Origin of the sequence: Plantactinospora sp. ZYX-F-223 (assembly GCF_039649625.1) — a bacterium.
Classification (GTDB): Bacteria; Actinomycetota; Actinomycetes; order Mycobacteriales; family Micromonosporaceae; genus Plantactinospora.
This window is the reverse complement of record NZ_JBDJAV010000016.1, coordinates 1-185,957: the sequence shown is the minus strand read 5'-3', so window position 1 is coordinate 185,957 and position 185,957 is coordinate 1. Positions and strand designations below refer to the sequence as shown.

Annotated in this window: 173 protein-coding genes and 1 tRNA gene; 75 read left to right on the top strand and 99 right to left on the bottom strand. The window is 71.5% G+C overall.

Going from position 1 to position 185,957, the window contains the following annotated elements; all coding sequences use genetic code 11:
- Positions 1-19: 19 nt before the first annotated feature.
- Genes AAH979_RS18395 through AAH979_RS18385 form a run of 3 tightly spaced genes read right to left on the bottom strand, consistent with a single transcriptional unit; the run spans position 20 to position 1,933 of the window.
- The gene (locus AAH979_RS18395) at positions 20-346 is read right to left on the bottom strand and encodes a hypothetical protein (RefSeq protein WP_346259338.1); all 327 of its coding nucleotides are present in this window, start codon (positions 344-346) and stop codon (positions 20-22) included.
- A 22-nt stretch (positions 347-368) separates the two neighbouring features.
- On the bottom strand, positions 369-635 hold the full coding sequence (locus tag AAH979_RS18390) for a DUF6406 domain-containing protein (RefSeq protein ID WP_346259337.1): 267 nt from the start codon (positions 633-635) through the stop codon (positions 369-371).
- 8 nt (positions 636-643) lie between these two features.
- Complete coding sequence (locus tag AAH979_RS18385; protein WP_346259336.1) at positions 644-1,933, bottom strand: C2 family cysteine protease; 1,290 nt, start codon at positions 1,931-1,933, stop codon at positions 644-646.
- A gap of 151 nt (positions 1,934-2,084) precedes the next feature.
- On the opposite strand from AAH979_RS18385, the gene AAH979_RS18380 reads away from it, so the two are divergent.
- Both AAH979_RS18380 and AAH979_RS18375 read left to right on the top strand, forming a co-directional pair.
- Complete coding sequence (locus tag AAH979_RS18380) at positions 2,085-2,519, top strand: hypothetical protein (protein ID WP_346259335.1); 435 nt, start codon at positions 2,085-2,087, stop codon at positions 2,517-2,519.
- Between the two features lie 134 nt (positions 2,520-2,653).
- Positions 2,654-4,069, top strand: a complete 1,416-nt coding sequence (locus AAH979_RS18375; RefSeq protein ID WP_346259334.1) for a PrsW family glutamic-type intramembrane protease — start codon at positions 2,654-2,656, stop codon at positions 4,067-4,069.
- A 145-nt stretch (positions 4,070-4,214) separates the two neighbouring features.
- Here the strand turns inward: AAH979_RS18375 and AAH979_RS18370 are convergent, their stop codons facing one another.
- Positions 4,215-4,976 carry a hypothetical protein gene (locus AAH979_RS18370; RefSeq protein WP_346259333.1) on the bottom strand — a complete coding sequence of 254 codons (762 nt, stop codon included), beginning with the start codon at positions 4,974-4,976 and terminating at the stop codon, positions 4,215-4,217.
- A gap of 122 nt (positions 4,977-5,098) precedes the next feature.
- On the opposite strand from AAH979_RS18370, the gene AAH979_RS18365 reads away from it, so the two are divergent.
- Positions 5,099-5,458 carry an immunity 51 family protein gene (locus AAH979_RS18365; RefSeq protein ID WP_346259332.1) on the top strand — a complete coding sequence of 120 codons (360 nt, stop codon included), beginning with the start codon at positions 5,099-5,101 and terminating at the stop codon, positions 5,456-5,458.
- A gap of 38 nt (positions 5,459-5,496) precedes the next feature.
- Here AAH979_RS18365 and AAH979_RS18360 read toward each other — a convergent pair whose 3' ends face one another.
- Positions 5,497-6,180: an epimerase gene (locus tag AAH979_RS18360; protein WP_346259331.1), complete on the bottom strand. Its 684-nt coding sequence runs from the start codon at positions 6,178-6,180 to the stop codon at positions 5,497-5,499.
- 154 nt (positions 6,181-6,334) lie between these two features.
- Here AAH979_RS18360 and AAH979_RS18355 point away from each other — a divergent pair, with 154 nt between their 5' ends.
- Positions 6,335-7,246 carry a GNAT family N-acetyltransferase gene (locus AAH979_RS18355; protein ID WP_346259330.1) on the top strand — a complete coding sequence of 304 codons (912 nt, stop codon included), beginning with the start codon at positions 6,335-6,337 and terminating at the stop codon, positions 7,244-7,246.
- Positions 7,247-7,321: 75 nt separating this feature from the next.
- Here the strand turns inward: AAH979_RS18355 and AAH979_RS18350 are convergent, their stop codons facing one another.
- Genes AAH979_RS18350 through AAH979_RS18330 form a run of 5 tightly spaced genes read right to left on the bottom strand, consistent with a single transcriptional unit; the run spans position 7,322 to position 12,363 of the window.
- Complete coding sequence (locus tag AAH979_RS18350) at positions 7,322-8,362, bottom strand: aldo/keto reductase family protein (RefSeq protein WP_346259329.1); 1,041 nt, start codon at positions 8,360-8,362, stop codon at positions 7,322-7,324.
- 11 nt (positions 8,363-8,373) lie between these two features.
- Positions 8,374-9,177 (bottom strand): ABC transporter permease, encoded by an 804-nt coding sequence (locus AAH979_RS18345; RefSeq protein WP_346259328.1) that lies wholly within the window; start codon positions 9,175-9,177, stop codon positions 8,374-8,376.
- Between the two features lie 2 nt (positions 9,178-9,179).
- The gene (locus tag AAH979_RS18340) at positions 9,180-10,037 is read right to left on the bottom strand and encodes an ABC transporter permease (RefSeq protein ID WP_346259327.1); all 858 of its coding nucleotides are present in this window, start codon (positions 10,035-10,037) and stop codon (positions 9,180-9,182) included.
- Positions 10,034-11,164 carry an ABC transporter ATP-binding protein gene (locus AAH979_RS18335; RefSeq protein ID WP_346259326.1) on the bottom strand — a complete coding sequence of 377 codons (1,131 nt, stop codon included), beginning with the start codon at positions 11,162-11,164 and terminating at the stop codon, positions 10,034-10,036. Before AAH979_RS18335 ends, AAH979_RS18340 begins: the two co-directional genes overlap by 4 nt.
- Before the next feature lie 5 nt (positions 11,165-11,169).
- Positions 11,170-12,363, bottom strand: coding sequence for a spermidine/putrescine ABC transporter substrate-binding protein (locus AAH979_RS18330; protein ID WP_346259325.1), 1,194 nt, complete (start codon positions 12,361-12,363; stop codon positions 11,170-11,172).
- 153 nt (positions 12,364-12,516) lie between these two features.
- Here AAH979_RS18330 and AAH979_RS18325 point away from each other — a divergent pair, with 153 nt between their 5' ends.
- Positions 12,517-13,749, top strand: a complete 1,233-nt coding sequence (locus tag AAH979_RS18325) for a discoidin domain-containing protein (protein ID WP_346259324.1) — start codon at positions 12,517-12,519, stop codon at positions 13,747-13,749.
- 72 nt (positions 13,750-13,821) lie between these two features.
- On the opposite strand, the gene AAH979_RS18320 is transcribed toward AAH979_RS18325, so the two are convergent.
- Together AAH979_RS18320 and AAH979_RS18315 are read right to left on the bottom strand one after the other, a co-directional pair.
- A complete protein-coding gene (locus tag AAH979_RS18320) occupies positions 13,822-14,010 on the bottom strand; it encodes a DUF397 domain-containing protein (protein WP_346259323.1) in 189 nt (62 codons plus the stop codon).
- On the bottom strand, positions 14,001-14,768 hold the full coding sequence (locus AAH979_RS18315) for a helix-turn-helix transcriptional regulator (protein ID WP_346259322.1): 768 nt from the start codon (positions 14,766-14,768) through the stop codon (positions 14,001-14,003). Before AAH979_RS18315 ends, AAH979_RS18320 begins: the two co-directional genes overlap by 10 nt.
- Positions 14,769-15,228: 460 nt before the next feature.
- Here AAH979_RS18315 and AAH979_RS18310 point away from each other — a divergent pair, with 460 nt between their 5' ends.
- Positions 15,229-15,876: a CatB-related O-acetyltransferase gene (locus tag AAH979_RS18310; RefSeq protein WP_346259321.1), complete on the top strand. Its 648-nt coding sequence runs from the start codon at positions 15,229-15,231 to the stop codon at positions 15,874-15,876.
- Positions 15,877-15,885: 9 nt separating this feature from the next.
- Here AAH979_RS18310 and AAH979_RS18305 read toward each other — a convergent pair whose 3' ends face one another.
- A complete protein-coding gene (locus AAH979_RS18305) occupies positions 15,886-16,254 on the bottom strand; it encodes a DUF3499 domain-containing protein (RefSeq protein ID WP_346259320.1) in 369 nt (122 codons plus the stop codon).
- A gap of 182 nt (positions 16,255-16,436) precedes the next feature.
- On the opposite strand from AAH979_RS18305, the gene AAH979_RS18300 reads away from it, so the two are divergent.
- On the top strand, positions 16,437-16,886 hold the full coding sequence (locus AAH979_RS18300) for a metallopeptidase family protein (RefSeq protein WP_101367925.1): 450 nt from the start codon (positions 16,437-16,439) through the stop codon (positions 16,884-16,886).
- 86 nt (positions 16,887-16,972) lie between these two features.
- Here AAH979_RS18300 and AAH979_RS18295 read toward each other — a convergent pair whose 3' ends face one another.
- The 3 genes from AAH979_RS18295 to AAH979_RS18285 form a co-directional block, all read right to left on the bottom strand.
- Complete coding sequence (locus AAH979_RS18295; protein WP_101367926.1) at positions 16,973-17,230, bottom strand: WhiB family transcriptional regulator; 258 nt, start codon at positions 17,228-17,230, stop codon at positions 16,973-16,975.
- Between the two features lie 348 nt (positions 17,231-17,578).
- On the bottom strand, positions 17,579-20,086 hold the full coding sequence (locus AAH979_RS18290) for a bifunctional FO biosynthesis protein CofGH (RefSeq protein ID WP_346259319.1): 2,508 nt from the start codon (positions 20,084-20,086) through the stop codon (positions 17,579-17,581).
- Between the two features lie 134 nt (positions 20,087-20,220).
- The gene (locus AAH979_RS18285; RefSeq protein ID WP_346259318.1) at positions 20,221-21,306 is read right to left on the bottom strand and encodes a hypothetical protein; all 1,086 of its coding nucleotides are present in this window, start codon (positions 21,304-21,306) and stop codon (positions 20,221-20,223) included.
- A 99-nt stretch (positions 21,307-21,405) separates the two neighbouring features.
- On the opposite strand from AAH979_RS18285, the gene cofD reads away from it, so the two are divergent.
- Entirely contained in the window at positions 21,406-22,368 is a 963-nt protein-coding gene (gene cofD / locus AAH979_RS18280; RefSeq protein WP_346259317.1) for a 2-phospho-L-lactate transferase, read from the top strand.
- On the top strand, positions 22,365-23,534 hold the full coding sequence (locus tag AAH979_RS18275) for a coenzyme F420-0:L-glutamate ligase (protein ID WP_346259316.1): 1,170 nt from the start codon (positions 22,365-22,367) through the stop codon (positions 23,532-23,534). The genes cofD and AAH979_RS18275 overlap by 4 nt, the downstream gene beginning before the upstream one ends.
- Positions 23,535-23,551: 17 nt before the next feature.
- Here the strand turns inward: AAH979_RS18275 and AAH979_RS18270 are convergent, their stop codons facing one another.
- Both AAH979_RS18270 and AAH979_RS18265 read right to left on the bottom strand, forming a co-directional pair.
- Complete coding sequence (locus tag AAH979_RS18270) at positions 23,552-24,571, bottom strand: winged helix-turn-helix domain-containing protein (RefSeq protein ID WP_346259315.1); 1,020 nt, start codon at positions 24,569-24,571, stop codon at positions 23,552-23,554.
- 367 nt (positions 24,572-24,938) lie between these two features.
- Positions 24,939-25,997: a hypothetical protein gene (locus tag AAH979_RS18265; RefSeq protein ID WP_346259314.1), complete on the bottom strand. Its 1,059-nt coding sequence runs from the start codon at positions 25,995-25,997 to the stop codon at positions 24,939-24,941.
- A gap of 37 nt (positions 25,998-26,034) precedes the next feature.
- On the opposite strand from AAH979_RS18265, the gene AAH979_RS18260 reads away from it, so the two are divergent.
- Complete coding sequence (locus AAH979_RS18260) at positions 26,035-26,658, top strand: NUDIX domain-containing protein (protein ID WP_346259313.1); 624 nt, start codon at positions 26,035-26,037, stop codon at positions 26,656-26,658.
- Here AAH979_RS18260 and AAH979_RS18255 read toward each other — a convergent pair.
- Both AAH979_RS18255 and AAH979_RS18250 read right to left on the bottom strand, forming a co-directional pair.
- On the bottom strand, positions 26,655-27,761 hold the full coding sequence (locus AAH979_RS18255; protein WP_346259312.1) for a sugar phosphate nucleotidyltransferase: 1,107 nt from the start codon (positions 27,759-27,761) through the stop codon (positions 26,655-26,657). The genes AAH979_RS18260 and AAH979_RS18255 overlap by 4 nt on opposite strands.
- A gap of 76 nt (positions 27,762-27,837) precedes the next feature.
- Complete coding sequence (locus tag AAH979_RS18250) at positions 27,838-28,983, bottom strand: glycosyltransferase family 1 protein (RefSeq protein WP_346259311.1); 1,146 nt, start codon at positions 28,981-28,983, stop codon at positions 27,838-27,840.
- Between the two features lie 242 nt (positions 28,984-29,225).
- On the opposite strand from AAH979_RS18250, the gene AAH979_RS18245 reads away from it, so the two are divergent.
- On the top strand, positions 29,226-29,933 hold the full coding sequence (locus AAH979_RS18245) for a TIGR03089 family protein (protein WP_346259310.1): 708 nt from the start codon (positions 29,226-29,228) through the stop codon (positions 29,931-29,933).
- 22 nt (positions 29,934-29,955) lie between these two features.
- Here the strand turns inward: AAH979_RS18245 and AAH979_RS18240 are convergent, their stop codons facing one another.
- On the bottom strand, positions 29,956-31,959 hold the full coding sequence (locus AAH979_RS18240) for an acetoacetate--CoA ligase (protein WP_346259347.1): 2,004 nt from the start codon (positions 31,957-31,959) through the stop codon (positions 29,956-29,958).
- A gap of 175 nt (positions 31,960-32,134) precedes the next feature.
- The gene (locus tag AAH979_RS18235; RefSeq protein ID WP_346259309.1) at positions 32,135-32,674 is read right to left on the bottom strand and encodes an acyl-CoA thioesterase; all 540 of its coding nucleotides are present in this window, start codon (positions 32,672-32,674) and stop codon (positions 32,135-32,137) included.
- A 156-nt stretch (positions 32,675-32,830) separates the two neighbouring features.
- Between AAH979_RS18235 and AAH979_RS18230 the strand changes: the two genes are divergently transcribed.
- Together AAH979_RS18230 and AAH979_RS18225 are read left to right on the top strand one after the other, a co-directional pair.
- Positions 32,831-33,493, top strand: coding sequence for a hypothetical protein (locus tag AAH979_RS18230; RefSeq protein ID WP_346259308.1), 663 nt, complete (start codon positions 32,831-32,833; stop codon positions 33,491-33,493).
- Between the two features lie 108 nt (positions 33,494-33,601).
- The gene (locus tag AAH979_RS18225; protein WP_346259307.1) at positions 33,602-34,612 is read left to right on the top strand and encodes a hypothetical protein; all 1,011 of its coding nucleotides are present in this window, start codon (positions 33,602-33,604) and stop codon (positions 34,610-34,612) included.
- 82 nt (positions 34,613-34,694) lie between these two features.
- Here the strand turns inward: AAH979_RS18225 and AAH979_RS18220 are convergent, their stop codons facing one another.
- From AAH979_RS18220 to AAH979_RS18200, 5 genes are all read right to left on the bottom strand, one after another.
- Positions 34,695-35,858 (bottom strand): acyl-CoA dehydrogenase family protein, encoded by a 1,164-nt coding sequence (locus tag AAH979_RS18220; RefSeq protein ID WP_346259306.1) that lies wholly within the window; start codon positions 35,856-35,858, stop codon positions 34,695-34,697.
- Positions 35,859-36,063: 205 nt separating this feature from the next.
- Complete coding sequence (locus AAH979_RS18215) at positions 36,064-37,482, bottom strand: hypothetical protein (protein ID WP_346259305.1); 1,419 nt, start codon at positions 37,480-37,482, stop codon at positions 36,064-36,066.
- The gene (locus AAH979_RS18210; RefSeq protein ID WP_346259304.1) at positions 37,475-38,008 is read right to left on the bottom strand and encodes a SigE family RNA polymerase sigma factor; all 534 of its coding nucleotides are present in this window, start codon (positions 38,006-38,008) and stop codon (positions 37,475-37,477) included. The genes AAH979_RS18215 and AAH979_RS18210 overlap by 8 nt, the downstream gene beginning before the upstream one ends.
- 186 nt (positions 38,009-38,194) lie before the next feature.
- Positions 38,195-39,391: a lipase gene (locus tag AAH979_RS18205; RefSeq protein ID WP_346259303.1), complete on the bottom strand. Its 1,197-nt coding sequence runs from the start codon at positions 39,389-39,391 to the stop codon at positions 38,195-38,197.
- Between the two features lie 157 nt (positions 39,392-39,548).
- The gene (locus AAH979_RS18200; protein ID WP_346259302.1) at positions 39,549-39,983 is read right to left on the bottom strand and encodes an NUDIX hydrolase; all 435 of its coding nucleotides are present in this window, start codon (positions 39,981-39,983) and stop codon (positions 39,549-39,551) included.
- Positions 39,984-40,060: 77 nt separating this feature from the next.
- Between AAH979_RS18200 and AAH979_RS18195 the strand changes: the two genes are divergently transcribed.
- Entirely contained in the window at positions 40,061-40,666 is a 606-nt protein-coding gene (locus tag AAH979_RS18195) for an AAA family ATPase (protein ID WP_346259301.1), read from the top strand.
- 71 nt (positions 40,667-40,737) lie between these two features.
- On the opposite strand, the gene AAH979_RS18190 is transcribed toward AAH979_RS18195, so the two are convergent.
- The 4 genes from AAH979_RS18190 to AAH979_RS18175 all read right to left on the bottom strand — a co-directional run bounded on the left by AAH979_RS18190 (position 40,738) and on the right by AAH979_RS18175 (position 46,129).
- Complete coding sequence (locus AAH979_RS18190) at positions 40,738-41,439, bottom strand: NUDIX hydrolase (protein ID WP_346259300.1); 702 nt, start codon at positions 41,437-41,439, stop codon at positions 40,738-40,740.
- Positions 41,440-41,774: 335 nt separating this feature from the next.
- On the bottom strand, positions 41,775-42,734 hold the full coding sequence (locus AAH979_RS18185; RefSeq protein WP_346259299.1) for a hypothetical protein: 960 nt from the start codon (positions 42,732-42,734) through the stop codon (positions 41,775-41,777).
- A complete protein-coding gene (locus tag AAH979_RS18180; protein WP_346259298.1) occupies positions 42,731-43,087 on the bottom strand; it encodes a PadR family transcriptional regulator in 357 nt (118 codons plus the stop codon). Before AAH979_RS18180 ends, AAH979_RS18185 begins: the two co-directional genes overlap by 4 nt.
- 246 nt (positions 43,088-43,333) lie before the next feature.
- Positions 43,334-46,129 carry a M14 family zinc carboxypeptidase gene (locus AAH979_RS18175; protein ID WP_346259297.1) on the bottom strand — a complete coding sequence of 932 codons (2,796 nt, stop codon included), beginning with the start codon at positions 46,127-46,129 and terminating at the stop codon, positions 43,334-43,336.
- A gap of 486 nt (positions 46,130-46,615) precedes the next feature.
- Here AAH979_RS18175 and AAH979_RS18170 point away from each other — a divergent pair, with 486 nt between their 5' ends.
- Positions 46,616-48,043 (top strand): UDP-glucose/GDP-mannose dehydrogenase family protein, encoded by a 1,428-nt coding sequence (locus tag AAH979_RS18170; protein ID WP_346259296.1) that lies wholly within the window; start codon positions 46,616-46,618, stop codon positions 48,041-48,043.
- A gap of 253 nt (positions 48,044-48,296) precedes the next feature.
- Complete coding sequence (locus AAH979_RS18165; protein ID WP_346259295.1) at positions 48,297-53,357, top strand: zinc ribbon domain-containing protein; 5,061 nt, start codon at positions 48,297-48,299, stop codon at positions 53,355-53,357.
- Between the two features lie 362 nt (positions 53,358-53,719).
- Here AAH979_RS18165 and purE read toward each other — a convergent pair whose 3' ends face one another.
- The 7 genes from purE to mca form a co-directional block, all read right to left on the bottom strand.
- Positions 53,720-54,193 (bottom strand): 5-(carboxyamino)imidazole ribonucleotide mutase, encoded by a 474-nt coding sequence (purE, locus tag AAH979_RS18160; protein ID WP_346259346.1) that lies wholly within the window; start codon positions 54,191-54,193, stop codon positions 53,720-53,722.
- A gap of 55 nt (positions 54,194-54,248) precedes the next feature.
- Positions 54,249-55,424 (bottom strand): 5-(carboxyamino)imidazole ribonucleotide synthase, encoded by a 1,176-nt coding sequence (locus AAH979_RS18155; RefSeq protein WP_346259294.1) that lies wholly within the window; start codon positions 55,422-55,424, stop codon positions 54,249-54,251.
- Positions 55,425-55,437: 13 nt separating this feature from the next.
- Entirely contained in the window at positions 55,438-57,438 is a 2,001-nt protein-coding gene (locus tag AAH979_RS18150) for a thioredoxin domain-containing protein (RefSeq protein WP_346259293.1), read from the bottom strand.
- Between the two features lie 95 nt (positions 57,439-57,533).
- On the bottom strand, positions 57,534-58,295 hold the full coding sequence (locus tag AAH979_RS18145) for a TipAS antibiotic-recognition domain-containing protein (RefSeq protein WP_346259292.1): 762 nt from the start codon (positions 58,293-58,295) through the stop codon (positions 57,534-57,536).
- A gap of 108 nt (positions 58,296-58,403) precedes the next feature.
- Positions 58,404-61,151 (bottom strand): EAL domain-containing protein, encoded by a 2,748-nt coding sequence (locus AAH979_RS18140; protein ID WP_346259291.1) that lies wholly within the window; start codon positions 61,149-61,151, stop codon positions 58,404-58,406.
- Positions 61,152-61,336: 185 nt separating this feature from the next.
- The gene (locus AAH979_RS18135) at positions 61,337-61,642 is read right to left on the bottom strand and encodes a hypothetical protein (RefSeq protein WP_346259290.1); all 306 of its coding nucleotides are present in this window, start codon (positions 61,640-61,642) and stop codon (positions 61,337-61,339) included.
- A 55-nt stretch (positions 61,643-61,697) separates the two neighbouring features.
- Entirely contained in the window at positions 61,698-62,579 is an 882-nt protein-coding gene (gene mca, locus AAH979_RS18130; RefSeq protein WP_346259289.1) for a mycothiol conjugate amidase Mca, read from the bottom strand.
- Positions 62,580-62,788: 209 nt separating this feature from the next.
- On the opposite strand from mca, the gene AAH979_RS18125 reads away from it, so the two are divergent.
- Positions 62,789-63,223, top strand: coding sequence for a DUF4307 domain-containing protein (locus tag AAH979_RS18125; protein ID WP_346259288.1), 435 nt, complete (start codon positions 62,789-62,791; stop codon positions 63,221-63,223).
- Between the two features lie 185 nt (positions 63,224-63,408).
- On the top strand, positions 63,409-63,906 hold the full coding sequence (gene greA / locus AAH979_RS18120; protein ID WP_346259287.1) for a transcription elongation factor GreA: 498 nt from the start codon (positions 63,409-63,411) through the stop codon (positions 63,904-63,906).
- 37 nt (positions 63,907-63,943) lie between these two features.
- On the opposite strand, the gene ilvA is transcribed toward greA, so the two are convergent.
- The 3 genes from ilvA to AAH979_RS18105 all read right to left on the bottom strand — a co-directional run bounded on the left by ilvA (position 63,944) and on the right by AAH979_RS18105 (position 67,903).
- Positions 63,944-65,164 carry a threonine ammonia-lyase gene (gene ilvA, locus AAH979_RS18115; protein WP_346259286.1) on the bottom strand — a complete coding sequence of 407 codons (1,221 nt, stop codon included), beginning with the start codon at positions 65,162-65,164 and terminating at the stop codon, positions 63,944-63,946.
- A gap of 148 nt (positions 65,165-65,312) precedes the next feature.
- Positions 65,313-66,713, bottom strand: a complete 1,401-nt coding sequence (locus AAH979_RS18110) for an amidase family protein (protein ID WP_346259285.1) — start codon at positions 66,711-66,713, stop codon at positions 65,313-65,315.
- Between the two features lie 47 nt (positions 66,714-66,760).
- Positions 66,761-67,903 carry a cystathionine gamma-synthase gene (locus AAH979_RS18105; RefSeq protein ID WP_346259284.1) on the bottom strand — a complete coding sequence of 381 codons (1,143 nt, stop codon included), beginning with the start codon at positions 67,901-67,903 and terminating at the stop codon, positions 66,761-66,763.
- 23 nt (positions 67,904-67,926) lie between these two features.
- On the opposite strand from AAH979_RS18105, the gene AAH979_RS18100 reads away from it, so the two are divergent.
- From AAH979_RS18100 to AAH979_RS18090, 3 genes are all read left to right on the top strand, one after another.
- Positions 67,927-68,349 (top strand): HIT family protein, encoded by a 423-nt coding sequence (locus tag AAH979_RS18100; protein WP_346259283.1) that lies wholly within the window; start codon positions 67,927-67,929, stop codon positions 68,347-68,349.
- A 185-nt stretch (positions 68,350-68,534) separates the two neighbouring features.
- Positions 68,535-69,197 (top strand): peptide-methionine (S)-S-oxide reductase MsrA, encoded by a 663-nt coding sequence (gene msrA / locus AAH979_RS18095; RefSeq protein WP_346259282.1) that lies wholly within the window; start codon positions 68,535-68,537, stop codon positions 69,195-69,197.
- Between the two features lie 375 nt (positions 69,198-69,572).
- Positions 69,573-70,556 (top strand): ribonuclease Z, encoded by a 984-nt coding sequence (locus AAH979_RS18090; protein ID WP_346259281.1) that lies wholly within the window; start codon positions 69,573-69,575, stop codon positions 70,554-70,556.
- Here the strand turns inward: AAH979_RS18090 and AAH979_RS18085 are convergent.
- A complete protein-coding gene (locus AAH979_RS18085) occupies positions 70,516-70,845 on the bottom strand; it encodes an MmcQ/YjbR family DNA-binding protein (RefSeq protein ID WP_346259345.1) in 330 nt (109 codons plus the stop codon). The two genes, AAH979_RS18090 and AAH979_RS18085, sit on opposite strands and share 41 nt — an antisense overlap.
- A gap of 26 nt (positions 70,846-70,871) precedes the next feature.
- Here AAH979_RS18085 and AAH979_RS18080 point away from each other — a divergent pair, with 26 nt between their 5' ends.
- The 3 genes from AAH979_RS18080 (at position 70,872) to AAH979_RS18070 (ending at position 72,570) form a co-directional block, all read left to right on the top strand.
- A complete protein-coding gene (locus tag AAH979_RS18080; protein WP_346259280.1) occupies positions 70,872-71,399 on the top strand; it encodes a GNAT family N-acetyltransferase in 528 nt (175 codons plus the stop codon).
- Positions 71,400-71,485: 86 nt separating this feature from the next.
- Positions 71,486-72,442 (top strand): trypsin-like peptidase domain-containing protein, encoded by a 957-nt coding sequence (locus tag AAH979_RS18075; protein ID WP_346259279.1) that lies wholly within the window; start codon positions 71,486-71,488, stop codon positions 72,440-72,442.
- Complete coding sequence (locus tag AAH979_RS18070; RefSeq protein WP_346259278.1) at positions 72,439-72,570, top strand: hypothetical protein; 132 nt, start codon at positions 72,439-72,441, stop codon at positions 72,568-72,570. Before AAH979_RS18075 ends, AAH979_RS18070 begins: the two co-directional genes overlap by 4 nt.
- A 3-nt stretch (positions 72,571-72,573) precedes the next feature.
- Here the strand turns inward: AAH979_RS18070 and AAH979_RS18065 are convergent, their stop codons facing one another.
- The 3 genes from AAH979_RS18065 to AAH979_RS18055 form a co-directional block, all read right to left on the bottom strand.
- The gene (locus AAH979_RS18065; protein ID WP_346259277.1) at positions 72,574-73,950 is read right to left on the bottom strand and encodes a cystathionine beta-synthase; all 1,377 of its coding nucleotides are present in this window, start codon (positions 73,948-73,950) and stop codon (positions 72,574-72,576) included.
- 243 nt (positions 73,951-74,193) lie between these two features.
- Positions 74,194-74,553 carry a YkvA family protein gene (locus AAH979_RS18060; RefSeq protein WP_346259276.1) on the bottom strand — a complete coding sequence of 120 codons (360 nt, stop codon included), beginning with the start codon at positions 74,551-74,553 and terminating at the stop codon, positions 74,194-74,196.
- A gap of 223 nt (positions 74,554-74,776) precedes the next feature.
- Positions 74,777-75,970, bottom strand: a complete 1,194-nt coding sequence (locus AAH979_RS18055) for a transposase (protein ID WP_346259275.1) — start codon at positions 75,968-75,970, stop codon at positions 74,777-74,779.
- Between the two features lie 285 nt (positions 75,971-76,255).
- Between AAH979_RS18055 and AAH979_RS18050 the strand changes: the two genes are divergently transcribed.
- Entirely contained in the window at positions 76,256-77,281 is a 1,026-nt protein-coding gene (locus AAH979_RS18050) for an SGNH/GDSL hydrolase family protein (protein ID WP_346259274.1), read from the top strand.
- A gap of 38 nt (positions 77,282-77,319) precedes the next feature.
- Complete coding sequence (locus AAH979_RS18045; RefSeq protein ID WP_346259344.1) at positions 77,320-78,111, top strand: SGNH/GDSL hydrolase family protein; 792 nt, start codon at positions 77,320-77,322, stop codon at positions 78,109-78,111.
- Positions 78,112-78,133: 22 nt separating this feature from the next.
- Here AAH979_RS18045 and AAH979_RS18040 read toward each other — a convergent pair whose 3' ends face one another.
- Positions 78,134-78,805 carry an NAD(P)H-binding protein gene (locus AAH979_RS18040; RefSeq protein WP_346259273.1) on the bottom strand — a complete coding sequence of 224 codons (672 nt, stop codon included), beginning with the start codon at positions 78,803-78,805 and terminating at the stop codon, positions 78,134-78,136.
- A gap of 169 nt (positions 78,806-78,974) precedes the next feature.
- Between AAH979_RS18040 and AAH979_RS18035 the strand changes: the two genes are divergently transcribed.
- Both AAH979_RS18035 and AAH979_RS18030 read left to right on the top strand, forming a co-directional pair.
- Complete coding sequence (locus tag AAH979_RS18035) at positions 78,975-79,697, top strand: TetR/AcrR family transcriptional regulator (protein ID WP_346259272.1); 723 nt, start codon at positions 78,975-78,977, stop codon at positions 79,695-79,697.
- A 9-nt stretch (positions 79,698-79,706) separates the two neighbouring features.
- Entirely contained in the window at positions 79,707-80,969 is a 1,263-nt protein-coding gene (locus AAH979_RS18030; protein ID WP_346259271.1) for an acetyl-CoA C-acetyltransferase, read from the top strand.
- Between the two features lie 108 nt (positions 80,970-81,077).
- Here the strand turns inward: AAH979_RS18030 and AAH979_RS18025 are convergent, their stop codons facing one another.
- The 4 genes from AAH979_RS18025 to AAH979_RS18010 all read right to left on the bottom strand — a co-directional run bounded on the left by AAH979_RS18025 (position 81,078) and on the right by AAH979_RS18010 (position 83,714).
- A complete protein-coding gene (locus AAH979_RS18025; protein ID WP_346259270.1) occupies positions 81,078-81,419 on the bottom strand; it encodes a hypothetical protein in 342 nt (113 codons plus the stop codon).
- A gap of 342 nt (positions 81,420-81,761) precedes the next feature.
- Complete coding sequence (locus AAH979_RS18020; RefSeq protein ID WP_346259269.1) at positions 81,762-82,517, bottom strand: Bax inhibitor-1/YccA family protein; 756 nt, start codon at positions 82,515-82,517, stop codon at positions 81,762-81,764.
- A 138-nt stretch (positions 82,518-82,655) separates the two neighbouring features.
- Positions 82,656-83,477 carry a Bax inhibitor-1/YccA family protein gene (locus AAH979_RS18015; RefSeq protein WP_346259268.1) on the bottom strand — a complete coding sequence of 274 codons (822 nt, stop codon included), beginning with the start codon at positions 83,475-83,477 and terminating at the stop codon, positions 82,656-82,658.
- A 156-nt stretch (positions 83,478-83,633) separates the two neighbouring features.
- Positions 83,634-83,714, bottom strand: a tRNA-Leu gene (locus tag AAH979_RS18010).
- A gap of 96 nt (positions 83,715-83,810) precedes the next feature.
- Between AAH979_RS18010 and AAH979_RS18005 the strand changes: the two genes are divergently transcribed.
- On the top strand, positions 83,811-85,649 hold the full coding sequence (locus AAH979_RS18005) for a hypothetical protein (protein WP_346259267.1): 1,839 nt from the start codon (positions 83,811-83,813) through the stop codon (positions 85,647-85,649).
- A 58-nt stretch (positions 85,650-85,707) separates the two neighbouring features.
- Here AAH979_RS18005 and AAH979_RS18000 read toward each other — a convergent pair whose 3' ends face one another.
- The 11 genes from AAH979_RS18000 to AAH979_RS17950 form a co-directional block, all read right to left on the bottom strand.
- The gene (locus AAH979_RS18000; protein ID WP_346259266.1) at positions 85,708-86,448 is read right to left on the bottom strand and encodes a class I SAM-dependent methyltransferase; all 741 of its coding nucleotides are present in this window, start codon (positions 86,446-86,448) and stop codon (positions 85,708-85,710) included.
- A gap of 201 nt (positions 86,449-86,649) precedes the next feature.
- Complete coding sequence (locus AAH979_RS17995; protein WP_346259265.1) at positions 86,650-88,020, bottom strand: NAD(P)/FAD-dependent oxidoreductase; 1,371 nt, start codon at positions 88,018-88,020, stop codon at positions 86,650-86,652.
- Between the two features lie 139 nt (positions 88,021-88,159).
- Positions 88,160-88,690, bottom strand: coding sequence for a hypothetical protein (locus AAH979_RS17990; protein WP_346259343.1), 531 nt, complete (start codon positions 88,688-88,690; stop codon positions 88,160-88,162).
- Between the two features lie 49 nt (positions 88,691-88,739).
- Positions 88,740-90,128 carry a DUF58 domain-containing protein gene (locus AAH979_RS17985; protein WP_346259342.1) on the bottom strand — a complete coding sequence of 463 codons (1,389 nt, stop codon included), beginning with the start codon at positions 90,126-90,128 and terminating at the stop codon, positions 88,740-88,742.
- Positions 90,129-90,214: 86 nt separating this feature from the next.
- Positions 90,215-91,228 carry a MoxR family ATPase gene (locus AAH979_RS17980; protein ID WP_346259264.1) on the bottom strand — a complete coding sequence of 338 codons (1,014 nt, stop codon included), beginning with the start codon at positions 91,226-91,228 and terminating at the stop codon, positions 90,215-90,217.
- Positions 91,225-91,818 (bottom strand): hypothetical protein, encoded by a 594-nt coding sequence (locus AAH979_RS17975; protein WP_346259263.1) that lies wholly within the window; start codon positions 91,816-91,818, stop codon positions 91,225-91,227. The genes AAH979_RS17980 and AAH979_RS17975 overlap by 4 nt, the downstream gene beginning before the upstream one ends.
- Positions 91,815-92,621: a DUF4129 domain-containing protein gene (locus AAH979_RS17970; RefSeq protein WP_346259262.1), complete on the bottom strand. Its 807-nt coding sequence runs from the start codon at positions 92,619-92,621 to the stop codon at positions 91,815-91,817. The genes AAH979_RS17975 and AAH979_RS17970 overlap by 4 nt, the downstream gene beginning before the upstream one ends.
- A 21-nt stretch (positions 92,622-92,642) precedes the next feature.
- Positions 92,643-93,368, bottom strand: a complete 726-nt coding sequence (locus AAH979_RS17965; RefSeq protein WP_346259261.1) for a uracil-DNA glycosylase — start codon at positions 93,366-93,368, stop codon at positions 92,643-92,645.
- Between the two features lie 49 nt (positions 93,369-93,417).
- Positions 93,418-94,107 carry a dienelactone hydrolase family protein gene (locus AAH979_RS17960; protein ID WP_346259260.1) on the bottom strand — a complete coding sequence of 230 codons (690 nt, stop codon included), beginning with the start codon at positions 94,105-94,107 and terminating at the stop codon, positions 93,418-93,420.
- 208 nt (positions 94,108-94,315) lie between these two features.
- Entirely contained in the window at positions 94,316-95,281 is a 966-nt protein-coding gene (locus AAH979_RS17955) for a hypothetical protein (protein ID WP_346259259.1), read from the bottom strand.
- On the bottom strand, positions 95,278-95,610 hold the full coding sequence (locus AAH979_RS17950) for a PadR family transcriptional regulator (protein ID WP_318394651.1): 333 nt from the start codon (positions 95,608-95,610) through the stop codon (positions 95,278-95,280). The genes AAH979_RS17955 and AAH979_RS17950 overlap by 4 nt, the downstream gene beginning before the upstream one ends.
- 88 nt (positions 95,611-95,698) lie before the next feature.
- On the opposite strand from AAH979_RS17950, the gene AAH979_RS17945 reads away from it, so the two are divergent.
- Positions 95,699-96,130 carry a hypothetical protein gene (locus tag AAH979_RS17945; protein ID WP_346259258.1) on the top strand — a complete coding sequence of 144 codons (432 nt, stop codon included), beginning with the start codon at positions 95,699-95,701 and terminating at the stop codon, positions 96,128-96,130.
- Positions 96,131-96,222: 92 nt separating this feature from the next.
- Here the strand turns inward: AAH979_RS17945 and AAH979_RS17940 are convergent, their stop codons facing one another.
- Positions 96,223-97,758 (bottom strand): DHA2 family efflux MFS transporter permease subunit, encoded by a 1,536-nt coding sequence (locus tag AAH979_RS17940; RefSeq protein WP_346259257.1) that lies wholly within the window; start codon positions 97,756-97,758, stop codon positions 96,223-96,225.
- Positions 97,759-97,924: 166 nt separating this feature from the next.
- Here AAH979_RS17940 and AAH979_RS17935 point away from each other — a divergent pair, with 166 nt between their 5' ends.
- Positions 97,925-98,401, top strand: coding sequence for a MarR family transcriptional regulator (locus tag AAH979_RS17935; RefSeq protein ID WP_346259256.1), 477 nt, complete (start codon positions 97,925-97,927; stop codon positions 98,399-98,401).
- An 18-nt stretch (positions 98,402-98,419) separates the two neighbouring features.
- Here AAH979_RS17935 and AAH979_RS17930 read toward each other — a convergent pair whose 3' ends face one another.
- Both AAH979_RS17930 and AAH979_RS17925 read right to left on the bottom strand, forming a co-directional pair.
- Positions 98,420-98,983 carry a class I SAM-dependent methyltransferase gene (locus AAH979_RS17930; RefSeq protein WP_346259255.1) on the bottom strand — a complete coding sequence of 188 codons (564 nt, stop codon included), beginning with the start codon at positions 98,981-98,983 and terminating at the stop codon, positions 98,420-98,422.
- Positions 98,983-99,264, bottom strand: a complete 282-nt coding sequence (locus AAH979_RS17925) for a hypothetical protein (protein WP_346259254.1) — start codon at positions 99,262-99,264, stop codon at positions 98,983-98,985. The genes AAH979_RS17930 and AAH979_RS17925 overlap by 1 nt, the downstream gene beginning before the upstream one ends.
- 250 nt (positions 99,265-99,514) lie before the next feature.
- Here AAH979_RS17925 and AAH979_RS17920 point away from each other — a divergent pair, with 250 nt between their 5' ends.
- The 5 genes from AAH979_RS17920 to AAH979_RS17900 all read left to right on the top strand — a co-directional run bounded on the left by AAH979_RS17920 (position 99,515) and on the right by AAH979_RS17900 (position 103,721).
- The gene (locus AAH979_RS17920) at positions 99,515-100,393 is read left to right on the top strand and encodes a helix-turn-helix transcriptional regulator (protein ID WP_346259253.1); all 879 of its coding nucleotides are present in this window, start codon (positions 99,515-99,517) and stop codon (positions 100,391-100,393) included.
- Positions 100,386-100,577, top strand: a complete 192-nt coding sequence (locus tag AAH979_RS17915; protein ID WP_346259252.1) for a DUF397 domain-containing protein — start codon at positions 100,386-100,388, stop codon at positions 100,575-100,577. The genes AAH979_RS17920 and AAH979_RS17915 overlap by 8 nt, the downstream gene beginning before the upstream one ends.
- 274 nt (positions 100,578-100,851) lie before the next feature.
- Positions 100,852-101,805 (top strand): SDR family oxidoreductase, encoded by a 954-nt coding sequence (locus AAH979_RS17910; protein WP_346259251.1) that lies wholly within the window; start codon positions 100,852-100,854, stop codon positions 101,803-101,805.
- A 10-nt stretch (positions 101,806-101,815) separates the two neighbouring features.
- Complete coding sequence (locus tag AAH979_RS17905) at positions 101,816-102,361, top strand: GNAT family protein (RefSeq protein WP_346259250.1); 546 nt, start codon at positions 101,816-101,818, stop codon at positions 102,359-102,361.
- A 244-nt stretch (positions 102,362-102,605) separates the two neighbouring features.
- On the top strand, positions 102,606-103,721 hold the full coding sequence (locus AAH979_RS17900) for a methyltransferase domain-containing protein (protein WP_346259249.1): 1,116 nt from the start codon (positions 102,606-102,608) through the stop codon (positions 103,719-103,721).
- A 26-nt stretch (positions 103,722-103,747) separates the two neighbouring features.
- Here AAH979_RS17900 and AAH979_RS17895 read toward each other — a convergent pair whose 3' ends face one another.
- The 9 genes from AAH979_RS17895 to eno form a co-directional block, all read right to left on the bottom strand.
- Complete coding sequence (locus AAH979_RS17895; protein ID WP_346259341.1) at positions 103,748-104,698, bottom strand: Ppx/GppA phosphatase family protein; 951 nt, start codon at positions 104,696-104,698, stop codon at positions 103,748-103,750.
- Positions 104,699-104,868: 170 nt separating this feature from the next.
- Positions 104,869-106,014, bottom strand: coding sequence for a cellulose binding domain-containing protein (locus AAH979_RS17890; protein WP_346259248.1), 1,146 nt, complete (start codon positions 106,012-106,014; stop codon positions 104,869-104,871).
- A gap of 16 nt (positions 106,015-106,030) precedes the next feature.
- Positions 106,031-107,554 carry a cellulase family glycosylhydrolase gene (locus tag AAH979_RS17885; protein WP_346259247.1) on the bottom strand — a complete coding sequence of 508 codons (1,524 nt, stop codon included), beginning with the start codon at positions 107,552-107,554 and terminating at the stop codon, positions 106,031-106,033.
- A gap of 77 nt (positions 107,555-107,631) precedes the next feature.
- Positions 107,632-108,483 (bottom strand): substrate-binding domain-containing protein, encoded by an 852-nt coding sequence (locus AAH979_RS17880; RefSeq protein WP_346259246.1) that lies wholly within the window; start codon positions 108,481-108,483, stop codon positions 107,632-107,634.
- A gap of 23 nt (positions 108,484-108,506) precedes the next feature.
- Positions 108,507-109,655, bottom strand: a complete 1,149-nt coding sequence (locus tag AAH979_RS17875) for an ROK family protein (RefSeq protein ID WP_346259245.1) — start codon at positions 109,653-109,655, stop codon at positions 108,507-108,509.
- Between the two features lie 147 nt (positions 109,656-109,802).
- Complete coding sequence (locus tag AAH979_RS17870) at positions 109,803-110,336, bottom strand: amino-acid N-acetyltransferase (protein ID WP_346259244.1); 534 nt, start codon at positions 110,334-110,336, stop codon at positions 109,803-109,805.
- Positions 110,333-110,908, bottom strand: coding sequence for a DUF501 domain-containing protein (locus AAH979_RS17865; protein WP_346259340.1), 576 nt, complete (start codon positions 110,906-110,908; stop codon positions 110,333-110,335). Before AAH979_RS17865 ends, AAH979_RS17870 begins: the two co-directional genes overlap by 4 nt.
- 32 nt (positions 110,909-110,940) lie before the next feature.
- Positions 110,941-111,621, bottom strand: coding sequence for a septum formation initiator family protein (locus AAH979_RS17860; protein ID WP_346259243.1), 681 nt, complete (start codon positions 111,619-111,621; stop codon positions 110,941-110,943).
- Positions 111,622-111,654: 33 nt separating this feature from the next.
- On the bottom strand, positions 111,655-112,938 hold the full coding sequence (gene eno / locus AAH979_RS17855) for a phosphopyruvate hydratase (RefSeq protein ID WP_346259242.1): 1,284 nt from the start codon (positions 112,936-112,938) through the stop codon (positions 111,655-111,657).
- A gap of 235 nt (positions 112,939-113,173) precedes the next feature.
- On the opposite strand from eno, the gene AAH979_RS17850 reads away from it, so the two are divergent.
- Positions 113,174-113,893, top strand: a complete 720-nt coding sequence (locus AAH979_RS17850) for a hypothetical protein (protein ID WP_346259241.1) — start codon at positions 113,174-113,176, stop codon at positions 113,891-113,893.
- Between the two features lie 2 nt (positions 113,894-113,895).
- Here the strand turns inward: AAH979_RS17850 and AAH979_RS17845 are convergent, their stop codons facing one another.
- Positions 113,896-115,536 carry a DUF885 domain-containing protein gene (locus tag AAH979_RS17845; protein ID WP_346259240.1) on the bottom strand — a complete coding sequence of 547 codons (1,641 nt, stop codon included), beginning with the start codon at positions 115,534-115,536 and terminating at the stop codon, positions 113,896-113,898.
- A gap of 149 nt (positions 115,537-115,685) precedes the next feature.
- Between AAH979_RS17845 and AAH979_RS17840 the strand changes: the two genes are divergently transcribed.
- Entirely contained in the window at positions 115,686-116,618 is a 933-nt protein-coding gene (locus AAH979_RS17840) for a DMT family transporter (RefSeq protein WP_346259239.1), read from the top strand.
- Positions 116,619-116,756: 138 nt separating this feature from the next.
- Complete coding sequence (locus tag AAH979_RS17835; protein WP_346259238.1) at positions 116,757-117,932, top strand: glycoside hydrolase family 3 N-terminal domain-containing protein; 1,176 nt, start codon at positions 116,757-116,759, stop codon at positions 117,930-117,932.
- A 33-nt stretch (positions 117,933-117,965) separates the two neighbouring features.
- Here AAH979_RS17835 and AAH979_RS17830 read toward each other — a convergent pair whose 3' ends face one another.
- From AAH979_RS17830 to mfd, 4 genes are all read right to left on the bottom strand, one after another.
- Positions 117,966-119,330: a glycoside hydrolase family 6 protein gene (locus AAH979_RS17830; RefSeq protein WP_346259237.1), complete on the bottom strand. Its 1,365-nt coding sequence runs from the start codon at positions 119,328-119,330 to the stop codon at positions 117,966-117,968.
- A 244-nt stretch (positions 119,331-119,574) separates the two neighbouring features.
- Entirely contained in the window at positions 119,575-120,579 is a 1,005-nt protein-coding gene (locus AAH979_RS17825) for a nucleoside triphosphate pyrophosphohydrolase (protein ID WP_346259236.1), read from the bottom strand.
- 73 nt (positions 120,580-120,652) lie between these two features.
- Positions 120,653-121,372 carry a hypothetical protein gene (locus AAH979_RS17820; RefSeq protein WP_346259235.1) on the bottom strand — a complete coding sequence of 240 codons (720 nt, stop codon included), beginning with the start codon at positions 121,370-121,372 and terminating at the stop codon, positions 120,653-120,655.
- 13 nt (positions 121,373-121,385) lie between these two features.
- Positions 121,386-125,021, bottom strand: a complete 3,636-nt coding sequence (gene mfd, locus AAH979_RS17815; protein ID WP_346259339.1) for a transcription-repair coupling factor — start codon at positions 125,019-125,021, stop codon at positions 121,386-121,388.
- A 249-nt stretch (positions 125,022-125,270) separates the two neighbouring features.
- Here mfd and AAH979_RS17810 point away from each other — a divergent pair, with 249 nt between their 5' ends.
- Positions 125,271-126,068: a TetR/AcrR family transcriptional regulator C-terminal domain-containing protein gene (locus AAH979_RS17810; RefSeq protein ID WP_346259234.1), complete on the top strand. Its 798-nt coding sequence runs from the start codon at positions 125,271-125,273 to the stop codon at positions 126,066-126,068.
- A gap of 408 nt (positions 126,069-126,476) precedes the next feature.
- Here the strand turns inward: AAH979_RS17810 and AAH979_RS17805 are convergent, their stop codons facing one another.
- Positions 126,477-127,532 (bottom strand): S66 peptidase family protein, encoded by a 1,056-nt coding sequence (locus tag AAH979_RS17805; protein WP_346259233.1) that lies wholly within the window; start codon positions 127,530-127,532, stop codon positions 126,477-126,479.
- Between the two features lie 151 nt (positions 127,533-127,683).
- Here AAH979_RS17805 and ppc point away from each other — a divergent pair, with 151 nt between their 5' ends.
- Together ppc and AAH979_RS17795 are read left to right on the top strand one after the other, a co-directional pair.
- Positions 127,684-130,470 (top strand): phosphoenolpyruvate carboxylase, encoded by a 2,787-nt coding sequence (gene ppc / locus AAH979_RS17800; protein ID WP_346259232.1) that lies wholly within the window; start codon positions 127,684-127,686, stop codon positions 130,468-130,470.
- A 240-nt stretch (positions 130,471-130,710) separates the two neighbouring features.
- Positions 130,711-131,352, top strand: coding sequence for an N-acetylmuramoyl-L-alanine amidase (locus AAH979_RS17795; protein WP_346259231.1), 642 nt, complete (start codon positions 130,711-130,713; stop codon positions 131,350-131,352).
- A gap of 156 nt (positions 131,353-131,508) precedes the next feature.
- Here AAH979_RS17795 and AAH979_RS17790 read toward each other — a convergent pair whose 3' ends face one another.
- The 4 genes from AAH979_RS17790 to AAH979_RS17775 are packed head-to-tail and all read right to left on the bottom strand — an operon-like array spanning position 131,509 to position 135,006.
- Positions 131,509-132,219, bottom strand: coding sequence for an ABC transporter permease (locus AAH979_RS17790; RefSeq protein WP_346259230.1), 711 nt, complete (start codon positions 132,217-132,219; stop codon positions 131,509-131,511).
- A gap of 5 nt (positions 132,220-132,224) precedes the next feature.
- Positions 132,225-133,136, bottom strand: a complete 912-nt coding sequence (locus tag AAH979_RS17785; protein WP_346259229.1) for an ABC transporter ATP-binding protein — start codon at positions 133,134-133,136, stop codon at positions 132,225-132,227.
- On the bottom strand, positions 133,133-134,017 hold the full coding sequence (locus AAH979_RS17780) for an ABC transporter permease (protein ID WP_346259228.1): 885 nt from the start codon (positions 134,015-134,017) through the stop codon (positions 133,133-133,135). The genes AAH979_RS17785 and AAH979_RS17780 overlap by 4 nt, the downstream gene beginning before the upstream one ends.
- Positions 134,014-135,006 carry an ABC transporter ATP-binding protein gene (locus AAH979_RS17775; protein ID WP_346259227.1) on the bottom strand — a complete coding sequence of 331 codons (993 nt, stop codon included), beginning with the start codon at positions 135,004-135,006 and terminating at the stop codon, positions 134,014-134,016. Before AAH979_RS17775 ends, AAH979_RS17780 begins: the two co-directional genes overlap by 4 nt.
- 163 nt (positions 135,007-135,169) lie before the next feature.
- Here AAH979_RS17775 and AAH979_RS17770 point away from each other — a divergent pair, with 163 nt between their 5' ends.
- From AAH979_RS17770 to galT, 5 genes are all read left to right on the top strand, one after another.
- Positions 135,170-135,766 (top strand): DM13 domain-containing protein, encoded by a 597-nt coding sequence (locus tag AAH979_RS17770; protein ID WP_346259226.1) that lies wholly within the window; start codon positions 135,170-135,172, stop codon positions 135,764-135,766.
- Between the two features lie 126 nt (positions 135,767-135,892).
- The gene (cysC, locus tag AAH979_RS17765; RefSeq protein WP_346259225.1) at positions 135,893-137,422 is read left to right on the top strand and encodes an adenylyl-sulfate kinase; all 1,530 of its coding nucleotides are present in this window, start codon (positions 135,893-135,895) and stop codon (positions 137,420-137,422) included.
- 135 nt (positions 137,423-137,557) lie between these two features.
- On the top strand, positions 137,558-139,591 hold the full coding sequence (locus tag AAH979_RS17760) for a beta-galactosidase (RefSeq protein ID WP_346259224.1): 2,034 nt from the start codon (positions 137,558-137,560) through the stop codon (positions 139,589-139,591).
- Positions 139,591-140,370 carry a DeoR/GlpR family DNA-binding transcription regulator gene (locus AAH979_RS17755; protein ID WP_346259223.1) on the top strand — a complete coding sequence of 260 codons (780 nt, stop codon included), beginning with the start codon at positions 139,591-139,593 and terminating at the stop codon, positions 140,368-140,370. Before AAH979_RS17760 ends, AAH979_RS17755 begins: the two co-directional genes overlap by 1 nt.
- Before the next feature lie 48 nt (positions 140,371-140,418).
- Positions 140,419-141,498: a galactose-1-phosphate uridylyltransferase gene (gene galT / locus AAH979_RS17750; protein WP_346259222.1), complete on the top strand. Its 1,080-nt coding sequence runs from the start codon at positions 140,419-140,421 to the stop codon at positions 141,496-141,498.
- A 96-nt stretch (positions 141,499-141,594) separates the two neighbouring features.
- Here galT and AAH979_RS17745 read toward each other — a convergent pair whose 3' ends face one another.
- Both AAH979_RS17745 and AAH979_RS17740 read right to left on the bottom strand, forming a co-directional pair.
- Positions 141,595-141,957: a hypothetical protein gene (locus tag AAH979_RS17745; protein ID WP_346259221.1), complete on the bottom strand. Its 363-nt coding sequence runs from the start codon at positions 141,955-141,957 to the stop codon at positions 141,595-141,597.
- A 10-nt stretch (positions 141,958-141,967) separates the two neighbouring features.
- Positions 141,968-143,479, bottom strand: coding sequence for a helix-turn-helix transcriptional regulator (locus AAH979_RS17740; protein WP_346259220.1), 1,512 nt, complete (start codon positions 143,477-143,479; stop codon positions 141,968-141,970).
- 324 nt (positions 143,480-143,803) lie between these two features.
- Between AAH979_RS17740 and AAH979_RS17735 the strand changes: the two genes are divergently transcribed.
- On the top strand, positions 143,804-144,034 hold the full coding sequence (locus AAH979_RS17735) for a hypothetical protein (RefSeq protein WP_346259219.1): 231 nt from the start codon (positions 143,804-143,806) through the stop codon (positions 144,032-144,034).
- Positions 144,035-144,149: 115 nt separating this feature from the next.
- On the opposite strand, the gene AAH979_RS17730 is transcribed toward AAH979_RS17735, so the two are convergent.
- The 3 genes from AAH979_RS17730 to AAH979_RS17720 all read right to left on the bottom strand — a co-directional run bounded on the left by AAH979_RS17730 (position 144,150) and on the right by AAH979_RS17720 (position 147,187).
- Positions 144,150-145,061 (bottom strand): hypothetical protein, encoded by a 912-nt coding sequence (locus AAH979_RS17730; RefSeq protein ID WP_346259218.1) that lies wholly within the window; start codon positions 145,059-145,061, stop codon positions 144,150-144,152.
- A 246-nt stretch (positions 145,062-145,307) separates the two neighbouring features.
- Positions 145,308-146,534 (bottom strand): HAMP domain-containing sensor histidine kinase, encoded by a 1,227-nt coding sequence (locus AAH979_RS17725; protein ID WP_346259217.1) that lies wholly within the window; start codon positions 146,532-146,534, stop codon positions 145,308-145,310.
- Positions 146,531-147,187 carry a response regulator transcription factor gene (locus AAH979_RS17720; protein ID WP_346259216.1) on the bottom strand — a complete coding sequence of 219 codons (657 nt, stop codon included), beginning with the start codon at positions 147,185-147,187 and terminating at the stop codon, positions 146,531-146,533. The genes AAH979_RS17725 and AAH979_RS17720 overlap by 4 nt, the downstream gene beginning before the upstream one ends.
- Before the next feature lie 125 nt (positions 147,188-147,312).
- On the opposite strand from AAH979_RS17720, the gene AAH979_RS17715 reads away from it, so the two are divergent.
- Positions 147,313-147,876, top strand: coding sequence for a hypothetical protein (locus AAH979_RS17715; protein WP_346259215.1), 564 nt, complete (start codon positions 147,313-147,315; stop codon positions 147,874-147,876).
- A gap of 100 nt (positions 147,877-147,976) precedes the next feature.
- Positions 147,977-148,420 (top strand): VOC family protein, encoded by a 444-nt coding sequence (locus AAH979_RS17710; RefSeq protein ID WP_346259214.1) that lies wholly within the window; start codon positions 147,977-147,979, stop codon positions 148,418-148,420.
- A gap of 54 nt (positions 148,421-148,474) precedes the next feature.
- Here AAH979_RS17710 and AAH979_RS17705 read toward each other — a convergent pair whose 3' ends face one another.
- Both AAH979_RS17705 and AAH979_RS17700 read right to left on the bottom strand, forming a co-directional pair.
- Positions 148,475-149,845 (bottom strand): carbohydrate-binding domain-containing protein, encoded by a 1,371-nt coding sequence (locus tag AAH979_RS17705; protein WP_346259213.1) that lies wholly within the window; start codon positions 149,843-149,845, stop codon positions 148,475-148,477.
- A gap of 426 nt (positions 149,846-150,271) precedes the next feature.
- A complete protein-coding gene (locus AAH979_RS17700; protein ID WP_346259212.1) occupies positions 150,272-151,489 on the bottom strand; it encodes an NADP-dependent isocitrate dehydrogenase in 1,218 nt (405 codons plus the stop codon).
- 81 nt (positions 151,490-151,570) lie between these two features.
- Between AAH979_RS17700 and AAH979_RS17695 the strand changes: the two genes are divergently transcribed.
- Together AAH979_RS17695 and AAH979_RS17690 are read left to right on the top strand one after the other, a co-directional pair.
- Positions 151,571-152,389, top strand: a complete 819-nt coding sequence (locus AAH979_RS17695; protein WP_346259211.1) for an MBL fold metallo-hydrolase — start codon at positions 151,571-151,573, stop codon at positions 152,387-152,389.
- A gap of 60 nt (positions 152,390-152,449) precedes the next feature.
- Positions 152,450-154,123, top strand: a complete 1,674-nt coding sequence (locus tag AAH979_RS17690; RefSeq protein ID WP_346259210.1) for an alkaline phosphatase D family protein — start codon at positions 152,450-152,452, stop codon at positions 154,121-154,123.
- 79 nt (positions 154,124-154,202) lie between these two features.
- Here AAH979_RS17690 and mdh read toward each other — a convergent pair whose 3' ends face one another.
- Complete coding sequence (gene mdh / locus AAH979_RS17685) at positions 154,203-155,153, bottom strand: malate dehydrogenase (protein ID WP_346259209.1); 951 nt, start codon at positions 155,151-155,153, stop codon at positions 154,203-154,205.
- A gap of 188 nt (positions 155,154-155,341) precedes the next feature.
- Positions 155,342-156,223, bottom strand: a complete 882-nt coding sequence (locus AAH979_RS17680; RefSeq protein ID WP_346259208.1) for a bifunctional methylenetetrahydrofolate dehydrogenase/methenyltetrahydrofolate cyclohydrolase — start codon at positions 156,221-156,223, stop codon at positions 155,342-155,344.
- 474 nt (positions 156,224-156,697) lie between these two features.
- Here AAH979_RS17680 and AAH979_RS17675 point away from each other — a divergent pair, with 474 nt between their 5' ends.
- From AAH979_RS17675 to AAH979_RS17640, 8 genes are all read left to right on the top strand, one after another.
- Complete coding sequence (locus tag AAH979_RS17675; protein ID WP_346259207.1) at positions 156,698-158,329, top strand: ABC transporter substrate-binding protein; 1,632 nt, start codon at positions 156,698-156,700, stop codon at positions 158,327-158,329.
- Positions 158,330-158,433: 104 nt separating this feature from the next.
- Positions 158,434-159,372 (top strand): ABC transporter permease, encoded by a 939-nt coding sequence (locus AAH979_RS17670; protein WP_346259206.1) that lies wholly within the window; start codon positions 158,434-158,436, stop codon positions 159,370-159,372.
- A 10-nt stretch (positions 159,373-159,382) separates the two neighbouring features.
- Entirely contained in the window at positions 159,383-160,312 is a 930-nt protein-coding gene (locus tag AAH979_RS17665) for an ABC transporter permease (protein ID WP_346259205.1), read from the top strand.
- Between the two features lie 4 nt (positions 160,313-160,316).
- Entirely contained in the window at positions 160,317-161,363 is a 1,047-nt protein-coding gene (locus tag AAH979_RS17660) for an ABC transporter ATP-binding protein (RefSeq protein WP_346259204.1), read from the top strand.
- Positions 161,350-162,426 (top strand): dipeptide ABC transporter ATP-binding protein, encoded by a 1,077-nt coding sequence (locus AAH979_RS17655; RefSeq protein ID WP_346259203.1) that lies wholly within the window; start codon positions 161,350-161,352, stop codon positions 162,424-162,426. The genes AAH979_RS17660 and AAH979_RS17655 overlap by 14 nt, the downstream gene beginning before the upstream one ends.
- A gap of 136 nt (positions 162,427-162,562) precedes the next feature.
- Entirely contained in the window at positions 162,563-162,769 is a 207-nt protein-coding gene (locus tag AAH979_RS17650) for a hypothetical protein (protein WP_346259202.1), read from the top strand.
- Positions 162,766-163,632, top strand: coding sequence for a DUF2637 domain-containing protein (locus tag AAH979_RS17645; protein WP_346259201.1), 867 nt, complete (start codon positions 162,766-162,768; stop codon positions 163,630-163,632). Before AAH979_RS17650 ends, AAH979_RS17645 begins: the two co-directional genes overlap by 4 nt.
- A 755-nt stretch (positions 163,633-164,387) precedes the next feature.
- On the top strand, positions 164,388-164,612 hold the full coding sequence (locus AAH979_RS17640) for a hypothetical protein (RefSeq protein WP_346259200.1): 225 nt from the start codon (positions 164,388-164,390) through the stop codon (positions 164,610-164,612).
- Between the two features lie 605 nt (positions 164,613-165,217).
- Here the strand turns inward: AAH979_RS17640 and AAH979_RS17635 are convergent.
- Positions 165,218-166,000, bottom strand: coding sequence for a hypothetical protein (locus AAH979_RS17635; RefSeq protein WP_346259199.1), 783 nt, complete (start codon positions 165,998-166,000; stop codon positions 165,218-165,220).
- A gap of 233 nt (positions 166,001-166,233) precedes the next feature.
- On the opposite strand from AAH979_RS17635, the gene AAH979_RS17630 reads away from it, so the two are divergent.
- A complete protein-coding gene (locus AAH979_RS17630) occupies positions 166,234-166,479 on the top strand; it encodes a hypothetical protein (RefSeq protein ID WP_346259198.1) in 246 nt (81 codons plus the stop codon).
- A 71-nt stretch (positions 166,480-166,550) separates the two neighbouring features.
- Here the strand turns inward: AAH979_RS17630 and AAH979_RS17625 are convergent, their stop codons facing one another.
- A complete protein-coding gene (locus AAH979_RS17625) occupies positions 166,551-166,889 on the bottom strand; it encodes a hypothetical protein (RefSeq protein WP_346259197.1) in 339 nt (112 codons plus the stop codon).
- 130 nt (positions 166,890-167,019) lie between these two features.
- Positions 167,020-167,364, bottom strand: coding sequence for a hypothetical protein (locus tag AAH979_RS17620; RefSeq protein WP_346259196.1), 345 nt, complete (start codon positions 167,362-167,364; stop codon positions 167,020-167,022).
- Positions 167,365-167,543: 179 nt separating this feature from the next.
- Here AAH979_RS17620 and AAH979_RS17615 point away from each other — a divergent pair, with 179 nt between their 5' ends.
- Entirely contained in the window at positions 167,544-168,407 is an 864-nt protein-coding gene (locus AAH979_RS17615) for a hypothetical protein (protein WP_346259195.1), read from the top strand.
- A gap of 80 nt (positions 168,408-168,487) precedes the next feature.
- On the opposite strand, the gene AAH979_RS17610 is transcribed toward AAH979_RS17615, so the two are convergent.
- Positions 168,488-168,856: a hypothetical protein gene (locus tag AAH979_RS17610; protein WP_346259194.1), complete on the bottom strand. Its 369-nt coding sequence runs from the start codon at positions 168,854-168,856 to the stop codon at positions 168,488-168,490.
- Between the two features lie 306 nt (positions 168,857-169,162).
- Here AAH979_RS17610 and AAH979_RS17605 point away from each other — a divergent pair, with 306 nt between their 5' ends.
- Complete coding sequence (locus AAH979_RS17605; RefSeq protein ID WP_346259193.1) at positions 169,163-170,251, top strand: hypothetical protein; 1,089 nt, start codon at positions 169,163-169,165, stop codon at positions 170,249-170,251.
- A gap of 329 nt (positions 170,252-170,580) precedes the next feature.
- On the opposite strand, the gene AAH979_RS17600 is transcribed toward AAH979_RS17605, so the two are convergent.
- On the bottom strand, positions 170,581-171,492 hold the full coding sequence (locus AAH979_RS17600) for an aminoglycoside phosphotransferase family protein (RefSeq protein ID WP_346259192.1): 912 nt from the start codon (positions 171,490-171,492) through the stop codon (positions 170,581-170,583).
- Positions 171,489-172,859 carry a helix-turn-helix transcriptional regulator gene (locus tag AAH979_RS17595; protein ID WP_346259191.1) on the bottom strand — a complete coding sequence of 457 codons (1,371 nt, stop codon included), beginning with the start codon at positions 172,857-172,859 and terminating at the stop codon, positions 171,489-171,491. Before AAH979_RS17595 ends, AAH979_RS17600 begins: the two co-directional genes overlap by 4 nt.
- A 695-nt stretch (positions 172,860-173,554) precedes the next feature.
- Between AAH979_RS17595 and AAH979_RS17590 the strand changes: the two genes are divergently transcribed.
- From AAH979_RS17590 to AAH979_RS17540, 11 genes are all read left to right on the top strand, one after another.
- Entirely contained in the window at positions 173,555-174,184 is a 630-nt protein-coding gene (locus AAH979_RS17590; RefSeq protein WP_346259190.1) for a GPP34 family phosphoprotein, read from the top strand.
- Between the two features lie 49 nt (positions 174,185-174,233).
- Positions 174,234-175,754 carry an APC family permease gene (locus AAH979_RS17585; protein WP_346259189.1) on the top strand — a complete coding sequence of 507 codons (1,521 nt, stop codon included), beginning with the start codon at positions 174,234-174,236 and terminating at the stop codon, positions 175,752-175,754.
- Positions 175,751-176,374, top strand: a complete 624-nt coding sequence (locus AAH979_RS17580; protein WP_346259188.1) for a GNAT family N-acetyltransferase — start codon at positions 175,751-175,753, stop codon at positions 176,372-176,374. The genes AAH979_RS17585 and AAH979_RS17580 overlap by 4 nt, the downstream gene beginning before the upstream one ends.
- A 199-nt stretch (positions 176,375-176,573) precedes the next feature.
- Entirely contained in the window at positions 176,574-177,443 is an 870-nt protein-coding gene (locus AAH979_RS17575) for an SAM-dependent methyltransferase (RefSeq protein ID WP_346259187.1), read from the top strand.
- 56 nt (positions 177,444-177,499) lie between these two features.
- A complete protein-coding gene (locus AAH979_RS17570; RefSeq protein ID WP_346259186.1) occupies positions 177,500-178,165 on the top strand; it encodes a DUF4254 domain-containing protein in 666 nt (221 codons plus the stop codon).
- Complete coding sequence (locus AAH979_RS17565; RefSeq protein WP_346259185.1) at positions 178,162-180,087, top strand: hypothetical protein; 1,926 nt, start codon at positions 178,162-178,164, stop codon at positions 180,085-180,087. The genes AAH979_RS17570 and AAH979_RS17565 overlap by 4 nt, the downstream gene beginning before the upstream one ends.
- Positions 180,068-180,622, top strand: coding sequence for a phosphoribosyltransferase (locus AAH979_RS17560; RefSeq protein WP_346259184.1), 555 nt, complete (start codon positions 180,068-180,070; stop codon positions 180,620-180,622). Before AAH979_RS17565 ends, AAH979_RS17560 begins: the two co-directional genes overlap by 20 nt.
- Complete coding sequence (locus AAH979_RS17555) at positions 180,601-181,698, top strand: glycosyltransferase family 9 protein (protein ID WP_346259183.1); 1,098 nt, start codon at positions 180,601-180,603, stop codon at positions 181,696-181,698. Before AAH979_RS17560 ends, AAH979_RS17555 begins: the two co-directional genes overlap by 22 nt.
- On the top strand, positions 181,686-182,828 hold the full coding sequence (locus AAH979_RS17550) for a hypothetical protein (RefSeq protein WP_346259182.1): 1,143 nt from the start codon (positions 181,686-181,688) through the stop codon (positions 182,826-182,828). The genes AAH979_RS17555 and AAH979_RS17550 overlap by 13 nt, the downstream gene beginning before the upstream one ends.
- A gap of 17 nt (positions 182,829-182,845) precedes the next feature.
- Positions 182,846-183,571 (top strand): SDR family oxidoreductase, encoded by a 726-nt coding sequence (locus tag AAH979_RS17545; protein WP_346259181.1) that lies wholly within the window; start codon positions 182,846-182,848, stop codon positions 183,569-183,571.
- Complete coding sequence (locus tag AAH979_RS17540; protein ID WP_346259180.1) at positions 183,568-184,185, top strand: histidine phosphatase family protein; 618 nt, start codon at positions 183,568-183,570, stop codon at positions 184,183-184,185. The genes AAH979_RS17545 and AAH979_RS17540 overlap by 4 nt, the downstream gene beginning before the upstream one ends.
- Here the strand turns inward: AAH979_RS17540 and AAH979_RS17535 are convergent.
- On the bottom strand, positions 184,151-184,591 hold the full coding sequence (locus AAH979_RS17535; RefSeq protein WP_346259179.1) for an NUDIX domain-containing protein: 441 nt from the start codon (positions 184,589-184,591) through the stop codon (positions 184,151-184,153). The genes AAH979_RS17540 and AAH979_RS17535 overlap by 35 nt on opposite strands.
- Before the next feature lie 322 nt (positions 184,592-184,913).
- Between AAH979_RS17535 and AAH979_RS17530 the strand changes: the two genes are divergently transcribed.
- Complete coding sequence (locus AAH979_RS17530) at positions 184,914-185,762, top strand: replication-relaxation family protein (protein WP_346259178.1); 849 nt, start codon at positions 184,914-184,916, stop codon at positions 185,760-185,762.
- The last annotated feature ends 195 nt before the right edge of the window (positions 185,763-185,957 follow it).

Below are 185,957 nucleotides of genomic sequence, written 5' to 3'. Positions count from 1 at the left end.
ACGAGTAGTTCCGAATGGATCAGTGGTCGTAGGCGATCAGCGACCGGGTGACGGGGGCGCCGGTCTTGTTGTGTGCCAGATGGCCGAACTTGCCTGCGCGGAAGTGGGCCCGAAGGCGGTCGGAGACCGCCGAGCAGCCTGTGGTTCTCGCCTTGAGAGCTGGGCGCTCGGCGCCCTGCGTGCGGTAGGTGATCCGCGCCACTGTCGGCTCCGGGCCAATCTGATCCTTCACCGGATTCCAACCAGACGGCGCGCTGATACCGGCAAATATCCCGATCCTGATCTGGGTCAGCCCCGGCGACTTCGATCTGGACCGGCCTGCGCGCCGAATAGCGACGGCGATCACTCCGCCTTGGGGTGCGCGAGTTCTAGCCGGCGGCGCGGGCTATCCGGACCACGTAGTCGTACGTCCCGGCGTTCTCGACCCCTTCCAAGATCCATGCTGTCTCACCTACGGTGAATTGCTCGCCCTCACGCAAGGTCAACGTCCGCTCGACGCCGTTGCGCGGCACGACCACCAGGTCCACCCGCACCGGCTCACCGTCCAGCGCCGGGTTGCTGAGAAAGTGCACCGCAACGCGACCGACGCCGAGGTTGCACACGCGACCGTGCCGGAGTACGGCTGACTCAATCATCTTCGCTCCTACTCCAAAGTCGTGTAAACGTCGCGCACGTTGTCCAGAAACTCGCGCATCGTCATCGGCGTCGGGTGCTTGAAGCCCCATGGATTACGCATCTTTACAATTCCATTCTCTACCGACGTTACCTCATAGGCGTGGCCACCGACGAGATCGTGCGGGAGACGACCAACGCCCGGCGGTGGTGACGGGACGCCGATGATCACCGGCTTCTGATTGTCGAGACACGCTCGTAGTTCGGCGGCAGCGGCGGCTTCGTTGCCCGGGGTCTTATTCAACGATCGAACGACCGCCGGCTGGCCGGTGAGCTGGGTCAGCAGTTCCGCCCGATTCCCTGCGTTGGTTCCTTCGTCGAGGCGCTCATATCCGCGCGCCGGCGAACTCTGAGCCGCCCGCCGCGCATTCCACGTCTGATCCACTCCGGCCATCGCCTTTTCCATAATGGAGGCCCATGCGACGCCAGTCTCAGTCTGGTCGGCATATGCCGACAGGGTCTGGTCGCTCGAGTAGACCGGAACGTCCGGCGTAACCGTCAGCTCCAGTGTCTGTCCCGTGGGCACGGTGCGATCCGGCGCGAGGAACGAGGCCTTGTGCAATGTCACCGTGTACGTCCCGTCAGGATTCTGCTGGATCGCCGACGTGATGTCGCTGGGCCGATGCCCGGCTACCCCGCCGATCGTTGCCAGCGTTCCGCAGTCACCAAGGTCGCCCTGGACTACCTGATCGCGGGTTACCGGGCCGTCGAAAAGGGGCGGCTGCTTGCCTGATACCGCGCCGAGCGGCTGACCGAACTGCACCGGACGCTGCCCCGGATCGGGCTGCGGCAGGTCTGGCTTGTCGATGTGCGCGTCCGGGCTCCGGTCGAGATCCCCTTCGGGTTGGGACTGCGAGAGCTCTGGTGCAGATGGGGCAAGCTGGCCCGCGGCCGGCGTCGTGCGGGGCGGGTGCTCCGGTTGGTTGGGCTGTGCCACCGGGTCGAACTCTGTCGAGCCCTTCTGCGCCACGTCGGTGCTCGGCGGTGCGCTCTCCGCTGTTTCGGCGGTCAGTGTCCGGGCGACGGCCTGGGTGGCTGGCGCGTGCGGTGTTTCCGGCGGGTGGACCGGAACGCCCGCGATGGCGTTGAGGAGTTGCGGAAGGAACACGGCGAGCACGGCGGGACCGACGACGGCGGCGCCGGCCATCACGGCGGCCGCGGCGATGCCAATCGCGGGAAGCTTCCCATAGCAGCCGGTCAGGCCGTCCGCCATCCCGCCGCAGTCGATGGGTACACCGTCGGCCAGCACGTCGAGAAGCACAGCTGCCCCCGGTTCCGGATATCGATATTGACCTGACATACATGTGCATCAGTCGTCATCGGACTGGGCTAGGGTAACCCACCGGAGTGAGGGGAAAGATGTTATGCCAGACCGACCTGAGCCAGCGGAGGCCGGCCCGCCAGTCCGGGTGATGACGATCCTCGGCCTGGTCGCGGCCGTCGTCCTCGTCGCCGCGACCGTCGTCCTCGCCGTATCCTGGCCGACCGCGCCGCAACGCTCCTCTCACCTGCCGATCCGGTTCTACGCATACGACCCAACGAACGCCCGCCTCTCGCAAGTCTCACGGACGGTATTCCAGAAAGGTCAGATTCCGGTTGCCACGGTGGACGGGAATGCGGTCGACACCGGTCCCCGGAAAGCCGTGCGAGCCGCCTGGTACGACGCGCTCGGCCACCAGACCAACAGCGTCGACCTGCCGGATCTCGGCAAGCTCCGCAGCGGTCCGGTGCCGTTGAGCACCACCTCTGCGGTGCCCGGCGGCGACTACCAGTTCGTGCTGGCCACCGTCGAGGACGACCGGGTGGTCGAGGTGCTCGCCTGGGTGCATGTGGAGATCGAGCGATGACCGCAGTTGGTCCGCGGCCGTCGGTGCCCCCGGCAGCGCCCGGGCCGGCCGGCCCGGGCGCTTCAGCCGACCCCACCGCGCAGCCGGCCGAGCCCGCCGCGCCGGCCCATGGGGACGCGCCACCTTCACCCTCGGTGCACGCGCGGCCGCCCGCCACCTCGCTGCTGTCCGCACCGCACGCGCCCGCCCAACCCACACCGCCCGCGCCGGGGTCGACGCCGCAGGATCCGACGGCGTACCGGCTCGACCGCCTCGGAGCCGCCGTCGCGATCGGCGGGGGCCTGCTGGCGCTCATCGCCGCCGCAGCACTCATCGCCGTCGTCCGGGACGACGACAACTCGCTGCGAACCCTCGGCGCGATCAACCTCGTGGTGATCGGCATCGCCCTGCTCGCCGCGAGCGCCGTCGCGGTCGCCGTCGCCGTCGTCTTCGCGTCAAGCAGCTCCCGGCGTACCCGATTCCTGGCGTGCGTGCTCGGCAGCGGGGTGGTGTTCGGCGTGCCCGCGATCCTCATGGTCCTCACCGTTGTCCTGGAGATCGGAATCGCCTGGCGGGGCGCGTTGCTGAGCATTCCCACGACCTTCTTTGGACTGTGGACGTTCCGTCGCTTGCAGCGCAACCGAAAGCCACCGTGGTGGCTGGTCCTCGTCGCCTTCGCCTGGGGACTCTTCGTTGCCTCGTACTTCACCCAGATGGTCGAGGTCATGCTGCACATCGCCATCACGGCGGAGGTGCTGCCCGGCACCGCGACGATCATCGCCCACTCGGCAGCCGCCGCAATCCCGGAAGAACTCGTCAAGGGCGCCGGCGTCGCCGCGATCGTGCTGCTCGCCTGGCGGCGGATCGACGGCATGCTCGGCGGCATTGTCGTCGGCGCCTGCGTCGGCCTCGGATTCCAGTTCGCCGAGTCGGTGCTCTACATGGCACAGGGCTTCGACACCGTCCTCTACCAGCACTGGTACCGGCAGGTCACCGGGCTGCTGGTCAGCCACGCCACGTACACGGGGATCATCGGCGCCGGCGTGGGACTGGCCACGCAGCTCACCGGCTGGCGACGGCGGGCCATCTGCATCGCTAGTGGCTTCGCCTTCGCCGTCGCCGTCCACCTGGTCTGGGACATCTGCGCGATGGGCCACTTCTACTGGGAGTCGGACCATCCGACGCTCCAGCTGTTCGTCGTGCAGCCGGTGAATCTGATCGTCCTCAAGGGCCCGGCCTTCGCCGTCCTGCTCTTCCTCGTCATCATCGCACTACGCCAAGAAACCCGGTCGCTGCACCGGCAACTGCTGGCCGAAGCGGCCAACCCGCTGGGCACCATCACTCCGGCCGAAGTCTCCGTGCTGGTGGACGCCCCGCGACGGTTCCGGATGCGGCTGGACACCCTACTGTGGACAAGCCCTGCGGCGTACACGCGGATGAAACGCCTACACGCCGCACAGCTGGACCTGGCGTTCGCCCGATGGCGCCGCGAGCGAGGCGACCTACAGCCCCCGTCGGCCGAAGAGACGCTGCGGCAACGGATCCACCGACTCAAGGCAGACACGCCCTGATCCCGCACCGCCCGGCGTAGCAGCGGGCGAGCATCACATCCCGGCCATCGCGGGGATCGGGTTCCTGCTCGTCGGCTATGGGCGCCATTCCCGCAATGCCCTACTGAGGCGAGAACGGACGACGCCGTTTCGGCGCCGAGGTTCCTCAGACGACCCGGGCGCACAGCTTGCCACCGCGGAAGTCGTCCCAGGAACGGGAGTTTCTTGGGCAGTCGCCGTTGGTGAGCGCGGTGACCTGGAGTATGTAGTCGAAATCCCTGGGGACGGTGCCCTTGCCGCACTGCCACGAGGTCATCAGGCCGTGGCGGCTGATGGCGACGCGTTTCGCATCCTCTTCGCTTACCTCGGCCAGGAAGCATTCGCCTACGCGGAGTTGACGCTCCAAGCAGAGGTAGATCGCATTCCCTCCGGCGGAGTATTTCCACCACGTTTCCGCGTCCAGGGCATCGGAGTTGCAGTCACTGGCGCTGTCCTCCACGCTGGTCACCCGCACGTAGGCGTCCGTGCGGTCGCAGTCGACGGCGTTCGGCACGTCCTCGCTCCACTCGCTGGCGTCGTACGGGTCCATGTATGCGTCCAGACAGTCGCCGGCCGAGATGTCCTCGAACGCTTCGCGGGTGGGATCTGGGGTCGGCGTGGGGCGAGTGGTTGTCCTCGATGGTGACGCCTCTATTGGCGCGGCCGAGTAGGGGATAGTGCCCGCCTCGGGAGTACCCGCGCGACTGGAGATTGTCACGGCGCCCACCACGACCAGGCATCCTCCGCAGAGGCACAGCATCAGCACCGCGGCGATCACGCCGACGATGATTGCGGTTTTGCGCTTCGGTGTCGGTGGCGCCTCGACCTCGGCGTCCTGCGGAACCTCATCAGAAGGCTCAGGCGCAGCCGGCCGGGGTGGCAGTGTCATTCGGCGATTGTGTCAAAGATCGCTGGCCGCTGTCATCGGCGTCGGGTGCGGCATCCGGGCGTTCATCGGCCAGTCGGGTCATCAGCCAGGTCCCCACGGAACTACTCGTCTAGGATCCTGGCGTGACCGAGGCCGACAACTCCTTCAGCCCGCTCAAGTTCTTCGAGTACGACCACAACCCCGGCAACTACTGCCTGATGCTCAGCGACTCCAGCATGGTCGACGTTTCCGACGTCTTCGAGGCCGACGGGCAGGTCGGCAACGGCTACGACTGGACGGCGGTGGCCAGGTCGGTGGTGCGCAGCGACGCCCCCGAGCTCGCCGACCGGCTGCGCTACGACCCGGAGGCGGGCACCTTCGTCGCCTACGGCACCGACCCGGATGCCCTGCGGCAACTGGGCGGGCTGCTCCAGGCCGCCTTCCACGACCGGGCGAAGCTGGCCACGCTGATCCGGGCGGCCGACCCCGACTGGTTCGACTGAGCCGTCCCGTCGGCCCAGGCCCGATAGCCCCGTGCCCGTTACGCCCGTGCGCCGCCCGGCCGGTCGCCGAAGGTGGTCAGGTCCCGGTTTTCCAGCACCCGCCGGGGATAGCCGCGTTCGGCGACGCCGAGCATCGCCAGCCCGATCTGCTCGGTGGTGGTGACGGCACGCGGAAACGCCCGCCGCAGTGCCGGCGCGAGCGGCGCGACCATCGCGTAGAGGGCCCGGTACAACCGCGTCTTGGACCGGATGCCGTGCAGCGGCTGGATGAAGCCGGGCCGGAAGGCGTAGGCGTTCGGCAGCAGCCGGAGCAGCTCGTTCTCGGTCCGGCCCTTGACCCGGGCCCACATGATGCGGCCCCGCTCGGTGCTGTCCGCGCCCTGCCCGGAGACGTAGCCGAAGGTCAGCCCGGGACTGGCGTCCGCCAACGCTCGGGCGGCGGCCATCGTGACGTCGTAGGTGACCCGGGTGTAGTCGGCCTCGCTCATCCGGAACGAGGAAACCCCGAGGCAGAAGAAGCAGGCGTCGGCCCCGGCGAATTCCTCCGCCGCACCGGTGAAGTCGAGGAAGTCGGTCCAGACCAGCTCACGCAGCTTCGGGTCCCGCTGTCCGGTCGGGGTGCGGACGACCGCGAGCACGCTGCCGACCCGGGAGTCGCGCAGACACTCGCGAAGCACGCCCTGTCCCACCATGCCGGTCGCGCCGAACAGGATGACCTTCATGCCGTGCCTCTCCGGGCCGTCGGGTGCTGCGCCGGGCCGCCGAGCGCCGCCCACGGATCGAGGGTACGGCCCGCCGTGCTTGATATCCTGGTCGGCGTACCGCACCGGTGGCGGGTTCTCCCAGTTCGCGTCGTGTCCACGCGTGGAGGTCCGCATGTCGTCCATTTCGGTACGCCGGTTCGTCCGCTCCGACCGGGAACAGGTCACCGCCCTGGTCAACGCGCACATCGGTGCCGTGCTCCCCAACGTCTCCGTGTCGGTGCAGGGCTTGCTCAGCCAACTCGAACGGGAGCCCGGCGAGTTCGTCGTCGACCCGTGGGTGGCTGAGCGGGTGGCCCTGGTCGCCGAGCAGCGCGGCCGGATCGTGGCGGCGGCACTGCTGCTGCGTTACCGGCGCGACGAGGACGTGGCGGAGCGGTACCGGGGTGCCGGTGAGATCCGCTGGCTGGTCTGCTGGCCGGAGGCGCCGTACTGGCCGGACGCGTCGGAGGCCGGTGACCTGCTCGCCGCCGCCTGCCTCGCCCAGTTCGCCCGCTGGAACGCCAACCCCCGGTACGCCGACGGCGCCCTGCCGGCCCCCGGGGTGTACGGCGTACCCGAGCAGTGGCCGCACGTCGCCGCGATCTACCGGCGGGCCGGGTTCCGCGCCGAGGGGCGTACCGAAGTCGTGCTGGTGGCCGACGTCGCCGACCTGCTGCGGTCCGGCCCGCCACCCCTGGCCGGGCTGGCCCCGGTCCGGACCGTCGGCGGCAACGGCACCCGGATCTCGGCGGTACGGGACGAGGCCGTGCTCGGCTTCGTGGAGGTGGACACCAACCTGGACACCGGAACCCGGATGTCCCGGCTCGGCGGCTGGGCGGACGTCGGGGAGTTATGGGTCGCCGAGGCGCACCGGCGGCAGGGAATCGGCGGCTGGCTGCTCGGCCAGGCCGCCGCCTGGCTCCGGCTGGGCGAGGTGACCCGGCTGCTCGACTACGCCGACGCCGACCACGCCGACTACCTCGCCTTCCTCGCCGCCACCGGGTTCAGCACGGTGACCCGGACGGTCCGCGAACTCGTCGCATGACGTCGGGGCGGCACCAGGCTGTCCGGCATCGCTGTCCGGCGGCGGCCCTGTCCGGTGCCGCAGTCCGGCGGCGGGTTATCCGGCGGGCGCCGGTGCCGGGGCGGCCCAGTCGGGTTTGACCGCCATCATCTGCGCGGTCTTGCCGGCGTCGGTCTCGACCAGGTCGCCCAGCGTCTCGTCGATCCGGCGCATCAGCGCGTCGTCGAGGCGTACCCCGGCCGCCGCCGCGTTCTCGGTGACCTGTTCCGGGCGGGACGCCCCGATCAGTGCGGTACTGACGGCGGGCCGCCGCAGCGTCCAGGCGATCGCGAGCTGGGCCATCGAGAGGCCGGCCTCGTCGGCGATCGGGCGCAGCTCCTGGACCTGCTGGAGCAGCCGGTCACCGAGTACCCGCCGGATGAACGTCGGCGCCCGGCCGCCGCTGGCCGCCCGGGAACCCTCCGGCGGAGCCTGGCCGGGCCGGTACTTGCCGGTCAGCACCCCCTGGGCGAGCGGCTGGAAGGCGATCTGGCCGATCCCCTCCGCTTCGCACAGCGGCACCACCTCGGGCTCGATCACCCGCCAGAGCATGTTGTACTGCGGCTGGTTGGCGACGATCCGGTTACGCAGCCCGAGTTCGGCGGCGACCTCCAGCGCGGCCCGGATCTGCGCCGCCGTCCACTCCGAGACGCCGACGTAGAGCACCTTGCCCTGCCGGACCAACTCCTCGAAGGCGAGCAAGGTCTCCGCCAGCGGTGTCCGGTCGTCGAAGCGGTGCGCCTGGTAGAGGTCGACGTAGTCGGTGCCGAGCCGGCGCAGCGAGGCGTGGCAGGACTCCCGCACGTGCTTGCGGGACAGGCCCCGGTCGTTGGGGCCGTCGCCGACCGGCAGGCAGACCTTTGTGGCGATCTCCACCGACTCCCGGCGTACTCCGCGCAGCGCCTCGCCGAGCAGTTCCTCGGCGGCGCCCCGGGCGTAGACGTCGGCGGTGTCGAAGGTGGTGATCCCGGCATCCAGCGCGGCCCGTACGCAGCTCAGCGCCGCCTCTCTCGCCACCAGTTCGCCGTGGGTGAGCCAGTTCCCGTAGGTGATCTCGCTGACCAGCAGGCCGCTGCGGCCGAGATGACGGTGCTCCATGGCGGCCCAGCCTAACCAGAGCGGCGGGTACTCCGCCGGCCGAGGCGGCTGGCGGCCAGCATCAGCAGCGCGACCGCGAACATCGCGGTGCCGACCACGTTCACCTGGGGCGGGATGCCACGCTGGCTGGCTCCCCAGACGTACATCGGGAAGGTGACGGTGGTGCCGGAGTTGAAGTTGGTCACGACGAAGTCGTCGAAGGAGAGCGAGAAGGCGAGCAGTGCGGCGGCCACGATGCCGGGCAGCACCAGCGGCAGGGTGACCCGGCGGAACGCCTGCCACTCGGTGGCGTACAGGTCCATCGCCGCCTCCTCCATCCGGGTGTCCATTCCGGACAACCGGGCCCGGACGGTGACCACCACGAACGAGACGCAGAACATCACGTGCGCGATCACCACGGTCCAGAAGCCCTGCGGTATCCCGGCGGCGACGAGCAGGGCGAGCAGCGAGGTGCCGAGTACCACCTCCGGGGTGGCGACCGGGGCCAGCACCAGCACGTTGACCGCGGCCCGCCCCCGGAACCGGTGTCGGACCAGCGCGAACGCCATCAGCGTGCCGAGCACGGTGGAGATCGCCGTGGCCACGAACCCGATCTGTACGCTGCGCAGCACCGCCGCGCACATCCCCGGGCCGGCGCACGGGTCCCGCCAGTTGTCCAGGGTGAACTCGGCGAAGTCGTACGACAGCCGGCTGGAGGGCTGGTTGAACGACAGCCCGGCCACCACCGCGACCGGCAGCAGCAGATAGCCGAGCACCAGCGCGGCGACCGCCAGCACCCAGTGGTCGGCGACGAACCGCCCGAACCTGCCCCCCACCGCTACCGCACCTCCGCAGCCCCGGCCCGGCGCAGCCAGCCGACCACCAGCACCAGGATCGCCACCATCAGCAGCACCGACAGGGCGGCGCCCTGCGGATAGTCCAGCCGGACCAGGAAGGCCGCGTCGATCACGTTGCCGATCATGTATTCGTTGGGGGTGCCGAGCAGTTCGGCGCTGATGTAGTCGCCGGTGGCCGGGATGAAGGTGAGCAGCGTGCCGGCCACCACCCCGGGCATCGACAGCGGCAGGGTGACCCGCCGGAACACCTGGGCCGGCCGGGCGAAGAGGTCACCGGCCGCCTCCAGCAGTCGGGGGTCGAGCCGCTGGAGGCTGGCGTAGAGCGGCAGCACCATGAACGGCAGGTAGCAGTAGGTCAGGCTGGTGACCACCGCGACCGGCGTGGCGAGCAGCCGGCCGTCCGGGGCGAGCAGGTGCGCCGCGCGCAGCAGCCCGACCACGGCACCGCCGTCGGCGAGGATGGTCTTCCAGGCCAGCGTCCGGACCAGGAAGCTGGTGAACATCGGCGCCACCACGCAGACCAGCAGCAGGTGCTGCCAGCGCCCGGCGCGCAGCGCGATCACGTACGCGAGCGGATAGCCGAGCAGCAGCGCCAGCAGGGTCGCCAGCCCGGCGTACCCGAAGGAGCGGCCGAGCTGCCCGCCGTACGCCGCCAGCGCGTCCGGGTAGTTGCGCCACGACCAGGTCATCGCGTACCCGGTGGTCAGCGAGCCGGCCGGGTCGTAGAGGCTGGTCGCGCCGAGCTGCACCGCCGGGGCCAGGAAGAAGAGCACCAGCCAGAGCAGCCCGGGCAGCACCAGCAGGTACGGCACCGCCCGGCCGCGCCCGGACCGGCTCACTCCCGCCCCGCCCGCACCGCCGGGACCGTGGCCGTCCCGCCGTCGAGCAGGAAGGCGTGCCGGGGATGCCAGTGCGCGACCACCGGGGTGCCGACCGGGATCCGGGCCGACTCCCCGTCGGCGGCGGCGAAGACCGACAGCTCGACCCCGGCAGCGCTCCGCACCGAGTACTCGGTGCCGACCCCGAGGTAGCCGACATCGCCGACCGTCCCGTCCAGCCACTGGTGCCCGGCCGGCACCTGCTCCGGCGTGCCGGCCAGCCGCACCTTCTCCGGCCGTACCCCGAGCAGCGCCGCACCGGAGTCGACCCTGGCCCGGGCCGACGGCACCGAGAAGCGCCGCCCGTACGCCTCGACCAGCAGGTCGTCGCCACCGCGCCCGGTCACCGTGCCGGCGAGCAGGTTGGACCGGCCCAGGAAGGTGGCCACGAAGGCGGTGGCCGGGAACTCGTACAGCTCGGCCGGGGGGCCGAGCTGCTCGACCCGGCCGGCGTTCAGCACCGCCACCGTGTCGGCCAGGGTCATCGCCTCCTCCTGGTCGTGTGTGACGTGCACGAAGGTGCCGCCGACCTCGGCGCGCAGCCGCCGCAGTTCGCCCTGCATCCGGCGGCGCAGCGCCAGGTCGAGCGCGCCGAGCGGCTCGTCCAGCAGCAGCACCCGGGGCCGGTTGACCAGGGCCCGGGCCAGCGCCACCCGCTGCTGCTGCCCGCCGGAGAGCTGGTCCGGCCGGTGCCGCTCGTACCCGTCGAGCTGCACCAGCGACAGCATCCGGCGCACCTGCCCGGCCACGTCCGGTACGCGTCGCCGCCGCAACCCGAACGCGACGTTGGAGAACACGTCCAGGTGCGGAAAGAGCGCGTAGCTCTGGAACACCGTGTTCACCGGCCGGCGGTACGGCCGCAGCCGGGTGATCTCCTCGTCGCCGAGCAGGATCCGGCCGCCGGTCGGCTCGGTCAGCCCGGCCACCATCCGCAGCGTGGTGGTCTTGCCGCAGCCGGAGGGCCCGAGCAGGGCGAAGTACGAGCCGGCCGGTACGGTCAGGTCGAGCCGGTCCACGGCGGTGACGGCGCCGAATCGCTTGCTGAGTCCGACCAGCCGCAGCGCCCCGGACGGCTCCTCGACGACCATCGGCGTCAACCCCCGATGACCTGCTGGAACTTCGACTCGTACTCGCGTTCCCGGGCCTCGTCCAGCGACATGAACACCTTCGACCGGGCCTGTAGTGCCGCGTCGGGGAAGATCAGCGGATTGGTCGCCAACTCCGGGTCGATCTTCTCCATCTCGGCCTGCGCACCCTGCACCGGGCAGATGTAGTTCACGTACGCGGCGAGCTGGGCGGCCACGGCCGGCTCGTAGTAGTAGTCCATCAGCGCCTCGGCGTTGGCCCGGTGGGTGGCCCGGTTCGGCACCAGCATGTTGTCGGAGTAGAGCATCACCCCGGAGTCGGGGGCGACGAAGCGTACCCGGGCGTCCTCGGCGGCGAGCTGGATGACGTCGCCGGACCAGGCGACGCAGGCGGCGATGTCGCCCCTGGCCAGTTCGGCGGCGTAGTCGTTGCCGGTGAACCGGCGGATCTGCCCGCTCTTGACGGCCCGGCGCAGCTTCTCCAGTGCCTCGTCGAACTGGGCCGGGGTGAAGTTCGCCGGGTCGTGCCCGCCGGCGGCCAACAGCAGCCCCATGGTGTCCCGCATCTCGGCCAGCGCGGTCACCCGGCCCTTCAGGTCCGGCCGGGTCAGCAGCTCGTCCACGGTACGCACCTCGCCGGTGACCCGGCCGTTGTAGGCCAGCCCAGCCAGCCCGGACTGCCACGGGATGGCGAGCACGTTGTCGGGGTCGTAGGAGCGGTTTCGCAGCGAGGTCAGCAGGTTGCGGCCGACGTGCGGCAGCCGGCCCGCGTCGAGCCGCTGCACCCAGCCGAGGTTGATCACCCGGGCCGCCATCCAGTCGCTGAGCACGATGATGTCCCGGCCGATCGGCTGGCACGCGGCGAGCTGGTTACGGATCTTGCCGAAGAACTCGTTGTTGTCGTTGATGTCCTCGGTGTAGCTGACCTGGATGCCGGAGCGCCGCTGGAACGCCTCCAGGGTCGGCCGCTTCGACTCGTCGTCCTCGGCCACGTCCAGATACTGCGGCCAGTTCGAGAAGACCAGCGTCTTCTCGGTGCCGGAGAGGTCCTCGCTGGCGCAGCTCGCCTCGGTCTGCCGGGCCCCCCTGGTGCCGCAGCCGGACAGCGTGGTCGTCGCCAGCAGCGCCGCCGAGCCGGCCACGCCGCGCAGCAGCGTCCGCCGGGGCAGCCGCGGCGGCAGGGGATGCGGGCGATCACGCATGTGCGGCTCCTCCGGGTTCGTGTGCCGAGGGGCGGGGGCCTACGGGTCGACCCGCTGGCCGGAGGCGTCGCGGGAGATCCATTCAGACGCAGATCCTGACATGCGCCCGTACGACGCCTCACGCGGGTGTGCGCTGGTATATACGATCCCGCCATGCACCCCTGCCGCCCCGCCCGTCTCCGCCGGTCGTTCACCGTTGCCACCCTGGTCGCCCTGCTCGTCGCGGGTTGCACCACCACCAGCAGCAGCGTTCCGGACGACGCCGAGGTGACCATCTCCGGGCGGCTGACCCGGGCCGACGGCGCACCCGCGACCGGGGTGAGCGTCATGTTGCTCAAGGAACCCGACGCGGGAGAGGTCATCGGCGGCCTCCTGGCCACCGTCACGAGTCTTGGACTCCTCTGCCTCGCCGAGGCCGTCGACCTGTGCAAGGACGCCCGAAAGACAACGACCGACAGTACCGGCACCTACACGTTCCGGCTCACCGGCCGGGATACCCGGGGAACGTTCAACACCGCATCGACGATGGCGATCAGCGCCCGGCTTCCGGGCGAGGGCGAGACCGCCAGCGGGCCGGCCGTCCAGGCCCGGTTCAAGGTCCGTCGCACTGCCATCACCGTTCCCCCGCTCACCTTCTGGGAGCCGGCGGACCTGGTCGTCCGGCCAGACTCCAGCAGGGTCAGCTTCGACTGGTCGGACCGTCCGGGTCCGAAGAACCGGAAACCCCCGAGGTACACGGTCACCGCGACCTCCGGCACCGAAGGCAACGACGTGGTGTGGGTCGCCGACGGCGTCAAGCCGGGCGGATCGTTGGACGCACGGGCGATCGGGGATCTACGCGGCCACCTCCACGTCACCGCCACCCTCAAGGTCACGGACGACGGCACGGAGTTCACCACGCAGTACGACAGTCAGCGCGTCGGCCTGGTCGGAGCCCTCGAACCGCCTCAGTCCCGCGGCGCGGGATGCGCGGTCGCCGGCCGCCGCGGTGAGCCGGAACCCCTCGTACCGTGTTCCCTGACCGACGGCAGGTACGGGCGGCCCTATCGCCTCCGGTCGTGCTTGGAAAGGAGCGGCTCCGGCACCTCGCCGAGCCCTCGGGCGACTGAGTCGGCGGAACCCTGCCGTGCCAACACCTTCGTGCAGATCGACCTTGGCGTCCGCCGTCCGATCGCGGCGGTGTTCGCGCATCGCTTGTCGGTTTCGAGCCCGGTCGTGATCGAGACGAGTGACGACGGAATCACCTGGTCGCGACGGGCCGACGCCGGCGAGCCGCGTTTCCTGGCGGTCACCCTGCCGCCCGGAATCGACGCCAGGTACCTCCGGCTGTCCCAAGCGAACGGCAGAGGGGTGACCCAACTGTACGAACTCGCGGTGTGGCCGTAGCCGGCGCGGCGGACGGCCCGGAGGCAGCCCGGCGCCCCGGCGCCCGACCGGACTTCGATCCCCGGGTACGGGTCAGCGGTGCTTGGCCAGTCCGACGAACGCGCGCCACGCGGCCGGGCCGAAGCTCAGCGTGCCGCCGTCGCGGTCCTTGCTGTCCCGCACCAGCACCCGGCCGGGCAGGTTGTCCGCCACCTCCACGCAGTCTCCGCCGTTGTTGCTGCTCCGACTGGCGGTGCGCCACCGGGCGCCGGTCATGTCCATGTCTTCGCCACTTCCCTGATCAGGTCGATCGACGGTCGGCGGGGCAGCGCCTCACCGGTGAGGCTCTCCCACCGCTTTCCCAGGCTAGCAATGTCGGATCGATCGTTGAGGATCTGGCCACGTAGCTGGTTGTCCAGATAGGCCAGCTCGATCCCGTCGTCGAGCCGGGCCAGCACGAACGGCCCGGCCAGCCCGGTGTGCCACGGCACGTCCGCCGGGATCACCCGGACCTGTACGTGTGGCTTCTCGGCCACCGCCGCCAGGTGGGTCAACTGCTCCCGCATCACCGCCGGGTCGCCGAGCAGCCGGCGCAGCACCACCTCGTCGAGCACCGCGACGAGCTGCGGCGGCTTGTCGCCGGTCAGGATCTCCTGCCGCTTCAGCCGGCTGGCCACGATCTGCTCCACCTGGTCGGCCGGGAGCAGCCCGCCGACCCGCAGCATCGCCCGGGCGTACCCCTCGGTCTGGAGCAGCCCCGGCACGATCAGCGGCTGGTACGACCGCAGCGCGATGGCTTCCTTCTCGACCTCGGCCCACGGCCGGAACCACGGCATGTCCCGGCGCCGGAACGGGTCGGGCCACAGCTCGGCCGGCTCCCGGCCGAGGATGGCGGCCACCGCCACCCGGGTCCGGGGGTGCGGGACGCGGCCGGGCGAGAGCCACCGCCCGGCGGTCTTCGGGTCCACACCCACCTGTTCGGCCAGGGACTCGGCGGTCTCCCCCGCCGTCGCCATCGCCAGCCGTAGCACCTCGTTCATCGCCGGGCCGCCTTTCGAGAGGTCGGATCGTCCGGGCCAACATATCGACGATGCACATCTATGTCCGCCCGACACGGCCAACTGCCCAGAAAAGGCTTTGAACTACTCAAACTCGGCACACACGCACCGCATCATCTCGGCGATTCGGGATCTGTAGCTCGCATCGAAAAGGTCACCAGGACGTCCCGAAGTGTCCACACGTGGCCGACACCGACCAGGCTCCCCAGGGCCGCCCGCCGATCGGCGTCGGGCCGCCACCCGCCGATCCGACACAGGGCCGCTGGCCGGCATATATGCCAGACGAGCGTGATACCACCGAGTCATCATGATGACTCGGTGGTATCACCGCCGAGAGAGAGATGCCTGCCAGCCGGGCAGCCGACGACGGCCCGCCACCCGGCTCCGCCGCCACCCGACCCGCCCTCGCCCGACCCGCCTTCGCCGTAGGAGCTGATCCGTCATGCCGGGGATTCCCGCCGACCCGACCGTGCTGCACCCGGTGCCCGGGCAGCCTCGGGTAGTGCTGCTGAAACCGCTGGTCACCTCCCCGTTGATCGAGGTCGGGGAGTTCACCTACTACGACGACCCGGACGATCCGACCGCGTTCGAGACCCGCAACGTGCTCTACCACTACGGGCCGGAGCGGCTGGTCATCGGGAAGTTCTGCGCGCTGGGCGAGGGCACCCGGTTCGTCATGAACGGCGCTAACCACCGGATGGACGGCCCGTCGACCTTCCCGTTCCCGATCATGGGCGGCTCCTGGGCCGAGCACTTCGACCTGATCACGGGCCTGCCCGGCCGGGGCGACACGGTGGTCGGCCACGACGTCTGGTTCGGCTACCAGGCGATGGTGATGCCCGGGGTCCGGATCGGCAGCGGGGCGATCGTCGCCTCCGGTTCGGTGGTGGTCGACGACGTACCCGACTACGGCATCGTCGGCGGCAACCCGGCCCGACTGATCCGCCGCCGGTACGGCCACGAGGACGTCGCCCGGCTGCTGGCGCTGGCCTGGTGGGACTGGCCGCTGGAGCAAATAACCGCACACGTACGCACGATCATGGCCGGCAGCGTGGCCGAGCTGGCGGCCGTGGCACCCGGAACCCGGTAACCGATTCGGTCAGTAGCTGGGCGGGATGACCCGGAGGTGCCCCCGCCGTCCGGTCTGCTGACCGGGATGCTGGTCGCTCTCGATCTCGTCCGGGCGGGGCGGCGCCGGGCGGGCTGCCTCGCGGACCGCCTCGGCGAGCGCCACCAGATCGTCGGTGGTCGGCGGGGGCGGCTCGAACTCGCCCTCGTGCCGGACCACGTCCCAGCCCCGGGGTGCGGTCAGGCTTCGGGCGTGCGGCTCGCAGAGGTCGTAGGTGTGCGGCTCGGCGAAGGCCGCCAGCGGGCCCACCACGGCTGTGGACTCGTTGTAGACATAGGTCAGCGTGGCTACGGCCTGTCGGGGGCAGCCGTTGCGGGAGCAACGCCGTGGTGACCTCACGGCGGCACGGTATCTCCATTACCGGCTCCGCCACCACGCTTGGGCATGCGACACGCCGGTAAGGGTGATCACATTCCGGGCGGCCCGCTCCGACACGACCGAATCCCCGAGCCGATCTTGATCGGACCAGGTCTACCCTGTCGTCGTGGGCGGTCGTCCACGACGAGTGAAGCGGGGTGCAGATGACCAGTCCGGAGAACCGCCGGCCGGGATCCGGGCGCCGGTCGCACCGGGACCGGCACGGGCGCGGGCTGCGAGGTCGGCTCGTTCCGGCCACCGTCCCGCTGGCCCGTACCAAATCGGAGATCTTCGACGACCTGGTCCTGGACACCGTGGAGACCCTGGAGCGGCGGTTCGCCAAGGAACTGGCCGGAGTCGAGTTCGCGGTCGAGGACGTACCGCCGGACCTGAACGTCTACGACTCGGACGTACTCGAGGACGGTGAGGTCCCGCTGGCCCGGCTGCTGCCCGGGCGCCCCGGACGCCAAGAGGTGCCGCCCCGGATCGTGCTCTACCGCCGCCCCCTGGAGTTCCGCGCGATAGACCGCGAGGATCTCGCCGACCTGGTGCACGACGTGATCATCGAGCAGGTCGCGAACCTGCTCGGCGTCGATCCCGACGAACTGGCCTGAGCCCCGTCCCCCCGACAGGCGGCCACACGTCGATCCCGACGAGGCTGGCCTGACCCGGGCGGCCCCCACCACCCGGGCGCGGCCGCTCAGGCGACGCGACGCTTCAACTTGCGCCGTTCGCGTTCGGACAACCCGCCCCAGATCCCGAACCGTTCGTCGTGCCCGAGTGCGTATTCCAGACACTCGGCCTTGACCTCGCACCGGGAGCAGATCCGCTTCGCCTCGCGGGTCGAGCCGCCCTTCTCGGGAAAGAACGCCTCCGGATCGGTCTGCGAGCAGAGCGCTCGCTCTTGCCACTCCGGAGCATTTCCGAGCAGGTCGGCCACCTCGAGTCGGCCGTCCATCCAGTTGCCTCCTTATCGCGCACCGGCGCGGCAGCCGGCGCAACCCCCCACGCGGAAGGCGTGTTTGTCCGTCCGGTAGCGATTTGATGCGCTCCGTACGAACGACCCCACTGAAATTACACGTGTGTTATACGTGCGTCGTCAAGCCGAACCTGCTAAGTGGAGTCACCCCTACCGCGTGCCCGGACGACTCTGGGAGCCATCGGGTCTCGCAACACCTGCCCTATCGATTCAGACCCGGTGCGGGTAACGCCCGCACGGCGAGTTGCGTCGGATATCCGGCGTGGCGCGCCCGGCGCGCCCATGACGAACCGTCCCGGCGAGCCTGCGGCGGGACGGACGGAAGGGTCAGCCGGCGTACCCGTAGACGGTCGTCCGGGGCCGGGCCCGCCGGCCGGCGGCGGCCGCGATCCGTTCGAGCTGGGCCACCGTACGCGCCGAGCCGTGGTCGGAACCAGCCATCCGGGAGATCGTCTCCTCCATCAGCGTGCCACCGAGATCGTTACAGCCGCTCCGGAGCAGCTCAGCGGTACCGGAATCGCCGAGCTTGACCCAGGAGCACTGGATGTTGTCGATCCGGCCGTGCAGCAGCAGCCGGGCCATGGCGTGCACCACGCGATTTTCCCGCCAGGTGGGACCGGGGCGGGCGATGCCGGCGAGATAGATCGGTGCGTTGGTGTGCACGAACGGCAGCGCCACGAACTCGGTGAAGCCACCGGTCCGGTCCTGCAACCCGGCCAGTACCCGGAAATGGCCGAGCCACTGCCGGGGGTGGTCGACGTGGCCGTACATCATCGTGGAGCTGGACCGGATGCCCAGCTCGTGCGCGGTGCCGACCACCTCGACCCAGGTGGCTGCCGGCAGTTTGCCCTTGGTGAGCACCCAGCGCACCTCGTCGTCGAGGATCTCGGCGGCGGTGCCCGGGATGGTGTCCAGCCCCGCGTCGCGCAGCTCGGTCAGCCAGTCCCGGATCGACACACCCGCCTTGGCCGCCCCGGTGACGATCTCCATCGGCGAGTACGCGTGCACGTGCATGCCCGGCACCCGGGCCTTGATCGCCCGCACCAGGTCGGCGTACGCGGTGACCGGCAGCTTGGGGTCGATGCCGCCCTGCATGCAGACCTCGGTGGCGCCGGCCGCCCACGCCTGCTCGGCCCGGTCGGCGACCTGCTCCACCGAGAGCCGGTAGGCGTCGGCGTCCCGCTCCCGCTGGGCGAACGCGCAGAACCGGCAGCCCACGTAGCAGACGTTGGAGAAGTTGATGTTGCGGTTGACCACGTACGTCACGTCGTCGCCGACGGCGTCCCGGCGTACGTCGTCGGCGATCCGGCACAGCTCGTCCAGGGCCGCCCCGTCGGCGGCGAAGAGGGCCAGCGCCGCCGCCTCGTGCCGGGGCTCCAGCAGCGCGGCGGGATCCTCGGCGGCCAGCCGCAGCCCGGCCCGCAACTCGGTGCCGGAGGCGGCGGGGGCGGCGGTCGGGAGCTTCGCGCCGACCTCCGCCCAGTCGCCGTAGACGGAGTCGAAGTCGCCGCGCCGGTCGGCGCTCCGGCCGGTGGTGTCGATCGTGGTGTGCAGGTCGGTACGGCCACCCGGCACGAAGGCGGCGTCCGGCTCCTGCCATGCGCGGCCGACCGGCCGGGCCGACTCGACCGCCAGCCCGGTCGCCGGGTCGGCGAGCGCGGCGACGTGCGCGGCGAGCCGGGGATCCAGCCACGGGTCGGCCCGCCGGACGTACTCGGGGTAGACGGTCAGCCGCTCCCGCAGGGTGAACCCGGCGGCGGCGGTACGCGCGGCCAGCTCGTCCAGGTGCGGCCAGGGGCGCTCCGGGTTGACGTGGTCCGGGGTCACCGGCGACACCCCGCCCCAGTCGTCGATGCCGGCCCGCAGCAGCAGGTCGTACTCCCCCTCGATCAGGTTCGGCGGTGCCTGGATGCGGGCACCTGGCCCGAGCAGGATCCGGGCCACCGCCACGGTGGCGGCCAGCTCGTGCAGCTCGGCGTCGGGCATGCCGCGCATCGCGGTGTCCGGCTTGGCCCGGAAGTTCTGCACGATCACTTCCTGGACGTGGCCGTACTCCCGGGCGCTGCGCCGGATGGCGAAGATCGAGTCGACCCGCTCGGCGGGCGTCTCACCGATCCCGATCAGGATGCCGGTGGTGAACGGCACGCCGACCCGACCGGCGTCGGCCAGCACCCGCAGCCGGACCGCCGGCTCCTTGTCCGGCGAGCCGTAGTGCGGCCCACCTGGCTCGGCCCAGAGCCGGGTGGCAGTGGTCTCCAGCATCATCCCCATGCTCGGCGCCACCGGCTTGAGCCGTTGCAGCTCGGCCCAGGAGAGCACACCGGGGTTGAGGTGCGGCAGCAGGCCGGTCTCCTCCAGCACCGCGATCGCGCACGCCCGGACGTAGTCCAGTGTCGAGTCGAAGCCCCGCTCGGTCAGCCACTGCCGGGCCTGCGGCCAGCGCTCCTCCGGCCGGTCCCCGAGGGTGAACAGGGCCTCCTTGCAGCCCTGCGCGGCACCGGCCGCCGCGATCGCGAGTACCTCGTCCCGCTCCAGGTAGGGGGCGGGCAGCCGGTGCGGCACGGTGGCGAAGGTGCAGTAGTGGCAGCGGTCCCGGCAGAGCCGGGTCAGCGGGACGAAGACCTTCTTGGAGAAGGTGACCACGCCCGGCCGGCCGGCGTCGGCCAGCCCGGCGTCCCGGATCCGGCCGGCGACCGCCAGCAGTTCGTCGAGGAACTCGCCGCGCGCGGCGAGCAGCGCGGCCGCCTCGTCCGGGTCGAGGGCCCGGCCGTCGGCCGCCCGGCGCAGCGCCCGGCGCAGACTCGCGACAGTCGGTTGGTCAGTCCCATCAGCCACTCGTGCAGCCTAGGCGCAACGCCGGCCGGACCGCGCCTGCCGGACCCACCGCCGACGCCGGAACCCGCGTGGCACCTGTCACAGCCCCGGTCGAGCCGGCGCCGCCCGGCACCGGGTCGCCGTCGCGGTCGGCCTCAGCGCGGCTGGGTCGGGTCGTCGTCCCGGTCCGCCGGCGGTGGCTGGGCGCCGGCCGACGGCTGCTGGCTGGCCGGGTTGATCCGCTGGGTACGGTCGGCGACCGGCGGCCGCTGCGGGATCACCTGGGTCCGCCCTGTCTCCTCCTCGTCCGCCGCCGGCGATGCCGCGTCCGACGGGGTGGCGCCGACCGACGGCGCCGACCCGACCGACGGGACCGCACCGACCGACGGGGCGGACGGCGACTCGGCGCGCGGCGCCGCCGGGGGCGCGGAGGCGGGTGCCGGCGGAGCGGACGACGGCGCGGGCGGGGCCGACGCCGGTGGCGCGGAGGACGGCACCGGCGGGGCGTACCCGGGCTGGCCGTAGCCGGCGGGCGGGGCGTAGTCGGTCGGCTGGCCGTAGACCACGGGCTGGCCGTAGACGTGCGGCTCGGCCTGGCCGGCGGGCGGGTGGCCCTGGTACGGAGCACCCGGCTGGCCGTACGCACCCGGCTGGCCGTAGGCGCTCGGCTGGCCATAGGCACCCGGCTGGCCATAGGCGCCGGGCTGGGCGTACGGCTGGGGCTGGCCGTAGAGGCCGGGCTGGGGCTTGGGCTTGGACACGTGGAAGAGCGCCCGCCACACCCGGAAGACCAGGAAGGCCACCGCCAGCAGGATCACGTACGCCCCGACGAAGACCAGGGTCCGGGTGAACGCCTGCCGGAACTGTGTCTCGGCCAGCAGCCCGAAGATCCCGGCGAGCAGGGTGATCCCGCCGAACAGCACCGAGACGGCGTACTCGACGAGCGCCACCAGCGTGATCACCCGGGCCAGCCCGACCACCGGTTGGAGGTGGGTGGCGAGCAGTACCGCGAGCACCGGCAGCGCCACCTGCTCCAGGCCGATGAAGGCGTAGAAGGAGCTCAGCGAGCGGTCGCCGAAGTCGGAGCCCTCCCAACCGCCGAAGAACAGCTCGATCAGACCGCTGAACAGGAAGAGGGCGTTCGCCCCGAGGAGCACCAGCGCGATCAGCTCGCGCAGCGGCTTGGTTATCGAACTGGCCTGCGGCGCGTCGCTCGGCGCGGGCCCGGGCTGGCTGGTCAACTCTCCCCCTCAGACGGTGACGGGACTCCTGCGTCGCCTGAGCCTAGTCGGCCGGCCCGCCCGCCGCCTGTCCGGAGCGGATGGGCGAGGATGGAAGCCATGCGCATCGTGGTATTGACCGGGGGCATCGGCGGTGCCCGCTTCCTGACCGGCGTCCGCGCGTACGCCCGTCAGGTCGGCGCCGAGGTGACCGCGGTGGTCAACGTCGGCGACGACGTCGTCCTACACGGCCTGAAGATCTGCCCGGACCTGGACAGCGTCATGTACACCCTCGGCGGCGGGGCGGACCGGGAACGGGGCTGGGGCCGGGCCGACGAGACCTGGACCGTCAAGGAGGAACTCGCCGCGTACGGCGCGGAGCCGACCTGGTTCGGGCTCGGCGACCGGGACGTGGCGACCCACCTGGTCCGGACCACCATGCTGAACGCCGGCTACCCCCTCTCGGCGGTCACCGAGGCGCTCTGCGCCCGCTGGCAGCCCGGGGTACGCCTGCTGCCCGCCACCGACGACTGGCTGGAGACCCACGTCGTGGTGCGCGACCCCGCCGGGGACACCCCGGACGCCCAGCGGGCGATCCACTTCCAGGAGTGGTGGGTACGCCACCGGGGCGAGCTGCCCACCTCCCGCTTCGTCTTCGTGGGCGCGGAGGCGGCCAAGCCGGCGGCCGGGGTGCTCGACGCGCTGGCCGGCGCGGACCTGGTGCTGCTCGCCCCGAGCAACCCCGTGGTGAGCATCGCGCCGGTGCTCGCCGTGCCGGAACTGCGGGACGCGCTGGTCGCCGGCTCCGCGCCGGTGATCGGGGTGTCGCCGATCATCGGCGGCGCCCCGGTACGCGGGATGGCCGACCGCTGCCTGGCGGTGCTCGGGGTGCCCTGCACCGCGGCCGGGGTGGGTGGGCTCTACGGCGCCCGGTCGGCCGGTGGCATCCTGGACGCCTGGCTGGTGGACAGCACCGACGCCGGGACCGAGGTCGAGGGGGTGACCGTGCGGGCGGCCCCGCTGTGGATGACCGACGAGGCGGCGACCGCGACCATGGTCCGGACCGCCGTGGAGCTGGGATGAGACTTGAGGTGCTGCCGGTGCTCGGCATCGGCGACGTCACCGAGGGCGACGACCTGTCGGCGCTGATCGCGACCGCCGCGCCCTGGCTGCGGGACGGCGACGTGCTGGTGGTGACCAGCAAGATTGTCTCCAAGGCGGAGGGCCGGCTGGTCGACGTACCGGTCGACGGGCCGGAGCGGGAGGCGGCCCGGGCCGAGGTGCTGGCCGGCGAGACCGCCCGCCCGGTGGCCCGGCGCGGCTCGACCCGGATCGTCCAGACCCACCACGGCTTCGTGATGGCCTCCGCCGGGATCGACGCCTCCAACGTGGACCGTTCCCGGCTGGTGCTGCTGCCGAAGGATCCGGACGCCTCCGCCCGGGCGCTGCGGGCCGCGATCCGGGAGCGGCACGGCGCCGACGTGGCGGTGATCATCTCGGACACCATGGGCCGGCCGTGGCGCAACGGCCTCACCGACGTGGCGCTGGGGGTCGCCGGGATGCCGGCGGTCCGCGACCACCGCGGCGAGGTCGACCCGTACGGCAACAAGCTCAACATCACCCAGATGGCCGTGGTCGACGAGTTGGCCGGCGCGGGCGAGCTGGTCAAGGGCAAGTGTGACCAGGTGCCGGTCGCGGTGGTCCGGGGCTATCTCGGTGCCGCCGATCCGGACGACGGGCGCGGCGCGGCGGCGCTGGTCCGGGACGCCGAGCACGACCTGTTCGCCCTCGGCACCGCCGAGGCACGGGTCGACGGGCTGCGCGCCGCCGCCACCCTGGCCGAGTCGACGGCCGGCGGGCCGGTCCCGTCCGTGGTGCCGGCGGTGCTGGACGGCGCCGACGCCGGGCTGGTCCGGGCGGCGGTGGACCGGGCCCTGCGCACCGTCGCCGGGGTCGTCGCGCCCGGCACGGTCTGGACGCTGGTCACCGACGAGCGACGGGTACGCGACCGGCTCGGCGAGTCGGCACCGCCCCAGGCGTACCGGAGCGGCGTCCTGCTCGACTGCGCGCCACCCGGTCCGCCCGGCACCGACCCCGGTGTGCTGATCCGGTTCGGCGCCGACCTGCACCGGCTGCGGGCCGCGCTGGCCGCCGAGGGCCTCGGCTCCGCCGTACTGCCGGCATCCTCCGGTGCGATCGGGTCGACCCTGCTGGTCGGCACCCCGCCGGGTCCCACCACCGGGCTCTGACCGCCCCGGCCGGCTGTTCAGCCGGTCAGCATCGCCCGGCCCAGCGGGGTCAGGCTGTGCAGCACGGTGTTGCGGTCGCGGTGGCTGACCAGCAGTCCGGCGTTGCGCAGCACGGTGGTGTGCTGGCTCGCGGCCGCCGCCGAGATGTTCAGCCGGCGGGCCACCTCGCCGGTCGAGCAGCCGTCACCGACCACCTCCAGCACCCGGGCCCGGGTCTTCCCGATCAGCGCGGCCAGCGCCACCCGGCTCTCCTCCCCACCGGCCGCCGGTGCCGGACCGGCGCCCTCACCCGGTGCCGGTGTCAGCCCACCCAACCGGTCTACCGGATAGACCAGGACCGGGGGCAGCTCGGGGTCGAGCAGGGTCACGGGCATCCGGGCGCAGAAGAACGACGGCACCAGCAGCAGCCCACGCCCGTCGAGGTGCAGCTCCCGGTCGGCCGGATAGTCCGGTACCTCCAGCACCCCGGAATCCCAGCGCATCGCCGGACGGAGACTGGCCAGCAGCCCTTCCGTCCCGCCGTCGAGCAGGGCCCGGGCCCGCCGTGCCCGGTCCGCCTCCACCGCCGCCTGGATCCGGTCCCAGTACGGCTCGATCGCGGTCGCCTGGTAGATCCGCATCGAGTCGGTGAGGTGCTCCAGCACCTCGACTTCGCCCCGGGCCAGCGCGCTGGCGGTACTGGGTAGCGGCAGCGGGCTCTCCCCGGCCAGTACGTTCAGGTCGCGCTCCAGCGCGTTGACCGGCGTGGAGCGTACGGCGTCCAGCCCGGCCGCCAGGCCGTACATGCTGTGGTAGGGGGTCAGGAAGTCGGGGAAGTAGCCGCGGGGCGGGTTGAGGGCGAGCAGCAGCCGCAACTGCCCCGGTGCGGTGTCCCGGCGGAGCCCGCCGAAGACGCCCCGCCGCCAGCCCGCCATCATCGGATCCCGGCTGCGCCCCTGCAACAGGTGCAGGCTGAGGACCAGCTCCCAGACCTGGTCCGCGGCGGGGGCGACCCGGGTCCGGGCGATGTCCTCGCTGGAGAAGACGATCCGCAGCATGGCACGCACTCCCCGAATCGCCGGATGGGGTATGCCCGGCAACCAGTCGCACTCTACCGGGTGCCATCTATCAGCGTCTTTCAGCGTGGGCTGAAAGACCTCGACGGCCGGCGGAGCCAGCGGGCATGCTCACTAGGCCGATACCGGGGTCACCGGCGTTCTGGACGCCGGGTGACCCTGCGGCATGCCGGGGGCAGGGGAGGAACGCGACACCCGGACGGTCGCCACGAGGGTTCGCGGACGGTTGTCCGCGGAGGGTGCTGTCCGGGTTGTCGCTTCCATGCCGCCCGCCCCGAGCGAGCCGAGACGAGACGCCGAGCGGGCCGCGAGGCCGAGCGAGCCGCAGCGCCGTCGCATACCGCCGGGCTCAGCCGTCCCGGCCCGGCGCGATCAGCAACGCGACCCGGTGGTCCTCGTCGGTCACGTAGTAGCGGGCACCGTCCAGTTCGGTCAGCCCCTCCACGTTGTGCAGCGGGGCGAGGTCCGCCATCAGCTCACCGGCGACAGTGGACCCGGACGGGTCGGCCGGCCAGCGGAACCGCACGTGCCGGCTGGTCACGTCACCGCCGGTCGGGTGGTCGTCGAGCAGCACCGACCGCTTGCCCAGGGCGTCGATCGAGCCGACCACCGCGTCGTACCCGCCGTCGTCCCGGGCCGACAGCGCCCGGAAGCCGGTCAGCTCGCCGGGCCGGGTCACCCCGGTCAACGCGTACGCCCCGACGACCCGGGGCCAACTCCGCCGGTCGAACATCCCGGCCACGTCCGCCAGCTCGACGAGGATCGGCTCGCCCCGCCCGGTCACCGGAAACCGCAGCCCGAGCAGCACGGTGCCGGTCGGGGTGAAGGCCGCTGCCTCCACGTTGACCGGCAGGTCGTCGTCGGTGAGCCGGTCGACCCAGCTCTTCGCCCGGGCGGTGCCCCGGGCCCGGGTCGCCGCGATGAACAGATGCCGCACCTGCTCCCCCGCCGGCAGTACCCCGATCCCGGCGGTCAGCAGGGCGTCGTTCACCGCCCGGTGCAGCCGGAACTGGTTGCGTACCACGTGCAGCCGGGGCAGCGGGGCGGCCGCCTCGGCCTCCCGGAACCGGGCCACGAAGGCGCGGCGGGGGCGCAACGGCCCACGCTTGGAGCCGAAGTGCGAGCCGAAGACGTAGATCCAGCCGTCGTGCCGGGCCAGCGCCTCGCCGTCCTCGGTCCGGCCGTTCTCGGCACCGGCGTCCATCGGCACGTGCGCGGTCAACCAACTGCCGTCGTACCGCTCGACCAGCAGGGCCAGGCATCCCTCGACCGGCCCCTCGTCGAGTACGGTCCAGAACGCCCGCCGGGCGCCGTACGCGGCGAGCACCTCGGGCGCGCGTACCGGCAGCAGGTCGCTCGCCTCGTTGCCGGCGACCGCCAGTTCGACGGTGTGCGAAAGGCAGGTCATACCGATGATGCTACGAGCCCCGCACTAGGGTGGCGCTGTGCCCGATGCCCTGTACGCCGACACGTTGGCCCTGCTCACCGCCTGGCAGCCGCCCACCGCCGAGGCGGCGGACGCGCTGGACCGGACGCTGCGACTGCTCGACGAGGGCGGTCCGGCGGCGCTGACCCGGGCACACCGGGCCGGCCACGTCACCGCCAGCGCGCTGGTGCTGGACGCCACCGGCAGCCGGGTGCTGCTCTGCCTGCACGGCCGGTTCCGTCGCTGGGTGCAGCTCGGCGGGCACTGCGAGCCCGGCGACCGTACCCTGGCCGGGGCGGCGCTGCGGGAGGCGACCGAGGAGTCCGGGATCGCCGGGCTGTGGCTCGACCCCACCCCGATCGACCTGGACATCCACCAGGTTTCCTGCCAGGGCGGCTCGCTGCACCACGACGTACGCTTCGCCGCGGTCGCCCCGGCCGGCGCAGTCGAGCGGGTCAGCGCCGAGTCGGTGGAGCTCGGCTGGTTTCCGCCGGACACCCTCCCCGAGCCACTGGCCGGCGCCACCGCCCAACTGGTGGCACCGGCGCTCGCGGTGTACGCGCGGAACCGCCCGCGCCCCGCACCTGACGTCTGGCGAGGTCAGCCGGACCCGGTGAGCGCTAGAGGTAGCGGTGCACGCTAGAGGTAGGGGTGCGCCTCCTCCGCCTCCAGCGCGGCGACGATCTCCTTGACCTCCTGGGCCCGGGACCGGGCACAGACGAAGAGCGCGTCCGGCATGTCGACCACCACGGTGTCCTGGACCCCGAGGGTCACCACCAGCCGGTCGGACTGGGTCACCACCACCGTCCGCTCGGTGTCCCGGAGCACGACCCGGCCGGCCGGGGGCGTGCCGTCGGGTCCCTCCCGGAGCACCACGTTGCTCGCGTCGTCGCCGGTCAGCGCCTCACCCAGGGTGTGGAAGTCGCCGACGTCGTTCCAGCGGAAGTCGGCCGGCACGGTGGCGACCAGGCCGCGTTCCGCCGCCCCCTCCATCACCGCGAAGTCCACCGAGATCTTGGTCAGTTCCGGCCAGACCCGGTCCAGTACCGCTGCCTGGTCCGGGGTGCCCCAGGCCGCGGCGATCTCGGTCAGCCCGGCGTACAGCTCCGGCTGCTGCCGGGCCAGCTCGCCGAGGAAGACGTCGACCCGCCAGACGAACATCGAGGCGTTCCAGTAGAAGCGGCCGGACTCGACGTACTTGACCGCGAGGTCGTACTCCGGCTTCTCCTTGAACCGGACGACCTGCCGGGCCGGGCCGTCACCGATCGGCTCGCCCGACTCCAGATAGCCGTAGCCGGTCTCCGGGTGGGTCGGGGTGATGCCGACCGCGACCATCAGCCCGTCCCGCGCGGTCGAGATCGCCGCGCCGAGCACCTCCAGGAAGCGGGTCTGGTCGCCGACCACGTGGTCGGCGGAGAAGGCGCCCATCACCGCGTCCGGATCCCGCCGCGCGATGATCGCCGCCGCCAGCCCGATCGCCGCGCAGGAGTCCCGGCGGGAGGGTTCGACCAGGACGTTCTCCTCCGGTACGTCGGGCAGCTGCCGGGCCACCGCGACCGCGTGCGCGGCACCGGTGACCACGTACGTGCTCTCCGGGGCGGACAGTGGGCGCACCCGGCGTACGGTCGCCTGGAGCAGCGACTCGTCGGAGCCGGTCAGCGGGAGGAGGAATTTGGGGCGGCCGGCGCGCGAGAGTGGCCACAGACGGGTGCCACTGCCGCCGGCCGGAATCACGGCGTAGAACATCGCCACATCATGCCCGAGACGTCAGGGGCGGGACGCACACACCGTCTGATAACACCCGAATTCCGCCCGGGACCCCTCACGCCCGGGCCCGGCCCCATGCCGCGAGGTGCACCTCGGCGCTGGACTCCCAGGTGAACTCCTTGGCCCGGTCGAAGCCCGCCTTCGCCAGCGAGAGCCGCCGCGCCTCGTCGTCCAGCAGCGCACCGAGATCGGTCGCGATCTGCTGCGGATCCTCGCTGGTGTACGCCACCGCATCACCGCCGACCTCCGGCAGCGACAGCCGCGGGGTGGTAAGCACCGGGGCGGCGCAGGCCATCGCCTCCAGGATCGGCAGCCCGAAACCCTCGCCGTACGACGGATAGGCGGCGACCAGCGCACCGCCGAGGAAGCCCGGCAGGTCGGCGTAGCGCAGGTAGCCGGGGCGGAGCAGCCGCAGGTGCGCCGGTACGTCGGCGACGGCCTGGTCGATGTCGTCGTCGTGCCCCTGACCACCGGCGATCACCAGGGCGGGCGGCTCCGGCCGGTCCTTGACCGCCAGCACCCAGCCCCGGATCAGGTTCGGCACGTTCTTGCGCGGCTCCTTGGAGCCGAGGAACGCCACGTAACTGTGCCCGCCCAGGCCGAGCCGGGCGCGTACCCGGGCCTTCTCCTCGTCGCTCGGCGCGTGGAACGCCGCCTGGTCCACCCCGTGGTAGGCCACGTCGATCCGGGTCGGGTCGGCGTCCAGCAGCCGGATCAGCTCGTCCCGGGTCGCCTTGCTCGGCACGATCACCCGGTCGGCCCGGCGCAACGAGGTCTTGATCGCGCTGCGGAAGAAGGTCCGGCGCGACTTGTCGTAGTGCTCCGGCTCGGTGAAGAAGGTCGCGTCGTGCACGGTGACCGTCACCGGACAGCCGGCCCGGAGCGGACAGGTGTAGAACGGCGAGTGCAGCACCTGCGCGCCGACCTGCTGGGCCAGCAGCGGAAGCCCGGTCTGCTCCCAGGCCAGCCGGGCCGGCCGGTGCGCCACCGCCGCCGGCGCCGGGATCACCTCGGCCGCCGGCAGCATCCGCGAGTATCGCTCGGCGTCGGTGCGCAGCCCGACCACGGCCAGCTCCAGGCCCGGCCCGATCACCTTGCCCAGGGCGCCGAGCAGGCCGTCGACGTATCTGCCAACGCCGCCCCGGTCGGCGGGGACGCTGGTGGCGTCAATGAGCACGCGGGGCGGGCGACCGGCGGTCACTGGGCAACTCCTCGGCTGAGTGTGATGTAGGGAACAACACTGACTCCAAGCCTACGCCGCGCCGCCCCGGGCGCGTCGACTGCGACCCGTCGGGCAACTGTCTTTCCGGTGACTCAGACAGGTACGCGACGAAGGCGTCACGATGGGTGCCGGCGTCGCCGCGACCGCCCGCTCGGAGATCATCACCGGCCCGGGGCGGAGCTCACCGCCGCTGGCCGGCCGGGTCGGTATCGTCACGGGCGATGACCGAGAACATCTCCGGGCTGTTCGCCGCCGCGATCGCCGCCGACCCGACCCGACCGCTGCTGACCTGGTACGACGACGCGACCGGAGACCGCACCGAACTCTCCGGGGCGACCCTGGCCAACTGGGTGGCCAAGACCGCGAACCTGCTGGTCGACTCGGCCGGGCTGGCCCCGGGCGATCCCGTCGGGGTGCTGCTGCCGCCGCACTGGCAGACCGCGGCCGTGCTGCTCGGCTGCTGGTCGACCGGGTCGGCCGTCTCCGGTGCCCGGCCCGGCGAGTCGGCCCCGCAGCCGGTCGACGTGCTCTTCGCCTCGGTCGACCGGGTCGGCGAGGCCGCGGCCTGGCCAGCCGGTGACCGGTACGCCCTCGCGCTCGCCCCGCTCGCCGCCCCGGTACGGGAGCTCCCGCCCGGCTGGGCCGACTACGTGCTCGAGGTACGCGGGCACGGCGACCACTTCACGCCGTATCCGGCCGCCGGCCCGCAGGACCCGGTGCTGGCCGACCTGGCCGCCGAGCGCGCCACGGAGCTGGGCATCGGGGCCGGCGATCGGGTGCTGGTCGACGCGGCCCGCCACCCGGACCCGGTGGACTGGCTGCTCGCCCCGCTGGCCGCCGGGGCCAGCACGGTGCTCTGCGGCAACCTCGACCCGGCCCGGTTGGCCGACCGGGCGGCGGCGGAGAAGGTAACGGTTCGGCTGACGTAACCGACGTCACACCGGAGGCCGGCTACCTCCGCTCGGCGGTCCGCTGCCGGGCGAAGCGCGCGAAGGCGAGCAGCGACTCCGGGTTGGCCAGCGCGCCGGTGGCGGCGGCCGAGTCCACCGGCGCGCCGGTGAGGATCTTCTTCACCGGCACCTCCAGCTTTTTCGCCGACAGCGTCCTCGGCACCGCACCCACCTGGTGGATCTCGTCCGGCACGTGCCGGGGCGACAGCCCGGTACGCAGTTCCCGGTTGATCCGCGCGGTCAGCTCCGGACCCAGCTCCAGCCCGGGCGCGAGTACGACGAAGAGCAGCAGTTCGCCCGCGCCGCCCTCGTCGTCCTCCAGGTGCACCACCAGCGAGTCGGTCACCTCGGGCAGCCCCTCGACCACGGAGTAGAACTCGGCGGTGCCGAGGCGTACCCCGCCCCGGTTCAGGGTCGCGTCGGAGCGGCCGGTGATCACACAACTGCCCCGCTCGGTGACGGTGATCCAGTCCCCGTGCCGCCACACCCCGGGATAGACGTCGAAGTACGCCTCCCGGTAGCGGCGGCCGTCCGGGTCGTTCCAGAACCCGACCGGCATGCTCGGCATCGGTGCGGTGATCACCAACTCGCCGAGCTGGTCGACCACCGGGTCACCGTCGGCCGACCGCGCCTCCACCCGGGCACCCAGGCAGCGGCAGGTGATCTCACCGGCGACGACCGGCAGCAGCGGCACGCCGCCGACGAAACCGGTGCAGACGTCGGTGCCACCGGAGATCGAGTCGAGCCGCAGGTCGGCGCCGACGGAGTCGTACACCCAGCGGAAGCCCTCGGCCGGTAGCGGCGCACCGGTCGAACCGACCCCGCGCACGGCGGAGAGGTCGACCAGCTCGGCCGGGCGCAGCCCGGCCTTGCGGCAGGCCAGCAGGAACGGCGCGGAGGTGCCGAAGTAGGTGGTGCCGGTGGCGGCGGCCAGCCGCCACAGCGTGCCCAGGTCCGGCTCGGCCGGGCGGCCCGGCTCGGCCCGGACCGCCGGGTTGCCGTCGAAGAGCACGATCGCGGCACCCACCGCCGGGCCGGAGACCAGGAAGTTCCACATCATCCAGCCGGTGGTGGTGAACCAGAAGAAGCGGTCCCCCGGGCCGAGGTCGTGGTGCAGCGCCAGCATCTTCAGGTGTTCGAGCAGGATGCCGCCGTGCCCGTGCACGATCGGCTTCGGCAGCCCGGTGGTGCCCGACGAATAGAGCACGTAGAGCGGGTGGTCGAAGGGCACCGCCGCGAAGTCCAGCGGCTCGTCGGTCCCGGCCGCCAGCTCCGCCCAGCGAAGCGCCCCGTCCGGCGGCGCGGCGTCCGGCTCCAGATAGGGCAGCACCACCGTGTGTACGACCGACGGCAGCTCGGCCCGGATCGTCGCCAGCTCGGTGCGGCGGTCGACGAGCTTGTCCCCGTACCGGTAGCCGTCGATGGCCACCAGCACGGTCGGGGCGATCTGCCGCCAGCGGTCGAGCACGCTGCGGGTGCCGAACTCGGGGGCGCAGGAGGAGAAGACCGCCCCGAGGCTGGCCGTGGCGAGCATCAGCACGAAGGTCTCGGGAATGTTCGGGGCGTACGCCGCCACCCGGTCACCGGGGCCGACGCCCAGCCGGACCAGTCCGGCCCGGACCCGGCGTACCTGCTCGCGCAGCTCGGCGGCGGTCAGGGTGACCGGGGGGCGGGTCTGGCTCTGCGCGATCACCACCGGCTCGTCGTCGGCCATCCCGGGCATCCGGAGTACGTGCTCGGCGTAGTTGAGGGTGGCGCCGGGAAACCAGCGGGTGCCGGGCATGGAGGTGTCGACCAGGGTCGCGGTCGGCTCGGTGTGGGCCCGGACCTCGAAGTAGTCCCAGATCGAGCGCCAGAAGCCGTCGAGATCGGTGACCGACCAGCGCCACAGCGCGGCGTAGTCGTCGAAGTCGAGGCCCCGGTGCCGGCTCAGCCAGCGCAGGTAGTCGCCGATCCGGGACCGGTCGTCGCCGGCCGGCGGCGGCGTCCAGAGCACCTCGCCCACCATGGTCCTGCTCCTCCCTACGGCCCGCACGCCGGTGTGCCGGGCCTGGTCGCCATACTGCCGTACCCCGGCCCGCCATTCTCCGCCCGGAAGCCGGCACCGGTACGCGTGCCCGGCCCACATCTCCGGCCCCCGGGTCATGTGGGCCGGCCCGGGGAGGTCGGTGCCGGGCGGCTCAGCCGGCGACGGAGGAGTCGGCGGCGCCCCGGTGCGCCTGGATCGCCTTGCGCTTGGCCAGCCGGTGGGCCCGGCGGATCTCCGCCTCGCGGAACCGGCGCTCGTCCTCCGGGGTCTCCGGCAGCACCGGGCGGACCGGGCGGGGGTTGCCGGCCACGTCCACCCCGACGAAGACCAGGTAGGCGGTGGCCACCACGATCGGAGCGTCCTCGGCGCTGTCCCAGCGCTCGGCGACCACCCGGACCCCGACCTCCATCGAGGTCTGCCCGGTCCAGTTGACCTGCGCGTGGGCGTGCACCAGGTCACCGACCCGGACCGGCTCGGCGAAGACGATCTCGTCGATCGCGGCGGTCACCGCGGTACCGCCGGAGTGCCGTGCCGCCGACGCCCCGGCCACGTCATCGACGAACTTCATCAGCACGCCGCCGTGCACGGTGCCGTAGAGGTTGACATCGACCGCCGTCATGATCCGGCTCAGCGTGACCCGCGAGTACGAGGTCGGCTTGCCGGCCGGCGGTGGCGAGAACTGCTCGGTCATGCGGCAACGGTACGGCGACCCGCCGTGCCGCCGCCCCCGCCGGTGACGGCGGTTACCCGGGTCACCCCGGTCACCCCCCGGTGACAGTCGGCAAGATCGATACTGGACGCGCCCGTGCAGGCTGCCGGGCGGCGTCCGAGGCGGTACGGTGCGCGGATGCGACATCTCTGGAGCTTCCTCGCCGGAGTGGTGGCGGCGCCACTGACCTGGGCCTTGATCGCGCTCGGTCAGGACGGGTCCGCCCGCACCGTCACCCGCTGGGTGGAAGTCGGTACCTTCAACACGGCCAACCTGATCCAGGGGGCCGTCTACCTCGGAGTCGCGGGCATCCTGCTCGGCCTGCTCGGCACGCTGCGGCTCTCCCCGGCCGGCCCACTCGCCGCCGGCCTGCTGCTGGTCGCCCCGTACGTCGGGCTGTTCGTCGACCCCTTCACCGTGCGCGACGCGGTGCCGGCGAACTGGAAGGTGTTCGGCGACCCGCTGCCGTTGGTGCAGGTGCTGGAGAACGGCACGACGTTCCTGCTCGGCGTGCTGCTGCTGATGGCCACCTTCAGCATCCAGCGCTGGCGTCGCTGGCCCAGCCCGGTAGCCCCCGCACCCGCGCCGACGTCGTCCGATGTGGAGGAGCCGACCCCGACCGACTGGTCCCTGCTGAACAACCCGCCGGAAAGCGACATCAAGCCGCCGACCCTGGGCTACCCGGAGCCGGACACCGAACCGCTGCCGCCGCTGCCGCGCCGCGATGCCGGATCGCCGTGGTCGGCACCGCCCCGGAGCGCGACGAAGCGCGACGACGCGGCCGACAGTACGACAAGCTGACTGTGCCGGGGCGGGTCGTTCGGTCGGCCCGCCCCGGACCGACACGCCGTGGCCGGCATTGCCCTATCCGGGTACGGTGCCCTGAGACACCCGGTTGGGGAGGTTGCAGTGCGACACCTTGGATCGCTGGTATTCGGGTTGGTCAGTGTGCCGATCATCTGGGTGTTGGCCGGGATCGGATTGATAAAGCTCAACGGCGGGATCACCCGGGACGAGACCGGGGACGCGCTCGTCGGGTTCATCGTGATCGCGGTCGTCGCCGGGCTGCTCGCCGCGCTGCTGCTGCCCCGGTGGTCCCCGGTCGGTACTGCGGTCGCCGGCCTGCTCTTCCTGGTCATGGCGGTGTGGTCCATGATCGATCTCGGCTCGATGGGCGACCTGCTGCCGCGTTCCTTCCTCGGCGTCGACTTCGCGCTCACCGCGCCGTCCGGGGCCTTCGCCACCCTGCTCGCCGTGCTGCTCTTCGCCACCGTGCTCGTACCGCAGCGCTGGCGCTCGCCGCGTCCGGCCGGAGCCGGCTTCCCCGGCGCCGCCGGCCAGCCCGGCTTTCCGTCCTACCCGCCCCCGGGGCAGGTGCCGCCCGGCGGGCAGTTCCCGCCCGGCACCCAGACGCCGCCCGGCGGACAGCTTCCGGCGGGTCAGTTCCCGCCGCCCGGTGGACCGGGCATCCCCGGCCTCCCCGGCACCCCGCACCCGCCGAACTACGGCCCCTCGGTCGCCCCGAGCTACCCGCAGTCCGCGCCGCCGAACTTCGGCCCGGCCGTCCCGCCGAACTACGGACCCGGCGCGCCGCAGCAGCAGACGCCCTCGGCACCGCCGTACAACGCCCCGACCGGCGCACCGCACTACGGCCCGCCGAGCGTGCCGGGCAACCTGGGACGGCCGCCTGGGCCGCAGGCGCCGGGGTCACCGATCTCCGGCCCGCCGGTGCCGAGCGCGCCGCCGCAGCCGCCCACCTTCAGCCCGCTCACGCCACCGGCCCCGGCGCCCCGGTCCGGCCAGCCGGGCAGCGACGAGACCACCCAGTTCGGTGGGCGCTCGGACGAGACCACCCAGTTCACCGGAGGTCCGGACGACGACGGGATGGACGGGGTGACCCGCCGCCTCGGCGACCGCTGACGGAGCCAGCCCGACGGATCAGCCGCCGATCTGGTGGTCGACCGGGTCGGTCCGCAACAGCCAGGCGTACCCGGAGCGGGCATCAGTCCTTGAGGAGTTGCCGGGCCATCACGATCCGCTGGACCTGGTTGGTGCCCTCGTAGATCTGGGTGATCTTGGCGTCCCGCATCATCCGCTCGACCGGGTAGTCCCGGGTGTAGCCGTACCCGCCGAGGAGCTGCACCGCATCGGTGGTGATCTCCATCGCGGCGTCCGAGGCGAAGCACTTCGCGGCGGCGCCGAAGTAGGTCAGGTCGGCGTCACCGCGCTCCGACTTCCCAGCGGCCGCGTACGTCAACTGCCGGGCCGCCTCCAGCTTCATCCCCATGTCGGCGAGCATGAACTGGATGCCCTGGAACTCGGCGACCGCCTTGCCGAACTGCCGCCGCTGGCGCACGTACGCCTTGGCGTAGTCCAGCGCGCCCTGGGCGATCCCGAGCGCCTGGGCGGCGATGGTGACCCGGGTGTGGTCCAGGGTTCGCATCGCGGTGCCAAAGCCGGTGCCCGGTTCGCCGATCATGCGGTCCGCCGGGATCCGCACGTTGTCGAGGTAGACCTCGCGGGTCGGCGAGCCCTTGATGCCGAGCTTCTTCTCCGGCGCCCCGAAGCTGACCCCCGGATCCGACTTCTCCACCACGAAGGCGGAGATGCCGCGCGAGCGGGCCGCCGGATCGGTCACCGCGAAGACGGTGTAGTACTCCGAGACCCCGGCGTTGGTGATCCACCGCTTGACGCCGTTGAGCACGTAGGAGTCGCCGTCCCGGACCGCCCGGGTGAGCATCGAGGCGGCGTCGCTGCCCGCCTCCGGCTCGGAGAGGCAGTACGAGAACATCGCCTCGCCCCGGGCGACCGGCGGCAGGTAGCGCCGCTTCAGCTCCTCGGAGGCGGCCAGCAGCAGCGGCATGGTGCCGAGCTTGTTCACCGCCGGGATCAGCGACGAGGCGGCACAGGCCCGGGCCACCTCCTCGATCACGATTGCGGTGGCGAGCGCGTCGGCGCCGGCTCCGCCGTACTCCTCGGGGATGTGCGGGGCGTGGAAGTCGGCGGCCTTCAGCGCCTCGTACGACGCCTTCGGGAACTCGCCGGTCTCGTCGGCCTCGGCGGCGTTCGGCGCGACCTTGGCGTCGCAGACCTCCCGGACGGCCTCCCGGACCGCCTCGTGCTCCTCCGGCACCTGGTACGCCTCGAACACCGATCCGCTGCTCATCGCGACCCTCCCGTCTCGCTCCGGCCACTGAGACCATACCGGCCGGTAACCAAGCACGGAAGCCGAGGCCGCCGGGTCCGGAGCGGGCGGAACCGTCCTCCCCGACCGCGCCCGGTGACCGGGACCCGGCGAGCCGCCCCCGAGGAAGGACCGGGCTCGCCGGGTCGCGGTCGACCGTCAGTCGGCCGTTACCGGTGGTTTGCCGTCACTGGACGACACGGGTCTCCGGAGTGTCTCCGGGCGGCTGCCCGAAGTTGCTCTCCCTCCCCAGCGGGATCGGCGTACTACCCAACACCGCCCCGTCCGCCGCGTACGCCGTAACAGTCCCCGGCTGGTCCACCGGCACGGTGGCGATGCCGGACCCCGAGGCGTCGAGGTCGACCGGGACCGGCGTACCGGCAGCGACAGTGACCGTGGCGGACGCGGCGCCGGCCGGCGCGACCACCCGCACCTGGTCGGTCCGGGCGGCGGCACCCTCGACACGCAGCCGCCAGGCGATCGGTCGCCGGTCGGCGCCCTCGGCCGGCATCAGCAACCGCAGATCCGTCCACCCGCCCCGTTCGGTGCCGCGCATGGCGTACGCGATGACGCCGCCCCTCGCGGGCTGCACGGTGAGCAGCGCCGCGGGCTGACCGTGCACCGTGCCGGTCCAGGGCACCCGCACCGTCGTCCCGGTCGCCCGCAGCTGGCTGTCCAACAGCGCCGCGTTAACGAAGTCCGCCAGCACCGCCCGGTCCAGCGCCGGTCCCCGGGTATCCCGGGTGGCCGCGGCGAGCAGCGCGTCGGAGATCGGGCCGGGTCCGGCGTACGGGCCGCCGGGCAGACCCGTCTCGTCGATCACCTCGTCGCCCCGGCTGACCCGGACGACGGGCTGGAACCCGAGCGGGGCGGGGGGCAGGACCGCCACCCCGACCCCGGCACTGTCCCGGGTGGCGAGTTGCCGGTACTCCAGCCGGCCGGCGGCGGTGTACACCGGCTCGCCGCTGATCGTCACCGTCGAGTCGACCGGTCCGACCACCACCGCGAGACCGCTGCCCTGCTTGGGCGCCTGCATCAGGGTCATCACCGGTGGGAGGTCGCCGCCGACGGCGTGGCCGGCGTACCGCATCTGCCCCGCCGCGGCGCCGGCCGGGCCGACGTACCAGACGAGAGCCGACGTGCTGAGGACGCCGAACCGGAGCGGGACGACGACCAGCGCGACCCGGTAACGGGGGAGGTCGCTGCCGTAGAGCAACCGGATCTTCCGCCGGTCCCCGATCTCCCAGATGCCCTTTGGTTCGTCCAGCTTCTCCAGTTCCCTGTCGGTGCCGATCCGCGCGCGCAGGTCGTCCAACCAGGCCCGGTCACCGGCGAGCGCCCCCCGCGGCGGCGCGTCGGCCAGCGCCGACGGCGGCGCGGCGATCGCGATCCCGGGCGTACCGCCCGGCAGCGGGACCACGTTGGTCTGCACCCCGACCAACAGCGCCAGGACCCCGGCGCCGACCGCTCGCCGGACCTGCCGGCTCCGGCGCCGCCGTCCCGCGCGGTGGTCGAAGCCTGGCCACGGATCATCCGGTACGCCCACCACGCCCGCTGTCCGGGTCAGCGTGTCCCGCAACGTCGACTCGATCATGGTGTCAGACATGCGTTTCCTCCTGTAGTCCTGCCATCGCGGGTTCGGGTGCCACCCTGAACTGGATCCGCAGCCGGGCCAGCCCCCTGGATGCCTGGCTCTTCACCGAACCGACCGAGCAGCCGAGAACGCGGGCTGTGTCCGCCTCGCTCAGGTCCTCGAAGTAGCGCAGCACGAGGACCGCCTGCGTCCGGCGGGGCAGTTGCCGCAACGCCACGACGAGCTGCTGCCGCTGTTCCACCTGGGCGTACGCGTCCGGTGTGGGTGTGGTGTCGGAGCCCAGCAGCGGCACCTCGAGCGGCCGCCGTCGGCGGCGCCAGCTGATCGCGGTGTTGACCATGACCCGGCGTACGTAGATCTGGGGCGCGTCCTTGCGCTGGATCCGCGCCCAGTGCCGGTGGGTCTTCTCCAACGCCGCCTGGACCAGGTCCTCGGCGGTGCCCCGGTCACCGGTCAGCAGGTAGGCCGTCCGGGCCAACGGCCCCCACTGATCTCGGACGAACAGCCGGAACTCTTCGTCGGGTTCGCGCCTCGTCACGCCACCTCCAGGTCATCCGGAACGGGTTGTGCTCGGACGTGAGGTAGACGCCGGCCACACCCGGCACGGTTGAGTAAGACTCCGGATCCGGGCGGCTGGGATCACCCGGCGTGCGGTGAACGCCGAGCGAACGTCGTCCGCCCCACCGGCCGGGGACCGGTAGGGCGGCGGTTCGGGTGACGGCGGCTATCTCAGCGTCGCGAACCAGGTGGCGACCTGCGGGACGGAGAGCACCAGCGAGGTGATGTGGTCGACGTCGCCGACGTCGGTCAGGGTCACGTCGGCACCGACACCACGCAGCTCCCGCTGGCACCGCTCGCTGTTGGCGTAGACGGCCTCCGGGTCGCCGTGCGCGGCGTACGTCCGGACCGGCACCGCCGGCCGCCACCCCAGGCAGGCGTCGTCGTTGGCCCGCGCCGCCCCGGCCAGCCGGCCGGTCGGCTGGAGCAGCAGTTCGGCGTACTCGGGTCGCAGCAGCTCCGACGGCTTCGCCGGCAGTCCTGCCATGGACTCCTCGATGGTGTGCTCCCCGTCGAACAGGTCCGCGACGTTTCCCGCGTACGGCTCCTGGAAGACCTCCGACTCGGCACCGTAGAGGTGGTAGATCCGGTTCCACGCCACCGTGAGGTACGCCAGGTAGTAGGTCGCCGCCTTCGGGTCCACGTCCCCGCCGATCGCCGCAGGCCACTCGACGTCGAAGAGGTGGTACGCGCCGCTGATCGGCGCCAGCGCGCCGAGGGAGAAGTTGCGGTCAGCACCCCGTTGCAGCGCTCTGGCCAGCAGGAACGAGTTGTTGGCGCCCTGCGAGAACCCGGCGACCGCCACTGGCCCGCCGACGGTGCGCCCGTACCGGACCGCGAAGTGCCGGGTGGCCCGCAACGCGTCGACCGACGCGCTCACCGCCGTCTCCGCATGGAAGTAGGGGTGGGTGCCGGGGCCGGCACCGAGCCCGACGTAGTCGGGCGCGGTGGCCGCGTAGCCCAGCGAGGCGAAGAGCACCGCCGCCGCCCTGTCGCAGCACTCGCTCACCGAGGGCGCGTCGAGCCGGTACGACTGCGTCCCGTGCAGCCAGACCGCCGGCCGCAGCCGCCGGTCGCCGGTACGCGGCAGCGCGACGAGCGAGCTGGCCGTCGTCGACCGGCCGCGCACGTCGACCGTACGGTAGACGACCTGGTACGCGTCCACGCCGTGCCGCGCCTGTGGCACGTACACCCCGAGCGGTTCGAGGAACTCCTTGACCTGCTGCGGCTCCAGGCCCAGCACCTGTCTGCTCGACACCACCCTGCCGCCCCGGTTGGCGGCGGCGCTCGCGGTCGTCGACGCCAGCACGGCCATCGCGGTGAGCACCGCGACGCCGCCCAGCGTGAACAGTGTTTTCTTCATGTCCACAAGCGTCGTTTCGGCGGCCCCGCCACACACGCCTGCCACCTGCCCGACTGCCCGTAGGGCTGAACCCAACAGCAGGGTCAGGCTGACCCCAACAAGCCATGCCATGATCAGGGAGCGTCCGGCCGAGCTGGGCGAGCCGGACGCTACGAGATCACGGGAAAGGCGGACTGCCGTTTTCGAGGTAGGACGTGGCGGTGGCGGTGAGCGCCTGGGTGGCGGCGCGGACCCGACGGGCCAGCAGTGGCGAGAGCCTGGCGTCCGCCTCGGCGGGCGTGCACCAGGCCCAGCCGTGCAGCTCGGCCAGCGCCAGCCGGATGCCGGCCTGCTGATCGGGCGCCAACCGGCCGCCGTCGAAAACAAGCATGACCCCTTCGGTACGCCCCGGGCGCGGCGGAACCCAGTCGACCACCAGCAGCCGCCCCGGCATCACGACGAGTCCCAACTCCTCGGCAACCTCCCGCCGGGCGGCGGTGTACGGCGACTCGCCCGCCTCGACACAGCCACCGGGGATCTTCCAGTGCTCCTTGTAGGTCGGCTCGTTGTGGCCGGGGTTTGGAGCTGACCACTGACCACGCGCACGTACCACACGAACACTGATGACCAGTCATCTGCCGTGACGGTAATGCCTCGATCCTGAAATCCGAAACGGTTAGCCTTGCCGACGTGACAGGCACGCTGCTTTTCATCATCGGGCCACCGGCCGTCGGCAAGATGACCGTGGGGGAACAGATCGCCGCTCGGACCGGTCTGCGGCTGTTCCACAACCACCTGGCGATCGAGCCGGTGCTGCGCTTCTTCCCGTTCGGTAGCCCGCCGTTCGGGCGTCTGGTCGATCGGTTCCGTCGCGACCTCATCGAAGAGGTGGCGGCCAGCGATCTCCCCGGACTGATCTTCACATATGTCTGGGCGTTCGACCTTCCGGAGGATGAGCGGGCGGTAGACCAGTTCGCGGAGCCGTTCAGGCGACGCGGCGGCCGTGTGCTCTTCCTCGAGTTGGAGGCAGCCCAAGAGGAACGGCTTCGGCGGAATCAAGGCGCATCACGTCTGGCTGAAAAACCGTCCAAACGAGATGTCGTTTTCTCGCAGCAAAATTTGCTCGAACTAGACCGGCGGTACCGCCTCAGCTCGGAGGGCCGGTTCGACGACCGCGCCGACTACCTTCGTGTCAATAACACCCACTTGGAGCCGGCTCTTGTAGCAGCCACGGCAATTTCCTATTTCAGGATCCCGCTGCAGTCCGGTCAGGAAGGCTGCGTTCCGCAAGCCTGAGCCCAGATTGCAACCGCGTCCGTTTAGGCCGGCCAGGGTGGGTCGTGGTCGTAAGAGATGGGGCCGACGAGTCACGACGCGGCGTGGCCATTCTCGAGATACGCGGTCTGGCCTTCCGCTCGCGCCCGGCTACTGGCGGCGGCTCGGCGGGCGAGCAACGGTGAAAGTCGTTGTTCCTGCTCGTGCGGAGTCGACCAGGCCCAACCGCGCAGTTCATCGGGTGGTAGCTGGATGGCCGCGACCTGCTCGGGGGACAGCTGGCCACCGTCGAACACGATCATAAGGCCTTCGGTGCGGCCGGGGCGTGGTGGCACCCAGTCGATGGTGAGTAGCCGGCCGGGCTCGACGGTTAGCCCGAGTTCCTCCTGGATCTCGCGGACGGCGGCCGCTCGGGGTGACTCGTTGGCTTCGACGCAGCCGCCGGGCAGTTCCCAATAGGTCTTGGTGTAGGCGGGTTCGACGAGTAGGAGCCGGTCGGTATCGTCGAAGAACAGGACTGCTGCGGCCATGCGCTTGGTGGGCAGGCTGGCTGTGTAGTCGGCGACGGCCTGGTCCGCTTCGGTGGGGTCCGCGGTCATGATTGCCCTCCGGGTCGGTTGGGGTGAGCGGGGCGTCGCGGTAGCGATGCGGGTGACCTTCGTGGCCGCTTCCAGCGCGGCGCGTAGTTCATGGTTGTCTAGGGCGAGACGGTGGATGCTGGCGATGGCGATCTCCAGCTGCGTCTTCAGGTCGGTGTTCTCGCGTCGCAGGCGTGCCATCGCTTCAGCGGCCATCGGTGGTGTCGTCGAGGGTTCGCCTTGCGGGTTCGCCTGCTGGTGCCGCCGCGTGCTGATTTGCCGGGCGATGTCGGGAAAGTGCCGGCGCAGGGTGGTGTTGCTGAGGCCAAGGCGGCGGGCCAGGGGCAGGACGCTAGGGCGTCTGGCAGATGCGTCGGCCTCGGCGATGACGGCGTCCTTGGCCCCCGCAACAATGCCACCTTGTCGATCACATACGTCGCCAACGGCGGGCGCGGGCCGTTCACTGGCGGATCAGTCGGGTGAGAGACCGGCGAGAGGTGCGCCGGAGTGAGAGTCGACTGACGGGATTCCGGCAGGGGCGGTCGCGCTGCCTACAAGGCGACTTGCCGGCGAGTAGCCACCCTGCTGACCGTGAGCGTGACCGCGAGCATTCCAATCATCGCCGCGAGAAGTAGGGTCTGGTTGCCGACTCCCCAGGCGTCCTGCTTCCAGCCCATCAGTTCGCGGGCCAGGACACCGAGGATCGGCACCGGAAGTAGCCCGCTCGCGACGACGGATAGCCGCACATCAAACGGCGCCCCCATGATGGCTGCCGTGAGCCAGGCGACCACGATGACCGCCTGCCCAAACCCGCTGTCCCATCCATTGAGCGGATTAGGTGTCACGATCGCCACCACCACCGCTGCCACGACAAGCCAGATCCAGGGTCGCCTGACCTGTGCTTGACGCGTACTGAGCAACGGAAGCATCGTCAGTACGGCCAACACGCACGCCCACGTCGAGAAGTCCAAGGCCAGGTGGAGAACCGCCTCGGGCCTCGACCCGCCGCTCACCTCAGCGCCCGTCCATTGCTCTACGTACAACTGGTTGTGCGCTACGGGGTACCAGTGGTCAGCAATGAAAGCGCTGACGGTTACGGCGAGTGCGAAACGGTAGCGAGCCCATGCCGCAGCGGCCAGGGCGAGCAGCAATAGCGCGGGCGTAACCAGGCTGCCGGTAACCACGGCGGTGGAGGAAGTGCCAGGCAGCAGCAGCCACAGGCGCCACATGACGGGCATGGCCGTGAGGACGATGCCGCACACGAGGAGGGACAGCGCGGTCAATCGCAGCGCGGAGTATCGCAATGCCGGCCGGGAACCGAGTCGGTCCACGCCGGTGCGGGCGCGCAGACCTCCGGTCAGGAGCGCCAGGGACTCCCGAAGGTTCGGGTGTCCACGGTCCGTCTCGCCCGCAGCCAGCAGCGTTTCTAGCATCTCATCGGCCCGGTACTGCCGATAGGCCCGCGGGTACGCGCGCAGCAGCCACCGGTAGCGGCGTTCCAGGCCGGTCATGCCGGCGCCGTCCGCACCGTCGCGACCGTCGATCCGACGGGACGGTCTCGAACGACCCGAGCCGCGGCGGCCATCCGCGCCGCCTCCTCACGCAGTGCGGACAACCCATGCCCGGTCAGCTCATACGCGCGGCGGGCACGACCGTTGACCACCCTCTCCTCGGTCACTCGCACCATCTCCTCGCCGGTGAGCCGGTCCAACGCGGCGTACAGGGTGCCAGTCGTCAACCGCACCCGCCCGCCGGACAGCTCCTGCGCCCGCTTGACGATGGCGTAGCCGTGCAGCGGTTCATCCTGCAACGCGGCGAGGATGAAGTACGTGGGTTCGCGCATCGCCGCGAAAGACCTAGTCATGTTATCAACATAAGCAGATGATCGACCTATTGGTCAAGGACCGGGCTGGCCATCACGGGTATCCGCGGCATCCTGATCTGTCACCCGATCGGACGACACGACGCGTGACGGGCGTGCGGTGGCGACAACGCGCTGGTGGTGCCGTCGACCGTGATCGCGCAGTCCGGTACGCAGGCCGGGTCGGCACCTCGACAAAGCAGTGGAGGGTGGGACTTCCGCCCACCCTCCACCGTGTACCGCCGCCGACTAGCCGACGACGGAGCGCAGCGGAATGCCCGCCGCACGCAGTTCGCGTACCAGTTCACGCAGGAACGGGTGCTCGTCCGACGACAGACCCTCCGGGTTCGGGATGGTCAGGTACCCCGTGCCGTCCGCGGTGCCGACCCGGGCGTCGCCGGTGTGCCGGGCGACGATCGCCCGGGTCCGGTCCAGGTCGGCGGCGGCAACCCGGAGGGAGATCGGCCGCCACTGTCCGCCCAGGTTCTCCGCTGCCGGCGCCGCCGCTGCGGAGGCCCGAGCCGGCGGTACGGCCGGAGCCGTCGCCCGGGCGCCCGGCGACGCCGACGGAGCCGACGACGGCGCCAGCAGCGCGTTGGCGACCAGGTGCAGCCCGCTCTCGTTGTACGCCCGGAACAGCGGATTGAACGCGAACAGCACCGCCCGGCCGGCCCCGGTCGGCTCGTCGACCAGCGCGACCGTGCCCTTGAGCGCGTCCGCGTGCTCGGTGAAGCCGTTGAGCCAGAACCGCCCGTCGGCCGGGTACGTCAGCACGTTCTTTCCGGTCGTGCTCGGCGACAGGATCGAGTCGTTGTTGTTGAACTCGAAGTCCTCGGCCGGCCGGCCGAGCCCGACCGGGCTGCTCCGGTCGACGTCGACCCGCAGGTGCGAGCCGATCACCGTGTAGCCGGTCGGCTTCGGCAGCTCGACCGTCGAGGTGAGCCCGGCGGAGCGGGCCATCCGGGTGCCCTGGTTGCGCAGCCCGACATAGGTGCCGCCGGCGGCCACCCAGGCCCGCAGGTTGGCCTGTCCGGCGGCGGTGAGGCCGCCGGTCGGGTTGCTGCCGTCCGGCACCAGCAGCACGGTCCGGCCGGTGAAGGCGGCGGTGTTGTCGTTGATGTCCGCCGTGCCGACCGGCGTGAGGTCCAACCCCCACTGGTCGCCGAGCACGTACCGGGCCTCACCGTGCGAGCCGGCGGTGGTGGAGATGCCGGTGCCGGCGAACAGGCCGACGTCGGGCAGGGCCAGCCTGGTGCCGGCCGGTGCGCTCCGACGAGCGGTCAGGGTCACCCCGAGGGAGCGGGCGAGCTGGTCGCGCCCGCCGGTCAGGCTGGCCGCCGGCAGCGTCACGACGCCGCTGCGCTGGTCGCGCCGCAGCTCGACGCCCGCGCCGAGCAGCTTGAAGGTCAGCTCGGCCGCCGCCGCCGAGTCCAGCGGGTACGCGTACGAGCCGTGCCTCGGCGCGCCCGCGTCCCGCCCGCCGTCGATGCCCCGGACCCGCTCCGCCCTCGGCGAGAGCTTGTCACCGGTGTAGACCGTCTGCACGCCCGTCAGCAGCGGGTTGCTCCAGGACGAGACGTCGTAGAAGTACGGGAACGGGACGTACGGGTCCTCGCCCATGATCGCCTGGATCCAGTGCTTCTGCGGCTGCTCCATCGGGATCCAGTACGCGCCCTCCGGCACCGGGTAGTTCCGGGCCGACCGGCCGCCGAAGATCTTCGCGTTCGGCACCTTCACCGGCTTCGTCAGCCGGTACACCTCGACGTCCATCCGGCGCAGCCGCTCGACGAGCTGCCGTACGTCGCCGAGCTGCCGGTTCGGCAGCAGGAAGTACGACCGGATCGTCACGTCCGGCACCGGGAACTGGACCTCGTTGGTCGGCTGCACGACCTCGTTGGGCTGGAGCTTGCCGGCCCGCCCCTCGGCCAGAGCGTCCTTCCAGATCTGGAAGTAGTCCGACAGGATCTCGCGCCGGTTCTCCGAGGCCCAGCCGACGGTCGCCCACTGGGTGGTGAACTGCTGCTGCACCCGGTCCTGGACCGCCGACGAGCTGCCCTTCTCGTACGTCATCCCGGCGGCCCCGAAGCCGGTGGCCGGCACCGTGTCGCCGTACCCCATGAAGAACATGTCGTAGGTGTCGTAGTTGAAGTAGCACTCGCTGGTGACCGTGTCGGTGCAGGCGCCGTTGTAGCCGAAGGCGGCGGAGTTGGCCGCGCCGATCCGGTTGATCCAGTCGACCGCCTCGTCGGAGATCTCGTGGTGGATCGGGTCCGCGTTCGGCGGGAAGAAGTACTCGTCGCCGCCCATCTCGTGCGCGTCGACGAAGACCTGCGGCGGGTAGCGGCGCAGCATCTCCAGCTTGGCGTCGGTCTCCGGCTGGGTACGCGAGAACCAGTCCCGGTTCAGGTCGAAGCCGTACTCGTTCTGCCGGCGCCCGGCGTCCCGACCGTCCGGGTTCTGCGTCGGCACGATGATCGTGACGAGGTTGTCGTTGCGCTCGCGTACCTCGCAGGAGAGGCCGGCGGCCAGCTCGTAGAGGGTCTTCAGCGCGGCGTCGCCGCCGGAGAACTCCCCGCCGTGCACGTTGCCGGTCACCCAGACGATCGCCGGGCCCTTCGCGGCGATCTCCGCCGCCTTCCGGTCCGACAGCCTGCGCGGGTCACGCAGGTCGCGGATGTCCTCGGCGATCCTCTCCAGCTCGCCCCGGCGCAGGTGGTCGGGGTCGGAGACGATCGCGTACGGCATCGACTGGCCGAGCACGCTGTTGCCCAGGTTGCCGGTGATCACCCGGTCCGAGGCGGCGTCGACGGCGCCGAGGTACGAGCGGATCTCATCGTCGGTGACCACCCGCTGCTGGCCGAGGCCGAGCGGGAAGCCAAGATGCTGCTCCGGGCTCGGCACCCCGGTCAGCCGGGCGGACGGGTCCTGAGTGCACCCGGCCGGGGTCGGCGGCTTGCCGGGGTGGGCCCCGGCCGGGGTGCCGGGCAGCAGCGGCAGTGGGGCGAGCAGCAGCGCGATCGCGGCCCCGCCGATTCGCCGGGACATCGATCTGAGAGGCTTCGGATGGGTCGTCGGGGGGAACTTTGAAACCGTCATCTGACGTTCAGATTCCCTTCTCCGGGATGGGGGTGAGGTCTGGAGGAGATCGACCTGAAGGTGGCTCGGAGCCTATGAGCAGCCATTTCCGTCGGTCAAGATCTTCTAGGAACGGCGTTCGCCCACCCGCTACGAAACACGCCTACCAGCAGAAATCAGGGGAATAGGCCCGAGAAGGGGCGGCCCGGACGGCCCGGAGGCGGTGCACCGGACCGGCCGGCACGCTGTGAAGATGCCGACCGAAGGTGCACCGGGAAGCGCGGTCCGCGTAGGCTCAGCGCTTGTCGTCCCGGCGCGGATGGCCGACTCGCCGGCCGCGCACCCTCGACATCAGGTGAACAAGGCCCACAATGTCCGACATCGGCGCTCTCCTCCGGCGCCGACCTCCCACCGCGACGCAATGAAGCGCCGCCACTGCGAGCGGAGAACACAGGCGTGACGATCCCGTACCCGAGCACTCAGCCCATGCCGACGATCCCGGCGGTGACCCCGCCGTCCGGCGCCGCCCGCCCGCGTCTGACCTTCCTCGGCACCGGCTACCTGGGCGCGACGTACGCCATCTGCTTCGCCGAACTCGGCTACGAGGTGATCGGCTTCGACGTCGACGCCGAGAAGATCGCCAAGCTCGCCGGCGGCGACGTGCCGTTCCACGAGCCCGGCCTGGACGAGCTGCTCAAGCGCAACCTGGCGGCCGGCCGGCTCCGGTTCTCGACCGACATCGCCGAGACCGCCGTCTTCGGCGACGTGCACTTCATCTGCGTCGGCACCCCGCAGCGGGCCGACGGCATGGGCGCCGACCTGTCGTACGTCGAGGCCGCCGTCACCGGGCTCTCCCAGCACCTGACCCGCAAGGCCCTGATCGTCGGCAAGTCCACCGTCCCGGTCGGCACCGCCGAGTGGATCGAGCAGCTCGTCGGCAAGCACGCCGAGGCCGACCTCGGGGTCGAGGTCGCCTGGAGCCCCGAGTTCCTCCAGGAGGGCTTCGCGGTCGAGGACGTGCTCCGGCCCAACCGGATCGTGGTCGGCGTCAAGAGCGAGTGGGCCAACGGCATGCTCTACTCCGCGCACAAGGGCGTCTTCGACCTGGCCGCCACCGAGGACCGGGAGGTTCCGCTGGTGGTGACCGATTTCGCCACCGCCGAACTGGTCAAGGTGGCCGCGAACGCCTTCCTGGCCACCAAGATCTCGTTCATCAACGCGATGGCCGAGGTCTGCGAGGTGGCCGGCGGCGACGTCACCCAGCTCGCCCGGGCGATCGGCTACGACCCCCGGATCGGCAACCGCTTCCTCCAGGCCGGCGTCGGCTTCGGCGGCGGCTGCCTGCCCAAGGACATCCGGGCGTTCCAGGCCCGGGCCCAGGAGCTGGGTGCCGGCGAGGCACTGCGCTTCCTGCACGAGGTCGACCTGATCAACCTCCGGCGCCGCAGCCGGGTGCTCCAACTCGCCGCCGAACTGCTCGGCCGCCGGTACGGGCCGGCCGGGCCCGACCTCTCCGGCACCCGGGTCGCGGTGCTCGGCGCCACCTTCAAGCCGAACTCCGACGACGTCCGGGACGCCCCGTCGCTGGCGGTCGCCGCCGCGCTGCAGAAGGCCGGCGCCGACGTGCACGTCTACGACCCGCAGGGGATGGAGAACGCCCGCCGGGAGCGGCCCGAGCTGGCGTACGAGCCCAGCATGAACGACGCCGTACGCGGGGCCGACCTGGTCTGCGTACTCACCGAGTGGGCCGACTTCCGCAACGCCGACCCGGTGGCGCTGGGCGAACTCGCCGCCGGACGGCGGGTCGTGGACGGTCGCAACTGCCTCGACTCCGGACTGTGGACCCAGGCCGGCTGGGAATACCGGGGCATGGGCCGGCCGTAGCGCCGGAATCGCCGCCGCACCCACAGCCGCCGCGAGGCGGGCGCCCGCTCGATAGCGGACCGACCGGACGGCGACAATCGTGAATTCGACGCCGACTTGCCGGCCGTGGACCCATCGAGGTCCACGGCCGGCCTTTTAGGATCTCCTCAGCCGGGGTTCGCACGCGATCGGGGACTGTTCAGGATCGCCCGGCATGGGCATGCTTCGGTGGGAAGCCCGTGATGCGGCGTCAGCGCCGGCTGGAGGGGGTGCCGTGAGTACGACGTACCAGTGCTCCTCGTGTGGCCGGGAGATCGAGCCGGCACCGCACTGCCCGCACTGCGGGACCGAGCAGCTCCAGTGGGCCGACGACGTCGCCCGGATCGAGCGTTCGATCGCCGAGATGAAGATCCGCGAGGCGGCGCTCGCCAAGGAGCAGAAGACGATCGCCTCGCAGATGCAGGCGGCGCTCTTCCAGCGGGACATCCTGTCGCACGCGGCGGACCAGCGCCGCAAGCAGAGCACCAAGCCGCGCCGGGTGCTCCGGCGCAAGGCCAACCGGCGCCCCCCGACCGCCGCGCCCGGCACGTCCCCCGGCGGGCCGCCGCCCCGGGTACCCCGGCAGCCGAGAGGTGGCGGCCCCGACCGGATGGCGCCCCCCGCACCGCCGCCGCCCCCACCGCCACCACCCGGCGCCGAACCGGCCTGGGACGACGGGAAGGCCCGCCCGGAGGCCTCCACCCGAGAGGTGCAGAACATCCTGCTCGGGCTCGGGGCGCTGCTGCTCGGCATCGCGGCGGTGGTCTTCGTCGCGGTCGCGCTCAGCTCGCTCGACGACTTCAGCCGGGTGGCGATCCTGGTGCTGGCCACCGCGCTGATGCTGGCCGTACCGCCCCGGGTGGCCCGGCGCGGGCTGATCGCCACCGCCGAGACCATCGCCGCGGTCGGGCTGCTGCTGGTGCCGCTGACCGGCTACTCGCTCTGGACCGTCGACCGGTTCGGCGACAGCGGCCTGCCCGGGTCGCTCTTCGCGGGGCTGACCTTCCTGGTCACCGCCGCCGTGGCGGCCGGCTACGCCGGGGCGACCGGGCTGAACGCGCCCCGGTACGCCGCCGTACTCGCCGTGCAGCCGATCCTGCCGCTGCTCGCGTACGCCTTCGTCACCGGGCCGGGCGGCTGGGCCCTGGTGCTGGTGGTGGTGTCGCTCGGCAACCTCTATCTCGGCCGGCTCTTCGGCGACGACGGGCGGCTGACCGGCTGGCCGGCCCGGTTCCGATCCGGGCCCGAGGTGCCGGTCGACGTTCCGCCCGCTGCACCGACGAGCCGCCCCGACGACCGGCCGGCACGGGTGGGCGACGACGACCCGACCGACCCCGACCGGGACACCCACGACGGGACCGGCCCGGACCGGCCGGAGACCTTCCCCGAGGAGGCGGACGCGGTCGTCCAGGCCGACCCGGCCCAGGGCGGGTCGGCGAAGCGGGTCCGTACCCCCGGCGTCCGGCGAACGGCCAGCACTCCGTGGGTACGGGAGCTGGCCTGGACGCTGCACGGGGTGGCCTTCGCCGTCGCCGTGATCTGCGCGGTCCTCTCGCTGGTGAACGCCGACACCGTACCCGGTGCGACCCGGGCCGGCCTGGCGCTGCTGCTCGCCGCCGGGGTCGGCATGGTCGGCGCGCTGGCGTTGCGCCGGCCACCCCTGCCGGACATCGCCGCCGGGATCCTGACCCTGGCCGTGATCGGTGCCGCCGGTCGGGTCGCCGCGGTGGCCCTGCCGGGGCGGGCACTGGTGGTGATCGCCGCCGTCATCGCGCTGACCGGGCTCGGCGTACGCGCGGTGCCCGAGACTGCCCGGCGCGGGCCGCAACTGGCGTCCGCCGCCGCCCTGATCGTCATCGGCATCGTGGTGGCCGGCGGCGCGCTGCGGGCCGCCCTGGCCCCGATCCGGGCCGCCCTGCCGGTCTGGGAGGCCGACCTCTCCGCATACCCCGGAAAACTCGCCGCCGGGGTCGGCGACACCTCCTGGCAGCTCGCCACCACCGCGCTGCTGCTCACCATCGCCGCCGTGCTCTCCTCGCCACCCGAGGTACGCCGCGAGTTCGCCGTGGTCGGCGCGGCGCTGACCGCACTGGCCATGCCCGCCTCCTTCGGGTTCGGCTGGGTCGCCGCCCCGTGGCCTCCGGTGCTGGTCGCCGTCGGCATCGGACTCGTCGGGCTGACCGCCGAGACCCGGCGGGCCGCCCTGACCCACGCCGTCGCCGCCGCCGTGGTGGGACTCGCCGGGGCCGCCGCCTCGGTGGCCCGGCCCGGCCTGACCGCCGCCGTCCTGTTCGCGCTCGCCGTCGGCGGGGCGCTGGTCGCGCTCGCCCCGCTCGCCCGTACGGTACCGCTGGGCCGGTGGTCCGGAATGCTCGCCGACTGGGCGGCCGGCGGGGCGGCGTTCGCCTTCCCCGGTGCGGTGGCGGCCTTCGTCGCCTCGGCGGTACCCGTCGACCCCACCCCGACCGTCCTGTCGGTACGGGAGGCCAGCCAACCGGTCCTCGCCGCCAGCTTCCTGGCCGTCTGCGCGGTCCTCTGCTACGCGGCGGTCACCCAGGTGGCCCAGCGGCAGATCGGCGTGCCGCTGGCCGTCGGCACCGGCCTCGGCGCGCTCGCGGTCACCGCGGCGGCCTTCGGCGCGCCCGGCGCCACCCTGCCGGACGCCCTGGTCGGCGGGCTGCTGCTGGTCAGCGCGATCCTGCTGGTGCTGGCGCCGTCGATCGACGCCGGCCGGCGGGCGGACCGGCTGCTCGACGGCTCGGACATTGCCGCCGCGGCGGTCACCGCTGCGCTGGTGGGCACCCTCGCCCGGATCGCCGGGATCCTCGGGGACGGCGCCGAGCTGGCCGCCGCCGCCTTCCTCATCCTGGTGGTGGCCGCCGGGATCCGGGCCATGCCGGCCGACTGGCGGCGCGGGCCGATCCTCGGCATCGCACTGACCGGCGGCCTCGTCGCGCTGCTCGCCGGCTGGACGGCGGCCAGCGGTGGGCTCCAGGTGCTGGCCACGCCCGGCCGGCTCTGGGCGGCCGACCTCGCCCAGTGGCACGTCAGCGAGGCCGGCACCGGCTGGCAGGCCCCGGTCGCCCTGCTCCTGCTGGCCGGAGCCGCCGCGATCGCCCTGCCCCGACCGTGGGCGTACGACGTCGCCGCGGTCTGCGTCGGACTCGCCACCATCGGCATCCCGGCGGCCTTCGGGCTGCCCTGGTGGTCCCCGATCGTGGTTGGCGGGGCCGTCGCCACCGTCTACGGGGTGAGTTCCGTGGTCGCCGCCGATCCCCGGGCCGGGCTGGCCCGGGCCACCGTCGCCGGTGCGGTCGCCCTACACGCGGTCGGGGCGAGCCTGGTCCGACCGTGGACGACCGCCGCCGCGCTCGGCATCGTCGCGCTGATCGGCGCCGTCGTCGCCACCCTCGCCCGGGCCGTCGGCACCCTCTCCGGCCCGGCGGAGGAGGCCGACTCCTGGTCGATGCCGCCGCAGACCGCCCAGATCGGCGGGCTCGCCGCCGGTGGGGCGCTGTTCGCGCTCAGCGGCGCACTCGCCTCGCTCGCCGCCGCGCTGCACTCGCCGGCCGAGGTGGTGGTGCTGGCCACCCTCGCCGGGGCGAGCCTCGGCGTGGCGGTGGTCGGACTGGTCCGCCGCCAGGTCCCGCAGTACCTCCCGTACGCCACCATGGGCATCGTCGGCGGGGCGACCGCGACCTCGGTGGCGGCCCTGCTCACCGGCCTGCCCTGGGGCGTCTACGCCGCCGCGGCCGTACTGCTCGGGGTGCTCGCCGAGCTGATCCGGGCGGTCACCCCGGCCCCGACCCCGCTCCGGGAGCCGATCCGGCGCTGGTCGGTGATGCTCGGTGGCGCGCTCCGCCGGCTGCCCGAGCCGGCCCGGGGCGGTCGCTGGTCGGTCAGCCCGGCTGTCGGGGCAATGCTCGCGGCCGCCCTGCCGACCGCGCTGGCCGTGGCGGCGCTGGCTCCCGCCCTGGTGGTGGCGCTGGTCGAGCCGTACCAGACGCTCGCCCAGATCTGGGACGGGCCACCGGCGGCGCTGACCGATCCGGAGCCCCAGGCCGTCGATCCCGGCAACGTGCTGGCGGCCCTGCTGCTGACCATCGCGGCCGGGCTCGCCGCCACCGGGTTCAGCGGCGGCCGGCCGGCCCGGGCGGTGCCGGTGGTGCTGCCCGGGGCCGCGATCACCCTGCTGATCACCCCGATCTCGCTCGACCTGGGCTGGCCGAACAGCACCCTGGCCGCGCTCGCGGTCTTCACGATCGCGATGCTCGGACTGGCCCTGACCCCGCCGCCGCCGGACGCCGAGGTCGCTCGCTCGCTGCGGCTGACCCGAATCCTGGTCTTCGGCATCGGGTTGGCCGCCGGCGGTGCCGGGCTGGCCGGGGCGCTGGCCACCCGGGAGCTGACCCTGTTCACCCTGGGCGCGGCGGTGGGAGTCGGCGCGGTCGCCGCGCTGGGCGGCCGGACCCAGAACGCCCGCATCCTCGGCTGGCTCTTCGCCTCGGTGATGGCCCAGACCTTCGTCTTCACCGGCGGGCTGGTGCTCGGGCTCGACCCGGCCTGGTCCGCGTTCGGGGTGCTGGCGGTGGGTGCGGTGCTGTTGCTGGTCGCCGCGATGCTGCCCCGGCTGCGCCGCCCGGAGTCGATGCGCGAGGCGACCACCGTGGAGTGGAGCGGGTACGCCGCGGCGCTCATCGCCGCCGCGCTCGCCTACGACTCGCCCCGACACATCGCCGCGCTGCTCGCCGCCTGGGGCGCCGTACTCGGGATGGCCGCCGTACGGCCGTACCGCAGTCCGGTCGAGCGGCGCACGCTCTTCTGGTCGGCGGTCGGCTGTGAGGTCGTCGCCTGGTGGCTGCTGATGGCGCTCGCCGACGTCGCGCTGCCGGAGGCGTACACGCTGGCGTTCGCCGCCCTAGCCCTGCTGGTCGGCCTGCTGGAACTGCGGCACCGCACCGACCTGAGCAGTTGGGCGGCGTACGGGCCGGCGCTGGTGGCGGCGTTCCTGCCGACCCTGGTGATCGTGATGGCCGGCAACGACAGCGCGGTGCGGCAGGTGTTGCTGCTGCTCGGCGGGGTGGCCACGCTGATCTGGGGATCCAACCGGCGGCAGCAGGCTCCGGTGATCATCGGTGCGATCGTCACCGCGCTGGCCGCGCTACGCGCGCTGTTCAGCTTCGGGCCGTGGCTGGTGCTGATCCCGGTCGGCCTGCTGTTGCTGGCGTTCGGGGCCAGCAACGAGAACCGGCGCCGCACCCAGGAGCGCTTCCGGGCGGTCCGCGGCATGCGCTGACCGCCCCCGCCGCGGCGCCGCGAAGCTGCGGCGGGGTGCGGCGGGGTGCGGTGCGGTGCGGTGCGCGAAGCTGCGGCACGGGACGCCTCCAGCGGCCCGACGGCAGGAGTGCCGCGCGCAGACTGTCGAGCTGGGTGCACAGATGGAGCAGACGCCGAAGGAGCCACGGCGGGCGGCACGGGACAAGCTCCATGGGACGGGCGACAGGGCCTTCGACCTCTTCGACCCGGAGCAGGTCCGAGGTCAAGAAGCGGGTGGGCGCACCGAGGGGGCAGCTCGACAGTCTGCGCGGCAGGTGATCTCCGGCAGCGACGGAGCCGCGTCCAGCTAGTCCACCCGGCGGCCGGGGTCGGGACCCTGAGCTATGCGCCGAGGCTGGCCCGCAGCGTGGCTTCCTTCTGGGCGACCAGCACCTCCAGCTCGGCCTGGTACGCCACCATCCGGTCCCGGAGCGTCCCGTCCGAGGCGGCCAGGATGCGTACGGCCAGCAGGCCCGCGTTGCGGCCGTTGCCGATCGACACGGTCGCCACCGGGATGCCGGCCGGCATCTGCACGATGGAGAGCAGCGAGTCAAGCCCGTCGAGGTGCTTGAGCGGCACCGGCACCCCGATCACCGGCAGCGGGGTGGCCGAGGCCACCATGCCGGGGAGCGCGGCGGCCCCGCCCGCACCCGCGATGATCACCCGGATGCCCCGGCCGGCGGCGGCCTGCGCATAGTCGATCATCTTGACCGGGGTACGGTGCGCCGACACCACCCCGACCTCGTAGCCGACGCCGAACTCGGCCAGCGCCTCGGCCGCCGCGCCCATCACGGGCCAGTCCGAGTCGCTGCCCATGATCAAGCCGACCGGCGGCGCCGACTCCGTCACGCCGACACCTCGCGGCACTCGCTCACTCGTGTCCCTCCCGTAGCCACCAGGCGGCCCGGGCGGCCCGGGCGCGTACCTTCTCCAGATCGTCACCGAGCACCGTGACATGCCCGATCTTGCGGCCGGGCCGGACCTGCTTGCCGTAGAGGTGCACCTTGGCGCCCGGGTCCTCGGCGAAGAGGTGGTGCAGCCGCTCGTCGATCGACATGCCGCCATCCGGGCCGCCGAGCACGTTCGCCATCACCACCACCGGGGCGGTCAGCGCGGTGTCCCCCATCGGGTAGTCGAGTACCGCCCGCAGGTGCTGCTCGAACTGCGAGGTCCGGGAGCCCTCGATCGTCCAGTGCCCGGAGTTGTGCGGCCGCATCGCCAGCTCGTTGACGACCAGCGCCGGTTCGCCGTCCGCGCCGGTCACCTCGAAGAGCTCCACCGCCAGCAGGCCGACCACGCCGAGCGCGGTGGCCAGGTCGATCGCGAGCTGCTGGGCCCGCAGCGCCACCTCCTCCGGCAGCCGGGGCGCCGGCGCCAGCACCTCGACGCAGATGCCGTCCCGCTGCACGGTCTCCACCACCGGGTACGCCGCCACCTGGCCGAACGGCGAGCGGGCGACCTGCACCGCCAACTCCCGGCGCAGCGCGACCCGCTCCTCGGCGATCAGCTCCGTACCGGCGGTGCGCAGCGTGCCGACCAGCTCGGCGGCCTCGGTCGGGTCGGAGACGACCCAGACGCCCCGGCCGTCGTAGCCGCCCCGGGCCGCCTTGAGGATCACCGGCCAGCCCAGCTCGTCGCCGAAATCCACCAGGTCGTCCGGTTCGGCGACCGGCCGCCAGCGCGGCACCGGCGCTGTCAGCTCGGTCAGCCGCTCCCGCATGGCCCGCTTGTCCTGCGCGTAGCGCAGCGCGTCGGCGGGCGGGTAGACGGCCACCCCGGCCTCGGCCAGCGCCCGGACGTGCTCGTTCGGCACGTGTTCGTGGTCGAAGGTGACCACGTCGGCGCCGTCGGCGAACTCGCGCAGCGCGGCGAGGTCGGTGTGCTGGCCGTACCGGACGTCGGCGGCGACCAGTGCGGCGCCGTCGGAGGGACTGAGCGCGAGGACGCGGAGCGACTGGCCGAGGGCGATCGCGGCCTGGTGGGTCATCCGGGCCAGTTGGCCGCCACCCACCATGCCGACAACGGGCAGACCCGTGCGGGAATCCATAGCGGGCGCAAGCCTAACTCCCGGTGACCCCGAGCTGCGCCAGCAGGGCGTCGGGGGTGGTCACCGGGCGGTCGCAGACGAAGCCCCGGCAGACGTAGACGGCCGGGGCGCCGTCGATCATGGGTCGGTCGGCGAGCAGCGGTACGCCAGGCCGGTCCGGCTCGCCGGCCACCACCACCGCCCCGGGCGGGGCGTGCCGGTGCGCCAGCGCCAGCAGCGGATCGCCGGCCGGCTCGGGTGTGACCACCGCGATCTCGTACGGGCCGGAGAGCAGCGCCTCGCCGACCGTGGCCGCGTACCCGGTGAACCGGGCGTGCCGGGCGACGATCGGCGCGACGGTCTCCAACGCCGCCACCGCCGCCTCCCGGTAGCGCACCTGGCCGCCCAGCGCCGAGTACGCCACCAGTGCCGCCGCCACCGCCGACAGCCCGGACGGGCTGGCGTTGTCGGTCGGGTCGGCCGGCCGGCTCACCAACTGCTCGGCGTCGTCGGCGGTGTCGTAGAAGCCGCCCTGGCCGGTGCCGAACCGCTCCAGGGCGACGTCCAGCAGCAGCCCGGCCAGCTCCAGCCAGCGGCCGTCGCCGGTGAACTGGTGCACCGCGCAGAACGCCTCGGCGACGCAGCCGTAGTCCTCCAGCACCCCGGCCGGCTCGCCGACCCGGCCGTCCCGGGAGACCCGACGCAGCCGCCCGTCGACGATGTGCCGCTCCGCCAGCACCTCGGCGATCCGCACCGCCGCCGCCCCGGCCACCGGGTCGGCGGTGAGGGTGGCGTACTCGACCAGGGCGGTGACGGCCAGCCCGTTCCAGGCCGCCACCACCTTGTCGTCCCGGGCCGGCTGAGGCCGGCGGTCGCGTACCTCCCGGAGTGCGCCCCGGACCCGCTGCCAGCGCTCCTGGATCTCCGGGTCGGCGTCGTCGATGTCCCGGGCCAGCCGCAGCACGCTGGTGCCGTGTTCAAAACTGCCGGCGTCGGTGACCGCGAAGAGGTCGGCGGCCCACCGGCCGTCGTCGGGGCCGAGCGCCTCGACGAGCTGGGCCGGGGTCCAGGCGTAGGTGGCACCCTCCACGCCCTCGGTGTCGGCGTCCAGGGCCGAGGCCAGGCCGCCGGCCGGGGTGTCCAGGTCGGCCAGCAGGAACGCGGCGGTCTCGGCGGCGATCCGGGCGGCGAGCGGGTCCCCGGTGAGCCGCCAGAGCTGGGTGTAGACCCGGAGCAGCAGTGCGTTGTCGTAGAGCATCTTCTCGAAGTGCGGCACCGTCCAGTGCCCGTCCACCGAATACCGGGCGAAGCCGCCGGCGAGCTGGTCGTAGATGCCGCCCCGGGCCATCGCCTCGCAGGTGTGCCGGACGATCTCCAGGTCGCGGGTCGCGCCGGTGCGCTGGTGGTGCCGGAGCAGGAAGAGCAGGTTCATCTGCGGCGGGAACTTGGGCGCCCCGCCGAAGCCGCCATTGGTCTCGTCGTACTCCCGGGCGAGCTGCTCGGCGGCGGCGTCGAGCGTCTCGGCGGTGAGCGGGGCGGTCGGCCCGCCCACGGCCTGGGCGCCGGCCAGTGCCTCGACCACGGCGGCGCCCTGGCGCAGCACCGCCTCGCGCTGCCCGGTCCAGGCCTCGGTCACCGACTGGAGCAGCCGGACGAAGTTGGCCTTCGGGAAGTAGGTGCCGCAGAAGAACGGGGTACCGTCCGGCGCGGCGAAGACGGTCATCGGCCAGCCGCCCTGCCCGGTCATCGCCTGGGTGGCGGTCATGTAGACCGCGTCGACGTCCGGCCGCTCCTCCCGGTCCACCTTGATCGGGACGAAGTTCTCGTTCATCAGCTTGCCGATGGCCTGGTCCTCGAACGACTCGTGGGCCATCACGTGGCACCAGTGGCAGGCCGCGTAGCCGACCGAGATCAGCACCGGTACGTCCCGGCGGCGCGCCTCGGCGAACGCCTCGGCCGTCCAGGGCCACCAGTCGACCGGGTTGTCCTTGTGCTGGAGCAGGTACGGGCTGGTCGCGCCGGCCAGTCGATTCACCCGACGACCATAACCGCTGCGACGGTACGGCGCTCGGTTGTCGGGCGGGTCTGCAGCCCCGCCCGCCACGCCGACCGCTCAGCGCGGTCAGCCGGTCAGCCGGTCAGCCGGCGCTCGGCGTAGACCTTCATCGCGTCGGCGATGAAGGCCGCCGTACCGGCGCCGTGCCGGTCGTAGTTAGCCGTGAACCGGGGATCCGCGACGTACATCTCGGCCAGTGCGAGGAAGTACTCCCGGTTCACCGGGTTACCGGTCCCCGACAGCCACTCGTGGTGCCGCCGGGTGATCGCCTGCACCTCCTCACCGTCGGGCGCCGCCCCGGCGGCGTGCGCCCGGCCGAAGTCGGCGGCTATGTCGAGTTGCCGCTGCCCGAACGCCTTCTTCTCGTCCTCGCTCAGCGACCGCCACCACCGGTCACCCCGCTGGTACGCCTCCTTTCCCCAGCGCTGGGTGACCTCCTCCTCGTACCGGGTGTGGTCGAAGCCGTCGAACACGTCCTCCGCCATCAGTTGTTCACCTCCCTCCACCTTGCGCAGGGTGGTCCGGACCGACTCGATCTGCCGGCCGATCCGGTCCCGCTCCTGTTCGAGGATCCGCAGGTGGGTACGGAGCGCGGCAGCACTGTCCCGCTGCCCGTCCAGCACCTCGGCGATGGCCGGCAGGCTCAGGCCCAACTCGCGGAGCAGCAGGATCCGCTGCAACCGGAGCAGGCACTCCTGGTCGTAGTAGCGGTAGCCGTTCCGGCCGATCCGGCTCGGTGCCAGCAGTCCGATCTGCCCGTAGTGCCGCAGTGTCCGGCTGGTCGTACCGGCCGACCGGGCGATCTCCTGGATCGACCACTCCACCGTGCTCCCCACCCCTGTGGTTCCGTCGTACCCCACCAACGGTAGAAGTTGACGTAGCGGCAGAGTCAAGCCGCCGGAACGGTCGGCACGGTCTGGGCTCGGATGATCGGGAAGAAGCCGCTAGGAGGCGCCGTCGGCGCGCAGCGGCAGGATCCGCGCCTGGGCGGAGTCGAGCAGCGACCGCAGTACCGCGACGATCTTGTCCGACGGCATCGGCCGGAAGAAGTGGTAGCCCTGGGCGGCCGTACAGCCCAGCTCGGCGAGCGCGGCCCGCTGGTCGGCGGTCTCCACCCCCTCGGCCACCACCCGCAGTCCCAACTCGCGGCCGAGATCCACGGTGGTCCGGACGATCGCGGCCGCCTCCGGCGACTCGGCCATCTTCATCACGAACGACCGGTCGACCTTCAGCTCATCCACGGAGATCCGGGTCAGGAAGGTCAGCGAGGAGAACCCGGTGCCGAAGTCGTCGACGGCCAACTGCACGCCCATCGCGCGCAGCGCGGAGAGCACCTCGTCGATGACCTCCAGCTCGCTCATCACCACCGTCTCGGTGATCTCCAGCACCAGCCGGTGCGCCGGCACCTGGTGCCGGCGCAGCGACTCGGCCACCTCGGCCGGCAGCCGCGGGTCGAGCAGGCTGCGCGCCGACAGGTTGATCGAGATCGGTACGTCCAGACCGTGCCGGGCCCAGTCGGCGGCGACACCGAGTGCCTTGTCCACGACGTACCGGGTGAACGCGCCGAGCAGTTCGCTGCCCTCGATGGTCCGGACGAAGTCCGCCGGGGTGAGCCGACCCCGCCGCGGGTGCCGCCAGCGGATCAGCGCCTCCACCCCGGTCGGCTCCCCGGTGCAGAGGTCGACCGCCGGCTGGAGCGCCAGTTCGAGCTGGTCGTCGACGTCCAGCGCCTCCCGCAGCTCGGCGAGCAGGGCGAGCTTGTCGGTGCTGGCCGCGTCCCGGGCGCTGTCGTACGACGCGACGCTGCCGCCACCCTGCTTCGCCTGGTACATCGCGATGTCGGCCCGACGCAGCAGCTCGGTCATGTCGGCCGTACCCGCACCGGCCACCACCACCCCGACGGAGACCTCGACCGACATCCGTACCCCGGCCACCTCGATCGGGGTGGCGAGCAGCTCGACGATCTCCCGGGCCCGGCGCAGCACGTTCGGCATCGGCGACCGGTCGGTGGCCGGCTCGGCCAGTACCGCCGGGGAGGGGATCAGCAGCGCGAACTCGTCGCCGCCGAGCCGACCCAGCAGCTCGCCGGGGCGGACCAGCGCGTCCAGCCGGTCCGCCGTCACCTGGAGCAGCTCGTCGCCGGCCGCGTGCCCGAGCGTGTCGTTGACCTCCTTGAAGTGGTCGATGTCGAGCAGCAGCAGGGCCACCGGATGATCGTGGCCGAGCTGGTGCAGCGCCACGTCGCCCTTGCTCAGCAGCGCCGCCCGGTTGATCAGGTTGGTCAGCGCGTCATGCACCGCCTCGTACGACGACCGGGCCGTCACCAGCCGGAGCTGGCGGTGCGTCGCCGCGTCGTGCAGCGCCGCCGCCAGCGCGTCGCCGAACGCCGAGAGCGCGTCCTGCTCCCGCTGGCCGGGCGGGGCGGAGTGGGGGAACCGGACCCGCAGCTCGCCGACCGGGGAGGTACCGACCACCAGCGGTCGGGTCAGCTCCTGCACGGTCCGCCCGATGGCCGTCGAGCCCTGCCCGGCGCCGGCCGCACCGGCATCTCGGCCCGCCGCCAGGTCGCCGCCGACCTGGCTGGCGACCAGGTCCAGGCCGAGCCGGCTGGCCAGCGGCAGCCGGCCGTTCCCGTCGCCCGACGACCCCGATGACCCGCCCGGCTCGCCGGAGTCGGCCCGCTCGGCCGTACTCAGGTCGCGGTGCACCACCGGCCGGCCCGGCTCGCCCCGGTAGCGCCGCCACCGGCCGTCGCCGCGCCGCACGTCCACCTCGACCCACTCCGCACCGAACAGGGCCAGCGGGCCGGTCACCCCGGCTGTCGCGACACCGTGCTCGTCGAGCTGGTTGAGCGCGCCGGTGGCCTCGGCAAGGGCCCGCCAGGCGCGGCGCTCGTCGTCGGCCCGGAGCCGGTGACTGTACGTCTGCTGTAGCAGCCACAGCACCGGCGGCAGGAAGAGCAGCCAGCGCGGGTCGTACTCGACCACGGCCACCACGGCCAGCCCGACGAAGACGTTGCCGACGAACATCAGCAGCTTGCCCTGGAGGGCACGGAGCAGCGCCGGCCAGGGCCGTTCGCCGTGCCGCAGGGCCAGGGTGAGCCCGGCCAGGCCGGCGCTGGCCAGCAGGTAGGTCATCGAGCCGACGGCCAGAGCGGCGATCAGCGGGGGCGTCAGGCCGGTGACGAGGACCGTGCCCAGCAGGTCCGGGAGCGGCCTGCCGAACGCTCCGGCGACGGTCAACGCGACCGCGACGGCCAACGCGACGGAGACGGCCAGCGAGGCGGCGGCGTGTACGACGTCCAGCGCGGAGCGCCGGTCCACGAAGATCGTCAGCAGCGTCCAGGCCAGCACCGCACCGAGCAGGGCGGCGGCCGGCAGCCAGCCGGGTGGTACCAGGGAGAGGCCGATGATGAACGACGCCTCGCCCCAGGTGACACTGACCCGGCCCGAACCGACCCGGAACCGCAACCGGAAGAGCTGCGCCGTCGCCATCACGGCGGTGGCGATGCCGAGCCGGGCCACCACCGGCAGCGGGCCGCCGGCGGGCAGGTCGGTGGGGACGAGCAGGCCGGCCACGGTGAGGGTCACCGCGACGGACAGGGCGATGGAGGTGAGCACCCGCACCCCACGGGATGCCGACGCGATGCCGACCAGAGCGAGGAAGCGCCCGGACCGACGGCCGGACGTCACGGATCGCCGCCGTTCGCTGGCGACCGCTTCGCGACCCGGCCGTGCCGCAACCGGCGCTGGGCGTCGGGTCTGGTTCTCATCGGCGCCCCCTCCCGCGCACGGTGCGGGGACTTTTGGTCCCCCGGCGGAAGGCTAAGCCAATCCGATTGAGCGCAACAGGGGGCGCCTGGCCGGATTAGCGTGAATCATGGCGCGGACTGGCTGTTCCGGCCCTGCTGGGAGGTATTGGGAGCGCTTCCACCAGATTCCTCCGCCGCAGACCCGTCGGCAGACGGCTCCGCGGCGCCCGGCTCGGTCTCCGGCGGCTCGTCGTCCCGTTGCTGGGGGAAGCGGTCCGGTAGCCGACGCAACCGGGCGTTCATGTTACGGATGAGCAGAACGGTGGCGATGGCCAGTACGGTGATCAGGAAGAGACCCATCGGTCCGGCCAGGCCACCGGTCCGGGTGTCACCGAAGTTGTTCTCCGCGAGCACCTGCGCAGCGGTAAGCATGACTGGGAATCCTCCGATGTGGTGGCCTACCCCCTTACGGTACGCCTGCCTCCGCTCACCGGACCTGCGCGGTCTCCCGTACCCCGGCGAAGAGGTCCGACTCGGGCAGCGGGCTGTCGACCACCGAGCGGACCAGTTCGAAGTCCTCCGTCGGCCAGGCCTGCTGCTGCAACTCCATCGGCACGTGGAACCAGAACCCGTCCGGGTCGACCTGGGTGGCGTGGGCGCGCAGCGCGTCGTCGCGGACCGGGAAGTAGTCGGCGCACTCGACCCGGGTGGTGATCCTCGGGCCCTTGTCCGGCCGGTCCTCCCAGCGCTCCAGCCACTCCGCGTACGGCGACTCCGCGCCACGGGCGAGCATCGCCTCGTGCAGCGCCATGATCTTGGCCTTGGAGAAGCCGATGTCGTAGTAGAGCTTCAACGGCTGCCAGGGCTCGCCCAGCTCCGGGAAGCGCTCCGGGTCGCCGGCCGCGTCGAACGCCGCCACGCTGACCTTGTGGCACATGATGTGGTCGGGGTGCGGGTAGCCGCCGTCCTCGTCGTAGGTGGTGACGACGTGCGGGCGGAACTCGCGCATCAACCGCACCAGCGGCGCGGCCGCGACCTCGACGTCCTGGAGCGCGAAGCAGCCCTCGGGCAGCGGGGGCAGCGGATCGCCCTCCGGCAGCCCCGAGTCGACGAAGCCGAGCCACGCCTGCTCGACGCCGAGGATCGCCCGGGCGGCGTCCATCTCGGCCCGGCGGATCTCGGCGATGTTGGCCCAGACGTCCGGCCGGTCCAGCTTCGGATTGAGCACGCTGCCCCGCTCGCCGCCCGTACACGTGACGACGAGGACCTGCACGCCTTCGGCGACGTATTTCGCCATGGTCGCGGCGCCCTTGCTCGACTCGTCGTCGGGATGGGCGTGCACGGCCATCAGACGTAGCTGCTCTGCCAACTCAGGTGCTCCCTCGTGATGCCCGGGCCGGGCTCGGCCCCCGTCCCCCTGAAACGCCCGCCCTCCGCCGACCCGGGAGCCGCCCCCGAGGGCGGCCCGCGATCCGGCCGGTCGTGGACCTGCCAGACCCGGCCCGGTTGTCGACTGAGATGATGGGCGTACCCATTCTTGCCGATGCCACCGACAACCGTCCCAGGAGATACCCGCCGGTGCCCGAGACGCCCGCCACACCCGTACCGGCCGCCCCGGTGTTCCCACCCGGCCGGTACGGCCACCGCCGCGCGCACCGGCGCCGCCGCCCCTGGGTCTCGGCGCTGCTGGCGGTCGCCCTGCTGGCGGTGCTGGGGGCGGTCTCCTACCGCCTCTACCGGCAGTACGGCGACCCGAACTACGACGCCCAGGTGATCACCTACACCGAGATCACCGACAGCCAGCTGGTGCTCGACTTCCGGGTGACCGTGCCGGCCGGCGGCTCGGCGACCTGCGTGCTCCGGGCCCGTTCCAAGGACGGTGCCGAGGTCGCCCGCGAGGAGGTGCGGGTGGCCGCCGAGCCGGGGCAGCGGCACGTCACGGCCCGGCACCGGCTGGCCACCACGGCCCGGCCGATCCTCGGCGAGGTGCTCCGCTGCCGCCCGGCCGGCTGAGCGCCCCGGCCCGCGCCGCGACGCCGCTGACCACCCCGGCCGGCGGACACCGCTGCGGGCCTGTCCGGAACCGTCCCGGCGCCCCGGCCAGCACCGTGCAGCGATAAATGACGTGGCGTCCGGTGTGTAGCGCACTGGTAACTTGGTAATTCGTCCCTGTCCACGACTACCCGAGGAGATCGTCTGTGTCCACGACCGATCGCGAGGCAGCCACCTGGCTGTCGCAGGAGGCCTACGACCGGCTGCAGGCGGAGCTCAACGAGCTGATCGCCGGGCGGCCGGCGATCGCCGCGGAGATCAACGCCCGGCGCGAAGAGGGTGACCTCAGGGAGAACGGCGGTTACCACGCCGCCCGGGAGGAACAGGGCAAGCAGGAGGCGCGGATCCGTCAACTGCAGGAACTGCTCCGTACCGCCCAGGTGGGCGAGGCGCCGACCGCGGACGTGGTGGCGCCGGGCTGCGTCGTCACGATCCACTTCGACGATGACACCGACGACACCGAGACCTTCCTGCTCGGTTCCCGGGAGATCGCGGCGACCACCGACCTGACCGTCTACAGCCCGGAGTCGGCACTCGGCAAGTCCATCCTCGGCGCCCGGCCCGGCCAGACCGTCACCTACACGGCGCCCAGCGGCGCGGAGATCAAGGTGACCGTGGTCCGGTTCGAGGCGTACGGCGCCTGACGGCGGCGACCAATGACGACGTCCAGGCCCGGCCGGCTCAGCCCGGCTGGGCGACGTCGACCTGGTAACCGCAGCCGCGCAGCGCGCTGATCAGCCGGTCGGAGTGCTCGGCGCCCCGGGTCTCCACCGAGAGCGCCACCTCCACCTCACCGAGCCGCAGGTGCGGGTTCTGCCGCTGGTGCACCACGTCCACCACGTTGCCCCGGTGCTCGGCGATCAGGCCCAGCAGCGAGGCAAGCTGGCCGGGCCGGTCCGCGCAGCGCACGGTGATCCGCAGGAAACGGCCGGCCGAGGCGAGCCCGTGCTCGATCACCCGCAGCATCAGCAGCGGGTCGATGTTGCCGCCGGAGAGCACCGCCACCACCGGCGGGTCCACGGCGACCGCTCCGGACAGCAGCGCCGCCACTCCGGCCGCCCCGGCCGGCTCCACCACCTGCTTGCCCCGTTCCAGCAGCATCAGCAGGGCCCGGGAGATGTCCTCGTCCGGCACCGTGACGATCTCGTCGACCAGCTTGCTGACATGGGCGAAGGTGACCTCACCGGGCCGGCCGACCGCGATGCCGTCGGCGATGGTGGCGAAGGCCGGCAGGCGTACCGGCTCGCCGGCCCGCAGCGACGCGGGGAAGGCGGCGGCACCGGCGGCCTGCACCCCGATCACCCGTACGTCCGGGCGGAGCGCCTTGGCGGCCACCGCGATCCCGGAGATCAGTCCCCCGCCGCCGACCCCGGCGACGATGGTCCGCACCTCCGGGCACTGCTCCAGGATCTCCAGCGCCACCGTGCCCTGCCCGGCGATCACGTCCGGGTGGTCGAACGGATGGATGAAGACCGCCCCGGTACGGTTCGCGAAGTCCTCCGCCGCGACCAGTGACTCGTCGACGGTGTTGCCGACCAGCTCCACCCGGGCGCCGTACCCCTTGGTGGCCGCCACCTTCGGCAGCGGCGCCCCCACCGGCATGAAGACCGTGGCGGCGGCGCCGAGCAGCCCGGCGGCGAGCGCGACCCCCTGGGCGTGGTTGCCGGCGCTGGCCGCCACCACCCCCCGGTCGCGCTCCGCCGCCGAGAGCCGGGCGATCCGCACGTACGCGCCCCGGACCTTGTACGACCCGGCCCGTTGCACGTGCTCGCACTTCAACCAGACCGGTCCGCCCAGCGCGGCCGAAAGCGGCCGGGACGGCTCCAGCGGAGTGGCCCGGACGACTCCGGCGAGCAGTTCGCGGGCGGCGGTGACCTCGGCGAGTCCGACCAGCTCCGTCATGCCCCAGATCGTCGCATCCCGGCTCCGGAGCGCTCCGGTCGGCGGTGCCGGCGTGCCGGGGGTCACCCTGCGGGCCCGACCCCGGCCGGCCGACCTGCGCCGGGCGGGACCCGATCCCGGCCCGACGGTCCGGGCCGATCCGGCCAGCTCAGCCGGCCGGGGTCGGCACCCGGGGCCAGTCCGGCGCGTGCCGGCGCCAGGGGCCGGTCAGCTCGAACTGCCCGGCCACGCCGAGCAGCAGCAGCTCCGATCCGGGCGGGCCGACCAGTTGCACCGCGACCGGCAGCCCGTCCGGGCGCAGCCCGACCGGTACGACCAGCGAGGGCAGCCCGGCGAAGTTCCACGGCCCGGCGTACGGCGCGTAGCGGATGCAGGTCAGCAGGTTGGACCGCCACGAGCGGGTGGCCCAACCGAGCGCCGGCGGCGGGGCGCTGGCCAGCGCCGGGGTGAGCAGCAGGTCGACCGAGTGGTCGCCGAAGAAGTTGACGCTGCGCTCCCGCCACCGCGTGCGGTCCTGCTCGCGTACCAGGCCGCGGCGCTGGGCCCAGACGCCGAGGGCGGCGTGCCGGCGGCTGCGCCGTTGCAGGGTGCTCGGATCCAGGCCGGCCGCCTCGACCTCGCCCGCTGCCGCCGCCAGCCAGGTGGCGATGCCGCGCAGCCCCAGCGAGGTGGGATAGACCGGGTCGACCGAGACGGTGTCGTGTCCGGCCACCGCCAGCAGCTTGGCGGCGGCGGCCACCGCGTCCCGGTTGGGCTGGTCCGGGCGTACCCCGGAGACCGGCGAGCGGACCGACACGGCGACCCGCAGCCGCTCTGGAGGTATCAGCTTGTCCGGACGCCGCCCGGCGAGCACCGCGAAGCCGACCGCGGCATCCGCCACGGTGGTGGCCAGGATGCCCTGCTCGGCGAGGCCGTACCAGTCGTTGGCGCCGAGCTGGCACGGCACGACGCCCCGGCCGGGCTTGAGCCCGACCAGCCCGCAGCAGGCGGCCGGGATCCGGATCGAGCCGAGCCCGTCGTTGCCGTGCGCGATCGGCACCATCCCGGAGGCCACCGCCGCCGCCGAGCCGCCGGAGGAGCCGCCCGGGGTGCGGTCGGTCGCCCACGGGTTACGGGTCACCGCCGTCTCGTCGTCGGTGAACCCGAAGAGCCCGAGCTCGGGCATCCGGGTCACCCCGACGATCACCGCTCCGGCGCCGCGCAGCCGGCGGACCACCTCGTGGTCGTCCTCGGCGACCGGGGTACGCGCGGCCGCCGACCCGTTCCAGATCGGCAGCCCCGCGACGGCGGTGTTCTCCTTGACCGCGACCGGCACCCCGGCCAGCGGCAGGTTCGCCAGGTCGTCCTGCTCGTCGACCTTCTCCGCCTCGACGATCGCCTCGCCGCCCCGCACCACCCGGAACGCGGACAGCTCGCGGTCCGTCCGGTCGATGTGGTCGAGGTGGTCCGCCACCACCTGGGTGGCGGAGGCGTCCCCGCGACGGACGGCCCGGGCGATCTGTTTCGCGGTCGCGCCCACCCAGTTCGGCGTGATGTCCTGCACGGCCACCTCCCCATCGGCTTGTCCGCAGCGCCGTCCGGGCGGCCGGACGGCGGTCAGCCGAGCGCCTGCTCCAGGTCTGCGAGTAGGTCGTCGGCGGTCTCGATGCCGACAGACAGTCGCACGAGATCGGCGGGAACTTCAAGCGGCGAGCCGGCGGCACTTGCGTGTGTCATCCGGCCCGGATGTTCGATCAGCGACTCGACCCCGCCCAGCGACTCGGCGAGTACGAAGAGTTTCGCCCGGTCACAGATCTGTACGGCGTGCTCCTCGCCGCCGGCCGCCCGGAAGGAGATCATGCCGCCGAACCGGCGCATCTGCTTCGCCGCGACCTCGTGCCCGGGGTGCTCCGGCAGGCCCGGGTAGAGCACCTGGGCCACCGACCGGTGCCCGTGCAGATAGTCGGCGATCCGCTCGGCGTTGTCGCAGTGCCGGTCCATCCGTACGCCGAGGGTCTTGACCCCGCGCAGGGTCAGCCAGGCGTCGAACGGCCCGTTCACCGCGCCCATCGCGTTCTGGTGGTAGCGCAACTCCTCGCCGAGCGCGGCGCTGGCCGCGACGAGGGCGCCACCGACCACGTCGGAGTGCCCGCCGACGTACTTGGTGGTCGAGTGCACCACCACGTCCGCGCCGAGCGCGATCGGCTGCTGGAGGTACGGCGAGGCGAACGTGTTGTCGACCACCAGCAGCGCGTCGACGTCGCTGGCCAGCGAGGCGAGCCCGGCGATGTCGGCGATCCCGAGCAGCGGGTTGGTGGGCGTCTCCACCCAGATCACCTTCGTCTGGCCGGGGCGGACCGCCGCCCGGACGGCGTCGACGTCGGAGATCCGGGCCGCCGTCCAGGTCAGCCCCCAGCGCTCGGCGACCCGGGCGAAGAGCCGGAACGTGCCGCCGTACGCGTCGTCCGGAATCACCACGTGGTCTCCAGGCCGGCAGACGGTCCGCAGCAGGGTGTCCTCGGCGGCCAGCCCGCTGGCGAAGGTCAGCCCGACCGGACCGCCCTCCAGCGCGGCCAGGCAGTCCTGCAACGCGTCCCGGGTCGGGTTGGCCGACCTGCTGTACTCGTAGCCGAGCCGGGGCGCGCCGACGGCGTCCTGGGCGTACGTGCTGGTCTGGTATATCGGCGGCACCACCGCCCCGGTGCGGGGCTCCGGCTCCTGGCCGGCGTGGATGGCGAGTGTCTCGAAGCCGTGACTCATTTGCATGAGGCTAGCCTGCACTGGTGGCCGACTGCGTGTTCTGCGGGATCGTGGCGGGTGCGGCGGCGTTCCGGGTGGTGGACTCCCCCGACGGGGTGGCCTTCCTCGACGTCCGCCCGGTGTTCAAGGGGCACCTGCTGGTGGTGCCGCGCACGCACGTCGAAACGCTGGGCGAACTGCCGGACGAGGCCCTGCCGGGCTACTTCCGGCTGGTCCAGCGGCTGGCCCTGGCCGTCGAGGCGGGGCTGGGCGCGGGTGGGACGTTCGTGGCGGTGAACAACCGGGTGTCCCAGTCCGTGCCGCATCTGCACACCCACGTGGTCCCGAGGACCAAGGGCGACGGGCTGCGCGGTTTCTTCTGGCCCCGCACGAAGTACGCCTCGGACACCGAGGCCGGGTCGTACGCCGACCGGATCGCCGCCGCGCTCAAGGACCAGCCGGCGTAGGAGTAGCCCACTCCGGCCCGCTACCGCTCGGCGCGGGTCCGGCGCCGGTGGTACGCGACGGCGACCGCCGGCAGCAGCGGCCTCCGGCCACCAGTCGAGGAGGCGGGGGTGGTGGAGGCTGGGGCGGGTAAGGATCCTGGTGCGTGCCGTGTTGCACCCGGCAGAGGTACGAAAGGAGTTCCATCGTGTTCCTACGGCGTATCAATGCCGAGCTGCCCACCCCCGACCAGGCCCTGCCCGGCCGGCTGATCGCGATGCCGATCTCCGACCGGCACGAGGTGCTCGGTACCCCGCTGCGGGGGCCGTGGCCCGAGGGCGCCGAGGTCGCCGTCTTCGGGATGGGTTGTTTCTGGGGAGCCGAGCGGCTGTTCTGGACGCTGCCCGGGGTGATTTCCACCTCCGCGGGCTATGCGGGCGGTTACACCCAGAACCCGACGTACGAGGAGGTCTGCTCGGGCCGGACCGCGCACGCCGAGGTGGTCCAGGTGGTCTACGACCCCTCGAAGATCGGCTACGAGGACCTACTCAAGGTCTTCTGGGAGAACCACGACCCGACCCAGGGGATGCGGCAGGGCAACGACGTCGGCACGCAGTACCGCTCAGCGATCTACACCACCACCGACGAGCAGTCGGCGGTCGCCCAGTCCTCCCGGGACGCGTTCGCGCCGATCGTGGCGCGGGCCGGGCACGGCGAGATCACCACGGAGATCGCCACGTTGGGGAACTACTACTACGCCGAGGACTACCACCAGCAGTACCTGGCGCCGACCAAGAACCCGAACGGCTACTGCAACCACGGGCCGAACGGGATGACCTGCCCGGTCGGCGTGGCCCGCACCGGGGCGTAGCAACCGGGCGAGGACCGACCCGTACCGCGAGAGTGTGGCCAAAAACCGTTGCCGGGGCCGACCGGGGATGGATAGCGTGGCCGTACACGGGAAGGGAGGTGGTCCGAGCTTTGTATAGCAATAGGACTCGTGAGGTGGCTGTCCGCTAGCCGCTGTCCTTGACAGTTTCGGTGTCCGCCGCAGGCGGGCAGTTGCAAGTCGTCGAGACCGTGTGGCAGCGGTGCGGCGAATCCACGACAGCCACCCGACCCCCGGGGCGCGCCGGCCCAAGTCCAGCCGGCCTCCGCGTGACCAGTGTCACGCGGAACCCCGGGGGTCGACCATTTCTCCCGTCGACCGCCACCCGCCGTCGACCGGTACCCCGGAAGGCCCGCCGTGTCCGTACGTGAGCTGGCGGTGCTGGGCACGGCCAGCCAGGTGCCGACCCGGCACCGCAACCACAACGGGTACGTGCTGCGCTGGGACCGCGAGGTGATCCTCTTCGATCCCGGCGAGGGCACCCAGCGGCAGATGATGCTCGCCGGCATCCCGGCCGGCGACCTGACCCGGATCTGCGTCACGCACTTCCACGGCGACCACTGCCTCGGCCTGCCCGGCGTGGTCCAGCGCCTCTCGCTGGACCGGGTGCCGCATCCGGTCGACGCGCACTATCCGGGCGGCGACGCGCACTTCTTCGCCCGGCTGCGGCACGCCAGCTCCTTCTACGAGACCGCCGAGCTGCGCGAACTGCCGGTGCTCCGGGACGGCCAGACCTTCGAGACCTCCGCCGGCACGTTGCTCGCCCGCCGGCTCCGGCACCCGGTCGAGACGTACGGCTACCGGCTGGTCGAGCCGGACGAGCGCCGGATGCTGCCGGACCGGCTGGCCGGGTACGGAATCCGGGGGCCGGCGATCGGCGAACTGATCCGGGCCGGTCACGTCCAGGTGGCCGGGCGGCGGGTGACGCTCGCCGAGGTGAGTGCACCGCGTCCCGGCCAGCGGTTCGGTTTCGTGATGGACACCGGGCTCTGCGACGGGGTCTTCGAGCTGGCCGACCGGGCCGACCTGCTGGTGATCGAGTCGACGTTCCTGACCGAGGACGCCGCGCTCGCCGCCGAGGTCGGCCACCTGACCGCGGCCCAGGCCGCGCGGGTGGCGGCCGAGTCCGGGGTACGCCGGCTCGTGCTGACCCACTTCTCCCAGCGGTACGGCCCGACGTCCCGGGCCGGGGTGCCGCCGGCCGCCGAGCGCTTCGCGGCCGAGGCCCGGGAGCACTTCGACGGTGACCTGGTGGTCGCCGAGGACCTGACCCGGGTGGCGGTGCCGCCCCGGGCGCCGGTCAGCGCGGCAGCGTCGCCGCCAACCGCTTCGGCGCCCTGATCCGCCACGACTCGGTGAGCAGTTCGCTCAGCTCGACCGGATCGGCGGTGTCGAGCGCGACCACCACCATCGGATAGTTGGTGTAGTGCGCCGGCACGGTGTAGGTCTGCGGCGCCGTCGCGAGCAGCGCCTCCCGTTCGTGCGTGAAGATCGCGATCCGCTCGCCGTCCTCCAGCAGCCGGACGAAGAGCTTGCCCCGGATCTTGCAGGCCGGTGTCCCGTATGAGATGCCCTGTTCCACCTCGGGTAGCACCGACACCAGATCACACACTCTGTCCCAGGTGACCATGTCGGTCACGTTACTACGATCAACGGATGACCCTCACGTTGCGCCCGGCGGTCGCCGCCGACCTGATGGCCGTCGGAGACCTCCAGAACCGCTCGCGTGCGGTGGCCTACCGGGACATCGTCCCGGCGGACGCGCTGGCCGCGGAGACCGGCGAGATGATGGGTCGGTACTGGACGGAGCGCTGGGCGTACGAGCGGGACACCCACCTGATGACGGTGGCGGAACGGGACGGCCGGCTGGTCGGCTTCACCTATCTCGGGCCGCACGATCCGGCCGAACCTGACTCGGCCGGCCCGGACGTCGGCGAGCTGTACGCGATCCACCTGGACCCGGCCGAGCAGGGCCGCGGGGCGGGCCGGACCCTGATGGTCGACGCGCTGGCCAAGCTGCGCGCCCGGGGCTGGCGCCGGGCGGTGCTCTGGGTGCTCGTCGACAACGCGCACGCCCGGGACTTCTACGTCCGGGGCGGCTGGCTGCCGGACGGCGCCGAGCGGGAGGGCAGCATCGGCCCCGTGCTGACCCCGCAGCTCCGCTACGCCCGCGACCTGCACTGAGCCGGGTCGGTCACGCCGGCGGAGATTTCGCTCTGGGCGCAGCGGTGCCGGGGATTGACCGGGGTCGTGCCGGCGTTGACCGGCACATGAGCACCGAAAGACTCGAACCGGAGCGCGCCGAGCGGGCCGCTCTGGACGCGTACTCGCAGGTGGTGACCGGGGTGGCGGCCCGGGTGCTGCCGAGCGTGGCCGCGCTGGCCGTACGCGGGCCGCGCGGCGCCGGAGCCGGTTCGGCGGTGACCTTCACCGACGACGGGTTCCTGCTCACCAGCGCACACGTGGTGGACGGAGCGACCGGCGGGCTGGCCACCTTCGGCGACGGCGCCGAGGCCCGGTTCGACGTGGTCGGCACCGACTCCCTCTCCGACCTGGCCGTACTCCGGGTCCGGGCCACCACCGCCCCGCCCGCCGAACTCGGCGACGCCGACCCGCTGCGGATCGGGCAGCTCGTGGTGGCGGTCGGCAACCCGATGGGGCTGGCCGGCTCGGTCACCGCCGGAGTGGTCTCCGGGCTGGGCCGGTCGCTGCCGGCCCGGGACGGCCGGGTCGTCCGGCTGATCGAGGACGTCATCCAGACCGACGCCGCGCTCAACCCCGGCAACTCCGGTGGGGCGCTGGCCGACGCGGCCGGCCGGGTGGTCGGGATCAACACCGCCGTCGCCGGGTACGGCCTCGGCCTGGCGGTGCCGATCAACTCCACCACCCGGCAAATCATCGGCGACCTGGTGAACTCCGGACGGGTCCGCCGGGCCTGGCTGGGTGTTGCCGGGGTGCCCGTACCGCTGCCGCCGGCCGTGGCCGAACGCACCGGCCAGCAGCGCGGGCTGCGGGTGGTGGAGGTGGTCCCGGAGAGCCCGGCCGGGGTCGCCGGGATCTACCTCGGTGACGTCATCATCTCCGCCGGCGGCCGACCGGTGGCGAACGGGCAGAGCCTGCAACGGCTCATGCTCGGCCCGGCCATCGGCAGCCGACTGCCGATGACCCTGCTGCGCCGGGGCGCCTTCGTCGACGTGATCGCGGTGCCGGCCGAGCTGAGCCGGTGACAACCGACGTGATCGCGGTGCCGGGCGATGCGATCGCGGTGCCGGCCGACGTGATCGCGGTGCCGGGCGATGCGATCGCGGTGCCGGCCGACGTGATCGCGATGCCGGGCGACGCGCCGGCCCGGTGACGGTCAGCGCGGAGCTGCGCCCAGGTGGGCCAGCAGGTCCTGCCGGGTGAGTACACCCTTCGGCTTGCCGTCCACCAGCACCAGCGCGGCGTCGGACTTCTCCAGCAGCCCGACCGCCTCGCTCACCGGCTGCCCGCCGCCGATCATCGGCAGCGGCGGCCCCATGTGCCGCTCGATGGTGTCGTGCAACTTCGCCTGGCCGGTGAAGAGCGCGTCCAGCAGGTCCCGTTCGGCGATCGAGCCGGCGACCTCGCCGGTCACCACCGGCGGCTCCGCCTTGAGTACCGGAAGCTGGGAGACCGCGTATTCCCGCATGTAGTCGACGGCGTCCCGGACCGTCTCGGTCGGGTGCACGTGCACCAGCTCCGGGATGCCGTTCGGCTTGCTGTTCAGCGCGTCGGCCACGGTCGGCTCGGTGGCGCTGGTGTCCATGAAGCCGTACCGGGCCATCCACTCGTCGTCGAAGATCTTGGACAGGTAGCCCCGGCCGCCGTCCGGCAGCAGCACCACCACCACGTCGTCCGGGCCGGCCTGCCGGGCCACCTCCAGGGCGGCGGCCACCGCCATCCCGCAGGAGCCGCCGACCAGCAGCCCCTCCTCGCGGGCGAGTCGCCGGGTCAGCTCGAAGGAGGTCTTGTCGGAGACCTTCACGATCTCGTCGCAGATGCCCCGGTCGTACGTCTCCGGCCAGAAGTCCTCGCCGACCCCCTCGACCAGGTACGGCCGGCCGGTCCCGCCGGAGTAGACCGAGCCCTCCGGGTCGGCGCCGATGATCCGTACCGCCCCGCCGGAGACCTCCTTGAGGTAGCGGCCGGTGCCGGAGATGGTGCCGCCGGTGCCGACCCCGGCCACGAAGTGCGTGATCCGGCCGCCGGTCTGCTCCCACAGCTCCGGACCGGTGGTCTCGTAGTGCGAGCGCGGGTTCGCCGGGTTGGCGTACTGGTTGGGCTTCCAGGCGCCCGGGATCTCCCGGGTCAGCCGGTCGGAGACGTTGTAGTAGGAGCGGGGGTCCTCCGGGGCGACCGCCGTCGGGCAGACCACCACCTCGGCCCCGTACGCCCGCAGCACGTTCTGCTTGTCCTCGCTGACCTTGTCCGGGCAGACGAAGACGCACTTGTAGCCCCGCATCTGGGCCACCAGGGCCAGCCCGACGCCGGTGTTTCCGCTGGTCGGCTCGACGATGGTACCGCCCGGCCCCAGCAGCCCGGCCTGCTCCGCCTCCTCGACCATCCGCAGCGCGATGCGGTCCTTGACCGAGCCGCCCGGGTTGAAGTACTCGACCTTGGCGAGCACGGTCGCCGAGATGCCGTCGGTCACCTGCCGGAGTCGGACCAGCGGGGTGTCACCGATCAGCTCGATGACGTTGTCGTAGTAGCGCACGACGTTGTGCCCTTCTCGGTGCTCGCCGGCCGGACGGCACTGGCCGGGCACAGGGTCGGTGCTGGTGGCGTGCGGTCGGGGCGAAGGATGGTGGGTTCTCCCGCCAGCGTACGTGCCGCCGGCCCGACCCGTGGCCGGGGTTCCCCGGCCACGGGCGGCGGGAGGGTCGGCGGCCAGCCGAAGCCGGTCCGGCCGGCGGCCGGCAGCGTCGCCGGCCCGACGGGCCGGGCAGGCGGGAAGGGGTCAGCGCACCACCCGGCCGGGGATCACGGAGTCCCGACGGGCCTCCCATTCGAGGAAGCGTTCGGTCTCGGCGAGTACCGCACCGGCCAGCCAGGTCGCCATGACCGCGTCGTCGGCCAGACCGAAGATCAGCAGGGTCAGCTCGGGCAGCACGTCGACCGGGGACAGCACGTACGCGGTCGCGGCGGTCATCAGGGCGAGCCGCAGCCCGCCGTCGTACTCGCCCCGGGCGGTCGCCGCGATCATGCGGGGCAGGGCGGCGATCCGCTTGCCCAGCGAGGGCCCGCCCCGGGAGCCGGCGGTCAGTGCCCGGAACAACGCCCTGAAGGCGGCAGTTCGTCGAAGTGTCTTGGTGGCCATGTCCGCGCCCTCCTCTGGATTCATGATGCATCCGAACGCAACCGACCGCTCGTCGAGAAATTCGGTCGGAGACGGAGAAACGCCGGAAAGTCGGCGGTGAAGCCGCGCTGGCCGGGTACCCGACCCCCACCGCCGGCACCGGCGGAAGGCGACAGCGCGGCGGGTGCGACCGGGTTAATCTCGAAGGTCGTGAGGGGTACGGCGTGACAGGCGGGGGGCCTTGTTAACGCTTCCCCATGGCTGGAAGCCGGGGGATTTCTGGCTCGGACCGCACCCGACCGCCTTCCCGGAAGGAGGTGATCGCATGTCTCACGTCGTCGGCACCAGCACGGCCGCGTTCTGCCGTGGCGAGGATCGTCCTCGCGGCGTTCCGATCGCGGCATGCGGTGTGTCCGCAGGTGTCGCACCGGAAGACTCTGACACCCAGCCCGAGGCGGCCCTTGGCTCTCGTACCGCACTGCGAGCAGGTCATCGTGGTGTAGGCGGGCGGCACCAGCACCACCTTCCGGCCCGCCCGCCGGCCACGCTCTACCAGTTCCCGCTTCGCCGCACCGATCGTCGCATCGGCGACCTTGCGAGCCATCCGAGATTTGGTGAGGAACTTCGGTGTGAAGTCCTCGACAGCGATGATCGCGTGGTTGTCGACGACCTTTTTCGCCCAGATGCGGGCGTCGTGGGTGTTCTGCCGGGCCGCCTTCTTCGCCACCTTCGCCGCCTGGCGTTTGGCCCGCAGGTAGCCGTTCGACGGCTTGACACCCTTCGCCCTGCGACGCCGGGCCGTCCGGCGCTGGAGTTTGGCCAGTTCGGCGGCGCACCGTTTCCGGTGGCCGAGGTACGGCAGGTCGTAGGCCGGGTCGGTGGTCGTCGCGGTCGTGGTGACACCCCAGTCGACACCGATCGCCCCTCGGGCCTCCGGTGCGGATGCGGTGTCGCGGCGGACGACGAAGGAGGCGTACCAGTGCCCGAGCGTGTCCTGGTAGACGCGGACGCTGGTCGGATCGGACGGCAGTTCCCGGGACCAGACGACCGGAATGGTGACGCCGCCGGGCAGCCGCAGCCGATGGTCGCGGATCGAGAACCCCCGCGTGGTGTATTCCAGGCTGGGCAGCGTGTCCTTACGCCGCTTCGGTCTCGGCCAACCCCGCCCCTTCACCCTGAAGGAGTGCTGGAGGGCGAGAGCGTAGGTACGCAGCGTCTGCTGCTGGACGACCTGAGATCCTGCCCGCAGCCACGACGAGCCGGCCCGAGCCTCGGTCAACAACTTCGACAGCCTGCCGAAGGTCGGCCTACACCCGGACCGCTGCTGGTGGACGGCCTCGTTCCACAACCAGCGACACCGCCCCCACTCGGCCAACAGCGCCGCCTCCGCGGTCGCGCCGGGACGCAACCGGTAGGTGTACCGCACCGTCTCGCCCACGCCGGGAAGCATCCCAGCCGCATCCGACAGTTTCTCCCGTATTGGAGTCGACGACATGCCGACAACCAACACCACCCCTGGCCGCCCTCTCCTCCCCATGGCTGAAGCCAGGGGTTTCTCGGGCGGCTCTTGATGAGTCCGGCCGGATCGATGCGGCGACAGCGGTCGCGGCAGCGGAACCTGGCGTCGCGGTGGCAGCCGCGGCGTTCGGGGTGGCAGCACCAGGCGGCGTGGCGCGCGGAGTCGGCCCAGCGGGAGCGGTCGGTATGGCCGGTCGCCCGGCAGGTGGCGAAGGCGACGGCCCTGGGTGTGGGGCTGACCGCGCTCACCACCGCCGCCGGTTACGGGCTGCTGCTCGGGCAGGCCCGGCAGGCCCGCCGGGTGATCCCGCTGGCCGAGGCGCCGCCGCCGCGCGGTGACGGCGTCTACGGCGCCAAGTTCCCGGGCGAGCCGATCACGATGGTCATCCTGGGTGACTCGTCCGCCGCCGGCTACGGGGTGCACCGGCCCCGGGAGACACCCGGGGCGCTGCTCGCCACCGGCACCTCCCGCCGGCTGCGCCGGCCGGTCCGGCTGTACCGGTTCGCCGTGGTCGGCTGCCTCTCGGCCGGGCTGCGCCCGCAGGTCGACGCGGCGCTGGAGCGCGAACCGGACCTGGCGGTGATCCTGATCGGCGGCAACGACGTGACGAACCGCACCCCGCACACGGTGGCGGTCCGTTACCTCGTCGAGGCGGTACGCGACCTGCGGGCCGCCGGCGCCCAGGTGGTGGTCGGCACCTGCCCCGACCTTGGTGCGATCCAGCCGATCAAGCCGCCGCTGCGCTGGCTGGCCCGGCGGTGGAGCCGACAACTGGCCGCCGCGCAGACCGTGGCGGTGGTCGAGGCCGGTGGGTTGACGGTCTCCCTGGGCGACCTGCTCGGTCCCCGGTTCGCCGCCGAACCCACCCGGATGTTCGCCTGGGACCACTTCCACCCGTCCGCCGAGGGGTACGCGATCGCGGCGGCCGCGCTGCTGCCGACCGTACTGGCCGCGCTCGGTGCCGGCCCCGAACGGCGCCCGTCGCTCGCCGGCGACCAGGGCGTACGGTCGCTGCCCGCGGCGGCCCACGAGGCGGCCCGGCATGCCGGTACCGAGGTCCGGGGTGTCCGGGTCGATGGCCGCGAGCACGGCCCCGGCGGGCGGTGGGCACAGCTCCGCCGCCGTGGGGCCTGGTTCGGCCACCCCCGGACGGGAGAGACTGGAGGCCCACCGGAGACACCGGCACCGCTGGACGAGGCGACGACCTCCACAGTAGAGGAACGGGCATGACGGGACTCGACACGACGAGCGGCACGGCGACGTACGGGATGGCGAGCCGGATCGCCCGGGGTGCCGCGGTCACGCTGCTCGCCGGTACGGTCGGCGGGATCGCGCTACTGGCCGGCGAGGCGTTCGTGGCCCGCAACCGCCGGTACGCCCGCCCGGAGCTGGGCCTGGCCCTGCGCTCCACGGTCGGCCGGGCCGGCGCGCCGCCGCTGCGGCTGGTCCTGCTCGGCGACTCGGCCGCACTCGGGGTCGGGGTGGACCGGGCCGACGACACGGTCGGCGGGCAGCTCGCCCGGCTGCTCTCCGAGGGGGCCGGGCCGACCGGCGGCGGTGAGCGCCAGGTCCGGCTCTCCAGCGTCGGCGTCTCCGGCTCCCGCTCCACCGACCTGGCGACGCAGGTGGCCCGGGCGCTGCTCGGCGAGCACCCGGACGTCGCGGTGATCCTGGTCGGCGCGAACGACGTGATGGGGCTGCGCCGGCCGGGTGAGGCGGCGGCGTACCTCGGCGCTGCCGTGCGCCGGCTGCGTGGCGCCCAGGTCCGGGTGGTGGTCGGCACCTGTCCCGACCTCGGCGCGGTCCGGGCCATCGCACCGCCGCTGCGGCAGATCGCCGGCTGGCTGGGCCGGCAGACCGCCCGGGCGCAGGCCGTCGCCGTGATCGAGGCCGGCGGCACGGTGGTGGACCTCGCCGCCGAGACCGGCGCGGTGTTCCGGGCCGACGCCGGCACGCTCTGCCACGACGGCTACCACCCGTCGGCCGACGGCTACCGGGTCTGGGCGCACGCCCTGCTCCCCGCGGTGGCCCGGGCCGCCGCCGGGACCCGGCAGCGCTAGCACCCGCCGCCCCGACCGCGGGTCAGGTGGCGACGGCGACCGCCTGCCGGATCGTCTCGGGCTGTTCGAGCGCCCGCAGCATGCAGTGCGCGACGTCGGCGCGCGGCACGACCAGCCCGCCCCGCACACTCCGCCCGTACGCCGTCCGGTAGACGCCGGTCAGCGGCTTGTCGGTCAGCCGGGGTGGGCGTACGACGGTCCAGTCCAGGTCGCTGTCCCGGAGCAGTTCCTCCATCACCGCCAGGTCGAGGTAGTGCTTCCGGAGCACGGTCTTGATGATCGGACCCAGCAGGTATCGCAGCAGCGGCCCCTCGCCCGGGTCGGGGGGCGGTTTCGGACGGCCCGGAGCGGCGATGGTGGAGAGCGGGGCGGCGCTGACCACCACGATCCGGCGTACGCCCCGGGCCCGCATCGCGGTGACGATCTCGCGGGTGCCCCGGGAGGCGACCCCGCTGTCCGCCATCGACCGGGGGCCGAGACCGGACAGCACCCCGTCGGCGTTGTCGACGGCGTCGGCCAGCACCGCCGGATCGGGGTTGGACAGGTCGGCCGTGACCACGCGGATGCCGTCGGGCTCGCCGGCCAGGCTCGCCGGACTGCGTACCACCGCTGTCACGTCGTGACCGGCGGCCACGGCCTGCCGGAGCAGGTGCCGGCCGATCCCGCCACTGGCCGCGAAGACTGTGAGTTTCATGTCGCTTCCAGCTCCCAAGGGGTTAGTGAGTGATCACTTACCTTTAGAGTAGTGAGCACTCACCACCTGTCAAGCGAGCCGACCGACCCACCGGTTCAGAGCGAACCGACGGACCAACTGTCGAGCGAACCGACGGACCATCTGTGCAGCAGTCGACGGAACGAGGGCGATGACCACAAGAAGTCGAGGCGAGACGACCCGGGAACGCATCCTGGCCGCCGCCTCCACGGTGATCCGGGAGCAGGGCCTGGCGCACACCACGACGAAGCAGATCGCCCGGGTCGCCGGCTATTCCGAGGCCACCCTCTACAAGCACTTCACCGGCAAGGAAGAGCTCTTCCTGGCCGTGATGCGGATCAGGCTCGCCCCGTTCATCGAGCTGATGATCCGGCTGCCGGACCAGGCGGGCAGCGGCACCGTACCGGGACGGTTGACCGCACTCGGCCACGAGATGCTCCAGGTCTATTCCGACTCCGGCCAGCTCGCGATGGCGCTGTTCGCCGAACCGGTACTGCTCGACCGGCAGCGCGAGCTGTTCAGCCGGACCGGCACCGGCCCGCAGCACGCCAACGCCCAACTCGCCGAGTACCTCCGGCGGGAGCGGGAACTCGGCCGGATCGCCGCGACGGCCAACCCGATGGCACTGGCCAACCTCTTCCTCGGGGCCTGCTTCTACCGGGCCTTCCTGGTCGCCTTCCTCGGTCCGGCCGGCAACCAGCTCCTCGACCACGCCCCGGACCGGTTCGTCGGGGAACTGGTCTCCGCCATCCCGTACGGCCCCGGACCGGCCGGCGCGGTCGCGAGCCCGGCCCCGGCCTCCGGACCGGGCCGTGCACCGAACGGATCGACAGCGGGTGTGCCCGCTGGTGACCACGGGGCCGAAGCGGGTTAACGTTGGTTCATGCCGACCGCGTCCCCCCGCGAAGCCGTTATCGTCGCGACCGCCCGCTCCCCGATCGGCCGGGCCCACAAGGGCTCCCTGCGCGAACTGCGCGCGGACGACCTGGCCGCGACCATCGTGCAGGCCGCACTCGACAAGATCCCGCAGCTCGACCCGGCCCAGATCGACGATCTCTACCTCGGCTGCGGGCTGCCCGGTGGCGAGCAGGGCTTCAACATGGCCCGGGTGGTGGCCACGCTGCTCGACCTGGACACGGTGCCCGGGGCCACCCTCACCCGGTACTGCGCCTCCTCGTTGCAGACCACCCGGATGGCGTTCCACGCGATCCGGGCCGGTGAGGGTGACGTCTTCGTCTCGGCCGGCGTGGAGTGCGTCTCCCGGTACGCCCGGGGCAACTCCGACACGCTCCCGCCGGAGGCGCAGGAACTCGTCGGCGGTGGTTGGCAGAACCCGAGGTTCGACGCGGCCCGGGCCCGCTCGGCGGCCCGCACCGAGGCCGGCGCGCCGGTCTGGACCGACCCCCGGCTCGACGGCGGGCTACCGGACATCTATCTGGCGATGGGGCAGACCGCCGAGAACCTCGCCCAGGCGTACGGCGTGACCCGGGCCGACATGGACGAGTTCGGCGTACGCAGCCAGAACCTCGCGGAGAAGGCCATCGCCGACGGCTTCTGGGCCCGGGAAATCACCCCGGTCACCCTCCCCTCCGGCGAGTGGGTGGACTCCGACGACGGGCCACGCCCGGGGGTGACCCTGGAAGGGGTGGCCGGGCTGAAGCCGGTCTTCCGCCCCGACGGCCGGATCACCGCCGGCAACTGCTGCCCGCTCAACGACGGCGCGGCCGCGGTGATCATCATGAGCGCGGAACGGGCCCGCGAGTTGGAGATCACTCCGCTGGCCCGAATCGTCTCCACCGGAGTGACCGCGCTCTCCCCGGAGATCATGGGACTCGGTCCGGTCGAGGCGTCCCGGCAGGCGTTGCGGCGCGCCGGGATGACCATCGACGACGTCGACCTGGTCGAGATCAACGAGGCGTTCGCCGCCCAGGTGATCCCGTCGTACCGGCAGCTCGACATCCCGCTGGAGAAGCTCAACGTGATGGGCGGGGCGATCGCGGTCGGACACCCGTTCGGGATGACCGGCGCCCGGATCACCGGCACCCTGCTCAACGCCCTGGACTGGCACGACCGGACCATCGGGCTGGAGACCATGTGCGTGGGCGGCGGCCAGGGCATGGCGATGGTGCTGGAGCGGCTGAGCTGAGCTGAGCCGACCGGCCGGGGCCGGCCCGAGGTCGAGCGGCCCGCCGAGGCGCCTCGGCCCCCGGTGGGCCACGGTCCGCACCCGGCGACCCCGAGCGGCGGCGAACGGTCAGAACGCCTGCCGGACGGTCGCCACCTCGTCGGCCGCGCCGGCCAGCACCGGCGCCGGTGGGTCCGCGGCTACCAGGTCCGCCACCACCACCCGGAGCTGATCGGGCAGGGCCAGATCGTTCTCCAACCGGGGTACCGGCCGCCGTGGCTCCCCGGCCGCGTCCGCGCCCAGGTCGGCCAGGAGCTGGACGAGCCGGTGCACCAGGTCGGCCCGGGCCGGCCCCCCGGACGGCCCCGGTGCCGCCCAGCGCGGCGGAGTCCAGTGCCCCACCTGGCGGACGAGCAGGTCGAGCTGGCGGACCAGCGACTCGGCCGGGCGGGCGGGTTCGGGCGCGTTCATCGGAAGCCGCCCGAGAAACCCCTGGCTTTAGCTATGGGGAGGGAAGGGCGGTCAGGCGCGGTGTTGGGTTTCGGCATGGTGTCCACTCCTCCCTAGGCGAAACTGTCGGATGCGGCTGGGGTGCTTCGAGGGTGGCCGAGACGGTGCGGTACACCTACCGCGTGCCGGGACCGGAACGCCGCGAGGACGATCCTCGCCACGGCAGAACGTGACCGTGCTGGCGCCGACGACGTGAGACATGCGATCACCTCCTTCCAGGAGGACGGTCGGGTGCGGTCTGAGCCAGAAATCCCCCGGCTTCCAGCCATGGGGAAGCGTTAACGCGGCGAGTCTACGGTCGGCTCAGCGGCGTACGTAGCTGAGCAAACGGAGGATCTGCCAGTAGAGGAAGACCAGGCCGGCCAGTAGTCCGAACGCGCAGAACCAGGCGTACCGGGCCGGCAGTCCGTCCCGGACCCCCCGCTCCACCAGGTCGAAGTCGAGGATGAAGGTCAGCGCGCCGACGGTGATGCAGACCAGCGCGAAGACGTACGGCAGCCAGCCGACCTCGCTGCCGGTGCTGTAGACCACCAGGGCCTCCCGGCCGGCGATCAGGTAGACGGCGAAGTTGACCAGGCTCAGCACCACCACCCCGATCAGCGCCCCGACCACCAGTCGGGTGAACCGGGGGCTGGCGCGGAGCACCCGCAGCCCGTAGAGCAACGCCATCCCGACGAAGACCCCGAAGGTGCCGACGACGGCCTGCACCACGATGCCGGGGTAGACCGCCTCGAAGCCCCGGCTGGCGACGCCGAGCAGCACTCCCTGGAGCACCGCGTACCCGCCGATCAGGATCGGGTTGGTGATCCGCCGGAACGAGATCACCAGGGCCAGCACCAGCCCGGCCAGTGCCGAGCCGAGCGCGGCCGGGGCGGCCCAGCCGTCGGTCACGTACGTCCAGGCGACCGCCCCGGTGGCACCGGTCAGCAGCAGCAGGCCGACGGTCCGCACCACCACGTCGTCGATCGTCATCGGCCGGGCGGCCCCGGTGCCGAGGACCTGGCGCTGCACCCGGGCGGTGTCGTCCAGCCGGGTCAGTACCGGGTTCGCACTCCGCACGCCCGATGCTAACAAAGCAGACATTTCCGCCGTCGCCGACCCGCGCTCGTAACGGCGGACGCCCGCCCCCCGGAAGTCGGGGAACGGGCGTCGCGGGTCGGCCGGCGCGCGGGCCGCGCCGGTCCACGGGACGAGGGCTCAGTCGTCGCCCTGGAAGTAACTCAGCAACCGCAGGATCTCGATGTAGAGCCAGACCAGGCTGACCAGGATGCCGAAGGCGGCGGTCCAGGAGTAGCGGCGCGGCAGGCCCATCCGGACGCCCTCTTCGACCTCGTGGAAGCTGAGGATGAAGCTGAGCGAGGCGATCACGATGCAGATCAGGCTGAACCCGATGGCGATCGGGCCACCGCTGCGCAGCCCGGTGTCGACGCCGAAGAGCGCCAGCACGAAGTTGATCAGGATGACCGCGAAGATGCCGACGGTCGCCGCGATCACGCCGCGGATGAATTTCGGCGTCGCCCGGATGGCCTTTGCCTTGTATAGCCCGGCCATCAGGAAGAAGACCCCGAAGGTGGCGATGACCGCCTGGAGGACGATGCCCTCGTATCCGGCGATGACCTCGAAGAACTTGCTGACCATGCCGACGAAGACGCCCTCGACGACGGCGTAGGTGACGACCAGTGCCGGGTTGGCGATCCGCATGAACGAGATCACCAGGCCGAGCACCAGCCCGACGAGGGCCGCGCCGATCCAGGCCGCGCCGACGAGCGCGTCCGGAACCAGCACCCAGGCCAGCGCGGCGGAGAGCCCGGTGATGCCGAGCAGGGTGACCGTCTTGACGACGACGTCGTCGATGGACATCGGCGTTACGGTGGGCGGCGCGGCCGGGTAGCCCGCGTCCGTCGGGTACGGCTGCCCGTAGCCGGGCTGTCCGTATGCGCCGGCCGGGGCGTAACCCGCGGCCCGCTCCCGCTCGGCCGCCTGGCCGAGTCGGGCCAGCACCGGATTGGACGTCTTCACTTTGTCAAGCCTCCTGGAAAGGTCGGTGCACAGTGCCCGTGCCCTATCCAGGGTAATGCTCCCCGGCGAGGTTGTGGAGATCCACGTCACTCGACCACCCGGCGAAGGGGTTCGGCCGGTCGGCAGCGGGCCCCGGCCGGTCGCCAGCACGGATCGTGCCCGGGGCGGGGGTCGAACCCGCACGCCTTGCGGCAGCCGCTTTTAAGGCGGCCGTGTCTGCCTTTCCACCACCCGGGCAGGCGCCGAATTTCATCGGTCCTGGTGCCTGCCACGGTAGCGGGTGGAGCCCCGCCGGGCGCACCCCGTTCCCGGATCGGCACTAGAGTCAGGGCCGTGACTAGCACAGCCCGTGCGGCGCAGAACGCCGACTCCGGCCGGGCCACTCCCGCGGACGGGGCCGACCGGCCGCCGCCCCGGGCCGCCCGGTTGCGGGGTGCCCTCCGTCGCAGCTGCCCGGATCTGGCCGTCAGTCTGTGCTTCGTGCTCGCGGCGGGCTGGCTCAGCTACGGGCTCTGGTTGGACCCGGCCACCCGAACCCTCGCTCTCAATCCCGAGGACCAGATCCTCATCGAGTGGTTCATGGCGAACGACACCCGCATCCTGCTGGGCGATTTCAGCCTGGTCAGCGACCGGCTCAACGCGCCGGACGGCTTCAACATGATGGCCAACGCCACGATGATCGTGCCGGGTCTGCTGCTGATGCCGGTCACCCTGGTGTTCGGTGCGGCCACCACGTTCGCCGTACTCATCGCCGGCAACCTGGCGGCCACCTCGATCGGCTGGTACTTCCTCTACACCCGGACACTTCGGGCTCGCCGCGTCCCGGCAGCGGTCGGCGCCGCGTTCTGCGGATTCGCCCCGGGGATGGTCTCCCAGTCCAACAGCCATCCGCACATCACGGCGCAGTGGCTGGTGCCGGCACTGGTCTGGTGCGTGGTGCGAATGGCCCAACTGGCCGACCCGACCCGGCCGGAGGGTGGGGCGCGGGCCAACCGCCGGCTGCTCGGCCTGGCGGTGCTGCTCGCCGCGCTGGTCTGCACCCAGGTCTTCGTCGGCGAGGAGGTGCTGTTCCTGACCGCTGGGGCACTCGCGCTGACGGCCGTCGGGTACATCGTCGCGAGACCCCGTTACGCACGGCGGGCGCTACCCCGGTTCGGCGGGGCTCTCCTGGTCAGCGCGGTTCTGTCGATCGCCGTGCTGGCCTACCCGCTCTGGGTGCAGTTCTACGGTCCGCAGAGCATCCCGAACGGCATCTTCAGCCCCGACTACTTCTCGGCCGACCTGGCCAGCTACCCTGCGATCTCTCCGCTCTCCCTGTTCGGCTCTTCCGACGCGGCCCGGTTGAGCACCGGGGCGGCCGAGTACAACACCTTCCTCGGGCTACCCCTTCTGTTGCTCACCGTGGCGCTCGCCTGGTGGCTGCGTCAGCGTCCGCTGGTCATCCCTATGACGATCACCGGTCTGCTCTGTGCCTGGCTCTCCCTCGGCCCCCGGGTGGTGGTGAACGGCAGCCGTACGGAAACCTGGGCGCCGTACTCGCTGCTGCGGGACAAGCCGGTCATCGAGGGCGCGCTGCCGATGCGGTTCGCCCTGGTGCTGATACCGGTGATCGCCACCCTGCTGGTGCTGGCGCTGGACCGGGCCAGCACCGCCCCGCTCGGGGCAACCCGGATCGCCGTACCGGCGGCGGTAGCCGCCGCACTGATCCCGATCGTGCCCGCCCCGCTACCCACCGCCGATCGCGAGCCGGTGCCGACCTTCATCAGCGCCGGGCACTGGCGCGACTGCGTACCGGCCGACGGCGTGCTGGTGCCGGTGCCGCTGCCCACGCCGCAGGAGCCGGAGAAGATGCGCTGGGCCGCCGCCGCGAACGCGGAGTTCCGGCTGCCGGAGGGGTTCTTCATCGCGCCGTATGCGGCCGGCGGGAAGGCGTCGATGGGCACGTTCAAGCAGCCCACCTCGGCACTGCTCAGCCAGGTCGCCACATCCGGCCAGGTACCCGCGGTCACCGACGCCGAGCGCGGGCAGGCATCCAGGGATGTGGCATTCTGGGGCGCGTCCTGCGTGGTGCTGGCGCAGGCAGAGCCGAACGCACCAGCGCTGCGCCAGACCTTGGAAGCGCTCTACGGCCCGGCCACCTCGGCCGTCGACGTGTGGCTCTGGCGGTTCTGACCGGACCTGCCGGCTCGTCCGCCCGGCGGTCGTCAGCCGGAGGAGCACAAGCCGGTGGTCACTCCTGCGGAGTCTCGGCGACGGCGAAGACGGACTGCCCGAAGGGCACCCGGATCCGCTCCTCCACCCGGCGTAGCACCGGCACGCACAACCGGTCGTAAATTTTCAGCGGCATGCCCTCCCGTGGCTCCCCGTCCAGCGCCTTGACCAGCAGCATCCAGCCGAGCAGCCCGATCGAGTTGACGTACTGCACCCTGACCGGCCGCAGCCCGGCCCGACGCAGCGTCGCGGTCATCGTGGGAACGCGGTACCGCCGGAAATGGCCGATCCGCCGGTCGAAGTTGCTCATCGCCTGTTCGAAGGCCGGCACGATCAGGACGATGCGTCCGCCCGGCCGGACCAACCGGGCGAAGTCACGCAGGGCCGCCACGTCGTCCTCGATGTGCTCCAGCACGTTGAGGGCAACCACGGCGGAGTGGTCCGCGCTCTCCCGGATCGGTACGGCGAGTTCCCGGACCCGCACCGTGGGATGGTTGTCGAACCGCTCCCTCAACCGCGCCAGCCGCCCCGGGTCCGCCTCGGAGGCGGTCATCTTACGGCCGTCGGCCGCCCAGATCGCGGCAGCCTCACCGAGGCCGGAACCGATCTCGAGGGGATCGTCGCCGAGCCACGGCTCCGACAGCGAGAGAAGCCACCGGTTGTGGTTGACCGCCGACCGGAGGTCTTCCAGTACCGCCGACTGCAGGACCGTCGACTCCGCCAGCGTCGCGGGTGCCCGCAGGCCGCCCCGGACGCTCACCGCGCTGGACCGGCAGTCGGCCCGGTCACGACCACCGTGGCGATTGTTCCCTCCTGGGCGCTGACGAATCGCTTGGGGGGCACTTTCGACTCCTCGTCCTCACGCATCAAGGAGGGACAGGATATCCGCGCCCCCGCACATCCGACCACCCAAGGCGGCCAGCCGCTGGTGACCGTCCCAGCGGACGGGAGGTGTGGGCACTCAGACCCGGGGATCGACGCCGGCCAAATTCTCGTTTCTCGGCCGGGTATCCCGGGCGACCGGCGTGCTCGCCTCGACGAACTCCTCCCGGGGGTCGTGCAACTGGCCCAGCGCGACCACCTCGCGGCGGAGGAAGAAGGCGAGGGTCCAGTCCACGATCACCCGTACCTTGCGGTTCAGCGACGGAATCCGGCTCATGTGGTACGTCCGGTGCATGAACCAGGCCGGCAGCCCCTTGAGCTTGATCCCGTAGACCTGGGCGACGCCCTTGTGCAGGCCGAGGCTGGCCACGCTGCCGGCGTGCTTGTGCTTGTAGTCCACCGGCTGCCGCCCCCGGATCACCGCCCGGATGTTGTCGGCCATCCGGGCCGCCTGCCGCACCGCGTGCTGGGCACTGGGCGAGCAATACGCCCCGGGCGGTCCGGTCAGGTCCGGCACCGCCGCGCAGTCACCGGCGCTCCACGCCCCCTCGACGACCCGGTCACCGTCGACCACCTGGAGGGTCGGCAGGCAGGTGACCCGGCCCCGCTCGTCCCGGGGCAGGTCGGTCTGGGCCAGCATCGGCGACGGCTTCACCCCGGCCGTCCAGACGATGGTGTCGGCCCGGAAGCTGTCCCCGTCGGAGAGCCGGACCAGGCCATCCACACAGGACTCCAGCCGGGTCTCCAGCCGGATGTCCATCTTCCGCTTCAGCAACTGCGCGACCGTGTACGCGCCCATGTCCCGGTCGACCTCGGGCAGCACCCGCAGGGTCGCCTCGACCAGCACCCAGCGCATGTCGTCAGGCTTCAGCTCCGGGTAGTACTTCAGGGCGTCCCGGGCCATGTCCTCCATCTCGGCCAGCGCCTCGATGCCGGCGTAGCCGCCGCCGACGAAGACGAAGGTCAGCGCGGAGCGCCGGGTGTCCGGGTCGGTGGTGGCGGCGGCCACGTCCAGCCGGTCCAGCACGTGGTTGCGCAGGAAGATCGCCTCACCGATGGTCTTGAACCCGATGCCCTGCTCGGCCAGCCCGGGGATGGGCAGGGTACGGGAGACGGAGCCGGGCGCCACCACGATGTGGTCGTACTGGATCTCCCGGGCCGGTCCGATGATCGGCTGCACGGTCGCGGTCTTCCGGTCGTGCTCGACCCGGGTGACCGTGCCGGAGACGATGGTGCAGCGGCGCAGCTCGCGCCGGAGCGGCACCACGGAGTGCCGGGGGGAGATGTTGCCGGCCGCCGCCTCGGGCAGGAAGGGTTGGTACGTCATGTGGGGCTGAGGGTCGACGACGATGACCTCGGCCTCCCACGACCGGAGCTTCTTCGACAGGCGCAGGGCCGCGTACAGGCCGACGTGACCGGCGCCCACCACAAGGATCCGCTGCGGATTCACGCCTCTATCCTTCCCCCACCCGGCGCCGGATGCTGGCCAGATGCCCCTTCTGTGATTGACGACGCCAGGTGACCCGCGTTACCCCAGTTTGCGCCGATCTTGCCGCCGGGGTGGGCAGACCGCCGGGAAAACCCGGCCGCTACCTGCGGCGGAACAGCCAGCCGAGCAGCGCGGCCGCGCCGACGGCCACGGCGAGCCCGCCGAGCAGCGCGGCGACGAAGCTCCGGTCGCCGAACTGCCCGTCCATCGCCAGCAGCGGCACCGAGAGCACCGCCGAGGCGAGCCCGACCCCCAGGGCTCGGGTGACCCACCGGGCCAGCACCTCGGGGGCGACCACCGCGTCGTACGACAGCAGGGCGGCGAGCGCCGCCAGGGTGTGGGTCAGGTAGAGGAAGGTGGCCAGGGCGAGCAGCCGCCACAGCTCCACCGGCTGGTCGTACCAGCCGGTGGCCACCACCCAGGCGCCGGCCGCGGCCAGCAGCACCAGGGTGGGCCAGTTCCGCCGGGGCGCCACCGCGGGCGCCAGCGCCGCCACCACCAGCAGGCCGAGCAGCCGGGAATCGGACGGCCCGGACGGGTACGCCAGCAGCAGCGCGAGCAGCGCGCAGATGAAGACACCGGCCCGGACCAGCAGCGGCACCAGGGTGATCCGGCCGATCGCGGCGTACATCTCCTTGATCCGGTTCACCACGACGGCTCTCCGTTCGGCACGCCGGCGCTCACCGCAGCGCCGGCCGGGGTGCGGAGGCGAGCCGGGCGACGTCCCGGAGCACCAGGTCGAGGCTGCCCGCCCCGGCCCAGGTGACCACCGGCACACCGTGCTCGCGGAGCTGCCCGATCGTGGTGTCCCGGTCCAGCCGCCAGAGCCGGTGCGCCACCTCGGTCCACTGCCCCCGCTTCGGTGGCACCGCCGACGGCGGCAGGGTGTCCACCGCCACCACGAACCGGCCGGACCGGGCCAGCCGGGCCAGCATCGCGGCCGACCGGGCGTCCACCAGCGGGGTGAGTACCACCACCAGGGCGTTGGAGGAGAGCAGTTGCGGGCCGAAGACCTGGTCGTACGGCTCGTGCGGGGACTGTTCGACCCGGACGTCGAGCAGCCACTCCAGCAGGGTCAGGTACTGCCGCCGCCCGGTCGCCGGGCGGAGTCGACGGGCCGACGGGCCGTACTCCAGCAGCGAGACCCGGTCGCCCCGGTGCAGGTAGTGCTCGGCGATCGCGGCGGCGGCCCGGACGCAGGTGTCCAGCACCGACGCGCTGCCCCGGATCCCGCCGGACCGGCCCGCCTCGGCCAGCACGTCGAGCAGCAGCACCACCTCGGCGTCCCGGTCGGAGAGCATCGCCGCCACGTGCAGTTGCCGGGCCCGCAGCGAGACCCGCCAGTCGATCCGGCGCAGCCGGTCACCGGGCCCGAAGATGCGTACCCCGGCCAGCTCGCCGCCCTCGCCGGGGCGCCGGGACCGGTGCCCGCCGACCAGGCCGGCGGCCCGGGGCATCGCCTCGTCCGCGTCGAACGGCTCGGTGACCGGATAGACCGGCACCGGACGGGCATCGCTCCGCACCGTCTGGCTGGCCAGCAGCCCGTCGCAGGCGACCGCCCGGACCGCCGCCGGCCCGAGCGAGTGCCGGCCCCAGCGCAGCGTCCCGCCGCGCAGCTCCAGGTCGGCTATGGTGCCGGCCGGCACGGCAAAGCCGTAGGGGCGGTCGGTGGCGTCCCGGCGGCCGGTCGGGGCCGGGCGGTCGGAGCCGTCCGCCGGGGCGGAGCCGTCCGACCCGGCGCCGCCGGGCGCGAACCGGACCTCGTCGATCCGCAGCCAGGACGAGACCACGGTACGGACCAGCACCAGGTCGTAGCCGACGTCGTCGCGGTTGCCGACGCTGATCCCGGCGACCAGCGCGCCCCCCTCGACCAGGTTGGTGTCGTCGGCCCCGATCCCGATCTCCGGCGGCCGCGCCGGTCGGCGGCGCAGCGCGTACGCGGTGCCGAGCGCGAACGGGGCGGCCAGCACCACCAGGTCGATCCGGCCGAGCAGCGCACCGGCCACCAGGAAGAGCCCGGTGAGCAGCACCGCCCGGCCGAGTGCCCGGGTGGAGACCCAGTCCGGCACCGAGGCGTCCCCGGACGACTCCGTCCCGGCAGGGGCGGCCGCCCGCTGCCCGGGTACGGCGGGTCGCAGGGTCGGTCCGGTGGGACTCACGTCGCGCGTGCCCCGGCCGGCCCGGCCGCGTAGCTGGGCAGCGCACCGCTGGCCGGCGCGGGGGTGGTCTCCAGCACCTCGTTGACCACGAACGACGGGTCGACCCGGCGCAGCCACATCTCCGGCCGCAGGGTGATCCGGTGCGCCAGCACCGGCACCGCCACCGCCTTGACGTCCTCGGGGATCACGTAGTCGCGGCCGGCGAACGCGGCGATCGCCCGGGCCAGCAGCAGCAGTGCGAGCGAGCCGCGCGGCGAGGCGCCGACGAGTACCGAGGCGTGCTCCCGGGTGGCGGCGGTCAGCGACACGATGTAGCGGCCGATCGAGTCCTCCACCACCACGTTCTCCAGGGCGGCCTGCATCGCCCGGAGCACCTCGGCGTTCACCACCGGTTTCAGCTCCGCCTCCTCCTGGCGGCGGGCCATCCGGCGGCGGAGCACGTCCCACTCCTCCTCGGCGCCCGGATAGCCGAACGAGACCCGGAGCAGGAACCGGTCGAGCTGTGCCTCCGGCAGCGGATAGGTGCCCTCGTACTCGATCGGGTTGGCGGTGGCGATCACGTGGAACGGCGGGTCCAGCCGGTAGGTGACACCCTCGACCGAGACCTGCTTCTCCTGCATCGCCTCCAGCAGCGCCGCCTGGGTCTTCGGCGGCGTACGGTTGATCTCGTCGGCGAGCAGCAGGTTGGTGAAGACCGGCCCGGCCCGGAAGCTGAAGTCGGCGGTGCGCTGGTCGTAGAGGAACGAACCGGTGACGTCGGCGGGGAGCAGGTCGGGGGTGAACTGCAACCGCCGGAAGTCGAGCCCGAGCGCCTGGGCGAAGGAGCGGGCGGTCAGCGTCTTGCCGAGCCCCGGCAGGTCCTCCAGCAGCACGTGCCCGCCGGCCAGGATGCCGGCGAGCACCAGCTCCAGGGCGTCCCGCTTGCCCACCACCACCGTGCCGACCTGGTCCAGCACGGCCTGCGCCAGCCGACCCACGTCGAAGGTGCTGACCTGGTCCGCGTCTGTCATAGCTTCTCCAATTGGGCGACGATCGCCGCGAGGTCGCGCGGCGCCGGAGTGCGCTTGGGAGGCGTGTCGAGAAAGTTCCACAGTGGCTCGCCGAGCAGTGCCCGGGCCCGGGCCGGGTCGCTGACCCGGGTGACGCCGTGCCGCTGCCGGAGCAGCTCGTCGACGAGTTCGCACAACACCGGCAGCACCGCCCGGGAGAACCGCTCCGGCTCCCCCTGCGACCAGGTGAGTTTGGTCTCCCAGCGGTTGACCGAGCTGCCCAGGGCGTCCCCGACGGTCCAGTTGTAGCTGCCGTCGGATTCGCCGTCGCCGGCGGGGCGGCGGAGCCGGACCGGCACCGGTGGTGGCGGGGCGAGGGTCCGGGTGAGTCGGCGCAGCAGCAGCAGGGCGAGGAAGCCGGCGAAGACGGCGGCGGCGGAGACGCCGACCCCGACCATGCGCAGCCCGAGTACGACCGCCGCGGTGAGCCCGGCCGCGGCCAGTCCGATCCGCAGCCAGCCGCGTACGCCGCCGCGCCGGCGAGTGGCCGTCGGCTGCTGCTCCTCCTCGTCCTGGAGCAGATCGAAGATGCTGGTGCTGGACCCGCTCACCGCTGCCCGCTCCCGGCCGCCGCCCGCTCGCCGTCCCCGTCCAGCCGGTCGACCCGTGAGGTGAGTTCGGTGCGCAGCCGGCGCAGCGCGGCCAGGGCCTGGGCCCGCATCCGCTCGTCGACGGTGTGCGTGGCGTACCGGGCCTCCCGGTAGACGTCGGCGAACGCGGCCAGCACGTCGGCGCTGACCGGCCGGCCGCCGCCGAGCAGCCGGGTCACCAGGTCGGTCGGGGTGTCCCCGGGCCGGCGTTCGACACCGGCCGCGGCGGCGGCCTGCTCCAGGCGTACCCAGCAGGCGATCACCGCCTTGCGCGGGTCGGCGTCGGTGTCGGAGAGATCGACCAGGCCGGCGTCGAGCGCGGCGACGACCTCCTCCGCCGTCTGCTCGGCGGAGCGGAGTTTCCGGGCACCGGGGCGGGCCAGCCCCCGGCGGCGGCGCAGCAGGTCCCGGGCCAGCGCCCAGAGCAGCGCGACCAGCACCGCCACCACCACCGCACCGCAGAGCACGGTGCCGACCAGCGGAACCCAGCCCGGCAGGTAGTTGCCGGGCTGGCCGGGTGCGGGGGTGTCGGTCGGCTGGTCCAGCCCGGCGGGCGGGGCCTGCTGCTCGAAGGTCGGCACGATGTCGGCCGGCGGCTCGACCCGGGTGAACCCGATCGACGAGTGCGCGGCGGCGAGCGCCGCCAGCGCCAGCAACCCGGCGACCGCTGCCAGCGGCCAGAGCGTCCGGAACAGGCCGGCGGTGATGCTGGACCGGGGCGGGTGCGGTGCCGGGCGGGCACGGCCGGAGTGCCCGTCGGTCATCGCACCGCCTCCCTGAGCCGTCTAGCCGTCCTCGTCCAGCCCGGCCAGGTGCCGGGCCCGGGCGAACACCTCGTCCAGCATTGTCGGTGTGAGCCGCCCGGTAAAGGTGTTCTGCTGGCTGACGTGGTAGCAGCCGAGCACCTGCGGGACGGCCTCGTCTCCGCACCAGTGTGCCCCATGCCCGAACGCGGGTCGCGGGGTGGGCGGTCGCACGCCGTACACCTGGCGGAGCAGCGGCCACCACGCCGCCCAGGCGAACGCGCCCAGCGTGACCACGACGCGCAGGGTGGGTCTGATCAGCTCGATCTCCCGGTGCAGCCACGGCGCGCAGGTGTCCCGCTCCGCCGGGCTGGGCTTGTTGTCCGGCGGAGCGCAGCGGACGGCGGCGGCGATCCGGGTGTGTCGCAGCGCGAGGCCGTCGTCGGCGGCGACGCTGGTCGGCTGGTTGGCCAGGCCGGCCCGGTGCAGCGCGGCGAAGAGCACGTCACCGGAGCGGTCACCGGTGAAGATCCGCCCGGTCCGGTTGCCGCCGTGCGCGGCCGGGGCCAGCCCGAGGATGGCGATCCGGGCGTCGGGGACGCCGAAGCCGGGGACCGGGCGGCCCCAGTATTCCTGGTCGCGGAAGGCGGCCCGACGGACGGCGGCGACCTCCTCCCGCCAGGCGACCAGCCGGGGGCAGGCGAAGCAGTCGGCGACGGCGCCGTCCAACTCGGCCAGGTCGCCCGCCCGCGTTGCGCGGGCGAGCACATCCCCGGGGGTACGCGACCGCCGGTCCCCTCCGGCGGGTCGGAGCGGTTCAGCCAAGTCGGGCCCGGAAGAGTTCCAGGGTACGGGCCCAGGCGCTGGCCGCCGCCCGCTGGTCGAAGACCTCCGGCCGGTCGTCGTTGAAGAAGGCGTGCCGGGTGCCGGGGTAGTCGTGGGTGGTGCAGTCACCACCGGCCGCCTCGATCGCCTGCCGGGCCGCCTTGACCCCGTCGGCCGCCGAGGTGCCGTCCTCCTCCGAGCAGTGGATCACGGCGGCCTTGCCCGCGTAGTTGGACCACTCGGGACGCATCCGCTCCCAGGGCAGCACCGGATAGAAGCCCACGGTCGCGACGATCCGGTCGGAGAGGGTCGCCGACCAGAGCGCGAGGCTGCCGCCGGCGCAGAAGCCGACGCAGCCGACCCGGTCGCCGTCGACCTCGGGCCGCTCCGCGAGGTAGTCGGCGGCACCGGCGATGTCCCGGGCGGCCTGGTCCATGGCCAGGCCCATCAGCAGCTTGCCGGCCTGGTCGGGCTCGGTGGTGGAGGCGCCGTGGTAGAGGTCGGGGGCGAGCGCCACGAAGCCGGCCTCGGCGAACCGGTCGGCAACCGATGTGATGTGCGGCACCAGTCCCCACCACTCCTGGATGACGATGACGGCCGGACCGGTCGCGCCGCCGGCCGGCAGCGCCAGGTAGCCCTCGCTGGTCCCCCCGTTACTCCGGTAACTCACCATCTCGCCCATCGGTGGCCCTCCTGTCGGTCAGTCATCGTTGGCTGGTCGCACAGTTCTACCCACCCAAAGTCCGGAGGTCCGGGTCTTGCGTGCCGGGTGTTCGGGTAGCCTGCCACGCCCGACGGGGGGACGGAAGCCAACAGCGACGTGGCGTACACCTCCTGTTGCACAGGTGTACGCCACGTCGTCGACCGCCCCGGGGGAGCGGGTTTGCGGTCTAGTCGGTCGGGGTAGGACTCGCCGTCGGCGCGGTGCCGCTCGGGGTGGCCGACGGTTCGGCCGGAGCGGTCGGCTCGGGAGCCGGCGGGGAGGTCGGTCCGAACCGGAACGGCGCCCCCTGCGGGCAGTACGGGTACGGCTGGCGGGTCAGGTCGGCGAACGCCTCGTCGAGCGAGTACGGCCGCTGCGCCTCCGCGCACCACGGGTGGCCCAACCGGATCGGCTGGCCGTTCTGGTCGAAGAGTCGTACCCCCTCCAGCAGCCGCCCCTGGCTGTCGTAGACGTAGACGTCCTGCACCCCGGAGTACTGGTCGGTGTAGACCTGCTCGTACTGCACCGGGCTGCCGCCGACCCGGCTGTCGAGTTCGACGAAGCCGGTCAGGCCGAAGAGAACCAGCAGGGCCGCACCCAGGTTGAGGACGAACCTCGGGCGCCGGCCCATCCGGTCGGTACGCCGGCCGAGCCAGATCGACCCGGTGATGGTCGCGGCAAGCAGCAGCAGCGCGGCCAGGCCGCTGCCGCCGAGCCGGGGCAGCAGCCCGAACGAGGTTCCGGCCAGCAGCACGGTGATCAGCATCGCGGCGAGGTAGCCGCGCAGGATCCACCAGGCGGGGCGGAGCAGCCGGAGGAAGTCGCTGAGCCGGGTGTAGCCGAGGACGGGGCCGAGCCGGGTGTCGGCGGCGCGGATCCGGTCCCGGCCCTTGCGGACCGCCGCACCGATCCGCTGGTCGAGGTTGACGGCACCGGCCGGCGGGGGGACTCCGGCGGCGGTACGCAGCTCCATCGCGTACGCCTGCGGCGGGCCGAGCCGCTCGTAGAGCGACCCCTCCCCCTCGGCGGCCACCTCGGCCAGGTGCTCGGGCAGGTCTTCGAGCAGTTCGTCGCGGACCGGCGGCGGCAGGTCGGCCAGCGCCTCGCGGACCTGCCCGACGTACCGGGCGATCTCCTGCTCGGTCACGGTCATGCCGCCATCCCCTTGTCGTCGAGCAGCCTGTCCATGGTGGTGGCGAAGGAACGCCAGACCTTGCCGGACCGGAGGAGCTGGTCCCGCCCCGCCGGGTTGAGCGCGTAGTACTTCCGATGGGGGCCCGACTCGCTGGGCACCACGTAGGTGGTGAGCAGGCCGGCCTGGAAGAGCCGGCGCAGCGTGCCGTAGACGGAGGCGTCGCCGATCTCTTCGAGGCCGGCCGCGCGGAGCCGGCGCATGATGTCGTAGCCGTAGCCGTCCTCGTCCTTCAGCACGGCCAGGACCGCGAGATCCAGCACGCCTTTGAGCAACTGGGTCGTGTCCACGTCGGCGATACTACTATTCAATGCGCAGTACCGTCAACGCGGCAGTAGCGTTGCGACCGGCGTGGCGCACGGGCGCTACGGTGTCGCCGTGCCCGCCGAGACCGACGTACTACGCCGCCTCACCGCCGCCACCGGGGTGTACCGGGGCCGGGGCGACGGCCCGGAGAGCGGGCCGTTCGTGGCGCGGATGGTGGTCAGCGCCGCCCTCGACGGACGTGCCGCCATTCTCGACTACGAGGCGACCACCGACAGCGACGGCCTGCGGCACGTCGAGCACAGCGTGCTGGTCCTCGGTGCCGGCGGACGACTCGAACTGCACGTCGCCAGCCTCGAACTGCCCGGCATGGTCTGCTTCACCCAGCGCTCCCCCGGGCACTTCACCGCGTACGAGGGACCGCTGGTGGCCCGGATCGTGCTGAGCACGCCGCGCCCCGGGGCGATCAGCTACGCCTGGTGGTGGTCGCGGGACGAGCGCGAGCCGCGCGAGCAGTCCCGGGCGGACCTGTTCCGCACCGGCTGAGACGCCAACCGTCGCCGCCCTCCCACCGGAATGGCGGAAGGGCGGCGACGGACATGGGGTCGTGCTCCGGTGCCCCGAACTGCGGGACCGGCTCAGTGCATGGCGACCGGGACCGGCACCTCGGCGCACTGCTCCGGCGAGGCGGGCTCGATCCGCTTGCGCGGCAGCAGCAGCGCCGGGACGACACAGAGGACGATCAGCACCAGCGCGATGATGTAGGTCTGGCCGAAGGCGTCGGCCAGCGACGCCTGCCCCTGGGTCAGCACCTCCGGCGGCACCTGCTCACGCGGCACCTGCCCCCGGGTGACCGCGCTGTACGCGGTGGCCGCCTGGCTCTCCAGCACCTGGTTGGTGAGGATCACGGACATCACGGCGGTGCCGATCGAGCCGGCGGTCTGCTGGACGATGTTCATCATCGTGGAGCCCCGGGCGACCTGCTGGTGGGTGAGGCTGGCCATCGCCGCCGACATCATCGGCATCATGGTCATGCCCATCCCCATGCCCATCACGAACAGGCCGCCGAGGAGCAGCCCGTACGAGCTGTCGGCGGTGATCTGGGTGAACGGGGAGAGCCCCAGGGCGATCAGCACGATGCCGCCGAGCACCAGCTTGCCGGGGCCGATCCGGTCGGTCAGCCGGCCGGCGATCGGCATGGTGAGCATCGCGCCGATGCCCTGCGGGGCCAGCAGCAGGCCGGCGTCGAGGGTGCCCTCGCCGCGCACCTGGAGGAAGTAGCTGGGCAGCAGCAGCATCGCGCCCATGAACGCCACGGTGAACAGCGTCATCGTGACGACCGAGATGGTGAGGTTGCGGTTCTTGAACAGCCCCAGGTCGATCAGCGGGTGGTCCTTGCGCAGCGCGTGGAACACGAACGCGAGGATCAGCACCAGGCCGGTGATCGCCGGGAACAGCACCTTGGCGGCGGCCACGGTGCCGGCCTCCGGGATCGAGGAGACGCCGTAGAGGAAGAGCGCCAGACCCGGCGAGAGCAGCAGCATGCCGACGAAGTCGAACGACTCGGAGGGGTGCGGCTCGTCCTTGGGCAGCACCCGCAGCGCCAGGACGAAGGCGACGATGCCGATCGGCACGTTGATCAGGAAGATCCAGTGCCAGGAGGCCGCCTCGATCAGCCACCCGCCGAGGATCGGGCCGCCGATCGGGCCGAGCAGCATCGGTACGCCGAGCACCGCCATCACCCGGCCGACCCGGTGCGGGCCAGCGGCGCGGGTCATGATCGTCATGCCGAGCGGCATCAGCATGCCGCCGCCGAGACCCTGGAGTGCCCGGAAGACGATCAGTGGGCCGATGTCCCAGGCCACGCTGCACAGCGCCGAACCACCGAGGAACAGCACCAGGGACAGCAGGTAGAGGCGCTTGGTGCCGAACCGGTCGGCCGCCCAGCCGGTGATCGGGATCACGGTGGCCAGCGCCAGCGTGTACGCCGTCATCGTCCAGGCGACGGTGGCGTAGCTCGCGTCGAACTTGCTCTGGAAGGTCGGCAGCGCGACGCTGACGACGGTGACGTCGAGGATGGACATGATGGCGCCGAGCACCACCACACCGGCGACTCTCAGGACGCCGGGATCGAGCTTGTCGCTCCCGGCGTCAGGTTGGACGGCCACGGACATGCGGCTCGCTCCTTTTCCCCGTGGATGTAAAGTTAGGCCGACACTAACAGTTCGCCCGCAGCGAAGTATTCTGGGGCTGGCGCTTCCCTGGTAACCTCCGCTGACCGCGGAGGGCAAGGCCGCGTTGCGGCCGACCGTTGCCGCCGTCTGGTGCTCTGGAGGATCGATGGGTGACCGGGACGATCTCATCGCCCAGATCATGGAAACGCAACGAGAGATACAGCACCTTTTCGCCAACGACCCGGCGAACCCGCTGTTCTCGCTGCACCTGACGTTGCCGCAGTTGAAGGTCCTGCTGGTGCTCTCGGCCCACGGCAGCATCGCCGGCCAGGAACTCAGCAGCGCGCTGGGTGTGAGCCTAGCCACCATGACCGGGATGGTGGACCGGCTGGTCGCGCAGGGCCTGGTCACCCGCCGCGAAGACCCGCACGACCGCCGGGTACGCCGGATCGAGCTGAGCAGGTCCGGGCACGACCTGGTCGACCGGTTCGCGACGGCCGGCACGGAGAAGATGCGCCGGATCCTCGACCGGCTCACCGACGACGAGCTGCGTACCGTCGCCCAGTGCAGCGCGCTGCTGGTGAACGCCGTCGCCCAGGTCCCGGAGCCGCCACCGGGATGTGTCGCCGGCTTCGCGGGCTGACCCCGGCCGCCCGCTGTCCTAGCGCCCCTCCGGCATCGCCAGGCGTCCGGAGACACAGAGCAGGGACGTGGAACGCGTGGTCGCCGACGTGACCGCGGTGGGGGCGAACCCGTGCGTCGCCAGCGTCACCGGCAGCCGCTTGACCAGTTCCGCCACCCGGGTCGCCTCCGGCGGCTCGTAGCACAGGTAGAGCCCGCCAGCCGGACGCAGCAGCCGTTTGAGCAGGGTGAGTTCGGCGGCCGGTGACCGGGTCCAGAACAGGTTGACGTTGACGGCAAAGATCTTGTCGAACCGCTCACCGTCCAGATCGGACTGCTCCAGCACGCCGAGTTCCTCGAGCGCGCCGAGCCGGATGACCGCCCTCCCCGCCGAGATGTGGTCGCGGTTGCGCCGTTCCGCCTGCCGGATCGCCGCCGCCGAGCGGTCGATCGCGGTGATCCGCCCGTCGACCAGCCGGTCGCAGACCAGCGACACCGCGACCCCGTTACCGCAGCCGATCTCCAACAGGCGATCGTCCGGGGCCACCTTCAGCAGGTCGACCGCCCACCGCAGCCGCTCCGGCACCGCCGCCGCCCGCACCATCAACGGACTGTACGTCGCCGCCAGCGCAGCCGTGGCCTGGCCCAGGCGAGGAACCGGGCGTACATGGCGGCCGGATCGGGGCCGGGCTGCGGGTTGAGCCGGTACAGGTCGTCGATCGCGTCCTGGAGCATCGACGCGAGGTAGACGTGCAGGGCGACCGGATCGGCCGCGTACTCGATCGCCAGGTTGGCGCGGGCCAGCGGGCAGGGCCACGGCCGGACACAGGCCCGGCAGAGCCAGATCGGCCGCTGCGGCAGGTGCGGGCGTACGGCGGACGGCATCGTTACCTCCCGGTCCTGGAAGGGGTCGCCGGTCTCCGCCGACCGGCGACCCCCGCAGGCCACGCCCGGGACCTACACCCCTGTATCAACCGAGCGCGACCGCCTGCGGAGGAGTCTGGACATCGATTTCCGCGCGGTCAGCAGTATGGCGCGAGATTTGCCGAGAAATATTGACATCGGACCGTGCCGGCCGATATCGCTGTCTCGTTCCAGCCGTTCGAAACTGTCCAGCAGAGAATGGAGCGGGATCGTGGGGGACCGCGCGTCATCCGTACCGCAACGTCAACTCGGCCGTCATTTGAAGATCGCCCGAGAGGAAGCCGGGATCAATCTCGAACCGGCGGCCAAGATCCTGGAATGGTCCCGGGCCCGGATGTACCGGATCGAGCGCGGCGAAACCACGGTACGGACGCACGACGTCGAGGCGATGTGCCGGCTCTACGGCGTCACCCCGAAGATGACCAACGTGCTGCTCAGCCTCGCCAAGGAGTCCAAGGCCAAGGGCTGGTGGCACGCCTACGGCGAGGTGATCCCCTCCTGGTTCCAGTTGTACGTCGGCATGGAAGCGGCCGCCTGCCGGATCCGCAACTTCGAGTCATCGCTGATTCCCGGCCTGTTGCAAACTCCCGAGTACGCCACCGAGGTCTTCCGGACCAAGCCGGGGGTCACCGAGCAGGACATCGCGACCAAGGTGGCGCTGCGGTTGGAACGCCAACGGATTCTGACGCGCCGCCACCCCAAGGCTCCTGATCTAGAGGTGATCCTGGACGAGGCCGTGCTGCGTCGGCCGATCTCGGATCATGACGCATGGTTGGCTCAACTCGCCTACCTGGCAAACGCCAACCGATTGCCTTCGGTCACCGTGCGGGTATTGCCATCGGCGGCGGGTCCGCACCGGGCATCGATGACGAATGCCTTCTACATCCTCGATTTCCCGGCGCTCGGCACCCGTCCGCCCGAGCCAACCACCGTCTACAGCGAGAACCTGACCGGCGCCCTCTATCTGGACAAACCCGCCGAGGTGACGTTCTACGATGACGTCTGGCGGACTCTCGGCGAACTGGCGCTCAGCCAGGAGGCCTCCGAAGACCTGATCGCCGACATCATCAAGGAGGCAGTGGATGACTGAGCCGACCGTTCCGAACTGGCGGAAGAGCACCCATAGTGGCAACGAGGGGGCCTGCGTCGAGGTGGCCGTCAATCCGCCTGGCCGGGTGCTGGTGCGTGACACCAAGGATCGCGACGGTGGCACGTTGAGTTTCCACCCCACCGCGTGGCGGTCCTTCCTCACCGATCTGGCCGTACGGCCTTGAGCGCTGGGTAACCGCCGCCGGAGCAGACACCTCCGGTCCGCGAGACTGTCGAGCTGCCCCGCTTGGGCGCCCACGGTGCCCGCGCCGCCCCGTGCCCCGTCCGTGCACCCAGCTCGACAGTCTGCGCGGCAGGTGTGGCTGCCGAGCGCCGATGGGCGGCCACCGCCGCCGCACGCCGGCCGGCCGGCGTGTGGACCGGCCAGACTGGATCATCCTCCAGGGCGATCCGGCACGCCGTCCCCACGACGGGCGCATCGGCGTCGATACTGATCAGATGCCGCACCGCACGCCCGACATCGACGTACCGGATCTGACCGGCAAGCTCGCGGTGGTCACCGGGGCCAACAGCGGGATCGGGTTCGGCGTCAGCCACCGGCTCGCCCGGGCCGGCGCCGAGGTGATCCTCGCGGTACGCGACGAGGCCAAGGGCAACCGGGCCATCGCCGAGATCCGCGCCGAGGTGCCCGCCGCGAAGCTCACCCTCCAGCACCTGGACCTGACGTCGCTGGCCAGTGTCGCCGCGTTCGGCACGGCCCTGACCGAACGGGGCCGCCCGGTCGACATCCTGGTCAACAACGCCGGGATCATGGCGCCCCGCCGCCGGGCGCTCACCGAGGACGGGTACGAACTCCAGTTCGCCACCAACTATCTCGGGCACTTCGCGCTGACCGGGCACCTGCTTCCGCTGCTGCGCGCCGCCGGTGCCGCCCGGGTGGTGTCGATCAGCAGCATGCTGAGCCGCGTCGGGCGGTTCGACTTCGACAACCTCCAGGGTGAGCGCCACTACCAGCCGGTGCGCGCGTACGGGCTGTCCAAGCTCGCGATGCTGGTCTTCGCCCGGGAGCTTCAGCGGCGCAGCACGCTCGGCGGGTGGGGGATCCGCAGCAACGCCGCCCATCCGGGCGCGACGATCACCAACCTCCAGGTGACCGGGCCAACCCATGGCGGGCGCTCGCTGCGGCTCAACCGGATCCGGAACCGGCTGCTCTACCTCGTACCGTGGGTCTGGCAGGAAATCCCGGGCGGCGCCCTGCCCGCCGTCTACGCCGCGACCAGCCCGGCAGCCGAGGGTGCCGGATACTACGGGCCGGACGGCTTCGCCGAACTCCACGGTGGACCCACCCCGGCGAAGGTCCCTGCCCAAGCCCTGGACGAGGCGGCGGCGGCCCAGCTCTGGGAGGTGTCGGAGCAGCTCAGCCGGGTGAGCTATCCGCACCCGTCCGGCTGAGCCGTCGCAGATGCGGCAGGAACAGGAGGAGACGGTGGCGCCATCGGTACGGCTGCGCCCGGTCCGCGAGGCCGACCTCGCGATGTTCCGGCGGTTCCTGACCGAACCGGGCCTGATCGGGCTCGACTGGACCGGGTTCCGGGACGCCCAGGAGCCAGCCCGGCGGTTCGCCGCCGACGGCTACCTCGGCGCCGAGAACAGCCGGCTGATCGTCGAGGCCGGGCCGGAGCAGGACGCGGTCGGGTTCGTCGGGTGGCATGCCACCGGGTACGGCGTGGCGAAGTTCTGGGAGATCGGGATCGCGCTGCTGCCCGAGTGGCGCGGCCAGGGCATCGGCTGGCGTGCCCAGGCCATGCTCTGCGACTACCTGTTCACACACACCCCCGCCGAACGCATCCAGGCCGGCACCCATCCGGAGAACGCGGCGGAGCAGCGGTCGCTGGAGAAGGCCGGCTTCCGCCTCGAAGGCGTGATGCGGTCGGTCGAGTTCCGGGCCGGCCGCTGGCGGGACGGCTGGCTCTACAGCCGGCTCCGCAGCGATCCGGCGCCGGAGTGACCACCCCGGCGGCTCGGCAGAAACCCGGCCGCGCCGCGACCGCCCTGTTGCTAAGCTCCGCCCATGAATTTCTTCTTCCTCGGCTGACGCGACCGCTGGCGGGTTGCGGATAACCCCTCGCCAGCGATGCGGGGCGGCGGCGCGTCGCCCCGAGTCGCGACGTGGGAGAAGATCGGATGATCTTTCGGTTGCCGGCGCGTACCCGCGCCGGGGCCACACCGCGTCCTGGCACCGTCGTCACGTCGTGACGGCCGCGCGCCTGGTGGCGCGGACGGTGCGGGGCATCGAGCCGGTGGTGGCCGACGAGATAGCAACACTGGGAGTGGGCCGGGTCAGCGCGGTCGCGCACCGTGAGGTGTGGTTCGACTGCCTCGATCCCGGTCCTGAGGTACTGGAGCTACGCTGCGCCGACGACGTCTTCCTGGTCGGCGCGGTGGTGTACGGGATCGGCCGGAGCCGGGCAGACCTGCGGATGCTGGGCAAGGCCGCGACGGCGCTGCCGCTGCGGGAGTTACTGGCCGGGTGGCGCCGGTGCGGTGGCGACCGCCGGTTACCCGGGACGGGCGTGCCGGCAGCGTTGCCCGGGACGGGCGTGCCGGCAGCCTTGCCCGGGATCGACGTCTCCGCGTCGTTCCTGGGGCGGCGTAACTTCACCCGGTTCGATCTGGAGGACGCGGTCGGCGAGCCGATCGCCGCCGCGCTCGGGTTGCCGTACCACAGCCGGCGGGGTGGGCTCGCGCCACCGCCGGGTGGACTGTCCTGGCGGGTCACCCTCGTCGACGACCGGGCCCTGGTGGCGCTGCGGATCGCCGACCGGCCGCTGCACCGCCGCGCGTACCGTCGGATGTCCCGGCCGGGCAGCCTGCACCCACCGGTCGCCGCCGCACTGGTCCGGCTCGCCGGGCCACGCGACGGCGACCTGCTCCTCGACCCCTGCTGCGGGGCGGGGACGATACCGGTCGAGGCGACCCGCTCCGACCGAGCCCTGTCCATTGTGGGTGGTGACATCGACCCGGCCGTGGTCGCGATCGCCGCCGGCAACGGCAGAGGAACACCGGTCGGCTGGGTGGTGGCGGATGCCGGCCGGATCCCGCTGCCCGACGGGGTGGTCGACCTGGTGGTCACCAACCCGCCGTGGAACCGGCAGGTGCCGTTCGCCGGCATCCTGGCCCGCCGGCAGCGGCGGTTCTGGACGGAGCTACGCCGGGTGCTACGCCCGGCCGGCCGCGCGGTGCTGCTGGTCTCCGACGTGGACGGCCAGTTGCCCGACGCGGAGGCGGCCGGGCTGGCCGTGCGGCAGCGGCACCCGATCAGCCTCTCCGGCACCCACCCGGAGATCGTCACCCTGCGGGCAGGGTAGTACGGCCTGCCGGCGTGGCGGACGGGCTACGCCGGCAGCAGGCTGTATGCGATGCCGTCGAGGATGTCCCGCTCGCTGGCGATCACCGAGCTCATCCCGGCCCGCTCCATGACGATCCTGAGCACCAGCGCACCGGCACCGATCACGTCGGCCCGGCCGGGGTGCATCACCGGGATGGTCAGCCGCTCCACCGACGACCGGGCCAGCAGGTCGCTGGTCACCTTCACCACGTCGGCGTACGGGACGCGGGCGTGGTGGATCCGGTCGGGGCGGTACTCCGGCAGGCCCAACGCCATCCCGGCGACCGTGGTCACCGAGCCGGCCAGCCCGATCAGGGTGGCCGCCTCCCGCCCCGGCACCACCGACAGCGCCCGGTCCACCGCCGCCGTGATGTCGGCCTCGGCCGCCGCCAGCTGCTCCGGCGTCGGCGGGTCGCCGTGCAGGTGCCGCTCGGTCATCCGGACGCAGCCGATGTCCACCGACACCGCCGCGTCCACCGCCGCCGCGCCGCCACCGGCTGGCCGCCCGCCGACCACGAACTCGGTCGAGCCGCCCCCGATGTCGACCACCAGGTACGGCGCCCGGACGTCGTCGCCCAGCCCGCGTACGGCACCGGTGAAGGAGAGCCGGGCCTCCTCGTCCCCGGTCACCACCTCCGGCTCGACGCCGAGGGTGTCGACCACCATGGTCTGGAACTCGCCCGCGTTGGAGGCGTCCCGGGAGGCGGAGGTGGCGCACATGCGTACCCGGGACACGCCGAGCGACTCGATCGAGGTGGCGTAGCCGACCAGCGCCTGCCGGGTCCGTTCCAGCGCCTCCGGTGCCAGCCGCCCGGTCCGGTCGAGATCCTGGCCCAGCCGGACGATCTCCATCCGCCGGACCACCTCGGCCAGCTCGGCCTCCGGCCCGGCGGACGGGTCCGGCAGGTCGGCCACGAGCAGCCGGATCGAGTTCGTGCCGCAGTCGATCGCGGCCACGCGGTTCTTCACGATCTTCACTCTACGTCCTCGGGGTCGCGGCGACGCGCTGTCGTCGCGGCAACAGCTCGCAGGGTCGGCACGGAGTCCCTGGCGGGCGGGTGGCGGGGTGATCACGAGTGGGACTGGTGGTGGTACGGGCCGTCGGAGGCCCGTACCACCACCGCGTCTCAGCTCACCGTGCAGGTGACGGCCGGCGCGGAGCCGCCGGTACCCGAGGCCAGGAAGCCGAAGGTCGTCGATCCGCCGGCCGGCAGGCCGCCGTTCCAGCTCACGTTCCTGGCCGTCACCGTCGCTCCCGTCTGCGTGACGGTGGCGTTCCAGGCCTGACTGACCTGCTGGCCGCCGCCGAAGGTGAACGTCGCGGTCCACCCCGTGGTCGCCGTCGACCTGCCGTTGCGCACGCTCACCTCGGCCTGGAACCCGCCGGTCCACTGGTTCGTCACCCGGTAGGTGGCTGTGCAGCCGCCGCCCGCCGGCGGGGTGGTCGGCGTTCCGGGCGGGGTGGTCGGCGTGCCCGGCGGGGTGGTCGTCCCGGGGGTGGGGACGACGCCGCCGAGAAGTTGGGCGAGCGCCGGGTAGAAGCGGTTGGCCATCTTGCGGAAGCCGGACTCGACCGGGTGCACCCCGTCGTTGGTGTCCGTGGCGGCGTTGAAGCCGGTCCACTGGTCCACCACGACGATGGGCGAGCGGGCCGTGGTCAGCCCAGCGGCCCAGCCGGGGATCCGGTTGTTGAACGTCACCGCGTCGGCCGGGCAGGTCTCACAGCCGTGGTGCGGGATGATCTGCGCGACGACGATCTTCATGTCGGGGTTGTTCGCCCGCATCTGGCCGACCAGCTTGGTGAACGCGGCCATGATGGTGTCCATAGACTGCCAGCCGCCCCACAGGTCGTTCGTGCCCAGGTGCATGACGACGATGTCCGGGTCTGCCGCGTTCAACCACGGTGGCAGCTGGTTGTTGTCGGCGATGCCGACGGCCGAAAAGCCGCCGTGGCCCTCGTGGTCGGCGTCGTACGAGAACCCGTAGTTGCAACTGCCTCCGTCGGAGGCGCTGCCGACGAAGTCGATGTTCGAGTAACCAGCCGTCCGGAGCTGGTTCCAGAGCAGGGCGCGCCAGCAGCCGGGGCCGGCGGTGATCGAGTCGCCAAGCGGCATGATCCTGACCGGGGCGGCCGCTGACAGGGCGGGGGCGGTGGGCGAGACCACCGTGAAGGCGAAGGCCAGGACTGCTGCGAGCCCGGTGATCAGGGCGTACCAGAGGGGTTTGCGCGGCATCCTCGTCCGGTCCCGCACGGAGTCCGTCTGTTCGTTCATGGCGTCACTCCTTCCCTCACGGAGTTACGGTCAGCAGGTGGGCCTTGTAGCCCTCGCCGTAGGTGCTGGTCGGGGTGCCGTCGTAGTCCTGGATGAGCACGTTGCCGCCGCTGCATCCCCACGGGTTCCAGGTCCAGGCGGTGTATCCGATCCGCTGCGAGTCCAGCCAGGTCGTCACCCGGTCGATGTAGTCGTGCGCGCAGGTGTCCTGGCCGATCTCACCGGCGTGCACCGGGACCTGGGCCGCGACCGCCGCGATCTGGCTGTCCCAGCAGGAGTCGGTGACGCAGGCGTTGAAGTTGTACGAGTGCCACGACGCCACGATGTTGCCGCGCGGATCGGTCGGCTTGTAGGTCAGCCACTGGGTCAGGTCGTTGGTCCAGGTCAGCCCGGCGACCAGCAGCACGTTGCCGGCGCCGGTGGCGCGTACGGCGTCGACCAGGTCCTGCATGCCGGCCACCTCGTACTCGATGCCGGTGCAGGTGCCGCCGTCGCGCAGGCACCGCCACGCGGCGGGCATGTCCGACCAGTTGTTGGAGGCGTCCGGGTAGGGCTCGTTGAACAGGTCGAATACCACCGCGTCGTTGCCCTTGAAGGCGTTCGCCACCCCGGTCCAGAACCGCGGGGTGTACTGCATGCTCGGCATCGGCTTCTGGCAGGTGGCGTTGACGTCGGCGCAGGCCGAGATGTTGCCGGTGTAGCTGCCGTGCGTCCAGTGCAGGTCGAGGATCGGGTTGATCCCGTTGGCGACCAGCAGGTTCACGTAGTCCTTGACCGCCTGCTGGTAGGCGGCGCCACTGGGCGTGCCGGAGAGCCCCAGCCAGCAGTCCTCGTTCAACGGGATCCGGACGGCACGGATGTTCCAGGTCTTCATGGCGTCGACCGAGGCCTGGTCCACCGGGCCGCTGTCCCACATCCCCTTGCCCTGTACGCAGGCGAACTCGCCGCTGGCCCGGTTGACCCCGAGCAACCGGTAGGTCGCCCCGGCCGCCGTCACCAACCGATTGCCGGAGACCCGCAGGGCGGGCGCCACACCACCGGGCGGTGGGGTGGTGGTCGGTGGCGTGGTGACCGGTGGGGTGGTGGGCGGCGCCGTGGTCGGCGGGTTGGCCGACGGCGAGGTGACCGAGCCGGTGCAGGTCGTGCCGTTCAGCGCGAACGAGGCGGGGACCGGGTTGCTGCCGTTCCACGACCCGACGAAGCCGATCGCGGTCGAACCGCCGGTGCCCAGCGAACCGTTCCAGCTGAGACTGGCGGCCGAGACGCGGGTGCCGGACTGCGACCAGGTGGCGCTCCAGCCCTGGCTGACGCGCTGGCTGGCGTTCGGGAAGTCGAACGTCAACGTCCAACTCGTGACCGGCGAGCCGAGGTTGGTGATGGAGACGTTGCCCGAGAACCCACCGGTCCACTGGCTCTGCACGGTGTAGGTCACCGAGCAGCCGGTAGTCGCGGCGGACACGGGGAACGTGCCCGCCACCAGACTGGCGGCGGCGAGTGTGCACACCGCGCCGGCGGCGAGCAGGGCATGCCGACTTTTCATGAGGATCTCCTCTGGACAGGAAGAGGTGACCATCAATGGGAGCGCGTGAAGGAGCTTTCTTTATTAAGCTCACTAAGTCAAGCGACCTGGTGGCGGGGACCGGGTGCCGCGGTCGTCCCCCGGGCGACGACGGTCTCGGTCTCGCACCACCGCTGCGCGACCGGCTGCCCGTCGATCAGCCGCAGCACGGACTCGGCCACCAGGTCGCCGAACAGGTGCACGTCGAGACTCATCGTGGTGAGCGGCGGTGACGCCAGCCGGCACAGGCTGGAGTCGTCCCAGGCGATCAGGCTGAGGTCGCGGGGAATCTCCAGACCCAGTTCCTTGGCGGTGTTCAGGCCGGCGAGCGCCATCAGGTCGTTGTCGTAGACGATCGCGCTGGGCGGCTCGGAACCGCCCAGCAGCGCGGCGGTGAGCTTCGCGCCCGACTCCTCCGAGTAGTCGCCCGCCACCATCTCTGCGGTGACGCCGGCCGAGCGTGCCGCCTCCAGCAGGGCGGCGGTGCGGGTCCGGGTGTGTCGCAGGGTCTCGGGGCCGCTGACCCGGGCGATCCGGCGATGCCCCAGGTCGAGCAGGTGCGCCAGCGCGGCCCGCACCGAGCCGACGTCGTCCCGGCGTACGGCCGGGAGGTCGCCGGCGGCCTCTCCCGCGACGACCACGGGTAGACCGAGTTCGCGCAGCACCGCCGGCCGGGTGTCGTCGACGACCGGATTCACCAGTACGACGGCGTCGACGAGTTGCTGCCCCGCCCACCGCCGGTACGCCGCGATCTCCGCAGTGTGGTTGGCGACGATGTGCAACAGCACCGACCGCCCCTGCTCCGCGAGCCGTTCCTCGATGCCGGCGATGAACTCCATGAAGAAGGGCTCGGCACCGAGCAGCCGGGGTGGCCGGGCGAGCACCAGGCCGACCGCGCTCGTGGCTCTCATCCGCTCTCCCGCCTGGTGTGGGTTCAGCCGGCCGACTCGGTGCGCGGCACGGGCTCGGAGTCGAGCGGTCCGGGCAACCGAAGGCCCTGCCGCAGCGGAACCAACTCGGACTCCAGGACGAGTGTGGCGGCACCGATGGCGCAGGCCGTCGCGGCGGACCGCGACAACCGCACGTCCACGGTGGGCGCCGAACGGGCGAGGTGGCCGTGCAGCTCCTGGCGTACGACCGGAAGGTAGACCGAGCCGGCGACGGCAAAACTCGGCCCGGTCAACACGACGACTTCGAGGTCCATGATGCTGACCAGGGTGCGGGTGGCCGTCGCGACATACCGGGCGGATCTCTCCAGCAACGCCAGCGCCCGCGGCTCGCCCCGCCGGGCGGCCCGGCTGATCGTGGCGAAGTCCGTCGCCACCGAGGTCTGCTCCGCGCCACCCCGCAGGCCCAGCGCGCCGGCCAGTGCCGCGTCCGCACGCCCGGCGGCGACCACGGCCGCCGGACCGGCGACCGCCTCCACGCAGCCACGGCCACCACACCAGCAGCGCGGGCCGTCCGCGTGTACGCACACGTGCCCCAACTCGCCGGCGCTGCCGCTCGGACCCCGGTAGGTGATGCCGTTGAGGACCAGCCCGGCGCCGATCCCGGTTCCCATGTAGAGCGCGGCCGCCGCCGTCGCGGCCCCGAACCCGCCGGCCCAGTGCTCGCCCAACGCCGCCGCGGTCGCGTCGTTGTCGAGCACCACGGGCAACGTCGTCGCCTGCTCCAGCGCCGGGCCCAGCGGGAATCCCTCCCACTGCCGGATGGAGGGGCCGGGGAGGACCAGGCCGAGGCCGAGTACCCGGGCACGCTCCAGGCCGACGCTGTCGATCAGCGTCGCTATCTCGGCCGCGATCCGGGCCACCACGGCCGGCGGTTCCTCGGCACCGGCGCCGGGCCGGGCGATCCGGGCCACCGCTACCCCGGCGAGGTTGGTCAGGACGTACGTCAGCACGTCGTTGTCCAGGTGCACACCCACCGCGTACCGGGAGGCGTGGTTGAGCTGGAGCAGGACCCTGCGCTTGCCACCGGTCGACTCGGCGTGGCCGGTCTCGACGACCAGACCCTCGTTGATGAGTTTGCGGACGAGGTTGGAGATCGTGGGTGCGGTGAAGCCGGTGGCGTTGATCAGGCCCACCCGGCTGATCGTGCCGGCCGCCCGGATAGCGTCGAGGACCGCTGCCCTACTGCTCGCATGCGGTTTGCTCGCTACTCGTCCGCTCACTGCTCCTCTGCCACGAGCCGCGTAGATGACCCAGCAAAGTATACAAGGACCGGCTGGCTCTCAGAGCCGCAGCAGCATCCGGACGTTGCCGAGGGTGTTCGGCTTGACCCGTTCCAGGCCGAGGAACTCGGCGACGCCCTCGTCGTAGGAGCGGAGCAGTTGCTCGAAGACCGCCTGCGGCACCGGCGCCCCGTCGATCTCGACGAAACCGAAGGCGGCGAAGAACCGGGTCTCGAAGGTGAGCACGAAGACCCGGGCGACGCCCAGCTCGCGGGCGGTGGTCAGCAGCTCCGCCACGATCCGCTGGCCGATCTTGCGGCCCCGGTGCGCCGGGTGCACCGCCACCGTCCGGATCTCGGCCAGGTCCTCCCACATCACGTGCAGGGCACCGCAACCGACCACCGTGCCGTCGGCCGGATCCACCGCGACCCAGAACTCCTGGACGTCCTCGTAGAGCGTGACGGTGGCCTTGCTGAGCAGCCGCCGCTCCGGACTGTAGGTGTCGATCAGATCCCGGATCCCGCGTACGTCGGCGGTCCGGGCCCGCCGGATGACCAGCTCGGCCGGGACCGGCGCCGGCTCGCCGCCGGTCATCCGGTCGGCTCCGCCGACCGGGCCGAGGGCACCGGCTCGACGCACGGACCGTCGGCCCACCACTGTTCGAGCAGCTCCAGCACCTCGTCGCCGAACGGGTTGACGCCGGGGCCGGCGGCCAGCGCGTGCCCGAGGTGCACGTGCAGGCACTTCACCCGGCCCGGCATGCCGCCGGCCGAGATCCCGTCGATCTCCGGCACGGTGCCGATCGCCTCCCGCCGGGTCAGGTAGTCCCGGTGCGCCGCCAGGTAGCGCTCGGCCAGCTCGGGATCGGTGCCCAGCCGCTCCTGCATCTCGCGCATCAGCCCGGCGGACTCCAGCCGGCTGCACCCGGCCACCGCTCGCGGGCAGGTCAGGTAGAAGAGGGTGGGGAAGGGTGTGCCGTCGGCGAGCCGGGGGGTGGTCTCCACCACGTCGGGCTGGCCGCACGGGCAGCGGTGCGCCACCGCGCGGGTGCCGCGCGGGGTCCGGCCGAGCTGGGCGGCGACCGCCGCCAGGTCCGCGTCGGTGGCCGGCTCCCGCACCGGTGCCGGCACGCCGGCCGCCGCCGGCTCCGCGCCGGGACGACCCACTCCACCGGGTACGCCGACCGGGTCGGGACGGCTCACCGGCCGGTCCGGTCCGGCTGCTCGTTGGCGGCCTGCACGCTGGACCAGAGGGTGTCGTACCAGGGCTCCGGGGCCCGTTCGGCCGCCGACGGATCGACTCCGGCGTCCCGGGCGGCACCCTTGTGATCGGTGAGCACCACCAGCGGCACCTCGCCGGGCAGCACCATGTAGAACCGCTCCCTCGCCTGGATCTTCACGTATTCCGGGTCGTCCCAGAGCGCCGCCTCCTCGGTCAGGTCACCGATGACTTCGCGCTGCGCCTGCTGGGCCGCCTCGATCCGGGCGATGTCGGACTGCTGGTCGAGATAGACCCGCACCGGATAGGTGTACGCGAGGGCGAGCGCCACCAGCACCCCGGCGAGTACGGTCGCCCGGCCGGTGTAGCGCCGGGGGTGCTGGGCGTACGTCCGCTTCACGGCGCGGGCGGCGACGGTCCGGCGGGCGGCCGCGGGCCGGCTGCCAGAGCGGGAGCCGTCCGCGCCCCGGCCGGTGCCGGCGGCCCGGGTCGTACCGGTGGCCCGGGTGGCTCCGGAGGAGCGGGCCTGGCCCTGTCGCGGCTCGGCCCGGGACCCGGAATCCCGACCCGAGGCACGGCCGGTCCGGGACGTCCCGGACCGGCCACCGCGATCCGGCCGTCGAGCCGGGCCCTGCCCGCTCGGCGTACGGCGTTGCGTCATCGCCGTCGCACCCCTCCCCCAAAGGCTGACCAGTCAGTTCGAACGGTAACGCGGAAACGCTCCGGTGCCGGCGTACCGCGCCGCGTCGGCCAGCTCCTCCTCGATCCGCAGTAGCTGGTTGTATTTCGCCACCCGGTCGGAGCGGGCCGGCGCACCGGTCTTGATCTGGCCGCAGCCGGTGGCCACCGCCAGGTCGGCGATGGTGGTGTCCTCGGTCTCGCCGGAGCGGTGGCTCATCATGCACTTGAAGCCGGCCCGGTGCGCCATGTCGACCGCCTCGAAGGTTTCGGTCAACGAACCGATCTGGTTCACCTTGACCAGTACGGCGTTGGCGGTCCGCTCCGCGATGCCCCGGGCGATCCGCTGCGGGTTGGTGACGAAGAGGTCGTCGCCGACGATCTGCACCCGCTCGCCGAGCGAGGCGGTCAGCCCGGCCCAGCCGGACCAGTCGTCCTCGGAGAGCGGGTCCTCGATGGAGACGATCGGGTAGTCGTCGGCCAGCTTCTGGTAGTAGGCGGTCATCTCGTCCGCCGTCTTGGTGCCGCCCTCGAAGGTGTAGACCCCGTCGTTGAAGAACTCGGTGGCGGCCACGTCGAGCGCGAAGACGATGTCGGTGCCGAGCCGGTAGCCGGCCTTCTCGACCGCCTCGGCGATCAGGTCGAGCGCGGTGGAGTTGGTCGGCAGGTCGGGGGCGAAGCCGCCCTCGTCGCCGAGGCCGGTGGCCAGGCCCTTCTTCTTCAGCACCGACTTGAGCGCGTGGTAGACCTCGGCGCCCGAGCGCAGCGCCTCGCGGAACGAAGGCGCGCCGATCGGGGCGATCATGAATTCCTGCACGTCGACGTTGGAGTCGGCGTGCGCGCCACCGTTGAGGATGTTCATCATCGGCACCGGCAGCAGGTGCGCGTGCGGGCCGCCCAGGTAGCGGAAGAGGCTCAGCTCGGCGCTGTTCGCCGCCGCCTTCGCCACCGCCAGCGAGACCCCGAGGATGGCGTTGGCACCCAGCTCCGACTTGTCGTCGGTGCCGTCGATGTCGAGCATCTTCTGGTCGATCAGCCGCTGCTCGCTGGCCTCGTAGCCGACGAGCTGGTCGACGATCCGGTCCTCGATGTTGGCGACCGCCTTCTCCACGCCCTTGCCGTTGTAGCGGTCCTTGTCGCCGTCGCGCAGCTCGATCGCCTCGAAGGCTCCGGTGGACGCGCCGGACGGCACCGCAGCGCGGGCGACCGTACCGTCGTCCAGCCCGATCTCGACCTCGACGGTCGGGTTGCCGCGCGAGTCGAGAATCTCCCGGGCGACGATTCCCTCGATGGTGGCCACTGTCCTGCTCCTCAAAGATTGAAGTCTGTCCATCGAAAACCGATGGTGGTCCGTCCCCGTCGCGGCGGTGCGGCGCAGGCTCCCGCAGGCAGCCTATCGGTCGGGCCCGGGGCTCCGGGCGCTGCCTCCGGGCCCGGCCGCCCGACCGTGGGGCCACCCGACATTTGTGGATTTCTTTCACAGTACGTGGGAACCGGTTTGCGCGCGCTTGACCCGATCGTGAAGGCTGTGGGCCATGCCGGTTGTGTCGATCTCACTCCGGGTACTCGCGGGGGCGATCATTTCCGTACTGACGGTCTCCGGGTGCCAGACCCTGGATGACGCCGGTCGGGTGATCGGGCGGGCAGACCTGGTCAACGACCTGGCCGCCCGACTGGACCGGTCCAACGAGCTGACCTACTCCGCCGACTACCAACTCCCCGGTGGCCAGAACGCCTCGATCTCGCAGTCGCAGGACCCGCTACGCGCGGCGTACACCTATCCGGGCGGCAAGCTGACGGTCACCACGGACGCGACCACGGCCTGCGACACCAGCACCCGGAAACCGACCTGCACGCTGACCGCGCCCCCGCCGGCCAACGCCAAGCCGTCGGTCACCATTTTCGCCGACATGAACAAACGCGGCCTGGTCACCCCACCGGTGGTGGTCGGCCTGCTCACCGCCGCCGCGCTCGACCCGGACGCGACGATCCGGCAGTACGACACCACCGTCGCCGGGCGGCACGCCACCTGTGTGGAGGTCGACCAGCTCAGCGACGCCCCGGCGGCCGGCTTCGACGCCTGCATCACCAGCGAGGGTGCGCTGGGCAGCTTCACCGGTACGGTCGACGGCACCGAACTCGAGGTGGCGCTCCGCCGTTACCGCGACGCGGTGGAGAGCAGCGCCTTCGAGCTGCCCGCCGGTGCCGGACTGATCGACCGGCGTGCCGGGGCGGGCCAGCAGACACCCGCCTGAGCTCACGCCAGGTCGTACTCGTCCAGGCCGAGCAGCGCGGGCAGGTGGCGCGGCGACGGGGAGCCGTGCGCCAGCATCGCGTCGTGCCACTGCCGGACCGGCACCCCGTCCGGGCGGCGCGCGGCGATCCCGGCGACCTGGTGGTAGCCGACGAAATAGGTGGAGAGCTGGGTCGAGGTGAGCAGGGCCCGACGCCACTTGCCGGCCGCCTCGCCCTCCTCCTGGAAGCCCCGCCCGGTCATCAACGCCAGCCCGTCGGACTCGGACAGCTCCTCGCAGTGCGTCAACTGGTCGAGGATCGCGTTGATGGTCATCCGGAGCTGCATCTTGAGCTGCTGCAACCGCACCGCCAGGCCGCCGAACCCGCACGCGACCATCGCCTCCTCGGCGTAGACCGCCCAGCCCTCGATGAACGGACCCGAGTGGCCGAGCGCGCGGGCCCGGCTGCTGCCCCGGTAGCGCCGGGCGTGCGCCAGTTGGAGGAAGTGCCCCGGCACCGCCTCGTGCACCGTCAGGTTGCGGATCATGTGGTCGTTGTACTCCCGGAAGAACGACTCCACCCGGGTCGCGGGCCAGTCCGCCGGGGTCGGCGCGATGCAGTAGTAGGTCGGCACCGCGGCGGATTCCAGCGGCCCCGGCGCGTCGCAGTAGGCGACCGCGACCCCCCGGTCGTGCTCGGGCATCTCCTTGATCACGCAGGTGTCGTCGACCAGCGACACCAGGTCGGCGTCGACGACGAAGTCGAGCACCTCGTCCAGGGCGGTCCGGGCCAGCGGCACCACCGAGGAGTTGTCCGGGTGCTCGTCGGCGAGCAGCGCCAGCGCCTGGCGTACCGTCTCGTCCGAGGCCGGGCCACCGACCAGCTCGACCGCCGCCGCCCGGATCTCCTCGGTGACCCGCTCCAGGTTCGCCCAGGCGGAGTCGAGCACCTGCCGGGCGCCGAGTTCGGTGTCCAGGGTGTGCCAGAGCCGCCCCTCCCAGAGCCGCCGCCCCAGCCGGGGGTCCCGCCCCGGCCCGGCGTCGTCGTCGCGCAGCCCGGCACGGAGCCATTCGACGAACCCGGTCAGCTCGCGGACCGCCATCCGGGCGACCGGCCCGACCGTGTCGCGCAGGCCGGGCGCCTCGGCCAGCAGGGCCGGCACCTGCCCCCGGACCAGCGCCGCCGCGCCCTCGAACTGCCCGACGGCGGTCTCGGCGTGGATCCGGGGTACGTCGCGGAGCACGGCCCGCGCCGTCGCCAGCGCGTCGGGTACGGCGGCCAGCCGCCCGGCCAGGCTGGTCAGCCGTACGTCGACCGGGGCGAACGGCCGGGCGACCAGCGCGTGCAGCAGCGGCCCCGGGTTGTGCACCAGCGGGTTCCACTCGTGCGACCGCACCTCGGTCAGCTCGAAGATCCCCCGGTCGACCAGGGCGGTGAGTACGGCGTGGTCGACCCGCTCCGGGACGTCCAACTCCTCGGCGTCCACCTCGGAGAGCGCGTGCGCGGCGTCCCGCAGCATCGCCACCCGCCCGGCCACCGCGTCGGCGGACCGGTCCGGCAACTGGTCGTCGAGACCGTGCTCGCCGACCGACGAGGCCAGCTCGGGGTCGCTCGCCAGGAGCGCGTCGACGATCCGTTCGGCGAGCGGGACGAATGGTGGCATGGGGAAAACCTAGACGATCAGCCGCTCCCCGTCGGCCGGCGCATCGGCCCGATCCGCCGGTCGACCCGCGGTACGGGACCCAATGGTCCTGTCATGATGCCTTGGTTTGGCCCTGTCCCATGGACCAATCGCGCCCTAGCGTCGGTCCGGTGAAGCTCTCGAACCCGGTCGCGGTGCTGCTCTGCGTCAGCGGGATGGTGCTGGTCGGCAGCTCCGTCTCGATCAGTCAACTCGTCCTCGACTATCCACACCTGACCGGCCAGGCGGCCCGCTACGCGCTGGCCGCCGCCGTACTGTTCGCCCTGGTCCGGCGCTTTCCCGGCCTGCTGGCCGGCGGCACGCCCCCGCCCGGCCGGCCCAACCGGCGGGAGCTGGTGCTGCTGACCACGCTCGCACTGACCGGGATGGCCGGGTTCAACGCCTGCATCCTGGTCGCGCTGCCGCACGCCGACCCGGCCGTGGTGGGCACCTTCATCGGCGCCGCGCCGCTCGGGCTCGCCCTGCTCGGCCCGCTCACCGGTGGCCGCCGCCCGGCGCTGCGGCTGGTCGCGGCGGCCGGGATCGTCGTCGCCGGTACCGCACTGGTGCAGGGCAGCGGTCGGGCGGACGCGATCGGGATCGTCGCCTCGCTCGGGGCGTTCGGCGGCGAGATCGCGTTCTCGCTGCTGGCCGCGGCCGTACTGCCCCGGCTCGGGCCGGTACGCGTCGCGGCGTACAGCTGCGCGCTGGCCGTACCGCTGCTGCTGCTGGCGGCGGTCCCGGCGGGTGAGCTGGCCCGGTGGCGGCTGCCCACCCCCACCGAGGCCGCCGCGTTCGGTTACCTGGCGGCGATGATGACCGTGATCGCCTTCCTCGCCTGGTTCACCGGGCTGCGCAGGCTCGGGGTGGAACGGGCCGGGGTACTGGTCGGGGTGATGCCGATCGCCACCCTGCTCACCGCGGCGGTCCAGGCCGGTCGGCCGCCGCACCTGGGGCAGACCGCCGGCGTGCTGGTCGCGGCGGTCGGCATCGCCGTCGGGCTGAGCGCGGGCCGCCGCCGCGCCCGGACCCCGGCGGAGACCGCCGCCGTCCGGACCGGCTAGCCGGGGGCTGTTGGAACGTCGGCGCGCCGGCGCCGGAGCGCGGACAGCCGAGGCTCCCCTGCGTCGACCGGCCCGGAACTCGCGCCGCTGCCCGCATTGTGCCGCGCGGCCCTGGTCACCGACCGTAGCGTGGATCAGGTGAAGGATGCCCGCCTCAGCCGCCGGCTGCTGCTCGCCGGCCTCGGCTCGGCCGCGCTGGCGGCGGGTACCTCCGGATGCGGCTCGGGCCCGACCCCGGCCCGGCTCGCGCCCACCCCGTCCCGGCCGCGCGGGCCGGCCCGGCGCGACGAGGCGGCGCTACGCCGCAAGATCGCGAGCCTGCTGGTGGTCGGCTTCCGGGGCCAGCAGGCGTCCGAGGCCGAGTGGATCGTCACGGCGATCCGGGAGGGGCTCGGCGGCGTCATCCTCTTCGACCGTGACCTGACGACCGACGCCGTACGCAACGTCAGCTCACCCGGTCAGGTGACCGCGCTGGTGAAGGCCCTGAAACAGGCATCACCCGGCCGGCTGCTCGTCTCGATCGACCAGGAGGGCGGCCGGGTCGCCCGGCTCAACCCCGGCAACGGCTTCCCGGCCACCCGGTCACAGGCCGAGATCGGCCGGGCGGACTCGATCCCGACCACCCGGGCCTGGGCGGAAGGGCTCGTGCACAGCCTCACCTCGATCGGCGTCAACCTCAACTACGCGCCGGTGGTGGACCTGAACGTGCGCCCGGACAGTCCCGCCGTCGGCGCGCTCGAACGCAGCTTCTCCGCCAACCCGGACGTGGTGGTCCGGAACGCGGCCGAGGAGGTCCGGGTGCACCGGGCCGCCGGGGTACGCACGTCGCTCAAGCACTTTCCCGGGCTGGGCAGCGCGACCGGGAACACCGACTTCGCCGTCGTCGACGTCACCGACTCCTGGCGGGAGACCGAACTCGAACCGTTCCAGAAGCTGATCGCCAAGGGCGCCGCCGACTCGGTACTGGTCGGGCACGTACTCAACCGGAAGCTCGACCCGGACCGGCCGGCCTCGCTGTCCCGGGCGGTCGTCACCGACCTGCTGCGCGGCCGGCTCGGCTGGCGCGGCCCGGTGGTCAGCGACGACATGCAGGCCGTGGCGATCACCAGCCGGTTCGGCCGGGACGAGGCGGTCGCGCTGGCCCTGGAGGCCGGCGTCGACCTGCTGGTCTTCGGCAACCAGCAGGAGTATGACCCGAACGTCGTCGGCCAGACCCTCGACACCGTCGTCCGGCTGGTCCGCTCCGGGCGCCTCACCGAGCAGCGGATCGACCAGTCGGTGGCCCGGGTCGACACGCTGCGCCCGAAACGCTGACCCCGGTCGCCGGGCTATCTCGGTAACCGCCGGTCACAGCGGCGGCCAGGCATTGGCCAGCAACTGCCGGAAGTGCGCCGGGAACCACTGCCGGAACGGCGGAGCGTCCGGCAGCGCCCCGGTGCTGCGGACGGAGCCGCCCGGCCACGGGTTGTAGGTGGGATCGCACATCGGCTCGTACGGCTGGCCCCACGCCCGGTCGACATCGGCACCGTCGGACTCACCGGGCGGTTTGACCCACACGTACGCGTCGATGCCGGGCTCCGGGGCGACGGCCGGCCGCTCGCCGAGGCCGGAGCCCGCCTGGTTGCACCAGTTCGAGATGAACGCCCGCCGGTCGATCCGGCTTCGGTCGACGTACTCGTTCAGGTCGCCGGTGGTCGCCGCCGGTCCGGTGGGCCGGGCCGGGCCGCCCCAGCCGTTGCGCGAGGTGTCGACCAGCAGACTCGCCTGCGCGGCGAAGCCCTCCCCGGCCAGCAGATCCCGCATGTGACGCGCGTACGGCACCTCGTCGACGAACGGGTTCCAGTCGACCCACCTCGACTGGTGCACCGGCTGGCCGTTGACGACGGTGTCGGCGCGGAAGTACTCCTCGTGCAGCACGGAGTAGTTCGCGGTGTTGGCGACGAAGCCGTGCACGTTCGCCAGCGTGCTGCCCGCGGTGGTCGCGGCCTGGCGCAGCAGTGCCGCCACCGGGCCGGAGTTGTCCGGCCAGCCGAGTTCGCCGTGGTGGCTGATGTCCAGGTACGGGTAGACGTGGGGCAGGGCGCCGAGCCGGGCCAGGGCGTACCCGATCCCGTCCAGGTAGGTGCCCCGGTCCCGCACCCTGTCGCAGGCCCAGGTGGCGGTGTGCCGAGGGCTCGTGTTGACGACCAGGTTGGGCAGCGAGTTCGGCTCGACGATGGCGACGATCCGCAGGCCGGCGTAGCGGGTGTCGGCGAGGATCTCGACGATCGGATCGATGAACTCCGTCCGGTACCGGTCGAGTTGGTCGATCGAGAGTTCGCCCTGCGGGGTCGGCCGGCCGCAGTCGCGGGACGGCAGGTTGTAGAGGGTCACCTGTACGAGCTCGGCCTGCTGCGCCACGGCGGCGTCCAGATGGTCGCGCAGGCCCATCGCCCCGTCCCGTCCCTCGATCGCGGCGATCCGGTCCAGCCAGACGGCGGTCGGCTGGTCGGCGATCGCGTCGCCACCGGGCTCGGCGGCGGCCCGGGCGGACCACTCGGGATTCACGTACACCCGGGCTCCGGCGTACGGGTTGGCCACCCGGCGCGGCGGATCGGCCGCGCCGGCCGGACCGGCGCTGCCGAGCGCCCCCGCGAGGAGGACGAGTACGGCGAGGGCGGCGAGGGCCGTGCGGCCCCGGGCGGGTACGCGTCCGGAACGGGGCATGGTCATGACGCTGGCTCCTCAGCAACGGGTCGGCGCCGGGGTACGGCCCGGACCGGTTCCGGCCGGCGGCACGGTAACCGGCAGGGTCGCCAACCATTTACATGTTTCGATTCATCATGCCATCCCTCGCACCGTCCGCGCAGCTCCACGAAGGTGCCGAATCACTGCCCGGCGGACTGGTTCTCCGGGCTGGCGTCTCGGCGGTGCGGCGCTCGGTCGCTCCCGGGACGCTGACCGGGATGACCCGGCGTCAGGACGGCGGGACGGAATCCCGTTCGGCCGCGAGGACCGTGGCCGCGTAGTCCAGGGTCGCCTGGCGCAGCGCCGCCTCGGCGTCCAGCCCCGCCGCCCGGGCCCGGGCCACCGTCTCCAGCAGGCTCGCGCCCAGCCGGACCGTCTCGTCCGCCTCGGCGGCGGGCTTCGGCGGCGGCAGGTCGAGCCCGGCCCGGTCGACCCGGTGCAGCACCTTCGCCGCCAGCGCCAGCGCCGGCTGGGAGAGCGCGACCCCGTCCAGCACCGAGGCCCGGGGCTTCTCGGCCCGCTTGATCCGCTCCCAGTTCTCGATGATCTCATCGATGCCGCCGACCTCGGTGTCGGCGAAGACGTGCGGGTTGCGCCGGACCATCTTCGCCACCAGGCCACCGGCCACGTCGTCGATCGACCAGCGCTCGTCCTCGGGCAGGTTCTCCGCCAGCCGGGCGTGCAGCACCACCTGCAACAGCACGTCCCCCAGCTCCTCGCGGAGCGCGACGAGATCGTTCGCCGCGATGGCGTCGTACGCCTCGTAGCACTCTTCGAGCAGATACTGCGCCAGGGAGGCGTGGGTCTGCGCCCGCTTCCACGGGTCGCCGCCGGGCGAGGCGAGCCGGTCCATCACCGCGACCGCGTCGAGCAGCCGGGCACCGGGCGGGTCCCAGGAGCCGTACATCAGCTCCAGCTCGGCCAGCCCGGGTTGGCGGGCCAGCCGCAGCCCCAGCTCCCGAGCCAGGTCCTCGTCGCCGGCCGGGCCGGCCAGCCAGACCGCCGTACCGTGCGCGGCGACCGTGGCCAGCAGGTCCGGCACCGGAGTCCCGGTGACGGTCACCTCGGCCCCGGCCGCGCGTACCGCCGTGGCCAGTTCGCTCTCCGCGCCGGCCAGCACCGGGAAACCGCGTACGACGTCCCAGGCGGGCGCGGTCAGCAGCCCGGCCGGCAGCCGGGGCGAGGTGACCAGCAGCACGATCCGACCGGCCGGGCCGGGCGGTGCGCCGGTCATCGGCCGGTAAGACTGGTCGACGGCGGAGTCATCGCGGCAGGGCCGGTGGCGTGGGCGGTGGGTCGGGCGCCGCTCAGCGGGCGTCGACCACGGTGTCGGCGCCGGACTGGCCGATCGGCACGACCAGCGCCGGGCTGCTGTCCGAGAAGGTCAGTACCGGGTATTCCAGCGGCCGGTAGCGCGGGTTGACCGTGACGTCGGAGCTGTTCAGCGCCTCGGTCAGGGTGTTGCGCATCGCCAGCGCGCGCCGCAGCACGTCACCGTCGAGCTGCTGCCCAGCCTCGCCGTCCTTGGCGTCCGGCGGGATCACCCCGGCGGCCCGACCCCGGGCCACCACGTCCATCAGCTCATCCTGGGTCGGGGCGACCGGCTGGCTCACCGGAATGCCGGCCCGGCAGGCGTCCAGCTCGGAGAAGAGCCGCGCGTAGCGCGAGTCCGCCGGCAGGCCGGTCGCCCGGGCGACCTCCTCGATCGGGGCCTGCTCCGACGGCTTGAAGCCCTTGTCGGCGGCGAGCTTGAGGCAGACCTCCCGCATCACCAGGGTGCCGACCACCTGGGCCCGGGTCGGCGCCTTCAGCTCGGGGGCGTCCGGCGCGGGCGTGGCGCCCGGCTCGTGCCCACCCGGCGGCACCTTGCTCCGGACGTCGTCGAGCACCGAGGTCACCTCGTCCTCGGTGATCTTCTTGTCCCCGAGGTAGACGGCGACGCTGGAGTCGGACCGGCAGGCGGACAGGACGGTGGTGCCGAGAACGGCAATGACCGCGATCGAAGCCAGACGACGGGCACGCTGCATGCTCGACACTCTCTCACGCAGCGCTCGGCGACGCGGGCACGGGGTCACCCAGCACGTCGCGGAGGAGTCGCGCGCACCAGTCCAGCAGCGCCTGGTCACGCAGCGGCTCGCCGCCGATCCGCCGGGTCGTCGGGCGCGGCACGCTCACCTGGTCGGTCGCCGACTTGTAGACCGCGTCCGGGTGGTAGCGCTTGAGCCGGAGCTGCTTCGAGTCCGGCAACGGCAGTGGGGAGAACCGCAGGTGCCGGCCCTGGGCCGAGACGTCGGTGAGCCCGTACGCCCGGGCCAGCAGCCGGAACCGGGCCACCGCCACCAGGTTGGCGACCTGCTCGGGTGGCTCGCCGTACCGGTCGGTCATCTCGGCCACCACCTCGGTCAGCCGGTCGGCGTCCCGGGCCTGCGCGAGCTTGCGGTACATCTCCAGGCGGAGCCGCTCCACCCCGATGTAGTCGTGCGGCAGGTGCGCGTCGACCGGAAGGTCGATCTTGATGTCGACCTCCTCCTCCGGCGCCTCACCCTTGAACGCCTGCACCGCCTCGCCGACCATCCGGACATAGAGGTCGAACCCGACCCCCTCGATGTGCCCGGACTGCTCGCCGCCGAGCAGGTTGCCGGCGCCCCGGATCTCCAGGTCCTTCATTGCCACGTACATCCCGGCGCCCAGCTCGGTGTGCTGGGCGATGGTGGCCAGCCGCTCGTGCGCGTGCTCGGTCAGCGGCTTCTCCGGCGGGTAGAGGAAATAGGCGTACGCCCGCTCCCGGCCCCGGCCCACCCGGCCCCGGATCTGGTGCAACTGGGCCAGCCCGAGCAGGTCTGCCCGCTCCACGATCAGGGTGTTGGCGTTCGGGATGTCGATGCCGGACTCCACGATCGTGGTGCAGACCAGGACGTCGTATTCCTTTTCCCAGAAGCCGACCATGACCTTCTCCAGGGCGTCCTCGCCCATCTGGCCGTGCGCGACCGCGACCCGGGCCTCCGGCACCAGCTCCCGGATCCGCCGGGCCGCCCGGTCGATCGACTCGACCCGGTTGTGCAGGTAGAAGACCTGGCCGTCGCGGAGCAGCTCGCGGTGGATCGCCGCGGCGACCTGCTTGTCGTCGTACCCCCCGACGAAGGTCAGCACCGGGTGCCGCTCCTCCGGCGGGGTGGCGATGGTCGACATCTCCCGGATGCCGGTGATCGCCATCTCCAGGGTCCGCGGGATCGGCGTCGCCGACATGGTCAACACGTCCACGGCGGTACGCAGCGTCTTCAGGTGCTCCTTGTGCTCCACCCCGAACCGCTGCTCCTCGTCCACCACCACCATGCCGAGAGACTTGAACCGGGTGGCCGACTGGAGCAGCCGGTGGGTGCCGATCACGATGTCCGCGCTGCCGTCGGCGGCGGCGGCCAGGGTCGCCTCGGCCTCCTTCGGGGTCTGGAACCGGGAGAGCTGCCGGATCTGCACCGGGAACTGCCCCATCCGCTCGGCGAAGGTGTTGTAGTGCTGCTGGGCCAGCAGCGTGGTCGGGACCAGCACCGCCACCTGCTTGCCGTCCTGCACCGCCTTGAACGCGGCCCGGACCGCGATCTCGGTCTTGCCGTACCCGACGTCGCCGCAGATCAGCCGGTCCATCGGGATCGACTGCTCCATGTCCCGCTTGACCTCCTCGATCGCCGCGAGCTGGTCCGGCGTCTCGGTGTACGGGAAGGCGTCCTCCAGCTCCCGCTGCCACGGGCTGTCCGGGGCGAAGGCGTGCCCCTTGGACGCCTTGCGGGCGGCATAGAGCTGGACGAGCTGGGCGGCGATCTCCCGGACCGCCTTGCGGGCCCGCGCCTTGGCCTTCTGCCACTCGGCGCCGCCCATCTTGTGCAGGGTGGGCGCCTCGCCGCCGACGTACCGGGAGAGCTGGTCGAGCTGGTCGGTGGGGACGAAGAGCCGGTCACCGGGCTGGCCGCGCTTGCTGGCCGCGTACTCGATGACCAGGTATTCCCGGTCGGCGCCGTTGACGGTGCGCTGGACCAGCTCGACGTACCGGCCGATGCCGTGCTGCTCGTGCACGACGTAGTCGCCGGCCCGCAGCTCCAGCGGGTCGATGGTGTTGCGCCGCCGGCTCGGCATCTTGCGCATGTCCCGGGTCGACGAACCCCGGCCACCGGTGATGTCGTTGCCGGTCACCACCGCGACCCGGGACGCGGTGTCCAGGAAGCCGTGGTTGAGCGAGCCGCAGGTGACGATCAGCTCACCGGCGGCCGGCGGGGTCGGCACGCTCTCGGTCAGCGCGGCGCCGAGCCCGGCGTCCCGGAGCACCTCGACGGCGCGCTGCGCCGGCCCGTGCCCCTCGAAGACCAGTGCCACCCCCCAGCCGTCGCCGACCCAGCGCAACAGATCGTCGACCACCCGGGCCGTCTCGCCGTGGTAGAGCGGCACCGGCTGGGCAGCCAGGGCCAGCGACTCGCCGGTGTCCGGCACCACCGTCACCTCGGGCTCCGGCTCCACCGCCCACGGTTCGACGGTCGCGGCCGGCCCGGGGGTTGCCTCGACCAATCCGAACGGCGACGCCGACCACCAGGGCTGGCGCAGGGCGGCGGCGGTGGCGCGTACCTCCGCCAGGGTCTTGAAGGCGGCGGCGCCGAGGTCCACCGGGGCCTGGCCCCCGACGGCGGCCGCGGCCCAGCTCGCCTCCAGGAACTCCGCCGAGGTACGCACCAGGTCGTGCGCCCGGGTCCGGATCCGCTCCGGGTCGCAGAGCAGCACGTGGCTGCCGGCCGGCATGCAGTGCAGGAGAAGCTCGAGCGAGTCGCTGCCGATCAGGGCCGGGGCGAGCGACTCCATCCCCTCGACCGGAATCCCCTCGGCGAGTTTGTCCAGGATCTCGGCCAGCTCCGGGTGCTGTTCGGCCAGCTCGGCGGCCCGCTGCCGGACCGGCTCGGTGAGCAGCAGCTCCCGGCAGGGTGGCGCCCAGAGCGCCGGTACCGCCTCGATGGTCCGCTGGTCGGCGACGGCGAAGGTGCGGATCTCCTCCACCTCGTCGCCCCAGAACTCGACCCGGGACGGGTGCTCGTCGGTGGGCGGGAAGACGTCCAGGATGCCGCCCCGGACGGCGTACTCCCCGCGCTTGGTGACCAGGTCCACCCGGGCGTACGCCAGGTCGGTGAGGCGGCGGGCGGTCTCCTCCAGCCCGGCCTCGGCCCCGGCGGCGAGCCGGACCGGCTCCAGGTCGCCCAGCCCCTTGAGCTGCGGCTGCAACACCGAGCGGACCGGGGCGACGACCACCCGGACCGGGCCGGCGTGCTCGGCGAGATCAGGGTGGGCCAGCCGGCGCAGCACGCCGAGCCGCCGGCCGACGGTGTCGGAGCGGGGCGAGAGCCGCTCGTGCGGCAGGGTCTCCCAGGCCGGATAGACCACGACCTGCTCCGGCGGCAGCAGACTGCCGAGCGCGCCGGCCAGGTCGTCGGCCTCCCGGGTGGTGGCGGTGACGGCGAGCACCGGGCGCCCGGCGCCGCCCGCCTCCTCGCCCGCGGCCACGGCGGCGACCAGGAAGGGCCGCAGCGCGGGCGGGGCGGTGAGGTCGAGCCCGTCGGCGTCCGCGCCGCCGGTGCGGGCCAACGAGCGGGCCCGGGCCAGCGCGGGATCGCGGAGCGCGGCGGTGAGCAGACCGGTGAGCACGCAGATCACAACCTTGCAGATGGGCACGCGGAAAGTGCCCCACGCCCGATCCGGGCGGGGGGTGCGGGGTGAGGCAGGACCCGGGGCGTTGCCGTGCCGGGAGGCCCCTCCTCAACGCCGCCGTCAAGCCTATCCCCTGCGCCCGACAAACCCGGTGCCACGGCCGGTACCCGCGCCGGTCGCCGGCTGGCCATTCGCGTATTGGGTACGGGAAGTAACATTCGGGCCGTACCCGAGAGGAGGCGGACGATGTCGGTGGAGCGCAGCGGCGGCGGGGATCCCGACCGCACCCTGGCGTTGCTCTGGACCGCCCAGCCGTCGCCCGGCGCTCCGGGAGCCACCGGCAAGCCCGCTCGGGGCCGCCCTCCCCGGTTGACGGTGCGGCAGATCCGGCAGGGCGCGATCGCCTTCGCCGACCGGGAGGGCCTGGCCACCATGTCGATGGCCCGGGTCGCCGAGGAACTGGGCGTCGGCACGATGTCGCTCTACACGTACGTCCCGGGCAAGGCCGAGTTGATCGACCTGATGGTCGACGGGGTGATGACCGAACGCGACCTGCCAGGCCCGGACGACGTACGCCGGGTGGGCTGGCGGGCCAGGATCGAGCTGTACGCCGAGCGGACCCGGGCGATGTACCAGCGCCACCCGTGGCTCCGGGAGGTCTCCACCGTCCGCCCACCACTCGGGCCGGGACTGCTCGCCCAGCAGGAGTACCTGCTGGCGGCCCTGACCGATCTCGGCCTGCCGGCCCGGCAGACGGTCGCCGCCGGAAACGCGATCGTCACCTTCGTCGACGCCGCCGCCCGGCAGCAGGCCGAGACCGACCAGTTGGAGCGGGCCACCGGGCAGTCGACCGACGAGTGGTGGTCGGACCGGGACTCGTTCTGGGCGGAGCACTTCGACGTCGCGCGCTACCCGGCGATGAACCGCACCTGGGAGGCCGGCGGGTTCGTCGACACCCCCGACGCGATGGCCGACGCCTACCAGTTCGGGCTGCGCCTACTGCTCGACGGCATCCAGCGCACCGTCGAATCCGGCGGCCGCTGACCGGGCCGCCGCTGCCGCCGCTGACCGGGCGGCTCGGTCCGGTCGACCCGGACGCGGGTGGCACCGGGGATCCGCCGGGGGTGAAGCGGCCGACGAGTGCGTGGCCAGCCGGGCCGGCATACTCCCCCGCGCGCACTGTCGAGCTGGGTGCACAGACGGGGCAGTCAGCAGCTCCGCTTCATCCGCCTCCGCTACATCCGCCTCCGCTACATCCGGCTCCGCTACATCCGGCTCCGCTACATCCGGCGGCGGGAGCACAGGTCTTCGTCCGGCGGTGGGAGCGCAAGCGGGGCAGCTCGACAGTCGACGCGCGGAGGTGGTGCCACCAGGTTCGGCGGTCCGGTTGGTCCGTCCGCTCGCCCATCGCGGCGTCCGGCTGCGGCCCGAGAGCCATCGGCCGACAGCCGGTCAGTAGCGGACGCTGATCCGCTTCGCCGCCGCGTCGAGGCGGACCTCGCCGCCGTACGGGACGACGAGCTGCGGGTCGGTGTGCCCGATCTCCAGGTCGAAGACGAGTACGGCATCGGGGGCGTACTCGACGCAGGCCCGGCGCACGGCGGCCCGCTGGGCGTCGGCGTAGGCCCGCTTCTGCTCCGGGGTGTGCCGGCGGGCGAAATCCCAGGCCTTCGCCCGGCCCACCAGTACGGCGGGAAAACCGCCGAGCAGCCCGCGCTCCCCCATGTCCCGCAGGATCCGGTACACCTCGACGTCCGGGGGCAGCTCCTCGGAGGTCTCGATCAGCAGCACGCAGCCGGCGTACGCCCCGTTCGAGCCGACCCGGCCGGCCCGGAGCAGCCAGGAGAGCACCTCCAGGTTGCCGCCCCAGATCCGCCCCTCGACCAGCCGCTCCGGGCCGTACCAGCGCCGGCCGGAGGCCGGGAACATCGTCGGGGCCCGGTCCAGCCCGGCCGGATCACGCCAGTCACCGGACTCGTCGGTGTATTCGGCGACCTCGGGAAGCTCGTGCCAGCCGCTGCCGAACAGCGCCGTACGCAGCGATTCCACCGTCACCGGATGCGTCGCGCCGCCCCGGCCGAGGTGCACCATCACCGAGCCGCCGTGGTAGGCGACCACGCCCAGGTCGAAGAGGTGCGCCAGCAGATTGGTGTTGTCCGAGTAGCCGAAGAACGGCTTCGGGTTGGCCCGGAGCACCGCGTCGTCCAGATGCGGGACGACGGTGATCTGGTCCTCGCCGCCGATGGTGGCCAGCACCGCCGTGATCGACGGGTCCGCGAAGGCGGCGGTGAGGTCCCGGGCCCGGTCCCGGGGGTCGGCGTCCAGCACCCGGGTGGTCGGATACTCGACCGGGACCAGGTCGAACTCGGCGCGCAGCCGGCGCAGCCCCAGCTCGTACACCTCGGGGAAGAGCCCCGGCAGGCCGGCGGAGGGCGAGACCACCGCGACCCGGTCCCCCGGTCGGGGCTTCGGCGGGTAGTGCGGCGTCGGACCGGACGGCTCGGACATGCCGACAGGCTAGTCGCCAGGCAGCGCGCGGGCGGGGCGTGAGCAAGCTAACGATCACGGCACGAGCCTCGTTAGCGTTCCGGGACCGGCCGCCGATAACATCCACGGTGTCGGACAACGCTGTCCTCCGTACTCGATCAAGGAGCGCACGGTGACCGACCAGCATGATCACGACGGGCCCGACGCCGCGCTGCGGGCCGACATCCGCCGGCTCGGCAAGCTCCTCGGCCAGACCCTGGCCCGCCAGGAGGGCCCGCCCCTGCTCGACCTGGTCGAGGAGGTCCGCGCGCTGGTCCGGCACGACGCAGAGGCCGCCGCCCAGCGGCTCGGCGCGATGGACGTGACCACCGGCACCAAGCTGGCCCGGGCCTTCTCCACCTACTTCCACCTGGCCAACATCACCGAGCAGGTGCACCGGTCCCGGGACCTGCGCCGGCAGCGGGCCGTACACGGCGGCTGGCTCGACCAGGCCGCCCGGCTGATCCGGGAGCGCGGGGTGCCGCCCGAGGAGATCGCCTCGGTCGCCCGCCGGCTCTCCGTCCGGCCGGTCTTCACCGCCCACCCCACCGAGGCGGCCCGCCGGTCGATCCTCTCCAAGCTGCGCGCCGTCGCCGACGAACTCGACGCCGAGGCCGCCGCCGCGATCCTCTACGGGGCCAGCGACGAGGGCCCGGCCAGCCGGCGCCTCGCCGAACTGCTCGACCTGCTCTGGCAGACCGACGAGCTGCGGCTCGACCGGCCGGACCCGACCGACGAGGCCCGCAACGCCATCTACTACCTGCGCGACCTCTACGCCGAGGCGGCGCCGCAGGTGCTCGACGACCTGGCTGACACGCTGCGCGGACTGGGCGTGGAGACCGCGCCGACCGCCCGGCCGCTGACCTTCGGCACCTGGATCGGCGGCGACCGGGACGGCAACCCGTTCGTCACCCCGCAGGTCACCCGGGACGTACTGCTGATCCAGTACGAGCACGGCATCCAGGCGACCGAGGCGGCGATGGAGGCGCTGATCAACGAGATCTCGGTCTCCCGCCGGCTGCGCGGAGTCAGCCTCGACCTCTCGGCCAGCCTCGCCAAGGACCTGGACGCGCTCCCCGAGGTGGCCCCCCGGTTCCGCCGGGTCAACGCCGAGGAGCCGTACCGGCTCAAGGCCCGGTGCGTCCGGGCCAAGCTGGCCAACACCCGGCGCCGGCTCAACCAGGGCACCCCGCACGTGCCGGGGCGGGACTACCGGGGCTCCGCCGACCTGCTCGCCGACCTGGAGCTGATGCGCGCCTCGCTGGCCCGCAACTCCGGCCAGCTCACCGCCGTCGGCCGGCTCGCCTCGGCGATCCGCACCGTCGCCGCCTTCGGGCCGCACCTGGCGACGATGGACATCCGGGAGCACGCCGAGGCGCACCACGTGGTGCTCTCCCAGTTCTACACGCAGGTCGGCGAGGTGCCGGACTACGCATCGCTGAGCCGGACCGAGCGGACCAAGCTGCTCGCCGAGGAACTGACCGGCCGCCGCCCGCTCTCCACCATGGACACCCCGTTGACCGAGCCGGCCCGGAAGACCTTCGACGTCTTCGGCACCATCCGCGAGGTGCAGGAACGGTTCGGCGTCGAGGTGATCGAGTCGTACATCATCTCGATGACGCTCGGCGTGGACGACGTACTCGCCGCCGTGGTGCTGGCCCGGGAGGCCGGGCTGGTCGACGTGCACACCGGCCGGGCCCGGGTCGGCTTCGTGCCGCTACTGGAGACCCCGGCCGAGCTGGACGCCGGTGGCGAACTCCTCGACGAGATGCTGTCGCTGCCGGCGTACCGGGCGATCGTGGCGGCCCGGGGCGACGTGCAGGAGGTGATGCTCGGCTACTCCGACTCCAACAAGGAGGCCGGGATCACCACCTCGCAGTGGTCCATCCACCGGGCCCAGCGCGCGCTGCGGGACGTGGCCGCCCGGCACAACGTACGGCTGCGGCTCTTCCACGGCCGGGGCGGTACGGTCGGCCGGGGCGGCGGCCCCACCCACGAGGCGATCCTCGCCCAGCCGTACGGCACGCTGGACGGCGAGATCAAGGTGACCGAGCAGGGTGAGGTCATCTCCGACAAGTACACCCTGCCCTCGCTGGCCCGGGAGAACCTGGAGCTGACCCTGGCGGCGGTGTTGCAGAGCACGCTGCTGCACACCACTCCCCGGCAGCCCGCCGAGGCGCTGGACCGCTGGGACGCCACCATGGACGTGGTCTCCGGTGCCGCCTACCGGCGCTACCGGTCACTGGTGGAGAATCCGGACCTGCCGGCGTACTTCTGGGCCTCCACCCCGACCGAGCTGCTCGGCGCGCTCAACATCGGCTCCCGGCCGGCGAAGCGGCCGAACACCGGGGCGGGGCTGGCCGGGCTGCGCGCCATCCCGTGGGTCTTCGGCTGGACCCAGACCCGGCAGATCGTCCCCGGCTGGTTCGGCGTCGGGTCAGGGCTGGCCGCCGCCCGCGAGGCCGGGATGGCCGACATCCTGGCCGAGATGCACCGGGCCTGGCACTTCTTCGGCACGTTCCTGTCGAACGTCGAGATGATGCTGAGCAAGACCGACCTGAACATCGCCCGCCGGTACGTCGAGACCCTGGTCCCGGAGCCGCTGCACCCGATCTTCCACATGATCGAGGCGGAGTACGAGCTGACCAAGCAGGAGGTGCTGGCCATCACCGCCTCCCCCGCGCTGCTGGAGAACTCCCCGGTGCTGCAACGCACCCTGGCCGTCCGGGACACCTACCTGGAGCCGCTGCACCACCTCCAGGTGGCGCTGCTGCGGCAGTACCGCGACTCGGGCGCCGCCGGGCGGGCCGTGGCCACCGCTCCGGGCGGCCGGCGTGCTCCCGGCGACGGTACGGCGCTGGAACGGGCCCTGCTCACCACCGTGAACGGCATCGCCGCCGGCATGCGCAACACCGGCTGAGCCGCTGGCAGGGCCGTCGGAGCCGACCCGGGCGAAAATCGAGGAACGGGTCTTGACATCGACGCGACTTGATGTCGAAAATTTACGCCATCGCGTCGGCCAGTGAAAATTATCGGCCCCTCGCCCATCGGTGACGGGGCCGTGGCGTTTCTCCCGGACGCGCGACCAGACGGCAACCCCCACCCGTCTCCACCACCCGTGGTTCGGCATCGTCCACCCCCTCACCCCCGGGAGGAACCCATGTCCGGCACACCCCTCGTGCGCAGACGCACCCTGTTGGCCGCGGTCGCCGGGATCGCGGCCGCGCCGCTGCTCGCCAGCCCCGCCCAGGCCGCACCGCCGAAGATCTACCTCGACCCGGGACACGGCGGCACCGACCCCGGCGCGGTGGGCAACGGCCTCCAGGAGAAGGCCCTGACCCTCGACATCGCGCTGCGCACCCGCACAGTCCTACAGAGCAACTGGGACGTCTCGATCCGGATGTCCCGCACCACGGACATCACCCGCAGCCTGAGCTACCGCAGCAGCGACGCCAACTCCTGGGGCGCCAACATCTTCGTGAGCATCCACATCAACGCCGGTGGCGGCACCGGCTTCGAAAGCTACGTCTATCCCAGTGCCGGCGCCGCGACCCTGCGCCTGCAGGACGAGGTGCACGCGGCCGTGCTGAGCAACGCCCGCACCGTCGGCTCGGTTACGGATCGCGGCCAGAAGACGGCCAACTTCCAGGTTCTCCGGGAAACCGCGATGTCGGCGGTACTCACCGAGAACCTCTTCATCGACCGGGCCGCCGACGCCGCCCTCCTCGCCCGCGCGGACTTCCGGCAGGCGCTCGCTGTCGGGCACGCCCGGGGAATCGCCCGGTACTTCGGCCTCGCCTGATCAGGTAGCCGTGGGGCGTCGGTCGGGCGCCGCCGGACACCGGTCTCGCCGAGGCGAGGCGGCGGGAACCCGCGCACGTCGCGGCGCACCCACCTGCCGACGCACTCCCGCGACCGGTACCGGCGGGCCCGAACCGGCCCCACGGCTCCTCGTCGGTCAGCTCGTCTCGCCGGCCACGCTGAACCTGCGCAGCCGGCGGATCGCCAGCAGGGTGAAGCCGACCGTGAAGACCGCGCTCATCACGATCGCCACCGGCAGCGACACCGACCCGTCCAGCAGCGCCGTCGGCGCGATCCGGTCGGTCAGGGTCACCACGTAGTGCTGCACCGACAGCACCCGGGTACCGCTGACGATGTTGGCGAGCAGGCCCTCCCAGATCAGCACGTAGACCAGGCCGAGCAGCACCGGACGGCGGGTCAGCAGGCTCAGGGCCAGGAAGAACGCCGAGTACACCAGTGCGCCGACCGCGCTCGCGGCGGCCAGCCCGAGCCCGAAGCGTACGGACTCGACCAGCACCCCGGCGACGTAGAGCGGTACGGCGACGGTCAGCGCGCTGACCCCGGCCGCCACGGCCAGCTTCGGCAGCACGATCTGCCACCGGGGCAGCGGCTTGGTCAGGATGTGCAGCAGCGTGCCGTCGTCGATCTCGGAGCCGAGCACCGCCGTGCCGACGATCAGCGCGGTGACCGGCAGGACCACACCGAGCCCGAGCCCGTAGACGACCGGCTGACCCCACTCGGTCGGGGCGATCCCGGTCGCCCGGGCCAGCACGGCGAGCCCGACCAGCAGCACCGGCAGCGGGAAGAGCAGCAGGAACCGGCGCCGGCCGAGCAGCCCGCGTGCGGTGATCCAGGTAACAGTCGTCATGGGCGTCACGCCTCCACCAGGTAGGAGAACACGCTCTCCAGGGATTCGTCCGAGGGCAGCAGCCGGCGTACCCGGATGCCGGAGGCCAGCGCGATCTTCGGCAGGGCCCGGGTGAAACTGCCGTAGTCGCCGGCCCGGACGGTCAGCCCGTCCCGGGTCACGTCCACCCCGTTCACCGAGGGCTGGCCGATCAGCTCCACCGCCAGCCGCCGGTCGTCGCTGGACTGCACCGCGAAGACGTGCGGCCGGTTGGTCATCAGCCGCCGGATGGTCCGGAAGTCGCCGGAGGCGGCCAGCCGGCCCGAGACGATCACCTGGACGGTGCCGGAGACCTGCTCGACCTCCTCCAGGATGTGCGAGCTGAACAGGATCGTCCGGCCCTGCTCACCGAGCGAGTGCAGCAGCTCCATCATGTGCAGCCGCTGCCTCGGGTCCATCCCGTTGAACGGCTCGTCCAGCAGCAGCACCTGCGGGTCGTGCACCAGCGCGGCGGCGACCCGGGCCCGCTGGCGCATGCCCTTGGAGTACGTGCCGATCCGGCGGTCCTGCGCGTCGGTCAGCTCGACCAGCTCGATCGCCCGCCGGGCCGCCGCCTCCGGCTCGGCCAGCCGGTGCAACCGGGCACTGGCCACCGCGAACTCGTACGCGCTGAGGAAGTCGTAGACCGACTCGCGCTCGGTGACCAGGCCGAGTTGCCGGTAGACCGCCGGATTGCCCCAGGTGGGTTCGCCGTCCAGGGTCACCGTGCCCTTCGAGGGGGCCAGGAAGCCGGCCATCATGTGCAGCACGGTGGTCTTGCCGGCGCCGTTCGGCCCGAGCAGGCCGGTCACCCCGGCACCGAGGCTCATCGACACGTCGTTGACGGCCACCACGTTGCCGTACCAGCGGGAGACTCCGGCCAGTTCCACGTTACTCATCGGGCGGCGACCTTCCGGTAGCGGGCGAGCAGCAGCAGGATTCCGGCGACGACGAACCCGACGGCGACCAGGCCGTAGAGCGGGCCGTACGAGCCGATGTCGAGGTCACCGCTCGCCTCGAACGCCCAGTCCCCGATCCCGCCGACCAGGGTGACCGGACTGGCCAGCCCGGCGAGCTGGTTCGCCGCCTCGTACGGCATCACCGACAGCACCCCGACCACGGGAGTGGTCAGCAGGAACGCGCCGACGATCGCCCCGGCGGCGACGGCCCGGCGCCGGACCAGGGAGGCGACCAGCAGCGCCAGCACGGAGTAGATGATCGCGTGTACGGCAACGTAGCCGAGCGCCGGCAGGAAATCCCCGAGCTCGTCCCAGACCGCCCCGATGCCGTCGACCATGAACGCGGCACCGGCGAACATCACCGTCAGCGGTACCCCGATGGTCAGGAACGTCGCCGAGACCAGCGCGGCCAGCTTGACCACCGCGTAGTCCGAGCGGTGCAGCGGGCGGGCGAAGTAGAGCGGCAGCACCCCGCTGTGCAGGTCCCGGGAGGCGAGTTCCGGCGCGACGATGGCGCAGAAGAAGATGATCAGCACGCTGAGCACCTCGGGGAACTCGGCGTAGCTCAGCGCCGCCGTGCCGGTCTGGGCCCGGACCGCGACCAGCACCGCGGCGACCACCCCGACCACCCCGACGATCAGCCAAGGGAAGATCTTGGCCTTGATGGTGCGCCCGAGCCCGAAGGCGGTACGCAGGCTGTGCAGGTAGAGCGCGCCGACCAGGTGCCGCCGGCCGAGCCGGGGACCGTCGTACCGCTGGTAGCCGATGTCGTGGATGACCCCGGCCGGTCGCTCGGTCTGCGGGGTGTCGAGGGTGGTCATCTGGTGCCCTCCAGGGCCGTGCCGGCACCGATCGGCTCGGAAACCCGGGCCGGATCGGTGGCGAAGAGTTCGACGACCCGGTGCCGCCGCTGGTCGAGCCGGTGCAGCGGCAGGTCCAGCTCGGCCACCGCGGTCAGGATCAGGTCGTACGTGCTGTCGAGTGCCGAGTCCCGCGCCTGCGCGCCGGCCGGCTCCGCCTCGACCAGCGGTACGAGCAGCATTCGGCCGTCCCGCCGGACCGGCAGGCCGGCGGCGGCCAGCCGGGCGGCCAGCTCGTCGGTGCCCTCGCTCACCTCGACCGAGAGCACCTCGGTCACCGCGGTCATGTCGGAGAGCTGTGCCGACCGGAGCAGCCGGCCGCCCTCGATCGCGACCAGCGCGTCGCAGATCCGTTCGACCTCGCCGAGCAGGTGCGAGCAGACCAGGACCGAGATGCCGAACTCGGTGCCGATCCGCTCGATCAGGGCGAGCATGGCGTCCCGGCCGGCCGGGTCCAGCCCGTTGGTCGGCTCGTCGAGCAGCAGCAGGTCCGGGTCGTGCACCAGCGCCTGGGCCAGCTTGACCCGCTGTTTCATGCCGGTGGAGTAGCCCCCGACCTGGCGGTAGCGCTCCTCGTAGAGGCCGACGTGCCGCAGCGTCTCGGAGGCCCGCTCCCGGGCGGTCGTCTTGGGCAGCCCGCTCATCCGTCCCATGTGCGTGACGAACTCCGCGGCCGACAGGTCCGGCGGCAGGCAGTCGTGCTCCGGCATGTAGCCGACCCGGGCCCGGACCTGGTGCCCGTCCACCATCGGATCGAGGCCGAGCACCCGGGCCTGTCCGCCGGTCGGCTCCAGCAGGCCGAGCATGATCTTGATAAAGGTCGACTTGCCCGCACCGTTGGCTCCGACCAGACCGACGATGCCCGGCTCGACGGTGACCGTCAGGTCGGACAACGCGGTCACCCGATTGCCGTACGTCTTGGTCAGCGACTGGGTCGCGATCACTGTCACGCTGCCAGGGTAGGGCCGACGGCACGTCCCGGAGGTCAGGAAACCACCCTGGAAGTACCCCCGAATCGGCGGGCGCCGGCGACCGCCTCCCCTAGGGGCCGGGGTAAGACTTTCGTAACCGGTGCGGGGCGCCGGTCCGCCCGCGACCGGGTTGACTGGCGTCATGTCACGTCGCCTGCTCCGCTCCCCGCTGGCCTGGGCGGTCGCCGCCGTACTCGTCGCCGTCGCGGTCTTCGGCGGCTACTGGTTCCAGCCGTGGAAGATCGTCGTCGACCGGGACGTCGCCGAGCGGCTCACCGAGCCGGCGCCGGGACCGCCGGCCGGCACCCCGGCACCCGGAACCGGCTCCACCGGCCCGTCGACCCCGCCCCCGCCGGCCGCGACCGCTGCCGATGCCGCCCGGCCGGTGCTGGTCAGCAGCGGCGGGTTCGTCACCCACGAGCACCGGACCAGCGGAACGGCCCGGATCGTCCGGGACCCGGCCGGCGGTCACCGGCTGGAACTCGTGGACCTCGACACCTCCAACGGCCCCGACCTGCGGGTCTGGCTCACCGACCAGCCCGTGCGGGAGGGTACGGCCGGCTGGCACGTCTTCGACGACGGCCGCTGGGTCGAACTGGGCCGGCTGAAGGGAAACCGGGGCGACCAGGCGTACGCCATCCCGGCCGGCGCCGACCTCGACCGGCTGCGTAGCGTCTCGATCTGGTGCCGGCGCTTCGCGGTCTCCTTCGGCGCCGCCGAACTCCGCCCGGTTGGGTAACCTCCTGGTGGCCACCGACCGAACACGGCGCTACCGATCCAGGCGTCCAAACGGGAGTGGCGGTCTCGACCGATCGGCGGCCGGCTGAGAAACTGTGTGCCGGCCGGCCGGGTAGTTGGGGGTGCGATGAGCAACGGGTGGGTGCTGCCCGATGAGTTGCTGCGTGACGCTCCGGCGTACACGCCGCGCCCGTATGAACTGGCCGACCTGGAGTTGCTGCTCTCCGGAGCGTACGCACCGCTCACCGGCTTCATGGGCCGGGCCGACCTGGCCTCGGTGGCCCGGCGCGGCCGGCTCGCCGACGGCTCCTCCTGGCCGGTACCGGTGACCCTCCAGGTCCCGGCGGACCTGGTCAGCGGCATCGACCTGAACAATCCGGTCGAGCGCGGCCTGGTCCTGACCGACCCGGAGGGGGCACCGACCGCGCTGCTGGAGGTCGCCGACCTCTGGCCCACCACCCAGGGCTGGTGCGGCGTCGGCGGCCCGGTACGCCGGATCGGCGACGGCGGCCACGGCCCGTTCCAGCGGCTCCGCCGGAGCCCGGCCGAGGTCCGGGAGCTGCTGCCACCGGGCCGGGTGCTCGGGGTGATCGCCGACCGGCCGCTGCACCGGCCGCAGCTCGCGCAGATCGCCCACGCGGTCCGGACGCTCGCCGCCCACCTGCTCATCCTGATCCCGGTCGCCAACACCGGCCCGGACGGGCTGCCGCCGGAGGTGCTGGTCCGGAGCATCTTCGGGGCCCGGGACCGGATGCCCCCGGCCACCATCGTCGCGGTGCCGGTCGCCCGGCGCGGCGACGACATCTGGGACGCGCTGCTCCGGGCCCGGGTGGCCCGGGCCTACGGGGTGACCCACGTCCTCTCCACCACCGAGATGCTCACCGGCGGCGGGCTGCGCATGCTGGTCCCCCGCGAGCTGGCCTACGACAACCGGGACGGCCAGTGGCGGTGGCGGGACGACATCCCGCCGCGCAACCGGCGGCTGCCGCTCGGCCAGGAGGAGATCGAGGACCTGCTCGACCGGGGCTTCCCGCTGCCGGAGTGGCACACCCCGCCGACGGTCGCCAAGGAGCTGACCCGGGCCCGGCCGCCCCGCCGGCACCGGGGTCTGGTGGTCTTCTTCACCGGGCTCTCCGGCTCGGGCAAGTCGACCATCGCCCGGGGGCTGGCCGACGCGCTGCGGGAGAGCGGGGACCGCACGATCACCCTGCTCGACGGTGACGTGGTCCGCCGGGAACTCTCCGCCGGGCTGGGCTTCAGCCGGGCCGACCGGGACCTGAACGTACGCCGGATCGGCTGGGTCGCCGCCGAGGTCGCCCGGCACCGGGGTCTCGCCATCTGCTGCCCGATCGCCCCGTACGCCCGGGCCCGGGCGATCGCCCGGGAGATGGCCCGGTCGGCCGGGGCCGGATTCGTGCTGGTGCACGTCGCCACCCCGCTGGCGGTCTGCGAGCAGCGGGACCGCAAGGGCCTGTACGCCCGCGCCCGGGCCGGCCAGCTCACCGGGATGACCGGCGTCGACGACCCGTACGAGGAGCCGACCGATGCCGACCTGGTACTCGACACCACCGACCTCACGGTGGAGGAGTGCGTGCACCTGCTGCTCGCGCACCTGACCGAGACCGGCTGGGTCGAGTCCCGCCTGCAACCCGCCTGAGCCGCCTGAGCCGCCCGAGCCCCGGTTCCGCCGAACCGGGGAGGGCCCGTCGCCGCATCGCACCCTTACCCTGACCGCCGGCTGGGCGCTAGTGTTCGTATCTGTTGGATTACGTGCGAGCGCGTTGGAGGCGGTGTGAGCGGTCTGGTGCGAGGCGTCGAGGGCCTGAGCTACGGCGGGGACTACAACCCGGAGCAGTGGCCCGAGGAGGTCTGGCCGCAGGACGTGGCACTGATGCGGCAGGCCGGGGTCACCCTGGTCACCGTCGGTGTCTTCGCCTGGGCCTGGCTCGAACCGGCTCCCGGGCGGTACGACTTCGACCGGCTGGACCGGATCATGGACATGCTGCACGCCGGGGGGATCAAGGTCTGCCTGGCCACCGCCACCGCCTCGCCACCGCCCTGGTTCTCCCACGCCCACCCCGACACCCTGCCGGTGGACGCGGACGGGCGGCGGCTGACGTACGGCAGCCGGCAGGCGATCTGCGCCAGTTCACCGGTCTACCGCCAGGCCGCCGTGGCGCTGACCGAGCAGCTCGGCCGGCGCTACGCGAACCACCCGGCGCTGGCCGTCTGGCACGTGCACAACGAGTACGCCTGCCACAACGCGCACTGCTACTGCGACACCTCGGCCGAGGCGTTCCGCGGCTGGCTGCGGCACCGGTACGGCGACCTCGACGGCCTCAACGCGGCCTGGGGTACGGCGTTCTGGTCGCAGACCTACACCGACTGGGCGCAGATACAGCCGCCCCGGGCCACCCCGACCTCGTCCAACCCCGCCCAGGTGCTGGACTTCAAGCGGTTCAGCTCGGACGAGCACCTGGCCTGCTTCACCGCCGAACGCGACGCACTGCACCGGCTCTCCCCCGGGATCCCGGTGACCACCAACCTGATGACGGCGAGCTGCGTCAACCTGGACTACTGGGCCTGGGGGCGGGAGCTGACCGGCCCGGACCGGCTGCTCTCCAACGACCACTACCTGCTCGGCGAGCATCCGCTCGAACCGCCGGCCCAGATCGCCTTCGCCGCCGACCTGAGCCGGTCGCTGGCCGGCGGCCCGTGGCTGCTGATGGAGCACTCCACCAGCGCGGTCAACTGGCAGCCGCGCAACCTGGCCAAGCCGGCCGGGCAGTTGATCCAGGACGCGCTGGCGCACGTCGCCCGGGGCTCCGAGGGGGCGCTCTTCTTCCAGTGGCGGGCCAGCCGGGCCGGCTCGGAGAAGTGGCACTCGGCGATGCTGCCGCACGCCGGCACCGACTCCAAGATCTGGCGCGAGGTGGTCCAGCTCGGCCGGCACCTGCGGGCGCTGGCCGAGATCGAGGGCTCCCGCACCGAGGCCGAGGTCGCGGTACTGCTGGACTACTCATCCGTCTGGGCCCAGGAGGCGGCCAACCAGCCGAGCACCGACATGGCGGCCTTCGACGAGATCCGCCGCTGGCACAGCGCACTCTGGCGGGCCGGGATCACCGCCGACCTGGCCCCGCCCGGCGCCGACCTGACCGGCTACAAGCTGGTGCTCGCCCCCGCGCTCTACCTGGTCGACGACGCCGCGATCGGCAACCTGACCGGGTACGTCCGCTCCGGCGGCACCCTGGTGGTCGGCCCGTACAGCGGACTGGTGGACGAGTGCGACCGGGTCCGCCCGGCCCCGCTGCCGGGCGCCTTCGCCGAGCTGCTCGGCATCCGGGTCGAGGAGTTCTACCCGCTCCCCGCCGCCGGCACGGTACGCCTGGACGACGGCACCTCGGCGGCGGTCTGGACCGAGGCGCTGGCCGCACCGGACGCCGAGGTGCTGGTCAGCTACGACAACGGGCCGGTCGCTGGCGGCCCGGCGGTCACCCGGCGGGCCGGGGACGGCGGGGCGGCCTGGTATCTCGGCACCCGGCTGGAGCAGGCCGCGCTGGGCCGGCTGCTGGCCCGGGTCGCCGGCGAGGCCGGTGCCGCTCCGGCCGGGCCGGCCGTACCCGGAGTGGAGCAGATCCGGCGACGGCACCCGGACGGGCGGTCGTACCTCTTCCTGCTCAACCGCTCCGACCGGCCGGCGGAGGTCGACGCGGCCGGGACCGACCTGCTGACCGGCACCCGGTGGGCCGGGCCGACCCGGGTCGAGCCGCACGGCGTCGCGGTGCTGGCGCAGCGGCCGGAGCCGGAACTGAACGGGACAGCCTGATGCTGGCCCAGCAGCGCCAGGAGGCGATCCTCGACCGGGTCCGCACCGCCGGCGGGGTCCGGGTGACCGAGCTGGCCGGCGAGTTCGGCGTCTCCGACATGACGATCCGGCGCGACCTGGAGGCGCTGGCCGAACGCGGCCTGCTGGCCAAGGTGCACGGCGGGGCGACCACCGCCGGGCCCGGCTCGACCGACGAGCCGGGCTTCGCGGCCAAGTCGGTGCGGCAGCGCGCCGAGAAGGCCGCCATCGCGGCCGAGGCCGCCCGACTGGTCGCCCCCGGGATGGCGGTCGCGCTCTCCGCGGGTACGACCACCGCCGAACTCGCCCGCCGGCTGGCCGGGGTACCGGCGCTGACCGTCGTCACCAACTCGATCCCGGTCGCCGAGATCCTGCACCGGTCCGGCCGGCCGGACCAGACGGTGGTGCTCACCGGCGGGGTACGCACCCCGTCCGACGCGCTGGTCGGGCCGGTGGCGGTGGCCACCATCCGCTCGCTCCACCTGGACCTGGTCTTCCTCGGGGTGCACGGGATGAGCGAGCGGGCCGGGTTCACCACCCCGAACCTGCTGGAGGCGGAGACCAACCGGGCGCTGCTGGCCGCGGCGGACCGGCTGGTGGTGCTCGCCGACTCCACCAAGTGGGCGACGGTCGGCATCTCGTCCTTCGCCGAACTGGCCGAGGCGCACACCGTGGTCTCCGACACCGGCCTGCCCGAACCGGCCCGGGAGGTCCTCGGGACGCACGTACCGGATCTACTGCTCTGTGAGGTAACACCGTGAGGCTGTTCTGTGAGGTAACACCGTGAGGCTGTTCTGTGAGGTGGCGCCGTGAGGCGGATGGCGGTCAAACTGGCCGACGGGCGCGAGTTGATCTACTTCGACGAGCACCCGGACGCGGTGCGGGAGGGACCGGACCGGCGTGACCTGCCGCTGCCACCGCCCGCCTCGCAGCTCCGGTACGACCCGCTGGTCGACGAGTGGGTCGCGGTCGCCGCGCACCGGCAGGGCCGGATCTTCCTGCCGCCGAGCGACCAGTGCCCACTGTGTCCGTCCACACCGGAGCGCTCCAGCGAGATCCCGGCCTACGACTACGACGTGGTGGTCTTCGAGAACCGCTTCCCGTCCTTCAGCGACCGGCCCGGTGACCCGCCCGGCCAGATCACCCCGTACACGGCGGTGCGGCCGGGGACGGGGCGGTGCGAGGTGGTCTGCTTCACCGCCGACCACTCGGCGTCGTTCGGCACCCTGCCGCCGAGCCGGGTGCGTACCGTGCTGGAGGCGCTCGCCGACCGTACCGCCGCGCTCTCCGGACTGCCCGGGGTGGAGCAGGTCTTCTGCTTCGAGAATCGGGGGGTGGAGATCGGGGTGACCCTGCACCACCCGCACGGCCAGATCTACGCGTACCCGTTCCTGCCGCCGCGCAGCCGGGCGATGCTGGCCGCCGCGCGGCGGCACGCGGAACGCACCGGCGGGCGCAACCTGTACGCCGACGTACTCGCCGCCGAGCGGGCCGCCGGGGAGCGGGTGGTACTGGCCAACGAGCACTGGACGGCGTACGTGCCGGCCGCCGCCCGCTGGCCGTTCGAGGTACACGTCGCGCCGCACCGGCCGGTACCGGACATCCCGGCGCTGGACGACGCCGAGCGGGACGCCTTCGGCCCGCTCTACCTGGACCTGCTGCGTCGGCTCGACCGGCTCTTCGACCAGCCGCTGCCGTACATCTCGGCCTGGCACCAGGCGCCGGTGCACGCCGATCCGGCCCTGGCCCACCTGCACCTGGAGGTGTTCAGCATCCGGCGGGCGGCCGACAAGCTGAAGTACCTGGCCGGCTCGGAGTCGGCGATGGGGGTCTTCATCAACGACATCGCGCCGGAACGGGCCGCCCAACTGCTCCGGGACGCCGGCTGAGCCCCGCATGCCGACCCGCTTCATCGGGGCCGGGCCATGGGCTGGAAGCATCACATGCCGTGGTTCAACGAGCTTTCCGACAGCGCAACGGACTGCTCAACGTCCACCCTGCTCGATGCTCTCGAAGATGTCGGCGTCGGTCTCCCGCTGCCACGGCGGCAGATCCGGCCAGTCCGCCACGTACGCCGGCTTCGGATCGGGGAAGTGTTTGAGGATCTGGCCGATCCAGCAGAGCGCGACGAACCGGCCCTTCTGCTCGCGGCTCAGCCTGGCGGTACGGCCACCCGTGGCAGCGACGAAGGCACGCACCTGCGCCTCGACGGCCGCCGCGCTCGCCCGCTCCCAGTCGGGGGTTTCCGCCCACGGTGCGACGTACCCCGGCTTCGGCTCACCCGGGTAGTGCCGGTGGACACCGGCGATCCACGCCTCCCGGAAAGCCCGCCCCGGCTCGTCTGGCATGCGCTGCTCCTCACTGTCGTTGGTCGGCGATCTGGCCGATCTCGCGGTCGATCCGACCGACATGTCGATCGACGGTGAGTGATCCCAACTGTCTCCGCAGCCCGTGGAGCCTACGCGTGACGACACCTGATCCGGTCTGCCGGGCGACGACGAGGGCCGCGTCCGCGTACATGACCAGGCGATCAGGGTCCCGAAGCTGCGCCCCGACATGGGCGAGATCGACAAGTACGCCGCCGTGACGGCGGAGGGAAAGATCCTTGTCGAGGGCTTCCAGGAGAGCGGGCTCCGCAAGATCCGGCCGCCGGAGCTGGACATAACAGGTGCCCCGTTGCTCCGCCAGGCGTGAGCCGTCGAACCGGAGCCACCCGCCGTTCTGGAACTGGCCGCCCAGTCCGGCCACACGTTCCGCCCGGTCGAGCGCACGCGCACACGAGTCCAGATCGCCGACACCAGCAGCAGCCTCCGCGAGGACGGCGTCGATCCAGTACTTCGTGGAGAGCGCCGCATCACCGTGCGCCGCCATTCGGCCGGCGCCGTCCAGCATGGGAAGAGCGTGCGCAGGCTGTCGCTCGTAGACGCTGATGAAGGCGTGCCTGGTCATGGCACAGGCCCACAGGTCGAAGTCGTTCGCCTCCCGACCGGCAACGGCCGCCGAGACATAGCAGTTGGCGGCGTCGACATAGTGGTTGCCGTCGAAGAGCACCTCTCCGGCAAGTTGGAGAAGCTCGCTGCCGAGAGCGCAGAGGTGGCTGCGGGTCGCGGTCCCGCGCGCCTCGCGCAGCGCACCGAACAAGGTGTCGAGCTGCCGCGAGACCAGCGGCAAGACGGTGCTCTTGCGCTTGGCCGAACCGAACGCCATCCATAGTTGACGGTTCACCGCCCCGTACGCATCCAAGGCTGCCGCGTCCAGCCGTCGCGGTTCGGCGGCGACGTACTCCAGCCGGTCCAGGTCGAGCCGCTCCGCCAGGCCAGCCGTCGTCAGGGCCGGTGCGGCAAGGCTCAGCAGGCGCAGTAGCTCGCGGCGGCGCATATCCTCGACCCCCGATGATGTCTCACGGGCATGGTCCTGCCCATCTCCACCCCCGCCTGCCTCGGGATGGCGCCCGACCTGCTCGTCGGCCCCGCAGCGTGGAGACTGCTCCGGCAGCTTGAACCAGAGTAGGCCGGACGGGATGCCGAGTGTCCTCGCCCACTGCGCGAGCCTGTCCAGGTCCTTCATCGCTGATCCACCCTCAATCCGGCTCAATTGAGCCTGGGTGATGCCCACCCAGCCGGCGACGATCTCCTGCCGGATCGTTCGGCCGTGGAAGCGATGATGCCGATAGGCGGCGATGACCTGTCCCATGTTCCAGGTTGCGAGGGCATCCCGCATCTCATCCGTGTCCCAGAAGTTGGCGGGTACGTCTGGCGGGCCGGCCGCGAGACCACGCGTCTTCGACTGGCAGGCCGCGCACTGATGTTGCCGGTTGTCTCGGGCGAGGCGGGTGCCGCAACGGCAGTAGCGCACGGTTCGGTTCGTCATGGCTATGCCCGACTCATCGTGGACGTGACTCCCTCACATCTACGGATCGCTTATCACCCTACGTGCATACGACGATGCCACCCATACATGCCACGCATACTCCGCTCGGCACAGGCCCACCCGTCCGCAGGGCGCACCCTCGATACACGCACATCGCATGGCCACCCGCACCGCCCGGCGTGGGCGAGCGGATGGCTCGGACGAGATGGAGGAGAAGTGACCACCAACTCCGTGGCACATCCGCCCTGGTGTTCGGCGCCCTGCCCGGTCACGTCGGCCAATCCGACCGGAACTCACATGTCACGCATGCACACCATCGAACCCGTGGGTCATGAGCCGCTTCGGCTCGCCGCGTTCGTCAGTGGTCCGGGCCGGCCGGAGGGTACGCCCGCCACGGTCCTCGTGGAGGCCTACGACGACGCCGATGACCCGAACGAGCCGTATGCCGTACTCGTGCTGTCGCCGCGCCAGGCGGGTGGCCTGGCCGACGGGCTGCGCTCGCTGACCGGCATTACGCACGCCGGTCGTCCCGAGCCGCCAGCGCCCCACGGGTAGGGACGATTCGCGAATGAGGGCGCGAGGCCCGGCCGCGCAGGACTGGACGCCCAGGGATCGGGGGCGGCGACGCACGGGTTCTACCGCACGCCGCTGCCCCCTATCCGGCCGTCGATCAGTTCGGGCCGAGGTAGCTCTGCAACACCGTCGGCCGGTAACCGAGCGCCCAGAACTCCGCGTTCTTCGCGGCGAAGCCGGCGGCGTTCCAGCCGGCGATGACCGGCCGCCCGTCGGTGCCCGGCTCCCAGATCGCGTCGTAGCGCACCAGGCCGGTGTTGGTCAGATAGCTGCTCAGGTACTTCATCCGGTAGCCGCTGACCCAGTGGTTGCCGTTCGCCTGCGAGATCTCGTCCCAGGTGCCGCCGAGCAGGGTCGGCCGGCTGTCGGTGCCCGGCATCCAGATCCCGACGTACCGGATGTCGGTGCTGATCGGGTTGTTCTGCGCCACCCCGGTCGCCTGGATCAACCGGTAGCCCTGGGCGCGCATCTTGGCGTCCTCGGCCAACAGGTCCGCCCGGGTCCAGTCCACGACCCACCGCCGGCCGTCGGTGCCCGGCTTGAAGATGGCGTCGTAGCGGAAGCTCCCGGCGTGCCGGTAGCGGTTGATCCGCCACGGCCGCAGGCCCTGGCTCCAGTACGTCGAGACCTGCGCGAAGAACTGCTGCTCGGTCCAGCCGATCACGACCGGGCTCAGACCGCTGCCCGGCTTCCAGATCGCGTTGTACCGCATCTCCCCGTTGATGTCCTTGACCGCGGTCAGCGAGTCGATCCGCCAGCCCTGGTTGAACAGCTCGCTGTTGCGGGCGAGCAGGTCCTGGGCGGTCCAGGTGTGCACCCAGGCGCGGTTGTCGGTGCCCGGTTCCCAGATCGCGTCGAACCGGAGCGTCGGGGCCTGGATCGTTGCCCGGTCCGCCGACCCGGCCGCCGCCGGTGCCGCCGCCCCGGCGACCAGCGCCGTCAGGGTCAGCAGTACGCCGAGCGACGCCGCAAGCAGACGCCGTCTCCGCCGGACGAGATTTCTGATCATGGTGGAATTCCTCCCGCTGCTGGTGCGGGGCCCGTCGTCGGACCCGCTGCCCCGATGTCTAATCGGCTGCGGGTTGTCCGGCTTCGGCTCGGCACAGCGGACAATCAACCCCGGACAATGGCGCCAGCAGCCCGGGTGGCCCGGGGTTACGCGGTGACCGACAGCAGCGACCGGGCGCTCGGCGGCCAGCGGCGATGCACGGCGGCGCTGACCGACGCGGGCGATGACCCGGCAGCGGCGAATCGGTCAGCGCGCCGTGCGGAGAGTCACCGTGACCACCAGGCCGCCGCCGGGTCGGGGTTCGGCCTCGACGGTGCCGCCGTGTGCCCGGGCGACCGCCCGGACGATCGACAGCCCGAGCCCGGCACCGGGCGGGTTGCTGGCGAGCCGGTCGCCGCCGAGCCGCCGGAACGGTTCGAAGAGGCTCGGTATCTCGTACCGCGCCACCACCGGCCCGGTGTTCTCCACCCGGACCCAGACCGTGCCGTCCGGGCCGGTACCGCTGCCGGCCCGTACCCAGCCGTGCTCGGGGACGTTGTGCCGGACGCCGTTCTCGACCAGGTTCTGCACCAGTCGTTCCAGCAGCACCGAACTGCCGGTGGTGGGCGCCTCGGCCGCCTCGGCGCGTACGGTCACCGGGCCGGGCGGCACCTGCGCGACGACGTGTTCCAGCACGTCCGCCAGATCTACATAGGAGCGTTCGGCCACCTCGTGCTCCGATCGGGCCAGCAGCAGGAGCCCGTCGATCAGCCGTTCGTGCCGGGCGTTGACCGCCAGCAACGTATCGCCGAGCTGGCGCAACTCGGGCGAGGCCGACTCGGGGACGACCATCACCTCCAGCAGGGTCCGGTTCAGCGTCAGCGGGGTACGCAGTTCGTGCGACGCGTTGCCGATGAACCGCCGCTGGCTGTCGAACGCCTGGTCCAGCCGGGCCAGCATCAGGTCGAAGGTGTCGGCGAGTTCCCTGATCTCGTCCGGTGGACCGGTCAGCGCGATCCGTTCGTGCAGGCCATGGTCGGCGTCCGGCGCGCTGGCGATCCGCCGGGCCGTCTCGGTGACCCGGTGCAGCGGCTGGAGCAGCCGGCCGGCGATCAGCCAGCCGAAGGCGGTCGCGGCGGCACCGACCACGACCAGCGCGATCCCGCCCTGGGTGAGCAGCGCCTCCAGGGCGTCCTGCCGGGCCTGGTCGGCCACCTGGGTCACCTGCTTCATCTCGTCCGCCGACGGCAGCCCGACCTCGCCGCCCATCATCGGGGTGACGGTGCCGTCCGTGCCCGCCGCCGGTGGTGACGTCGGATCCCCGGGAGCCGGCCCGACCCGGTTGACCGTGAAGGTGGAGTTCTGCGGCAGCCGCTGCGACATCAGGGCGTACGTCACGCCGAGCAGCAGCACGCCGGCGAGCAGGAACAGCCCGCCGTAGACCAGGGTGAGCCGGGCCCGGATGGTCAGCCTGGCCGGCGAGAGCCGTCTCACGGGATCCGGTACCCCACTCCGGGCTCGGTCAGCACGATCGGCGGGTCGCCGAGCTTGCGGCGCAGCTTGAGGACCGCCATCCGTACCGCGTGGGTGAACGGGTCGGCGTGCTCGTCCCAGGCCTTCTCCAGCAACCGTTCGGCGGAGACCGCGGCACCGTCGGCGCGGAGCAGCTCGGCGAGGACCGCGAACTCCTTGCGGGACAGCGGGACGTACCGGCCGTCCCGGTAGACCTCGCGGCGGTGCGGGTCAAGGCGTACCCCGGCACGTTCCAGCACCGGTGGGGCGGCCGACCGGGACCGGCGGCCGAGCGCCGCCACCCGGGCGGCCAGTTCCCGGAACGCGAACGGCTTCGGCAGGTAGTCGTCCGCGCCCAGGGCCAGCCCGGTGACCCGGTCGTCGATTCCGGCAGCGGCGGTCAGCATCAGCACCCGGACCGGGGACTCGTGCCGGACGATCGCCCGGCAGACCTCGTCGCCGTGCACCACCGGCAGGTCACGGTCGAGCACCACCACGTCGTAGTCGTGTACGCCGACCCGCTCCAGCGCGGCACCGCCGTCGTGCACCACGTCGACCGCGTGGGCGTCCCGGCGCAGCCCCTGGGCCACCGTGTCGGCGAGCAGCCGTTCGTCCTCCACCACCAGGATCCGCATCGGCCCATGGTGACCCGGACCGGGTAACCGGGGTGTCAACGCTTTCCGTGACGCCCGGGAAAGGTGCCGCCGGCTCTACTCGATGCGGCCGGCGACCGTCCGGCCGGAACGGAGGTGGTACGACGATGCGCACCAGGACCGGTCTGCTGCTCGGTCTGCTGCTGCTGGTTGGCGTGGCCGGATGCGGCGGGGCCGACCGGGACCCGGGGATCGCCACGGCCGGCGGGCCTACCGCCAGCGCCAGCGGTGGCGCCGGACCGGCACCGGTGGACGAGGCGGACCGGGCCCGCCGGTTCGGCCAGTGCATGCGGGAGAACGGGGTGCCGGACTTCCCCGATCCGGAGATCGAGGGCGGGGCGATCCGGATGCGGGCGCCGGAGGGTACCGACCGGGCGAAGATGGACGCGGCGCAGCAGAAGTGCCAGAAGTACCTGCCGAACGGGGGCGAGCCGCCGAAACTCGACCCGCAGGCGCAGCAGCGGATCCGGGAGTACGCCCAGTGCATGCGGGAGAACGGCGTACCGAAGTTCCCGGACCCGCAGCCGGACGGCGGGATCCGGATCGAGGGCGGGCCCGACCTCGATCCGCAGTCGGAGACCTTCAAGTCCGCCGAACGGGCCTGCGCGGGGCACCGCCCGAAGCCGCCGGGCGGCTCGGCGGAGGGCCCGCAAACCGACAGCAGGAGCTGACCGCGGGCCACCGGGCCGGGTCCGGGTTCGTCAGGCTCGCCTCGGGCAACTCGACGAACCCGGCACCGCCGGCCCCGGACGGGTCGGACAATGACTGGTCATGGAGCAACGCGTGCACTTCATCACGGTGGCCACCCGGGACCTGGACCGGGCCCGGGACTTCTACGTGGACGGGCTGGGCTGGACGCCGACCCTGGACGTACCGGACGAGATCCTCTTCTTCCAGCTGGCTCCCGGGGTGGTGCTCGGACTCTTCGAGGCGGAGGCGTTCGCGGCCGACCTCGGTGCCGGGACGCCGCTGCTGCCCGCCCCGACCGGCTTCACCCTGTCGCACAACGTCGAAAGTCCGGCGGAGGTCGACCGGGTAATCGCGCAGGCGGCCGCCGCCGGGGCGACGGTGGTCAAGTCCGGCCAGCACGCCGCCTTCGGCGGCTACCACGGCCACTTCGCGGACCCGAACGACCTGCTCTGGGAGGTCGCGCACAACCCGGGCTGGCAGGTGGCCGAGGACGGGCGGGTGACGTTCGGCCCGGTCGAGGAGTGAACGGTTCCGGGGCCCGGCTGTCGCCGGGCCCCGCGTCGCCTTCCGCCGGATCGGCTACCGGACCAGCCCGATCCCGGTGAACGTACGGTCGTACTCCGGGAACGACTGGTTGGTGTACGGCGCGTGGATCCAGGTACGCAGCGAGTCCGCCGCCGCGTCGATCTCGACCAGCCGTACCGGGTTGGTGGTGTTGGAGTGGAACGTCTGCAGGAACGAGTAGATCCGGTTCCCGTGCACTCCGGTGTCCACCCGGTTGCCCGCCACCCCGGTGTGGCCGGAGAAGACGAACTTCACGTTGGCGTACTGCTTGACCAGGTTGTCGTAGAGGTACTGCGGGCTGGTGGCGCCGTAGCCGGCGGACTGCTCGATGTTGCCGTTGCCGTCGATGTAGTCGTGCGTGACCACCACGACGTTGTGCCGCGGGTTGGCCGCCACCACGCCCCTGGCCCAGGTGACCGCCTCCGGGCGGGGCCAGAGTTCGAGGACCAGCACCAGCCACTGCACCCCGCCGGCGGAGTACGTCGAGTACGAGTTGTCGACCTTGCCGGCCTCGAACTGCCCACGCACCGCGCCGTACTGCCCGGCCGTGAAGTACCGGTTGAACACGGTGGTGTCCCGGACCAGTTCCCGGGTACGGGCGGGGTCCCGGGCCGAGCCGCCCGGACCGGTCGCCTGGGTGTCGTGGTTGCCGATCGCCAGCGAGTACGGGATGCCCGCCGTCTCCAGCGGGCGCAGCGCGTTGCGGGCTATCTCGTACTGCGCGTGGTCCGGGGTGTCCCAGTTGACCACGTCGCCGGAGTGCGTGACGAACCGCAGGTCGAGGGCGGAACGGTTGGCGACGAGCCAGTCGGTGCGCTGCCGGAAGCGGGTGTCGCTCGCGTTCAGCACCTCCTGCTGGGTGTCCGGCAGCACGGCGAAGCTGAACCTCGGGTCCGTGGTCGTGCCGGGGGTCTCCATCCGGGCGTACCCGATGTGCACGTTGCGGTCGCAGGCGGCCGTGCTGCGGTCGTTGACCAGCTGGATCCGGACGCTGTGCTGCCCCGCGCCCCGCGCCGCCCCGACCGGATAGCTGCCGTACTGGCTGGCGCTGACGATGGTGGTCTCGCCGGCCACCACCCCGTCCACCGTCACCCGGATGGTGGGCCAGCCCTCGCAGTTGTCCCCGATGGCGCCGACCACTACCCGGCCGGAGCCGGAGATCGTGGTGGTCGCGTAGCTGGAGTTGCTCCACAGCGAGGCGTGGCTGCCCGAGGCCGGCTCCGGGGTGCCGGTCGCCGGTCGGATGGCGCCGTTGACCACGCTGAACTGCGAGGGTTCGGCGGCGGCCGCGACACCGCCGAGGCTGACTCCGGACAGCACCACCGCCGTGCCGGCGAGCACCGCCAGCGCGGTTCTGGTCCTGCTGATACGCGCCCTGATACCCACGGTGTCCCTCCGTGTCCGTCCTGCCCGATCTGGACATCCGGAGGTTAGCCAGGATCAGCGGCCGATCTGGCGCGCTGCGGCGGAACAGCGGGCGAACACTTCGGATACCGGAGCCGTCCGGAAACGAGGGCGCGGGGGGCCCGGGACAGGGCCCCCCGCAGGGAAGGGACGGCCGGCTGTGCGCAACAGCCGGGAAGACCGTTCCATCCGGCACGGGCCTCTCGCGGCGGCCTCGACCGGGCCGGTCTTCCTGGACGCGACTGGCATCACGTCCACCCTGTCCAACGAGGGCACCCCCAGGGCGGTAACGGCACAAATCGGGCGATCTTGGACGCCCGCCCAGGCCGCCGGCTTTCTCAGCTCGATGGTGACGACGTGTCGTCGCGGGTACGACGACACGTCGTCACCATCCGTGAACCGCGCCGGTCAGGCGGCGAGCTTGCGCGCCAGGTTGTTGTCCAGGGCGGCCATGAACTCGTCGGTGGTCAGCCACGGGGCGTCCCGGGAGATCAGCAGTGCCAGGTCCTTGGTCATCTGGCCACCTTCGACGGTCTCCACGCAGACCTGCTCCAGGGTCTCGGCGAACCGGGTCACCTCGGGGGTGCTGTCCAGCTTGCCCCGGTGCGCCAGGCCACGGGTCCAGGCGAAGATCGACGCGATCGGGTTGGTCGAGGTCTTCTCGCCCTTCTGCCACTGCCGGTAGTGCCGGGTCACCGTGCCGTGCGCCGCCTCGGCCTCGACGGTACGGCCGTCCGGGGTCATCAGCACCGAGGTCATCAGGCCCAGCGAGCCGAAGCCCTGCGCCACGGTGTCGGACTGCACGTCACCGTCGTAGTTCTTGCAGGCCCAGACGAAGCCGCCCTCCCACTTCAGCGCGGCGGCGACCATGTCGTCGATCAGCCGGTGCTCGTAGCTGATCCCCGCGGCGTCGAATTCCGACTTGAACTCCGCCTCGAAGACCTCGGCGAAGATGTCCTTGAACCGGCCGTCGTACGCCTTGAGGATGGTGTTCTTGGTGGAGAGGTAGACCGGGTAGCCACGGTCCAGGCCGTACCGGAAGGAGGCCCGGGCGAAGTCCCGGATCGAGTCGTCGAAGTTGTACATCCCCATCGTGACGCCACCACCGGGGAAGTTCGCCACCTCCATCTCGACCGGGGCGCCGCCGTCGGTCGGGGTGTAGGTGATGGTGACCGTGCCCGGCCCCGGCACCACGAAGTCGGTCGCCTTGTACTGGTCGCCGTGCGCGTGCCGGCCGATGATGATCGGCTTGGTCCAGCCCGGCACCAGCCGGGGCACGTTGGACATGATGATCGGCTCGCGGAAGACCACGCCGCCGAGGATGTTCCGGATGGTGCCGTTCGGCGAGCGCCACATCTTCTTGAGGCCGAACTCCTCCACCCGGGCCTCGTCCGGGGTGATGGTGGCGCACTTCACGCCGACGCCATGCTGCTTGATCGCGTTCGCCGCGTCGACCGTCACCTGGTCGTCGGTCTCGTCGCGGTACTGGATCGACAGGTCGTAGTAGTGCAGGTCGACGTCGAGGTACGGCAGGATCAACTGATCGCGGATCTGCTTCCAGATGATCCGGGTCATCTCGTCGCCGTCGAGTTCAACCACCGGATTCGTAACCTTGATCTTCGCCATCGGGCGGCGCTCCTCTCCGGGACATCTGCTCTAGCAGTACGAGCGTACTGGAGAGCGTCGGGGGGCCATACACTGCCTGCCATGCTCAGCCGTTCCGTGGGTCCGATCACCGTCGTGGCGCTGCCGGACGCCGAGGGGATGTTCTTCCAGCCCCGCTCCGAGGCGTTCCCGACCGCGACCGCCGCACACTGGCGGCTGGCCGACGAGCGCGACCCGGGCGCGGTCGCCGCCGACGGGCAGTGGCGGCTGTCGTTCCGCTGCTTCGCGCTCCGCTTCGACGACGGCCCGGCCGCCGGCCGGGTGGTGCTGGTCGACGCCAGCATCGGCCCCGCCGGCGCCCCCGCCCGGAGCTGGGCCCCGGTGCCCGGCCGGCTGCCGGCCGCACTCGCCGCCGCCGGCATCGCGCCCGAACAGGTCGACACGGTGGTACTCACCCACCTGCACACCGATCACATCGGCTGGGCGGTCACCGGCGAGCCGGGCACGCCGTACTTCGGCAACGCCCGCTACCTGCTGCAACGGGCCGAGATCGCCGCCTTCCGCCGGCACGACCCGTCCGGAGTGGCCGGCTACCTGCTCGATCCGCTGACCGCCGCCGGCCAGCTCGACGCGCTCGACGGCGACGCACGACTCGCCCCCGGGGTACGGGTGCTGCCCACCCCCGGCCACACCCCCGGGCACCAGTCGGTGCTGGTCGAGTACGCCGACCATTCCCTGCTGCTCACCGGTGACCTGCTGGTGCACGCGGTGCAACTGGTCGCCCCCGAGCTGCCGTACGCGCACGAGGACGACCCGGTCACCGCCCGCGGCTCGCGGGAACGGCTGCTCACCGAGCTGGCCGCCCGGCCGGCCGCCACGCTCGGCACCCCGCACCTGAGTACACCCTTTGTTCCGCTGTAGTACTGCTTCAGGTCGATTGTCGGGGGCAGCCGCTTCGCCCCAGCTCCCGAGCATCGGGGCATGACTCCTCCGTACCCGTTCAACCGCCGACGCTTCGTCTCGGCGGCCGGTGCCGCGACCGCCGGCCTCGTGGTCGGACCGATGCTGTTCACCTCCGACGGCGCGGGCGCGCACATCCCGTCCAGCGCGGGCGGCCCGCTGCCGACCGGGCTCTTCACCCTCGGCGTCGCCTCCGGCGACCCGCTGCCGGACGGCGTGGTGCTCTGGACCCGCCTCGCCCCGCAGCCGCTGCTCGGCGGTGGCATGCCGGACCGGCCGGTGCCGGTGCACTGGGAGGTCGCCGAGGACGAGCGGTTCCGCCGGATCCGTTGCCGGGGCACCGCGCTGGCCTCCCCCGACCTGGCCCACTCGGTGCACGTCGAGGTCTCCGGGCTGCGCGCCGACACCGAATACCACTACCGGTTCCGGGCCGGTGGAGAGATCTCCCCGGTCGGCCGTACCCGGACCGCCCCGAGCGGGCACGCCCGGCCCCGTCGGCTGCGGTTCGCGTTCGCGAGCTGCCAGGACTACCAGGCCGGGGCGTACACCGCGCACCAGCACCTGGCCGAGGAGGACCTGGCCTTCGTCGCGTTCCTCGGCGACTACATCTACGAGAACCGGCCGAACCCGGCGGCGTACCGGGTGCACCAGGGCACCGACGAGCCGTACTCGCTGACCGACTACCGCAACCGGCACGCGCAGTACAAGACCGACCCGGACCTGCAGCGGGCGCACGGGGCGTTTCCGTGGATCGTCACCTTCGACGACCACGAACTGGACAACAACTGGGCCGACGAGATCCCGCAGGATCCGGCCCAGCAGACCCCGGAGGCGTTCCGGGAACGGCGCAAGGCGGCCTTCCAGGCGTACTACGAGCACATGCCGCTACGCCGGTCGGCCCTGCCGCGCAACCTCGACCTGCGGCTCTACCGGCGGCTGCGCTTCGGCGACCTGGCCAGCGTGTACGTGCTGGACACCCGGCAGTACCGCAGCGACCAGCCGGCCACGCTGGCCGACGCGCAGAACCCCGAGCTGTCGATGACCGGGCCGGAGCAGGAGCGCTGGCTGGTGCACGGGCTGCGGTCGGCCGGCAGCCGGTGGAACCTGCTGGCCAACCAGGTGATGTGGGCGTCCAACGACCGGCAGGCCGGTCCCGGGCAGACCTTCGACCTGGACAACTGGGACGGCTACCGGGCACAGCGCCGCCGGCTGCTGGAGTTCTTCGGCTCCGGCCAGGTGGACAACCCGGTGGTGCTGACCGGGGACCGGCACTGCACCTGGGTCTGCGACCTGAAGCCGGACTTCGACGACCCGGCCGCACCGGTGGTCGGCGCCGAGATCACCGGTACGTCGATCACCTCGGGCGGCAACTCCGACACCGCGGCCTTCCACCGCAGCTACGACCCGATCATGGCGGAGAGCCCGCACTGGAAGTACATCGACAACCAGCGGGGGTACGTGGTCTGCGACGTGACCCCGGAGCGGATGCTCAGCTCGCTGCGGCTGGTCGACACCGTCTGGGCGCCCACCGCCACGGTGCGGACCGCCGCCGAGTTCGTCGTGCTCGCCGGTGAGCCGGGCATCTCGGTACTCAGCCAGGAGGCCCCGGCCGTCACGGCCGCCGCGCGCGGCCGGGCGACCGCCGGCCCGACCTATCAGGTGACCGAGCACCAGGACTCCTTCCCGCTGCGCTGAGCGGCGCGGACGGCCGGAGCGTGGAAAAGCGGGGGCCCGGCGTGTGGTACGCCGGGCCCCCGCTACGCCGAGGAAGAGGTCACATGTTGGCGACGTCGGCCTGCTTGGCCCGGACCGCCTCGGCGGCGGCCTTCAGGCTCTCGATCTCGTCGGCGTCCAGCGGCGTCTCGACGATCCGGCGTACGCCCTCCCGGCCGATCTCCGCCTCGACGCCCAGGTAGACCCCGGAGATGCCGAACTCGCCGTCGACCCAGGCGCAGACCGGCATGACCTCGCCGGAGTCGGTCGCCACGGCCCGGGCCATCCGGGCGGCGGCAGCCGACGGGGCGTAGTACGCCGACCCGGTCTTGAGCAGCGCGACCACCTCGGCCCCACCGTTGCGGGTGCGTACCACCAGTTCCTCGATCTGCTCCGCCGGCATCACGTCGCGCAGCGGCTTGCCGTCGACGGTGCTGCGGGACGGCACCGGCACCATCGTGTCGCCGTGCGAGCCGAGGGTGAGGGTGCGGACCGAGCCGACCTTCACCCCGAGCGCCTCGGCGACGAAGTTGGTGAACCGGGCGGTGTCGAGCATGCCGGCCTGGCCGAGTACCCGGTTGCGCGGGAACTGGGTGGCGATCTGGGCCAGCGCGGTCATCTCGTCGAGCGGGTTGGAGACGACGATGACCACGGCGTTCGGGGCGTACTTGGCGACGTTCTCGGCGACCTGGCGGACGATCCGGGCGTTGGTCTCCAGCAGGTCCATCCGGCTCATGCCGGGCTTGCGGGGCAGCCCGGCGGTGATCACGACGACGTCGGAGCCTTCGAGCTGCTCGTAGCCCTCGCCGTTCTTGCCGGTCGTCACGCCGACGACCTTGGTCTCGAAGCCCTCGACCGGGCGCGACTGGTTGAGGTCCAGCGCGATGCCCTCGGGCTTGCCCTCGATGATGTCGGTGATCACGACCGTGTCGAAGACGTCGTACTCCGCCAGGCGCTGCGCGGTCGTCGAGCCGTAGAAGCCGGCACCGACTACGGTGACCTTTTTGCCCATGGTCGTCCCACTCCCTGATACCCGTCTGGTTATTTCCGGACGGTATCAGCCAGGAGTGTTCCGTTCCGGCCAGGGGCGGAATTGGCTGCGGTCGCTCACACCGCATCGATCGCAGCGCCGGGGTCCGCAACCCGGCCCCGGGCGGCGGTCCGAACGCCGGCACGGCCGGTGCCGCCGAATCGGCCGGGTCAGCCCTGCTCGGCCGGCTCCAGCCCGGCCTCGGCCCGCTCCACCACGTTGGCCAGCAGCATCGCCCGGGTCATCGGGCCGACTCCGCCCGGCATCGGCACCAGCTTGCCGGCCACCTCGGCGACCTCGGGCCCGACATCGCCGGTGTAGCGGCCCTTGCCGTCCGCACCGATCACCCGGGTGATCCCGACGTCGACCACCACCGCGCCCGGCCGGACCATGTCGGCGGTGAGCAGACCCGGCACGCCGGCCGCCACGATCACGATGTCGGCGGCCCGGGTGTGCGCGGCCAGGTCGAGGGTGCCGGTGTGGCAGAGCGTCACGGTGGCGTTCTCGCTGCGCCGGGTCAGCAGCAGCCCGAGCGGCCGGCCGACCGTGTTGCCCCGGCCGACCACCGCCACCTCGGCGCCGCGCAGCGGCACGTCGTGCCGGCGCAGCAGCTCGACGATGCCGCGCGGGGTGCAGGGCAGCGGGCCGGGATAACCGAGTACGAGCCGGCCGAGGTTGACCGGGTGCAGCCCGTCGGCGTCCTTGTCCGGGTCGATCATCTCCAGCACCCGCTGGGTGTCCAGGTGGGCCGGGAGCGGGAGCTGCACGATGTAGCCGTGGCAGGCCGGGTCGGCGTTGAGTTCGGCGACCGTGGCGTCGACCTGTTCCTGGGTGGCGTCGGCCGGCAACTCGCGGCGGATCGAGGCGATGCCCACCTCGGCGCAGTCCCGGTGCTTGCCGTTGACGTACGCCTGGGAGCCCGGGTCCTCGCCGACCAGCACGGTGCCCAGCCCCGGCACGACGCCCCGTTCGGCCAACGCCTTGACCCGGTCGCGCAGTTCGTCCTTGATGTGTGCCGCGGTCGCTTTGCCGTCGAGAAGGGTGGCCGTCACAGCCAGATCGTCTCACGCGGTACGCCCGGCCGAGCCGGCACCCGGCTGGTCGGTACCGGGATCGGCCACTCGGCCAACTCCCGGTCCGCCGGGCGACCGGCACTGAATCCTAACTATACGTAGCCGTGTTCTTAGTCACGCTCGGTGAGATCTTGTGGAGTTGTCCACAATCTGGAAGACCCGATCAGGGCGAATGCGGATTAATCTCCGAGCGCACGTTGCCCAGCTCACGGCGTCCATGCCGCACCGTTCATACCCATAAATTCTGGATGACCGAATCTGCACATCACCTGGGCCAGCGCCGCGATAGCAGCTCAGAGCGGATATGCGCAAGCCCTGCCCGCCCCCTGTGTTACTGACTCGTAATCATCCAGTTTGGCCAGGCGTCCTGCTACGACCTACCTTTGCCGAGCGTTGCACAGCGTTACCTCTGTGTGGGGGCGACTGCTCAGCGTAAGGAGACGAGGAGGCTCAATGCAGGTTCGTAGGCTCGCTGCCTGGACCGCCCTCCCCCTCGCCGCGACCCTCGGCCTCGCGGCCTGTGGCAGTGGCGGCGACTCGGGGGAGAGCGACCCGAATGCGACGGTTTCCGTCCAGATCGCGGAACCGCAGCACCTGATTTCCACCAACACCAACGACTCGAGCGGTAACCAGGTGCTGTCCGCCCTGTTCAGCCCGCTGGTCGACTACGACGAGCAGAACAAGCCGTTCGAGGTCGCCGCGGAGTCCGTGAACTCGACCGACAACCTGACCTGGACGATCAAGCTGAAGGACGGCTACACCTTCCACAACGGCGAGAAGGTGACCGCGGACAGCTACATCAACGCCTGGAACTACGGCGCCTACGGGCCGAACGGCCAGGGCAACAGCTACTTCTTCGAGAAGATCGCCGGCTACGAGGACTTGCAGTCGAAGGACCCCGACGGCGACGGCCCGCAGAAGGCGCCGGAGCCGAAGGCCAAGACCATGACCGGGCTGAAGAAGGTCGACGACCTGACCTTCACGGTGACGCTGGCCAAGCCGTACACCGAGTTCAAGACCGTGCTCGGCTACACCGCGTTCTACCCGCTGCCGGCGGCCGCCTTCTCGGCGCCCGGCGTGATCAAGGACGGCTACGAGGACGCGCCGATCGGCAACGGCCCCTTCAAGATGAAGGGCACCTGGCAGCACGACGCCAAGGTCGAGGTCGAGCGCTACGACGCGTTCCCGGGCGAGAAGCCGAAGATCGCCGGTGCCGAGTTCCGGATCTACCAGCAGCTCACCGCGGCGTACGCGGACGTGCTGTCGGACAACCTCGACGTGGACGTGACCGTCCCGACCGAGAACCTGAGCACCGCGGCGACGGACCTGGGCGACCGGTTCCAGCAGAGCCAGAACTCCTCCTTCCAGTTCGTGGCCTTCCCCACGTTCCAGAAGGAGTTCAGCAAGCCGGACGTGCGCAAGGCGATCTCCATGGCGATCGACCGGGACGAGATCACCAAGTCGATCTTCAAGGAGTCGCAGATCTCGGCGCGCTCGTTCGTCTCCCCGGTGGTCGCCGGCTACCGCGACGACACCTGCGGCGAGGCCTGCGAGTTCAACCCGGCCAAGGCCAAGGAGCTGTACCAGGCCGCCGGCGGCCCCGCCGAGCTGAAGATCACCTACAACGGTGACGGTGGGCACAAGGACTGGGTCGACGCGACCTGCAACCAGCTCAAGGCCAACCTGGGCGTGGAGTGCGTCGGTGCGGCCGAGCCGAAGTTCTCGGACCTGCTGACCAAGGTCGAGGGCAAGCAGCCGGTCGGCCTGATCCGGATGGGCTGGCTGATGGACTACCCGTCGATGGAGAACTACCTCGGCCCGCTGTACACCACGAACGGCTCGTCGAACTACTACGGGTACAGCAACCCGGAGTTCGACCGCCTGGTGCAGGAGGGGACCACCGCCGCGACCCCGGACGAGGCGGTCAAGAAGTACCAGCAGGCCGAGGACATCCTGGCCGCCGAGATGCCGGTGATCCCGCTCCGGTTCGGCCAGAACGTCTACGCGCACTCGACCCGGGTCAAGAACGTCGAGGTCGACCTCTTCCAGGTCGTCGACATGACCAAGATCGAGGTCGTCAGCTGAGCTGACCGAAAGGCCGGTCCGGGCCACCCGGTAAATCCTCGGGTGGCCCGGACCGTTTCCCGCACAGACCGCGCTCCAGCAATCCCCACGGAGAGTAAGCAAGCATGTTCCGCTACATCGTGCGGCGCCTGCTTCAGATGGTCCTGGCCTTCTTCGGGACCACTCTGATCGTCTACGCGCTGATGTTCGCCGGACAGGGTGATCCCATCCAGGCGCTCGCGGGCGAGCGCCCGGTCAGCGAGGCGCAGCGGGCGTACCTGACCGAGAAGTTCCACCTCGACCAGACCGGCGTCGGCGGCTTCTTCTACCGCTACTTCGACTACGTCGGCAACCTGCTCCGTGGCGACCTCGGCGACTCGCTCACCGGCCGGAAGATCAGCGACATGCTGGCCCAGGCCTGGCCGGTCACCGTGAAGCTCGCGATCATCGGGCTGCTGGTGGCGATCCTGGTCGGCGTCACCGCCGGGGTCATCGCCGGGCTCCGCCGGGGCGGCATCTTCGACAACGCCACCCTGGCGCTGACCCTGCTGGTGCTCGGCATCCCCACCATCGTGCTGGCGCCGCTCGCCCAGTACTTCCTCGGCGTCAAGCTGCCGCTCTTCCCGCCGACCGCCGGCTCCGACCCCAGCATCTACGCCCTACTGCTGCCCGGCATCGTGCTCGGCTCCCTGTCGCTGGCCACCGCACTGCGGCTGACCCGGACCTCGGTCGCCGAGAACCTGCGCTCCGACTACGTACGGACCGCGAAGGCCAAGGGCCTGCCGATCCGCCGCATCGTCAGCGTGCACGTACTGCGGAACTCGCTGATCCCGGTGATCACCTTCCTCGGCGTCGAACTCGGCAACCTGATGAGCGGCGCGATCATCACCGAGGGCGTCTTCAACATCCCGGGCGTCGGGTTCAACCTCTTCCGCGGCATCAAGACCGAGGACGGCCCGCTGGTGGTCGGCCTGGTCAGCGTGCTGGTCGTGGTCTATCTGGTGTCGAACCTCGTGGTGGACGTCCTCTACGCCGTCCTCGACCCCCGCATCCGGTACGAGTGAGGGATCACGCATGAGTGAGCTGGAAACTGTCACCGCGGCCGAGATGGCCGGCGGCAAGGCCGGGTCCGGCGACCCGGCCGCCCGGCCGCGGAGCCTGGCCGGCGACGCCTGGCGCGACCTGCGCCGCAACCCGATCTTCTGGATCTCGCTGGTACTGGTCCTGGCGGTCACCGCGATGGCGGCCTTCCCCGGCCTGTTCACCTCGAACGACCCGCACGACTGCACGCTGGCCCGGCAGCACGCCGGGCCCGGCGGCGGCGCCCCGTTCGGGTACGACTTCCAGGGCTGCGACATCTACGCCCGCGCCGTCTTCGGTGCCCGGGCGTCGCTGCTGGTCGGCGCGTTCTCCGCGCTGGTCACCGGGCTGATCGCGATCACCGTCGGCATGCTCGCCGGCTACTTCGGCCGGTGGGTCGACGCGGCGCTGTCCCGGGTGATCGACGTGGTGCTCGGCATCCCGCTGCTGCTCGCCGCGATCGTCATGCTGAAGCGGATCAGCAGCGACAGCCCGAACGTCCGGATCATCGCGGTGATCTTCGTACTCGCGATCCTCGGCTGGACCACCGCCGCCCGGGTGATCCGGTCCTCGGTGATCAGCGCCAAGCAGCAGGACTACGTGGCGGCGGCCCGGATGCTCGGCGCCGGCAACGGCCGGACCATGTGGCGGCACATCCTGCCCAACTCACTGGCCCCGGTGATCGTGGTGCTGACCATCGCGCTCGGCTCGTTCATCGCCGCCGAGGCGACGCTCTCCTTCCTCGGCATCGGCCTGAAGGCCCCGACCATCTCCTGGGGCATCGACATCGACGCCGGCCGTACGCACATGCGGGAGTCGGCGATTCCGCTGGTGGTGCCGTCGACCTTCCTGGCGCTGACCGTACTGGCCTTCATCATGCTCGGCGACGCGATCCGCGACGCCTTCGACCCGAAGCTGCGGTGATCAGATGACCGTGAACGTGAACGAGCGGAGCGGGTCGCCCGGGCCGCAGGGTGCCGGCGCCGACGGCGGGCACCTGTTGGAGGTACGGGACCTCTTCGTCGAGTTCCGCACCCGGGACGGCGTGGCCAAGGTGATCAACGGCGTCTCGTACCACCTGGACGCCGGGGAGACCCTGGCGGTGCTCGGCGAGTCGGGCTCCGGCAAGTCGGTGACCGCCCAGGCGATCATGGGCATCCTGGACATGCCGCCGGCGGTTATCCCGTCCGGGCAGATCCTCTACCGCGGTACCGACCTGCTAAAGCTCTCCGAGGAGGAGCGCCGGAAGGTACGCGGCAAGCAGATCTCGATGATCTTCCAGGACGCGCTCTCCGCGCTGAACCCGGTCTTCCCGGTCGGCTGGCAGATCGGCGAGATGCTGCGGCTACGCGAGGGGCTGTCCCGGGCCCAGGCCAAGCGCCGGGCGATCGAGCTGATGGAACTGGTCAAGATCCCAGCGGCCCGGCAGCGGATCGGCGACTACCCGCACCAGTTCTCCGGCGGTATGCGGCAACGGGTCATGATCGCGATGTCGCTGGCGTTGGACCCGGCGGTGCTGATCGCCGACGAGCCCACCACCGCGCTGGACGTCACCGTGCAGGCCCAGATCATGGACCTGCTCGGCGAACTGCGCCGGGACCTGAACATGGCGATGATCCTGATCACCCACGACCTCGGGGTCGTCGCCGACGTGGCCGACCGGATCGCCGTGATGTACGCCGGCCGGATCGTCGAGCACGCCGACGTGCACTCGCTGTACGAGGCACCGGCACACCCGTACACCAAGGGGTTGCTGGAGTCGATTCCCCGGCTCGACCTCAAGGGTCAGCGGCTGACCACCATCAAGGGGCTGCCGCCCAACCTGATGCGCATCCCCAGCGGATGCCCATTCCACCCGCGCTGCCCGTACGCCCGGCAGGAGTGCGTCGACGTCGTACCGGCCGTCCGGTCGTTCGGCAACGGCCGGACCAGCACCTGCCACTTCGCCCAGGAGGTCCTCGATGGCCGCGTCTGAGCCGAGGAACCCGCAGTCCGGCACCGGCGGCGCCGGTCCGGCCGCACCGGTCAAGCCGCGCGGCGAGACCGTGCTGCGGGTCGAGAACGTCGTCAAGCACTTCCCGATCAGCCAGGGCATCGTCTTCAAGCGGCAGATCGGCGCCGTGAAGGCGGTCGACGGGGTCAGCTTCGAACTGAACCGGGGCGAGACCCTCGGCATCGTCGGCGAGTCCGGCTGCGGCAAGTCGACCCTGGCCAAGCTGCTGATGCGGCTGGAGACGCCGACCTCGGGCCGGGCGATGCTGGAGGGGCGGGACATGTTCACGCTCTCCGGCGCGGAGCTGCGCCGGATGCGCCGGAACGTGCAGATGGTCATGCAGGACCCGTACACCTCGCTGAACCCGCGGATGACGGTCGGCGACATCATCGGCGAGCCGTTCGACATCCACCCGGACGCGGCGCCGCGCGGCGCCCGCCGGCAGCGGGTGCAGGAGCTGCTCGACCTGGTCGGGCTGAACCCGGAGCACATCAACCGCTATCCGCACCAGTTCTCCGGCGGTCAGCGGCAGCGGATCGGCATCGCCCGGGCGCTCGCGCTCAAGCCGGAGATCATCGTCTGTGACGAGCCGGTGTCGGCGCTGGACGTGTCGATCCAGGCGCAGGTGATCAACCTGCTGGAGAGCCTCCAGGACGAATTGGGCCTCTCCTACATCTTCATCGCGCACGACCTGTCGGTGGTCCGGCACATCGCCGACCGGGTCGCGGTGATGTACCTGGGCAAGATCGTGGAGATCGGTACCGAGGACGAGATCTACGAGCGGCCGACCCACCCGTACACCCAGGCGCTGCTCTCGGCGGTGCCGGTGCCGGACCCGAAGGCCCGGGCGCACCGCGAGGTCATCCGGCTCGACGGTGACGTACCGTCGCCGGCGAACCCGCCGTCGGGCTGCCGGTTCCGGACCCGCTGCTGGAAGGCGCAGGAGATCTGCGCCACCCAGGAGCCGCAGCTCGTGCTCCGGGCCGTCGAGCCGCACCCGTCGGCCTGCCACTTCGCCGAAGTCAGTGAGCGACAACTGGCATAAGGATTCACGAACCAGCGAAACAACCCTTGACCAGGGACATCCCGCCTGGTGCGACCGCACCCGGTGCACCGCCGACCCGGCAAGTCAGGCCAACGGCTACCGGTCCGGCGTTGGCGGTGAGCACCGGTCCGCCCCGGTGCGGCTCGACCTGGCCGCCGCCTTCCCGCTCCCCAAGCCGGCGGGTGAGGCGTACCTGACCGAGGCGGTAGCGCCGTGGCCGTGTTCGACGTACCTACGCATCCGGGTTGGCGATGCCGAGGTGGCTATGCCCGTCGAGCAGGCGGCATCGGTGCTGTCGGCGCTCGGCATGCTCGCCGCGGCCGGGGAGGTGGCGCTCCGATGAGGACTCGCACCGACAGACTGCTCCTGGCGCTGACCGGCCTGTGCGTCGCCGGGCTGGCCATCGTCGCGGGCGCGATCTCCTTCGCGCACATGGTGGAGCTGGCCCAGCGGCACGACCAGACCGGGTGGAAGGCGTACGCGTTTCCGGTGAGCGTGGACGGGCTGGAAATCGTCGCCAGCCTGTACCTGGTCGTGCAACGCCGCGCCGGCCGCCCGACCGGTTGGGTGCCGTGGGTAGCGCTCGTGGTCGGCACCCTGGCGAGCCTGGCGGCCAACGTCGCGGTTGGTGGTCACGATCCGATCGGCAAGGCGCTGGCCGGGTGGCCGGCGCTGTCGATGCTTGTGTCGGTCAAGCTGTTGTTCTCCATGATCGATCACGGCGATGTGGATCAGCGGACGGTCCGGGACGATCAGCGGCCGGCCGACGATCGCTCCTTGATCTTGCGGGCCGACCCGGACGACGGAGCGTCGTCCGGGCTGGCGGCGGACGGACGGACGGGAAACTTCGGCCCGTTCGTCATCCGTGGGACTGACCACAACGGCGGGGCCCCTCCGAGGCGGTCGACGGATCGCCTGGATAGCACGGTCACGGTCGAAGTCCGTAGCGTCGCCCACCTGATTCCAGCGGCGCGAGCAGCCCGCGCCGCACTGACGAAGAGCGGCCGGTCGCTGTCGCGCGACGCGCTGGCCGACGTGATGCGCGACGATGGGCACGGCGTATCGAACGCGCGCGCATCGCTGCTGTTGAAAGTGCTGAAAGCGGAGGAGTCAAGCCGCCAGGGAGCCGAGGTGACCGGGGCTACCAAACGGGACCCGGACAGCGGACCGGACCTCGCGGGCATGAGACCCACTGTGGCAGGTTAATACTGCAAGACGGGTCGTGACTCGTACGCGTCGTTTGCGGTAGTGGGCGGTTCAGGCTTGTTCCTAGGCGTCGGTCGCCGGCATCCAGATCAGTACAGGATGTGGTCGACTCGGTGGCGGATGGTCACGCCAGCGTGGCTAACGGCCCACCGCCGCCTGGCCCCACGACTACGAACCGACCCGACCTGTGCCGAACACATGATCGGTCCGATTCAGCGGACGGCTACCGAACGTAGTGAGCTCGGTCGCTCAGCATACGCGGACGGCGGCAGCTCCGCGCACCTGACCATTGTCGGGGTGCGACTGGCCGTTCCAAAGCCGACGGCGGTGACGGATAACTGTTCGGCGCATCGACAAGATCCGGCCCTAAGATGCATCCTGAGCACACTTGAAGTTGCGCAACCGTATGTCATGTGCAGCAGCAAGGACTGTCTGGCGAAATCCGGTGAGGGGAGACCCGCTGGCGACTGGTTCGCAGCAGTCAGGTCAAACGAATCGGACGAAACTAGCCAAGTCGCAGCAATTCGTACTCGCATCTGCCGTTTGCCGTCGGTGTCGACTTGGGGTCTGTGATCTGGGCGAGCCCACATCAGCTACTTGGCCGGAAGGCCGCCGGGCCAGCTCGGCGTGACGCTGCGTAGCGCGCGGATCGCGGCAGATGAGGATGCTCAGCTCCAACACGGTGTTTACGGTGCCGCCACCATCGGGCTCTGCACCGTCTTCGCTGCGGTGTTCCATTCGATGCTGCGGCTTTCGTGGCCGACCACAACATGCTCGGCTGGAGCGATCCGGCGCGGTACCCCGATCGACATCACGGTGCGGAGAGGCATCCGTACGATCCGGCGGTGATCGAGATGCCATCACCCGTCGCGTTCCTTGGCCTGCCGCTGTGGCTTGGCCCTCCGGTGCTGCTGATCATCATGGTGACTCGGTACGCGTGGTACGCATCGCATACGGAGTCGGGCTGGTCGCCGCTCTGACCCTCCTCTTCGCCATCGCCTGCCAGCTACTACAGGGCCAGGGTTTGCCAAACTGGAACGAAGGGGTGGGACCGACCGCGCTCGCAGTGTGCGCCATGGCCCTCCCGGCCGATCGATGGCTTTCGCGGCGTCGAGACGCCGGCGTCCACCTGGAGTCAGGACAGAACCCGGCGAGCCGGAGTGCGGCTAAGTTGCTGACGGCGCCTTTCGTCGCCTGGTCAGCGTTTTGGGGGTGTTGTACCTTCAGCCCTGCGGCCGACGCCTTCGACCTGCGCCTCGACTCGCCTACACCGGGTCTTGCGCTGCGGTTAGCGGAAGATCTGACTTTGGTCTCCGCGGCAACCGCTCACATAGTACGGGTAGTGGGCTTGGGGGCCGCAGCCGGAGTTGTGGCATTTGTGAGCTGTCCTGGCTTGTAACCGGATCTGTAACCGACCGGCTGAGGCTGGCGAACTAAACTGAGATGCTGTAAGACCCAGTCAGACGTACGTCGCACGTCAGCACCTCTTGGACGATTGAACACGCAGGCTCCCGTCGGCTTCGCCATCCCCGTGCGCAAATCGCCCGCCGATTCCGCAGCTCGTTACCAAATATCGATAGAGACGTCAGTCGCCCTCTCCGCAGTCGGATAGCTCCTGTCTTGTCTCGCGTTCCTCGACCAGGGCGCCGGAGTGTTCCCTGGTATACCATCCCGTAGACCACCCTTCAAAATCCATGAATTCCCACGGCTCGTATGGGCGATCTGCCGGCTCAGCGCGCCCGCCTTGAGGAATTCTCCAACCGTTCTGATGTTCTGAAATCCACAGGGCAACAGGATAGGGTATTCGCGCAGTCCCGTCTGAGGGAGGTTCGGCTGGTACTTGCAAGTCTGATGGTTGAATAGCCGTAAGTGCCACAGTCGAGCAGGGCGGGATGTCTGGTGCCGTCAGAAACATGCTGGGATCATCGGTCATTCGGTAGATTATTCCAGTCGACGGGGGATATAAGATGAGCATTTGCGTTTCTAGCTCAACATCTAACAGCGGTACCGGAGCCCGGTTCTGCACATAGATGACGGCGCTATCATTATTGCGCTCTAACCACCAGGTCACCCGCGATATGTATCGCCGCTTTGCTCGATCTCGGGTTTCCTGATTAAATGCTAGTTGGTCGCGGTTGATTTGCTGCTGGTCTTGCAGGGTCTGCGCTCCGACGAGCAGTGCCAGGGCGGCGATGACGGCAGCGATCATGGTTCCGATGCCTTGCAGCCAGTCGGTGACCTTGTGTCGCTCCTTAAGCGGTGGACCGCCTACCGCTGGCGGCCGGTCGTGGCTGTCGGGCAGATAGAGGCCGTCTGATCGGCGCTGCCAGGAGATGCCTGGCGTGGAGGGCATGCTGGAGTCGGTCACGCGGGCATGATGGCTGACGGTCGGAGGGCGGTCACGGGGTTGTCGGGTGGGCGACTATCGTCACTCCTGTCACTCCAGCAGCCCTCTCGTCGTCTCAACTGTGCAACCGGGTCCCGTAGAGGCACCGCGAACCGAGCAATGGGCACCGGCAGGGCGAGGCTGGCTCATCCTCCGCCCGATGCATCTTCCGTCTGGGGTCCGACCCGGCGAGTCAGCTATACGAAGAGCGGCAGATGCTGTGGCGGGCCGAGGACTTCGATCAGACGATCGCGTCGGCGAAGGCAGAGGCGCTCGGGTACGCGGCTGAGCAGCCGGACATGACCTTTGCGGGGCTGGTTCAGGCGTATCGGCTGTTCGACGAACCAAGACACGGTGCGGAGGTGTTCTCGTTGGTCCGGGAGAGCGGGCTGGAGGCCCAAAACCTACCTGACTTCGATACCGGCAAGGAGAGACAGGGTGACACCAGCTCTGACGCCTGACCACGCGGCAACCGAGCCGACCGCAACCCTTGCCCGCCACCTCACGCCCGACCTGCGGCGGATCCGGATGCCTAACGCGGGCAACACGACAGCGGGTCGATAATCATCGACTTGTTCTGGATATCGGGTTGCAGCCAGCCCGTCATCCGATCGTCGGGCAGCAGTGTGGACCAGATGATCTCCTCACGCATTCGTACGGTCGGGGCGACGAGCAGGACGAACTTCCAGGGCTCCTGTCCGTTCGGCCCACACCAGGCGCGACCGCGGATACATGGCTCCTCGCACAGCAGGTTGTACTCTTCGGCGACCAAGCCATCACACCAGTTGCAGCGGAGTTGCCTGTCCTCAGAACTCTGAAACTCCGCGCATATGCGGAACTCCAGCCGCACCCAAAAGTCCTCTTCACCCACTGATTCTCCTCCGGCAACGTGTATCGCTGTCCGGGGCCGAGAGCGACGCGGCCGACGCGTACATGCTTGCCGACATCTGTGGTACTTGAGCGCTGGGTGTGCCGTGGGCCAGGGTCGCGACGTCGCTGCTTCATCGGGCGTCAACAACCGTCCAGCCGCGACGTTGCAACTCAGCCAACACCTTGCTGGCACGCACGGCCCAGAAGATTACGGCCTCGTCGTGATCGCGGCCCACAATCTTGAAGCCGCTGGCCAGGACGGGGACTCGGCCCAACCGGCATTTCGATACCAGGTCGGTGCGCGTGACGCGGAACTCTCCGAACAGAGACGAAATCGTAAGCTCGCGTTCCCCGACGCGAAGCCGAGCGAGTGGCCATGTCGCGTGTCGGTTGGTCCGAAAGTCCGACCCCAACGATCGTACGTCGCGATCGATGTAGGCAACGCCCCCGCGAACGCTGAACTCCTCGTCGGACATGCCGCGATCATCGCAGGCACCGGCAAGGTGTCTGTCGGGTAGAGCCGGGCCCGCGGATCGACGTGCCTGGCGCAGTGTAATCTCCTTGGGTTTGCCACAGCGCACTGAAGGAGCCTTCGCGCGCGAATCGCGGCAGGTGTGCGCGCTCGGGGCTAGGCAACATGTGTCAGAGTCGATGTATGTCGACCACGTCGGATCCTAGAGGCGCTGAGCGTCCGAGATCGACCACGTTTACTGGTGCCGTACGTCGTCTGCGGCATGATTTGCGACAGGGCCGCAATCTCGATCTCTACCTCATCGTCGCGGTCGCGCTTGGTGTCACCCTGGCTGGCGTCTTGGGTGCCGCCGACTCGCAAGTGCTGGCCGCCGCCACGCTCGGTGTCCTCGCTGTCATGGCGATCTCCGGACTCGTCAGTCGGCATGCCGTCGACGAGGTACGGGTCGCACTCCATCAGATTGCCGCCAACGAGGCCGGGGAGGTCGCGGCGGACCGCTTCTTGTCGCTACGTCGGGCCGGCCTCGACGCGGAGATCACGGGCGCTAACGAGATCGCCCTGGTCGGCGTAACGCTGACCCGTACCGTCCGGGACATGCTTCCGTTACTGGACCGGCGGCTGCGTGCCGGCGCGCGGCTCCGGGTTGTGTTGATTGACACCGACAGCGACGCCAACCTGGAGGCCGTGGCTCGAAGTAAGAAGGCCGACATGCCTGGGTTCTATCGTCGGAGGGTGTCGTCCACTCTTGACCTGCTGCGTGTCCTGGCATCCTCGGGGCCGAGCGAATCGGCCCTGCAGATCCGCGTCTTGCCGTACGTGCCGACGTTCGGGTTGTGCATGCTGGATGCCGAGGACACGCATGGGCGCATGTGGGTGGAGATGTACCAGCACCGGACCGTCGAGCCCAACCCGACATTCAAACTGCGAGCGGATCGGGACGGTCAGTGGTACGCCCTGTTCCGGGGGCAGTTCGAGACGATGTGGGAGAGCGCCCGTGAGCTCGACCCGCGCCAGAACGCGGAGGCCGCAAGCAACGGTACCGCCTAAAGCCCGTGGCCCTTAACGACCACGTCGGTGAGGGACAGATCCGGACGCTGTATGACTGGCGACCCCGGTCCGGGTAAGTTTCAGCCATAAGGACGGACCTGTTCGAACCTCAGGTGAAGTCGTTCAGGAAGCTCCTCGACCAGCCCATAACCGCGCTGCTTCGGCCCCGGCAACGCATCAAGGAAATCCGTCACCACCACCTCGTCGACTTCACGATCGCCTCGGTCAAAGTATGAATCCAAGAACTCCAGCACGCTGCGCCAGTCCAGAGCGTCGTCGGCCCCGTCTCGCATATAGGCTTCCACAACGCGGTCGGTGAAACCTTCGCCGATGCCGAAGACTACGTGCGGTAGCAGCTCGCCGTAGTCTTGCAGGTGTTCCTCATACGAGGGTCGAAGCGCAGGAAACCGCGCCACGAGGGCCCGGATGAATTCTTCCGCCGATGCCACACCTGTCACCCCTCGTCGTCACCGCAGCACGACGTGATGATCTTCATGCTGACATGATCGATTGCACTCACCTCGGCACGAGCGTGCGTTCGGCAGTTGGACGATGGCGTACGGAGAGTGACGGGGCGCCGGTGTCCAGAGCGCCCGCTCGGCGGAAGATTGGGACATCCCCATCTCGGGCTGTCCGCGCCGCCCGGGTTCTCCCAGAGGCCGCATGACTGGCATGATCGTAGACATGATCGAAAGAATCGAGTCCCTCGTCCGCCGGTGAGCGCGACCCTCGGGTCCCGACCGCCCAGACCCCTGATGAGCCTCTTCGGTCACGCCCAGCGGCTGCACCACCAATATCCGGACGAGCCCCTGCCGCGGTACGGCGAACCCCTTCCGGATGAGGCCCGCCACCCGCGCCAGCGCTGGATCCGGGAGCCCGAAGACCGGCGGCTCATCGGCGCCGACGTGGCCACCCTCCTCGATGCGTATTTCGCGGATCCGGTGTCGACGCCCGACGAACTCGTTGACGCGTTCCACGACCTCTACCCGCCGTCATGCGGCAACGAGCACGTCACCGCCGCCGCGCTGCGGGCCGACCGGCAACGCGTCCAAGAGACCGGGCGATGGCTGGTGGAACACAGTACGGACCGGTGCTCCGTCGCCATCGGGCTGGCGCTGCTCGCTACCGACTGGGCGAAGGAGGACATCCCGCTGATCCAGACCATCGGGCTGCTGTCGAGAGAGTTCGGGACGCTGGCCGCGTACGCCCTGCGGCGGAGGCTGACGACGGACGCCCTGCGCTGGCTGGCGCAGCGCAGCATGGATTGGGGGCGAGTTCACGCGGTGGAGGAACTGCTCGACCTCGACGCCACCGCTGCCCGCCCGTGGCTGCTGCGCCACGCATGCGGGGGCAGCCCGCTCGACGGCTACTTCGCTGGCAAGCTCGCCACGCGCGCACACCTGCACGAGGCGATCATCAGCCCAGAGGCCGACGACGACCTAGTTGACCACACCGGACGATTACTGCGGGTCATGACCCGCTGCGGCGGAATGGGCATGACGATCGACCACTACCCGCCGGCCCGAGCCGTCCTCGCGGCCCACGCCGGACACCTCGGCCGCCAGGCGCCGGACCTGGACCGGTACCTCGACGCCGCCGTCATCGCCGACCGCCTCGCCGAACTGCCACCCGACGGCAGGGAGTGGATCGGCACCGACCGGGAACCGATCCTGGCCCGATACCTTGCGGTACTCCAACGAGACGACTGGTCGATGACGCTACGTTCCATGCTGGATCCCGCCGACGAGTACCACGCATGGTTCGCCGGAACCGTTGCTGCGCGGCTGCGACTGCGGGCATTCGAGGGGTTCAAGGCATCTGCAGACGCCGAGCCCGAACAGTGAGGACGTACCGGTGGCGGCACTATCGACCATCACCTGACTATCCGACAGCATCCGCTTCTCGGCATGACCGGAAGCTGGGCCTCTGCTGATCTCAACAGCATCCGTCACGCGCTGAAGGAGGCGGGCTGCCGGCAGATCCCATGGCCGGTCGAAGGGCGGAGATTGAAATCGGTGGACGGCCCTGTGCTTACGCCGTACTCGAAGCTGCGGCCTCAAGCTGTCTTTCGACATCCGCTGAACCCGGCTCGCGTCTCGGATAAGGGGTGGTGGTGGCCGGATTGATGAGATGCCCCGGCGCTCCAGCCAAGGCTACGGCATTGAAGCGCAGCTTACCTGTAAGGACTCCAGGTTGCAGCGTCATCGCCGTCTCGGAAGGTCTTGAAGCGGTGGCGCCACTGTTCGGCAAGGCTCGGGTTGCTGTGGAGCACGGGCAGGACGCTGGTCACGAGTTGCAGCTCACGAAGTGTCCGCAGGACTGAGAATCCGGGCCAGTCAAGGATGTTGACCCCGTACGCCTCGGCGAGTTGCTTGTGTGTGTCCTGTGAGTAGGAGAAGCGCAGCTTGCCGACCGCTACTGGCGTGAGGTCCCACTCTCGGGGCCCGACTGCTGCCGAATCGAAGTCGCAGATCACCGGTCCCTGCGGGTCGGGTATGAGGTTTCCGATGAAGCTGTCGCCGTGGATGGGACCTCGCGGCAGGAAGTAGTCGAGCCGGTTCAGGTTCGCTTCGGTCTCGTGACACTTGTCTTCGAGGAAAGCGCGTTCTGATGGCGAGATATTGTGTGTTTCCTCGATCCGCTGCTTAATCGCCGTCGTCGGGCTCCATACCGGTAGCGCGGGCGGCGGTTCGGGCAAGGAATGGTAGCGGCGGAGGATTCTTCCCAAGTCGTAACCGGTCGGTGCTAGTCCGGTCGCCGGAACTCGGCACCAGAAGGTGACCTTGTGGCCTCCAACCAGCAGCGGCTGCGCGATGTCGGTGAGTAGCCGGACGGATGGCATCTGGTGGCCTTCTAGCCATCGAGCCACCGCGACTACCTTGTCGACACGGTCCCTGACCACTTGAGAGCCTGGTATTCGCACCACGACTGACTCGCTGGCGAGGTCGAAGACGGCGTTGTTCGTAAATTTGATCAGTCTGGCGCCTGCTGGGTTCAGCCCGACCTTGTCGCACGCCTCTCTGAGGATCTTCTCAGGCCACCCGGCGCCAACACTGTCGGGTCTTTCGTTTCCTGACGAGCTCATACCACCGTTCGCAGCCTCGTGATGTCGTGCGCAATTTCCTGAATCTCGGGGTCTTTCGGGTACTGCGTTGCGGCATCCTCCAACGGCTGGAGCCGGTCGATAGTGCGGATGGACCGCACGGTCGCGGCTGAGGCTACTGCATCACGAGCGATGCGCGTGCCGGCATCTCGGTCGCCAGATCGCAGGTGCGCGACTGCGAGGGCGGTTGACTCGAAGACCCGACTGCGGGCCATCTCCCGGCCACGGTGATCGAGTGCCTGGCCGATGTATTGGATCGCGACGGCCAGTTCGTCGTCGGTGGCGTCGGTCAAGGCGGCGTGAGCCACACCGATGGAGGCGTGCAGGTCGGCTTCGCCGAAGAACCGGACCCACGCCTGGGCGTTCTCGCGGTTCGCCCGCACGAATTCGTCGGTGGCCCGGTTGATGGACCATGTCATCTGCTTCCGGTCGCCGATGAGCCCGTAGGCCCATGCTTCGTTGGCGCAGAGCATTGAGACCGTCAGCCCACAGCCGGAGTCCTGGGCAGTGATCTGGCCGAGCTGGAAAAACCGAAGTGCGTCGCGGTGCATTCCGCGATGTAGGTGGAGGCGCCCCATGCGGTAGAGGATGTTTGCCGCCAGGGACAGGTCGTCGGCCGTCTTGGCTTGTTCGAGGGCGCGGGCGAAGTGCCGGCGGGCTGTGCCGTACATACCGACGTCGAAAGACGTCCATCCGGCCAAGTTGTGCAGGTCGGCGAGCGCGAGGAGCATCCGGGCGTGGATCTCCTCTGAACATGATGCTTCGAGCAACTGCTGTACCCAGCGGACCTGCGCGGCTACCGCGTCGCGGCAGGCTCCGCCGCCGTGGCGGTAGTCGAGGGCGCGCATCGCGGCGGTCAACGCCCGCACATGTTCGACGTCGCACGCTCCGACGTGCGATGGCGCTGGGGCGACGTCCCGGTCGATAGGTTGCCACCAGCGCGCTACGTCGCTGACCGAGGTGCCCATGGTGACGTTGGCAGCATGAGACAACAGGGCCCGCACCTGTTCCCGTTCGCCTTCCTCTGGCGAGCAGGCAGCAGTGGCCAGGTCGAGCGCGGCTTCCGTCGACTCGTCGTAGGCCAGTCCCATGTAGCCGCGCGGCACGCCGAGGCCGTCCGCGATGCGTACCAGCACGTCGTGAGCCATGACGCGTCGTCCTCGAAGAACCTCGTAGACCTCGGAAGCGCTCTGGCCGGTGAGGCGGGCGATGTGGCGTTGGGAGATTCCGACTCGCTGGAGCCGTTCGTACACCGCTTTGAGGTCGCGGGCGGCCAGGGCGCGGCGCATCTCGCGCTGCTCCCAGACTGCCGGTGCGATCACGTCAGGTCCGTGTTGATCCACGTTCATGCTGACCGCACCAGCCTTCCTCGGCAGCCTCTTTGTGCAGGCTAATCGGCACCAGTACGGGACGGAATCCCTGACATGGCAAGGGGACTAGCGCGACTAGTCATCCTGGCGCATATACAAGCCAATCAGTGACAGGTCTTACACGTACGGTGATCATCAAGGAAGCTGGTGCAGCAACGGCTCCGGTCCACCGGCACGCAGGGTCTCGCCGGTGCCGCGATGGAGTCGCAGGCATGACACCGAATGGAGGGACGAGATGGTTCCTGTACCTGCCGCTGTCGGCACGGTCTCCGGCGGGCGGGATGGCTGCCCCTCCAGTCGAGGATCTCGAATCGCGTCACGCCTCCGGCGGGAACCTCGACGGCCGGTCGCAACCGTCCCCCCGGGTTGCGACCGGCGCCAGCCGGGCCGATCACGAGGGCCGCAGAATCGCTCGGGCTCACACATGTCGGCCTGCGGTCCCCGCGAGCAGGATGGTACGACCTTGCCAATCGTGACGTCTGTTCCCAAAAGGGCTCTGTCGACGGAGCACATCTCCGTGGAAGCCGTCACAGCCGACGCCAACGCATCCGACGGTTTCCCGTTCGTACCGCTCATCTGAGGCTGCCGCCCGCCGTCGCTGCCGGGGAGGGCGCGGCGGCGGGCTGGCCAAGTACCGGCCGTGGGTCCGTCTTCGTCTGATGTAGGTGAGTTGAGTGCGGTTCGCTGACGACTTCTGGCGTCTGGCGCATCACGATGTGACGGGAAAGCCACGCGTGAACGTCCGGGTGGCCGGGCTCGGTCTGGCGGCTGCCCTTCTCGGCGAACTGGTGTGGGCCGGCAGGATCGACGTCCGCGACGGCTGGTTGCGGTTAGTCGATTCGACTCCACCGGCCGACGTCCTCGCACACACCGTGTTGGACCAGCTCGTCGCTCAGCCGCAGCACACTGCGGTGCGGATCTGGCTCGACTTCCTGGCCCGCGACGCCGCCGAACAGGTCGCGCAGCGGTTGTGGCGGACGGGACACGTACGGCGAGAGGCGTCGCGCCGGCTCCTGCGGTCCGCCGAGGTGCGGTGGGTGCCGGTCGACTGGAATGTCGCCCACTGGCCGACGGCCCGGCTGTCTCTGCAACTCCGGGACCGCCGACCGATGAGTCAGGCGGACGCGTTCCTCGCCTGCCTGGTAGCCGTCACTGGTCTGGATGGCCACCTGCTGGAGGATGCGCCGGCTTCCAGCCGCGACTACCTGCGACACCTGACCAGCACGATCCCGCCGCCGCTGTGGGAGCTCCTCACGCACACCCACGTCGCCGTCGGAGAGGCGGTGCTCTCGTATCGCACCTGACCACCACCCTCCGGCGCCTACTACCCGCTGAAATCGGAGAGCATTTTCAATGTCCCTGTCCGCCCCACCCGCCCGGCCCAGTCCTGTCACGGCGCGTCTCGCCGCCGATCGGCTCGGTGTCCCGGCCGTGCTCTTCTTCGTCCTGTCTGCGGCGACACCGCTTACCGTGGTTGCCGGGGTCATCACCACCGGCTACGCCGCCACCGGCCTGATCGGCATCCCCCTGGCGTTTCTTCTGGTCGGGCTGGTGCTCGGCCTGTTCTCCATCGGCTACGTTTCGATGGCTCGACATGTTGCCAATCCGGGCGGGTTCTACTCCTATGTCGCCCAGGGCGTCGGCCGACCATTCGGTGTCGGCGCCGCCTGGGTGGCCCTGCTGGCGTACAACGCACTGCAGGTCGGCCTGTACGGTGCGATCGGCGCGGCGACCGGCCCCCTGCTCGATCAATGGTTCGGCGTCGCCTCACCCTGGTGGACGATCGCGTTGGTGGCGTGGCCCGTCACCGCTGTCCTCGGGGTCCGGCGAGTCGACCTCAACGGCCACGTTCTCGCCGTCCTGCTGCTCGCCGAGGTCGCCATCATCATGGTCTACAACCTCGGTAGCCTGACCCACCCTGCTGACGGCCGGTACAGCTACGAGGCTCTGACTCCGGACAACCTGTTCGGCCCCGGCGTCGGCGCCATCCTCGTCCTGGCCGTGCTCGGGTTCGTCGGCTTCGAAGCCGCTGTGGTCTTCTCCGAGGAGTCCCGAGATCCACGGCGTACGGTGCGGACCGCCACCTACCTGTCCGTCGTGGTGATTGCGGTCCTGTACGCCCTGTCGGCTTGGGCGATGACCGTCGCCGCCGGTGGCGATCGGATCGTCGATGTCAGCCGGACCGAAGGTACGGAAGTTGTCTTCAACCAGGCCAGCGCGCACCTCGGCCAGACGCTTGCCGACCTCGGGCACGCCCTGTTCGCCACCAGCATCGTCGCGGCGATGATCTCGTTCCACAACACCACCGCTCGCTACATGTTCGCCCTCGGCCGGGAACGGGTCCTCCCCGCCAGCCTTGGCCGCGCCGCCCGAACCAGCGGCGCACCTCGTACCGCGTCTCTCTGCCAGAGCGCCATCGGCCTGACAGTGATCATCGCGTACGCCATCACCGGCGCAGACCCCGTCATCCACCTCTTCTACTGGGCGGGCACCTCCGGCGGCCTCGGGGTGCTGTTCCTCATCGCCACGACCAGCATCGCCGTCCTCGCCTTCTTCGGCCGCTACCCACACGACGAGCGCCTCTGGCGCCGCCTCATCGCCCCATCAGCCGCAGCCATCGCCCTGGCCGTGGTGGCCGTCCTCGCCATCGGCAACGTCGCCACCCTCCTCGGCATCCCCGACGACCATCCGCTCGCCTGGGCCGTCCCCACCGGCTACCTCGGCGCCGCCGTCGCCGGCATCGCCTGGGGACTCGTACTGCGGCGCATCCGCCCGGACGTGTACGCCACCATCGGCCTCGGCGCCCGCAGCGCCTCTGCCCTGTACGGGCCCGCCCACCGGCACGCCGTCCCCCGTACGCAGGTGTCCAGGTGAGCCACCTACCTGCTCCCACCAGAGCCGCCTACGACGAACGGAACGCCGTCAGCGCGCTTATCGCCGACGCGTTCCTCCCCCTCGCTCCCGTCGCGTGGCTCGTCCCCGACCCCGACCAGCGGCGAGCAATCCTGACCGCGAACTTCCGCATCCTCGTCGAACACGCCTTCTTCTACGGCGAGGTCCACACCCTCGAAGATCGCAGCGCGGTCGCGGTCTGGTTCCACCGGACCAGCCCCATACCCCCGCCGGTGGAGTACGAACGCCGGTTGGCTGCCGTGTGCGATCCGTACACCGACCGGTTCGAAACCCTCGACAACTTGTTCGACGCCCACCACCCCACCGCGCCGCACCACCACCTGGCGTTCCTGGCAGTCGCGGCGGAGAAGCAGTGCACCGGCCGCGGCAGCGCCCTCCTGCGTCACCACCACGCGGCGTTGGACCGTGTCGGTCTTCCCGCCTACCTGGAGGCCAGCAGCACCGGCAGCCGTGACCTCTATGCCAGACACGGCTACCTCCCGAGACAGCCGTTCCGCCTGCCGGACGGCGCAACCTGCTATCCGATGTGGCGCCCGGCCGTGCAGAGCGGCCGGAGCCAGCCGGACGAGGTTGCCCCGTGACACGTAACCATCTCATCCCGGTAGACCTCGTTGCCGTTGTCGCTGGCGGCCTGCTCCTCGTCTCCGGACTCGTACTGGCCGGTGCCTCGGCCCGGGCCTGCCTACGACTCCGATTCCGCCTCAACTGGCTACTCACGACAGCGCCGCTCGTGACGCTGTTCTGGGCCCTCGTCAGCCAACTCATTGAGGCAGGTAGCCGATGACGCCAGATCAGTTCCTCACCGTCTCAGCCAGCTACGACCCCGCGCTGGGTGCGCACGAGGTCGCCCGCCAGCAGTTCGACACCTCCCGGCCACACCCCGCCCGACGCTACGACTACTGGCTCGGCGGGAAGGACAACTTTGCCGCCGATAGGGAGTCGGGCGACCGAATCGCCGAGATCTACCCCCGAATCCGGGCAGTGGCCCAGGCGAACCGCGCGTTTCTACGCCGAGCGGTCTCGTTCCTGGTGGCCGAGGCCGGCATTCACCAGTTCCTCGACCTCGGCGCAGGCCTCCCCACCAGCCCGAACGTCCACGAGGTCGCGCAGGCCATCGCGCCCGCATCCCGCACGGTGTACGTCGACAACGACCCGATGGTGGTCACCCACGGGCATGGGCTAACGACCAGCACCCCGCAGGGTGCCATCACCCACCTGCAGGGCGACCTGCGTAATCCCGAAGCGCTGCTCGCCGACCCCGCACTCCACACCGTGCTCGACATGAGTCGACCAATCGGAGTACTCCTCATCGCCGTCCTGCACTTCCTTGACGACCACGACGACCCACGGACCGCCGTGGCTCAACTGGTCCGAGCCCTGCCCGCCGGCAGTTACCTGGCGGTCTCGCACGCCACGTTCGACCCGCTGCCCACCGGCACCGCTGAACGGCTCGCCGCGCTCACCGCCACCGGTGCCCACGGCACCTTTCAACCTCGCACCCGCTCGCAGCTCGCCACCTTCCTGGACGGCCTGGAGCTTGTTGATCCCGGCCTCGTCCCGATCACGCAATGGCGCTCCCCACAGAGGCGGCAGCCCGACGCGGCGGTGGATGAGATCCCCGTGTACGGAGCGGTGGGCTGCCGGCCATGACAGGCCCCGATCCACACCTCGCATCCCGCTCGGGCGCCGGGCGGGCCGGCGTGCCCATGGCGATGCTCATGCCGCCCCAAGGTGACCAGCGTGCCGAGGCCGCTGTCGGTTCATTCCACATCAAACAGACGAGGCGTTTGGAGGCCCTTGTGCCCATCGATGCCGAAGTGAACATCCCTAGGGTGCCGAGCCGACTCGGACGGCACAATCTCCTACCAGCCGCAAGCCTGGTCATCGAGTCGTTCCGAGACAGCTCCGCCTGCTTGATGTCTCCATGGCAGGTTCCGCTGCGCGCGTCCTGGCGACTTGCGACGCACCACGACGACCAGTGGTCAGCCGAAATGATCTCTCGTGACCCAACTACCGACGATCATGCCGTTGCTGCCTCGAAACGGTCCATCGACCTGCTGAACCGCGTACGGGTAGACCTGGTAACGGAGATCGACACGTGGGTCGACAGCATCCTGGGTGATCTCGACGGCGGGCCGCTGCACACCGAGACGATCGGTTCTGTGATCGACCGGCTGGCCATTGCCTGGGTGCGCTGTCAACGCCTCATCGACCGAGACCGGCATGGGCAGAACGACGGCCAGGCCGGCTCCGCCTTGCGGCAGTTCCGCGAGCTCGCCCGCGCCTACGACGACCTCCTCTTGGACGTGCACGAGGGCCGTCGCCGGGTTCCTCGTTGGCGCCCCCTCAAAAGCTATGGCGAACGCCGATGAACCTCGCGGTGACTCTCAACGGTGCGGACAACGTCGGCAAGTCCACCAACGCCCAGTGGCTGGCGGCAGCAATACCGGACGCGATCCTCACCGGAACCATCGACCGGTGGGACCCGCGATGGGCAGAGGTGTCACGGGACGACTTCAGTCGATGGTGGTTCATCGACAGCACCACCGACGAGCATATGGATCTCGTATTCCGTTCCCATGCCGCCCGCTGCCAGGGCGGCGGCAGGCTGGCGCTGGAGGACCGCGGCCGGCCCATGCTCGTCGCCACCTGTGCGGCAACGGCCGCGGTGAAAGACGGGACTCCGATCGACGAGGCGCTTGCCGAGGTCGAAGACCGAGCGCGGCGCTACTTCCCCGCCGGCAGGCGAGAACTCGACATCCTGCTATGCCACGGCCACGATCCCTCAGCCGAGGCGAGCCAGGCGTTGGCTCGCGATCAGAGTCCGGCATCCGACCGGTACGGCGCCTACCAGCGTCAACTGGCCGAGGCCATCCAGCTCCAGGTGCGGCGTGGGGACTACCACAGGGTGATCGTGCGCGGCGACCGGCCGCTCCTCGATGTCCAACGCGAGGTGCGCGAGGCCGTCGCCGAGTTCGGCGTGCCCGTCACCCTCCTGCCCCCGGATTGTGTTGACCGGCTCTGGATCCTCGCCGGCATGTCCGAGAGCGGAAAGAGCACCGTCGGGGAGCTGCTCCGCACCGAACACGGCGTCACGCGCCTGAAGATCGGATACCTGCTCCGCCTCGCTGCCGACCGGTTCAGTGTTCCCGACCCGTACCAGGCATGGGACGAGCCGACCGAGGCGCAGATGCTCTCCGAGGAGATCCTCCGCTTCGCCGCCCTCAACCCCGGGTCCGGACGGATCAGCATCGAGAGTGCTCATCGCTTCGCAGCTACCGGGCATCTACGGCAGATCTGGGGAGACCGCTGCAACATCGTCTATCTCGACGCGCCGCAATCAGTCCGTGTGGGGCGTGGCGAGGAACCAGCCGAGTCGGTAGCGGCCCGGGACGAGACGAAACGAAGCCGAGGCGCCGAGCGGATCGCGTCGATCGCGGACACCGTGATCGACAATGCCGGCAGCCTCCTCGCTTTGAAGCGCGCCATCGCCGAACTGGTGCACCGTTCCTCCGGCGACCGGTGCCCGCCGCAACATGAGGCCGCCGTGCCGGCGGCACTACAACCCTTCCTCGCCACCTACACCGCCGAGCTGGTCGACGACGAGACGGCCCTGGTCGCGGCGACCGGCAGCCTGGCCTACGGAAACTGGCAACCCGGCTGGAGCGACCTTGACATCCTCGTCGTCCGCGACACCCTCCCCGTCAGCTGGCTCGCCGGACGGTCGACCCCACACACCGGCCCGGACGGGGAGAAGATCGCGCTGTCGGCCTTCACCACCGCCGAGGCGCGCACCGGCAGACTGCCTCCACGGCTGCTCTACGCCCTTCGCCAGATAGCGCACGATGGCCGTGGACTGCTCTATCGCCGACCCGGTCTCGTACTGCATGTCCTCGACCGGGACGCCGCCGAGCGCGCCGCACGCGGCGACCTACCGCTCGTCGTCATGACGCTCCGACGGCTGGCGGCCCGTCCCGATACCGACGTCAGGGCGCTCTACAAACACGTCGTCCTCGCCATGAAGATCATGCTTCGAGCGGACGGGATCGACCTGGACGCCAGCGACGACGTCCGCCGGATCTTCGCCAGCCGGCATCCCGCCGCCCGCGTCGACCTGCCCGCCGTCGTCGACGTCAGCCGCAGCGGGTCGCGATCGGACAACGAAGTCGCACAACGAATCCGCAGCGCCGCCAGCGACCTGCTGGCCTACGACGAAACGCTCGGCCGCATCACCATCCGCCAGGACCCCGACCAGGAAAGGACCACGGACGACAATGACGTCCACCACGCGTGAGGTACTCACCGCCGACCGGGTAGCCCGCCTCGGAGTCGGGGAAACGACCCGCCCGGTCAGGATCGTCCACGAACTCGACGGCGTTCGCGCCGACGCAGCGCCGGACCAGGTGATGACCGCCGGCGACCACCTCTGGCAGCGATGGCGCGAACACCCTGCCTACCAGCCGCACGACCTACTGCTCGGCCTGGACGCTGGCGGCATCATCCCCACGCTCGCGGTCGCCTGGGCCAGCGGCAGCCACTACCGCATCGCATGGAAGGTCAACCTCGACCTGCCGCAGAAGCTCGTCTTCCACGAGCCCCACGCCCGACGACTTGAAGTATTCGCCTACGGCCGCTTCAAGGGCCAGCGCGTCCTCATCGTGGACGACGAGATCACGACCGGACTCACCCTCACCAACCTCGTCACCGCGCTTCGCGACGCCGGGGCCGATATCACCGGCGTGCTCTGCCTCGTCGAGGACACGACCGGAGGCGGACGGAAGCTGCTCGAACAGAACGAGGTCCCGCTGTGCGTACTGACCACCCTCTGATCGCCACCGTCAGCCCGACCTGCCGGCGCGGCGGGCCGACCTTCGTCCGGCGCGAGCAGGCGCCGCTCGGTCGACTCCTGCCCTATCGGCGGGCCGCCGGAGAGCCACCACCGCCGCAGCCGACGCTCGACGCGGTACGCCACAACGGCTGGCAGCTCGACCTCGGCTCACGAGGGCTCGGTGACGTACTCCTGGGTCTGGCCATGGCACAGGCTTTGCACGAGGCGACCCGCGAGCAGTTCGCACAGCCGGCATACGCCGGTCCCCAGGCTGACCTGCTCGCGCGATGCACCCTGCCGCTCAGCGTCACCTCCACGAACGGCCCACACTCGATCGGCACCGAAACTCCGATGCCCCGCGCCTTCGAGGCTGTTCCCGAGATCCCTCCGACGAGGATCGACATCGTCGACGCCAACGTTGTCCAGGTCCACGCCGCGCTGCCGATGCGCTACTACCTCGATATCGAGCAGATCCTCGGGACACCGCTGCGCGCTGACACCGACCCGTGCCCGCGGTTCCGCGCCACCGAGCCCGCGCCAACGCCGTACCACGTGCTGTTCGTCTCCACCACCAGTCGGCCGGAGCGCAAGGACTATGGCATCGACAACTTCGGGACCATCGCGAAATGTCTCATCGCGCGCCGGCCCGAGGCACCCTGGCGGTTCAGCCTGATCGCCGCGCCAGATCGGCCGGCACCGCCACCCGTCGTACGGATCGAGGTCATCCACGGCCTACCGGCCGTCGACTGCCTCGACCTGTTCGCCACCGCCGAGCTGGTCATCGGCAACGACACCGGCCTGACCCACCTCGCCGCTCTCACGGCAAGACCGGATGGCACCGGGCCCACCGTCGTCGGTCTGTACGGAAGGCACGCGCACACCAAGTGGGTTACCGGCTCCATGCGCCATCACGCGGTAGCGACGCCGTTCTCGCAGCTCATGTCGATCGCCGACGCCTGCCCTGTCCGTGACGGCTACGACGACACCATCTGGTCCACGGCGAGTGAGTTGCGCGCCGTACCGGCCGGACTGATCGCGAAGTTCGCCGGCCAATGCACTGGCTGGTGGGACTCGTGATCCGCATCGCCCGCCACCGACGCTTCACGGCGAACCACACCTTCCACCTCGACGTCGGCGCACGCCGACTGTTCGTCAAGATCAGCCCAAACCCCGCCGAGGCCGACGCCGAAATCGCCGGATACCAGCGAATACGGAACCACTATCCGCTCCCCGCTCTCCACGCACACCGCCGCGTCGGCCGCTGGGCCATGACCGTGTACGACCGGCACGAGCCCGACCTGCCCGACACCGGTCTGCTACTCGACGCCATCACGGCCAGCGACACTGGCGCACTCTCCGGGCTCAACCAGGGACTCGACGCCATCCTCGGCCATTACCAGCAGGTCATCGGAGCGACAATGCGCCACCTGCAGGCCGGCCGCACCATCAGCAAGCTCTATCGTGATCGGGTCCAACCCGGTGGCCGGCTCGACCGGTACTACGGCCACAACCCAGCCCTGCTGACGATCCCCGACGGTTCTGCCGTCCGGTGCAGTCAGCTACGCGGGACGACCCTCGTCGTCAACGGGCAGCCTCGACAACTCGACTTCGACGGACTCGTCACCGGTCTCCGTACCGCCCTGCACCCGGACCAGCAGACATGGGCCGCGACCACGCAGGGCGACCCCACCGACTTCAATATCGGGCTGGACGAGGAGAAGCGACCCGTCTGGTTCGACTACGACACCGCCGGGCTCAACGCCCTACCGGGGGAAATCGCCTGCTTCCTGTGGTACCAGCGGCTACATGCCGCATGGCTCGTACCGCGTTACAACCCCGGGGCCTTCGTCGACCACCAAAGGTCGCTCGCCGACGCGGTCAAACCACAGATCCGACTGGCGAGAATATCGGCACGAACGATCACGATCGACTACCAGCACCGGCCGTCGGCGGCACGCCAGCACACCATCGCTCGCTACCTCGACCAACTCGCCCGTCCGCTCGCCGCCACCACCGGCACCGACCTGCTCACCTGGCTGCGGCCGTACCTCGCAATGCGCCTGCTGGCTGTCTATCCGCTGCACCATATGGAGCCGACGGACGCCGCGTTGTCGATCGGGCTACTCGCCGAGTTGTACTCATCCGAAGCCGACCTGGCCCGACTCCTAGGGCTCACCGACGCCGGCGCTCTGGAGGACATCCGGTGAATCGCAACGTAGCGATCGTGACCGGGGCTGGCGGTGGCATCGGGTCCGCGATCGCCGCTCGTCTCGCCGCCGACTTCGACCTCGTCCTGGCCCACCTTGAGGACGATGACGACCTCGCCGAGGCCGTCGCGTCGGCCCACCAGCTCGGCGCGCGCACCAGCACCGTCTCCGGCGACCTGACCCTGCCCACAACGAGGGAAGCGTTCCAATCTGCGGTCGATGCCCACGCCGACCGGCTGGTTGCCCTGGTCAGCAATGCCGGCGCATACCCCCGAATCTCCTGGCACGAACTGGACATAGACACGTTCCGCAGTCAGCTCGAACTCAATCTGGTCACCCACGCCGCCTGTATCCGCGCCGCTACGCCCGCCCTGATCTCGAACGGCCATGGCCGCATCGTCGCCGTCTCCTCGATCCTCACCCAACTCGGCCGCGTCGACCTGGCCGGCTACATCGCGGCGAAAAACGGGCTGGAGGGATTCGTCCGCGCCCTGGCCCGCGAACTCGGCCCGTGCAACATCACCGTCAACACGGTGCGCCCAGGCTCGATCGAGGTCGCGGCCGAACGGGCCGTCGTTGACGACCATGCCGCCATGGTGCGACGCCAACTCGACCGGCAGTGCATCAAGCGTCGTGGACAGCCCGCCGACGTGGCCGCCGCCGTCGCGTTCCTGCTCTCACCCGCAGCCGGATTCATCACCGGACAAGCGCTCAACATCGATGGTGGCTGGCACCTGTCGTGAACGAACCCGTCCTCTGGTTGCGCCACGGCACCAGCCTCGACGGCCTCTGCCGCCCACATGCCCACGCCCGTCCCGACACGCCGTTGACGCTGCGTGGGGCTATCGAGGTTGTCACCGCGGGCCACGGGTTGCTCTGTCGAAACGCCAAGCCGAACGTGATCCTCACCAGCCCTCTTCCACGGGCGGCGATGAGTGCCCGTCTCCTGGCCGACGTTCTCGGCGTACCGATCGCACCGCCAGATCCGCTTTACGCCGAGTGGCGGGCCCCTGACTGCGTACTCGGGGTAGGACCGGACGACTATCCGAGCGAGTACCAGGCGTGGCGCAACGAGCGCCTCCTTGATCCGGAATCGGCTCTACCCGGCGGCGAAAGCCTGACCGCGCTACAACAACGAGCGGTGGAGACCGCTTCGCGCGCTCAAGACGAGGTCGCCCGACACGGCCCGACCCTCATCGTCTCTCACCGCGTCTTCATCGGCGCCGTCGTCGCAAGCCTCGAAGGCACCCAAAGCCCACAAGAGACATTCCAGGCAGCCCGACGTTTCAGGCTCGACCCGGCGATGGTCTGGCCAGCCTGCCCTACATCGAAAGCAGCGCCTCTTCGTTGGCGGTGATGAACTCCTTCAGCGCATCCGGCTTAAGATCCACCGCAGGCAACTTGTCGATCCCCACCCTGTCAAGCTGGTAGTCACCACGCGATGGATCGGCGAACTCATCCCCGGTACGCGCCTCCTCCTTCATCTGCACCAGCCGACAGACGAAGAAGTGCTGGACGGAAACGCCCGCGCCAGCGGGGGCGGTGAACAGAAACACCTGCGCGAACCGGTCTGCCTCGGCGCCGAGCTCTTCGTGCAGCTCCCGGCGCAGCGCCACCTCCAGGGAACCATCCGTCGGCTCCAAGCCACCACCCGGCGTTGTCCAGTACGGCGCCTGGCCCGGCTTGATCCGCTTGATCAACACAAGGCGGTCGTCCTCATCCAGAAGAATGGCCCGCACCGACCTACGCACGATCTGACGCACGACTTGCCCCTATCCGCGCCCGGGACGATTCAGTGACAGCGTAACCGCACCAGCCGGCGCCACAGGCGGCGACCGCCGGCTGTGGCCGAGTCTCACCGCATCGACGCATGTACGTTGGGTCCGTCGGCAGCTGCCACCTACGGGAAGTCCGTCCTGCCCTTTTAGCACTATTCATCCATCGGCCGTTCGGCTGATTCGCTGAACAGCGGACTCCAGGAAGCGCTTTCTGATCAGTATTAGGAGCGAGAAGTCAGTTTCGAAGGTGGCTGCCACGCTTGAACGGCGACGAGACTCGGACTTCGACGGGGAGGGGGTGGCGGGCGTGGCGCGTCAGTACGCGGTCGGGCCGAAGAAGTACCCGTTCGCCCCGCCGCCCCGGCAACCGGATGATTTTCAGCTACACGGCCTTGGGCAACGGCATTGGGCGTTGCTGTCGTTGTTGGCCGAGCACGGGGTGCTGCACACCGGGCAGGTCGCGACGTTGATGTTCGGCAGCCGTCCGGCTGCCGCTCGCCATCTGAGTGTGCTGGCGCGGGCCGGGCTGGTGTGGCGGTTCGTCTACGACGACGACCCGAGCCATCTGGCGTTCTACGAGCTGAGCACGGCCGGGGCAGAGGTGTTGACCGCTCGGCTGCGCCGGGCGGGCCGGGCCGTGCCGGTGGCGTTGGGCAAACCAGGACCGGACGTGCTCGTGGTGAACGACTTCTTCGTCAGCCTCGTCGCGCAGGCACGCGAGCGAGGGCGGGGCGAGCTGTTCCGGTGGCGGCGGGCGCTGGAAGCCGCCGTGTGGCTGCGCGAGCACGGCGTGGAGGACGTGGCGCCGGCCGCGTATGGGGTGTGGATCGAGAACGGACTGACCGTCCGGTTCGTGTTACACGTCGACCACGACGAAACGGCCCCGATCACTGGTAGCCCGGCACTGCCACCAGCGAATGCTCTGACCGGGTACCGGCACCCCCCGCGTGGTGTTCCGGTCACGGCCGTTCTGGTGCTGTGCCCCACGGGCGAGCGTCAGACCGAACTGCACCGGGACCTGGCCGCCGTGCCCTTGCCGGTGCCGGTGGCGTCCACGACCCTCGACCTGTTGGCCGAGGCGTCCAGCGCCGCCGAGGCGATCTGGACGGTGACCGGAGGCGAGAGCCCAGTGAGGCTGGCCGAGATAGGTCGGTAGCCGGCCCCGTGTAACGGTCCTTCATAGACGGCTCGGCGTGGTGCGGCTGACAGATTCCGGGCCGGTGGTGGTTCGGCTGTCCGTTCGGGGGTCGGTGGAGGTGTCGGTCTTGATCCGAACCCCTAACCCGGGTGATTCACGGTGATCGTCAAGTTGTTGGGTCGTACGGCGTGTAGATAGACGAAAGTGCCTCTC

Coding starts and splice junctions, on each gene's coding strand:
- AAH979_RS18390 (WP_346259337.1), bottom strand. CDS start 635: ATGATTGAGTCAGCCGTACTCCGGCACGGTCGCGTGTGCAACCTCGGC.
- AAH979_RS18380 (WP_346259335.1), top strand. CDS start 2,085: ATGACGATCCTCGGCCTGGTCGCGGCCGTCGTCCTCGTCGCCGCGACC.
- AAH979_RS18370 (WP_346259333.1), bottom strand. CDS start 4,976: ATGACACTGCCACCCCGGCCGGCTGCGCCTGAGCCTTCTGATGAGGTT.
- AAH979_RS18360 (WP_346259331.1), bottom strand. CDS start 6,180: ATGAAGGTCATCCTGTTCGGCGCGACCGGCATGGTGGGACAGGGCGTG.
- AAH979_RS18355 (WP_346259330.1), top strand. CDS start 6,335: ATGTCGTCCATTTCGGTACGCCGGTTCGTCCGCTCCGACCGGGAACAG.
- AAH979_RS18350 (WP_346259329.1), bottom strand. CDS start 8,362: ATGGAGCACCGTCATCTCGGCCGCAGCGGCCTGCTGGTCAGCGAGATC.
- AAH979_RS18335 (WP_346259326.1), bottom strand. CDS start 11,164: ATGGTCGTCGAGGAGCCGTCCGGGGCGCTGCGGCTGGTCGGACTCAGC.
- AAH979_RS18330 (WP_346259325.1), bottom strand. CDS start 12,363: ATGCGTGATCGCCCGCATCCCCTGCCGCCGCGGCTGCCCCGGCGGACG.
- AAH979_RS18325 (WP_346259324.1), top strand. CDS start 12,517: ATGCACCCCTGCCGCCCCGCCCGTCTCCGCCGGTCGTTCACCGTTGCC.
- AAH979_RS18320 (WP_346259323.1), bottom strand. CDS start 14,010: ATGGACATGACCGGCGCCCGGTGGCGCACCGCCAGTCGGAGCAGCAAC.
- AAH979_RS18315 (WP_346259322.1), bottom strand. CDS start 14,768: ATGAACGAGGTGCTACGGCTGGCGATGGCGACGGCGGGGGAGACCGCC.
- AAH979_RS18310 (WP_346259321.1), top strand. CDS start 15,229: ATGCCGGGGATTCCCGCCGACCCGACCGTGCTGCACCCGGTGCCCGGG.
- AAH979_RS18300 (WP_101367925.1), top strand. CDS start 16,437: ATGACCAGTCCGGAGAACCGCCGGCCGGGATCCGGGCGCCGGTCGCAC.
- AAH979_RS18295 (WP_101367926.1), bottom strand. CDS start 17,230: ATGGACGGCCGACTCGAGGTGGCCGACCTGCTCGGAAATGCTCCGGAG.
- cofD (WP_346259317.1), top strand. CDS start 21,406: ATGCGCATCGTGGTATTGACCGGGGGCATCGGCGGTGCCCGCTTCCTG.
- AAH979_RS18275 (WP_346259316.1), top strand. CDS start 22,365: ATGAGACTTGAGGTGCTGCCGGTGCTCGGCATCGGCGACGTCACCGAG.
- AAH979_RS18270 (WP_346259315.1), bottom strand. CDS start 24,571: ATGCTGCGGATCGTCTTCTCCAGCGAGGACATCGCCCGGACCCGGGTC.
- AAH979_RS18265 (WP_346259314.1), bottom strand. CDS start 25,997: ATGACCTGCCTTTCGCACACCGTCGAACTGGCGGTCGCCGGCAACGAG.
- AAH979_RS18255 (WP_346259312.1), bottom strand. CDS start 27,761: ATGTTCTACGCCGTGATTCCGGCCGGCGGCAGTGGCACCCGTCTGTGG.
- AAH979_RS18245 (WP_346259310.1), top strand. CDS start 29,226: ATGACCGAGAACATCTCCGGGCTGTTCGCCGCCGCGATCGCCGCCGAC.
- AAH979_RS18235 (WP_346259309.1), bottom strand. CDS start 32,674: ATGACCGAGCAGTTCTCGCCACCGCCGGCCGGCAAGCCGACCTCGTAC.
- AAH979_RS18230 (WP_346259308.1), top strand. CDS start 32,831: ATGCGACATCTCTGGAGCTTCCTCGCCGGAGTGGTGGCGGCGCCACTG.
- AAH979_RS18220 (WP_346259306.1), bottom strand. CDS start 35,858: ATGAGCAGCGGATCGGTGTTCGAGGCGTACCAGGTGCCGGAGGAGCAC.
- AAH979_RS18215 (WP_346259305.1), bottom strand. CDS start 37,482: ATGTCTGACACCATGATCGAGTCGACGTTGCGGGACACGCTGACCCGG.
- AAH979_RS18205 (WP_346259303.1), bottom strand. CDS start 39,391: ATGAAGAAAACACTGTTCACGCTGGGCGGCGTCGCGGTGCTCACCGCG.
- AAH979_RS18190 (WP_346259300.1), bottom strand. CDS start 41,439: ATGGCCGCTGAAGCGATGGCACGCCTGCGACGCGAGAACACCGACCTG.
- AAH979_RS18185 (WP_346259299.1), bottom strand. CDS start 42,734: ATGACCGGCCTGGAACGCCGCTACCGGTGGCTGCTGCGCGCGTACCCG.
- AAH979_RS18180 (WP_346259298.1), bottom strand. CDS start 43,087: ATGACTAGGTCTTTCGCGGCGATGCGCGAACCCACGTACTTCATCCTC.
- AAH979_RS18175 (WP_346259297.1), bottom strand. CDS start 46,129: ATGTCCCGGCGAATCGGCGGGGCCGCGATCGCGCTGCTGCTCGCCCCA.
- purE (WP_346259346.1), bottom strand. CDS start 54,193: ATGGGCAGCGACTCGGACTGGCCCGTGATGGGCGCGGCGGCCGAGGCG.
- AAH979_RS18155 (WP_346259294.1), bottom strand. CDS start 55,424: ATGGATTCCCGCACGGGTCTGCCCGTTGTCGGCATGGTGGGTGGCGGC.
- AAH979_RS18135 (WP_346259290.1), bottom strand. CDS start 61,642: ATGCTTACCGCTGCGCAGGTGCTCGCGGAGAACAACTTCGGTGACACC.
- ilvA (WP_346259286.1), bottom strand. CDS start 65,164: ATGACGGAGCTGGTCGGACTCGCCGAGGTCACCGCCGCCCGCGAACTG.
- AAH979_RS18105 (WP_346259284.1), bottom strand. CDS start 67,903: ATGAGTCACGGCTTCGAGACACTCGCCATCCACGCCGGCCAGGAGCCG.
- AAH979_RS18085 (WP_346259345.1), bottom strand. CDS start 70,845: ATGGTCACCTGGGACAGAGTGTGTGATCTGGTGTCGGTGCTACCCGAG.
- AAH979_RS18080 (WP_346259280.1), top strand. CDS start 70,872: ATGACCCTCACGTTGCGCCCGGCGGTCGCCGCCGACCTGATGGCCGTC.
- AAH979_RS18075 (WP_346259279.1), top strand. CDS start 71,486: ATGAGCACCGAAAGACTCGAACCGGAGCGCGCCGAGCGGGCCGCTCTG.
- AAH979_RS18060 (WP_346259276.1), bottom strand. CDS start 74,553: ATGGCCACCAAGACACTTCGACGAACTGCCGCCTTCAGGGCGTTGTTC.
- AAH979_RS18045 (WP_346259344.1), top strand. CDS start 77,320: ATGGCGAGCCGGATCGCCCGGGGTGCCGCGGTCACGCTGCTCGCCGGT.
- AAH979_RS18040 (WP_346259273.1), bottom strand. CDS start 78,805: ATGAAACTCACAGTCTTCGCGGCCAGTGGCGGGATCGGCCGGCACCTG.
- AAH979_RS18035 (WP_346259272.1), top strand. CDS start 78,975: ATGACCACAAGAAGTCGAGGCGAGACGACCCGGGAACGCATCCTGGCC.
- AAH979_RS18030 (WP_346259271.1), top strand. CDS start 79,707: ATGCCGACCGCGTCCCCCCGCGAAGCCGTTATCGTCGCGACCGCCCGC.
- AAH979_RS18025 (WP_346259270.1), bottom strand. CDS start 81,419: ATGAACGCGCCCGAACCCGCCCGCCCGGCCGAGTCGCTGGTCCGCCAG.
- AAH979_RS17990 (WP_346259343.1), bottom strand. CDS start 88,690: ATGTACGCCGCGATCGGCCGGATCACCCTGGTGCCGCTGCTGGTCCGG.
- AAH979_RS17980 (WP_346259264.1), bottom strand. CDS start 91,228: ATGACAGACGCGGACCAGGTCAGCACCTTCGACGTGGGTCGGCTGGCG.
- AAH979_RS17970 (WP_346259262.1), bottom strand. CDS start 92,621: ATGACCGACGGGCACTCCGGCCGTGCCCGCCCGGCACCGCACCCGCCC.
- AAH979_RS17960 (WP_346259260.1), bottom strand. CDS start 94,107: ATGGGCGAGATGGTGAGTTACCGGAGTAACGGGGGGACCAGCGAGGGC.
- AAH979_RS17955 (WP_346259259.1), bottom strand. CDS start 95,281: ATGACCGTGACCGAGCAGGAGATCGCCCGGTACGTCGGGCAGGTCCGC.
- AAH979_RS17940 (WP_346259257.1), bottom strand. CDS start 97,758: ATGTCCGTGGCCGTCCAACCTGACGCCGGGAGCGACAAGCTCGATCCC.
- AAH979_RS17935 (WP_346259256.1), top strand. CDS start 97,925: ATGGGTGACCGGGACGATCTCATCGCCCAGATCATGGAAACGCAACGA.
- AAH979_RS17930 (WP_346259255.1), bottom strand. CDS start 98,983: ATGGTGCGGGCGGCGGCGGTGCCGGAGCGGCTGCGGTGGGCGGTCGAC.
- AAH979_RS17925 (WP_346259254.1), bottom strand. CDS start 99,264: ATGCCGTCCGCCGTACGCCCGCACCTGCCGCAGCGGCCGATCTGGCTC.
- AAH979_RS17915 (WP_346259252.1), top strand. CDS start 100,386: ATGACTGAGCCGACCGTTCCGAACTGGCGGAAGAGCACCCATAGTGGC.
- AAH979_RS17910 (WP_346259251.1), top strand. CDS start 100,852: ATGCCGCACCGCACGCCCGACATCGACGTACCGGATCTGACCGGCAAG.
- AAH979_RS17905 (WP_346259250.1), top strand. CDS start 101,816: ATGCGGCAGGAACAGGAGGAGACGGTGGCGCCATCGGTACGGCTGCGC.
- AAH979_RS17890 (WP_346259248.1), bottom strand. CDS start 106,014: ATGAACGAACAGACGGACTCCGTGCGGGACCGGACGAGGATGCCGCGC.
- AAH979_RS17885 (WP_346259247.1), bottom strand. CDS start 107,554: ATGAAAAGTCGGCATGCCCTGCTCGCCGCCGGCGCGGTGTGCACACTC.
- AAH979_RS17880 (WP_346259246.1), bottom strand. CDS start 108,483: ATGAGAGCCACGAGCGCGGTCGGCCTGGTGCTCGCCCGGCCACCCCGG.
- AAH979_RS17870 (WP_346259244.1), bottom strand. CDS start 110,336: ATGACCGGCGGCGAGCCGGCGCCGGTCCCGGCCGAGCTGGTCATCCGG.
- AAH979_RS17860 (WP_346259243.1), bottom strand. CDS start 111,621: ATGACGCAACGCCGTACGCCGAGCGGGCAGGGCCCGGCTCGACGGCCG.
- AAH979_RS17850 (WP_346259241.1), top strand. CDS start 113,174: ATGCCGGTTGTGTCGATCTCACTCCGGGTACTCGCGGGGGCGATCATT.
- AAH979_RS17845 (WP_346259240.1), bottom strand. CDS start 115,536: ATGCCACCATTCGTCCCGCTCGCCGAACGGATCGTCGACGCGCTCCTG.
- AAH979_RS17830 (WP_346259237.1), bottom strand. CDS start 119,330: ATGACCATGCCCCGTTCCGGACGCGTACCCGCCCGGGGCCGCACGGCC.
- AAH979_RS17825 (WP_346259236.1), bottom strand. CDS start 120,579: ATGACCGGCGCACCGCCCGGCCCGGCCGGTCGGATCGTGCTGCTGGTC.
- AAH979_RS17820 (WP_346259235.1), bottom strand. CDS start 121,372: ATGCAGCGTGCCCGTCGTCTGGCTTCGATCGCGGTCATTGCCGTTCTC.
- AAH979_RS17810 (WP_346259234.1), top strand. CDS start 125,271: ATGTCGGTGGAGCGCAGCGGCGGCGGGGATCCCGACCGCACCCTGGCG.
- AAH979_RS17805 (WP_346259233.1), bottom strand. CDS start 127,532: ATGTCCGAGCCGTCCGGTCCGACGCCGCACTACCCGCCGAAGCCCCGA.
- AAH979_RS17795 (WP_346259231.1), top strand. CDS start 130,711: ATGTCCGGCACACCCCTCGTGCGCAGACGCACCCTGTTGGCCGCGGTC.
- AAH979_RS17790 (WP_346259230.1), bottom strand. CDS start 132,219: ATGACGACTGTTACCTGGATCACCGCACGCGGGCTGCTCGGCCGGCGC.
- AAH979_RS17785 (WP_346259229.1), bottom strand. CDS start 133,136: ATGAGTAACGTGGAACTGGCCGGAGTCTCCCGCTGGTACGGCAACGTG.
- AAH979_RS17780 (WP_346259228.1), bottom strand. CDS start 134,017: ATGACCACCCTCGACACCCCGCAGACCGAGCGACCGGCCGGGGTCATC.
- AAH979_RS17770 (WP_346259226.1), top strand. CDS start 135,170: ATGTCACGTCGCCTGCTCCGCTCCCCGCTGGCCTGGGCGGTCGCCGCC.
- cysC (WP_346259225.1), top strand. CDS start 135,893: ATGAGCAACGGGTGGGTGCTGCCCGATGAGTTGCTGCGTGACGCTCCG.
- AAH979_RS17755 (WP_346259223.1), top strand. CDS start 139,591: ATGCTGGCCCAGCAGCGCCAGGAGGCGATCCTCGACCGGGTCCGCACC.
- AAH979_RS17745 (WP_346259221.1), bottom strand. CDS start 141,957: ATGCCAGACGAGCCGGGGCGGGCTTTCCGGGAGGCGTGGATCGCCGGT.
- AAH979_RS17740 (WP_346259220.1), bottom strand. CDS start 143,479: ATGACGAACCGAACCGTGCGCTACTGCCGTTGCGGCACCCGCCTCGCC.
- AAH979_RS17730 (WP_346259218.1), bottom strand. CDS start 145,061: ATGATCAGAAATCTCGTCCGGCGGAGACGGCGTCTGCTTGCGGCGTCG.
- AAH979_RS17720 (WP_346259216.1), bottom strand. CDS start 147,187: ATGCGGATCCTGGTGGTGGAGGACGAACGGCTGCTCGCCGACACGGTG.
- AAH979_RS17715 (WP_346259215.1), top strand. CDS start 147,313: ATGCGCACCAGGACCGGTCTGCTGCTCGGTCTGCTGCTGCTGGTTGGC.
- AAH979_RS17710 (WP_346259214.1), top strand. CDS start 147,977: ATGGAGCAACGCGTGCACTTCATCACGGTGGCCACCCGGGACCTGGAC.
- AAH979_RS17700 (WP_346259212.1), bottom strand. CDS start 151,489: ATGGCGAAGATCAAGGTTACGAATCCGGTGGTTGAACTCGACGGCGAC.
- AAH979_RS17695 (WP_346259211.1), top strand. CDS start 151,571: ATGCTCAGCCGTTCCGTGGGTCCGATCACCGTCGTGGCGCTGCCGGAC.
- AAH979_RS17690 (WP_346259210.1), top strand. CDS start 152,450: ATGACTCCTCCGTACCCGTTCAACCGCCGACGCTTCGTCTCGGCGGCC.
- mdh (WP_346259209.1), bottom strand. CDS start 155,153: ATGGGCAAAAAGGTCACCGTAGTCGGTGCCGGCTTCTACGGCTCGACG.
- AAH979_RS17675 (WP_346259207.1), top strand. CDS start 156,698: ATGCAGGTTCGTAGGCTCGCTGCCTGGACCGCCCTCCCCCTCGCCGCG.
- AAH979_RS17670 (WP_346259206.1), top strand. CDS start 158,434: ATGTTCCGCTACATCGTGCGGCGCCTGCTTCAGATGGTCCTGGCCTTC.
- AAH979_RS17665 (WP_346259205.1), top strand. CDS start 159,383: ATGAGTGAGCTGGAAACTGTCACCGCGGCCGAGATGGCCGGCGGCAAG.
- AAH979_RS17660 (WP_346259204.1), top strand. CDS start 160,317: ATGACCGTGAACGTGAACGAGCGGAGCGGGTCGCCCGGGCCGCAGGGT.
- AAH979_RS17655 (WP_346259203.1), top strand. CDS start 161,350: ATGGCCGCGTCTGAGCCGAGGAACCCGCAGTCCGGCACCGGCGGCGCC.
- AAH979_RS17645 (WP_346259201.1), top strand. CDS start 162,766: ATGAGGACTCGCACCGACAGACTGCTCCTGGCGCTGACCGGCCTGTGC.
- AAH979_RS17630 (WP_346259198.1), top strand. CDS start 166,234: ATGCTGTGGCGGGCCGAGGACTTCGATCAGACGATCGCGTCGGCGAAG.
- AAH979_RS17620 (WP_346259196.1), bottom strand. CDS start 167,364: ATGTCCGACGAGGAGTTCAGCGTTCGCGGGGGCGTTGCCTACATCGAT.
- AAH979_RS17615 (WP_346259195.1), top strand. CDS start 167,544: ATGTCGACCACGTCGGATCCTAGAGGCGCTGAGCGTCCGAGATCGACC.
- AAH979_RS17605 (WP_346259193.1), top strand. CDS start 169,163: ATGAGCCTCTTCGGTCACGCCCAGCGGCTGCACCACCAATATCCGGAC.
- AAH979_RS17600 (WP_346259192.1), bottom strand. CDS start 171,492: ATGAGCTCGTCAGGAAACGAAAGACCCGACAGTGTTGGCGCCGGGTGG.
- AAH979_RS17595 (WP_346259191.1), bottom strand. CDS start 172,859: ATGAACGTGGATCAACACGGACCTGACGTGATCGCACCGGCAGTCTGG.
- AAH979_RS17585 (WP_346259189.1), top strand. CDS start 174,234: ATGTCCCTGTCCGCCCCACCCGCCCGGCCCAGTCCTGTCACGGCGCGT.
- AAH979_RS17575 (WP_346259187.1), top strand. CDS start 176,574: ATGACGCCAGATCAGTTCCTCACCGTCTCAGCCAGCTACGACCCCGCG.
- AAH979_RS17570 (WP_346259186.1), top strand. CDS start 177,500: ATGGCGATGCTCATGCCGCCCCAAGGTGACCAGCGTGCCGAGGCCGCT.
- AAH979_RS17565 (WP_346259185.1), top strand. CDS start 178,162: ATGAACCTCGCGGTGACTCTCAACGGTGCGGACAACGTCGGCAAGTCC.
- AAH979_RS17560 (WP_346259184.1), top strand. CDS start 180,068: ATGACGTCCACCACGCGTGAGGTACTCACCGCCGACCGGGTAGCCCGC.